Source organism: Psychrobacter urativorans (assembly GCF_904846675.1).
GTDB lineage: Bacteria > Pseudomonadota > Gammaproteobacteria > Pseudomonadales > Moraxellaceae > Psychrobacter > Psychrobacter urativorans_B.
Map to the genome: position 1 here is coordinate 1 of NZ_CAJHBT010000002.1, position 230,686 is coordinate 230,686.

188 protein-coding genes, 5 tRNA genes, 1 other RNA gene and 1 pseudogene (1 of these 195 cut by a window edge) are annotated in these 230,686 nt (G+C 42.2%); 117 read left to right on the forward strand and 78 right to left on the reverse strand.

Annotated elements, in window-relative coordinates; all coding sequences use genetic code 11:
* Positions 1 to 83 precede the first annotated feature (83 nt).
* Positions 84 to 595, reverse strand: a pseudogene (locus tag JMY06_RS01380) (IS5 family transposase); the annotation flags it as partial.
* Positions 596 to 1,019: 424 nt separating this feature from the next.
* On the opposite strand from JMY06_RS01380, the gene JMY06_RS01385 reads away from it, so the two are divergent.
* From JMY06_RS01385 to JMY06_RS01410, 6 genes are all read left to right on the forward strand, one after another.
* On the forward strand, positions 1,020 to 1,889 hold the full coding sequence (locus JMY06_RS01385) for a DUF2971 domain-containing protein (RefSeq protein ID WP_201615648.1): 870 nt from the start codon (positions 1,020 to 1,022) through the stop codon (positions 1,887 to 1,889).
* Positions 1,890 to 2,126: 237 nt separating this feature from the next.
* The gene (locus tag JMY06_RS01390) at positions 2,127 to 2,540 is read left to right on the forward strand and encodes an OsmC family protein (protein ID WP_201615649.1); all 414 of its coding nucleotides are present in this window, start codon (positions 2,127 to 2,129) and stop codon (positions 2,538 to 2,540) included.
* Between the two features lies 1 nt (position 2,541).
* Positions 2,542 to 3,006, forward strand: coding sequence for a flavodoxin family protein (locus JMY06_RS01395; protein ID WP_201615650.1), 465 nt, complete (start codon positions 2,542 to 2,544; stop codon positions 3,004 to 3,006).
* Between the two features lie 31 nt (positions 3,007 to 3,037).
* On the forward strand, positions 3,038 to 3,691 hold the full coding sequence (locus JMY06_RS01400) for a DUF938 domain-containing protein (RefSeq protein ID WP_201615651.1): 654 nt from the start codon (positions 3,038 to 3,040) through the stop codon (positions 3,689 to 3,691).
* A 426-nt stretch (positions 3,692 to 4,117) separates the two neighbouring features.
* Positions 4,118 to 6,205 (forward strand): catalase, encoded by a 2,088-nt coding sequence (locus JMY06_RS01405; protein WP_201615652.1) that lies wholly within the window; start codon positions 4,118 to 4,120, stop codon positions 6,203 to 6,205.
* A 581-nt stretch (positions 6,206 to 6,786) separates the two neighbouring features.
* On the forward strand, positions 6,787 to 7,557 hold the full coding sequence (locus JMY06_RS01410) for an MBL fold metallo-hydrolase (RefSeq protein ID WP_201615653.1): 771 nt from the start codon (positions 6,787 to 6,789) through the stop codon (positions 7,555 to 7,557).
* A gap of 93 nt (positions 7,558 to 7,650) precedes the next feature.
* On the opposite strand, the gene JMY06_RS01415 is transcribed toward JMY06_RS01410, so the two are convergent.
* From JMY06_RS01415 to leuS, 7 genes are all read right to left on the reverse strand, one after another.
* Positions 7,651 to 7,726: transfer RNA gene (locus JMY06_RS01415), tRNA-Lys, on the reverse strand.
* A gap of 203 nt (positions 7,727 to 7,929) precedes the next feature.
* Positions 7,930 to 8,005: transfer RNA gene (locus JMY06_RS01420), tRNA-Lys, on the reverse strand.
* A gap of 275 nt (positions 8,006 to 8,280) precedes the next feature.
* Positions 8,281 to 10,287, reverse strand: coding sequence for a MacB family efflux pump subunit (locus tag JMY06_RS01425; RefSeq protein WP_201615654.1), 2,007 nt, complete (start codon positions 10,285 to 10,287; stop codon positions 8,281 to 8,283).
* Positions 10,288 to 10,416: 129 nt separating this feature from the next.
* Positions 10,417 to 11,781: an efflux RND transporter periplasmic adaptor subunit gene (locus JMY06_RS01430; RefSeq protein ID WP_201527627.1), complete on the reverse strand. Its 1,365-nt coding sequence runs from the start codon at positions 11,779 to 11,781 to the stop codon at positions 10,417 to 10,419.
* A 194-nt stretch (positions 11,782 to 11,975) separates the two neighbouring features.
* The gene (locus JMY06_RS01435) at positions 11,976 to 13,073 is read right to left on the reverse strand and encodes a DNA polymerase III subunit delta (protein WP_201615655.1); all 1,098 of its coding nucleotides are present in this window, start codon (positions 13,071 to 13,073) and stop codon (positions 11,976 to 11,978) included.
* 69 nt (positions 13,074 to 13,142) lie between these two features.
* Positions 13,143 to 13,889, reverse strand: coding sequence for a hypothetical protein (locus JMY06_RS01440; RefSeq protein WP_227672105.1), 747 nt, complete (start codon positions 13,887 to 13,889; stop codon positions 13,143 to 13,145).
* Positions 13,890 to 13,926: 37 nt separating this feature from the next.
* Positions 13,927 to 16,632 (reverse strand): leucine--tRNA ligase, encoded by a 2,706-nt coding sequence (leuS, locus tag JMY06_RS01445; protein WP_227672106.1) that lies wholly within the window; start codon positions 16,630 to 16,632, stop codon positions 13,927 to 13,929.
* Between the two features lie 202 nt (positions 16,633 to 16,834).
* Here leuS and JMY06_RS01450 point away from each other — a divergent pair, with 202 nt between their 5' ends.
* Entirely contained in the window at positions 16,835 to 17,200 is a 366-nt protein-coding gene (locus JMY06_RS01450; protein ID WP_201615656.1) for a Spx/MgsR family RNA polymerase-binding regulatory protein, read from the forward strand.
* Positions 17,201 to 17,309: 109 nt separating this feature from the next.
* Here the strand turns inward: JMY06_RS01450 and JMY06_RS01455 are convergent, their stop codons facing one another.
* The 5 genes from JMY06_RS01455 to JMY06_RS01475 all read right to left on the reverse strand — a co-directional run bounded on the left by JMY06_RS01455 (position 17,310) and on the right by JMY06_RS01475 (position 23,329).
* Positions 17,310 to 17,543, reverse strand: coding sequence for a hypothetical protein (locus JMY06_RS01455; protein ID WP_201527632.1), 234 nt, complete (start codon positions 17,541 to 17,543; stop codon positions 17,310 to 17,312).
* Between the two features lie 9 nt (positions 17,544 to 17,552).
* On the reverse strand, positions 17,553 to 18,464 hold the full coding sequence (gene argB, locus JMY06_RS01460; protein ID WP_201615657.1) for an acetylglutamate kinase: 912 nt from the start codon (positions 18,462 to 18,464) through the stop codon (positions 17,553 to 17,555).
* Between the two features lie 166 nt (positions 18,465 to 18,630).
* Positions 18,631 to 20,535 (reverse strand): phosphomannomutase, encoded by a 1,905-nt coding sequence (locus tag JMY06_RS01465; protein ID WP_227672107.1) that lies wholly within the window; start codon positions 20,533 to 20,535, stop codon positions 18,631 to 18,633.
* Positions 20,536 to 20,601: 66 nt separating this feature from the next.
* Positions 20,602 to 21,066 (reverse strand): dUTP diphosphatase, encoded by a 465-nt coding sequence (gene dut, locus JMY06_RS01470; protein WP_201615658.1) that lies wholly within the window; start codon positions 21,064 to 21,066, stop codon positions 20,602 to 20,604.
* Positions 21,067 to 21,295: 229 nt separating this feature from the next.
* Positions 21,296 to 23,329, reverse strand: coding sequence for a UvrD-helicase domain-containing protein (locus JMY06_RS01475; RefSeq protein WP_201615659.1), 2,034 nt, complete (start codon positions 23,327 to 23,329; stop codon positions 21,296 to 21,298).
* Positions 23,330 to 23,654: 325 nt separating this feature from the next.
* Between JMY06_RS01475 and JMY06_RS01480 the strand changes: the two genes are divergently transcribed.
* Positions 23,655 to 24,104 (forward strand): hypothetical protein, encoded by a 450-nt coding sequence (locus JMY06_RS01480; RefSeq protein WP_201615660.1) that lies wholly within the window; start codon positions 23,655 to 23,657, stop codon positions 24,102 to 24,104.
* 89 nt (positions 24,105 to 24,193) lie between these two features.
* On the opposite strand, the gene hemB is transcribed toward JMY06_RS01480, so the two are convergent.
* The 5 genes from hemB to JMY06_RS01505 form a co-directional block, all read right to left on the reverse strand.
* A complete protein-coding gene (hemB, locus tag JMY06_RS01485; RefSeq protein WP_201527638.1) occupies positions 24,194 to 25,201 on the reverse strand; it encodes a porphobilinogen synthase in 1,008 nt (335 codons plus the stop codon).
* A 229-nt stretch (positions 25,202 to 25,430) separates the two neighbouring features.
* Positions 25,431 to 27,287, reverse strand: a complete 1,857-nt coding sequence (locus JMY06_RS01490) for an efflux transporter outer membrane subunit (RefSeq protein WP_201615661.1) — start codon at positions 27,285 to 27,287, stop codon at positions 25,431 to 25,433.
* A complete protein-coding gene (locus tag JMY06_RS01495) occupies positions 27,284 to 30,526 on the reverse strand; it encodes an efflux RND transporter permease subunit (protein ID WP_201615662.1) in 3,243 nt (1,080 codons plus the stop codon). Before JMY06_RS01495 ends, JMY06_RS01490 begins: the two co-directional genes overlap by 4 nt.
* A 35-nt stretch (positions 30,527 to 30,561) precedes the next feature.
* On the reverse strand, positions 30,562 to 31,956 hold the full coding sequence (locus JMY06_RS01500) for an efflux RND transporter periplasmic adaptor subunit (RefSeq protein ID WP_201527644.1): 1,395 nt from the start codon (positions 31,954 to 31,956) through the stop codon (positions 30,562 to 30,564).
* Positions 31,957 to 32,676: 720 nt separating this feature from the next.
* A complete protein-coding gene (locus JMY06_RS01505; RefSeq protein WP_201615875.1) occupies positions 32,677 to 33,606 on the reverse strand; it encodes a polyprenyl synthetase family protein in 930 nt (309 codons plus the stop codon).
* A 620-nt stretch (positions 33,607 to 34,226) separates the two neighbouring features.
* Between JMY06_RS01505 and rplU the strand changes: the two genes are divergently transcribed.
* The 17 genes from rplU (at position 34,227) to JMY06_RS01590 (ending at position 54,458) form a co-directional block, all read left to right on the forward strand.
* Positions 34,227 to 34,538, forward strand: coding sequence for a 50S ribosomal protein L21 (rplU, locus tag JMY06_RS01510; protein ID WP_201615663.1), 312 nt, complete (start codon positions 34,227 to 34,229; stop codon positions 34,536 to 34,538).
* Between the two features lie 97 nt (positions 34,539 to 34,635).
* Complete coding sequence (gene rpmA, locus JMY06_RS01515) at positions 34,636 to 34,893, forward strand: 50S ribosomal protein L27 (RefSeq protein WP_201527648.1); 258 nt, start codon at positions 34,636 to 34,638, stop codon at positions 34,891 to 34,893.
* A gap of 417 nt (positions 34,894 to 35,310) precedes the next feature.
* Positions 35,311 to 36,033: an outer membrane lipoprotein chaperone LolA gene (lolA, locus tag JMY06_RS01520; protein ID WP_227672109.1), complete on the forward strand. Its 723-nt coding sequence runs from the start codon at positions 35,311 to 35,313 to the stop codon at positions 36,031 to 36,033.
* Between the two features lie 1,039 nt (positions 36,034 to 37,072).
* On the forward strand, positions 37,073 to 37,702 hold the full coding sequence (ndhC, locus tag JMY06_RS01525) for an NADH-quinone oxidoreductase subunit A (protein ID WP_201527649.1): 630 nt from the start codon (positions 37,073 to 37,075) through the stop codon (positions 37,700 to 37,702).
* A 192-nt stretch (positions 37,703 to 37,894) separates the two neighbouring features.
* Positions 37,895 to 38,563, forward strand: a complete 669-nt coding sequence (locus tag JMY06_RS01530; protein ID WP_201527650.1) for a NuoB/complex I 20 kDa subunit family protein — start codon at positions 37,895 to 37,897, stop codon at positions 38,561 to 38,563.
* A gap of 88 nt (positions 38,564 to 38,651) precedes the next feature.
* Positions 38,652 to 40,427, forward strand: a complete 1,776-nt coding sequence (gene nuoC / locus JMY06_RS01535) for an NADH-quinone oxidoreductase subunit C/D (protein ID WP_201615664.1) — start codon at positions 38,652 to 38,654, stop codon at positions 40,425 to 40,427.
* A gap of 159 nt (positions 40,428 to 40,586) precedes the next feature.
* Positions 40,587 to 41,096 carry an NADH-quinone oxidoreductase subunit NuoE gene (gene nuoE, locus JMY06_RS01540; RefSeq protein ID WP_201615665.1) on the forward strand — a complete coding sequence of 170 codons (510 nt, stop codon included), beginning with the start codon at positions 40,587 to 40,589 and terminating at the stop codon, positions 41,094 to 41,096.
* Positions 41,093 to 42,517 (forward strand): NADH-quinone oxidoreductase subunit NuoF, encoded by a 1,425-nt coding sequence (gene nuoF, locus JMY06_RS01545; RefSeq protein WP_201615666.1) that lies wholly within the window; start codon positions 41,093 to 41,095, stop codon positions 42,515 to 42,517. The genes nuoE and nuoF overlap by 4 nt, the downstream gene beginning before the upstream one ends.
* A 10-nt stretch (positions 42,518 to 42,527) precedes the next feature.
* Positions 42,528 to 45,659 (forward strand): NADH-quinone oxidoreductase subunit NuoG, encoded by a 3,132-nt coding sequence (gene nuoG / locus JMY06_RS01550; RefSeq protein WP_201615667.1) that lies wholly within the window; start codon positions 42,528 to 42,530, stop codon positions 45,657 to 45,659.
* A gap of 49 nt (positions 45,660 to 45,708) precedes the next feature.
* Positions 45,709 to 46,704: an NADH-quinone oxidoreductase subunit NuoH gene (gene nuoH / locus JMY06_RS01555; protein WP_201615879.1), complete on the forward strand. Its 996-nt coding sequence runs from the start codon at positions 45,709 to 45,711 to the stop codon at positions 46,702 to 46,704.
* A gap of 44 nt (positions 46,705 to 46,748) precedes the next feature.
* On the forward strand, positions 46,749 to 47,297 hold the full coding sequence (nuoI, locus tag JMY06_RS01560) for an NADH-quinone oxidoreductase subunit NuoI (protein WP_201527656.1): 549 nt from the start codon (positions 46,749 to 46,751) through the stop codon (positions 47,295 to 47,297).
* The gene (nuoJ, locus tag JMY06_RS01565; protein ID WP_201527657.1) at positions 47,297 to 47,992 is read left to right on the forward strand and encodes an NADH-quinone oxidoreductase subunit J; all 696 of its coding nucleotides are present in this window, start codon (positions 47,297 to 47,299) and stop codon (positions 47,990 to 47,992) included. The genes nuoI and nuoJ overlap by 1 nt, the downstream gene beginning before the upstream one ends.
* A 98-nt stretch (positions 47,993 to 48,090) precedes the next feature.
* Complete coding sequence (gene nuoK, locus JMY06_RS01570) at positions 48,091 to 48,399, forward strand: NADH-quinone oxidoreductase subunit NuoK (RefSeq protein ID WP_201527706.1); 309 nt, start codon at positions 48,091 to 48,093, stop codon at positions 48,397 to 48,399.
* 4 nt (positions 48,400 to 48,403) lie between these two features.
* Positions 48,404 to 50,278 carry an NADH-quinone oxidoreductase subunit L gene (nuoL, locus tag JMY06_RS01575; RefSeq protein ID WP_201615668.1) on the forward strand — a complete coding sequence of 625 codons (1,875 nt, stop codon included), beginning with the start codon at positions 48,404 to 48,406 and terminating at the stop codon, positions 50,276 to 50,278.
* Position 50,279: 1 nt separating this feature from the next.
* Entirely contained in the window at positions 50,280 to 51,914 is a 1,635-nt protein-coding gene (nuoM, locus tag JMY06_RS01580; protein WP_201615669.1) for an NADH-quinone oxidoreductase subunit M, read from the forward strand.
* 3 nt (positions 51,915 to 51,917) lie between these two features.
* Positions 51,918 to 53,396 (forward strand): NADH-quinone oxidoreductase subunit N, encoded by a 1,479-nt coding sequence (locus JMY06_RS01585; RefSeq protein ID WP_201615670.1) that lies wholly within the window; start codon positions 51,918 to 51,920, stop codon positions 53,394 to 53,396.
* A 201-nt stretch (positions 53,397 to 53,597) separates the two neighbouring features.
* Positions 53,598 to 54,458, forward strand: coding sequence for a ferredoxin--NADP reductase (locus tag JMY06_RS01590; RefSeq protein ID WP_201615671.1), 861 nt, complete (start codon positions 53,598 to 53,600; stop codon positions 54,456 to 54,458).
* A 93-nt stretch (positions 54,459 to 54,551) separates the two neighbouring features.
* Here the strand turns inward: JMY06_RS01590 and JMY06_RS01595 are convergent, their stop codons facing one another.
* A complete protein-coding gene (locus JMY06_RS01595; RefSeq protein WP_201615672.1) occupies positions 54,552 to 55,334 on the reverse strand; it encodes a hypothetical protein in 783 nt (260 codons plus the stop codon).
* 351 nt (positions 55,335 to 55,685) lie between these two features.
* On the opposite strand from JMY06_RS01595, the gene JMY06_RS01600 reads away from it, so the two are divergent.
* Entirely contained in the window at positions 55,686 to 56,564 is an 879-nt protein-coding gene (locus JMY06_RS01600) for a mechanosensitive ion channel family protein (protein ID WP_201615881.1), read from the forward strand.
* An 86-nt stretch (positions 56,565 to 56,650) separates the two neighbouring features.
* Here JMY06_RS01600 and ybeY read toward each other — a convergent pair whose 3' ends face one another.
* Positions 56,651 to 57,250, reverse strand: coding sequence for an rRNA maturation RNase YbeY (gene ybeY, locus JMY06_RS01605; RefSeq protein WP_201527665.1), 600 nt, complete (start codon positions 57,248 to 57,250; stop codon positions 56,651 to 56,653).
* Positions 57,251 to 57,569: 319 nt separating this feature from the next.
* Here ybeY and JMY06_RS01610 point away from each other — a divergent pair, with 319 nt between their 5' ends.
* Positions 57,570 to 58,223, forward strand: a complete 654-nt coding sequence (locus JMY06_RS01610) for a glutathione S-transferase family protein (RefSeq protein WP_201615673.1) — start codon at positions 57,570 to 57,572, stop codon at positions 58,221 to 58,223.
* A gap of 136 nt (positions 58,224 to 58,359) precedes the next feature.
* On the opposite strand, the gene JMY06_RS01615 is transcribed toward JMY06_RS01610, so the two are convergent.
* Positions 58,360 to 59,481, reverse strand: a complete 1,122-nt coding sequence (locus JMY06_RS01615; protein WP_201615882.1) for a PhoH family protein — start codon at positions 59,479 to 59,481, stop codon at positions 58,360 to 58,362.
* 577 nt (positions 59,482 to 60,058) lie between these two features.
* Here JMY06_RS01615 and JMY06_RS01620 point away from each other — a divergent pair.
* The 4 genes from JMY06_RS01620 (at position 60,059) to JMY06_RS01635 (ending at position 63,594) form a co-directional block, all read left to right on the forward strand.
* On the forward strand, positions 60,059 to 61,396 hold the full coding sequence (locus tag JMY06_RS01620; protein ID WP_201615674.1) for an FAD-dependent monooxygenase: 1,338 nt from the start codon (positions 60,059 to 60,061) through the stop codon (positions 61,394 to 61,396).
* Between the two features lie 93 nt (positions 61,397 to 61,489).
* A complete protein-coding gene (locus tag JMY06_RS01625; protein WP_201615675.1) occupies positions 61,490 to 62,812 on the forward strand; it encodes an FAD-dependent oxidoreductase in 1,323 nt (440 codons plus the stop codon).
* A 51-nt stretch (positions 62,813 to 62,863) separates the two neighbouring features.
* Positions 62,864 to 63,433 (forward strand): hypothetical protein, encoded by a 570-nt coding sequence (locus JMY06_RS01630; RefSeq protein WP_201615676.1) that lies wholly within the window; start codon positions 62,864 to 62,866, stop codon positions 63,431 to 63,433.
* Positions 63,415 to 63,594 carry a hypothetical protein gene (locus JMY06_RS01635; RefSeq protein WP_201615677.1) on the forward strand — a complete coding sequence of 60 codons (180 nt, stop codon included), beginning with the start codon at positions 63,415 to 63,417 and terminating at the stop codon, positions 63,592 to 63,594. The genes JMY06_RS01630 and JMY06_RS01635 overlap by 19 nt, the downstream gene beginning before the upstream one ends.
* A gap of 45 nt (positions 63,595 to 63,639) precedes the next feature.
* Here JMY06_RS01635 and JMY06_RS01640 read toward each other — a convergent pair whose 3' ends face one another.
* Positions 63,640 to 64,551 (reverse strand): lysine exporter LysO family protein, encoded by a 912-nt coding sequence (locus JMY06_RS01640; protein WP_201527674.1) that lies wholly within the window; start codon positions 64,549 to 64,551, stop codon positions 63,640 to 63,642.
* 207 nt (positions 64,552 to 64,758) lie between these two features.
* Positions 64,759 to 64,827: a hypothetical protein gene (locus tag JMY06_RS11980; protein WP_413786263.1), complete on the reverse strand. Its 69-nt coding sequence runs from the start codon at positions 64,825 to 64,827 to the stop codon at positions 64,759 to 64,761.
* A gap of 411 nt (positions 64,828 to 65,238) precedes the next feature.
* Here JMY06_RS11980 and JMY06_RS01655 point away from each other — a divergent pair, with 411 nt between their 5' ends.
* A complete protein-coding gene (locus JMY06_RS01655; protein ID WP_201527711.1) occupies positions 65,239 to 65,880 on the forward strand; it encodes a MarC family protein in 642 nt (213 codons plus the stop codon).
* Between the two features lie 354 nt (positions 65,881 to 66,234).
* Entirely contained in the window at positions 66,235 to 67,614 is a 1,380-nt protein-coding gene (locus tag JMY06_RS01660; RefSeq protein ID WP_265087856.1) for an NAD(P)-binding domain-containing protein, read from the forward strand.
* Positions 67,615 to 67,727: 113 nt separating this feature from the next.
* Here JMY06_RS01660 and JMY06_RS01665 read toward each other — a convergent pair whose 3' ends face one another.
* On the reverse strand, positions 67,728 to 68,330 hold the full coding sequence (locus JMY06_RS01665; protein ID WP_201527675.1) for a LysE/ArgO family amino acid transporter: 603 nt from the start codon (positions 68,328 to 68,330) through the stop codon (positions 67,728 to 67,730).
* Between the two features lie 145 nt (positions 68,331 to 68,475).
* Between JMY06_RS01665 and JMY06_RS01670 the strand changes: the two genes are divergently transcribed.
* From JMY06_RS01670 to JMY06_RS01680, 3 genes are all read left to right on the forward strand, one after another.
* Positions 68,476 to 69,225 (forward strand): hypothetical protein, encoded by a 750-nt coding sequence (locus tag JMY06_RS01670; RefSeq protein ID WP_201527676.1) that lies wholly within the window; start codon positions 68,476 to 68,478, stop codon positions 69,223 to 69,225.
* A gap of 193 nt (positions 69,226 to 69,418) precedes the next feature.
* Positions 69,419 to 70,087 carry a hypothetical protein gene (locus JMY06_RS01675; protein ID WP_201615678.1) on the forward strand — a complete coding sequence of 223 codons (669 nt, stop codon included), beginning with the start codon at positions 69,419 to 69,421 and terminating at the stop codon, positions 70,085 to 70,087.
* Positions 70,088 to 70,158: 71 nt separating this feature from the next.
* Positions 70,159 to 70,740, forward strand: a complete 582-nt coding sequence (locus tag JMY06_RS01680) for a hypothetical protein (protein WP_201615679.1) — start codon at positions 70,159 to 70,161, stop codon at positions 70,738 to 70,740.
* Positions 70,741 to 70,849: 109 nt separating this feature from the next.
* Here the strand turns inward: JMY06_RS01680 and rluB are convergent, their stop codons facing one another.
* Complete coding sequence (gene rluB, locus JMY06_RS01685) at positions 70,850 to 71,767, reverse strand: 23S rRNA pseudouridine(2605) synthase RluB (RefSeq protein WP_201615680.1); 918 nt, start codon at positions 71,765 to 71,767, stop codon at positions 70,850 to 70,852.
* 421 nt (positions 71,768 to 72,188) lie between these two features.
* Here rluB and JMY06_RS01690 point away from each other — a divergent pair, with 421 nt between their 5' ends.
* The 26 genes from JMY06_RS01690 to JMY06_RS01815 all read left to right on the forward strand — a co-directional run bounded on the left by JMY06_RS01690 (position 72,189) and on the right by JMY06_RS01815 (position 106,050).
* Positions 72,189 to 73,292: a polysaccharide biosynthesis/export family protein gene (locus JMY06_RS01690; protein ID WP_201615681.1), complete on the forward strand. Its 1,104-nt coding sequence runs from the start codon at positions 72,189 to 72,191 to the stop codon at positions 73,290 to 73,292.
* A 15-nt stretch (positions 73,293 to 73,307) separates the two neighbouring features.
* Positions 73,308 to 73,739: a low molecular weight protein-tyrosine-phosphatase gene (locus JMY06_RS01695; RefSeq protein ID WP_201615682.1), complete on the forward strand. Its 432-nt coding sequence runs from the start codon at positions 73,308 to 73,310 to the stop codon at positions 73,737 to 73,739.
* Positions 73,740 to 73,754: 15 nt separating this feature from the next.
* On the forward strand, positions 73,755 to 75,974 hold the full coding sequence (locus JMY06_RS01700) for a polysaccharide biosynthesis tyrosine autokinase (RefSeq protein WP_201615683.1): 2,220 nt from the start codon (positions 73,755 to 73,757) through the stop codon (positions 75,972 to 75,974).
* Positions 75,975 to 75,988: 14 nt separating this feature from the next.
* Positions 75,989 to 77,959, forward strand: coding sequence for a polysaccharide biosynthesis protein (locus tag JMY06_RS01705; RefSeq protein ID WP_201615684.1), 1,971 nt, complete (start codon positions 75,989 to 75,991; stop codon positions 77,957 to 77,959).
* Positions 77,960 to 78,021: 62 nt separating this feature from the next.
* Entirely contained in the window at positions 78,022 to 79,299 is a 1,278-nt protein-coding gene (tviB, locus tag JMY06_RS01710) for a Vi polysaccharide biosynthesis UDP-N-acetylglucosamine C-6 dehydrogenase TviB (RefSeq protein WP_201615685.1), read from the forward strand.
* Positions 79,300 to 79,326: 27 nt separating this feature from the next.
* A complete protein-coding gene (locus JMY06_RS01715; protein ID WP_201615686.1) occupies positions 79,327 to 80,358 on the forward strand; it encodes an NAD-dependent epimerase/dehydratase family protein in 1,032 nt (343 codons plus the stop codon).
* A 7-nt stretch (positions 80,359 to 80,365) separates the two neighbouring features.
* The gene (gene rfbB / locus JMY06_RS01720) at positions 80,366 to 81,424 is read left to right on the forward strand and encodes a dTDP-glucose 4,6-dehydratase (RefSeq protein WP_201615687.1); all 1,059 of its coding nucleotides are present in this window, start codon (positions 80,366 to 80,368) and stop codon (positions 81,422 to 81,424) included.
* Complete coding sequence (gene rfbA / locus JMY06_RS01725) at positions 81,424 to 82,302, forward strand: glucose-1-phosphate thymidylyltransferase RfbA (RefSeq protein ID WP_201615688.1); 879 nt, start codon at positions 81,424 to 81,426, stop codon at positions 82,300 to 82,302. The genes rfbB and rfbA overlap by 1 nt, the downstream gene beginning before the upstream one ends.
* Entirely contained in the window at positions 82,299 to 83,405 is a 1,107-nt protein-coding gene (locus JMY06_RS01730) for a DegT/DnrJ/EryC1/StrS family aminotransferase (protein ID WP_201615689.1), read from the forward strand. The genes rfbA and JMY06_RS01730 overlap by 4 nt, the downstream gene beginning before the upstream one ends.
* A complete protein-coding gene (locus JMY06_RS01735) occupies positions 83,402 to 84,106 on the forward strand; it encodes a WbqC family protein (protein ID WP_201615690.1) in 705 nt (234 codons plus the stop codon). Before JMY06_RS01730 ends, JMY06_RS01735 begins: the two co-directional genes overlap by 4 nt.
* Positions 84,107 to 84,133: 27 nt before the next feature.
* Positions 84,134 to 85,114 (forward strand): hypothetical protein, encoded by a 981-nt coding sequence (locus JMY06_RS01740; RefSeq protein WP_201615691.1) that lies wholly within the window; start codon positions 84,134 to 84,136, stop codon positions 85,112 to 85,114.
* On the forward strand, positions 85,114 to 85,677 hold the full coding sequence (locus JMY06_RS01745; protein ID WP_201615692.1) for a GNAT family N-acetyltransferase: 564 nt from the start codon (positions 85,114 to 85,116) through the stop codon (positions 85,675 to 85,677). Before JMY06_RS01740 ends, JMY06_RS01745 begins: the two co-directional genes overlap by 1 nt.
* 418 nt (positions 85,678 to 86,095) lie before the next feature.
* Positions 86,096 to 87,607, forward strand: a complete 1,512-nt coding sequence (locus JMY06_RS01750) for an oligosaccharide flippase family protein (RefSeq protein ID WP_201615693.1) — start codon at positions 86,096 to 86,098, stop codon at positions 87,605 to 87,607.
* The gene (locus JMY06_RS01755) at positions 87,604 to 88,569 is read left to right on the forward strand and encodes a glycosyltransferase family 2 protein (protein WP_201615694.1); all 966 of its coding nucleotides are present in this window, start codon (positions 87,604 to 87,606) and stop codon (positions 88,567 to 88,569) included. Before JMY06_RS01750 ends, JMY06_RS01755 begins: the two co-directional genes overlap by 4 nt.
* Positions 88,570 to 89,400: 831 nt before the next feature.
* Positions 89,401 to 89,871: an IS630 transposase-related protein gene (locus JMY06_RS01760; RefSeq protein WP_227672111.1), complete on the forward strand. Its 471-nt coding sequence runs from the start codon at positions 89,401 to 89,403 to the stop codon at positions 89,869 to 89,871.
* A 58-nt stretch (positions 89,872 to 89,929) separates the two neighbouring features.
* Positions 89,930 to 90,244 carry a transposase gene (locus tag JMY06_RS11985; protein ID WP_201615695.1) on the forward strand — a complete coding sequence of 105 codons (315 nt, stop codon included), beginning with the start codon at positions 89,930 to 89,932 and terminating at the stop codon, positions 90,242 to 90,244.
* Between the two features lie 68 nt (positions 90,245 to 90,312).
* The gene (locus JMY06_RS01770) at positions 90,313 to 91,434 is read left to right on the forward strand and encodes a glycosyltransferase (RefSeq protein ID WP_227672112.1); all 1,122 of its coding nucleotides are present in this window, start codon (positions 90,313 to 90,315) and stop codon (positions 91,432 to 91,434) included.
* A gap of 885 nt (positions 91,435 to 92,319) precedes the next feature.
* Positions 92,320 to 94,098 carry a hypothetical protein gene (locus JMY06_RS01775; protein ID WP_201615696.1) on the forward strand — a complete coding sequence of 593 codons (1,779 nt, stop codon included), beginning with the start codon at positions 92,320 to 92,322 and terminating at the stop codon, positions 94,096 to 94,098.
* Complete coding sequence (locus JMY06_RS01780; RefSeq protein WP_201615697.1) at positions 94,098 to 95,192, forward strand: glycosyltransferase family 1 protein; 1,095 nt, start codon at positions 94,098 to 94,100, stop codon at positions 95,190 to 95,192. The genes JMY06_RS01775 and JMY06_RS01780 overlap by 1 nt, the downstream gene beginning before the upstream one ends.
* Before the next feature lie 76 nt (positions 95,193 to 95,268).
* On the forward strand, positions 95,269 to 96,276 hold the full coding sequence (locus JMY06_RS01785) for an EpsG family protein (RefSeq protein WP_227672113.1): 1,008 nt from the start codon (positions 95,269 to 95,271) through the stop codon (positions 96,274 to 96,276).
* Complete coding sequence (locus JMY06_RS01790; RefSeq protein WP_201615699.1) at positions 96,276 to 97,169, forward strand: glycosyltransferase family 2 protein; 894 nt, start codon at positions 96,276 to 96,278, stop codon at positions 97,167 to 97,169. Before JMY06_RS01785 ends, JMY06_RS01790 begins: the two co-directional genes overlap by 1 nt.
* Positions 97,162 to 98,286: a glycosyltransferase family 4 protein gene (locus tag JMY06_RS01795; RefSeq protein WP_201615700.1), complete on the forward strand. Its 1,125-nt coding sequence runs from the start codon at positions 97,162 to 97,164 to the stop codon at positions 98,284 to 98,286. Before JMY06_RS01790 ends, JMY06_RS01795 begins: the two co-directional genes overlap by 8 nt.
* 540 nt (positions 98,287 to 98,826) lie before the next feature.
* Positions 98,827 to 100,263 (forward strand): hybrid nucleoside-diphosphate sugar epimerase/sugar transferase, encoded by a 1,437-nt coding sequence (locus tag JMY06_RS01800; protein ID WP_201615701.1) that lies wholly within the window; start codon positions 98,827 to 98,829, stop codon positions 100,261 to 100,263.
* Positions 100,264 to 100,395: 132 nt separating this feature from the next.
* On the forward strand, positions 100,396 to 101,853 hold the full coding sequence (locus JMY06_RS01805; protein ID WP_201615702.1) for a capsule assembly Wzi family protein: 1,458 nt from the start codon (positions 100,396 to 100,398) through the stop codon (positions 101,851 to 101,853).
* A 162-nt stretch (positions 101,854 to 102,015) separates the two neighbouring features.
* Positions 102,016 to 103,929: an acyltransferase family protein gene (locus tag JMY06_RS01810; protein ID WP_201615703.1), complete on the forward strand. Its 1,914-nt coding sequence runs from the start codon at positions 102,016 to 102,018 to the stop codon at positions 103,927 to 103,929.
* Positions 103,930 to 104,103: 174 nt separating this feature from the next.
* The gene (locus JMY06_RS01815) at positions 104,104 to 106,050 is read left to right on the forward strand and encodes an acyltransferase family protein (protein WP_201615704.1); all 1,947 of its coding nucleotides are present in this window, start codon (positions 104,104 to 104,106) and stop codon (positions 106,048 to 106,050) included.
* 110 nt (positions 106,051 to 106,160) lie between these two features.
* Here JMY06_RS01815 and scpB read toward each other — a convergent pair whose 3' ends face one another.
* The 8 genes from scpB to mrdA all read right to left on the reverse strand — a co-directional run bounded on the left by scpB (position 106,161) and on the right by mrdA (position 114,228).
* Entirely contained in the window at positions 106,161 to 106,763 is a 603-nt protein-coding gene (gene scpB, locus JMY06_RS01820; RefSeq protein WP_201615889.1) for an SMC-Scp complex subunit ScpB, read from the reverse strand.
* Positions 106,764 to 106,896: 133 nt separating this feature from the next.
* On the reverse strand, positions 106,897 to 107,691 hold the full coding sequence (locus JMY06_RS01825) for a segregation and condensation protein A (RefSeq protein WP_201615899.1): 795 nt from the start codon (positions 107,689 to 107,691) through the stop codon (positions 106,897 to 106,899).
* Positions 107,692 to 107,891: 200 nt separating this feature from the next.
* Positions 107,892 to 108,971 carry a tryptophan--tRNA ligase gene (locus JMY06_RS01830; RefSeq protein ID WP_201615705.1) on the reverse strand — a complete coding sequence of 360 codons (1,080 nt, stop codon included), beginning with the start codon at positions 108,969 to 108,971 and terminating at the stop codon, positions 107,892 to 107,894.
* Positions 108,972 to 109,144: 173 nt separating this feature from the next.
* Complete coding sequence (locus JMY06_RS01835; protein WP_201615706.1) at positions 109,145 to 110,245, reverse strand: lipid A biosynthesis acyltransferase; 1,101 nt, start codon at positions 110,243 to 110,245, stop codon at positions 109,145 to 109,147.
* Positions 110,246 to 110,491: 246 nt separating this feature from the next.
* The gene (gene rpsI / locus JMY06_RS01840) at positions 110,492 to 110,878 is read right to left on the reverse strand and encodes a 30S ribosomal protein S9 (RefSeq protein WP_201527850.1); all 387 of its coding nucleotides are present in this window, start codon (positions 110,876 to 110,878) and stop codon (positions 110,492 to 110,494) included.
* Between the two features lie 10 nt (positions 110,879 to 110,888).
* Positions 110,889 to 111,317: a 50S ribosomal protein L13 gene (gene rplM, locus JMY06_RS01845; protein ID WP_201527851.1), complete on the reverse strand. Its 429-nt coding sequence runs from the start codon at positions 111,315 to 111,317 to the stop codon at positions 110,889 to 110,891.
* A gap of 186 nt (positions 111,318 to 111,503) precedes the next feature.
* Positions 111,504 to 112,217 (reverse strand): 16S rRNA (guanine(966)-N(2))-methyltransferase RsmD, encoded by a 714-nt coding sequence (gene rsmD / locus JMY06_RS01850; protein WP_201615707.1) that lies wholly within the window; start codon positions 112,215 to 112,217, stop codon positions 111,504 to 111,506.
* A 16-nt stretch (positions 112,218 to 112,233) separates the two neighbouring features.
* Positions 112,234 to 114,228 (reverse strand): penicillin-binding protein 2, encoded by a 1,995-nt coding sequence (gene mrdA / locus JMY06_RS01855; protein ID WP_201615708.1) that lies wholly within the window; start codon positions 114,226 to 114,228, stop codon positions 112,234 to 112,236.
* Positions 114,229 to 114,598: 370 nt separating this feature from the next.
* On the opposite strand from mrdA, the gene JMY06_RS01860 reads away from it, so the two are divergent.
* The 6 genes from JMY06_RS01860 (at position 114,599) to adk (ending at position 121,675) form a co-directional block, all read left to right on the forward strand.
* On the forward strand, positions 114,599 to 115,933 hold the full coding sequence (locus JMY06_RS01860; RefSeq protein ID WP_201615709.1) for a hypothetical protein: 1,335 nt from the start codon (positions 114,599 to 114,601) through the stop codon (positions 115,931 to 115,933).
* A gap of 248 nt (positions 115,934 to 116,181) precedes the next feature.
* Complete coding sequence (locus tag JMY06_RS01865; RefSeq protein WP_201615710.1) at positions 116,182 to 118,197, forward strand: heme lyase CcmF/NrfE family subunit; 2,016 nt, start codon at positions 116,182 to 116,184, stop codon at positions 118,195 to 118,197.
* Position 118,198: 1 nt separating this feature from the next.
* Positions 118,199 to 118,858 (forward strand): DsbE family thiol:disulfide interchange protein, encoded by a 660-nt coding sequence (locus tag JMY06_RS01870; RefSeq protein ID WP_201615711.1) that lies wholly within the window; start codon positions 118,199 to 118,201, stop codon positions 118,856 to 118,858.
* 68 nt (positions 118,859 to 118,926) lie between these two features.
* The gene (locus JMY06_RS01875; RefSeq protein WP_413786266.1) at positions 118,927 to 119,412 is read left to right on the forward strand and encodes a cytochrome c-type biogenesis protein; all 486 of its coding nucleotides are present in this window, start codon (positions 118,927 to 118,929) and stop codon (positions 119,410 to 119,412) included.
* Positions 119,409 to 120,689 (forward strand): c-type cytochrome biogenesis protein CcmI, encoded by a 1,281-nt coding sequence (gene ccmI, locus JMY06_RS01880; RefSeq protein WP_201615713.1) that lies wholly within the window; start codon positions 119,409 to 119,411, stop codon positions 120,687 to 120,689. The genes JMY06_RS01875 and ccmI overlap by 4 nt, the downstream gene beginning before the upstream one ends.
* A 323-nt stretch (positions 120,690 to 121,012) precedes the next feature.
* Positions 121,013 to 121,675 (forward strand): adenylate kinase, encoded by a 663-nt coding sequence (adk, locus tag JMY06_RS01885; protein ID WP_201615714.1) that lies wholly within the window; start codon positions 121,013 to 121,015, stop codon positions 121,673 to 121,675.
* Between the two features lie 94 nt (positions 121,676 to 121,769).
* Here adk and secB read toward each other — a convergent pair whose 3' ends face one another.
* From secB to rsgA, 4 genes are all read right to left on the reverse strand, one after another.
* Positions 121,770 to 122,222 (reverse strand): protein-export chaperone SecB, encoded by a 453-nt coding sequence (secB, locus tag JMY06_RS01890; RefSeq protein WP_201615715.1) that lies wholly within the window; start codon positions 122,220 to 122,222, stop codon positions 121,770 to 121,772.
* A gap of 160 nt (positions 122,223 to 122,382) precedes the next feature.
* Positions 122,383 to 122,646: a glutaredoxin 3 gene (gene grxC / locus JMY06_RS01895; RefSeq protein ID WP_201527866.1), complete on the reverse strand. Its 264-nt coding sequence runs from the start codon at positions 122,644 to 122,646 to the stop codon at positions 122,383 to 122,385.
* 275 nt (positions 122,647 to 122,921) lie between these two features.
* Positions 122,922 to 123,377, reverse strand: coding sequence for a rhodanese-like domain-containing protein (locus tag JMY06_RS01900; RefSeq protein WP_201615716.1), 456 nt, complete (start codon positions 123,375 to 123,377; stop codon positions 122,922 to 122,924).
* Between the two features lie 195 nt (positions 123,378 to 123,572).
* Positions 123,573 to 124,676: a ribosome small subunit-dependent GTPase A gene (rsgA, locus tag JMY06_RS01905; protein WP_201615717.1), complete on the reverse strand. Its 1,104-nt coding sequence runs from the start codon at positions 124,674 to 124,676 to the stop codon at positions 123,573 to 123,575.
* Positions 124,677 to 124,876: 200 nt separating this feature from the next.
* On the opposite strand from rsgA, the gene orn reads away from it, so the two are divergent.
* A complete protein-coding gene (gene orn, locus JMY06_RS01910) occupies positions 124,877 to 125,470 on the forward strand; it encodes an oligoribonuclease (protein WP_201527872.1) in 594 nt (197 codons plus the stop codon).
* Positions 125,471 to 125,598: 128 nt separating this feature from the next.
* Here the strand turns inward: orn and JMY06_RS01915 are convergent, their stop codons facing one another.
* Both JMY06_RS01915 and JMY06_RS01920 read right to left on the reverse strand, forming a co-directional pair.
* Entirely contained in the window at positions 125,599 to 126,447 is an 849-nt protein-coding gene (locus JMY06_RS01915) for a UDP-2,3-diacylglucosamine diphosphatase (protein ID WP_201615718.1), read from the reverse strand.
* Between the two features lie 61 nt (positions 126,448 to 126,508).
* Positions 126,509 to 127,021, reverse strand: a complete 513-nt coding sequence (locus tag JMY06_RS01920) for a peptidylprolyl isomerase (protein ID WP_227672115.1) — start codon at positions 127,019 to 127,021, stop codon at positions 126,509 to 126,511.
* Between the two features lie 257 nt (positions 127,022 to 127,278).
* Here JMY06_RS01920 and JMY06_RS01925 point away from each other — a divergent pair, with 257 nt between their 5' ends.
* The 5 genes from JMY06_RS01925 to JMY06_RS01945 all read left to right on the forward strand — a co-directional run bounded on the left by JMY06_RS01925 (position 127,279) and on the right by JMY06_RS01945 (position 133,053).
* Entirely contained in the window at positions 127,279 to 129,018 is a 1,740-nt protein-coding gene (locus JMY06_RS01925; RefSeq protein ID WP_201615719.1) for a glutamine--tRNA ligase/YqeY domain fusion protein, read from the forward strand.
* A 153-nt stretch (positions 129,019 to 129,171) separates the two neighbouring features.
* Entirely contained in the window at positions 129,172 to 129,900 is a 729-nt protein-coding gene (locus JMY06_RS01930) for a phospholipase D family protein (RefSeq protein ID WP_201527875.1), read from the forward strand.
* Positions 129,901 to 130,120: 220 nt separating this feature from the next.
* The gene (locus tag JMY06_RS01935; RefSeq protein WP_201615720.1) at positions 130,121 to 130,759 is read left to right on the forward strand and encodes a peroxiredoxin; all 639 of its coding nucleotides are present in this window, start codon (positions 130,121 to 130,123) and stop codon (positions 130,757 to 130,759) included.
* 333 nt (positions 130,760 to 131,092) lie between these two features.
* Positions 131,093 to 131,752, forward strand: a complete 660-nt coding sequence (locus tag JMY06_RS01940; RefSeq protein WP_201615721.1) for a glutathione S-transferase family protein — start codon at positions 131,093 to 131,095, stop codon at positions 131,750 to 131,752.
* A gap of 371 nt (positions 131,753 to 132,123) precedes the next feature.
* Positions 132,124 to 133,053: an META domain-containing protein gene (locus JMY06_RS01945; RefSeq protein ID WP_201615722.1), complete on the forward strand. Its 930-nt coding sequence runs from the start codon at positions 132,124 to 132,126 to the stop codon at positions 133,051 to 133,053.
* A gap of 136 nt (positions 133,054 to 133,189) precedes the next feature.
* Here JMY06_RS01945 and ruvC read toward each other — a convergent pair whose 3' ends face one another.
* Positions 133,190 to 133,774, reverse strand: a complete 585-nt coding sequence (gene ruvC, locus JMY06_RS01950) for a crossover junction endodeoxyribonuclease RuvC (protein ID WP_201615723.1) — start codon at positions 133,772 to 133,774, stop codon at positions 133,190 to 133,192.
* 211 nt (positions 133,775 to 133,985) lie between these two features.
* On the opposite strand from ruvC, the gene JMY06_RS01955 reads away from it, so the two are divergent.
* Entirely contained in the window at positions 133,986 to 134,642 is a 657-nt protein-coding gene (locus JMY06_RS01955) for an FxsA family protein (RefSeq protein ID WP_201615724.1), read from the forward strand.
* 290 nt (positions 134,643 to 134,932) lie between these two features.
* On the opposite strand, the gene ssrS is transcribed toward JMY06_RS01955, so the two are convergent.
* Positions 134,933 to 135,127: non-coding RNA, 6S RNA (gene ssrS / locus JMY06_RS01960), on the reverse strand.
* A 331-nt stretch (positions 135,128 to 135,458) separates the two neighbouring features.
* Here ssrS and gpmI point away from each other — a divergent pair.
* Together gpmI and JMY06_RS01970 are read left to right on the forward strand one after the other, a co-directional pair.
* Entirely contained in the window at positions 135,459 to 137,111 is a 1,653-nt protein-coding gene (gpmI, locus tag JMY06_RS01965; protein WP_201615725.1) for a 2,3-bisphosphoglycerate-independent phosphoglycerate mutase, read from the forward strand.
* Positions 137,112 to 137,388: 277 nt separating this feature from the next.
* Positions 137,389 to 138,915, forward strand: coding sequence for a S41 family peptidase (locus JMY06_RS01970; protein WP_201615726.1), 1,527 nt, complete (start codon positions 137,389 to 137,391; stop codon positions 138,913 to 138,915).
* A 112-nt stretch (positions 138,916 to 139,027) separates the two neighbouring features.
* On the opposite strand, the gene JMY06_RS01975 is transcribed toward JMY06_RS01970, so the two are convergent.
* The 3 genes from JMY06_RS01975 to JMY06_RS01985 all read right to left on the reverse strand — a co-directional run bounded on the left by JMY06_RS01975 (position 139,028) and on the right by JMY06_RS01985 (position 143,367).
* The gene (locus tag JMY06_RS01975) at positions 139,028 to 140,713 is read right to left on the reverse strand and encodes a sigma-54-dependent transcriptional regulator (protein ID WP_201615727.1); all 1,686 of its coding nucleotides are present in this window, start codon (positions 140,711 to 140,713) and stop codon (positions 139,028 to 139,030) included.
* A 162-nt stretch (positions 140,714 to 140,875) separates the two neighbouring features.
* Positions 140,876 to 142,702, reverse strand: a complete 1,827-nt coding sequence (locus JMY06_RS01980) for a sensor histidine kinase (RefSeq protein WP_201615728.1) — start codon at positions 142,700 to 142,702, stop codon at positions 140,876 to 140,878.
* Between the two features lie 29 nt (positions 142,703 to 142,731).
* Complete coding sequence (locus tag JMY06_RS01985) at positions 142,732 to 143,367, reverse strand: response regulator (protein ID WP_201527886.1); 636 nt, start codon at positions 143,365 to 143,367, stop codon at positions 142,732 to 142,734.
* Between the two features lie 461 nt (positions 143,368 to 143,828).
* Here JMY06_RS01985 and JMY06_RS01990 point away from each other — a divergent pair, with 461 nt between their 5' ends.
* Positions 143,829 to 144,893 carry a serine hydrolase gene (locus tag JMY06_RS01990; protein WP_201527887.1) on the forward strand — a complete coding sequence of 355 codons (1,065 nt, stop codon included), beginning with the start codon at positions 143,829 to 143,831 and terminating at the stop codon, positions 144,891 to 144,893.
* 137 nt (positions 144,894 to 145,030) lie between these two features.
* A complete protein-coding gene (locus JMY06_RS01995; protein ID WP_201615729.1) occupies positions 145,031 to 145,714 on the forward strand; it encodes a thiamine phosphate synthase in 684 nt (227 codons plus the stop codon).
* 99 nt (positions 145,715 to 145,813) lie between these two features.
* Here the strand turns inward: JMY06_RS01995 and JMY06_RS02000 are convergent, their stop codons facing one another.
* Positions 145,814 to 146,143, reverse strand: coding sequence for a TraR/DksA family transcriptional regulator (locus tag JMY06_RS02000; RefSeq protein WP_201527891.1), 330 nt, complete (start codon positions 146,141 to 146,143; stop codon positions 145,814 to 145,816).
* A gap of 315 nt (positions 146,144 to 146,458) precedes the next feature.
* On the opposite strand from JMY06_RS02000, the gene JMY06_RS02005 reads away from it, so the two are divergent.
* From JMY06_RS02005 to ruvB, 5 genes are all read left to right on the forward strand, one after another.
* Positions 146,459 to 147,667, forward strand: coding sequence for a phosphoglycerate kinase (locus JMY06_RS02005; protein ID WP_201615730.1), 1,209 nt, complete (start codon positions 146,459 to 146,461; stop codon positions 147,665 to 147,667).
* Between the two features lie 204 nt (positions 147,668 to 147,871).
* Positions 147,872 to 148,312 (forward strand): hypothetical protein, encoded by a 441-nt coding sequence (locus JMY06_RS02010; RefSeq protein WP_201615731.1) that lies wholly within the window; start codon positions 147,872 to 147,874, stop codon positions 148,310 to 148,312.
* A 338-nt stretch (positions 148,313 to 148,650) separates the two neighbouring features.
* Positions 148,651 to 149,688 (forward strand): class II fructose-bisphosphate aldolase, encoded by a 1,038-nt coding sequence (gene fba, locus JMY06_RS02015; protein ID WP_201615732.1) that lies wholly within the window; start codon positions 148,651 to 148,653, stop codon positions 149,686 to 149,688.
* Positions 149,689 to 149,778: 90 nt separating this feature from the next.
* Positions 149,779 to 150,399, forward strand: coding sequence for a Holliday junction branch migration protein RuvA (gene ruvA, locus JMY06_RS02020; RefSeq protein WP_201615733.1), 621 nt, complete (start codon positions 149,779 to 149,781; stop codon positions 150,397 to 150,399).
* Positions 150,400 to 150,600: 201 nt separating this feature from the next.
* Complete coding sequence (gene ruvB / locus JMY06_RS02025) at positions 150,601 to 151,578, forward strand: Holliday junction branch migration DNA helicase RuvB (protein ID WP_201615903.1); 978 nt, start codon at positions 150,601 to 150,603, stop codon at positions 151,576 to 151,578.
* Between the two features lie 122 nt (positions 151,579 to 151,700).
* Here the strand turns inward: ruvB and JMY06_RS02030 are convergent, their stop codons facing one another.
* The 5 genes from JMY06_RS02030 to JMY06_RS02050 form a co-directional block, all read right to left on the reverse strand.
* Positions 151,701 to 153,122 carry an FAD-binding oxidoreductase gene (locus tag JMY06_RS02030; protein WP_201615738.1) on the reverse strand — a complete coding sequence of 474 codons (1,422 nt, stop codon included), beginning with the start codon at positions 153,120 to 153,122 and terminating at the stop codon, positions 151,701 to 151,703.
* A 75-nt stretch (positions 153,123 to 153,197) separates the two neighbouring features.
* Positions 153,198 to 154,859: an ABC1 kinase family protein gene (locus tag JMY06_RS02035; RefSeq protein ID WP_201615740.1), complete on the reverse strand. Its 1,662-nt coding sequence runs from the start codon at positions 154,857 to 154,859 to the stop codon at positions 153,198 to 153,200.
* 180 nt (positions 154,860 to 155,039) lie between these two features.
* Complete coding sequence (locus JMY06_RS02040) at positions 155,040 to 155,639, reverse strand: hypothetical protein (protein ID WP_201615742.1); 600 nt, start codon at positions 155,637 to 155,639, stop codon at positions 155,040 to 155,042.
* 90 nt (positions 155,640 to 155,729) lie between these two features.
* Complete coding sequence (gene ubiE, locus JMY06_RS02045; protein WP_413786878.1) at positions 155,730 to 156,794, reverse strand: bifunctional demethylmenaquinone methyltransferase/2-methoxy-6-polyprenyl-1,4-benzoquinol methylase UbiE; 1,065 nt, start codon at positions 156,792 to 156,794, stop codon at positions 155,730 to 155,732.
* Positions 156,795 to 156,848: 54 nt separating this feature from the next.
* Positions 156,849 to 157,559 carry an FFLEELY motif protein gene (locus tag JMY06_RS02050; protein ID WP_201527900.1) on the reverse strand — a complete coding sequence of 237 codons (711 nt, stop codon included), beginning with the start codon at positions 157,557 to 157,559 and terminating at the stop codon, positions 156,849 to 156,851.
* Between the two features lie 270 nt (positions 157,560 to 157,829).
* Here JMY06_RS02050 and JMY06_RS02055 point away from each other — a divergent pair, with 270 nt between their 5' ends.
* A complete protein-coding gene (locus tag JMY06_RS02055; RefSeq protein WP_201615744.1) occupies positions 157,830 to 159,542 on the forward strand; it encodes an ATPase in 1,713 nt (570 codons plus the stop codon).
* Positions 159,543 to 160,129: 587 nt separating this feature from the next.
* Positions 160,130 to 161,737 carry an inorganic phosphate transporter gene (locus JMY06_RS02060; protein WP_201615746.1) on the forward strand — a complete coding sequence of 536 codons (1,608 nt, stop codon included), beginning with the start codon at positions 160,130 to 160,132 and terminating at the stop codon, positions 161,735 to 161,737.
* 208 nt (positions 161,738 to 161,945) lie between these two features.
* Here JMY06_RS02060 and JMY06_RS02065 read toward each other — a convergent pair whose 3' ends face one another.
* Positions 161,946 to 163,655 carry an aminotransferase class I/II-fold pyridoxal phosphate-dependent enzyme gene (locus JMY06_RS02065; RefSeq protein ID WP_201615754.1) on the reverse strand — a complete coding sequence of 570 codons (1,710 nt, stop codon included), beginning with the start codon at positions 163,653 to 163,655 and terminating at the stop codon, positions 161,946 to 161,948.
* 576 nt (positions 163,656 to 164,231) lie between these two features.
* On the opposite strand from JMY06_RS02065, the gene msrB reads away from it, so the two are divergent.
* From msrB to JMY06_RS02085, 4 genes are all read left to right on the forward strand, one after another.
* Positions 164,232 to 164,657, forward strand: a complete 426-nt coding sequence (gene msrB / locus JMY06_RS02070) for a peptide-methionine (R)-S-oxide reductase MsrB (protein ID WP_201527904.1) — start codon at positions 164,232 to 164,234, stop codon at positions 164,655 to 164,657.
* Positions 164,658 to 164,786: 129 nt separating this feature from the next.
* On the forward strand, positions 164,787 to 165,278 hold the full coding sequence (locus JMY06_RS02075) for a glutathione peroxidase (RefSeq protein ID WP_201615756.1): 492 nt from the start codon (positions 164,787 to 164,789) through the stop codon (positions 165,276 to 165,278).
* A 291-nt stretch (positions 165,279 to 165,569) separates the two neighbouring features.
* Positions 165,570 to 165,645: transfer RNA gene (locus tag JMY06_RS02080), tRNA-Val, on the forward strand.
* A gap of 38 nt (positions 165,646 to 165,683) precedes the next feature.
* Positions 165,684 to 165,760 (forward strand) — tRNA-Asp (locus tag JMY06_RS02085).
* A 334-nt stretch (positions 165,761 to 166,094) separates the two neighbouring features.
* On the opposite strand, the gene JMY06_RS02090 is transcribed toward JMY06_RS02085, so the two are convergent.
* The 3 genes from JMY06_RS02090 to JMY06_RS02100 all read right to left on the reverse strand — a co-directional run bounded on the left by JMY06_RS02090 (position 166,095) and on the right by JMY06_RS02100 (position 169,430).
* Positions 166,095 to 166,526, reverse strand: coding sequence for a hypothetical protein (locus JMY06_RS02090; protein ID WP_201615758.1), 432 nt, complete (start codon positions 166,524 to 166,526; stop codon positions 166,095 to 166,097).
* Between the two features lie 556 nt (positions 166,527 to 167,082).
* Positions 167,083 to 168,054: a c-type cytochrome gene (locus JMY06_RS02095; protein ID WP_201615760.1), complete on the reverse strand. Its 972-nt coding sequence runs from the start codon at positions 168,052 to 168,054 to the stop codon at positions 167,083 to 167,085.
* Positions 168,051 to 169,430: a cytochrome c gene (locus JMY06_RS02100; RefSeq protein ID WP_201615761.1), complete on the reverse strand. Its 1,380-nt coding sequence runs from the start codon at positions 169,428 to 169,430 to the stop codon at positions 168,051 to 168,053. Before JMY06_RS02100 ends, JMY06_RS02095 begins: the two co-directional genes overlap by 4 nt.
* A 371-nt stretch (positions 169,431 to 169,801) precedes the next feature.
* On the opposite strand from JMY06_RS02100, the gene JMY06_RS02105 reads away from it, so the two are divergent.
* From JMY06_RS02105 to JMY06_RS02115, 3 genes are all read left to right on the forward strand, one after another.
* The gene (locus JMY06_RS02105; protein WP_201615763.1) at positions 169,802 to 171,889 is read left to right on the forward strand and encodes a PhnD/SsuA/transferrin family substrate-binding protein; all 2,088 of its coding nucleotides are present in this window, start codon (positions 169,802 to 169,804) and stop codon (positions 171,887 to 171,889) included.
* 115 nt (positions 171,890 to 172,004) lie between these two features.
* Entirely contained in the window at positions 172,005 to 172,673 is a 669-nt protein-coding gene (locus tag JMY06_RS02110; RefSeq protein ID WP_201527914.1) for a response regulator transcription factor, read from the forward strand.
* A gap of 28 nt (positions 172,674 to 172,701) precedes the next feature.
* A complete protein-coding gene (locus tag JMY06_RS02115) occupies positions 172,702 to 173,073 on the forward strand; it encodes a hypothetical protein (protein WP_201615765.1) in 372 nt (123 codons plus the stop codon).
* A 111-nt stretch (positions 173,074 to 173,184) separates the two neighbouring features.
* Here JMY06_RS02115 and JMY06_RS02120 read toward each other — a convergent pair whose 3' ends face one another.
* The 6 genes from JMY06_RS02120 to JMY06_RS02145 all read right to left on the reverse strand — a co-directional run bounded on the left by JMY06_RS02120 (position 173,185) and on the right by JMY06_RS02145 (position 182,056).
* Positions 173,185 to 173,979, reverse strand: coding sequence for an ABC transporter ATP-binding protein (locus JMY06_RS02120; RefSeq protein ID WP_201527918.1), 795 nt, complete (start codon positions 173,977 to 173,979; stop codon positions 173,185 to 173,187).
* 126 nt (positions 173,980 to 174,105) lie between these two features.
* Positions 174,106 to 175,005, reverse strand: coding sequence for an ABC transporter permease (locus JMY06_RS02125; protein ID WP_201615767.1), 900 nt, complete (start codon positions 175,003 to 175,005; stop codon positions 174,106 to 174,108).
* A 492-nt stretch (positions 175,006 to 175,497) separates the two neighbouring features.
* Entirely contained in the window at positions 175,498 to 176,532 is a 1,035-nt protein-coding gene (locus JMY06_RS02130; RefSeq protein WP_201615769.1) for an ABC transporter substrate-binding protein, read from the reverse strand.
* A 76-nt stretch (positions 176,533 to 176,608) separates the two neighbouring features.
* Positions 176,609 to 177,658: an ABC transporter substrate-binding protein gene (locus JMY06_RS02135; RefSeq protein ID WP_201527924.1), complete on the reverse strand. Its 1,050-nt coding sequence runs from the start codon at positions 177,656 to 177,658 to the stop codon at positions 176,609 to 176,611.
* A 478-nt stretch (positions 177,659 to 178,136) separates the two neighbouring features.
* On the reverse strand, positions 178,137 to 180,254 hold the full coding sequence (gene metG / locus JMY06_RS02140) for a methionine--tRNA ligase (RefSeq protein ID WP_201615782.1): 2,118 nt from the start codon (positions 180,252 to 180,254) through the stop codon (positions 178,137 to 178,139).
* Positions 180,255 to 180,583: 329 nt separating this feature from the next.
* Complete coding sequence (locus JMY06_RS02145; RefSeq protein WP_201615784.1) at positions 180,584 to 182,056, reverse strand: GntP family permease; 1,473 nt, start codon at positions 182,054 to 182,056, stop codon at positions 180,584 to 180,586.
* A gap of 383 nt (positions 182,057 to 182,439) precedes the next feature.
* Between JMY06_RS02145 and JMY06_RS02150 the strand changes: the two genes are divergently transcribed.
* The 7 genes from JMY06_RS02150 (at position 182,440) to dcd (ending at position 190,668) form a co-directional block, all read left to right on the forward strand.
* Positions 182,440 to 183,153, forward strand: coding sequence for a CoA transferase subunit A (locus tag JMY06_RS02150; protein WP_201615786.1), 714 nt, complete (start codon positions 182,440 to 182,442; stop codon positions 183,151 to 183,153).
* 142 nt (positions 183,154 to 183,295) lie between these two features.
* Positions 183,296 to 183,925, forward strand: coding sequence for a CoA transferase subunit B (locus JMY06_RS02155; protein ID WP_201615788.1), 630 nt, complete (start codon positions 183,296 to 183,298; stop codon positions 183,923 to 183,925).
* A 107-nt stretch (positions 183,926 to 184,032) separates the two neighbouring features.
* The gene (locus JMY06_RS02160; protein WP_201615790.1) at positions 184,033 to 184,833 is read left to right on the forward strand and encodes a 3-hydroxybutyrate dehydrogenase; all 801 of its coding nucleotides are present in this window, start codon (positions 184,033 to 184,035) and stop codon (positions 184,831 to 184,833) included.
* A 969-nt stretch (positions 184,834 to 185,802) separates the two neighbouring features.
* The gene (locus JMY06_RS02165) at positions 185,803 to 186,603 is read left to right on the forward strand and encodes a 3-hydroxybutyrate dehydrogenase (RefSeq protein WP_201615792.1); all 801 of its coding nucleotides are present in this window, start codon (positions 185,803 to 185,805) and stop codon (positions 186,601 to 186,603) included.
* 438 nt (positions 186,604 to 187,041) lie between these two features.
* Complete coding sequence (mgtE, locus tag JMY06_RS02170) at positions 187,042 to 188,382, forward strand: magnesium transporter (protein ID WP_201615907.1); 1,341 nt, start codon at positions 187,042 to 187,044, stop codon at positions 188,380 to 188,382.
* Positions 188,383 to 188,728: 346 nt separating this feature from the next.
* Complete coding sequence (gene apbC / locus JMY06_RS02175; protein ID WP_201615794.1) at positions 188,729 to 189,985, forward strand: iron-sulfur cluster carrier protein ApbC; 1,257 nt, start codon at positions 188,729 to 188,731, stop codon at positions 189,983 to 189,985.
* A gap of 107 nt (positions 189,986 to 190,092) precedes the next feature.
* On the forward strand, positions 190,093 to 190,668 hold the full coding sequence (gene dcd / locus JMY06_RS02180; RefSeq protein ID WP_201529536.1) for a dCTP deaminase: 576 nt from the start codon (positions 190,093 to 190,095) through the stop codon (positions 190,666 to 190,668).
* Between the two features lie 161 nt (positions 190,669 to 190,829).
* On the opposite strand, the gene JMY06_RS02185 is transcribed toward dcd, so the two are convergent.
* From JMY06_RS02185 to JMY06_RS02210, 6 genes are all read right to left on the reverse strand, one after another.
* Complete coding sequence (locus JMY06_RS02185; RefSeq protein ID WP_201615796.1) at positions 190,830 to 191,267, reverse strand: ClpXP protease specificity-enhancing factor; 438 nt, start codon at positions 191,265 to 191,267, stop codon at positions 190,830 to 190,832.
* Between the two features lie 133 nt (positions 191,268 to 191,400).
* Positions 191,401 to 192,015 carry a glutathione S-transferase N-terminal domain-containing protein gene (locus JMY06_RS02190; RefSeq protein ID WP_201529532.1) on the reverse strand — a complete coding sequence of 205 codons (615 nt, stop codon included), beginning with the start codon at positions 192,013 to 192,015 and terminating at the stop codon, positions 191,401 to 191,403.
* Positions 192,016 to 192,279: 264 nt separating this feature from the next.
* Entirely contained in the window at positions 192,280 to 192,990 is a 711-nt protein-coding gene (locus JMY06_RS02195) for a cytochrome c1 (protein WP_201615797.1), read from the reverse strand.
* Positions 192,990 to 194,210, reverse strand: coding sequence for a cytochrome b (locus tag JMY06_RS02200; RefSeq protein ID WP_413786286.1), 1,221 nt, complete (start codon positions 194,208 to 194,210; stop codon positions 192,990 to 192,992). Before JMY06_RS02200 ends, JMY06_RS02195 begins: the two co-directional genes overlap by 1 nt.
* 7 nt (positions 194,211 to 194,217) lie before the next feature.
* Positions 194,218 to 194,802: a ubiquinol-cytochrome c reductase iron-sulfur subunit gene (gene petA, locus JMY06_RS02205; RefSeq protein ID WP_201529528.1), complete on the reverse strand. Its 585-nt coding sequence runs from the start codon at positions 194,800 to 194,802 to the stop codon at positions 194,218 to 194,220.
* Between the two features lie 477 nt (positions 194,803 to 195,279).
* Positions 195,280 to 197,220: an ATP-binding cassette domain-containing protein gene (locus tag JMY06_RS02210; RefSeq protein ID WP_201615801.1), complete on the reverse strand. Its 1,941-nt coding sequence runs from the start codon at positions 197,218 to 197,220 to the stop codon at positions 195,280 to 195,282.
* 285 nt (positions 197,221 to 197,505) lie between these two features.
* Here JMY06_RS02210 and JMY06_RS02215 point away from each other — a divergent pair, with 285 nt between their 5' ends.
* The 3 genes from JMY06_RS02215 to JMY06_RS02225 all read left to right on the forward strand — a co-directional run bounded on the left by JMY06_RS02215 (position 197,506) and on the right by JMY06_RS02225 (position 201,224).
* Entirely contained in the window at positions 197,506 to 197,787 is a 282-nt protein-coding gene (locus JMY06_RS02215) for a SlyX family protein (RefSeq protein ID WP_201529524.1), read from the forward strand.
* Positions 197,788 to 198,086: 299 nt separating this feature from the next.
* A complete protein-coding gene (locus tag JMY06_RS02220; protein ID WP_201615809.1) occupies positions 198,087 to 199,511 on the forward strand; it encodes an outer membrane protein transport protein in 1,425 nt (474 codons plus the stop codon).
* Positions 199,512 to 199,814: 303 nt separating this feature from the next.
* Positions 199,815 to 201,224, forward strand: coding sequence for an OmpP1/FadL family transporter (locus JMY06_RS02225; protein ID WP_201615818.1), 1,410 nt, complete (start codon positions 199,815 to 199,817; stop codon positions 201,222 to 201,224).
* A 201-nt stretch (positions 201,225 to 201,425) separates the two neighbouring features.
* Here the strand turns inward: JMY06_RS02225 and putP are convergent, their stop codons facing one another.
* The gene (putP, locus tag JMY06_RS02230; protein WP_201529518.1) at positions 201,426 to 202,928 is read right to left on the reverse strand and encodes a sodium/proline symporter PutP; all 1,503 of its coding nucleotides are present in this window, start codon (positions 202,926 to 202,928) and stop codon (positions 201,426 to 201,428) included.
* 629 nt (positions 202,929 to 203,557) lie between these two features.
* Positions 203,558 to 204,430, reverse strand: coding sequence for a LysR family transcriptional regulator (locus JMY06_RS02235; RefSeq protein WP_201529516.1), 873 nt, complete (start codon positions 204,428 to 204,430; stop codon positions 203,558 to 203,560).
* Between the two features lie 344 nt (positions 204,431 to 204,774).
* Between JMY06_RS02235 and leuC the strand changes: the two genes are divergently transcribed.
* The 5 genes from leuC to JMY06_RS02260 all read left to right on the forward strand — a co-directional run bounded on the left by leuC (position 204,775) and on the right by JMY06_RS02260 (position 210,808).
* A complete protein-coding gene (leuC, locus tag JMY06_RS02240) occupies positions 204,775 to 206,193 on the forward strand; it encodes a 3-isopropylmalate dehydratase large subunit (RefSeq protein WP_201529514.1) in 1,419 nt (472 codons plus the stop codon).
* Positions 206,194 to 206,356: 163 nt separating this feature from the next.
* On the forward strand, positions 206,357 to 207,007 hold the full coding sequence (gene leuD, locus JMY06_RS02245; protein WP_201615820.1) for a 3-isopropylmalate dehydratase small subunit: 651 nt from the start codon (positions 206,357 to 206,359) through the stop codon (positions 207,005 to 207,007).
* A gap of 259 nt (positions 207,008 to 207,266) precedes the next feature.
* Positions 207,267 to 208,022, forward strand: coding sequence for a hypothetical protein (locus JMY06_RS02250; protein ID WP_201615821.1), 756 nt, complete (start codon positions 207,267 to 207,269; stop codon positions 208,020 to 208,022).
* 64 nt (positions 208,023 to 208,086) lie between these two features.
* Positions 208,087 to 209,190, forward strand: coding sequence for a 3-isopropylmalate dehydrogenase (gene leuB, locus JMY06_RS02255; protein WP_201615823.1), 1,104 nt, complete (start codon positions 208,087 to 208,089; stop codon positions 209,188 to 209,190).
* A gap of 313 nt (positions 209,191 to 209,503) precedes the next feature.
* Positions 209,504 to 210,808, forward strand: coding sequence for a L,D-transpeptidase family protein (locus tag JMY06_RS02260; protein ID WP_201615825.1), 1,305 nt, complete (start codon positions 209,504 to 209,506; stop codon positions 210,806 to 210,808).
* A gap of 336 nt (positions 210,809 to 211,144) precedes the next feature.
* Here the strand turns inward: JMY06_RS02260 and infA are convergent, their stop codons facing one another.
* The 7 genes from infA to dinB form a co-directional block, all read right to left on the reverse strand.
* A complete protein-coding gene (gene infA, locus JMY06_RS02265) occupies positions 211,145 to 211,369 on the reverse strand; it encodes a translation initiation factor IF-1 (RefSeq protein ID WP_007395612.1) in 225 nt (74 codons plus the stop codon).
* A gap of 107 nt (positions 211,370 to 211,476) precedes the next feature.
* Positions 211,477 to 212,325 (reverse strand): tRNA pseudouridine(38-40) synthase TruA, encoded by an 849-nt coding sequence (gene truA, locus JMY06_RS02270; protein WP_201615827.1) that lies wholly within the window; start codon positions 212,323 to 212,325, stop codon positions 211,477 to 211,479.
* Positions 212,326 to 212,435: 110 nt separating this feature from the next.
* Positions 212,436 to 213,542 carry an asparaginase gene (locus JMY06_RS02275; protein WP_201615829.1) on the reverse strand — a complete coding sequence of 369 codons (1,107 nt, stop codon included), beginning with the start codon at positions 213,540 to 213,542 and terminating at the stop codon, positions 212,436 to 212,438.
* A gap of 157 nt (positions 213,543 to 213,699) precedes the next feature.
* Positions 213,700 to 215,379, reverse strand: a complete 1,680-nt coding sequence (locus JMY06_RS02280; protein WP_201615831.1) for a FimV/HubP family polar landmark protein — start codon at positions 215,377 to 215,379, stop codon at positions 213,700 to 213,702.
* Positions 215,380 to 215,440: 61 nt separating this feature from the next.
* The gene (locus tag JMY06_RS02285) at positions 215,441 to 216,799 is read right to left on the reverse strand and encodes a FimV family protein (RefSeq protein WP_201615833.1); all 1,359 of its coding nucleotides are present in this window, start codon (positions 216,797 to 216,799) and stop codon (positions 215,441 to 215,443) included.
* A 308-nt stretch (positions 216,800 to 217,107) separates the two neighbouring features.
* The gene (gene queA, locus JMY06_RS02290; RefSeq protein WP_201615835.1) at positions 217,108 to 218,292 is read right to left on the reverse strand and encodes a tRNA preQ1(34) S-adenosylmethionine ribosyltransferase-isomerase QueA; all 1,185 of its coding nucleotides are present in this window, start codon (positions 218,290 to 218,292) and stop codon (positions 217,108 to 217,110) included.
* A 189-nt stretch (positions 218,293 to 218,481) separates the two neighbouring features.
* Positions 218,482 to 219,567 (reverse strand): DNA polymerase IV, encoded by a 1,086-nt coding sequence (dinB, locus tag JMY06_RS02295; RefSeq protein ID WP_201615844.1) that lies wholly within the window; start codon positions 219,565 to 219,567, stop codon positions 218,482 to 218,484.
* 428 nt (positions 219,568 to 219,995) lie between these two features.
* On the opposite strand from dinB, the gene JMY06_RS02300 reads away from it, so the two are divergent.
* Positions 219,996 to 220,700, forward strand: coding sequence for a hypothetical protein (locus tag JMY06_RS02300; RefSeq protein ID WP_201615845.1), 705 nt, complete (start codon positions 219,996 to 219,998; stop codon positions 220,698 to 220,700).
* A 68-nt stretch (positions 220,701 to 220,768) separates the two neighbouring features.
* Here JMY06_RS02300 and JMY06_RS02305 read toward each other — a convergent pair.
* A tRNA-Leu gene (locus JMY06_RS02305) sits at positions 220,769 to 220,855 on the reverse strand.
* 204 nt (positions 220,856 to 221,059) lie between these two features.
* Complete coding sequence (locus JMY06_RS02310; protein ID WP_201526952.1) at positions 221,060 to 221,833, reverse strand: ferredoxin--NADP reductase; 774 nt, start codon at positions 221,831 to 221,833, stop codon at positions 221,060 to 221,062.
* 413 nt (positions 221,834 to 222,246) lie between these two features.
* Between JMY06_RS02310 and tsaA the strand changes: the two genes are divergently transcribed.
* The 8 genes from tsaA to gspK all read left to right on the forward strand — a co-directional run bounded on the left by tsaA (position 222,247) and on the right by gspK (position 230,158).
* On the forward strand, positions 222,247 to 223,107 hold the full coding sequence (tsaA, locus tag JMY06_RS02315) for a tRNA (N6-threonylcarbamoyladenosine(37)-N6)-methyltransferase TrmO (RefSeq protein ID WP_201615847.1): 861 nt from the start codon (positions 222,247 to 222,249) through the stop codon (positions 223,105 to 223,107).
* Between the two features lie 75 nt (positions 223,108 to 223,182).
* Positions 223,183 to 224,970: a GspE/PulE family protein gene (locus JMY06_RS02320; RefSeq protein WP_201615849.1), complete on the forward strand. Its 1,788-nt coding sequence runs from the start codon at positions 223,183 to 223,185 to the stop codon at positions 224,968 to 224,970.
* Positions 224,971 to 225,114: 144 nt separating this feature from the next.
* Complete coding sequence (locus JMY06_RS02325) at positions 225,115 to 225,903, forward strand: TatD family hydrolase (protein ID WP_201615851.1); 789 nt, start codon at positions 225,115 to 225,117, stop codon at positions 225,901 to 225,903.
* 208 nt (positions 225,904 to 226,111) lie between these two features.
* Positions 226,112 to 226,801 (forward strand): TetR/AcrR family transcriptional regulator, encoded by a 690-nt coding sequence (locus tag JMY06_RS02330; protein ID WP_201526942.1) that lies wholly within the window; start codon positions 226,112 to 226,114, stop codon positions 226,799 to 226,801.
* Between the two features lie 134 nt (positions 226,802 to 226,935).
* Positions 226,936 to 227,703 carry a prepilin-type N-terminal cleavage/methylation domain-containing protein gene (locus JMY06_RS02335; protein WP_201615853.1) on the forward strand — a complete coding sequence of 256 codons (768 nt, stop codon included), beginning with the start codon at positions 226,936 to 226,938 and terminating at the stop codon, positions 227,701 to 227,703.
* A gap of 3 nt (positions 227,704 to 227,706) precedes the next feature.
* A complete protein-coding gene (gene gspI, locus JMY06_RS02340) occupies positions 227,707 to 228,210 on the forward strand; it encodes a type II secretion system minor pseudopilin GspI (RefSeq protein WP_201615855.1) in 504 nt (167 codons plus the stop codon).
* Positions 228,207 to 229,055 (forward strand): type II secretion system minor pseudopilin GspJ, encoded by an 849-nt coding sequence (gene gspJ / locus JMY06_RS02345; protein WP_201615857.1) that lies wholly within the window; start codon positions 228,207 to 228,209, stop codon positions 229,053 to 229,055. The genes gspI and gspJ overlap by 4 nt, the downstream gene beginning before the upstream one ends.
* 26 nt (positions 229,056 to 229,081) lie before the next feature.
* On the forward strand, positions 229,082 to 230,158 hold the full coding sequence (gene gspK / locus JMY06_RS02350) for a type II secretion system minor pseudopilin GspK (RefSeq protein WP_201615859.1): 1,077 nt from the start codon (positions 229,082 to 229,084) through the stop codon (positions 230,156 to 230,158).
* Between the two features lie 26 nt (positions 230,159 to 230,184).
* Here gspK and JMY06_RS02355 read toward each other — a convergent pair whose 3' ends face one another.
* Positions 230,185 to 230,686, reverse strand: partial view of a TetR family transcriptional regulator gene (locus tag JMY06_RS02355; protein WP_201526935.1) — the 3' portion only. 179 nt of this gene lie beyond the right edge of the window; 502 of the gene's 681 nt are visible here — the last part of the coding sequence; the start codon falls outside the window, past its right edge; it ends in the stop codon at positions 230,185 to 230,187.

Here is a 230,686-nt window from a genome sequence, read left to right on the forward strand (position 1 = left end):
TTTCTTGGTCATGGTAAACTCCTTGTCGAGTCGTTAGTTTACCAAGTTTATCTCTACGGTTTCTTCAGCATAGCTCAAGCATCGGCATCATAGGCTCTGTCAGCGAGCCACGTTTTACTGACAGTGACGTCAAGCAATACATCTGAACCTTGTAAATCATGAGCGGCGCCACCCGTTAAATAAAAACCAGTAGGATTGCCTAAGGCATCGGTACGGATATGGATCTTAGTGCTCAATCCCCCTTTGCTGCGTCCAATGGATTGATCCCTTTTTTTCCAGCGTTGTGCTGGTGTGCTTTGACTATGGTTGAATATAGCATTGCATATGCATTGTCAGGCTCTTCAGGCAGGGCCTGAAACAGACGTTCCCATACTCCTTTTTTTGACCACCGACTGAATCGAGTATGAACCACTCTAAAGTCACCAAAGCGTTCAGGAAGGTCACGCCAAGGCATGCCTGTCTTATAACGATGAAGAACGGCGTCTACAAATAGGCGATTGTTTTTAGCGGTAACACCGACATCACAAGGTTGACCCAGTAGAATGTCTTTAATGCGTTCCCATTGATCATCACGTAATGTATGTCGTCTTGTCATAAGCATCTGCCTGATTTATTTGAAGGTATCATAGTAGTATAGCCTAGTTCTTAATTTCTAATTGATGACATGCCCTAGTACCAAAGTACCTTATCGTATAAGAACACAATCGTATTAAGCGAGTGGTTCTAGGTGGTCGCGGCGACGGCATCATTTGCTAATGCGGTAAGAAATTCTTCTATTCCTAACTTGCCCATATCTTTTGAATGGTATTTGTTGTGGAACAGAATATAGTGTCTTATTCAGCCTATTTAACTTCTTTCAGGTTGATAGCTGTAATGTTTCTGTCTTATGCTTTGCCTGAGTTAATCTAATAATTTTATGGCTATAAACCTACTAAAGTGGCTTTTCTTGCTATACTTGTATTTTGATATTAGTGCTAAATTTATAAGATAATATATTGTTAGCTCTCCAAGGTAAAATTATGGAAATATTAGGTACACTAGATAAAGGCACCAAAATTCAAAGATATATGGATTTAAGTAAATTTATACATGTGCTTGAAAATAAACAACTATTTATGTGCAGGATGGATTATTTTGAAGACAAATTAGAAGGAGGGTTGACAGCACTAAATGATTTTGTTTATAGCGGTGCTGCAGAAGCATTAAGTCATCTCGTGAATAATAGTCTACCTATGAGTTTTGGAAAGGGATTTAATTCTCCTGAAACCATTGAAAAAGCACAAAAAAGAGAAAAAGAATATAACGAAGAATCTAAAACCAGATCACTTTCAACTGTCTTTGGTGATATTGAGCTATCAGAGGTAATAACATATAAAAATGTTATAAGCGAACAAAAAAAATGGCTTGATATAAGTTGTTGGCATCTGAATACAGATGATTTTGAAAGCATCGCAATGTGGAAAATATATGGTGGCGGTACAAATTCTGTATGTATTACAACAACGGTTGGTCAATTGCTTGATGCTATTGAAAATCAGAGTTTGAACCTATTAGTATCTAAGGTTGAGTATATTAATCATTACGAAGATTACTATAAGACAGACCATTTGATAGCGCCTTTTATTCATAAGCACAAAGCGTATAAATTTGAAAATGAAGTAAGATTTATTGCATATAATGCAGAGGTCAACCCTTTATGTAATAGGGATGATGCGGGATCCGTTATTAATCTTAGATCAAATAACTTTATTAATGATGTTAAGGTTTCACCTGAAGCGCCTGAATGGTTTTTTAAATTAATAAAAAGTATTTTTAATACCAGATACGGTCAAGTTGGAAAAGTGGCTCGTTCTGATCTTGACCAACTTATATCTACATTCGGGAACTAACGAGTTACTTAACTAGACTAAAAACCGCTGACTCAGTTTCGCGTTGCCAAATAGTATAGTTAACGATCTTAGTCCGCCTAGCAATGCGTTATGCATAAACCCTTTTTATAAAAATTTCCAAGCCTAAAATTTCACGTTTTAACTAATAGATCTGAAGTGCTTATTGTCTATCAATAGGCTATTTAAAATCTTTTAAAGAGCAGTAATCCAACAACGATAACTATCAAAGAGAAAGCTATGACAACCTCTAAAGTGACTTATCAAGGTCAACTGCGTACAGCTGCCATACACCTGCAATCTAACAGTGAAATTATTACCGATGCGCCCACCGACAATCATGGCAAAGGTGAAGCTTTTTCACCAACCGATTTACTAGCAACCAGTCTAGCCAGTTGTATGCTGACCATAATCGGCATTAAAGCGGCTGATATGGATATTGATATTACTGGAACGACAGCTGAAGTCACTAAAATTATGACTACAGATCCAAGACGGGTTAGCGAAGTACATATAGTTGTGACTTTTATGCAGGCTCTTGATGATAAAACCCAAAAGATATTCTATAACACCGCGCTAAATTGTCCTGTCGCCCAAAGTATACATCCTGATATTACTCAAAAATTGACCTTTGATTGTGCGGAGGGTAATTAACATGATATCTAAAACATTACTTATCGTCGCTCATGCGCCATCAGCAAATACTAAGAAGTTAGCGGAAGCTGCGTATCAAGGCGCTACTCATCCTGATATTGATATCAATGTGGTACTCCAGACTCCAGAGCAGACACAGCCTGAAGATGTTCTCGCAGCAGACGCGCTGTTAATAGGCACGACCGAGAATCTAGCGTATATGGCAGGATTGACGAAGGACTTTTTTGATCGTTGTTATTATCCAGTGCTAGAGAAAAAACAAGGGATGCCATTTGCCTTGTATATTCGTGCAGGTCACGATGGCACCGGTACTAAGCGTGCAATGCAGACCATTATTACCGGATTGCGTTGGTCGTGGATACAAAATGCACTGATTCTACAGGGGGCATGGCAAGATGAGTTTGCAGATCAAGTCGAAGAGCTTGCAATGACACTTGCTGCTGGGATAGAGGCAGGTATTTACTAAATAAAAAAATAACTTATATGAAGAGGCAGCCATGCATCAAGATAGCTTAGGAAGTATAAATATAATATCATCCCCCACGCTACCATTTTCTCAGGCGTGCGAGAATAATAAAGATGCTATTTTGACTGTACTCCAAGATGTACTTAAGCATTCTACGCATGTACTTGAAATAGGATCGGGCACGGGTCAACATAGTGTTCATTTTTCGCCAAAGCTACCGCATTTGCAGTGGCAGACCAGTGATGTTGCCACCAATCATGCCACTATTAAAGCTTGGCATGAGGCTTATCCTGCGCCTAATTTGTATGGGCCGCTACCTTTCAATTTGTTGGTTGATTCTTTACCAATTAGTCTTGCTTCTAAACAATCATACGATGCCGTGTTTACTGCTAATACGATGCATATCATTGCATGGTCTTTAGTGGAGAAACTGTTTGCATTAGTAGGTTATGCATTACCTCTTAATGGAAAGCTTGTCCTTTATGGGCCGTTTAATGATAATGGTAGTTATACCAGTGAAGGCAATCGTCAGTTCGATGCCATGCTACGGCAACGTGATGTTAATAGTGGTATACGCGATAAAGAAGCTATCATAAAGTTAGCAACAACTCATCATCTGGCCTTACTGACCACCCATAAAATGCCAGCAAACAATCAATTAATGGTTTTTAAAAAAACCAGATGATGTCTACTGATTTTAATATCTGATAAGCCTTCATATTTTAATCCTCTATTTATCCGTCTTGAGCTTTTCTTAAGTTTGTCATTCTATCTAAATTTATCTCATAGACTTTTGTCTTTATTCCTGCTTTTTCTGTCATCATCGTTCTTATTTAAGTTGTATAGTTATGATATTTGCTCCCGTTATGATTGAAGCTGATAGTAATTTTTATTTGAATTTGATGTTAAGGTGATTATTAATTACTTGTTAAACTATGTAATTTTTAACTAAACATCAACAACGTTAAGTTAAATATTGCTTAAGATAAATTGATGTGTTTAAGAAAGCTTGACTGCTATAACTTATCCTTCTTAGCGCATGACTTAATAATAAAAATGGCAATGAGTGCCCTTACACTAAAATTAATGATAATAATAGCTAGGACATATGATGAAAAAGAACCCTGATCACAAAGACCCCGCCAAAGATATGAATCCTGAACGTGGCAATGGTGGTGAAACCCATCAGCGTGCAGGCGATGATACGAAAGTACTTACCACCCAACAGGGTGTGGCTATTGCCGACAACCAAAACTCACTAAAAGCCAGCAGCCTTGGCCCAGTCTTATTAGAGGATTTCGTCTTACGTGAAAAAATCACTCATTTTGACCATGAGCGCATTCCTGAGCGAATTGTTCATGCTCGCGGTAGTGCGGCACATGGTTATTTTGAATTAACTGAGTCTTTAGAGGAATATACAACGGCAAAAATTCTAACTGAAACGGGTAAACAGACACCATTGTTCACCCGTTTTTCTGAGGTCGCTGGCAGCAAAGGTGCTAAAGACACCCCGCGAGATGTTCGCGGCTTCGCGGTGAAAGTGTATACAGATGAAGGGAACTGGGATTTGGTAGGTAATAATATGCCTATCTTCTTTATCCAAGATGCGATAAAGTTTCCTGATTTGATCCATGCGCTCAAGCCAGAACCCGATCGTGGTTTTCCGCAGGCGGCTTCTGCCCATGATACATTCTGGGATTTTGTGTCTTTGAGTCCTGAAACCATGAACAATTTAATTTGGCTTATGAGTGATCGCGCGCTTCCGCGTAGTTATCGTATGGTGGAAGGTTTCGGTATTCACAGTTATCGCCTTCTTAATAAAGAAGGCAAAAGTACTTTCATGCGCTATCACTGGAAGCCCGTACTCGGTGTACAGTCGACGACATGGGATGAGGCCGTAAAAATATCTGGTGCCGATCCTGATTTCCTTCGCCGTGATTTATTTGAGTCAATTACTAATGGCGACTATCCAGAATGGGAGTTTGGCGTTCAGTTATTTACTGAAGAAGAAGCAGAAAAATTCCCGTTTGATCATTTAGACGCGACCAAGCTGATTCCAGAAGAATTAGTGCCTGTGAAGATAGTAGGTAAAATGGTACTTAACCGTTATCCTGATAATTTCTTTGCTGAAACGGAGCAAGTCGCATTTTGTCCTTCGCATTTGCCGCCTGGTATAGACTTTAGTAATGATCCATTACTACACGGTCGACTATTTAGTTACTTAGACACGCAGTTAAAACGCTTAGGCTCACCTAACTTTGCCCAGATTCCAATTAACGCGCCAAAATGTCCGTTTGCTAATAACCAGCAAGATGGTCATATGCAAATGCACGTGCCAAAAACGCGAGCCCTTTATGAGCCGCAAAGTCTAGATCCAACAAGACCACGTGAAAGTGTCAAGCGTGGGTTTGAGTCATTCCATGAACAGCTTGATGATGGGGTTAAAGGCCGCATTCGTGCTGAGAGTTTCGCGGATCATTACAGTCAGGCACGTATGTTTTATTTGAGCCAGACGGATATTGAAAAAGCGCACATTGCTAGTGCTTATACTTTTGAGCTAGGTAAAGTAGACACCGCACACGTTCGTACGCGCATGTTAGGTCATCTCATTAACATAGATAAAGATTTGGCAAATCGTGTCGCTGATGCTCTTGGTATGGAACTACCAGAAGCGCCAACACCACAAGCACCAATTCAAGATTTGCCAACATCAAAAGCTGTGCAAACTATTGGTATTACACCTAAAACCCTAAAAGGTCGTACGATTGGCATACTTGTGGCAAAAGGCTCGAAGCGTAGTGAAATAGAAAAGTATGAAAATGCGGCTAAAGCTGAAGGTGCAAGCGTAAAAATCGTTGCCCCAGGCCGTGAAGTCGTACTTGATGATGACACTCGTATTCAGTCTGCTGAGCGTATCGCCGGTGCCCCTTCCGTAATATTTGATGCGGTTGTCAGTATTATCATGCCAGACCAAGCTAAGAAGTTAGCTAACGATAGCTGGACGCTAGACTGGTTCACTGACGCTTATGTAAACTGTAAAGCCATTGCTTATTGCGGCGCTACCGATGAGTTTATCCTAAGTAAGCTACCGATTGAAAAAGATAGCTTTGTAACCCCGCTTGCTGATTTAGATGCCTTTATTGACAATGCCAAATCGCGCTTATGGGAACGTGAACCCAAAGTACGTAACTTAGCTTAGACATGCATAAATAAATGTAAGTTAGTATTTATAGCTATTTCTAATATTATATTGTTTTCTTAAACTCAGCCTACGGGTTGAGTTTTTGCATTTACAGTGGTAGTTTTTCCTAGTATTTGACAAGCTATTAGCTCTCGACTCGCTAAATCTCGATTCATTAAATATAGACACAAGCGTTCACTGAAAACAACTTATTACAAGGTTATCAACGTTATACTAGGGGCTGTTTAGAATTCGACCATGGCTCTGACAGAGACTATTTTTTAGTCGATGCACGACAAAGCTTATCTAGTTTAGTCATTCTAAGCGGATAAGCTTTAACACAGCAGCGGCAAAAAATAGTCCTGTCCCAATAATATTAAATTAAAGCTGGGCTGATGCTAAAATTGCCCTATTCGTCGTAAAAATCTAGCTAAGGCAATAAGCATTATCTGCGCTTTTTACTTAGACTAGAACAATTTTAGCGATCAGCAGAGCCTATTTGTGAATTCTAAACAGCCCCTAAAGACAATATGCTTTGGCAGTTGTATAACGATGAAGTCCAACACTAATAATTATTGATAATTAATCAAGGACGATTAATGAGTTTATGTGAGATTATACGTTTAGATGGATATATTCAAAGCACCTATCTTGTGGTATATCCCGACAAGCTGCTGTTACTCGATGGCTGTTGCCGTCCTGATGTACCAATGGTATTAAACTATATTCAAGAGACGTTACAGCGTCCAGTGACTGATCTAAAAGTAGTCGTGGTGACTCATATGCACCCTGATCACGCCGGCGGGGCAAATAAGCTTCGTCGCTCGACAGGCTGCTGCATTGTCTCAGCGAATAAACCTAATCAATGGTACGCAGGCATTGGCGGTCAATTGATGCATTTAGTGGATACCAGTCTTGCTCACTACGTAGCTAAGCGTCAAGGTCGCCTGCCTAAAAACTTATGGTATCCAGCACATCTGCATCCTGACATCACTGTTAATGATGGCGATAGTGTGCCTGAATTTGATGACTGGCAAGTGCTAGAGACGCCTGGACATACTGATCGAGACTTATCACTGTTTCATCGGCCAAGTCGGCAAGTTTATACTGCTGATTTGATTATAAAGCTACATCATAAATTCGTTGCGCCGTTTCCGATATATGATCCGAAGGCTTATATTAGTTCTCTCCAAAAAGTTAAAGACTTGAATCCCTCTAACGTTATGATGGCTCATGGGCGAGAATTGGTTATTGATGCGGCGACTTTTGATATGTTAATTGTTCAAGCACCTAAGCATCGGCGTACAGTAAAGGATACTATTCGTCATAAGTTATTATGGTGGCGGACCAAAGAGTCTGAGATGGGTTAATGTAATTAAGCCTTTTAAGCTTGTACAAAAAAACTCTTACAATAATTGTAAGAAAAAAAAGCCCAGTCAAATAATGACTGGGCTTTAAGAATATGGTGGGCCGTCCGCGATTCGAACGCGGGACCAATTGATTAAAAGTCAACTGCTCTACCAACTGAGCTAACGGCCCTGAGAAGCGTTAAAAAATTGCATTGTAATTTTAGCTTCGCAAGATAAAATTCCTTTAAATAGGATTTTATTAGAACTTTGCTCTGACATAGATGTTTCTAATTGAGAGCAAGATAAATTTCCTTAAAGGGAAACTTATTAAAACTTAACTCACTATGCTAATGCCGAGTAGGGCAAAATACATAGGAAAGGTCTAACTAAAAATGGTGGGCCGTCCGCGATTCGAACGCGGGACCAATTGATTAAAAGTCAACTGCTCTACCAACTGAGCTAACGGCCCTGAGAAGCGTTAAAAAATTGCACTGCAATCTTAGCTTCGCAAGTCAAAATACTGTAAACAGGATTTTGTTATTCAAACATAACCTAATAATTTAGACATTAAGTTTGTTTCCAAGTTTAGATAATTTGTATCTCTAAACGTGAGAGCACATTATATATAAAATTATAGCAATTACAACCCCGAAGTATAAAAAAAAGACTAAATTTTGCAAAAACAACCCGTTGATTATAGTTTCATGCCTTTTAAGATATGTTTAAAAGTCAGAAAAGCAAAAGTTAGTCTCTTGATAAGGCTTCAACAGGGTCAAGTTTGGCCGCATTACGCGCTGGTAAGAAGCCGAAAACAACACCAATGAGCGTTGAGCAGACGAAAGCGGCAATAATAGAGGTCGGTGAATAAATAACTTTAAAACTATCGCCGCCAACACGGTTGATTAGCTCCCCGATGGCAAACGCTAAGCCAATACCAAGTAGACCGCCCATAATACAGACTAATATCGCCTCAATCAAAAACTGCTGCATGATATCATTTTGGCGTGCACCCACTGCCATTCGTACGCCAATCTCATTGGTGCGTTCAGTGACCGATACCAACATGATATTCATAACACCGATACCGCCAACAATTAAAGAGATAATGGCAATGGATGAAATCAGTAAGGTTAGGGCAGCGGTGGTAGATTCAATGGTTTGGCGAATAGAATCGGAGTTGCGTATCCGAAAGTCATCGGTACCGTGGCGACTTTCCATCAGCTGCGAGATGGCGGACTCAGCGGCAGAGGAGGAAATATTATCATCAATTAGCGCCACGAAGCTTTCGATATAACTGCTGCCTATGAGCCGCGACATCATGGTAGTGTAGGGCATATAAAGGGTTGGCGAGTCCACTCCACCGCCAAATCCGCTATCATTAGGAGCGAGTACCCCAATCACGCGCCCCGGCACACTGCCTATCAGTAATACTTCACCAATGGGATTGGGATTATCAGGAAAAAAGGTTCGCTTGGCATTATTATCAATAATAATATCTTGAGTGCGGCGTAATATGCTTTGTTCATCAAAGCCTTGACCTTGAGTTAAGGTCTCGCCGGTCACATCAAGATAGTCTTTACCTACACCTCTTACACTTGCTGCCTCTTGCACGTTGCGATAGCGTACATTGGTATTATTATTAATTTGCGGGCTGACACTAAGCACATAGGGTTGATCGGCCACTGATTGAGCATCTTGTGGGGTCAGATTGTCATCGTTGTATTGGCGTCTAGGATCGCCATATGGGTAGCCGTCAGAGACAGTGATGGTGTTAGTACCAAGCGAGCTGATACTCGTCAAGATTTGCGCTTGGGAGCCTTTGCCCAATCCCACGACTGATACTACTGAGGCAATACCAATAATAATACCTAACATGGTTAGCAAGGTACGCATTTTATGAGCGCGCATTGCTAGTAATGACATTTTAAAGGCTTCAAGCAAACGATCCATAAAGCTACCAAAGGCACTCTTGCGATGTTTATCAAGAATGGCTTCCGGATGCGCTTGCGTTTCCTTATACTGGTCAGTTTTATAATCAGCAATGATATAGCCGTCTTTTATCTCAATCACGCGCTCGGCTTGGGCTGCCAGATTAGGATCATGGGTCACCATAATAATGGTATGACCTTGGGCGTTTAGGTTTCGCATGATTTGCATGACATCATCGCCAGCCTTACTATCAAGTGCCCCTGTCGGCTCATCAGCTAAGATAATGTCGCCGCCATTCATCAACGCCCGTGCGATAGAGACACGCTGCTGTTGTCCTCCAGACAGCTGGCTTGGTCGGTTATTTACCTTATCAGCCAGTCCTAAATCGCCTAGTAACTGTTCAGCGCGGGCGATACGTGCTTGCCCGTCCATACCGGCATATACTGCTGGGACGGCAACGTTGTCACGGGCGCTAATATCACCTAGTAGATGGTAGCGCTGAAAAATAAAACCGAAATGCTCACGGCGCAATTTTGCCAATTCATCGGCTTCTAAACGGTTGACCGACTGGCCAAAGACTTTGTAATCACCAGCGCTCGCTTGATCCAAGCAGCCTAAGATATTCATCAAGGTGGACTTACCAGAACCCGACTGTCCAATAATGGCGACCATTTCACCTTGGTTAATCGTCAGATTGATATCACGAAGTACGCGAATGGTTTGCTCACCGGCTTTAAATTCTTTAGTCAGTCCTTTGACTTGCATCAATGGGACGTCGATCATATCAGTCGCAGCGCTTGTATTGGGGTCTTGGATACTCATCTACCATACTGCCTATATCAATAATGCTTATATAAATAGTGCTTATATAAATCGATGTCAAAAGCTAGTTTTTTTGTGCTAATTGATCTCTGCCGAGAACTAAATACTCTAAGCACTCATTATCAACTATTAGAATGGACGTCCGCCTTTTCTACCTTTTTCTGAGCCTTCTTCGCTTAAAATAATTTCATCGCCTACGCTTAATCCACTTAAGATTTGCGCATTAACACGGTTATTAATACCGACTTTTACGGTTTGTTCAACCACTTCGCCATCGGCTTTGAGAACGCGAACTTTGGCCATGGTGACGTTAGCATCATTATTAGCATCGTCGCTATTAGCTTTGTTGTTATTACCCTTATCAGAATCAGTGGGTTTTTTAGCTTTGCCGACAGGTTGTAGGGCAGCTGAAGGAATGAGCAAAGCGTCTTTGGCTTGATTAATAACAATATAAACCTGCGCGGTCATGTCAATTCGAAAGCGGCGTTCGGCATTGGGTACTTCGATGTAACCCACATAATAAATGGCGGCATCGGTTGAGCTGGTATCACTAATACGCTCAGGTGCAGGCTCGATAGCCTTGAGTACGGCATCATACTTTTGATCCGGATTACCGATAATATTAAAATATACTGGCATATTTGCTTGCACATTGATGACGTCGGCTTCAGAGATTTGTGCATTAATACGCACCGTTGACAAGTCTGCTAAAGTGACAATGGTTGGGGCACTTTGATTGGCGTTAACAGTGGTGCCCTGTTCGGTGATAACTGACACTATGGTACCTGCCATCGGTGCACGGATAGTGGTATAACTGAGGTCTTCTTGAGCAGTATTAACGTTGGTCTGTGATTTACGCAGCGCGGCCCGTTGGCTATTAATATTAGCTTCGGTTGTAGCAATGGCAGCTTTAGCGGTATCGATGGCGGCACGAGCACTAGAAACGGCAGATTTTGCCGTTTCAATACGTGTGGCTTGGGTATCGTATTCCTGCTGGGATATGGCATCAATAGCAACTAAAGATTGCAGGCGTGCAAAGTCAGACTGGGCTTGTTTTAGGTCTGACTGCCGGCTAGCAAGGTCAGCATAAGCACTTTTTAGTCCCGCTTCACGGCTCAATGCTTCTGCTTGGGTACTTTGGATAGCAGCCACGCTTTGGTCAAGGCTGGCTTGCTCATTGCTTAAGTTGTTCTTTTGCGTGACTTGATCAATCTGCGCAATAAGATCACCCTTTTGCACCTCGTCGCCTACTGCAACAAAGAGCCGTTTGACCTCACCGGACACCTGCGCCCCGACGTCAACGGTATTAAGCGCTTTTACCTTACCAGATGCCATGACGTTATTTTCTATATCGCCAATTTCAGCCGGCGCAGTCAGATAGTTAGGCTGAATATCTTTTGGTTTAAAGGTTTTATAGGCCAATGCCCCTAGAGCTATAACAATTAAGGCAATAATGCCCCATTTGATAGCAGACTTTTTGCTTAGTTTGCGCATGCGAGCATCCAATTACAGTCAAATCAAGTATGGGTATAGTAAAGGCTTCATTACTAAAAGGGAATGACAATTAGTTTGCGAAAGGTTAAGGGGAGGTTATAGAGGATAAGTTGTAATGACAGTTATCAGTTACAGCTATGAACAATGGTTATAAAGAACGGCTGCAAGTAAATGCGGATAGAATATGTTAACGTTTATTTTATAGGGAATAAACGCTGTCCCGCTAACTCCAATGCTGCTTGTAATAACAGCTCCCATGCTGGCTGTCGCACAATTCCTTTAATAGCTTGGTCACAGCGATAAATAAGAGCAGGCCATTGCAAAGTTTGAGCCTTTGACTGTCGCCGGCAGGCTTGCTGATATAGTCCTTGTTTACTGCGCCAAATTCCTAGCGTTTGCGGGTCTTGACCATCCATTAATGCCATAATCTGGCGCATGTCTTTGCTGATTGCCCAGAGCACTAAGGTGGTTGGCTCATCAGTGGCTTGAAGTTGAAATATTATCTTTGCCACTTGCGTACTATTACCTGCTAGCATGGCATCGGATAAATCAAATACGCTAAATTGAGCATCGCTGACTAAGGCCGCTTGTAAGTCGCTGATATCCAGCGCTACGTTTGTAGAAGTTGTTTTAGTCGTGCTGCCATCATTGCCTTGCCCATTACTATTTGCTGCTAACGACTTATTGTTAGCTGCTAATTCTGGCGCAAATAAATAGGACAGCCGCCATAAAGTTTGATAAGCACTTATTATATGATGCTCGGTATGCGACATTAGTAACTGCCAAGCCTCTTGAGATAGCTTGAGACCGAACTGCTGAGCCTGAATTTGCAACAGCTGCTGGCGTTGGCGTTCATCGTATAAATTACAATCGATGACATGACCATATTGCGTAAAAGGCGAAAACCATTTGCTACTTTGGGCGCGGCGGTCTTGCTTAGATGTCAGCCACAATAAGCTATGACCATTAGCTTCTGTTTGTGCTTCTTGAGCAAAGCGTTCTAGCTCAACGATAACGGCTTTATCTGGCTTATGATTGCCCGTTACAATCAAGGCACTGGCATCATCAAATAAAGACAAACTACTCAGCTCTGACAAGACTTCCTGCCAACTCTTGACTGATACCAGCTCGACGCGCTTAATTGCATAATTTTGCGCACGCCAATGCGGTCGCAGTGCATCAATAAGCCATTGATGTAACAGTGGCTCATCGCCATGTGCTAGCCACAAGCCTGCTACTGCAACTTCGGTGTGCAGTAGCTTTGGATAGGCTTGGATAAAGGTATCTTGCATAGGTGTTGAGTTATCAGCTTATAAAGTGAAGTGCAATCAATATAAATATCTAAAAGGATAGGTCAGCTACTAAGGACGCGGTGCGACACTGGTAGTCGTAGTTGGCACTGTTGTTGCAACGCTGCTGTTACTGTGATCGCTATTAACACTGTTCTGCATTAACTTAGTAGCGCTGGTAGGGTTTATTTTCGGTAGACCAATGGCTACATATTGATCGGTAATACGCCGCGCTAAGCTGTCATATAGCCAATCGCGAATTTGACCGCCTTGCTGATCGTCGGTACTGACCGATGCTTCGTTATATTGATAACTACGCTCAACTTGGATAGGGTTGGTCAAAGTCACCGGTTGACCCTCTTGAATGGTTTTGTAAGTGACATCTGCTGATAATACCAAGCGAATTTCGGTCAGAACGCCGACTAGCTCATAACGCTTAAAGCGTACATTATTGACAGTAATAGTAGCGATCTGTTCCGCTGCTCCGCTATTAGAGGTATTATTTGCACTCTCGATAAGCGTCATGCTATCGACTACATCTACACCTAAAGCTTCTAAACGTCGTGTTAAGGGCAGTTTTAATGGGAATGATATGCGATTGTCTTCAATGACTACCGCAGTTTTAGCAGCATCGAAACGCAAAGGCGCATCATAGCCCCGTAAGTGAAAGCCGCAACCATTAAGGCTAGTGGCTGCACCTACTACCGTAAGCATTGGCAAGGCAGCAAGTAACACTGTAGTCAGACCTTTCACTCGGTTTTTTGCATAAAAGCCTTTTGCATCTACTGACAAGTGCGCGGGTCGGTGCTGATACGCCATAACTACTATCCTTATTGTTAATAGGGGCTAAATAAGCTTAGCTTGCTACCACGATATTAACCAGCTTATTAGGGACGACGATTTCTTTCTTAATTTCGCCCGTGATAAATTTAGCCACACTATCAATTGCACGTGCTTGTGCTTTTAATTGCTCAGCATCGCCATTGGGTGCCACATCCATTTTGCCGCGTACTTTACCATTAACCTGAACGACCATAGTGACGGTATCTTGGACTAAGGCGCTGGCATCAACGGTAGGATAGGTTAGCGTTTTGGTATCAAGCCCCAATTGCTCTAGTAAATGCTCACCGATGTGCGGGGCATAAACAGAGAGCATAATCAGTAAATCAATCAGTGCTTCATGTTGGACTTGTAGGTCTTGCTCATTGCTGGCTTTAAAATTACCCAGCTCGTTGGCAAGTTCCATCAAGCTTGATACTGGGGTGTTTAGCGCTAGACGGTCACCAAGGTCCTTATCAATCTTGCCAATAGTCTCATGGGTTTTACGGCGTAGATTTTTGGCAGATTTGGTTAAGCCTTCATTAGTTAACGTATTGCTATTCAAAACATTTTGATTGAGAGTATCAATGCTTAAGCTTGCTGCCGTTAAGGCATGCATATGCTCAGTAGCAATACGCCAAACTTTTTTAACAAAGTTATAAGGGCCTTTTAGCGCATCATCTGACCACTCTAACGTTTGATCCGCCGGGGCGGTAAATAGAGTGTATAAGCGCACTGTATCCGCACCGTATTGATCAATAGTGGTTTGTGGATCGACACCGTTATTTTTCGATTTGGACATTTTTTCGATTTTACCAACCGTTACTGGCTGTCCGTCCGCTTTAAGGATGGCTTTGATCGGATGTCCACGCTCGTTATAGTCGATATCAACATCGTGCGGGAAGTAATAAGTGGTGCTACCATCGGCATTAACACGGAAGAAAGTGCCGGCAAGTACCATACCTTGAGTCATGAGATTGGCAAAAGGCTCATCGCCTGATACTAAATTCTCATCACGCATGAGTTTGTGGAAAAAACGGGCATAAAGTAGATGCATTACCGCATGTTCTACACCGCCGACATATTGGTCTACTGGCAACCATTTATTAGCAGCAGGTTTATTGACCATATTTTGGGCATCATGAGGGCTAGCAAAGCGCGCATAGTACCAACTTGACTCAACAAAGGTATCAAAGGTATCGGTCTCACGTTCAGCAGGATTACCACATTTCGGGCAGCTGGTATTCACAAATTCTGGGATGTTTTTAAGTGGATTACCGCGACCATCAGGTACGACATTGGTAGGTAATACCACAGGCAAATCTTTCTCTTCAACTGGAACGGTACCGCAATTTTCGCAATTGACCATAGGGATAGGGCATCCCCAATAACGCTGGCGTGATACGCCCCAATCACGTAGACGATATTGAATCTTTTTATGTGCTAAACCTAGCGGCTCAAGTTTAGCCAGCATGGCCTCAAACGATTGCTCGAAGCTCATACCGTCAAATTCACCTGAATTGACTAAGGTATTGCGTTCGGTATAAGCGTAATTGTTGTCCTCTGCATCGTCAAAATAACCATCAGGAATATCAAGGACTTGCTTAATAGGTAAGTCGTATTTGATGGCAAATTCATAATCGCGCTCGTCATGCGCAGGTACAGCCATTATAGCACCTGAGCCATAGCTCATTAGCACATAGTTGGCGACCCAAACTGGAACTTTTTCACCAGTTAATGGATGGGTAACTGTCAGACCAGTATCCATACCGATTTTATCCGCCTTAGCAAGATCCGCTTCAGCGACCGAGCCTTTTTTGCAAAGCGCACAGAACTCAGCAATAACTGGATCGTTTTCAGCGGCATATTGAGCCAACGGATGCTCAGCAGCCACGGCAACATAAGTAACGCCCATCAAGGTATCGGGACGAGTAGTGAATATATCTAAAGTATTGTCTTCGCCTTCGAGTTGATATGGAAAATATACTTCCATACCGGCACTACGACCAATCCAATTGCGTTGCATAGTGAGCACTTCAGATGGCCAATGACCCTCTAACTGATCTAAATCATCGAGCAGCTCATCGGCATAATCTGTGATTTTAAAGTAATACATCGGAATATCGCGTTTTTCGACTGCTGCACCACTACGCCAGCCTTTACCATCAATGACTTGCTCATTTGCCAAAACGGTATTATCCACGGGATCCCAATTGACGGTAGCAAGCTTCTTATAAACCATGCCTTTTTTGTATAATTGCAAAAATAACCACTGTTCCCACTGATAATACTCAGGGCTACAAGTGGCAAATTCGCGCGACCAATCCACTGACAGACCGAGCAATTTCAGCTGCGCACGCATGTTATCAATATTGGCAAACGTCCATTCGGCAGGCGGTGTTTGATTGGCAATCGCCGCATTCTCAGCTGGCAGGCCAAACGCATCCCAGCCCATTGGCTGCATAACTTCAAAACCTTTGAGACGATAATAACGGCTCAGTACATCGGAGATGGTATAGTTGCGCACATGACCCATATGTAGCTTGCCGCTTGGATATGGGAACATGGAGAGCATATAGCGGCTAGGCTTATCACTTGGCTCATTACCGACTTCAAAGCGCTTGTCTGTTGCCCATTTGGCTTGCTGCGCCGCTTCAATAAGCTGCGGCTGATAAGCGTCAATATTGGCGTCGGTAGTGTTTGCTTGTTGATTATCAGTTGGGGCAGTTTGCGAGTTACTCATTGTCGGCTCTAATTGGTTAATACAGATAAAGGGTAAGATTTTGCAATGCCATAGCATAGCGTAATTTGGCAAAAATTGCGACGCTATGATGAGGCAATTGCCTCCAAAGTACGCGTTATATTTGATGGGTAAAATGCTAGACTAGGGTTAAATGAGAGATAGTTTATGTTAAAAACTTAAATAGAGAAAACTTGGGGGCAATATGACCATCACCATTTACGGTATCAAATCATGTAGCACGATGAAAAAAGCCTTCGCTAAGCTTGATGAGCTGGGCGTAAGCTACGACTTTCATGATTATAAAAAGCAAGGCATTGCTAAGGAAAGCGTACAGCGCTGGGTTGATAAATTAGGAGTTGGGAAGGTACTCAATAAACGCGGTACCACATGGCGTAAATTAAGTGACGAGCAAAAAACCTTAGCAGATGCAGATGAGGATGCTGCGATTGAATTACTGCTTGCCAATACCAGTATGATTAAACGCCCAATCGTAGAGGGCGAGCTTGAGGATAAGAAAATACTACTATGCGGCTTTGATGAGGTGACGTTTGACACCACGTTTTCATAAAGCAATTACCAACTGAAAATTTATAGTATGAGTAACCACCCCATCGTCGATTTTTGCGCCTATTAATATAAATCAGCCACAATATTTATTAACTCATTAAAGCTTAAGCTTAGAATAACCTAAGTTCAGGCTTTATAACGCCCAAAATAAAGTAGATCAGACTTGCCAGCCAAATAATTAATACATACATACGAATTTGTTCCGCATTCCAATCGAGCGCAATCCAGTCAACTAGGAAGAATGACTTCCAACCTCCTACCCATTTTGCGCCGCCATAACCGATAATCCACCAGCAATAAAAGCTATGGATAGTAAAAAGCAAACACCATAGCCAAAATGCCATTATTTACTCCTAGCACAAGGCTGCTTCTAGGTCACGGCTAATTAGCGTACCGACCCCTTCATTAGTGAAAATCTCTAAAAGGGTGGCATGAGGGACGCGACCATCAACAATAACTGCACTTTTAACCCCGCTTCGAACCGCGTCGAGCGCGCATTGAATCTTTGGAATCATGCCACCTGAGATGGTACCGTCTTCAATTAAACTATCTACCTTTTTGGGTGTCAGGCCAGTAACGACTTTACCGTCACGGCCTAGTACGCCTTTAATATTGGTCAGTAGCATGAGCTTTTCAGCTTGCAAGAACTCGGCGACTTTACCGGCAACCAAGTCAGCGTTGATATTATAAGTATTGCCTTCGCTATCGACCCCAAGCGGGGCAATAACGGGGATGAAATTAGAGGCAATGAGCATATTAATCACGTCTTTGTTGACACTGACCACCTCACCGACAAAGCCCAAATCTACCGGTACAGCGATACCATCGTCACCGATTTTTTCCATGATTAATTTTTTGGCTTGAATAAGATTGGCGTCTTTGCCCGTCAGGCCAATAGCTTGGCCACCATGCTTGTTAATTAAGCTGACGATAGACTTGTTCACGCTACCGCCTAGTACCATTTCCACAATATCCATGGTGCTTTTGTCCGTTACACGCATACCATCGATACGCTGAGACTGACGACCAAGTTCCGTTAATAGGTTATCAACCTGCGGACCACCACCATGTACTACTACGGGATGCATACCAACAGTTTTTAGTAGCACAATATCGCGGGCAAACGAGCTTTCAAGTGCAGGGTCAGTCATGGCATTACCACCATATTTGACCACAATCAGCTTATCTACAAAGCGTTGGATATAAGGTAGGGCAGTGGTTAATACTTCAGCGGTAATTTTGGCATCATCTAAATTAAGCGACATCTTACACTCCTAAAACACTATTCTAAGGGCTATATTTTAAAAACGGTTTTTAAAAATTGTGTTCAAAAGGCTTACAGACGTTAATAGTAAGCAAAGGATTATGACTAAACTATTATTAAATTAGTATTGTTTTTAAACTAAGGATTAATCGTATTTGATGCTGTATTCATTCAGGATAAATAGTAGCAATTCTTGTTGCCAAGCTTTCATCAAATGAGCGGCATAACGTCACAAAGCGCGCTTGTACGTCTTTAAGGGCGGCGACGCTATCCCCAGCAAAGCGCACCGTTAGGCTATGACTGGTGTTTGATTGGCGTACGACGCCAAAGCCATGCAAAAAATCTAAGCGTACTCCATCTATACAAGACAATTTCGTTCCTGCAGGTAATAATTGCTGTGCCTGTGAGGTCATTATATGCTGGCCTTTCATAAAGCAAGTACAAGATGATAGTTTATATACAGCAGTAGCTTCAAGCTTATTTGCTTTGACAGCAATCCCTTTGGATTTGGCATTATTATTAACTAAACGCTGTAAATAACGACAAAGTTCTGCTAAGTGAGCGACGGTTGTGCAATTGGTATCTACATTCTCAGTCAAGGGCAAATAATGGTCGGCAGTACTCACTAGTGTGGGCAGGCTTCGGGTAATATCAGTCAGCTGATAAGGCGGTAAAACCGGTCTGGGTTTTCCCCATAAGTCAATGGTCATGAGCACTGTTTCGATACTAGTATCCATATCGATAGCTGTATTCAGTGGGGCTTCAACATTAAGGTAGGTTGCGGTATATGCCAACCAATGTAGCAAGCGCAAGCCGGCATACATCGCATCATCATAGATAATAAAGTAACCATCATTAAATATAAAATGACCGGATAGCTCGCCTGCAAATATGGCGCTGCTTTCATAAGACTGAAGTTGTTGACGCATCAGGCTGCTACCCGTTCTAGTCATCACTGGGTGCGCCCCGAGTAACTTTAGCAGTTTTGGCAGATGATGGGAGCATTTGATATCAAATAGAACTTGCGGTGCTGATTCTGGGTCAGTTATTGATTCAGGGCGTTCAGTTAGCGCTACTTGCGCTAATAAATACAGTAGATGATCGGCGGTTACTACTTTACCGCTATTATCGACAATCATTAGCCGATCGCCGTCACCATCAAAGGCTAGACCAATATCTGCCTCATTAACGATAACGGTTTGTTGTAATTCAGCAAGACGATTGGGTTCAGTGGGGTCAGGATTGCCTGTAGGGAAATTACCGTCAGGCGTATCATTAAGCATAATGACTCGTTTGCAAAAATGCTCAAATAAGTGCTGGGCAATTTTACTAGTCGCACCATTTAAGCAGTCAATAACAATCGTTAAGTTTAGTTTGGATGTTGTCTTGGTAACGGGGTTGCTATTATCTACTGTAGCTTTGTCATGATGCTGATGAATGCGAGTAAATACTTGTGCGATAGCGTTGATATAGGTTGTCATGACGGTGTCAGTAGATAAACTAGCAGTGACGCTATCATTATGATATACGTTGCTTGAGTTTAAAAAAACATTTTGTGCTTTGCTATCGTCTCGATAATTATTGACCTGCAGTTGCTGATACAGGGCTTGAATATCTGCACTGCTAGGAGACGCATGACCTACCAACCACTTGACTCCTAGCGTATCTTTAGCGGAATGGCTGGCAGTGACCATAAGGCCATGGCCGTCATACTGCTCTGCCCAAAATGCCATCATTGGAGTAGTAATGAGACCTAAACAGATAACTTGTAGCCCGCGCTGATGCAAAATACTGGCAAGCGTTTGCGCAATAGTGTCACTATTACAGCGTACATCATAGCCAATGACGATAGTCTTGGGCTTATAGTTAAATGCTGGCTTGTAATTAGATGCTAGTTCAGTGTCATGCGCTGCGTTTTTATCTTGCCCATTAACTTTTTGCGACTTATACATCTCAGCAAAAGCTTCACCCAAAGCTTGTACAAATTGAGACGTAAAGTACTGTCGATCGCCACGAATATCATAAGCACGAAATAAGGATTGCTGAACGGCAAAAGGTGGTATCGTTTTCATATTTTTACTGTCCCCTCCTTATTATCGTTATAAATGATTTGATACCATTGTGAATTATATTTAATGTTACTGACGACCTGAATGTCCGAAGCCGCCAGCACCGCGCGTGCTGTCCTCACTGAACTCTGTAACCACTGTAAATTCAGGGTGGGCGACGGGTACAATAATATACTGCGCCATACGTTCCGCAGGATTAAGAACAAAATCCTCACTGCTGCGGTTCCAAATACTGACCATCAGCTCACCTTGATAATCGGCATCAATTAGCCCAACCAAATTACCTAGTACAATGCCATGCTTATGACCGAGTCCTGAGCGCGGTAAAATCATGCCTGCATAATTAGGGTCTTGAATATAAACCGCGAGACCAGTACCGACTAAATGTGTCGAGCCTGCTTTGATGGTGAAAGGCTCGTCAATACAAGCGCGTAAGTCGATGCCTGCTGAGCCATCGGTGGCGCGCGTGGGTAGCGAAAACGCCTCATCTTGAGTGATCTTTGGGTTTAGGACTTTGATTTGTACAGCTCTCATAACACACTCACTTAACGATTTAATAGTTTGTATAAATGGCTATCGATGACCACCATAACTTAATGACCGGTAGTTATTATTGTTAAAAGTTTAATTTTAGTATTATAAAACCACATTTGCACGATTATCGCTACGATAATCGTGCAAATAACACCGTTTATCGTACAGGATTACAGGTTTTGTGGAAGATGGGGGTAACTTCAATCCGTGAGCTACTGAGGTTGTGGCGTTAACGCTTACCCAACAAAGCGCGAATATTGGCTAAATATTCATCAGCCACCGCTTCTGGATCTTTAGTGGCTTTTTTCTTTTTAGCTTTGGCGGGCCAGTCGATATGGTCTTCTGGCAGTTCCTCTAAGAATCTAGACTCTGAAGTAACGCGCATTTGTCCACCTGCGCGGCGCTGAGTGGCTAAAGTTAAGGTCAGCTCGCGACGGGCACGGGTGATACCCACGTACATCAAACGCCGCTCTTCTTCGACCGTCTCACTGATAATAGAGTTACGATGCGGTAGCATCTCTTCCTCTAAGCCCATAATATAAACGTAATTAAACTCCAAACCTTTTGCCGCATGCAATGTCATTAGATTGACTTTATTGGTGTTCTCGTCTTCCTGCTGTTGTTCTAACATATCGAGCAATACTAACTTACGAATAACGGTATCAATGTTACGGTCTTCGTCGTTTTCCGCACGGTTGATAAGCGATTGGATACTGGTATATAGCACCTCAATATTATCCAGACGGTTTTTTTCTTGTTGCGGCGTTTTTGCTTCTGAGCGCACCACATCAACGTAACCAGTTTCATCAATCATTTGCCGAACGATAGGCACAGGATCCGGATGCTGATCCAGCTCGCGGGTATAATGCTCGATAAAGTCGCCAAATTCTTTTAAAGTGCTATAAGCTTTAGTCGGCAACACATGACTGAGACCCGCATGGGTACAAGACGCCAGTAATGAGATACTATGCTCTTGTGAAAATAATCCAAGCTTCTCGAGGGTCGCAGGACCCATACCGCGTTTAGGCGTATTAATAATACGCAAAAAGGCACTGTCATCTTCAGGATTCAGAATCAGACGTAGATAGCCCATGATATCTTTGATTTCACTACGCGCAAAAAATGACTGACCGCCGGATATCTTATAGGGGATTTGTAATTGGCGTAATTGAGCTTCCAGCATCCGCGCTTGAAAGTTACTGCGATACAGGACCGCATAATCTTCCCATTCATTACCAAAACGTAGCTTATGGGTGACAATCTCTTTTGCCACGCGCTCAGATTCATCATCATCATTACGGCAATTGATAATACGGATTTTTTCGCCATGACCTTTATCTGACCAGAGTTTCTTCTCAAATAAATGCTCGTTATTAATAATCACAGCGTTGGCAGCAGTTAAGATGCGACTGGTTGAGCGATAGTTTTGCTCGAGCATAACGATTTTTAACTTGGGGAAATCTTCTTTTAACAGCGCCATATTTTCAGGTTTGGCACCGCGCCACGCATAAATTGATTGGTCATCATCACCCACTACGGTAAAGCGCCCTTGCGGCCCGACCAGGTATTTAATCATCTCATACTGGGCAGTATTGGTATCTTGATATTCATCGACTAATAAGTAGCGAATACGGTTTTGCCATTTATCACGTAGCTGAAGATTATCGCGTAAAATTTTGGTCGGTAGTACAATCAGATCATCAAAATCGACGGCATTATAAGCACGCAAATTACGCTCATAAAGCGCATATAAAGTCGCAAAAATCATATCTTCGGGATCTTCTAAGGTCTCCATCGCTTTATCAGGATCAATCAGATCGTTTTTCCAGTTCGAGATAAATTTCATGGCTTTACCAACCAGCTCGCGACTCTCAGCGCCACTTAAATTGTCGCGCATCATCAGCTCCATCAGTAAACGCTTGCTGTCTTCGCCATCCATAATGGAAAAGTTGCCTTTGAGCGGGGTATGAATCAGCTCATAACGCAAAAACTGCAGGCCAAACTGGTGAAAGGTCGATACCGTCAGGCCGCGCGTCTTGTCACTGGGCATCAATTTGCTAACCCGAGCTTTCATTTCCCGTGCTGCTTTATTGGTGAAGGTCACCGCTGTGATACGCTCGGCTGGCATGTTGCACTCTTCAATAAGATAAGCAATCTTACGGGTGATGACCGAGGTTTTACCTGATCCTGCGCCTGCCAATACCAATAGTGGGCCGGATACGTAGAGCATGGCTTCTTGTTGTTTGGGATTAAGTTGACTCATAACGTGACCTGTAAGACAAAAGCAAAAAAGAGGGTGAGCGATGATAGTGACAATAACAAAATGAACGCCGAGCGCATCGATATGAAAGTGTTAAGTACAGAAAATTAAGCTAAAAGAATAGGGGGTAAGCGCAGTGAAGCCAGCCACTAACAATGTATCGTAGCAATAGCATAGATTGTATCTATAAAGGCTACTATACCGTCATATTTAGTAGGGCAAATAACACTATAAATGTCATGTGATTGAAAAGTTACTAGCAACCAGTAATTAAAATTAGGTCCGTTATTATAAAGCAAAAATTGTACTTTTGGGCAGGAGTTAAATAATGAGGTATCTATATCGTAGCAGTGTCATCATTTTTTCATTGTTAATAGCTGCTTGTAGCAGCGCGCAGAAAGACTCTATTTTACAGACTATTGATTTAACAGAGTCGGGCTACTTTTTAGAAGGCGCGGCATTCACATTAACAACACAGCAAAATGGCTGCATGCTACAAGGCGTTGGCTATTCAGAGTCTGGTAAGCGTGAGTATGTGTTTCAATTTGATAGTAATGAGATTAATGCGGCTCACTACATAGAGTCCCGTTATGCAAAACCTATTTATATTGACAATGACCCTGATATTGTCGAAACGCATAAGCGTCTATATAAAGGTAATAAAGACAGGGATGCTCGAGCTGAGAATAACCAAGAAGATGATGAAGCATTTTTAGAATTATTTAATAGGTTATATCAGCGTATCGATCAGGTTAATTTGAATCGTTGTGGTGATTGATTAGTGATAGGTTATTTACAAATAAAATCGCGCTAACTGATCTAGAGCAGTTAGCGCAAGAATAAGCATTTTAACTAAGCGCATTAACCCTAAGTATTATTTAACTGGCGTGCTGCCTCTAATGCAAAGTAGGTTAAGATGCCATCAGCACCGGCGCGGCGGAAGCCAATTAGCGATTCCAAAATCACAGCATCGCTGAGCCAGCCGTTTTGAATAGCGGCCATATGCATGGCATATTCACCCGATACTTGATAAGCAAAGGTTGGTATGCCAAAGGTATTTTTTACTTCACGAATGAGGTCTAAATATGGCTGACCCGGTTTAATCATCACCATATCAGCGCCTTCGTTGATATCCATGGCCACTTCATGCAAGGCTTCGGCACGATTACCATAATCCATCTGATATTGTTTCTTATGACCACCTTTTAGATTGCCAGCACTACCAACCGCGTCACGGAAAGGGCCATAATAGGCGGATGCATATTTAGCTGAGTAGGCCATGATGGCAGTATTGACAAAACCTTCTGCTTCCAAGGCATCACGCATGGCTTTGATACGTCCGTCCATCATATCGCTTGGTGATATTATGTCAGCACCAGCGCGGGCGTGTACCAGCACTTGCTTGACCAATACTTCAACAGTCTCGTCGTTGACAACATAGCCTTCATCATCAAGTAAACCATCTTGGCCGTGTGAAGTATAAGGGTCTAAGGCCACATCAGTCATGACGACCATTTCTGGTACGGCATCTTTGACGGCTTTTACCGCGCGGGCGCTCAGACCATTTTCATCGAAAGCTACGCGACCATCGGCAGTTTTTAACGAGTTATCAATTACTGGGAATATATCAATGGTAGTCACGCCTTCGGCTAATAATTCCTTAGCATGCTTAATAAGCAAGTCGATCGATAGACGCTCAACCCCAGGCATACTGGCGATAGCTTCGCGCTGGTTATTACCTTCTAAAACAAATACAGGTGCAATAAAGTGCTTCGGATGCAGCTCAACCTCACGAATCATCGCTCGTACGTTGTCGTTGTAACGCAAGCGACGTAGGCGGGTAGCGGGGAATTGGCGATTAAAGGTGTAAGTCATTATTATTCCTTATGATTTCATTGTTTCATTGAATTGTGGTTCACGGGATTGGGGTTTGTAAAGGTGTTGCTTATAAAGATGTTATTTATAAAAATAGCTTTGTAGAAAGTAGTGCTCAATACGGTATGACTACTATAACCAAAGCTAGCATCTAAAAGCAAAAAGCCCCACCAAGTCGGCAGGGCTAATTGTAAGATGTTTATTCAATAGTTATGCGATGAGTAGGTGCTTAAGGCTCAATAATCTGCGACACAGGCACTTGCTCAACCGGGGTCTCTTCGGTCACGATACCAACGGTAGCGTCTGCTTTGCCGTCATTATTGATATCAACGACTGCCGTTGGATTAAAAGTAGCTTTCGCTGGCGCTTTTGATTGCTTAATAGTGACTGCTTCTTGCACAGAAGTCACCCGCGCTGAGCTCGCAGCATCGATCGCGTAAGCTGCTTTTGACTCGGCACTATTGCCAGGCCTACTACCTAATTGTGCTACGTTAGTATACTGCGGCACTGGAATAATCGCTGGCACGTCAAGGTTGGCCCCGCCCCCAAGTGCTTGATAGAGCTCAACTTGGCTAACGATTTTTTGTAGCTCTAAGTCCAAAATCCCTTGCTGAGTTGAAAACAATGAACGCTGCGCATCGAGCACATCCAGATAGTTGGATATACCTGCTTTAAAGCGCGCATCTGCAATTTGATACGTTTGCTCAAAGTTATCTTGTAGACGGTACTGTGACTCAAGCTGCTCACCAAGCGTTGCCCGCGTTGCCAATACATCGGAGACTTCACGGAAGGCTATTTGGATGGATTTTTCGTAGCTGGTAAGCGTTTGCTTACGTTCAATCTTAGCGACATCATATTCGGCATCTAAGCGACCCGCATCAAAGATTGGTACATTGATACTTGGCCCAAATGACCAACCAACCGCACTACTTTTGAACAAGTCATCTAAGCTACCACTGCTCACACCGATGCTACTAGCAAGGCTAATAGAGGGGTAATAAGATGCGCGTGCCACTTCGATATTAGCACCCGCAGCTTTCAGGTTGTATTCTGCTTGTAGCACGTCAGGACGGTAGCGCAGTAGCTCACTAGGCAGACCGGCACTAAAGATTTTCTGGTTAGTGATATTACTGACCGCAGGCGTTGGAATAAGATCGCCTGGAATGGGCGCGCCAACCAAGTATTGCAAGGCATTACGCGAGGTTAGAATACTGCTCTGGGCGCGTAATACGGCAAGTCTGGCATTCTCAAGCGACGCACTTGATTGCAAAGACGGCAACCTAGGATCAATACCGGCTTCAAAGCGCTTACTGGCAATGAACAACGATCTTTCACGACTTTCAACGGTTGCTTCAGCCAGTTTTAGCTGTGCCAAGCTATAGCTTAAGTTGGCATAGCTTTGGGCAATATTACTAATCAGGCTGATTTGGGTCGCATCTTTTGCCGCAGTCGTCGCCAAAAAGTTCTGTAACGCTTGATCTTTTAGACTGGCGATTTTACCCCAAAAGTCTAGCTCATAGTTGGCGAGGCCTAAATTAACGCTATAACTATCGCTAGTGTTTTTACCTATTTGAGTTTGCTGGCGGCGACGAGAGTAGCCAGCGCTTCCATCAATCGTTGGCAGATCGCGAATATCGGTGATTTGATATTGCGCGCGCGCTCTTTCAATTGCTAAGCGTGCACTTTCAAAGTCTTTGTTATTCTCAAGACCTAGTGCAACCAGACCTTTCAATCGCTCATCGCTATAGAAGTTTTGCCAGCGTTGGCTAGCAAGACTGGGTTGCTCAGCGTTACTCACGGTCTCACGATCGAATGCACCATAAGCTTGTTCAATAGGCAAATTAGGCTGAGCAAGTACAGGGCGCATATCAGCTTTTGGGATGGTATTACACGCCGCCATACTCATTGCTAATGCCGTTAATCCCAATAATCGTCCACTATTATGGCGTGCCCGTGATAGAGACGAGCTCGCAATCGTAGCGGTAGGGGTAAAGCGTTTGCCTGTAATTGGGCGCACGCTAGCAGTAGTAGTGACTACTGCTGTGGTGGTGGCTGAGTTAGTGGTAAAAAAGGAACGGAAACTCATTGTGTATTATCTCCAAAGCTTACAGGCTGATAACTCTCAGAGGGAGTTGGGTCTTGCGTATCATCGGTTGGCGTCGTTGGTGTATCACCACCATCATCATCCGGATTATGACCTTCGTTACCTTTATAAGGGAATATACTGCGCACCCAGATGTAGAACATTGGGATAAAGAAGACACCCAATACGGTGGCAGTGATAATACCACCAAGCACACTGGTACCGATGGCGTTTTGGCTACCAGACCCGGCACCAGTGGCTATGAATAATGGCACAACACCAAGACCAAAGGCAAGCGAGGTCATGATAATCGGACGCAAGCGCTGGCGAGCTGCGGTCATTACTGCTTCTTTGAGACTGTTGCCTTCCTCTTGGTGGTCTTTTGCAAATTCAATAATCAAGATGGCATTTTTAGCGGATAGCCCGACCACCGTGAGTAGACCTACTTGCAAATAGACATCGTTAGAGAAGTCTCGGAACCAGGTAAATAACACCGCTCCCAAGACCCCAAGTGGAATCACTAACAGTACTGAGAAGGGGATTGACCAGCTTTCATACAGAGCAGCAAGACATAAGAAAACCACTAAGATTGAGACGGCATAAAGCATTGGTGCTTGGGCACCTGATTTTTTCTCTTCAAGTGACATGCCTGTCCATTCATAGCCCACGCCTTCAGGTAGATCTTCCATCATGGCTTCCATTGAATCCATCGCATCACCGGTACTCAAACCTGGGGCAGCACTGCCTTGGAGGTTCATTGAAGGTAAGCTGTTGTAGCGAGTCAGACGCGGTGAACCCGATTGCCATTCGCTATTAGAAAAAGCATCAAACGAAATCATATCGTTCATGTCATTACGCACGTACCATTTGCCGATATCATCAGGGTTGGTACGGCTGCTCGGCTCACCTTGCACGAACACGCGCTTAATACGACCACGATCAACGAAGTCATTGATATAGCTTGAGCCCCACGCGGTAGAGATGACACTATTGATAGCACCCATTGATAAGCCATAAGCAGCGGCTTGTTCCTGGTTAATATTAACCTTAAGCTCCGGGGCATCTTCTTGGCCGTTCGGACGTACACCGGTAACTTTGTCATTTTGACCAGCCATACCCAGCAGCATATTACGCGCCTCGAGTAAACCTTCATGACCGACGTCACCCGAATCTTGGAGCATCAAGTCAAAACCACTGGCATTACCAAGCTCGGTAATCGCTGGCGGTACAATCGCAAAAACTTGTGCTTCATTAAGCTGGGTAGAGAAGTAACCCATCGCACGTGCAGCGACCGCTTGTGCGGTATTTTCGTCACCTTTTCGGTCGGCCCAATCAGTCAAGCGTATGAACGCCAGACCCATATTTTGCCCTTGACCAGCAAAGCTAAAGCCTGCCACGGTAAAGGCAGAATCAACGTTAGCTTCTTCTTCAGTATCATAATAAGTGGTGACTTTATCAAGAACAGCTTCCGTTTCATCAAGCGTTGCACCAGCAGGTAATTGTACCAAGGTAAACATAATACCCTGATCCTCTTCTGGTAAAAACGAGCTGGGGATACGTAAGAATACTACGGCCATAATACCAATAATGACGACATAAACAATCAGATATAACCATTTAAAACGGAAACTTTTACCGACGAAATTTTCATAAGAGCGGCTGGCCTTAAGGAACATACGGTTGAACCAACCGAAGAAGCCTTTTTTCTCCTTATTATTGCCTTTACCGTGGTTCTTACTACGTTTTAGTAAGGTCACACAGAGGGCGGGGGTAAAGATAAGTGCCACTAATGCTGACAGCACCATGCTGGTAATCAAGGTAATGGAGAACTGGCGATAGATGACACCGGTTGCACCGCCAAAGAAGGCCATTGGTACAAATACCGCCGTTAGAACCAGCGCAATACCCATAACGATTTTACTGATTTCACCCATCGACTGTATTGTGGCATCCTTGATGGAGATTTCAGAGTCCTCCTCCAAGATTCGCTCAACGTTCTCCACCACCACGATGGCATCATCGACCAGTAGACCGATGGAAAGTACCAACGCAAACATGGTAAGGACGTTAATACTAAAGCCTGCGATATATAGCACCGCAAAAGTACCTAGTAGCACCACAGGGACGGCAAGGGTTGGGATAATAGTAGCGCGCCAGTTCTGTAAGAAAATGAACATGACGATAAATACCAACACAATTGCTTCAATCAACGTCATTACCACTTGCTCAATAGATAAGCGCACAAATGGAGTGGTATCGTAAGGAACAACAGAGGTTAGACCCGCTGGGAAGTTTTGTTCCAGCTCAGCCATACTAGCGCCGACGGCATCACGGGTATCAAGAGCGTTGGCACCACCAGCAAGGGAGATACCGAGACCGGCAGATTCTTGACCATTATATAGAGCGACAACGCTGTAGTTTTCACTACCAATCTCAACGTCTGCGACATCACCTAAGCGCACTTGCGCGCCTGAGCTGTCTGTTTTTAACAAGATGTCTTTGAACTCTTCAGGCGTTTGTAGATAGCTTTGTACCGTAACGGTAGCGTTGATGACCTGTTGATCGGTATCAGCGGGCGCTTGCCCCAGCTGACCGGCGGAAACCTGCGCGTTTTGCGCTCGTACCGCATTGACCACATCAGAGGGCACCATATTATAACTACGTAAGCGGGTAGGATCGAGCCAAATGCGCATCGCGTAGGATGAACCAAACACTTGTACTTCGCCGACACCTTCAACACGGCTGAGCGGATCGACGACGTTCGAGTTAATATAATCAGCGATATCGCTGCCATCCATACTGCCGTCTTCAGAGATAAATCCTTGTACCATCAAAAAGCTGCTGGAGGATTTATTAACGTTAACCCCTTGCCGCTGGACTTCTTCTGGCAACGAGCTCATGGCGGCTTGGAGTTTATTCTGTACTTGCACCTGAGCAGTATCAGAATCGGTACCATTTTCAAAGGTGAGTGTGACTGACGCGCCTCCACTTGAGGAGCTCGATGACGACATATACATCAAGCCATCAAGCCCTTTCATGCGTTGTTCAATAATTTGAACGACCGAGTTTTCAACGGTCTGTGCGTTCGCACCAGGGTAGCTTGCGCTGACCGAAACGGTCGGCGGTGCAATACGTGGGTACTGTTCAATCGGTAGATTGATGACCGATATTATCCCGATGAGCATGACCATAATAGCCATCACCCATGCAAAAATAGGGCGATCAATAAAAAAACGTGACATAGTATATCCCTAAGTCTTCCTATCTTTGAATGGAGTTAGTTAGCACCAGCTTCTGGTGATTGCTTGGCAGTTTTGCCATCAGCAGGCTTATCCATATTTTTTGCAGCTTGCTGCGGTGTTTTGGCCGTAGGCGCCCCTTGCTTAGATGGAGTAGCATTGGGGTTTTCAAGCGCTTTGGCGACCACCTCTTGGTCAGGTTTGACTTTCGAGCCACCAATAATAACGACTTTTTCCCCGCTTTCTAGCCCATCAGTGACTATCCATTGTCCATCGTAAGTGCCATCAATAGTAACGGGACGAAGTTGGATTTTATTATTGGCATCAACGATATAGACTTCGGTATCACCTTTAGGAGAACGCATTACGGCACTTTGTGGCACTAACGCGGCGTTGGTAATGACGCTTTGAGTGAGACGAGCAGAGACATACATACCCGGTAGCAAAATATTGCTATTGTTCGGGAATACTGCACGTAGCGTTACCGCACCGGTTGACTCATCAACTTTTGCCTCAGATAAGGCAAGCTCGCCGCGAACCGGATAGACAGAGCCATCTTCTAATACCAGCTCAACCGTATTCATTCCGGCTTGTGCTTTGCCTGCGGAAATTTGCTGACGTAATTTGAGGAGCTCGGATGACGACTGACTGATATCAACATAGATAGGGTCTAAGCGTGAAATCGTAACCAATGGATCGGCCTGACTGGCACTAACGAGTGTGCCTGCAGTGACAGTTGAGCGATCACTACGACCATCGATTGGCGCTCGTACGATAGTACGGTTCAAATCTAAGGTGCTGGCATTTAGCCCTGATTTTGCGGTTTGAATCCCCGCTTTTGAGCTTTCGATACCCGCTTCAGTTTGGCCGATAGAAGCCCGCGCACTTTCGACAGCAGCTTGCGCTGTACGTACTTGGGTTACCGCTTGGTCATATTGCTGCTTAGAGATGGCATCGATTTCGATGAGACCTTCTAAACGCCGCAAATCATTTTGTGCTTGTGACAATGATGCTTGGCGACTGACCAGCTCAGCTTTAGCATTGGCATTATTAGCCATTGCTGTCTGATAGTTGGCTTGTGCCTGTGCCACTGCAGCCTGACCACTAGTGATAGAAGTAGAGTAGTTATCAGTATTGATACGATATAAGGGTTGGTCCTTTTTGACGTTGCTGCCCTCACGGAACAGGACTTCGTCAATGATACCGTTTACTTGGGGGCGGACGTCTGCGGTTTGATAAGCCGTCGTACGTCCAGAAAATGTCTCTACTTGAGGAACGGTGTCAAAGGTAACGGTCTGGACGTTGACGACGGCAGGCGGCATTTGCTGCTGTGCTGCTTGCTCATCAGCGGCGTCCTCGTTTTTGTCACAGCCAACCAGTACAGCTCCAGATAGTACAGATGCTATTACAAGCGCAAGATAAGAGTGCTTCATCAATGTCCTCGGCAATAATATAATATTGATACAATGTAAAAATTGTGGTGATAAAACTTAACATGATAGCGATAAAGAGTAACGCGATAGATATGAATCAAAGCATGCATTCGCTGCCGCTTATGTTTATTAATAGCTAGGCGCATAAATCGGATAGGCTAATTTAATTCAATCGACTATTATAAACTATAGGGTGTACCCTACAGTCAAGCACTGAAAAGCTCCCAAAGCGTAATAAATTCTTTTTCTCATTTTCATAAGGTGTAAAAAAATGCTTAAAATGCAAGCGTTACACGAAAAAACGTAATAGTCATTTAGGGGGAACTTAAGAGTTATAGGATTGTTATATTTTGTTATATCAATGTATTTAGGGCAGATTAAATAAATGTTTGTGTATAAGACAAGTAAAATATGAGACAGACAGCAAAACGATGGTTTTAGCAATCCTTAAGTGTGAACGCCAAAATAGTAGGGTTCAAATCACCGTTTTAAATCAATAATCTGCTGTAATGACTATGGCAGTAACAGTGACACAAGCATTATTCTAATACGTTTTTATCACTCTGTATTTGTGCTTAGTCTTCGATTTTTGCAAAAAATACTAAGCTTTAGTTAACAGAAGTTTTAGTCATGTATCGTCACACTGATCCAGCAGTAAACCCATCATTATAAAACAAGCGTCCTTGACATAGACAGTGATTCTAATAAAATAAACAGGTGTTACAATAAACGGGCGCTCGCAAGCTCAGTCAATTCGTATAAACCCTGACGATAGCGATTGTCAGGTAGATTACTCAAGGCTTGCTGAGCCAGCTTGGTTTCATCTAAAGCGCGCTGTTTACAATAATCTAATGAGCCTGAACCGCGTACTAGCTCAATTAATTGCTCAGCATTTGGTGTTTTACCCGTCTGTACTGCGATCCGCAGCTGTTTATAGCCATTTGGGTTACTTTCTTGTAATAGCTCAAGGGTTTTAATAGTAGGTAGGGTAGGTTTGCCTTCGGCAAGGTCATCGCCTAGGTTTTTACCCATCAGCTCACTATCGCCACTATAATCGAGTATATCATCAATAATTTGAAAGGCATTACCGAAGTGCTGTCCAAAATCTGCTAGCGCTGGCAAATATTGATTTTGATCTCGCAAGATAGCTGCGCCTTGGGTCGCCATCATAAATAGCCGTGAGGTCTTGCCATCAATAATGCGCAAATAGTCATTTTCAGTTGCTTCAGGATTGTGCTGATGTTGTAGTTGTAACACCTCACCTTCGGCAATATCACAAGTCCCGTCTGAGAACAGCTGCAACAGCGGCAGGCTTTGAAAGCCGACTAATAAATTAAATGCTCGTGCAATAAGGTAGTCACCGACCAATACGGCAGTGGCATTATCCCATGTGGCATTAGCAGTAGGCTTACCACGGCGCTGATTGGATTCATCTATCACATCATCATGTACTAAGGTTGCGGTATGCAACATCTCAGTAATAGCCGCCAAATGCATCGACTGCTCAGATGGGTTGTCATTAAACATCCGCGAACATAGCAACGTAATTAGCGGACGCATGCGTTTGCCGCCAGCATTAATCACATGCTGGGACACACTCATTACGAGCTGAACTTTTGAATCAAGACTACCAAAAACTTGCTTATCCATAATCTCAAAATCATCAGCAACGATGCTTTGAATATCGGCATAGCTTGGCGTGGATAACGATGGAGCAGATGTATTAAATGAATCATGAGATAAAGAAATGCTGGTCATAGGAAATAGTCATATTGATTAAAGTAAAAAGGAACATTCGGCTAGTGGCATGTAATATTAGTACTAACATAGCCATCAAGTTGCTTATAATAACATAGCTGCCCCCTCAAATTGATGGTTAAGTGTGATAGAAAATGTACTTAACGTCACGAGCATTAGATGTTAGGGTCTATATTCTAGTTTCAATAAAAATACTGTCATGAGAAAACATTGTAAGTAACTGATAATATAAGTTATAATAAGCGAGGCTTGGCATCTATTTATAACTGCTGTTTTATAATCGTTATTGACTTTGTCGTTGATACTTGCTATTCGCTTTATACTTATATCTTTATAAAAGTGGTTATTATTGCCATAGCCTCTAGAATACCACTTTCCAAAAACAGGACAAGCGGCTTGCTTTTAAAACGAAAAAGCCGTAAAATCTTGCCTTTAATTTTTCCCTGTCGTGTTCGTTGACGAAGCGTTGGTATGATACTAACCACGGCACACGGGTTAAACGGAGTTATACAATGTACGCAGTAATCAAAAGTGGTGGTAAACAGCACCGTGTCGTCGTCGATGAATTGCTTAAAGTTGAATTACTAAAAGTAGAAGCTGGCGAAACGATTAAATTTGAAGACGTGTTGATGGTTGTTGACGGCGATAACGTCAAAATCGGTCAACCAATCGTTAATGGTGCAAGCGTAGAAGTTGAAGTGGTTGAGCATGGTCGCGGCGAAAAAATCCGTATCATCAAGCACAACCGTCGTAAGCATTATCACAAAGAGCAAGGTCACCGCCAATGGTATACCTTGTTAAAAATCAAAGCGATTAATGCTTAATTAACTATCAATGCACAGTTATTGATGATTAGTAGCGCACTAAAAGCTTAAGATACATCGCAATTGCGATAAGTCACATTAACAAGGAGATTTTCTCATGGCACATAAAAAAGCTGCCGGCTCGACACGTAACGGTCGTGATTCAAACCCAAAAATGCTCGGCGTAAAAATCTTTGGCGGTCAAGCCATCGTTGCTGGTAACATCATCGTTCGTCAACGTGGTACAGAATTCCACGCCGGCGCAGGTGTTGGCATGGGTCGTGATCATACTTTATTTGCATTGAATGACGGTGTGGTAAAGTTTGCAACTAAAGGTAAGTTTAACCGTCGCTACGTGATGGTTGAAGGTGCATAGTTGCCGCATCTAAATTATTTTATATTTATATATAAGATAACTAGATGACTGACTTGATGATTTGATTCATCATCATAAAAATCCTATTACCGACTGGTAGTAGGATTTTTTTATGCCTAACTGTTTTGAATGGTTACTTGATTGAATGCAATAAAACTGTGTAACTGTCAACGTTACAAGCGTGTATGGCAGGCGTAGTATTAATTGCAAATCATGACTAGGCGCGTAATAAAAAAGCTGGCACACTGTGGTCATCGCTTAATAGTGTGAGTTAAATGCTGGTAGTTTAAACTTTCTAGCGACTTAATCGTTAAGACACTAAATATGGATTGATTACAAAATTTTTAACAAGACTTTTTACTGTATTTATTTTTGGGCTATTTTATTTTTATTATGATATTTTTTATCAAAGGAAGCATGATGACTTTATTAACTAACCATACAGCATTAACTAACAGTACTGCTAAACAAACCACAACCGTAAAACAAAAAATGATGAGTGGGGCTTTAGCCGGTGTATTGATGACCACGCTCGGCGTTGCTGCTCCAATGGTAGCTTTGACCCAAACGGCTAATGCGGCCCCAGCAACTAGCTTAGTGGCAGCTCAGCGCTTAAACAAACTATTGACCAATACCAAAAGCATGTCTGCTAACTTTACCCAAACCACTAAAGGCGCAAGCAGTGGTACTTTCAAAGGCTCAATGAGTGTCCAGCGTCCGAATAACTTCCGCTGGGAAACCAAATCCCCATCAGAGCAATTAATTGTCGCTAATGGCAGCTCGATGTGGATTTATGATAAGGATTTAGAGCAAGCGACTAAGCAAAATGTAGATAGCCAAGTGGGTAACACACCGGCGCTATTACTGTCAGGCGACCCTAGCAAAATCGATAAGAACTTTAAAATCACTCAGCCTTATGCGACCAAAAACTACTATGTACTCTATCCTAAATCAAACAACGCCAGTTTTAAAAGCCTGTCTGTTAGCTTTAACGGGGGTAAACCGGTAATGATGGTGTTGAATGACACTTTAGGCCAAACCACTTCTATTAAATTTAACAGCATTAAGCTGAACCCATCTATCGGCAGCAGTCAGTTTAAATTCACCCCGCCAAAGGGTGTCGACGTAATTAATCAGTAATCATCAATCATATTTAGAAAAATGATGATCTTGCTACAGCTATCTACTCAATAAATATCAAAGGGCAAGCCACTACCAAGGCTTGCCCTTTGGTATTTATTATTTATTAAGTAAGTAATAGATTTTATATTGTATTTTTTCGCATAAAGTGTCACATGAGCTGCATTTTAGACAGTCTAGATAAACCGATACGTGACTAAATAAGCCACTTGTCTAGGTTGCAATTAGACATATTTGGTTTACAATATCTGTTTTACTTATCATGCATATCATATGACAGCCTAGTTAATTGAATTTATTAAGATGTACAAGATTTCGTTCAGGTTTCTTTGTTTTTAATATGATGTCAGAATGTTATAAAAATAATTGTTATATTATTGATTGTATTTATAATCACTATGGCTGATAGCCATTTTTTACTCAAAATATATATTTTGTAGCATATAAAATGACGTACCAATACAGTTAAAAACTGGCTTTTAAGCCTTGATATGCGTATAGTAGGTAACCAGTTTTGCCAGTTGTCATGATGTTATTGATCGTGTGTAATGAGCTATTAAATCAATTGAATGATTGAACATAATATTGATTTAATAACTTTATCTAACGTTATTAAAAATGAGTCCGACGACCAGCTCAATCCACGCTGGCTGTTTTTACTACTGTTTGCTACTAATAGCTCTGAATATTGATGATTTTAATTCTAAGTCAATTTTCTTAAGTCTATTAAATTAACCCCGCTTTATTTTTGGAGTGGCTTAAATAGGCAGATAGTATCAGTAACGCTCAGCGTTTAGAGAGATTTGCGGTTGGTACCGTCTTACACCGTCGTCAATAATCTTGATAATTGGCCATTACCAGCACAACTAATTGTGTTTTCGTCTGCGTCAGGAATGTTGTTACGCCGTCATATTACGATTGATTGGAATTTTTGTTATTGAACTTTTTTATTAGCTAAGTTCTTTATTGATACTACATCGTAATTAATGATAGCCTGCGATAGTTATGACACTCGATTGGGTGAGGAGCGCGTATTATCATGTCTGCCTTTAATTGGTCAGCAGTTGCTTTTATTCTAGCCGCCATCGGTCTAGTTGTGTTTATGCTAGCCATTCCGCGCTTGCTTGGCGGTCGCTCGCAGGGTCTGCAAAAAGAAGAAGTGTTCGAGGCAGGCGTTGTCGGCTCTGGTAACGCTCGTATTCGCTTGTCTGCTAAATTTTATTTAGTCGCTATTTTCTTCGTCATTTTCGACTTAGAGGCGTTATATCTATATGCTTATGCGGTTTCAGTACGTGAGACCGGCTGGGCAGGCTTTATTGCTGCTGCGACTTTTATCATCGACTTGCTGATTGGTCTAGTGTATGCCTTCAGTTTAGGTGCACTCGACTGGTCTCCTGCCGATAAACTCCGTAAGAAAGTACGCCTTTATGCGTCACCCGCAGGTTTCAATTTAGCCGATATCACTAAGTTCGATGGTGTCGATGAGCTAATGGTGGATCCCACTGGTAAAATTCCGGCGCAGTCTTCAGGGCAAATCAACGTCTCGAACAATATCGAAGCCAATCGTCACCACCTACAAAGTATCGATCATATTAATACCACGGGTAATATTACTTCTGTGGATTTTGCTGCGTCTGCGCAAAATACGAATACTGAGCATGATCGTTAATATATGAGCCATAAATATATCAGTTATTAGCAGGTCGTTCGTTATTAGACTTTGTTTTTATAAACTGCATTTGCAAGTCGTATTTACAAACTGTATTTGTAAAGTTTACAGCAACGGTATGCTCAATATTACAGTAATACTAGCGCCAACAATATGGTTGCCGCGCTACGCTTAATTGAAAGGTTGTATGTTATGAAATACACATTAACAAAAGCCAATCCTGATGCAGATACCTATCCTGCACAAACTCGTGAGACAGTCAGTGATCCTCTCGAAGATGAAGTTAATAAAAACGTTTTTATGGGTCGTTTAGAAGACCTCGTACATTCAACGGCTAACTGGGGTCGAAAGAACTCCTTATGGCCATTTAACTTTGGTACCTCTTGTTGCTACGTAGAATATGCCACTACCTTAACGGCCGTTCATGATTTGTCGCGCTTTGGGGCGGAAGTTATTCGTGCCTCGCCACGTCAAGCGGATGTGATGATTGTGGCAGGAACCTGCTTTGTTAAGATGGCACCGGTTATCCAGCGTCTTTATGAGCAAATGCTTGAGCCTAAGTGGGTTATCTCTATGGGTTCGTGTTCCAACTCTGGCGGCATGTATGACATTTATTCAGTGGTACAAGGCGTGGATAAGATTATTCCAGTTGATGTCTATGTGCCTGGCTGTCCACCACGTCCTGAAGCTTTGATTCAAGGTCTGATGTTACTACAAGAGTCCATCACTGAAGAGCGTCGTCCGCTAGGTATTCATGTCAATGATAAAGGTGTCTATCAGCCGCAAATGACTCCTGAGCGTGACCGTAAACAAGCGGATCGTATCGCGGTGAAAAACTTGCGTAGCCCGGATAGCATTTAGGTTCAGAGTGGTAGCAGTCACGTTTTATGCGCTCATCGCCGTTTGGTTATGATAAATTAGTTATGATTAATGAAGGAAGATATCATTCATGGTCACGGTAGTCGAAAACACAGATCCTAATATTAAACCCGTACCAGCAGTCATCAAAGAGCTGGAAAATAAGTATTCCGGCAAGTTTGTCGTGCAGCAGACTATCGATGAGATTCCGACGGTTTGGGTGGCACGTGCCGACTTGTTAGATGTTCTTTTGTTTTTGCGCAAACTGCCAAAGCCCTATGTCATGTTATTTGACTTATCGGCAATTGATGAGCGCTTGCGTCAACATCGTGAAGGGTTGCCAGCTAGCGACTTTACGGTGTTTTACCATTTGATGTCGCTTGAGCGTAATAGTGATGTACGTATTAAAGTGGCTCTTAGTGAAGATGACTTAAATGTGCCGAGCGCGACCAAAATTTGGCCTAATGCCAACTGGTATGAACGTGAAGTGTGGGATATGTTCGGTATTGTCTTTAGTGGCCATCCGCATTTGACCCGTATTTTATTGCCTAAATATTGGGAAGGTCATCCGCTACGTAAAGAGTATCATGCGCGCGCCACTGAATTTACTCCTTATTTTCTGAATGCCGCCAAGCAAGAATATGAGCAAGAAAATCTGCGTTTCGTTCCTGAAGAATGGGGTATGAAGCGTTCAGGACGTGATGAGGACTTTATGTTCTTGAACATTGGTCCTAACCATCCCTCAGCGCATGGCGCGTTTAGATTGGTTTTGCAGTTGGATGGCGAAGAAATCGTCGACTGTATTCCAGATATTGGCTATCACCACCGTGGTGCGGAAAAGATGGCTGAGCGTCAAACATGGCATTCTTATATTCCTTATACTGACCGGGTTGATTATCTCGGTGGCGTAATGAACGAGCTGCCGTATATCATGTCGGTCGAAAAGTTAGCCGGTATTACCATTCCAGCTCGCGCTGAGACTATTCGCGTGATGATGAGTGAGTTTTTCCGGATTACTAATAACTTGTTATTCGTTGGTACTTTTATTCAAGATGCCGGTGGTATGACGCCAGTCTTCTATGCATTTACCGATCGCCAAAAAGCTTATGACGTCATTGAAGCAGTAACTGGCTATCGGATGCATCCGGCGTGGTTCCGTATTGGCGGTACAGCGATGGATTTACCGCGTGGCTGGCAGCGTTTGGTTCGTGAGTTCTTGGACTGGATGCCGAAGCGTTTAGACGAGTATGTCAAAGCCGCGATGATGAATAGCGTGCTCAAAGGTCGTACCCAAGGCGTTGCTCAGTATGATGCTAAGCAAGCATTAGCTTGGGGTGTGACCGGTGCAGGTCTGCGTGCAACGGGTGTCGATTTTGATTTACGTAAAGCACGTCCATATATGGGCTATGAGAATTTCGATTTTGAAGTGCCACTTGGTTATAACGGCGATGCTTATGACCGCTGTATGATTAAAATCGAAGAAATACGCCAGTCAATGCGTATTATTAAACAGTGTATGGATAATATGCCACAAGGCCCTTATAAGGCGGATCATCCATTAGCTGTGCCACCACCGAAAGACCGTACCTTAAACGATATTGAAACCTTGATTAACCATTTTCTCTCAGTTTCTTGGGGTCCTGTGATGCCGGCTGGGGAATGTTCAACGATGGTAGAGGCTACCAAAGGTCTTAATAGCTATTACATTACCTCGGATCACGCTACTATGAGCTATCGTACGCGTATTCGCACACCGACATTTGCGCATTTACAACAAATGCCATCAGTGATTAACGGCTCATTGGTATCGGATGCCATTATGTATTTGGCGTCGATTGATATTGTAATGGCAGATTGTGATCGTTAGTCGTTATTAATTTGAAAATAAAATGCTCAAAAGTTAATTGCTGTGGTTCTGATAAAGAATTTAATCAATATGTTATCGCCAACGGGCACACCAAAACGCTGCAACTGCGTGATAAAAGCAACGTAATTGCAGGGTGATGAGTGAGGAAAGAAAGAGATTATGAAAATTGTTACCGATAAAGCGCCAAAAGTAAATGTGGCCAGTATCCTAACCGCCACAGAGATTACGGCGATTCATGAGTTTATGCATCATTATCCGCAAGCGCGTGCCGCCTCGTTAGATTCGCTAAAAATCGTGCAAAAGCGTAACGGCTGGGTCGATGATGCGCAATTGAACGCCATTGCCAATATTTTAGATATTCCAGTGACTGATATGGATGGGGTGGCGACCTTCTTTAATCGTATTTATCGTCAGCCTGTTGGTCGCCATGTAATCCTTATTTGCGATTCAGTGGCGTGTTATCTGACCGGATACGAAGCACTATCCACTGAGCTTAGATCTCAGCTGAGTATTGAGTATGGTCAGACTACTGCGGATGGTCGCTTTACCTTATTGCCTATTTGCTGTCTCGGCAACTGTGATAAAGGCCCTGCAGTACTGATTGATGAAGACACCTATGGTCCGGTCCAGCCAGATGAAGTTGCCCAATTGTTGGAGCTATACGCATGAGTTTAACGGTTTCAGAGCAGATTGCCCGTCGCAGCCAAGGTAAAGCGCCCAGCCAATTGAATGAGCAACGCATTGCCGTTTATGGCGATAAGGCCACCGCCACTAGTGAGACCAAGCCGTTAACATGGCGTTTGGCACATCACGATGCGGTATTAGATCTCGCCACCTATCAGTCACTTCGTGGTTTTGAAGCGCTTAAAATGGCGTTGGAGCAAACGCCAGATGATATTTTGAAAATTATCAAAGAGGCAGTGGTCAAAGGTCGCGGCGGCGCAGGTTTCCCAGCGGGCATTAAGTGGTCGCTGATGGCGCCAATAGATGGCGGACCGCGCTATTTGGTTTGCAATGCTGATGAGATGGAGCCGGGTACCTTTAAAGATCGGCTACTCATGGAGCGTCTACCTTTTCAGCTTATCGAAGGCATGTTGATTTCGGCTCATGCCATCGGAGCGACGGCCGGTTATATCTTTATTCGCGGTGAGTATATCGTTGCCGCCGAACGCCTAAAAGCTGCTATTGAAGAGCTCAAAACTAATAACCTACTTGGTGATAATATCTTGGGCTCAGATTTTAGCTTTGATTTGAACGTCCACACGGGTGCTGGCCGCTATATTTGCGGCGAAGAAACTGCACTGCTAAATTGTCTAGAAGGCCGCCGCGCCATTCCTCGTACCAAACCGCCATTTCCTCAGGTGGCAGGAGCGTGGGGTCGTCCAACGATTGTCAATAACGTTGAGACCCTCAATAACGTACCTGCCATCATTTTGCACGGTAGTGAATGGTATACCGCATTGCCTAATGAAAAAGGCGTGAGTGAAACTCCAGGCACTAAGCTGTTTGGTTGTTCCGGAATGGTCAATGACCCTGGTCTATGGGAGTTGCCATTTGGTTATACTGCACGTGAAATCATCGAAGATTTCGCCGGCGGTATGCAAGAGGGACGCACACTCAAGGCATGGATACCGGGTGGCGCATCAACCGACTTTTTGACCACAGAACATTTAGATGTGGTAATGGATTTTGATACCATTCAAAAAGCCGGTAGCCGTATGGGTACGGGGCTGATTATGGTAGTTGATGAACAGCAAGATATGGTGCCCTTAGTACGTAATCTTGAGATTTTCTTTCAACGTGAGTCGTGCGGTTGGTGTACACCTTGCCGTGATGGCCTGCCTTGGGGTGTTAAATTACTCACTGCTATTAATGAGGGTGAAGGGCAAGTAGGTGATGTGGAAAAGCTTGAGGGCTTAACCCGTGACTTGTGGATCGGTAAAACGTTCTGCGCCCATGCTCCTGGTGCAATGGAGCCGCTCATGAGTGCGATTAAATATTTCCGTCCTGAGTTTGATCAAAAAATTGCGCAGGCGGTCGGTGTAGATGTCATTGAGGCTGCAGCTAATCAGCAGCCAGTAGTGAAATAAGGAGAGCGACATGGCAGTCATACATATTGATGGAACCACTGTCGAAGTAGATAGCGCAGACAACTTGCTACAGGCGTGTTTGTCACTTGGCATTGATGTGCCGTATTTTTGTTATCATCCCGCCTTAGGTTCAGTCGGCTCGTGTCGTCAGTGCGCGGTTAAGCAATATCAAACCAAAGAAGATATGGAAGCAGGTCGCGGTAGATTAGTAATGTCATGTATGGTCGCGCCAAGCGATGATATGTACATCTCAGTCGATGACAAAGAGGCTAAAGAGTTTCGGCAGTCGATTGTTGAGTTCTTAATGACCAACCATCCGCACGATTGCCCCACGTGTGAAGAAGGCGGGCACTGCCATTTACAAGATATGACTTATATGTCAGGCCATCACCGCCGCCGCTATCGTTTCACCAAGCGCACTCATCACAACCAAGAGCTTGGGCCATTTATCGCTCATGAGATGAACCGTTGTATCGCTTGCTATCGCTGTGTCCGTTTTTATAATGACTATGCGGGCGGCGAAGATCTGGGCGTTTTTTCCTCAAATAACAGAGTTTATTTCGGCCGTGATAAAGACGGGCAGTTTGAAAGTGAGTTTTCGGGTAACTTAACCGAAGTTTGCCCAACTGGTGTGTTTACCGATAAAACCCATTCTGAGCGTTATAACCGTAAATGGGACATGCAATATGCACCAAGCATTTGTCATGGTTGCTCTGCCGGTTGTAATATCTCACCTGGTGAACGTTATGGTGAATTGCGCCGTATTGAAAATCGTTATAACGGTGAAGTGAACCGTTACTTCTTATGTGACCGTGGACGCTTTGGTTACGGCTATGTCAACCGTGACGACCGCCCAACTCAAGCGCTTGAGCTTATTAACAACAAGCATGTGAAGATTAATATCAATTATGCACTCGATGAAACTATTAAACGTTTACAAGATAAGAATGTCATCGGTATCGGCTCTCCACGTGCCAGCCTTGAGACCAACTTTGCCTTAAAAAACCTGGTTGGCTTTGATAATTTCTCAACTGGTTTGAATCATCAGCAACAAGCGCTGGTGAATAAGTGCATCGAAGTTTTAAGTACTGAAGGTATTTACAACCCCAATCTAACTGATATCGAAGGTCATGATGCTGTATTGATTTTGGGTGAAGATATTACCCAAACCTCGGCTCGGGTAGCATTGTCGGTGCGCCAATCAGCGAAAAATGAAGCGGTCAAAATGGCTACTGCGCTTAAGACGCAAGTCTGGCTCGCAGAACCTTTACAACGTATCTCTCAAGGCGCGCTCAGTCCCGTTTATATTATTGACGTTACCCAGACTAAGCTTGATGACATCAGTAAAGTTAGCTGTGTGGCGACCCCTGAAGATATTACTAAGTTGGGCTTTAAAGTCGCCGATGAGATTGCAAATTTAGCGGATGATTTAGCGCAAATTGTTAATCCAGAAGAATCGCAAGCGACACCAGCCGACTCAGGACAAGAACAGTTAGGTCAAGGGCAGTCAGACCAAGAAATTGATCCGATGCAAACGTTAGCACAGCAAATTGCTTATGATTTAGTGCAAGCAGATCAACCACTAATCATATCAGGCACTAGCTTATCGTCTACTGCTTTAATCGAATCAGCTGCTCAAGTTACGCAAGCATTGAGTCAAAAACGGGCAGCCATCAAAGCCACTGAACATGAGCAAGTTGAGACTCATAATGCTAAAGTTCGGGCAGCTGAAGAACGAGCAGCAACCGCGCAGCCTGTTGATGACAAAGAGTTAGCAGCGAAACCTGCCAAGCCTGAGACTGGTACCAATAAAGATGAGCAAGACGACGTTGAGCGTAAGCCAGCAACCGAGCTTCAGCTTAAAGAAGCAAATGATAATTACCGCGCCCAAGCTGGTATTTATCTGACCGTCCCCGATGCCAATAGTATGGGTGTATGCCTGCTTGGTGGTCATTCGGTAGAAGAGCTACTAGCAACTGATTTCGACGTGGTAGTGGTTGCGGAAAACCAGCTGACTGATGCTATTGATGCTCAGAAGCTGACCCAGCTATTAGCAGACAAAACAGTTATCGCTCTTGATCATCAATCATTGGATTGGCATAAAGATGTCGATATTGTCCTACCAGCAGCAAGCTTTGCAGAAGCTGACGGTACCTTAGTATCCGCTGAAGGACGTGCTCAGCGTTTCTTCCAAGTCTATGATAACAACTATTTTCATCCGCTCAGCAGTATTAAAGAAGGCTGGCGTTGGTTGCACGCTGTTCATAACAGCTTAATGGGTAAACCTGTAGATTGGACGCAACTTGATGATGTGATTAACGCTTTGATAGCGACGCATCCTAAGCTTGCCGGTATTAAAGACGCTGCGCCCGATGCCGATTATCGCATTACCGGTCTCAAGATTGCCCGTGAGCCGCGACGCTACTCAGGTCGTACCGCGATGCGTGCGCAAATGTCAGTACATGAACCCATGCAGCCAAAAGACTGGGATACGGCTTTAACCTTTTCAATGGAAGGCTATAGCGGTAAACAGACGCCAAGCTCGATGATACCGTTTGCGTCTTCTGCCGGTTGGAACTCACCACAAGCGTGGAATAAATATCAAGATAAAGTCGGTGGTAGTCTAAAGAATGGCGATCCGGGTGTGCGTTTATTTGATCAGCTAGAGCGCTTAATGCAGCGTCAATATGTCGCGCCAGAAGCGACCTCTTTGAATACGACTGATATGCAGCAAGGGCAGGCGAAGCTAGTACCTATTTATAATATCTATGCCAGTTCAATGATGGCGTCGCGTAGCCCTATCGTTGCTGGGCAATTACCAATTGCTACTTGGCGTGTCGGTATTGATGATGCGCAAGATTGGAATATTGCTGATGGTGACTATTTAGCCATTGAGGTTGATAAGCAGCAAATTACTTTGCCTGTGCAATTGGTACATTATTTAGCAGAAGGCTGTATCGGCTATCCGGTTGGACAGGTGAGCATTATCCATCCCTCATTGCCAGCATCGGTACGTAAAGTGGATGCGCCAGTAACTGCTATAAAAATATCTGATGCCATGGCGGACGATAGTATTTTGCTAGCGGATTCGAATATTGACAACAGCGCCGCTACTGCGCCGACCACCACACAGGAGGTGTAATATGTCATTTACTCGTATTATTCCTGATGTGCCAAGCTTTTTGGCCAGTATGATGACTTTCGATACTTGGTCAATCTTTTTTATGGTCGTGCAAGCGCTGGTCATCTTTTTGGTAGTCGTCATTGTCGCCGCTTTGATGATTGTTTATGAACGCCGGATGCTTGCTTTATGGCAAGACCGTTATGGGCCTAACCGCGTTGGGCCCTTTGGTTCTCTGCAATTAGTCGCTGATATGCTTAAAATCTTCTTCAAAGAAGATTGGACGCCGAAATTTACTGATAAGTTTATTTTTACTCTCGCACCAGCGGTCGCGATGTTTACTGCCTTAGCCTCTTTTGCCATCATTCCAGTATCGCCAAGCCTTGGCGTCGCAGATTGGGATATTGGTATTTTGTTCTTCTTTGCGATGGCAGGAATCGCGGTCTATGCAGTAATGTTCGGCGGTTGGGCATCAGCGAACAAGTTCTCGTTGTTGGGTGGCCTGCGTTCAGCAGCGCAAACTATTAGTTATGAAGTATTTTTAGGGTTATCGTTGATGGGCGTTGTGGCGTTAACGGGCTCTTTTAACTTGCGTGCGATCGTCGAGGCGCAGGTGAATGGTTGGTATATCATTCCGCAGTTTTTTGGCTTCTTAGCCTTTGTGGTAGCAGGGGTCGCGGTAACGCATAGACACCCATTTGACCAACCAGAAGCAGAGCAAGAGCTTGCTGAAGGGTATCATGTCGAATATTCCGGCATGAAATTCGGTATGTTCTTTATTGGTGAATATGTCAACGTCGTATTAATTTCAGCGTTGATGACTTGCCTGTTCTTTGGTGGCTGGCTGGCACCTTTTAACTTAAATATTCCGTTTGTTCCGCCTGCTTTTTGGTTCATGATTAAGACACTTTTCTTTATGACCATGTTTATTTTGGCACGGGGCTCATTGATCCGTCCACGCTATGATCAGGTGATGAATTTTGGCTGGAAAGTTTGTCTACCGGTGACCTTGATTAATCTGTTGATTACCGCTGCGGTCATTTTGATTTTTTCTCCAACGCTGTAAGATCGCGGAAGATCTAGAGTAATGCTGATAAGGATAATAATCCCATGTTTACTACGATAAAAAAGACTGTCATTGGTATGTTTACCATTGTTCGCAGCATGTGGATGGTCAATAGCCACGCGATAAGACCGCGTGATACTATTTTGTATCCTGAAGTACCGGTCCCAGTGCCGCCACGGTTTCGCGGGCGTATTATCTTGTCCCGTGATCCTGATGGAGATGAGCGCTGCGTTGCTTGTAACTTATGTGCCGTAGCATGTCCGGTGGCCTGTATCTCTCTGCAAAAGGCCGAGCGTGAAGATGGGCGCTGGTATCCGGAGTTTTTCCGTATTAACTTCTCACGCTGTATTTTTTGCGGGTTTTGTGAAGAGGCGTGTCCAACGACAGCTATTCAGATGACTCCTGATTTTGAGATGGGTGAATATGTGCGTCAAGACTTAGTCTATGAGAAAGAGCACCTGCTCATCTCAGGGCCTGGTAAATATCCTGATTATAACTATTATCGCGTATCCGGTATGGCGTTAGCAGATAAACCAAAAGGTAGCGGACAAAATGAAGCTGCACCGATAGATCTAAGGAGCTTGCTGCCGTGATGGATTTTATGAATCATCCTGATTTGGTTGGGTTTTATGCACTAGCAGCAGTGGCTATATTTGCCAGTTTGCGAGTCGTTATCCATGCCAATCCTGTCCATGCTATCCTATCGATGATTGTATCGCTATTGGCCGTTTCTGGCATCATGTTTGTGATTGGTGCGCCATTTGCTGGGGCACTTGAGATTGTCGTATACGCTGGTGCTATTCTGATATTGTTCGTGTTTGTGATCATGATGCTCAATTTAGGCATGGCGAATGAGGCGCGAGAAGAGCGTTGGCTAGATGCTAGAACATGGGCGGTGCCAACTGGTCTAACGATTGTGATTGCGGTGGTGCTCTATGCGATGATTGGACTCAATCATGATGAGACCGCTGTTATTGGCGGCGTGACTATCCCTGCAAAAGCGGTCGGTATGGCGCTATTTAGTAAGTATATTATGTTGGTTGAAGTGGCTGCATTACTATTGCTAGCTGCCTTAGTCGCCGCTTACCATTTGGGTAAAGAGTCTATCGATAATGAGATTATCGGTAACGATAGCCAAAACTTGGGCCCAAGCGCTGGTACTATTATAGAATATGATAATGCAGATGTGACTGATGCGGTCGAAATGGCTAAGCCTTATGAATATGAAGATGTCGATCCCCATGATTATGTGGGTACGCAGCGAGATGTGCGCAAGGAGTCAGACTGATGGTACAAGCAGTAAGTGTGGCACAAGAGGTGTCAAATGTGCCATTTTCCCACGAGGTGGCGGGCTTAGTACAGCCAGTCGCTGAGGCGCAGAATGTATTGGGTATGATACCTATGAGCCACGGATTAATATTGGCAGGTATTTTATTTACCATTGGTCTGTGCGGCGTCATGGTACGACGTAACTTTTTATTCATGTTGATGAGTCTTGAGATCATGATGAATGCGGCAGCATTAGCATTTGTGGTGGCAGGCAGTCGTTGGTTAGATCCAGATGGACAGATTATGTTTATCTTTATTTTGACCTTAGCGGCGGCTGAGGCCTCCATTGGTCTAGCAATATTATTGCAGTTTTATCATAAGCGTGGGCATCTCGATGTCGATAGCGCCAATGAGATGAAAGGATGATGTCATGAGTTTATTACCATTAACCTTTATACTCCCGCTCATTGGCTTTTTGATTTTAGCCTTTATGCGTGATCGGTTAACTGAACAAGCAGCTGCGTTTGTTGGTGTGGGTAGCATGTTGCTATCTGCACTGTGCACGCTGGCTGCTAGCTTTACTTTTTTAACAACCTATCCGGCAGGGACGGTGGTAGAGATGCCGCTATGGACTTGGTTTCAAGTCGGCGATTTTGCGCCAAGCTTTGGTCTAAGTTTCGATGGCTTGGCGCTAACGATGATCGGTGTTATCACTGGCATTGGCTTTTTGATTCATCTATTTGCCGCTTGGTATATGAAGGGTGAGTCAGGTTTTGCGCGCTTCTTTAGTTATATGAATTTATTCGTCGCCAGTATGCTATTACTCGTATTGGGCGATAATTTATTATTGTTATATCTCGGTTGGGAAGGCGTTGGCATCTGCTCTTATTTGCTCATTGGTTTTTACTTCCAAGACCGTGCCAATGGCCGTGCTGCGATGAAAGCTTTTACGGTCACGCGTGTTGGTGATGTGTTTTTAGCATTCGGGCTGTTCTTGTTGTTCCGTGAGTTCGGTACGCTTAATATTCAAGAGATTATCACCCGCGCTCCTGAAGTGTTCGACGTTAATAACCCAACAATGATTCTGACCACCATGATGTTGGTGGGCGGCGCGATGGGCAAATCAGCACAATTGCCATTACATACGTGGTTAGCGGATGCGATGGCAGGTCCAACGCCAGTATCAGCATTGATTCATGCGGCGACTATGGTAACGGCAGGCGTCTATTTAATCGCTCGCATGCATCCGTTATTTTTACTGACCCCTGGCGTATTGCTATATTGGGTTGGTGCCGTTGGTGCTTTAACTTTGACAATCGGTGGACTCTGTGCGTTGGCTCAGACCGATATCAAGCGTATTTTAGCCTATTCGACCATGAGTCAAATTGGCTATATGTTCTTAGCATTGGGCGTTGGCGCTTGGCAAGGGGCTATCTTCCATCTGATGGCTCATGCCTTCTTTAAAGCCTTGTTATTCTTATCGTCAGGTGCGGTCATTCTGGCAGTGCATCATGAGCAAAATATCTTTAAGATGGGTGGTTTGCGTAAGAAGATCCCCTTGGTATTTTGGTGTTATGTTGTCGGTGGCGGCGCGCTTGCTGCGATACCTTGGGTTACCGTTGGTTTTTACTCAAAAGAAGCGATTCTTTGGGAAACTTATGCTACGGGTCACCAAGTCTTATTTTATATGGGTGTATTCGGTGCTTTCTTAACGGCACTCTATACTTTCCGTATGATTTGGATTGTCTTTTTTGGTGTAGAAAAAACACCAGCGCATAAGCTATCTGGCGTGTCGTATTGGTTGCCACTTAGCGTGCTATTGGTGCTATCAACAGCAGTGGGCGCATTTATCACACCGCCATTACAAGGTGTATTGCCAGAAAGCGTTGGTCATTTATTAGAAGTGGCGAATCAAGCAGATGGTAAACATACCGCTGAGTTTATCGCCATGGGTGCGATGCTAGCAGGTTTAGTATTAGCGGCACTATTATATGTAGTGAATAAAGGTCGAATGCTCACAAGCTTTAAGCAGTCGCGAATCGGCGGCGCGCTATATTATTGGTGCTATAACGGCATGGGCTTCGATGCGCTATACGATTTAGTTTTTGTAAAACCCTTTTTATTCATTGGCCGCTTATTCAAAGCCGACCCTGTTGATAAGACTTGGAATATATTGCCAATGCTGGCGTCAGTGGGCAATAAAGCTTTGTCTGCAACGCAAACTGGGTCGCTTCGAGGCTATGCTGCAAGCTTTGGCTTGGGTGTCGCTGTACTGTTGGTGCTGGTAATGATGACGGTGGTATAAGATGATAGACTTACAACAAACGTGGATGCTGCCAGCATTGATTGCAATACCGTTTATTGCCGGATTGCTATGTTGGTTGGTTGAGCGGGTTAATAAACGTCTGCCGCGCTGGATTGCTTTAATCGGCATGATCTTGACTTTTGCGCTGTCGATAATGCTATGGTATGTCGGCGACTTCTCTGGCATGAGCACACAGGTCATTGCGCCTGAGTCTGCTGTGCCGTGGGTCGCTGAGTTTGCGGTGCCGTGGATACCTAGCTTTGGTATTAGCTTTCACTTGGCGATGGATGGTTTGTCGTTACTGATGGTTGGCTTAACCGGACTGTTAGGTGTGGCGGCAGTGGCGTGTTCTTGGAATGAGATTCAACGTCGCGTAGGCTTCTTCCATTTAAACCTTTTGTGGAGCTTAGGCGGGGTTATAGGCGTCTTTTTAGCCATCGATATGTTCTTATTCTTCTTCTTTTGGGAGATGATGCTGGTTCCTATTTACTTCTTGATCGCTATTTGGGGTCATGATGTGGTCGGTGGCAAGACCAAAGAATATGCGGCGACCAAATTCTTCCTTTATACCCAAGCTTCTGGGCTTATTATGCTCGCCGGTATTTTGGTACTGGTTATTATTAGCTATTCTTATCGCGGTGCGGTTAGCTTCAATTATAATGACTTGCTCGGTACGCCACTTGGCGGCTGGGAATTTCCGATCATGCTGTGCTTCTTTATTGGCTTTGCCGTCAAGTTGCCTATTATTCCATTCCACGGTTGGTTGCCAGATGCGCATGCGCAAGCACCAACGGCAGGTTCGGTGGATTTGGCAGGCGTATTAATTAAGACTGCGGCTTATGGTTTGATTCGCTTTGTATTACCGTTATTTCCCGCAGCCTCACAAGAGTTTGCGCCGATTGCCATGACTTTAGGAACGATTGGTATCTTTTACGGGGCATGGCTGGCCTTTATGCAGACGGATATGAAGCGTTTGCTTGCTTATACCAGTATCTCGCATATGGGCTTTGTAGTATTGGCCATTTATGCTGGAACCTTGTTAAGTTTGCAAGGCTTGATGATTCAGATGCTCGCGCATGGTTTAAGTTCAGCGGCACTGTTCATCATGGCAGGACAATTATATGAGCGTCTACATACTCGCGATCTGACTTTGATGGGCGGTATGTGGGGGCAGTTTCGCTATTATGCACCGATATTAATGTTCTTCTGTGCAGCCTTGTTAGGTATTCCTGGTACCGGTAACTTCATCGGCGAATTCATGATTTTACTAGGCTCGTTTGCTGATTATCCAGTATTTGTGGTGTTTGCAACCTTCAGTTTAGTATTGGCAGGGTTGTACTCACTAATCTTGATTCATCGTGCGCTATTCGGTGCTAATAATATTAAAGAAGTGGCTATGCACGAGACTAAATCACATGGTTTACCTGAGCGTCCACTAAAAGACTTGGGCAAGCGCGAGATATCATTGTTGCTCGTGTTAGCAATTGGGCTGGTATGGCTTGGATTATATCCGCAGCCGTTCCTTGATACCTCAAGCCATGCTATGCAGTGGATTAATAATGCGTATATCTATAATCAGGTAACACAAGTAGATGCGTCACAGTTACTTGATGCAATTGCAATGGAGGCACGTTAAGTCATGAATGAATTTACGATGAATGATTTGATGGGGCTGATGCCTTATGCACCTATCATTGCGGTAGTCATTACCGTATTGATAGTGATGATTGCTATCACTATTAAACGCTCGCACGTCGTCACTGGTACGATTACAGTGGCTGGTCTGAACGTCGCTCTGTTTACTTTATTTGGGCAAATAGGCGGCGTAATCAGTAGCGGTTCGGCATTGCCACAAGCTGAGCAGCTGTTTGTCATCGATAATTTCGCCCAGTTCAATATGGTGGTGATTCTTATCTGTGCACTGGCCTGTTGTACGCTATCGTATGCGTATTTGGTCAATCTTAAAGACAATAAAGATGAGTTGTATTTGCTTCTGCTTCTATCGACGACGGGCGCGCTACTCATGGTAAGTGCCCAGCATCTAGCCGCATTCTTTATGAGCTTAGAGCTGCTTTCAGTACCGCTATATGGTCTGCTTTCTTATACCTTTTTGCGTAACAAATCTTTGGAATCGGGGCTTAAGTATCTAGTCTTGTCGGCGACTGCGTCAGCGACTTTATTGATGGGTATGGCATTTATTTACGCGCAAGTTGGCTCATTAGGCTTTAAGCAGATCAGTCTTCAGCTAGGGAGTATGTTTGAGTCGCCGCTATTGATATTAGGCGCAGCGATGATGATGTTTGGGATTGCCTTTAAATTGTCAGCAGCGCCTTTTCATACTTGGACACCTGACGTTTATGAAGGAGCGCCTGCGCCTGTTGCCACTTATTTAGCCTCAGTCACTAAAGTGGCGATGATGGCACTGGCTGTCCGTTTCTTAATTGATACCGCGCTGTTGGCATTGCCATCGGTACAAATGCTGCTGATGGTAATGGCGACCTTATCTATTCTTGTCGGTAACTTATTGGCGGTACGTCAAACCAACTTGAAACGCTTACTCGGTTATTCCTCTATTGCTCATATGGGTTATGTGTTGATTATCATTGTGAGCATTGGGTCAGCCGCTGATAGTATCTCTAGCATGTATATGGCGGTTTATGCCTTTACCTCTATCGGTGCTTTCGGGGTTGTGACCTTGATGTCGAGCCCTTATCGTTTATCTGGTGAAGCGGGCGAGCTGATACATTATCAAGGGTTGTTTTGGCGTCGTCCGATACTCACTGCAGCGATGACTATTATGATGTTATCATTAGCAGGTATACCGTTAACGGCAGGTTTCATTACTAAGCTGTTTGCGATCTTGGCGGCGGTTCAAGGCACTCATTGGTTCTTAGCTGCCATGATTATATTAGGTAGTGCGATTGGTCTGTTCTATTATCTACGGGTGATGTTAACGTTATTTAAGCGTCCAAAAGAGTTTATTGAGTTTGACGTTGCAGGGCAGTGGGGTATTCGTATGGGCGGTCTCATGGTGATTGCGGTCACTGCGGTTATCGTCTTCTTCGGAGTGTTGCCTAATAGCTTAATTGTTTGGTCAAGCATGGCACGTATTTGGTAACGTGAGCGTTATAAAATACGATAAGTGCCAGCAGGTTAAGCTTCTGCCGTTACTTATAGAAAAACAAGATGCGCCTCGTTTATGATAAGCTTGGCGCATCTTTTTTGTTTGTCTTGCTAATAAATATTTAATAGCTTGTTCTGACAAATAATAGCCTTTTTATCAAAAAATAATGCCTAATAAAATTATAAGTGATTTCTTATGAGTGACAATATTCAAACCGTAAAAGTGCTCAGCAAAACTACCTGGACGCCTAGTTTATTTAGCTTTACGGTCAGCCGTCCCGATAGCTTCAAATTTACTGCTGGGCAATTCGTACGTTTAGGGGTTAACCCCAGTAAGCTGCAATACTATCAACAAAGCAAACAGCAACAGACCAAAGAAGAGCAACAAGGCGAAGAAAGAAATCAAGCGTCAGAGTCTGCACCTGATGAAGACATCTTTCGCGCTTATTCTATCGTCTCATCGCCCTTCGATGAGACGATAGAATTCTTCTCTATCGTCATTCCTAATGGCGCATTTACCTCGCAATTGCAGCATTTACAAGTTGGTGATGAGCTGTTGCTTAATACCCTGCCATTTGGATTTTTAACCTTAGCGCGTTATCAAAAACCGCACCCAAAAGACTTGTGGTTATTGGCTACCGGCACGGGCTTAGCACCATTTTTATCGATGCTGCAAGACCTGCAAACATGGGAAGACTATGAGCATATTGTGCTGGCATACAGCGCCCGCTCATTTGAAGAGCTGGCCTATGTCGATAAGATTAAACAGCTCCAAGACGATTTTGGTAGCTTGGTGGATACTCCAGCACAGCTGATTTTTATCCCTATTGTGACTCGTGATCCAGTTGCGGGCGCATTGACAGAGCGCTTACCTAAGTTATTATTAGACGGGACCCTACAAAAACACGCAGGTATTGCGTTAGATATTGATAGCACCCATACGATGCTATGCGGTAATCCTGACATGGTAGAAGATACCAAAGAAGCGCTCAAAAAATTGGGCTTGGTGATGAATCGACGCGGCGAGGGTAATATTGCCGTAGAAAATTACTGGTAAATTAAGCCCAATAAAAAACGCCGCGACTCTATCAATGTAAGGTAGCGGCATATTGCTTTAAAATAATGAAATTTAATAGTTTATAACTGCTCGTTATTCTTGGCTAGGTTCAGTTGCATCCTCCAACGGATTGATAGGACCTTTCATCAATTTGGGCTCATTATTGTCACTATCATCGTCATTAATGATATCTTCGCCACTACTGCCACCTAATAAGTCACGGTAATTAACCTGGGTCTTGAGGATGAGTTGTTCTTCTTCGACCTCGCTATAATTCACTTGCACTTTATGCAGGGTGCTCATTATTTTTTGGTTCTTTTTCAGCCAGCGATGAATATCTAGATAAATGATGTCGTCTTTGGCGCGGGCGATATTAATATAGGTTAAGATAGCGCCCAATGGGTCTTTTTTGAGTACGCTATGATAGAACCAAATAGCAAGTTTAATGCCTTGGCGCTTCATAAAGGATTCGCAGCGTAAATTGAGCACATCCGTATAAGTCAGCTGACCAAAGACAAAGCGCTGTACGTTGCGATCGAGTTGAAGATGAACGAGACTAAAGTTACTGGCGACTTCCAGATAAATACCTGCAACGTTAATCGTACAATATAAGCGAAGCCATTCGTCATGTAGCTCGACACGCAGCTCTAAGATAGACTTCACATTATCAGTGACGAATTTCTGTAGCGCATCATTAACATACTTTTGCGGTACCGGTAATGCCAGCTCGTCATCAAGCTTATCAGTGGTTTTGTTATAGAGTTTTTTGATGGCGTGGGTTAGGCTTTCCCAACCATCGCTAAAGGACTCGTTAGAATGGAAGTCAATATTATCCGAAAAATTATCGAAGTTATCGGTATTATCAAAGTTGCTCAAACTTATTATCCTTATGTTTGATTATAATATATTTGGTTAGCGCCCATAATAAAGGGCAGCCTTTATAAAGACTGATATGGCAAAGTAAGTCACTAATTGAGTAGTTATAAAATTAGTATGTTATAAGGTTTGCAGGTTACAAAATAGTTAATTGCAATATAGGTAATAAAAATAGTATATAGCAAAATAGCATGGTGCAAAACTGATGCGCCCGTATTGTAGCAAATAACCTAACTATACTAATAACGCAGTACTAATAAGGTATTGAGAAAAACCGCGCCATTGATAGTTTATTGCTATAAATCTTGCGTCAAACATACATTTATAAAAGATATAGAGTGAAGAATGGGTATGGATTTTTTAGGTTTTACCATCGATATAGCCACATTGACGGATAGCGCTTTAACGCTATTATTTAAAGTTATCTTGGCGCTGTTTATATTTATAGTGGGCCGCTGGCTGGCCAAAAAAGCAGTTACTGTTACCAACCGTATTATGGTACGTAGCCGTATAGATGATACTGTTGCTAGCTTTTTAGGCCGCTTGCTGTACGGAATCTTATTGGTGATTGTGGCCTTAGCGGCGCTGAATCAAGTCGGCGTGCATACGACTTCGGTGGTGGCAATCTTAGGCGGCGCGGCTGTTGCGATTGGCCTCTCATTAAAAGATCAGCTGTCAAACTTCGCGGCTGGGATTATGATTGTGACCTTTCGTCCGTTTGTACGCGGCGACTATGTACAGATTAAAACCTTTACCGGCACTGTCACTGAGATTACTTTGGTCAACACCCATCTGACCACCATTAATAACCATGATATCATCATTCCAAACAGCGATATTACCACTTCAGCAACTACCAATTATACTGCGCTACCCAGTCGCCGCGTGGATATCACTATTCGTATTGGCTATGACGCTGATATCAAAACCGCTAAAAACATTATGTTAGATTTGGCTAGAGACAATGCTGTCGCTTTTAGTGATCCTGCACCGATTGTACGTGTGACCAATTTAGGTGAAAACTCGGTTGATTTGACCTTAAACGTTTGGACAACTAATGATGACTGGTGGGCGATGCAGTGTGAGCTGCTTGAGCAATTTAAATACGCGCTTGATGACAATAAAATTGACATTCCATTCCCGCAGCGTAGTGTTCATGTCAAAGGTTTGGATATGCTGGTAAATAATATGGATCAATCACAAAAGTTGCCCATGACTAAAGACGAATAGCTTTTGAACATGATTAAAGGTCATCAGGTTTAAAGGCTATCATGCTTAAAGATTAGTAGGTGTAAAATCAGGTTTACAGGTTGAGGTTACAGATAGGGATTAGGGAGCTTTAGACGCGATAAGATATCAATCTCAAAGCTTTCCATTTCGTCTTGTTCCGCTTGTCCAAGCATATGATCAAAGCCAAATAAGTGCAGGACGCCATGAATTAATAAATGGCTAATATGCTGGGCAACGTCTTTTTCTTGCTCAGCGGCTTCACGCACCACCACTTCATGACAAATAATCAGTTCGCCCAATGGCAATGTCGGCATCAGCTCAATAATATTAGCCGGCATCTCGCTTGGATAAGATAAAATATTAGTCGGATTATCCTTACCACGTGCCTCTAGATTTAACGCCCGTCCTTCAATGCTATCAGTAATGTAAATATCTAAAGCTTTGGGCTTTTGCGCCCATAACTCATCATCAACGTCAGTAAAGTAGGGTAGCATCAGGCCATCTTTAAGTTGCTCATTAATATAGTCTAATGTTGCCATTAGGGTTGGTCGTAAAATATCTTCGGCGTAAAAAGTGCTTAATAGCTCGGCATCAGCACCGTCTATATCAAAACTGTCTGCTGCGCTAATGTTCAATTCAGCAAGTTCGGTATTGTTATGGTCGTTTTTATCATTAGACTGAGTCATTATTCTGTTCTCCGTAATGTATCCTAAGTTCGTGTTGTAGTGTTCATGAGCTATTATAGTATTGAACGCTGTAGTAAGTATGATAAGGGAATAGGTATAATAAGCACGCAGGCAAGCTATTGAATGATTTGCTTATTGACTATAGCGAAGTTGACTAATGCTGCTAATATTGAGTGTCATAAGCCAATAACTAACCATTATAAAAAACACATTAAAATGTGAATTTTACTTTTAATAGTGCTATTTTTAGTAATAATGAATTTTCATAAAAATAACCCAGTAGCGGATTATAGCCGCTAAATTATAATAAGGATAAATGATGTTAACACTTTACGGTTATAAACGATCAGGCAATAGCTACAAAGCAAAGCTAACTTGCGAATTATTAGCACTTGATTATAAATGGGTAGAAATAGACATTATCGCTGGTGATAATAAACAAGATGATTTTTTAGCTATCAATCCTTTAGGTCAAGTACCAGTATTACAGATAGAAAAGTTACAGATAAATACAAGTAATAATACAAGCAGCTCCGACTCTAATAGTACTGATCAGTCTACTACGTTATTAGAGTCCAATGCCATCATACGCTATCTAGCGAATGATTCGTGGCTGATTCCAGCTGACCCGATACCCTATGCACAAATGTGGCAGTGGTTACTGTATGAGCAAAATGAAATCAGAGCCAATATTGGTCCTATTCGTTTTATCAAAACCCATCCTGATACGACTGCGCATCGCCAAGAGGAATACCAGCGAAAATTTAGTAAAGCACAAGATGCTCTGAGCTATCTAGATAAGCAATTTAGCAATCGTCAATTTATCTTAGGGGATAACGTCAGTCTGGCTGATATAAGTCTGTATGCTTATAGCCATGTCGCTGATAAAGGCGGAATTGATATGTCAGCATATCCGCATCTAAAGGACTGGTTTAAACGTATTGAAAGCTTGGAATATTATGTGCCACTTTAACAAATATGGGAAGAGGTTAATAATACGGTTAAATTTATAAAAGTAGGTAAATTTAGACCATAAAAAACCGGATATCATATCCGGTTTTTTTTAATATAAAGCTAAACGTTGAAGATGATGAATTCAATAGTGTCCGTTATAGTCTGGTTGCAAATTCAGCGATGGCTTCTTTGCGTTCTTGTTCAGCCATCCGCTCTTGTTTGCGTTTTACTTTTAGTGTCTCTTGCTCCTCGTCGAACACATCATAAGCTTCGACGATTTTTTGTACCAATTGATGGCGTACCACATCTTTTGAATCAAACTTAGTAATATGAATCTCATCAATACCGCTTAAGATATCTAACGCTTGGGTCAGACCAGATTTAGTACCACGCGGCAAATCTACTTGGGTTATGTCACCAGTAATTACTGCACGTGAACCAAAGCCTAAGCGCGTTAGGAACATCTTCATCTGCTCAGGAGTGGTGTTTTGTGCCTCATCTAAGATGACAAATGAGTTATTGAGCGTACGTCCGCGCATATAGGCGAGCGGTGCCACTTCAATCTCTTGGCGCTCAAGCATTTTACCTACTTTTTCAAAACCTATCATCTCATAGAGCGCATCATATAATGGACGAAGATATGGGTCAATTTTTTGGGTCAAGTCCCCCGGTAGGAAGCCCAGTTTTTCACCAGCCTCAACTGCTGGTCGCACTAATAAAATACGCTCAATCTCATTACGCTCTATCATATCAACGGCACAAGCGACTGCCAGATACGTCTTACCGGTACCCGCAGGGCCAATACCAAAGGACACGTCAGAGTTTAAAACGTTCTTGACATAGCGCTGTTGATTGCCGCCGCGTGGAATGATTTTACCTTTACGTGTACGTAGAGTTATAGGCGTAAAGTCACTAGCTGAGTCTAAATCGTCTGCATTGTCGCTTTCATTACTATTGACATTATTATCAACATTGCCGTCGTCACTGTCATCATCGTCTTCTATATCTTGGTCACGCGAGGTGCTCGATTGAATAATGAGGTGCAGCTCTTCTGGAGTAATGTCTTTTGTATTTTGAGCTTCATCGACCAGTTTATATATGATGTGTTCACCGCGCTCAACATCTGCCAAATCACCACTCAGGCAAAAATCACCTTGGCGCTGGCTAATTTTGATATTAAGGCGCTCTTGGATATATTTCATGTGCTTGTTATATTCGCCAAGCACGGTTTTAAGTTGGGCTGGGGTCAATGATTCGAATTTTATGCGGCGGCTCATGGAGTCAGTCAAGCGATTATCCTTGTATTGATTGCCCTATTAATAATGGTCATATCTCATAACTTTGCAGTTATAAAAACAACCTTCTTAATGGGGCTAATTATATAAATTGGGGGTTAATAAGAGATTAAAGCTAAAGCACTTCATTTTTTAATGTTATTACTAATATAAAGTTATTATAAACACAGATACTACCTTCATTATGGTTGATAGTTTTTAAATTTCAAGCAATGCATGGCACTGGATGAAGCTGTTTTTGTATGCTGATTGCAATCGCGAAGTCAGTCGTAAATACTAATCTAGTAACTATATCTTCCATTCATGGTACAGCAAAATAAAAGCATAGCAAATGACTGAACTAAGCGCTAAATAGCAGGTAATAGATATGGCATATACCGCGACGTTACGGACTTCTGAGCAATTTGTGGTAATCTATTGGTCAACTTATCGCCGTGTTTAATCCTTGACCTTACAGTAGTAACAGAAAGATAAGTCTTTCAATATAATTAAATCTTATGAATAATCATAAAGCGCTCATCAAAGGCGCATTAAGCAGAGCATATTAGGAATAATAATCATGAAAAATGCAGATATAAAAGCTAATAATAATGAGAAAACTGATGCTAAGCATTTAAGTGAAAACTCAGATTTATTGATTAAGCAACAAGTGACTGATCAGCAGGTACTTATCGTTGGTGGCGGGCATGTCGGTTTGTCCTTTGCGTTATTACTCGCACATCATGGCATTGCTAGTACTTTGCTTGAAAAAAACCGCTATCCAACTGTTGGTCCAGAAGACGATCAGACACGCAGTCATTATTTAGACAGCCGCAATACTGCTTTGTCACGGCGGACGGTAGAGATTTATCAAGAAATTGGGTTGTGGGCGCAGCTGCAAAGTCATGCTTGCCGTATTGATGCGGTGCAGATTAGTGAACAAGGTAGCTTTGGGCGGGCGCAGTTGAATAAGACTGATGAGAAAGTCGACTCCTTTGGGCAAGTGATGGAAAATGCTTGGCTGGGTCGTAAGCTGTTATTAGCCGCGCAACATGAGTCGCTGATTACCTTAATAGACAATGCGGCGGTCACTAGTATTGATCAACAGACAGATGGGGTGACGCTCACTTTTAATTATTATGATGAAAACGAGCATGAGCAGCAATTGCAAGGCAGTGTATTGGTTGCTTGTGATGGACGCGATTCTACCGTGCGCCAGCTACTCAATATTGGCATAACCACTTATGATTATGAGCAAACGGCTATTGTTGGGGTAGTGGAGACCGATAAGCCGCATGAGCACGTGGCGATTGAGCGCTTTAGCCCCGCAGGACCACTGGCAGTATTGCCGCTGATCGATCCAGAAGGTGATGGCAATGATGATTATCAGACAGGTTTTAGGCGTTCAGTGGTTTGGGTCTGCCCAACAGGAGAGGAAACGCAATATTTAGAGGATGATGCGCACTTCTTACAGACGTTACAGCAAGCCTTTGGTCAGCGTGCTGGCAAGTTTGTAACAGCCGGTCGTCGCGGTGCTTATCCATTGACGCGAGTGTTAGCAAAAGAACAAGTTGATGGGCGCTGTGTCATTATGGGCAATGCCGCGCATACTTTGCATCCGGTGGCGGGTCAAGGGTTTAACCTCTGTATGCGGGACGCGCATGTATTGGCGCAGATGCTCAGTACGCAAGTATTAAAAGGTGGCGACATCGGCGATCCGCAATTGCTAAAACGTTATGAGAAATCACGTCAAACCGATCAAAAACGCGTCATTCGCTTTTGTGATGCGGTAGTACATGGTTTTACTCATCCGAATCCTGCGATTAAGCTGGCACGTAATGTGGCCTTGGTTGCCTTTGATAAATTACCAAATATTAAGCCATTGGTTGCTAATTATGCGATGGGCTTAAAGTCTTAGCGTTTAAAAATAAAAAGCTAATAATTAAATAATATTGCGGATAGCTTTTGGCCTCACTCGATGCAGTGACCCTTACTGATTAAAGGATATATTATGAAAAACAATCACACGCTTATTATCGGTGGCGGTATTGTTGGTGCCACTCTTGCGCTAAAGCTAGCACAAGCCAACCGGCCTGTCACTTTGATTGATGCCAGCCCTAAGTGTAATGAAGCAGATTGGGCAGTTAGACTTGCTCAGCGTGATGCGCGTGTTTATGCGCTCAGTCTCGCCAGTATTGGCCTATTAAAAGAGGTGGGCGCGTGGCAAAAGATAGTGGAGTCAGGGCGTAAGGCGGACTATTCGCAAATGCAGGTCTGGCAGCTGAATGGTATCGGCGAGCTAAAGTTTGGTGATGAAGGTCTTAGTAACGAAAGTCTTGATGCTAAAAGCTTTGGTAATAAAGGCTTTAATGACAATTTTAATCAAGCTAGCTCTTCGCCAAAACTACTCGGTAGTATGGTGGAGCCTTTTGTTATTGAGTATGCGCTGTGGCAGCGTATGCAGGAAGAAGATGTTAGCGGCTATCTGACCGTTATCGCAGGGCAAAAAGTCGTAGAGATGGATTGGTTAGGGGCGCAGCAAGGCTACCGCGTCACGCTAGAGGATGGTGCAGCTATCGAGGCAGCACTGTTGGTAGGTGCAGACGGTCGCGGCTCGTTTGTGCGCAAGCAAGCAGGGATTGAGCTGGATACTTTAGATTATAACCAGACCGCGATTTGCTGTGCCATTCAAACCGCCAAACCGCATCAAGCGACTGCCCGCCAAGCGATGCTGCCCACCGGTACGCTAGCGCTATTGCCATTAGCAGATATCACAGTAGAGGATAAGGCCAATCCGCAACATTGGCAATCTGTGGTCTGGACATTACCGCGCAATCAAGCTTTGGCACTTATAGAAGAGCCGCCGCGAGTTATCGCTGATAAATTGGCGGCTGCTAGTACTTATGAGCTTGGTGCTATTAGTCAGATTGAATCTATCGCCAGCTTCCCATTAGCTGCGCAGCAGGCGAAAAGCTATATCGCTGACAATTTAGTATTGATTGGTGATGCTGCTCATGGCGTACATCCGTTAGCAGGGCAAGGGCTAAACCTCGGGATGCTTGATGTCCTAGCGTTAAGCGCACAATTAGAGAACGACTTTGCCCGCAGTAGCGGTACTTTATGGGGCGTGAGTCAAACCTTACGCACTTATGAGCGTACGCGCCGTCCACATAACAGTCTGATGATGCACAGCTTTTCGGCATTAAACTGGTTATTTGCTGGCGAGTTGGCACAATCACGGCCTGTGCAGCAGATTCGTAATGAAGGCATGTATCGCGTTAGCAAAATAAAGCCGCTAATGCGTTTGTTTGCTAAGCAGGCGAGTGGAGTTTAAAAGTTTAAGCATCATGAGGAAAGAGTCATAAAAACTAAGTTATGGACAACAATGTTAATTATGGCAGGCGCTTTGACATTATCAGCATGTCAGACTCTTTCGGTATCGTCTTCTGAGCCAAACTCTGTGTCTAAAAGTTCTGATAACTATAAAAGTGAAAGTTATGGAAATCAAAATATTATCACTTTAGTACCAGATGTTCCTGATTCAGATGGCGATGGCGTCTTAGATGATGTAGACGCGTGCCCTGGAACCCCACTGCATACTGTAGTGGATAACACAGGTTGTACCATAGTGGTTGATGTAGGGGGCCTTGAAATGGAGTTTCATGGGTTTTTCCCACCGATGAGCAGTCAATTACCCCCTATTTATCATCTAGAATTTGCAAAAATTGAAGAAAAACTTAATGAATATCCAGACGCCACTGTTTTTATTTTTGGTCATGTCGCATCAAATGAAACTAATAAAGACTCTTTAGCGACCTTTGGTTTCGAGTCTTTACCGCGTAATCGGGCACTTATTGTCAAAAATATGTTGGTACTAGAACATAATATTGCTTCTGAGCGTATCCATACTTATGATTGCTCAAACAATATCTTGCTATGGATACAGACGCTTTAGACCGTAACTTTGAAGTGCTCACTCTCAAAAATGTTGAGTCAAAAGACAGCCGCGTAACTTTGATGGCAAGCACTGAAGTGAATGACTTAATGGATCTTGAATATGTATCTTATACAAGAAAATATGGTGAATACGCAAAGCGCTGTGACAAGTTTGAATAGCGGTATAAATGATGGTTAATTATTATCAAATATTAAATTTACGCATCACCCTAAAGCCGAAAACACCACCATCAGCACCGGCGAGACAATATTAATAATAAAGCCAAAACTAATAGCCAGCGGCACAACTTTTAGGCCGCCTGACTGCTGAATAATCGGTAACGTAAAGTCCATGCTCGTTGCACCGCCAAGTCCTACCGCTGCCGATGGATACTGGCGCATAAATACCGGAATAAAAATCAGTGCAAAAAACTCGCGTATCAAGTCATTAAAGAGTGCCACACTTCCCCAAATCGCCCCATAAGCATCGGTCATAACGATAGCCGATAGCGAATACCACCCAAATCCTGAAGCCAGTGCTAGCCCTTTCGTCCATGAGACATCCGTAAACAACAGCGCAAATATTAGCCCACCAACCAATACCGATAGCGTAAAGATAATACTCATCTCCACACCACGTTTATTCAGCAGCACTTCTTTAAGCGTGATGCCTGAGCCTTTTAGACCAATACCAACTAGCAGTATTAACAGCATCAGCATAATTGTCATAGTGGTGTCATGTGGCATATAAGCGGCTGGCAAGAAGTGCCCGATGATAAAGCCGAGTACCACACAAATAACTTGAACTAAACTGCCACGAATACTAACGCGGTGCTGCTGAGACTTAGCGCTTGGCTTTTTGGCATGCCACGGGTGCAGATGATCAAACAGCATCAGCGCAAGTAACCCTGTACCGATAGTCAATATCGATAATACCGTCACATAAAGCGCAATCTCTCCCAGCTGACTGCCTAATTCTTCGACTTGCGACAGCTCAATACCGATGAGGGTTAAGATAATAAAGATCAGATAAGACAAGCCTTTATCCGCAAACTTAGTTAGCTTTGGGTTGCTAGGAATAACAAAGCCAATAAATAGCGGCATTAAGACTAAAACAAGGGTGACTAGGCTTTGCATGAGGGCAGGCTCGTAAATTTTTTACTAAACCGGCGATTGTAACATAACAAGATATAAAATCTGGAATGGCTAGGCAAAATTCATCGTTAGAAGAGGCGAATATAAGCAATCTATTACGCCAGTCGTTTTGTCTGCTTCAGCTGGCTTATTTATTGACGGCTCAATGGCACTTATCAAAGGCTTATCTGCTAAATCAGGATAATATTTTCAATAATGACCTCCGCGACTTTTACAGCGTTGATAAGCCGATTGAGCTATTAGCGTCGCTAACTGCAACTGTCCGGATAGTTGAAAGTACGCCAGCTTATCGAGTGTCGCGGCACTATGTCAAGGGCAGGTGAAGACAGAAGCCTCAGGTGGCATTACGCCTGAGAGTGTCCAAGCCGTCGCACAAACGGCGTTGATTTTATCAGTACCACCGCGTTAGACATTGGGCTTGATTTCAGCTCTTAGTTTTGATGGCTTCAGTAGCCTTAAAAGTATCATTATTTAATAGTTTAACGATCGCTTGATCATCGTTTTTGAGCTTTGAATTAGTTGATATTGCAACGCCCAAAAATCAGGTGAAGTTAATGATTTAATTAGGTTATCCGCCTATGATACAATGCCGCTGCTAACCGCCTATTGGGTCATCGCTGCACACGCACGATGGCCTTATCTTTTTGCCGATGGAAAAGTGAGCGTTCAGTGGATACTGAAATTATCAAAATTATCTTAGCTTTTATGGTGCTGATTAATCCGTTTAGCGCCCTGACGCTATTTTTGGATTTAACCCGTGGCTACTCGATGCATAATCGACGTAAAGTTGCCCGTATTTCCTGTCTGACCATTTTTATCACCATCAGCTTTTTTACGGTGGTAGGCGAGTCAATGCTCAACATACTGGGTATCTCTATCGGCTCGTTTCAGATGGCTGGCGGGATTTTAGTGTTTTTAATTGCTATTAATATGATGAATGGTGATGGTAATCCGGTCAAACCGGATCAAGAAAACTTCGACGTCGATCATGTACAGCATAACCCGCCAACCACGGCCGCAGCGGTGGTACCGCTCGCTATTCCGATGATGATTGGTCCTGGCGGTATCTCGACAGTGATTATTTATTCTTCACAAATCTCTGGCATACTTCGCGTGTCTGCGGTACTTATCGCCGGTTTGCTGATTAGTATTTTTTGTTATCTAGCCTTAATGGCAGCAGGGCGTATCAGCCGTTTGCTGGGTGATACCGGACTCAATATTATGAGCCGAATTATGGGTATGCTACTAGCGGCAGTTTCTATCGAGATTATCGTCACCGCTCTGCGTACGTTGTTTCCTAATTTGATGTAAAGGTTTTCTTAGTACCTCTTGCTAGAATTATATTTGCTAGAACTATATTGGATTATCACACCCAAAATTTATCACTCTATCAGCACTTCTCATCAAAATTTTGGCTGCTTAAAAATTAAGCAGCTTATGACACTCCTCTTATATAAAAAATATGACAAAACAGGAAGGCTGACCTATAACCATGGCTATATGTTAGCCTCTCAATTCTGGTAGCTTTCAACCATATTTTATCAATCAAAACGCCTTAACTAGAGTGTCTCCGCAGTCCTATCAATCACCAAAAGTCTCCCTTCTAAACAGCATTCATGAAAATATGTTATAGTAAAACCTCTTTATTTTCAGCAGGAGATGATATTGATTAAGCAACAGATTGCTATTTTAGGTGCAGGTCCAAGCGGTTTGGCACAATTGCGTGCTTTTGAAGCCGCCCGTTTAGCAGGTGTTAAAAACTTGCCGGAAATAGTTTGTTATGAGAAACAAAATGATATCGGCGGTATGTGGAATTATACCTGGCGCACTGGTCTCGATAGAAATGGTGAGCCGGTACATGGCAGCATGTATCGCTATTTGTGGTCGAACGGCCCAAAAGAATGCTTAGAGTTTGCAGATTATTCGTTTGAAGAGCATTTTGGTCAACCTATTCCGTCATATCCCCCGCGTGAAGTCTTAAAAGACTACATCATGGGTCGAATTGATAAGCAAGATGTGCGCAAATATATTCGCTTTGAGTGCCCTGTACGCTGGGTTACCTTTGATGATGAAACCCAAAAATTCACAGTTACGGTCATGAACCATAAAACCGGTGAGCAAGAGACCGACGAGTTTGATTATGTCGTCGTGGCTACTGGTCACTTCTCAACCCCGAATATGCCTTATTTTGAAGGCTTAGAAGAATTTTCTGGTCGCGTTCTGCATGCCCATGACTTCCGCGATGCTTTAGAGTTCCAAGATCAAGACATTTTATTGGTGGGTAGCAGCTATTCAGCAGAAGATATTGGTACACAGTGCTATAAGTATGGTACTAAGTCAGTCACCATTAGCTATCGAAGTAAGGCGCTTGGTTATGACTGGCCCGAGGGTATCAAAGAGGTGCCATTACTGACCCACTTTGAAGGCGATGTCGCGCACTTTGCAGATGGTACTAGTCAAATTTATGACGCTATCATTATGTGCACGGGTTATTTATTCCATTTCCCATTCTTGCCTGATGAGTTACGTCTACAAACCCATAATTGCTTGTACCCAGCCAATTTATATAAAGGTATATTCTGGCAGCCTAATCCCAAGCTAATTTATTTAGGTATGCAGGACCAGTACTTCACCTTTAATATGTTTGATGCGCAAGCATGGTACGTGCGGGATGTCATCCTAGATGACATTCAATTACCTGAGTTAGTGGCACGCGAACAAGATGAGCAGCAATGGCTCGCGCGTCACGAGCAACTTAGTAGCGTCAACCATTCAATTGAGTTCCAAGCGAGCTATATTCGTGATTTGACCAATGCCACAGATTATCCAGAGTTTGCGGTTGAGAAGCAGGGGGATATTTTTAAGGAGTGGCAAAAGGATAAAGTCGCAGATATTATGGGCTTTAGAGAAAAAGCTTATCGTTCTACTTTAACAGGTACTTTAGCGCCTGAATTGCCAGTGCCTTGGTTAAGCGTTCTTGATGATTCGTTAGAGCACTATTTAAACTTATCATTTGTGAAAAGTAAAATAAAGAAAGCCAGTTAATTATCAATATATAATCATTATTTTATTAAGCCAAACACGTATGCTATGCGTGTTTGGCTTTTTTGCTTATGCTTATGCTTATGCCTATCTTAGCTTTAGTATTAGTTCTGATATCAGCTTTGGTATAGATGCCATGCTAAGTACAACATCAATAAGCCTACTAAGGCATCCAATATATTCCATGCTTTTGGCTGTGCAAATATTGGTTTTAGTAACCACGCACCATAGCCTAATGCAAAAAAGAATAAAAATGAGGCACTGACTGCGCCGCTAGCGAAGACCAGTTTGCTGCTCGCACCGGTTGATACCATTCCTACCAGTACTAAAGTATCTAAATAAACGTGCGGATTCAGCCATGTAAAGCCAAAACATAACAATAAGGCTTTTTTTAAGCTAGTAACCACTTGTCCCTCAGCAGTTAATGTATGCGATAAGCGCACGCTGGCATATAAGCTTTGTAAACCGTAGCCAAGCAAAAATACCACCCCTGTGAGCTTGGCAATAGTAACCAGTTGCGGGTATTGAGAAGTTACTGCTCCAAATCCTGCCACACCCGCCGATATAAGTAATGCATCACTGACCGCGCAAAACAGACAGATAATAAAAATATGCTCGCGTTTAATTCCTTGCTTGAGGACAAAAGCATTTTGTGAGCCAATCGCTAGAATCAGCGATAGTCCTAGTAATAGACCAGAAAAATAATCAGTAGCATGCATAATGTGTGCTTTTTGGGTAATAAAACGTTGACGTTTGCTTACTGGCAGAGCGGTAAAAAACTGTTAAGATACGTTATTGAATCAGCGCATGCAATTATAATATAGGCGAGGAGCAGAGTAGGTTATGGTCATAAGTTTGACGAGAATGCTACAGTCATTTGGACAAGCACATGATGACCTGCCGACAACGGCTGCCAAAAATGTGCAGCAAGCTGCTGCTAATAATGCTAATAATGAAGCTAACCGCGATGACAACAACAGTACCAGTATGGGTGATGACCAAAAAGCTCCAATTGCTTCACCGCTTACCGCACCCCAACGTGTCGAACGTATTTGTAATGCCTTAGCGCAAGTGAATGATATTCGCACGCCAACACCGTTGACGGATCGATACTTGGCTAACCGTGCGCAGTTGCGCCCGACCAATCGCCCTCCTTTTGATCCTGATACTTTATGGTATCTCAAATATGGATGTTGCCCGATTATGACTGAGCTTGTTGATGTGGTCGATGAGGCCACTTTAAATGCCATGCCTATTGAGGCAGTGGCTGTTCTAGACCGGATAAATGGCAAACTAAAACGCTACCACGACTGGAGCGATGAGCTGAATGAACAGCAACAACAACAGCATAATGAGCGTCAGTTTGTGATTGATAAGCTGGTGAGTGAGAGTATTCCAGAAGCGCTACATCATTATGAACAGCTGCTACGTTTTAGTCCCCATCGTACTAAAAACCGTACGGTACAAGGTAATATGACGGCGGGCGGTATGCTTACTGATTTGTTCCTAGAAGTTGATTATGAACTCGATGAATTGTTAGATGAGCTGCATCAAACGGTAATGAGCCGTCTGGCCTCAACCCATCGCTATGTTAAAAGTCGCACTAAAAGCTAACGTTGATTGTCACACTACAAATAAGAGACGCATTGCATAACAATATAAGGCTTTAATACGGCCTTATTTTTTTGTTTAATAGTATATGCTTAATAACTCTTTAATAGTGAAAGTGAGTAGCTCAAGCACGCTTTGAATTAATCAGAACTATAAAAACAATAAGTTTAGTAAATAATTTAATAAGGATAAGATGATGACCCAAATAACTGCCATGCTAGTGATGTTTGTTTTATACGGTGTGCTGCCAGCAGCTGGGTTATATTTGGGCTACCGTGGTATCAAAAAAGTCACTGCGCCTAAGATGCTGGAATATAAAGCCATGCCTCAGTTGGGTTATATTCCGGAAAAGAGCTTACCAGATGCGGTAAAAACAGTGCTTGCTGAAATTAATAAAAAAGGCGACAAGCTGCGCGTTATTTATGGTGATACCAATAACGATGGCAAGATTGATGATACTGATTCGGTCACTGAAACCTACATTATGATTCAAAATCTGATGGATAAACATATTCCACAAGCAGTAGCAGATTACCGTCGTTTGCATGATCTAGATGGTGCGCGTGTTGACAGTACCAAGATTAAACATTCTAATGTCACCGGAAAAGAAGCACTATTAGAGGTGCTTGGAACCATTAATGTACAATTTGATGACTTGCTTGATGCGTCATATCATCAAGATGGGCAAAAACTACTGGTGACCAATCGTTATCTGCAACAGCGTTTTGATAATTCCGCCTCTAATATGCAGGTTCAACGTGTTACCAATGACACTCTTAATGACGACGTTAATAAGGATGTTATTGGTAAGTCTATTCAGAATCCTACCATTGACAAAACTACCATTGATAAAATTAAATTGTAAATGGTCAGTTGTGAATGATAGAGGCGACCGATAAAAGGAAAGCGGACATAGCAGATAAAGGACGAACAGGTATGAGTATATTGCTAGGCGTTGGGGTAGTTACCATGGTTACTATCTTATACATGGGTAAGAAGGGCTGGCAAGCACTGCACAAAGTGGTTGGTATTACCCCAGGCGTGCTTACTTACCAAGACCCCAATGCACCATTATTGTTATCGGCTATCACATGGCAAAAACTAGACTTCAATGGGCAGCATCTGAGTAGTTTGTCAGACAGTCAATTGCGTCAATTGCAGCGTATCGATAAAAAGGCAGCCGCTTACCATAATGACCAGCAGAATTTACAAGAACAAGGCCGTATATCAGCGGTTAGCGAAGAGCAATTTGTACTACATAAACTGTTATATACACGGCTACCTGAGATGTTAGCCAGTCACTATCGCTTGCTGGGCTTTAAGAAGGGTTTGTTAAGTGTTACGAATAATGCAAAAGCTAGCAGCACCGATGATGCCAAACAGGCTGAAGCCAGTAAGCTATTGCAGGAAGCTTTGGATAATATCGAAAGGCGCTTAGATATATTATTAGAAACACTCGAGACCCAGAGCTTACAAGAACTACGCGTGATGAAAAACTATTTAAACAGTCAAAACTAAGTCATTTTCTTCGCAACATAAAAATTTGCTTTGTACAATAAAAAGCTGCCAATGATAATTTACCATTGGCAGCTTTTTAAATGACTGCTTTTTTCTAAACAATCAACTGTTAACGCTGATTATTGCGGTCACGCGTATTTCGTGAACCACGACTGGCCGGACTTGCACTACTTTTAGGTTTAGCGCTATGACTACGATTGTCATCACTGCGACGAGCTTTTAGCGGCTTGTCCTTGATACGTTCTTGCTTACGTTTAGCAGCACCGTGTAGACCGGTGCCATGACGTGGGCGCATACTTACCAGGTCCGTTAGCGTATTGATGTCTTTTTTATCTAGTTCTAAAAAACGACCTGTGCGTAGCTCTTTTGGTAACGCAATGCTGCCATAGCTGGTGCGTAATAAACGACTGACTTTAAGTCCTTGTGACTCAAATAGACGGCGTACTTCGCGATTACGACCTTCTTGTAGTTTGACGTGATGCCACTTATTGACGCCTTCACCGCCGCCTTCTTTGATGTCCTCAAACTTAGCCAAGCCGTCTTCTAACATGACGCCTGTGGTCATCGCCCGAGCCATATCTGGGGTCACGTCACCCAATACGCGTACGGCGTACTCACGGGTGACTTCACTGGAGGGATGCATCAAACGATGCGCCATCTCACCATCATTGGTAAATAGTAGCAAACCTGTGGAGTTGATATCCAAGCGTCCAACCATCACCCAGCGATCGTGGGTCAGTTTAGGCAACCGCTCAAATACCGTCGGACGACCTTCTGGATCGTTAGCAGAACAAACCTCACCTTCAGGCTTATAATAAGCCAATACCCGACGACGCTTTTCATTTTCAGCGGTATATTTAATCTGACGGCCATCGACACGAATCTCATCACCTTGCTCAACACGGTCACCGATGGTCGCAGGGCCATTATTAACGGATACGCGTCCAGCTTTAATCACTTCTTCCATCTGCCGGCGTGAACCAAGACCCATACGGGCGAGGGCTTTTTGCAGTTTTTCATCTTTCATAATGCTGTCCTTGAATCGGTAATACATTTCGCAATGTATGAATTTGCAGGTGCACATTCTACGCTATTATACGTCATTTATGACTGAATATTTGCAATACTATTCTATCTATTTGAGTTGTGTTTTAATATATTGCCCAATTTAGGTGTTTTTACCATAAGGAAGCGTGATCTGTTTCTATTATTATAAAAAAACTGATTATTATCCACTTCTATAATAATAAAGAATGTAAAAGGTTTGCCTATTAATTTGCGATAAAAACATAACTTAAAGAGATCAATGATGATAATCGTCAATAGATTATGTTATCATGTTGTCGTTTCTTTGATTATAATGTAACAAGAAACTACAATGATGTCATTGCTTTTTTTCTACTAAGCTCATTGCGTAACCATTACTGCAGTTCATAAGGGTTCTTTCTATGCGTCAGTCATCTAAGCTATTAAGTGCGGCATGTTTAATGGTCAGTATTTTAATTTCTGGTTGTGCCACAACAACTATTAATTCTGGACTGCAGGCCGGAGATTTACCACCTAGTGGTATCTTCTTAGCTGATAATGGCATTCAGTTCAATGTTCAACCATTAAGTTTGGCGACCCTTCCTCCTAAACAAGCTGTTGTACCTAGTAGTGATTTATCTCGTTTAGTTAAAGCCTCTAATCGAGTAGATTATCGTATTGCTCAAGGCGATATTCTAAGTATTATCCTGATTGGCTACCCTGAAATGACGCCTACAGAATCAGCTAGTGGTAACAATCCTTATACTTCAGGCTATCCTGTTGATCAACAAGGTTTTGTTCAGTTTCCACTGATAGGGCGTATTAAAGCCAGTGGTCTGAGCGTGCCGCAGTTTACTGCGAACCTGCGAAGCCAGTTACAACGCTATCTTAAATACTCCGATCCACAAGTAAAAATTATTGATTATCGCGGTAATAAGTTTTTTATTGATGGCGAAGTTAGTAAGCCGGGCGAATTTGCCATTGCCGATGCGCCGGTTTCACTATATAGCGCAATCTCTATGGCAGGCGGAGCGACTCCAACTGGCGACTCAGATAATATCGTATTAAACCGTAAAGGCGTCAGCTATAACATAGGTCTACAGTCATTAAGACAAATGGGATCATCAGCCAACCAGATTTATCTGCAAGATGGCGACTCCATTCATGTTAACAGTCAAAGCCGTAATAAAATATATGTGCTAGGTGAGTTTGGAAAAGTAGAACCTGTTCCTATTCTTGAGCAAGGCATTAGTTTGGCACAGGTCTTGGGTGAGTCCAACGGTCTAAATTCCAGTACTGCTAATGCTGCCAAAATATACGTGGTTCGCGATGATCTAAAGCACCAGTATACCAATATTTATTATGTTGATATGCAGACAATCACTAGCTTTGCGTTAGCCAATCGCTTTGAGATGCAAGCTAATGACATTTTATATGTCGATCCGACTGGTCTGGCCCGTTGGAATCGTGTCATTAGTGCCCTACTACCGTCTACCAATGCAATTACTAATTTTTCACGTCTATAGGTAGAAGTATATATTATGGGTTTTAATAATATTTTAGTGGTCTGTGTGGGTAATATATGTCGTAGCCCTATGGCTGCTGCACTTTTGATGAACCAGTATCCAAAAAAGTACATTGATTCTGCTGGAGTCTCGGCAGTAGTCGGTCATTCTGCCGATCCAAAAGCAATTGAGGTTATGACGGCATGTAACATCGATATGACTAACCATATTGCCAAACAGATCAACGAAGCACTAGTATTAAAAGCAGATCTTATTTTGACTATGTCAGTAAATCAAACCAAGTGGATTGAGGAGCAGTGGCCACATTGCCGCGGTAAGGTTTTTAGAATTGGACATTGGAATGATAAAGACATTGCAGATCCGTATCAGCATGATAAGCCAGCATTCGAGACGGCTAGGCAAGACATCATTGAGAGCCTTGAGCAATGGGCTGAAAAAATTAGCTAAGTGACGAACATACATATGAATACAGATATAAAAAAGTTACCAGAACAAGCCAATAATCGCGATAACAATGAGATCGACTTATCGGCCTTATTTTGGCTGCTATTGCGTGGCTGGAAAGTCATCATTATCTTTGCTTTATTGGGGCTGGCATTAGGGTTGTTATATAGCCGTTATGTCAATCCCACCTTTAAAGCTGATGGGCTGGTACAGATTGATGAGAAGTCAAAAGGTATTGAAGCTCTTGGTGAGAATATCTCTGACCTGATAGGATCAGAAGTTAGCAAGGCGCAGACTGAAACTGAGCTAATAAAGTCCCGTATGGTGTTAGAGCCCGTCGTCAATCTACTACACTTAGGTATTCGAATAAGTGATCCTACAGTCGGTTATGTAGATAGACTATCAAGTAGTCGTATCCATACTCAAGTAAATACCCCTGAAGGTGTGATACTTGAAACTGAAGAGGGGCAAGTACGGGTCAGTCAATTTAATGTATCGCAAGAGTATTCGAATACACCTTTTACCTTAGTGAGATCTAATACAGGATTTGTGTTAAGTAACGACTTTGATGATTTTAAAGGACAATTAAACCAACCGCATCAATTTAGAGGTGTAGATGGTATCATACAAATCACAGTGGAAGATTTGCCTAATCGTGAACATCCTATCAGTATCACTAAGCAGTCGCTCCAGACCACTACAGATGATATAAATGCTGCTTTAACTGTAATAGAAAAAGGCCAGAAGACTGGTATTATCGAGTTGTCTTTGATTGGACACAACCAGCAACAAGTGACCTTAGTATTAAATCAGATTATCCAATCGTATGTGGATCAAAATAAATCTCGTGGCTCTGAAGAAACTACTAAAACGCTTGAGTTTATGGAAACACAGATACCATCATTGAGGGAAAAGCTAGAAGATTCTGAAGCAATATTCAATAAATTTCGGGAAGAAAACGGCACTATTGATGTCAGTAAAGAATCTGAGCTGCTGTTAACAGAAAACTCTAAACTTGATGAGCAGCTTAGTGAGTTAAAACTAAAAAGAGCGGATTTAACGACTTACTATACTGAAGAACATCCCTTGGTCATTCAAATTAATGACCAGCTCAAGGTACTCAATAATAGAAAACAAGAGATAGATAACACCATTACAGGTTTGCCTAAAATACAACGAGAATTCTTAAAACTATCAGAAGATACGGGTATTAATAGAGAAGTTTATCTTACGATGCTCAAAAACTATGAACAGTTAAAAATTGTCAAAGCAGGTCAAATTGGTTTTGCTCGTATTATTGATTTACCTATCAGTACCTATAGAACAATTGCACCAAAAAAGATGCTAATAATGTTATTGGCATTGTTATTGGGCACAATGCTGGGGACAATACTGGTACTGCTACGAAGCTTACTGAAAAACACAGTCAAGGATCCTGAGCGCCTTGAGTCCAAGACAGGAATACCGGTGATTGCTACCATTCCTCGCTCACCGTCACTATCACGATTGTCTAAAAGTAAAACATCGAATCGGTTGCTGGCTTATATTGATCATAATAGCTTAAGCTATGAAGCTATCAAAAGTCTAAGAACCAACTTGATGTTTTCAATGCCTAAACAGGCTAGCGCCGACAAACGTGCGCAAGTAATACTAATCTCAGGCGAAAGCCCAGGCGTTGGTAAGTCATTTATTAGTGGTAATCTTGCAGAGATATTTAGTCAGCTTAATAAAAAGGTTCTAATCATAGACGCTGATATGCGTCTGGGTGAATTGCATAAAGTATTCAATACGAGCCCAGACAACGGTTTGGGGGATTATCTTTCACGAGAAGATAGCGATCTATCTAATACTGTTCACCCTACCTTTATGGACTATATTGATTTTATACCTCGAGGAAAACAGCCGCACAATCCTACGTCGCTACTCGCTAGTGAAAAGTTTAGTAGTTTAATGACAGAGCTGAAGGCACACTACGATTACATCATTATGGATTCACCGCCAGTACTAGCAGCATCGGATGCTATAATATTGTCGGCATATGCAGATAAGGTACTTATGGTTACTAGATATAACCGCTCGATAGAAGGGCAGCTTGCTTATGCGATCAAGCAATTGAATAAAGCCAATGTACAAGTAGATGGTATTATCCTAAATGACGTGCAGCAAGGCATTATGGACAAATACAGTTATCATTATAGTTATGCCTATGGCAATAACCAGCAAGTATCACCTAAGTAAAATAGTTGAATGTTATGTCCATAAAACCAGAGCTTAATGATACTTATTACTCGCCTAGTGGCACTAGTAATTGGTTGCAACGCATTGCTTGGCGCCTATTAGCACTGCCACGCAGTGTTAAGCGCGCTATCTTACTCAGTGCAGATTTTGTGATGTCAGTAGTTTGCTTATTCTTTGCATTGGCATTGAGGCATGGCTACATTGCGAATCATATTAGTCCATTAGAATTATGTATCTATGCCCTTATTCCTATAGTAAGCCTATATATTGTCGGTTTCTATAAAGGCGTGGCTAGGGGTTTCTTTGACGCTATGATGGGTAGCGTACTGCGGTTATTTTTTCTACTCATCATATTCTATGAAGTCATTCTTTATTTTGATTGGCTGCCAGTTATTCCTCGTTCTGTCCCAATATTGTATTTATTCTTATTTTTTATTTGGTTATGGAACAGTCGGTTAACAGTTAAAGAATTATTGGTACGCTTGCAGGGTAAACGCCAAAGACGACCCAAAAGTGATGCCGATCAAGAAAATGTGATTATTTATGGGGCAGGCTTCGCTGGTGTAGAGTTGTTCGAGGGATTAAAGTACTCACACAAATATAATGTTGTGGCTTTTATTGATGATGATCTCCAGCTGACTGGAGGCTATCTGCTAGGTAAAAGAATCTATACTGCTAATGAGTTGGTTGAATTGGTGGATAAACTTAACATTGCACAGGTTTTTTTAGCCGTCCCCTCTATTAGCCGAGCTCATAGAAGACAAATTATCGATAAATTAGCTGGTGTTTCTATTAAGATAAAAGCATTACCTAGTTTACATGAAATTGTCGATGAAAAAGTTACCGTCAGTAGTATGCGTAAGGTTGATATCTTAGATGTGCTAGATCGACAAACGGTCGAGCCAGATACGACCTTATTACAAAGAAATATTACAGATAAATATGTGTTAGTTACTGGTGCAGGTGGCTCCATCGGTAGTGAGCTGTGTCGACAAATTATTAAAAATAAGCCTAAGTGCATAGTGCTCTATGAGTTGTCAGAATATGCCTTATACAGCATCCATCAAGAGCTTATCGGCAATCAAGCAAACCATTCTGATTATAAAGATATCGAAATTGTTGCCGTCATTGGTAGTGTTACTAATCAAGACAAGTTACTCAGAATATTTAAGCAATACCATATACAGACGGTGTATCACGCCGCCGCTTACAAGCATGTGCCTCTCGTTGAGCATAATCCATTCGAAGGGGTAATCAATAATACTAAGGGTACTTATTGTTGTGCTCGTGCTGCTATTCGGGCTGAGGTTGAGACTTTTGTGCTTATCTCTACTGATAAGGCAGTAAGACCTACCAACGTCATGGGCGCGTCTAAGCGTCTAGCTGAGCTGGTATGTCAAGGATTAAGCCAAATAGAGCAAGTAAATAACCGAACCTGCATCAGCATGGTGCGTTTTGGTAATGTATTAGGCTCATCTGGCTCTGTCGTACCTCTATTTACCAAGCAAATTGAGCAAGGTAGATCCATTACCGTCACCCATCCAGATGTGACACGCTACTTTATGACCATTCCAGAGGCGGCAAATTTAGTGATTCAGGCTGGTGCCATGGCAACTGGTGGCGAGGTATTTGTGCTCAATATGGGAGATCCAGTCAAGATCGTCGATCTTGCGCATCGAATGATTCACTTAAGTGGCTGTGAAATTAAGGATGAAAACCATCCAGATGGCGATATAGAGGTTGTCTTCACAGGATTAAGACCAGGCGAAAAACTCTATGAAGAACTCATCATTGGTGAAGATAATGTTGAAGATACTGGTCATCCATTGATTATGCAGGCATTGGAGCATAATTTTCCACTGCAGGATATTGAAGATATGCTGTCTGAGCTTCCCAATAAAGCACAGCAATATGATGTAATCTGGCTAAAACAGCAATTCAAACGTTTCGTGTCTGGTTATCAAGAAGGTTCGCCGCCAGCATAATGTAATTATTTTAATACTTACACCACTTAATATTGATTAGTAAGACCATTTAAAGGAACATCATGATAAACATTGATAACATTAAAATAGCCGTGATTGGTCTTGGTTATGTTGGGCTCCCTCTAGCAGTTGAGTTTGGCAAAAAGATCTCGGTTATAGGCTTTGACATCAACACTAACCGAATCGCTGAGCTAATATCGGGTACGGATCATACGTTAGAAGTCAGTGATGAAGAGTTATCACAAGCATCGCGTTTGAGTTATAGCTCGGACATGCAAATGCTCAAAGACTGTAACTTTTTTATCGTAACGGTACCTACGCCTATCGATGAATATAAACAGCCTGATTTGACACCCCTTATCAAAGCATCAACGGCCATCGGTAGTATCCTCAAACAAGATGATATTGTGGTCTATGAGTCTACGGTATATCCTGGCGCTACTGAAGAGGTCTGTATTCCGGTATTAGAAAAAAAATCTGGACTAATATTCAATCAAGACTTTTATGCAGGCTATAGCCCCGAACGTATTAATCCAGGTGATAAAGAGCATCGCGTCACCAATATTCTAAAGGTAACTGCAGGTTCTACCCCTGAAATAGCAGACTTCGTTGATGAAGTGTACAATCTCATTATTACTGCAGGGACACACAAAGCACCTTCTATCAAGGTAGCAGAGGCCGCAAAAGTCATTGAAAATACGCAAAGAGACGTCAATATCGCCTTGATTAATGAGTTAGCTGTTATCTTTAACAAGATGAATATAGATACCGAAGCAGTATTACAAGCAGCAGGAACGAAGTGGAACTTCCTACCGTTCCGTCCAGGTTTAGTCGGTGGGCATTGTATTGGTGTCGACCCATATTATCTGACCCATAAAGCACAAGCTATCGGGTACAACCCAGAGATTATCCTTGCGGGTAGACGTCTCAATGATGGTATGGGCGCGTATGTAACCACGCAGCTAATTAAAACAATGATAAAAAAACGTATCCAAGTAGAAGGTGCGAAGGTATTAATACTGGGTTTAAGTTTTAAAGAAAATTGTCCTGATGTGCGTAATACTAAAATTATCGATATCGTGCATGAGCTACAGGAATACAATATTGGGGTCGATATTTATGATCCTTGGGTGAATATTGATGAAGCCCAGCGTGAATATAATATTGCTCCCATTAGTGAGCCATTATCTAATCATTATGACGGTGTCATCTTAGCAGTCGCTCATCAAGAGTTTGTCCAAATGGGAATAGATAATATTCGTAGCCTTGGTAAAGACGATCATGTCCTTTACGACTTAAAATATGTCTTTGCAAGAGATGATACTGATATTCGCTTATAAATGTCTTAGATAATAAGGAAAATAACAATGACACCCTATGAACAAATGAAACACACTCTAGCAAATGAGCCAAAAAACTGGCTGATTACTGGGGTAGCAGGTTTTATAGGCTCTAACTTACTCGAAACCTTATTGTTACTTAATCAAAAGGTGGTTGGCTTAGATAACTTTTCTACTGGCTTTCAGCATAATTTAGATGAAGTAGAAACATTAGTGAACATGCAACAATGGCAAGGTTTTACCTTTATAGAAGGTGATATTCGTGATTTAGCAGACTGCCAAGCCGCTTGTTCCGATATAGACTATGTCTTACATCAAGCGGCTTTAGGCTCTGTACCACGTTCTATAGCAGACCCTATTGCTACTAATGAGACCAACATCTCAGGATTCCTAAATATGTTAACTGCGGCTCGTGATGCTAAAGTTTCAAGCTTCACCTATGCTGCGAGTAGTTCTACCTATGGTGACCATCCTGCGCTGCCTAAAGTCGAAGAGTCCATCGGTAATCCGCTATCACCATATGCAGTAACTAAATATGTAAACGAGCTATATGCTGATGTGTTTGCTCGCACTTATGGCTTTAGTACTATTGGTCTGCGCTATTTTAATATTTTTGGCAAACGACAAACCCCTGATGGTGCTTATGCTGCAGTGATTCCCAAGTGGACTGCTGCTATGATTAAGGGGGACAAAGTATTTATTAATGGAGATGGTGAAACCAGCCGTGATTTTAACTTTATTGAAAATGCGGTGCAGGCTAATATTTTAGCTGCAACTGCAAATAATGACGCTAAAAATCAGGTATATAACGTCGCAGTCGGTGGCCGTACGACACTAAATACTTTGTTTACAGTGTTAAAAGAAAGTCTAAGCGAAAATGGCGTGGGCTATAGTCAAAATCCTGTTTATCAAGATTTTCGTGCTGGGGATGTGCAACATAGCCAGGCAGATATCAGTAAAATAAAGACACGATTAGGTTATGATCCTCAATTTAATATTATTGAAGGGATTGAGAAAGCAATGCCTTGGTATGTTAATACAAAATTAATAGATAAATAGGTCTTCTATGAAAATATTGATTACGGGTGGTGCGGGTTTTATTGGTTCTGCTGTTATACGCTATATTATAAAGAACACTGATCATGATATCTTGAATATCGATAAATTAACTTATGCGGGTAATTTAGAGTCTCTTAAAGATGTTGATCAAAACTCTAGATATACTTTTCAACAAATTGATATTTGTGATGCAGAGGCATTAAAGCAAGCTTTCGATAATTTTAAGCCTAACCTAGTGATGCATTTAGCGGCAGAATCGCATGTTGATCGTTCAATCGATGGACCGGCAGAATTTATTACTACCAATATTGTAGGAACATATACCTTATTAGAGGTTGCACGTAAGTATTGGCAAAATCTTAATAAAGTCAAAAAATCCGAATTTAGGTTCCATCATATTTCTACAGATGAGGTTTACGGTGATTTAGAGGGGACAACAGATTTATTTACTGAATGCACCTCTTATGCACCAAGTTCTCCTTATTCTGCCTCTAAAGCAAGCTCTGATCATTTGGTACGGGCTTGGCATCGAACCTATGGTTTTCCAGTTATTATCACCAACTGCTCGAATAATTATGGCCCTTACCACTTTCCTGAAAAACTTATCCCTCTCGTAATTTTGAATGCATTAGATGGAAAAAATTTACCAATTTATGGTAAAGGCAATCAAATACGCGACTGGTTGTTCGTAGAAGATCATGCACGGGCATTATATAAAGTGGTCACTGAAGGCACAGTAGGTGAGACCTATAACATTGGTGGACATAACGAAAAACAGAATATTGACGTCGTCAGAATCATTTGTCAGATTTTAGATGACCTGAAACCACAAGCTAATACTGTACCGTATGAGACATTAATTACGTTTGTTAAAGATCGGCCAGGGCATGATCTACGTTATGCCATTGATGCCAGTAAAATCAAAAATGATTTAGGCTGGACACCCGACGAGACGTTTGAAACCGGTATCCGTAAAACTGTTGAATGGTATTTAAATAATTTAGAATGGTGCCGCCGAGTACAAGATGGCAGTTACCAACGTGAAAGATTAGGAGTAGATGTATAATGGATACAAAAGGTATTATTTTAGCTGGCGGCTCAGGGTCACGCTTATATCCGATTACTAAGGGCGTATCAAAACAGCTATTGCCTATTTATGATAAGCCTATGATTTATTACCCTTTATCAGTATTGATGCTTGCAGGTATCCAAGACATACTAATTATTAGTACTCCTGACGATATTGAGGGTTTTAAGCGCTTACTTGGAGATGGTTCGCAGTTTGGGGTCAGTCTGACTTACGCGGTGCAGCCGAGTCCAGATGGTTTGGCTCAAGCATTTATCATCGGTGAAGCGTTCATTGGCAATAGCAATGTCTGTTTAGTGTTAGGCGACAATGTTTTCTATGGACAGGGCTTTACACCCATGCTACGCCAAGCGGTAAATCGTCAAAAAGGAGCCACTGTTTTTGGCTACCAAGTCAAAGACCCCGAGCGTTTTGGCGTGGTTGAGTTTGATGAAGAAAAGCGTGCCATATCTCTGGAAGAGAAACCAAAGCAGCCAAAATCTAACTTTGCAGTCACTGGTTTATATTTTTATGATAATGATGTTATTGAAATTGCCAAGCAAGTGAAGCCATCCGGGCGAGGTGAGCTAGAAATTACCACCATCAATCAGATGTATCTTGAACGTGGTGATTTAAATGTAGAGTTGCTAGGACGAGGCTTTGCTTGGTTAGACACTGGTACGCATGAAAGTCTGTTAGAGGCCGCGCAGTTTGTAGAAACTATCGAAAAGCGTCAAGGCTATAAAGTGGCATGTTTAGAAGAAATCGCCCTTAATAATGGCTGGCTGACCAGGCAACAAGTGTTAGAAATCGGCCAGAGTATGAGTAAAAACGCCTATGGTCAATATTTAGTGTCTTTAGTGGAAGAGGATATATGAGCAATCCCATCTATGTTACCCAATCTGTGCTACCAGAACTAAGTGAGTTCATTCCTTATTTAGAGCAGATTTGGGAAAACAAAATACTGACTAATGGAGGTCCGCTCCATCAACAGCTAGAGCAAGAATTGTGTGAATATCTGGGCGTCGATTATATTTCATTATTTAACAATGGTACAATAGCGCTTATAACAGCGCTACAGGCTTTGGACTTAAAAGAAGGCGAAGTCATTACCACCCCTTATACCTTTTTAGCGACAGCTCACGCTATCGTTTGGAACAATCTAACCCCTGTTTTTGTAGACATTGATCCTGTTACATCAAACATTGATCCCAAAAAAGTAGAACAAGCCATCACCGATGATACCGTTGCTATTTTACCTGTACATTGTTATGGCATTCCTTGTAATGTAGCAGCACTGCAAGCACTTGCGACAAAGCATAAGCTAAAACTTGTTTATGATGCTGCGCATGCGTTTGGTATTGAATGTAATAACCAAAGTTTATTAAATTATGGGGATTTGAGCACTATTAGCTTTCATGCCACGAAAGTCTTTAATACTTTCGAGGGTGGTGCCATTGTTTGCCATAGTGCAGAGATGAAACAACGCATTGATCAATTAAAGAACTTTGGCATTGTTAATGAAACAACGGTTAATGATATCTCACTGAATGGAAAGCTCAGTGAGGTTCATGCAGCGTTAGGATTGCTTCAACTAAAAACTATCGATCAAACATTGCAGGCCCGTGAAGAGGTCGATCGTTGTTACCGTGAATTGCTAGCTGACGTAGATGGAATACGCTGTATTCAGCGGTTAAATTCAGGAAAAGATAACTATGCGTATTTTCCAATCGTAATCTCTGAGCTATACCCACTAAGTCGTGATGCGCTGTTTGAGAAATTAAAGCAACATAATGTTTTTGCTCGTAAATATTTTCATCCGCTCATGACTGAGTTAAGCGTTTATCAGCAATATGAATCGGATACGCCAGATGCAAAGCTGTTGTCCGAACAAGTGCTTTGCTTACCTATGTATCCAAACCTAGAAGTTAATAACATTCAAAGAATTGTACAAGTAATTAAAGGTGGTATTAAAGAATGAAACTTGCAATAATGCAACCTTATTTTATGCCTTATATTGGTTACTTCCAACTTATTAATACAGTAGACAAATTCATTTTTTATGATGATGTTACGTTTATTAAAAAAGGTTGGATAAATCGAAATCAAATCTTGATCAATAATCAGGCAAAAATATTTAGTATTCCTCTAGCGAATGCTAGTTCGCATACGCTTATTAAAGATGTTTTAATAAGTGAAGATAGATATGAGGAATGGAAAAAATCCTTTTTAAGATCAATTATGTTTAGTTATAAAAAAGCTAAAAACTATGAACAAGTACGAGCGTTAATTGAGAGTATCTTATTAGATCCACCAAAAACTATTTCTGAACTAGCAATTAAAAGCGTTATTGAGGTTTCAGATTACTTAGGTTTGCAGACTGAGTTCGAAATTTGTGGTCAAAACTACGATAATACTGATTCAACGGGAAAATATAGAGTGTTTGATATCTGTAAGCAAGAAAAAGCAGGTACCTATATAAATCCAATAGGCGGCATAGAGCTCTATTCTAAAGCTGATTTTTCGGAACAAGGTATAGAGTTGTTTTTTGTTCAATCGAATAAATCTATATATAAGCAATTCTCAGCGGAGTTTGTACCTTTTTTATCTATCATTGATGTACTTATGTTTAATGATAAGAAAGAGGTATTAGATATGCTTGATGATTTCGAGCTAATTTGACGCTACAATAAATAATGGAGCTAAGACATGTTAGAAAATCAAGTAGAAATTGGAGGGTATTTTGAATTTGATCTACCAAATTTAGGTCATTTTCCTTACCCAGATGCTATTAAATATAACTCAGCACAATCAGCTTTTTTTGATTTATTGAATCAGACCAATATTAAAAAAATCTGGATGCCCAAGTTTATTTGTGACTCTATGATTAGACCGTTAAGAAAATTGGGAATAGATGTTCAATATTATGATTTAGAACAAGATTTTTATCCAAAATTACCAAATGACTTAAAAGAAGATGAATATCTTTTTTATGTAAATTATTTTGGTTTATGTACTTCATTGCAGAAAAAATTACTGAGTAATTATTCTCATAAGAAAATAATTTTTGATCATTCGCAGGCTTTCTTTATTCCTCCTTTTGAGTGTCTTGGTACAATTTACTCTCCAAGAAAGTTTTTACCTGTAGCCGAAGGTGGGTTGCTAATTAGTAAAGTTCTTGTTGCTGCACAATACTCTACTTCTAGAGATATAGCAGAAATGATTCATCAATATCAACATTGTTTTGTTCGGCGCTTATCAAATGCTCCAGAAGCTTATGAAACATTTAAATATAATGAGATGTTATTAAGTAATGGTAAACCTAAAAAAATGTCAGGTATTACTGAAGACTTACTTAACAGTTTAGATTATCCAAGTTTTAAAGAAATAAGATTAAGTAATTTTAGATTTTTACATTCTCAACTGAAAGAAATAAATCAACTACAGATTGGTTTTGAAGATATAGAGTCACCACTAACTTATCCCTTATTATTAGATGTTAATATATCTAGTCAGTTGATTAAAAATAAGATCTTTACACCTACATACTGGTTGGATAGCTTAGAAAGAGTAGTGGTTGATAGTTTTGAATATGATTTTATTTCAAATACAACGCATCTAATTTGTGATCAAAGGTATTCTCTAAGAGAAATGCAAATCCAGATAAATATGGTCAAGGAGTATTTATAATGAATATTGAAGGCAAAGTAGTAATATTGCGTGCTATAGAAATGGATGATTTAGAGCTTTTAGCAAAATGGTCAAACTCCCCTGAACTTTGGCATAGTTTAGGAGGATGGCATTTCCCATATTCTAGTTCAAGTACTGAAAAGTATATCAAAAACATAGATAACAATAATATGAAACACCAGGTTCTTGCTATAGAAGCCAAAGATGTTGGATTAGTTGGTACAGTGAGTCTAGTTGATATTGATTGGAAAAATAAAAGTACTGGTTATGGCATTATGCTTGGTAATATTGAAACTAGAGGTAAGGGCTATGCTTCAGATGCATTAATGTCCATCATGCGCTATGTCTTCAAAGAACTAGGCTTAAATCGTATAGAGAGTTATGTCATAGAGTACAATACTAGATCTCTTGGATTTCATACCAAAAAATGTGGTTGGAAAATTGAAGGTAAAAAAACTGAATCAATTTATCGTAATGGTAGATTTCATGACCAAGTTTTAATAGGTATTACTCATCAGCAATATGATGAATTTATGGAAAAGAATGATTACTGGAATAACTAAGTACTAAGACCTTCGTTAAAGCTTAAGGTCATGGCTAGCTATGCTAGCTGAATTTATTTAATTGTTATTAGTATTACAATTTTGCTCATCTATATCAACCATCTCTTACGTTAGAGTAAAATAAGAATAGTATATTTATTCAGCAATGTAAAATATTTATTCAGTTTGCAGAATGGATCGATCAAAGGTTGTTCTATTATAGAGTCTAAATATGAGTTATCTGAATTTTTACCTAATTTAGATTCTAACTTAGCAATTGAATTTAACTGCTAGTTTTCGACATAATTTTATTAAGTGAGTTGATGTCATACTTATTGTAAAATATAAAACTAAGAATAGATATTAAACTTTTTTAGGGCAGCCATTGCTTCTCATAACAAAAACAGTAAGCTTTCTTACGTCAATGTTGGTTCAAATTATGCAGAAACCCTCGCTTAAATTAAATATTTTGGCTAGCTATGCTAGCCAAATTTATTTAATTGTTATTAGTATTGCAATTCTGCCCATCTATATCAAATATATGGGCGCAGAAGCATATGGCTTAGTCGGTTTCTTTGCCATGCTACAAGGCTTATTTAATCTTCTCGATTTTGGTTTGACGCCTACTATTAGCCGCCAAACTGCGCATTATAATGCTGGAATAGAAACTGCTTTAAATTTTAGAAGATTATTTAGAGCCTTAAGTCTAATATTTGCAGTAATCGCAGTTGTAGGAGGCGGAGTTTTACTTTCATTAAATGGGTATATTGCGGCAAACTGGTTAAACTTAGAGAATCTGAATATAAATGAGGTTCTGTTTTGTCTCCAAGTTATGGCAATATGTGTAGCTCTGCGTTGGATGACAGGGTTATATCGTGGCGTGATTGCTGGGTTTGAACAGATAGTTTGGTTAAGCGGTGTCAATATTATAATTGCCACCTTAAGATCTCCAGGTGTATTGTTATACATGTATTATTTTGGATTCACTGTCAGAAGTTTTTTTGTTTTTCAGCTATTTGTAGCAGTATTAGAGTTTTTGTTTTTAGCGATAAAAAGCTACTTACTGTTACCTAGGCCAGCCGCACAGGATTTAATTGGATGGTCCTTAAAGCCTGTGAAGCCTCTACTAAGCTTTGCTTTGACTATTGCATTTACGTCTTCAGTTTGGGTGTTGTTTACCCAATTGGATAAGTTTGTATTGTCGGGTATTTTGCCTTTATCTGATTATGGTTACTTTACTTTAGCTGTATTGGTTGCAGGTGGAATATTACAACTTAGTGCGCCTATTAGTGCACCGATTATGCCACGTATGGCGCGTTTGGAAGGCGAGCAGCAACATGAACAAATGCGGCAAGTTTATTTGAATGCGACGCAGTTTATTGCCGTGATTGTGGTTACCGCAGGTATTGTACTAGCAGGTGTAGCCAAACCAGTATTATATGCTTGGACCGGAGATATGGCCTTGGCAGTTCAAGCAGCCCCAGTTTTGCGGTTATATGCACTAGGTAATGCTCTATTAGCACTGGGGGCTTTTCCCTACTATTTACAGTATGCAAAAGGTAATTTAAAATACCATCTTATTGGGAATATTGCAGGTGTTGTTATACTAGTCCCAGCTATAATTTGGGCGGCGACACATTATGGGGCAATAGGAGCAGGTTGGGTGTGGTTTTTAACTCAGGTTATTTACTTAGTATTTTGGGTCAGTTTTGTCCATTCAAAAATTGAGCCTAATATTAATTTGCTCTGGTTTAAAACTTTCTTGCCTAGTTTAGCGACAGTGTCTATTTTCATGCTACTCACAACACGATGGATAGAATATTCAGGCGATCGTCCTATTATCCTACTCAAAATTATTTTAGTTAGTGTTTGCAGTGTGTTGATTGCGATGATGAGTTCTATTCGAGTCTTAAATATATTAAAATCCAGGTTCCCGAAGAGACTAATATGAATAATAATGAGATCCAAGTGTCAGTATGTGTCGTAACATACAATCAAGAAAATTATATTGCTGAATGTTTAGATAGTTTAGTAACGCAGCAAACCAATTTTAAATTTGAAATCATTATTGGCGAGGACTGCTCTACTGATAATACCCACACGATTGTACAGCAGTACGTCGAAAAACATCCTAATTTAATTGTTCCTGTTTTCTATGAAAAGAATGTAGGAGCAGTTGAAAATATTAGACAAGTATATAAGAAGGCTCAAGGTAAATATATCGCACATATGGATGGTGATGATATGGCGTTACCTGATAAGTTGCAAAAACAGTTTGATATATTGGAAGCGAATCCAGATTGTTCTATATGTGTTCATAATATGAAAGCAATAAATTCCGAAAGTCAGGAAGTGAAGAGAGATTTTCGGCTTGTTGATGAAAAGAAATATAAATTATTGGACATATATCTTATTACTTCTTTTATTATTCATTCATCAAAAATGTTTGTGAATAAAATTGAAGAGTATATAGATAGATTGGATGTCAATACTTTAGATAAAGAGGTTCATATTGAGCAGGCGAAACAGGGAGATATTTATTTCATAGAAGAGCAACTTGGAGTTTATAGACAATTTGTTGGGGTTACCTACGAGAATAACTTTGTAAGCTCGTTAGTAAGAGAAAGAATTTTATTTATCTATGAAAACTTTGATAAGAACTATTTTTCTGATAGTGACATAGAAAAAATAAAAGAGGAGTATGCAACGATACTTTTAAGGTTTTCTTACCTATGTGCAATAACCATAAAAGATAAAGAATTGTTTGAAAAATATGTAGTTAAGTCCTGGAAAGTAAAGAAAGTAGGAATAAAATCTTATGTTTTTAAATTATCAATATTATCTCCAGAGTTATTCTTTATCCTCCTTGCTTTAAGAAAGAAGTTACGTGCTAAGATAGACAGTTCAACATAAAATAAATCTCATATATTTAGAATGAGTAAAGTGAAATTATAAATTGTCTATCGAAAAAATAAAATATGGGTATAAAGAAAGTTTGGGTTTTTATAGTATTATTGAAATAACCGTATAACAGTGACTCAAAGTTTTAAGTATCGAATCCACAAGAAAAAAATCTTTGGCCGAAGTGCCTGATGAGGCCCTTTGGAAAACATTGAACAATACTCAGACTATTATTTATATGAACTAGTACAGCTTTTAGACTGTAGAGAAAATTGAATTAGTTATGTGTTGAATAGATTGAGTATCATCCAAAAAATTCTTAAATTACTCAAAATTGTATCTCATTAAAAGAGTGTCGTCTCAAAGTAAGCTTACCGCTTATAAAAAGTAAGAAACAGAAAAGTTATCTTATGGTTATGCATCCATTGGTAGACCTTGCATAGACAGCTGTAGTTAGTAAGCCGAGAGCGGAACCAAAATTATTGGCGCTTTGTATGAAAAGATGCTGTTCGCTTTAGATTACTTCAAAACCAATATTAGTTGGCAAGAAGTCTATGACTGGTGTAAATACACTCTAATATCAGGCTTAAAGAATAAATGGGTGATCGTCTTGGACAATACCAGCTTTCATAAGTATAGTCGTTAATCATATACTAAAACTATTTAATAGGTATGGTTACCGTCTTATAGTACTCAATTAAATCCCATTGAACATAAATGTGTATAGACTAAGTTACTATGGGATGGATGGAGAATGGTTCAAATAAACTGTTTAGTGTATATAGTCATTCCAAAATATAAAGGATACAATCCTTTTAAAACAAGCAAAGTGACATAAGAACGATGACCTACTCAGCAGACTTCCGCAACCAAGTGATTAGAAACATCAAACAGAAAGACATGAGCATTCGGCAAGTTTGTGTGTTTTATCATATTAGTAAAACCACGTTACAGCGCTGGCTTAAAGACCCAAGTATTCAAAAAACAAGAAACAAAACGCCTAATAAGATACCTAACGATGCGTTATTAAAAGATGTTGAACTCTATCCAGATGATTATTTATATGAGCGAGCCCAGCGTTTTAACTGTAGCAAATCAGGCATTGAAGCGGCTTTAAAACGCCTTGGCATCAGCAAAAAAAAGACCTTAGAGCATCCAAAAGCTTACACAGTAAAAAGAGCTCACTATCTGAGTAAACTAAAAGACTATATCGTTCAGGGCTTTCCTATTGTCTATATGGACGAGAGTGGCTTTGAGCAGCATGAGACCATACGTCCCTTTGGCTACGCACCGATTGGTAAAACCTTGTATTGATAGCTACAACTGGCAAGGGAGAAAACGAACCAACGTCATCGGGGCATTGTAAGGAAAGATGCTGTTCGCGCTGGATACCTTCAAGAAAAATATCAACGGGGACATCTTCTATGACTGGTGCAAGAATATACTCATTCCTAGTCTTAAAACCAAGTGCGTCATTGTGATGGACAATGCAAGCTTTCATCAGCGGGTTCGAAGACTGCTTAATAGACATGGTCATCGTCTATTATTTCTTCCGCCATACAGTCCTGATCTAAATCCTATTGAGAAAAAGTGGGCACAAGTAAAGTTTCTCCGTCAAGGTTGGATGGAGAATGATTTGAATAAACTGTTTCAAGATATGGAGTGTACTTCTTTTACACTGGATTGACTATAGTCTGTGCACATTTATGTTCGATTGGTTATATAAAAAATTTGAAGTTTAGGTATAATGCAAGTATGACAGATTATAAAGATAACTTGGATTTTAATATGGAAAGAGTATTACATGTAGTCGGAAAAATGGATCGTGCAGGTGCTGAAACGATGTTGATGAATTTATATCGGCATATTGACCGCAATCAAATTCAATTTGATTTTGTAACCTTCACAGGTGGAACAGGTGATTATGACGCTGAGATTAAAAAATTAGGTGGGAGAGTATTTCCAATTTTAGCTAATAATCCAATTGAACGTATGTTACGACTGAAAAGATTATTGCAGCAGAACCCTGAATATAAGGTTGTACATGCACACATGCTATTGAGTAATGCTTTTCACTTACTTGCTGCTAAGAGTGCTGGAGTAAAGAATCGTATCTCACATGCGCATAATACTAGTAATGGTCAACCTAGCGTAATAAAAAAGGTATATGAAAAGTGGGCTTTAATAACTAATCGGCAGGTAGCAACCCATAAAATAGCGTGTGGTGAATTGGCCGCTCAGTATTTATTCGGCACTACAGAAAATGTTTGGTTACTACCAAATGCTGTTGATATACGAGAAATGACCACTATTGCTAAAAAATCACGTGACTTCATAAGCCAAGAATTCAGTGATAATGGCCTTAAAGTTATTCAAGTTGGACGTTTAAGTAATGTTAAGAATCATCAGTTTTCTTTAGAAATCGCTGAACAACTAAAAAAACGTAAAGTAAATTTTACATTGTATATTGTCGGACAAGGTCCGCTAGAGGATCAACTAAAGCAGCATGTAAAAGATAAGTCATTATCAGATAACATTATATTTTTAGGGGTACGTGATGATATTACTGAATTGATGGCTAGTGCAGACTATATGATAATGCCTTCTTTGCACGAAGGCTTCCCTGTCGTATTAGTGGAAAGTCATAGTGTTGGACTAACTGCAATAGTCTCAGACCAAGTTTCAAGTGAAGTAGATTTAGGATTAGGATTGGTTGATTTTTTACCTATTAATTCTGCAGAAGTCTGGGCTGATCGTTTGTTAGAACCTAAGCGTTCAACTCCTTCTGAAGAGGAGGTATTAGATGTACTAAGGTCATGTGGTTTCGATGTGTCCTTAAATGCGAAAAAATTAGCTCAGTTTTATCTGGAATTTTAATTATCCTATTAATTTACTTTAAGCACCTTCTATAGAGGAATAAATGCTTCCATATTTATTAGTTCTAAGCTTTGTCATGTTTTGGATAACATTAGAGCAGAAAGCGCTTGGTCGTAAAGCCTTTTGGTTGCCTTTAATCGTTTTGGCTTTGTTTGCTGGGAGCATTAGAATCTGCTGCAGATGTCGTATTACTGACGGATAAGTCTTTTCAAGACGGCGGACCGGTACAAATTGTTCCAGAGTTGAAGGGTAGGCTTAATAGCTATCAGTCTATAGCTCAAACGGATTGTTTTATATATGCACATTTTGCGTAGTTACAATTTATCCGGCCTGAGTTGGTAGGTAGTAAGGGTCTACAGTTCCCTGCTGAGCAATGTTATGAAAACTGGCCGTTTCATTGGGAAACGGGTTTTATTGCCTCTAATATTGTTGACAATAATGATGGTTATTACCACTATTGTCAATGTGGCGATTCTATTACTGGGTCCTACGATCTGAAACTGTTACATACCTTTTCGTAAGAAAGATTGGTAGCATATATAGCTGAGTAGTATTCAGACTTTCCTCAAGTTAGGAGAGTATGGGCGAATAAGACTTATGATAAAGTTTGGTTTGCATCAATGCCAATAAATATACAATACCTTAAAGAGACGGTTATAAAAGCAAAAGAACATATCGAAGCAATACGCAATTATCTTGATTATGGCTCACTTGAACTTAAAACTCGCTTGTTGCTTTTGAATCTTAAGCTGCTTGTTCCTTTAGCTGTATTCGCTATTTTGGGTCTGCGAACTGGACTCAACCAGTTGTCTCCAGTTCACAGACAAGCTGGACGCTGAGACTATTGTTTTTCGTCAACTAATAAACTATAAAATAGGAAACTCAATGGCCCAATATCTCTTTGTTAAAACTCGCCAAGCTTTTGAATCATCAAAAATGCTTCAAAAGCTTGAGCACATTTGTAGCTTATTGACGCCTGAAGTAATTAAAGAGAAAAGTCAAAATACTGTAGAAGTATGGTCGAAAGACTTAAGCTCTTTTTATGCTATTCAGAATAGTGAGAGTGTGGCTAAACCAGAGCAGGGCGCATTGATCATTGGCTGGATTCAGCAGTTAGATAGTAAAAAGGTAGATATATGGGATTCTGAAGCTGATGGGTCTTACGCGGTGGTTAAAAACACTGAAGATGAGGTATCATTTTTCTCAGATCAGTTTGGTTCGCGAACTTTGTGGTACTACTATGATGATAGCACGCTCATAGTTTCCACCTCGCAACGTGCAATCGTAGCTCTGAAGGGTAGTTTTCATCTTAATGATGAAACGCTTGCTTGGTATTTATCTTCAGGGTGTCAAGGACCGTATATTTCCTGGGATCAAGATATTAAACAGGTACTTCCTCACTTAGAATATAAACTAAATATTGCTGATTGGTGCCTAGATTGGAAACAGAAGCTAGGTATGGAATTACCGCCATCAGGTAGTACTAAAATAAGTGACTACCTTAAGCTATACCAGAGCCAAGTAACTACGTCGCTTGATCAAATTATTAATAGCTATCCTAAAGGTCAAGTGTTAATGCCCTTGTCTGGTGGATTAGATAGCCGCTTACTTTTGGCTCTTAGTAAAAAGGTGGGTTTAGAAGATAAGGTGACGCTCGTAAATTGGGGCGCGCCAAAACAGAAAGGTGTTTTTGACGACAAGGTAGCTGCACAGCGTGTAGCAAGTTTTTATGGTAAAGATTTATTGGATATGTCTTTGCCTACTGAAATTGATTCTTATGATCAAGTTCTAGATAGTTTTGTAGAGGCAAGTGAAGGTCGTCTTGACCACTTCAATGCGTTTACAGATGGTTTTAAGATGTGGGATAAGTTTTTTCAGAGCGGGTATCGAATGATCGTAAGAGGCGATATTCCATTCCCTGCTGGATATTGCCTTGATGAGTTTCAGATTAGAACGATGATGGGATTAGAATTATTTAGTGACTATTCAAATATAAAAGATTTCAACGTAAAAAAATATTCTGATCTGCAGAATGAATATCTAACTAAACGTTTAAATGGAGAGTCGCTAATAAGATGGAGAGATAGAACTTTCACAGATGTTCGTGTACCTATAGTGCTTGCGGCATTTTCACATCAAATAAGTGCATTTGCAGAGAATAGAACACCAATGTTAAATTGGACGTTATTTAAGCTTTATATGGGACTGCCCGACAAGGAAAAAGGAGATAAACTGCACATTAAAAGGCTTTGGAAAAAATATGATCGCAGTGGCATATCTTCCAACACAACAGGCTCGTTACGCTCAATGGACTCATATTTTAATAGCGAGCAAGGTAGTGATTATTTACTTGGTAAGCTTGCGCTTCTTGGAGAAAATAAATACTTTTCTTCAAGTTTGGTTGAATCCGTTCAAGAGCATTTTTCTAAGCAGAAACTCCCAACATTAGATCAACAGCATACAGCAGTTTCTCGAAAAGCAGCAGTTTTTAAAAAGGCTCGAACGTGGCTGTCTGGTAATTTACCGGCTTTGCTTAAAGCCTATATTAAAACTAAAGACGGCAAGAGATTATCGGCGACAACCTTGGCCTATCGCCTCGTTCTTGCAGAGAAAATTATCACTATGTATGAATCAGATGCGAAACAAATTAAGGTGAGTAACTGATGGCGCCACAACGGACTTTACATATTGTAGGTAGGATGGACCGTGCTGGTGCAGAAACGATGTTAATGAATTTATATCGGCATATTGACCGCAATCAAATTCAATTTGATTTTGTAACCTTCACAGGTGGAACAGGTGATTATGACGCTGAGATTAAAAAATTAGGTGGGAGAGTATTTCCAATTTTAGCTAATAATCCAATTGAACGTATGTTACGACTGAAAAGATTATTGCAGCAGAACCCTGAATATAAGGTTGTACATGCACACATGCTATTGAGTAATGCTTTTCACTTACTTGCTGCTAAGAGTGCTGGAGTAAAGAATCGTATCTCACATGCGCATAATACTAGTAATGGTCAACCTAGCGTAATAAAAAAGGTATATGAAAAGTGGGCTTTAATAACTAATCGGCAGGTAGCAACCCATAAAATAGCGTGTGGTGAATTGGCCGCTCAGTATTTATTCGGCACTACAGAAAATGTTTGGTTACTACCAAATGCTGTTGATATACGAGAAATGACCACTATTGCTAAAAAATCACGTGACTTCATAAGCCAAGAATTCAGTGATAATGGCCTTAAAGTTATTCAAGTTGGACGTTTAAGTAATGTTAAGAATCATCAGTTTTCTTTAGAAATCGCTGAACAACTAAAAAAACGTAAAGTAAATTTTACATTGTATATTGTCGGACAAGGTCCGCTAGAGGATCAACTAAAGCAGCATGTAAAAGATAAGTCATTATCAGATAACATTATATTTTTAGGGGTACGTGATGATATTACTGAATTGATGGCTAGTGCAGACTATATGATAATGCCTTCTTTGCACGAAGGCTTCCCTGTCGTATTAGTGGAAAGTCATAGTGTTGGACTAACTGCAATAGTCTCAGACCAAGTTTCAAGTGAAGTAGATTTAGGATTAGGATTGGTTGATTTTTTACCTATTAATTCTGCAGAAGTCTGGGCTGATCGTTTGTTAGAACCTAAGCGTTCAACTCCTTCTGAAGAGGAGGTATTAGATGTACTAAGGTCATGTGGTTTCGATGTGTCCTTAAATGCGAAAAAATTAGCTCAGTTTTATCTGGAATTTTAATTATCCTATTAATTTACTTTAAGCACCTTCTATAGAGGAATAAATGCTTCCATATTTATTAGTTCTAAGCTTTGTCATGTTTTGGATAACATTAGAGCAGAAAGCGCTTGGTCGTAAAGCCTTTTGGTTGCCTTTAATCGTTTTGGCTTTGTTTGCTGGAATTCGCAGTAATTTGGTTGGTACTGACTCGGAAACTTATACCAGATACTTTGTCAATCAACTGAGTGTTAATAACCTTCAGTTGAGAGAAGGTTTCGAGTTGGGGTATCGATTATTAGAATATAATTTGTTAGAATTAACACATAATTATTTTTGGCTTTTTTTTATATCAGGATTAATAGTTGTCTACTGCTATTTAAAGGTTATTAAAAAATATAGTATGAATTACAGTTTTTCTATTTTTTTATTCATTACTTTAGGAACTTATACCTTCTTTTTTAATGGTTTGCGCCAAGGTTTATCAATGGCAATATTTGCATTGGCAACTCCTTATTTGTTAGAAAAAAGAATTATTCCATACTTATTGATATGTGGTTTGGCTTCTCTCTTTCACACCAGTGCTTTATTTATGATTCCATTTTATTTTTTAGTGAATATAAATATAAAATTAATTTATAAACTGTCGATAGCTTTTGTAACTTCTATATTGGGGAGTAGGCTTCTTATCTCTTATATTGCTGCAAGTAACTCAAAATATGAGAGTTATACAGAGGTAGTTGAAAAAGGTGGTGGTTATTTGACGTTGGGCTTTTTTGCTTTACTGGTTGTCTTTATATATTTTATCATTCATATTTATAAAATACGAGAAGCACGTTTTATTAAACTATTCACGTTTTACGCTGTTGGTGTGCTTTTTCTTATACCAATAGCCATGCTAGGTGCTAGTCCATCAGGTCCACAGAGGCTCCTTACTTACTTCACATGGACACTGGTTTTATTGTTGCCTATAGTATTTAAGAGAATTAATAATATTTATGTTTCTGTCGTTTTTGTAGTAATTGCAATAACTTATTTCGTTTTGTCTACATCCAGACTTAGTGGTTTAACTCCTTATATTATTAATCCTATTTTTGAGATATTTTAATGAATAAACTTCCTTCTGTGACAATTGGTATCCCATTCTATAATGCAGAATCCACATTGTTAGATGCAGTGCGTTCAGTTTTTGCACAGACTCATGAAAGCTGGGAGCTCATATTAATTGATGATGGATCTACAGATCGCTCCTTAGAGTTGGCACGATCAATCAGGGACCCTAGAGTTACTGTGTACTCAGATGGTACAAATCGTAAGTTAGCGGGGCGCCTCAATCAATTAGTAGGTCTTGCGAAATATGACTTCATAGCACGTATGGATGCTGACGATATGATGGCTCCAAATAGAATAGAGACGCTACTTGAAATTCTGTATGCTGATGAAAAATATGACCTTGCTTCATGTGGTACTTATTCTATTAGAAATAATGGGACTTTTAACGGATATAGAGGTAGTGACGAGAAAAACTATACTTTTGAAGGGCTTCTAAATAAGTCCCAAAGGTTCTTACATGCAGGTCTTGTTGCGCGTAAGAGTTGGTACGAACGCAACCGTTATAATGAACTATTACCTTTAGGACAGGATTCTGATTTATGGCTTCGAGCTGCTAAAGTAGGAGATTTTCGTGCGATATCAATTAAAGAGCCTTTATATATGTATCGAGAAGAAGGCAATGTGACGCCTAAAAAGTTGTTGACAGCATACAGGATAGAGAGAAATAATTTTGCGCCTTTAATTGAAGCTAGACATGCTAGATGGAAGTATATTTCCAAATCTATTGTAAAAACCTGTATTGTTCAGGTTATGGATTTGACAGGTACTCTTGATTATCTTCTTCATCGTAGAAATAAAAAAGATAAAAATGAAAAGTTAATAGAATTATTTAATAATTCGCTAGATAAAATATTTTCAACCCTAATTCCAGGTATTGATAATGAATAAAAAAAAAGTACTCTTCATCGCTACAGTTGCTGGTCATATTCATACTTTTCATAGACCTTATTTAAAATGGTTCCATGATCAAGGTTATGAGGTCCATGTAGCATGTAATGGAGAGTTTTCTGATATTCATGTATCTAAGGTATGGAACGTTGACTTTGAAAGGTCCCCAGTATCTCTATCAAACTTCAAAAGCCTTTTTCAGCTTGGAAAGATAATTAATAAAAATGAATATTTATTGATATCATGTCATACGCCTGTGGCTAGTGTTCTTTCTAGACTTTCTTCTATTACTGCTAGAAGAAATGGAACGCGATTATTATATACAGCTCATGGATTTCATTTTTTCAAAGGAGGAAGTCTATGGTCTTGGTTAACCTACTATCCAGTTGAGGTAGGGTTATCTTATCTTACGGATGCGATTATTTGTATTAATCAAGAAGATTTCGACCTTATACGTGAAAAAGGCTCGTCATCTACTAATTACTATTTGATTCCAGGTATTGGGGTAGATTCGAGTAGATTCCAGCCTTTATCGGTTAATCAAAAAATGGAATTAAGAGATGTTTTAAATGTAGATAGAAACAACTTTGTTATGGTATATGCTGCCGAATTCATTGATAGAAAAAATCATAAACTTATTATTAACGCTATCCGGTTGCTATCCTCTAAAATTGACCATTTCATAGTTTTTTTTGCTGGGATAGGTGCTCTTCTAGATGAGCTTAAAGAATATGTTACAAGCTGTGGCTTAGATGAACATGTTCGCTTTCTCGGATATGTAACTGATATTGAAAAATATTTTCAGATCTCTGATGTGGCTCTATCTTCTAGTAAGCAAGAAGGGTTGGGTATTAATCTTGTAGAAGCAATGATGTGTGGCGCTCCTGTAATTGCAACTGTTGATAGGGGGCACTGTACAGTCGTTGATCATAAAGTTAATGGAATCTTATTTCCTCAGAATGATTCGAAAGCTTTAGCAGATGCTATATTTGAAATGTATAAAGATGATGCACTTCGCCTTAAGATGTCTGAAGAAGCTATCAGGAAAGCTTCGAGGTTTGAAGTTAAAAATTCACTGGAAGCTATGTCAAAAGTTTATTTAAAATTTTTAGATTAATTCTGAATTAGGTCATTATTACTGCTCGTTACTGAGAAGACGCCATAATTTTAGGTAGTTTTCACTAGTCATACCTAGGGCATGTCCTCAATTAGGTCGAAATCATCTTAATGGATTAAAAATGGCTAAATTCACACCAAGTTGTATGAAATATCTGGTTAATATACTCGTCTTAACTAGAAGCCTTCCTTGTTTGACTAAAAACTCCCATTTTTATCATCATCAAAATGCAGGCATGGCTTAGTAACTCACAGAATTACCTTAAAGCTGCGATAGAGGATTATAATATTTTTTAATCCTTATTAAAGATATGGATACTTTAGCGCAAACGATATTGTGTTTTATATAATATGCGAGATAGAGTGAAAAAAACGGACTACAGGAGCTATATATTACCTTAATAAATTTTTGATGTGGAAAAAATAAATAAATATTGGTCGGTTATTATATCTACTTAATTCTGAGTTAATATATGAAATATTCGTAGCCGTTATATCCAAAGTCTAATAAAACCCTAAGTTCGAGATAAGGAATTTAATTTTGAAAAAAATACTACTGATAGGCAAGAATTCTTTTATTGGCAAAAATTTTATTGAGTTAATTAGTCGATATAACGCTAGCTATGAGATCGAAGCAATCAGTATTCGCGATGAATCATGGAGAAACAAGTCTTTTCAAAGGTTTGATGTCGTTATTCAGCTTGCGGCTATTGTCCATCAGTCTGAAAAAAAAGCCAGCTATGATGTATATGACAAAGTGAATCATCAGTTAGTAGTCGCGATGGCAAAAAAAGCTAAGGAAGATGGTGTAAAGCAATTTATTTTCCTTTCAACTATGAGTGTTTATGGGCTTAGTACAGGCCACATAACAGCAAATACACCTATTAATCCCAGGTCATTTTACGCTCGGTCTAAAGCGTCGGCAGAACAATCCTTACAGAAGCTAAGCGCATCGGACTATCGGGTTGCTATTATTAGACCGCCAATGGTATATGGGTACGGTAATAAAGGAAATTATAATACTCTTCGTAAGTTTGCACTATCTAGCCTTGTTTTCCCTGATACTGATAATCGAAGAAGTACTATATACGTTGATAATCTGTGCGAGTTCCTGAGGATAGTGATTGAAGATAATTTACAAGGTATACTCTTTCCTCAAAATGATGAGTATATGAGAACTTCAGATACAGTTTCATTAATTGCGGAAACCCATTCAAAAAAAATATATATGTCAAAGTTGTTAGGCTTAACGCTCAAACCTTTAATGTTTTCTAACACTGTACAAAAAGCTTTTGGCAGTCTGACTTACGATCCAAAACTACCGGGTGGACCAAGTGTTATGGATTACAATAAAGTTACTTTTGAAGAGTCTGTCGAACAAACTGCCCGTTTCTACAAATCAAACTTAACTACGAATAAATCGATGATGTTGCAAAGACCGTTAGATATTGTATTTTCAGCCACAGGTCTAATAGTGGCTTCACCATTATTAATTGGTGCTACGGTAATTGGTTATCTCGACACAGGATCGCCTTTATTTGTCCAAGAACGTATCGGTAAAGACAAAAAATCATTTAAACTAATTAAGTTTCGCACTATGAAAGTGTCAACAGAATCTGTAGCTAGCCATCTTGTTGATAATACTTCAATTACCAAACTTGGTAAGGTTTTACGCAAGACAAAATTAGATGAACTACCACAACTATTAAATGTACTAAAAGGTGAGATGAGCTTAACTGGACCTAGACCCAACTTGTTTAATCAGTATGAACTTATAGATGAAAGAGAGGCGATAGGGGTATATAAAGTATTACCTGGGATTACTGGATTGGCGCAACTCAGTAATATAGATATGTCTACACCTAAGCTTCTCGCTCAAACAGATAAAAAAATGATTGACACTATGAGTTTTAAAAATTATTTTTCCTATATTATAAGAACAGCATTAGGTAAGGGGAGCGGCGATGCAGTCAAGTAAATTTAGCTGGTTTAGCTCGCTAAAGTAATTTATTATTCATAGCTTTTTTAACACAAAAAAGTTGGAAAAAAGACTAATATAGATTGATAAACTCTATCTATAAAAATAGATAACCTCTAAAGGTAGATGACTATGTATAAAAAACTAAAGTACAAACAACTGAGTATTTTACTGGGTTTTAGCATGGTGTCTATGCTGGCATCAGCACAGAACCTATATATGAATGATATGAGGCTCAAATCGGACCTCGATTGGCTAAATACCCAAGGTGTCACTCAGATTAGTACTAGTACATGGCCACTAACCGCTAACGAAATCAAGCGCGCACTAAGCTCTGCTAATACGGTGACACCAGCGCAGCAGCAAGTTTTACAGTCAGTGAGTACTTTGCTTAATCAAGCTGAAAGATCTCAATCTCTTGTTAAAACTTCTGTAGGATTATATGCTCAAACTGATCGAAAACAATTGCCACAAACCTTTGCCGATGATCAGCTGGCAGGACAGCAAGCCTCTGTAGCGTTGGGACTTAGTGAAGAGAATTGGGAGTTTAACCTACAAGCTAATTTAAAAAACGATAAGCTAATTGATGATAATGATGTCAGTTTTGAAGGTTCGTATATCGCTGGTACAGCTGCCAACCAGTGGTTGATAGCGGGTCAAATCCCTGCATGGTGGGGGCCTGGAAATGATGGTAGTCTTATTCGAGGGGATGCCAGCCTTCCTGTCGTTGGTGTTACGATGCAGCGTGATGAGCAAAGTGCACCTGCCTCAAAATATCTATCATGGGTCGGTCCATGGCAATATCAATTGTTTGGCGGACAGCTTGACGATTATACCGCTGTGCCAAGAACTAAGCTGTTTGGCATGCGTCTCACGGCAGCGCCATTGCCATGGTTAGAGGTTGGGGCGTCACGTACCTTTATGTGGGGCGGTGAGGGCAGACCACAAAGTTTTAGCTCATTTGTCGATGCTGTTATAGGAACTAAAGATAACATAGAAATTGAAGATAATAAAGAAGACCCTGCCAACCAGCTGGGTGGCTTTGATGCACGTATTAATCTTGCGCCTTTAGTTAATATTCCAGCGGCAGTCTATGCTCAGTACGTGGGTGAAGATGAAGCAAGCGGACTACCTTCCAAATACATGTCTCTGCTCGGTGTGGATTATGCCTCTGATGTTTATGGTAAGCCTTATCAATTATATGCTGAGTATGCAGATACGCGTACCAATGGCGAAGTGAGGAATATTTCTTATAATCACTTTATCTATACAGACGGTTACTATCAGCAAGGCTATCCTCTCGGTCATTCTTTGGGCGGCGATACTCAAAGTGCATCAGTTGGCAGCAAGCTATGGTTGAGTAGTAGTGACTTTATCCGAGCGAAGCTGCAGTATGCTAAAGTGAATCAGGCGGATGAGCCGATTAATCAGGCATTCCCCACTACGGATACGCTAAAGGCAATCGATGTCGCTTGGGAACATCAATTAAAACCACAAGCACTGATTACTACTAGGTTGTGGGCAGTAGACTCAAAAATAGAGTCTACTGATGTAGGGGCAGCAATAGGACTGGAGCTAAAGACTTTTTAAGTTTGGTTTGTGTTCAGTGTATTCAAAATAGGATCTGTTAGGATTTCAACAGGTCCTATTTTTTTACTAAGCTATGTTGCTTTCATTACAAATGGAAACTATAATACAGCATTTAATAACAGATAATACGCACTGTTTTTATCTTATTGGTTAGTCATTCTCATGAAATTTAGAAAAGATATTAACGGTCTTAGGGCTATTGCTGTCATCGCAGTTGTGCTATTCCATTTCAATGATTCTTGGATGCCCGGCGGCTTTGCTGGTGTTGATGTTTTTTTTGTTATTTCAGGTTTCCTGATGACTGGAATAATATTTAGAGGTGTCGAGAAAGATAGCTTTTCCATTTTTAAGTTTTATGTCGCTCGTGCTAATAGGATTATTCCTGCTCTAGCACTACTGTGTCTTGTATTATTAGTTTTTGGTTGGTTCTATCTTATTCCAATCGATTACAAGACCCTAGGCAAGCATGCTGGCAGTAGTATAAGCTTCTTATCCAATTTCGCTTATTGGAGAGAGGCTGGCTACTTTGATGCCGCTTCTCATGAAAAATGGTTGTTACATAGTTGGTCATTATCGGTTGAATGGCAGTTCTATATCATCTACCCGTTAGTACTGGTCGCTATGCGCAAGTTTCTGTCGATAAAGACTATGAAACTAATGCTGATAGTTGGAACAGTGCTAGGCTTTATTTTCTGTGTGTTTTCTACCTACAAATGGCCTAATGCTTCTTATTTTTTATTGTCTGCCAGAGCGTGGGAGATGATGATCGGTGGTGTGGCTTATCTTTATCCTTTTACATTACAAGAAAATAGAAAAAAAATTGTACATTGGGTAGGCTTAGGGCTAATTATTGGTTCTTACTTCTTAATATCGGCAGAAAATCCTTGGCCAGGTTATTTAGCACTATTTCCTGTTATAGGTTCTTTCCTTATTATTCAAGCTCAGCATAATGATAGCGTCATCACAGGCAATATAGTTTTTCAAAAATTAGGGACTTGGTCTTATTCCATATATCTTTGGCACTGGCCGATTGTCGTCGCTATTTACTATTTTTCACTAGACGAGGCCTATATATATCCAGGTATAGCGCTGTCTATACTTCTTGGCTTTCTAAGTTATAAATATGTTGAAAAAATAAAATTCAGGAATGATTTTTCTAGTCTATTGAGCTATCTGAGGTATAAACCTGCATATATGGTTCTTATAGTCGGGCTGTTAGGCAGTATTGCTTTCGGAGATAACGGGGTTGGAAGTAGATTCGCACTAAATGCTACTGATGATATTATTATTCATGAGCTGACCCGGGCAACTAGAAGTAATGGTTATTGTTTCTATAGCTCAGACGATCCAGATTTTGAAGTTAGCCAAAGTAAAGGTGTTGAATGCTATCTAGGGGACAAGCAAGAAAAGCCAACAACACTATTGTTTGGAGACTCATATGCGGGTCATAATGAGCCGTTTTTTGATGAAGTATTTAAGGCGAATGGCGCATCATTTCAATCAATAACAACTAACTGGTGTATCCCTTCTTTTTCTGAAAGATATACTGGTGTTAAAACAAATAGCGCTTATGATCAGTGTCTATTGAATAGACGCTATTTAGAAAATAATATGGATGATTATAAGAATATAATATTCGCAGGGTCCTGGGATACTCCGTTAATATTAGGACAGCTTGAAGATTTCAAGCAAGTGGTTGATAAAGCTGCGAACCTTGATAAAAATATCTTCATCATGGCAGCCCCTTATCGCTATCAAAAAAATCTTTTAGCAGAACTTAAGAAAAGTATTTATTTTGGTTTACCCTTTAATATTGATGCTATAGATGGCAAAGATACAGTCGTGGCTAAGGCCAATAGAGAACTAAAAGCTCTAGCTGAAAAATATAGTAATGTTTATTATATAGATAGATCATTACTTTATGAAGAAAGCAACACATTTGATGTGGGCGAGGTCACAGTTCCATATAGCTTAGATGGTGGTCATATCTCCATTTTAGGATCAAAATATTCAGCAAAACACTTCATCAATCATCCTGATTATGAGGTTATGATGAGCCACTTTAATCTGCATTAGTAGTTGAGAAATCAACATCAAAAAATTTTCCATAATCAATCTCTTCCAAAAGACTTTCTCCCCAAGTTCTATAGATAAACTTTCATCGGTTAGCGCCGTCTTATGCCCTCTATAGCTTAGTCTTTTTTACTGTTTTTGTAATTAACACGCATCAATTTTTTGGTCCATACTTTTATGAAATTTAGAAAAGATATTAACGGTCTTAGGGCTATTGCTGTCATCGCAGTTGTGCTATTCCATTTCAATGATTCTTGGATGCCCGGCGGCTTTGCTGGTGTTGATGTTTTTTTTGTTATTTCAGGTTTCCTGATGACTGGAATAATATTTAGAGGTGTCGAGAAAGATAGCTTTTCCATTTTTAAGTTTTATGTCGCTCGTGCTAATAGGATTATTCCTGCTCTAGCACTACTGTGTCTTGTATTATTAGTTTTTGGTTGGTTCTATCTTATTCCAATCGATTACAAGACCCTAGGCAAGCATGCTGGCAGTAGTATAAGCTTCTTATCCAATTTCGCTTATTGGAGAGAGGCTGGCTACTTTGATGCCGCTTCTCATGAAAAATGGTTGTTACATAGTTGGTCATTATCGGTTGAATGGCAGTTCTATATCATCTACCCGTTAGTACTGGTCGCTATGCGCAAGTTTCTGTCGATAAAGACTATGAAACTAATGCTGATAGTTGGAACAGTGCTAGGCTTTATTTTCTGTGTGTTTTCTACCTACAAATGGCCTAATGCTTCTTATTTTTTATTGTCTGCCAGAGCGTGGGAGATGATGATCGGTGGTGTGGCTTATCTTTATCCTTTTACATTACAAGAAAATAGAAAAAAAATTGTACATTGGGTAGGCTTAGGGCTAATTATTGGTTCTTACTTCTTAATATCGGCAGAAAATCCTTGGCCAGGTTATTTAGCACTATTTCCTGTTATAGGTTCTTTCCTTATTATTCAAGCTCAGCATAATGATAGCGTCATCACAGGCAATATAGTTTTTCAAAAATTAGGGACTTGGTCTTATTCCATATATCTTTGGCACTGGCCGATTGTCGTCGCTATTTACTATTTTTCACTAGACGAGGCCTATATATATCCAGGTATAGCGCTGTCTATACTTCTTGGCTTTCTAAGTTATAAATATGTTGAAAAAATAAAATTCAGGAATGATTTTTCTAGTCTATTGAGCTACTCTAAAAACATACCAATCTATATCGCAGTGTTTATAGGAGTATTAGGAAGTGTAGTTTTTATAAAATTTGATACCTTTACGCTCATGCGTTTAACAGCAGATGAAATATTAATAACAGATCAACAAAAACGGGATCCTAAGGTAGCTTTTTGTGGAGCTGTAGAAAATGGAGTGTCTCCAGGCTGTACTTATGGCGATGGACCAGTAAAAGCCATTGTTATTGGGGACAGTCACTCACAATTTCAGAATGTTGCCATTGGTAATAGAGCTACATTAATGGGTGGAAGCATTCTAAGCTTAGGACTGTCAGCCTGCCCTACAATCAAAGATGTTGTATATAGAGGCGGGTCTAGTAACCAATATGCGGATTATAACTGTGGATGGCTAGTTGAAAATGCTATTGATATTGCAGCGGAAAAATATCCCAATATTCCTGTTATTATTATCAATAGAACTTCTATGTATATACACGGACCAAATGAAGACAAAGACTTTCAATTGGCGCCTCCCCATTATTTCGTTGATGAAGTCTTTACTAAGAGAGATGAGAGATATAAAAATAATCTAGCTGGTCATATGGTTGATACTATCTGTGAATTTACTGAGAATAATCCCGTTTACTTAGTAAGACCAACGCCTGAAATGACAAAGCATGTCTCTAAAAGTATGTTTAACTCTTTAGTTCTATATAATCGTAAAGAGTCCATTAAAATACCACTAGCTGAAAATAGTCAAAGGCATGAATTTGCATTTAGAATGCAAGATAAAGCGGCAAAACAATGTGGGGCTAAAATACTAGATCCTCTTCCATATCTTTGCGATGATCAATACTGCTATGGAGATGTTGATGGTATCCCTACCTACTTGGATGATAATCATTTAAGTATTTATGGCTCAGAAGTTATTTCACCTATATATGATGAAGTCTTTAAGTAGGGCTAAAGTTTCGATATAAAGCGATCATTATGTTAGTGTAAGTTATAAATAAATAAAAACCGTTCCAATGTATTTGGCACGGTTCATTAAGTGAATAAAAAATAGAATAGTTAAGAAATAGCTTTAATGCTTTCCATATCCGGCATCGGCGGAAGCTGCTCTAGACTGGTCAGCCCAAAGGCGTCCAAAAACTGTGGGGTAGTATGTAGTAATGCCGGACGACCTAGCGTGTCTTTGTAACCGTTCTCTATAATCCAGCCTTTATCAAATAGTTGTCGTAAGATATTGCTTGAAAGCGTGACGCCACGCACATACTCAATATCGCTTCGGGTCACCGGCTGCTTATACGCAATCACGCTTAGGGTTTCTAGTAGTGCTTGGCTCAGACGCTCTTGGCGCTGCGGGAATACGCGCTGAATGAGCGGGCTATAGCTATCAGTAATTTGCAGTCGATAGCCGCTGGCTGTTTCATTCAGGCTGAGTACACCATTTTTTAAACGCGCTTGTAATATCTCTAATGCCTGTTGTAGCTCTTGAGTGGATAAAGATAAATATTTTTTAAGTACATTGGCAGTAATCGGGGCTTCTGAGGCGTGTAGTAACACTTCAATATGGCGACTGATGGTTTCGTGCTTATTAATAGCTTCGTCTTGCTGCTCTAAAGATACTGATAATGTTTGTTTACTATTATCTTGTTTAGCATTGTCAACCATGGCCATTACTATATTGCTCTCTAATAAATAATTTTGTAAAAAGGAAGTCTCAGATATTGGCAAGATGGTATCTACGTCTGGCTCGTTGCTATAAAATATTATAACTTTACATGACCGTTTGTTGGGCTGAAGCCTATGCTAACCACTCTAAAGTTAATTCATTAAGCTGATTGCTAGTATGGCTACCGGCTATATTATCCGCATTAACGACGCCAACCAGCTGACGTTTCATCAGCTCTAACACCGCTACAAAGCTAACCACCACCCCGATCTTACCTTGCGTTTTATCTAGTAACTCGTAAAAGGAGCGTGCGCCATCAGTGCTCAGCTGTCTGCTAATACTGACAATTCGATCGGCAAGTGGTACAGCATCTGTTTTAACGGTATGCATCTTCATATGATAGCCAGGCATTAACTGCATTTTAAATAGGCTATCAATTAGTAAGTTTGGTGAATAGCTGGGTAATTCAGCTTGCATAATATCTTGATTGGGCATACTAACCATCGCTAAGAACACATCGCGCTCAAGGCGTACTAGGTTATCCAAACGCTGGCTTGCACTTTTGATTTGGGCGTAGGCTTCTAAGCGTTCAATCAGCTCTGCTTTGGGATCACGCTCATCAATAGGCGTCTGCGGGGTAGGGAGTAATAGCTCAGTTTTGATAGCAATCAAGGTCGATGCCATCAATAGGTAGTCGCCTGCTAATTCGAAATGTTCAGCGTTTAGCTCATTGATATAAGCCAAATACTGCTCAGTAATGGGCAGGATTGGCATTTGGGTCAAATCAACATTATTCTTTTTGACCAAATACAATAAAAAATCCAGCGGCCCTGCAAATTGCTCGAGCCAAATGGCAAACGCTTGTGGCGGTACATATAAGTCCTCCGGCAAGTGCTGCACGGGTGTCTGATAAATACGCAATGCCATATTATCACAGGCATCGGCTATATCATGAACCTTAGCAACAGCCGCAATGCCACCTGATACGGGACTGATACTTACCGGTGTTTGTATGTCTGCACGGATAGCTGATGTCACTTGCATTCACTTATATAAGTTGGGAGCTGATTTTTTAATGATTAAGCAATAATTAAACTACTATTTAAGCAACACTATTACTTAAGCGATCATTTAAGCTTAGCAAGCGGGCGAATACCAATAGCACGGCGAGTTTTATCCAGCTGCTTACGGCTATGGCGACGTGCTTTATCCGCGCCCATTTGCAAGATTTCTTCCAACTCTTTTGGATTGGCCATCAGCTCTTGATAACGTGCGCGAAATGGCGCAATTTCACTATTTATTTTTTCAAATAAAGCTTGTTTGGCATCGCCCCAACCAATACCTGCCGAGAATTGCGCGCGCATAGCAGCAATCTCTTCAGGTGTAGCAAAAGCTTTATAAATCTCAAACACGGCTGAGTCATTAGGGTCTTTTGGCTCAGCAGGCAGCTGAGAATTAGTGACAATTTTCATAATTGCTTTATGCATCTGCTTCTCAGGATTGGCCTGTGGATTAAATTCACCAAATAATGGAATGGTATTGCCGTAGCTTTTACTCATTTTACGTCCATCAAGCCCCGTCAGCAATGGTGTGTCATCATCGACCGCCGCATTTGGCATGGTAAAGAGCGGCTTATATTTATGGTTAAAAGTACCGGCAATATCACGCGCCATTTCAATATGCTGAATTTGATCGCGACCAACAGGAACATGGGTGGCGTTGAACATTAAGATATCTGCTGCCATTAGCACCGGATAGCCAAATAGTCCCATAGTGACACCTTGATCAGCATCAACGCCATTGTCTATATTGATATCGACTGAAGCCTTATAAGCGTGGGCACGGTTCATCAGACCTTTGGAACATGAGCAATTTAAAATCCAGGCCAGTTCTGGGATTTCTGGTACATCCGATTGACGATAAAAGGTGACGCGCTCAGGATCTAGACCGCAAGCAAGCCAAGTTGCGGCAATGGATTTAGTGGATTCATGAATCACTGCAGGGTCAGAACATCCGATAATGCCATGATAATCTGCTAAAAAGAAAAACGCTTCATCATCACTGTTCTGGATAGACTCAATAGCTGGACGGATCGCACCGACATAATTACCCAAATGTAGGGTACCTGTTGGTTTAATGCCCGTTAAAATACGTTTGGCTGCTGTCTTTTGGGTATTTGAAGGGTTTACGCTGTCATTATTATTCATGAAAAATCCGTTATAGTTTGTTATCTAGTTATTGTTGGGTATGGTCAGGTATTATTTTGGCTATAGTCATCATTTTAGAAAACGAGTTTAGCAAACAATTATAGCAAATTTGCGTGCTGTTTTTATTTTAGACTGACACTCTATGAAGTCTAAATATTTATATTTATAAGCGCTTAGTCATAGATATCAGTACGGCCCTCAGGACCATTTTTAAAGCGTCTATGGAACCACATCCACTGAGTAGGATCGATGCGAATTAGCCCTTCCAACACTTCATTAACGCGTGTGGCATCAGCCACTTCATCGTTACTTGGATAATTATCTAATGCTGGGGTAATGGTCAGATGATAATGGGGACGTTTACCACTCGGCATATTATCGGGCGTTTGCCGGTAAGTATGTAGCGCCATAACAGCGGGTGGATGTTCTTTACTACCGAGGTTAGCCAGCCGCCGCGTTGCGGTAAGGGTCGCTGCGGGTACGCCAAAAAAGGGTGCCATAACCCCTTGTTTCAAGCCGTAATCTTGATCCGGTGAGTACCAAATCACGTGTCCATCCTTAATAGAGCTTACCAAACTACGCATATCACGGTTAGAGATTTGCTTACCAAGAATGCTACTACGACCATTATAAACCACCCAGTCTAATAGCGCGTTATTTTGCGGTCTATACATACCATCCATGGGAAAGAACTGCGTACAGAGCATGCCGCCGAGATCGAGCATTGTATAGTGTGCACCAAGCAAAATAACCGCGCGACCCTCGTTCTGGGCGTTGACTACATGTTGGAGCCCAGAGATAGAAACCGTACGGGTAAATACATTCGGGCGGAACCAAGCGCACAAGGTTTCAAACACACCAATACCTTGGTTAACAAATATTTGCTTGGCCATCAGCTCGCGTTCAGCTTCTGGTTTTTCTGGAAACGCTAATCTAAGGTTTATCAACGTATCACGGCGGCGCGAGCCTACGGTTTTATAAATTAAAATACCCAGCTTGCGACCTAGCCAAAATTGCCAACGTAGCGACAAATAGATCATCGGAAAAATAATAGCCATTAGCAGCCAAATACCCCAGTATTTAGGCAATAAAAACGACCATTCAAAGGGCTTTTTATGCGGGGGTACGGTTTGTTTATGAGTTTGCTTAATAGTGGGCATACCTGCAGGAATATCCGGCGACCTGGCAGGCTGATTAGAGGATGCACTGCTTGGAGGTGGCATACTGCTCTGAGAGTTAGGTTTACTGGGATCAAACTGTTCGGGCGCTTTCATGATGTCGTTGCTAATGATAAAAAGTTAGTATTATGATGGGGTAGCAAGCGCAGCTTTGCAAGTGAATTTACGCATCGTTATAAGAGGCTAACTTGCAAAAACACACCAACAAAAACGCGCGCATAAAAAAACCTTATAAGCGGTGACCCACTTATAAGGTTCTGCAAATCTATTATGTTATCTTTAATTGCCCCTATGATCTTATGATAAGACCAGTAGCAACCAGTAGATAAACAATAGCTTTGATTAACGTTTTGAGAATTGTGGACGTTTACGTGCTTTACGTAGGCCCAATTTCTTACGTTCAACTTTACGTGAGTCACGAGTCACAAAACCAGCTGCTTTTAGGGCAGGCTTTAAGGTTTCGTCAGATTCGATAAGTGCACGGGTGATACCGTGGCGGATTGCGCCCGCTTGACCCGTACTGCCACCACCTGTAACGGTGACGTATAAGTCATAAGCACTACCAGAATCGAGTAACTCTAATGGCTGACGAACAACCATGCGTGAAGTTTCGCGGCTGAAGTATTCATCAAGTGGCATGCCGTTAACAACGATAGTGCCAGTACCTTTTGATAAAAAGACACGAGCAGTAGAAGTCTTGCGGCGACCAGTTCCGTAATTGCGTTCCATAAGTGATTCCTTAGATGTCTAGTTCTTTAGGTTGCTGCGCTTCATGTGGATGATCGGTACCCGCATAAAGTTTTAGCTTCTTGATCATCGCATAGCCAAGAGGACCCTTTGGAAGCATACCCTTAACGGCTTTGTGTAGAACATCTTCAGGCTTATTTGCAAGCAGCTTGGTGAAGTTGGTTTCTTTAATACCACCTGGATAGCCACTGTGACGATAGTATTTTTTATCTTGTGCTTTTTTACCCGTTACTGTAATTTTTTCAGCGTTGATGACAACAATGAAGTCACCAGTATCAACGTGCGGGGTAAAAGAAGCCTTGTGCTTACCACGTAGGCGGTGAGCGATTTGGCTAGCTAGGCGACCAAGGGTTTTGCCGTCAGCATCTACGACATACCAGTCATGGGTCACTTCAGCTGGTTTTGCACTAAGTGTTTTCATGATAAAACCTTAAAATTAAAATTCGTTGAGAGTTTGTCTGGGAACGGGGCTCTCAAAAAACAGACTGCACATTATAAGCAGTAGCGCTTACGCTTGCAAGCTGCATTGTGGTTTATTTTAGGCTGCTAGGCATCAAATACAAGCATTTAGCCGGGTTTTTAGCAGTTCTTAATGCGGGTTGTCTAATTATGACGATACCAGCTGATAAAGTCCAGCAACAACTTGCCCGGCTTTGGTCTGTTTGAGGCAATTAAAGCCCACAAGCCCTTGTGAAGACAAAGTTTCTTGTAAAGATATGGTCAGCTCATCCAATTGTGGATTCAGGTCTTTATCCGCTTCCAAGTAAATCAGCGTTTTTACCGTGATTAATTCTTTAGCAATTAAAGCCGTCAAAATTGGCTGCCATAAATCATCAGCATAAGGCGGATCAATAAAGACCACATCAAAGACCGCATTAAAGCTCACGTTAAAGTCTTGATTAGAGGGCTGATTGAGATTATTGTTTTGGCTTAAAACCTGCTCGGCTGCGCCATGAATAATACGGTAGTGGTCGACATCAATACGCAGTTGCTGGGCGTTTTGCAGTAGCAGCTGACTTTGGGTACGATTGGTTTCAATAAAGGTGCAATGCGCCGCGCCGCGTGATAACGCTTCAAACCCAAGCACACCACTACCAGCGCAGCTATCAAGTACGCGTGCACTATTTATATCAGTGAGTAGCCAGTTAAATAAAGTCTCACGCAAGCGATCTGGGGTAGGGCGTAACCCATCGGCATCGATAAAAGTGACGTTACGACGTTTAAACTGCCCACCGATAATACGCACATTACCGGCGGTTGTATTTTTACCATTGTGAGGCGTTTTAGGCTTAGATTTTCGCGGTGTTGATAGTCTTTTCATAGTATTTGTAATGTCTTTATAGAGTAGTCTCAGTATTGGCTGTTTTAGTCGCTGTTTCTGCTTCCGCTTGTTTTTTTAACGCGTCTTCTTTATCGCGTATAGCATCATGTGCCGCTTTATCTTGGACTTTTTGGTGTTTGATAGCTTTTAGCTCATCGGCAGTTGGCGGTAAAATAGGATCGTTTTTGTGCTGTAATACCCAGTAATCAAATAGAGCGCGGCCTATAGGCGCTGCAACGACGCTACCACCGCCGCCATTTTCAACCAATACCGATAGCGCAATTTGGGGGTTTTCCACTGGCGCAAAACCATTGAACCACGCATGATCCCAATGGCGTTTATCTAGCGCTGCTTTATTATAGCTTTGACCTTGGGCAATGGATTTTACTTGCGCGGTGCCGGTCTTGCCCGCAATACGATAGCGTGAGGTATAAATGCGGCGACCAGTACCTTGCTTGATGACGTTTTCCATCGTATCTTGCATACGTGTCCAGTCGGAATCCTCACCATTATAGTCAATTTTTCCGTCCGTCTTATCAATGATATTAACTTCTGCAGCGCCTTCACTGTGTTTTAATAGATGCGGGGTGATGTGATGACCCTTGTTAGCAGTGATAGCCGTGGCTTGAGCAATTTGCAGTGGCGTTGCCAGAAAATAACCTTGACCAATACTAACGGATATCGTTTCACCCGGTAACCAGTCTTTATTATAAGTGTCTTTTTTCCATTTTGGTGACGGCATAATACCTGCCTTTTCATTAGGCAAGTCAATACCGGTTTCTGAACCAAAGCCAAAGCGTACCATCCAGTCGTGCAAGCGCTGAATGCCCATCTCATACGCCAAGTTATAATAATAAGTATCCACTGACATGACGATAGATTTTTTGAGGTCAACCGTGCCATGACCTCCGCGCTTCCAATCGCGGAACCGATGCGAGTCGCCAGGTAAGCTAAAATAACCGGGGTCATAGATAGTGGTATTCCAATTGCGCAGACCATAATGCAGACCGCCTAAGGCCTCAAAGGGTTTGATAGTTGAGCCGGGCGGATACATTCCTTGCAATGCTCTGTTATATAATGGCTGATCTAAATCTTCCCGTAGGTCGCCGTAGTCTCTAAAGGAGATACCAGATATAAAAGGGTTGGGGTCATAGCTGGGGTTACTGACAAAGGCCAGCACGTCGCCATTTTGCGGGTCAATCGCTACAATCGCGCCACGGCGACCAGCGAGTTGCTCCTGCGCCACCATCTGTAAGCCATAATCTAAACTCAAGGTGATATCGTTACCCGCAGTCGGTGCCTTGGTATCTAGTTGGCGTAGGATATTGCCATGAGCATCAGTTTCTACTGATTGATAACCGGGTTGTCCTAACAAAATATCTTCATAAAAATCTTCGATACCGATTTTACCAATAAGGTCGGTACCGGCATAGCGATCTTTATTAATTTGTTTGGTTTCTTTATCATTGATACGGCCGACATAGCCGATAACGTGCGCGAACAGCTCATCATAAGGATAAGAGCGGGTCAGCTTACTTTGTATAGTGACCCCGCGAAAGAACGGCTGACGTTCACTAAATTGCGCTAATTGCGCGTCAGTGAGATCAATCTTAATGGTGACTGGGTCATTTTTTTTACTTCGGCTGAGCCGAGCTAAAATATTGGCAATGTCTTCATCAGTGAGCTCGAAAATAGGCGCTAGCAGGGTTAAGGTGCGCTCAGGATTGTCTACTTCATCAGGACTAAGCATCGCGGTAAATACCGGCTGGTTGTCCGCCAGTAATATGCCATTGCGATCATAGATATAACCCCGACTTGGCGGTGCTGATATCAGCTTGATACGATTGTTATCCGCTTGCTTCTTATATTTATCATGCGCGTACACTTGCAAGTAACCGTAACGCAGCAGCAAAACACTCAGGCCTACAAAAATAAGCAAGCCAAAGATAATAATCCGGTGCATAAAAATACGATCGACTTGTTCGGCATCTGGGGCTAGCGGTCTATTCATGTAAAGTCAGTACCAAGGCGCGCTGTGATTAAAAGGATTAAGAATAATAAAGGATAGACGTTAGGTCATTAATGCTTAAAGGACAGTATTGAGCTAAAAGGCAGCATAGAAAAGTATAGCGTCAAGATACATCAGTCTATAGTCATTTATCAAAGAGGGTATTATGTGCTAATAAATGGTAAGTATGCTAAAATCAGACGATTTTATTTATCGTATTTAACACTGTTGCCAGTGCCGTTTTATTAAAATCCGCCATTAACCAGCCGCTAGGTATTAGTAGTCGCTGGATTGATTATAGTATTAATAATATATTAATACCAATAAGGGCGCTAGAATAACGATAACCGTTAAGTCAGGGGCATAAAGAGTCATGGTTGCAACTTCAATATGGCAGACACTCGCTGAGCACCCAGAATTTTTTGCCATGCTGACCATTCCACCGGTGACAGCCTTTGTCACTTGGGTGCATGTATGGATGGCGCTAAAAATGTTGTTTTATCCCATCAAGTTTTGGGGTATTCGCATTCCAAGATTTCCATTCTTTGGGCTACCAGGTATTGGCTGGCAAGGTATCGTCCCGCGTAAAGCCGGCAAGATAGCGGGTGTTATTGTTGATCAGACGCTCTCAAAACTGGGCTCGCTTGATGAGTTTTTTCAAGCGATGGAACCGGAACAGATGGCGGTATTTATCACTGATACGGTTGATAAGAATCTCGAAGCTTTGATTGATGAGATTATGCTTGAGCGCTCAGAGACGCTCTGGAGCAACATTCCTTATGCGCTAAAGCGCCGTATATATAATCAAGCGCATCAAGAATTGCCTGGAATCATGCAGTCTTTGGTGACTGATTTGACTTATCATGTCGAAGATTTAGTCGATATGCGGCAGATGATTGTTAATAAGATGGAAAGTGATCGGCGCTTGATGGTTAATATGTTCCTGAAAGTGGGTCAAAAAGAGATTGATTTTATTTGGCATATTAGTGCCTTGATTGGATTGATTTTTGGCATTATCCAGATGTTTATTTTCTTGGTGGTGCCAGCACATTGGACCGTCCCATTTTTTGCAGCAGTTTGGGGGTTATTGACTAACTGGATTGCGATTTGGATGGTGTTTAATCCGGTTGAGCCGCGCTTTATACCTTATTTGAAGTTTTTTGCACGCCGTAATGGTTTTCCATTTATCACACTGCAACTGCCACACATGGCACAGTTTCGCTGGCAAGGCGGCTTCATGAAGCGCCAAGAAGAAGTTTCTGACGTTTTTGCTGAGATCGTGGTTAATGATTTGGTAACGCTTGAGAATATCATGAATGAGATGATGTATGGCGAGCGCGCTGCGCAAACCCGTGAGCTGATGAAATCCCATCTGTATCAAGTGCTTGAAACACCTGTGGTCAGTACTACTTTGCGTATGGGACTTGGTCGCCGGGAGTTTGGTCAATTAAAAAATACTATTATTGATAAATCAATTACGGCAACTATGGTGCCGCTGCGGGATCCTGAGCTTAATGAGAGCCGCGCCAGCAAAATATTTGGGCTGTTCCGTGACCGTATTCGCGCACTATCGCCTAATGAGTTTCAAAATCTCTTGCGTCCTGCATTTCGTGAAGACGAGTTGACATTAATTGTGCTGGGTGGTTTAACTGGCTTTTTGGCCGGTTGGCTCCATTTAATCTTAGTATTTTTCCCAGCCATGCAATAAGGTCGCCGTCTAAAGTTTTAAGAGGTTAGGTCATAATATTGGTAGCACACAGCTCCTCTACATAGCCCATACCGCATAGATACGTCGCTGCAATAAACTGACGGTAATGTACGTCAATGTAAATTAAGTAATAAACCGTATCAGCTACGGATAATAAATGTAGCCACACCAATACTGGGTATTTTTAAAATTATTAAACTGCCCAATCCGCAACTATAACCGTATTAAGGTAAACAAGGTTAGACCGTATGTTAATCACAGAATTGGGTTATTTTGCCTTGCTGGCCGCCTTTGTGTTGGCGATTTTGCAAGTGGTATTACCGACCATTGGCGTCATGCGTGATCAAATCGCTTTGCAGCGTTTGGCACCAAGTTTAGCGTGGGCGCAGTTTGCGGCGATGATCACGTCGTTTGGCGCGCTGATGGCAGGCTTTTACTATAATGACTTTAGCTTAGTTTATGTCACCCAGCATTCCAACACTTTATTGCCTTGGTATTATAAGTTATCGGCAACATGGGGCGGGCACGAAGGCTCGCTGTTGCTATGGATGACCATCATGGCCACTTGGTGTGCGCTGGTGTCGTTCTTTAGTCGCGGTCTGCCGCTGTCTATGCGTGCGCGGGTCTTGGTTATTCTAGCCGGCGTACAGTTGATGATGCTGGCGATGTTAATTTTTACCTCGTCACCATTTGATCGTACCTTGCCGAATCTAGCCGTCGATGGCGCTGATTTAAATCCTGTATTGCAAGATTTTGGTCTTATTATTCACCCCCCTATGCTATATATGGGTTATGTAGGGATGGTCGTGCCATTCGCTTTTTGTATGGCGGCCTTGTGGGAAGGGCGCTTAGATGCCGCGTGGACCCGCTGGTCACGGCCTTGGGCGCTCGCAGCATGGGGTTTTTTGACTATTGGTATCGCGCTGGGTTCATGGTGGGCCTATTACGAGCTTGGCTGGGGTGGCTGGTGGTTCTGGGATCCGGTAGAGAACGCGTCATTGATGCCGTGGCTTGCCGGTATAGCATTACTACACTCTTTGGCCGTTACCGAAAAACGTGGCGTCTTTAAAGCATGGACGATTATGCTGGCGATTTTTGCTTTTGCTTTAAGTTTGCTTGGAACGTTCTTGGTGCGCTCTGGGGTTATTACTTCGGTGCATTCGTTCGCCGCTGACCCAACCCGTGGTTTGGTGATTTTAGTTATTCTCGGCATCATCGTTGGTGGTGGCTTGTTAATGTTCGCCGTTCGCGGTTGGCGCTTAACGGTGGAAAGTCAGTATCAACTGATTTCACGTGAGTCGTTTTTGGTAATCAACAACGCCATCATTTTGATTGCTACTTTAGTAGTGCTTTTAGGTACGCTATATCCTATTATCGCTGACGCCTTTAGTTTGGGTCAAGTATCGGTAGGGCCTCCCTACTTTAACGCGCTATTTGTGCCTTTAACTTGGCTGCTATTAGTAGCGATGGGCATGGGGTCTAATATTCGCTGGAAAAAAGACAATCGCCCGCTATTAGGCGTTGGTATGGTTATTGCGGTCAGTAGTATTATACTGGGTGCTGTTATTGCCTACTTTGTTCATCCGTCGTCCATGCTCAATATTGGCGTGACATTAGCACTCAGTTTTTGGGTGTTATTATGGATGGTGGTCGATTTTAGAGACAAAACCAAAAACGCGCCGAACCTCTTCAAAGGTTTGCGTCAATTGCGTTTGAGCTATTGGGGCCAGCAAACCGCACATATTGGCGTACTAATAGCGGTGATTGGGATTGCCTTTACCAGCAGTTTGAGTATCGAGCGTGATGTGGCGTTGGGTCTTGGTGACACCGTCCATGTGCAAGGTTACGATTTTGAAATCGCTGATTTCCATGAAGTCAAAGGCAGTAACTTTGATGGTATGCAAGCACAGGTTGAGGTGACTAAAGATGGCCGCTCTGTGACCACTTTATATCCTGAAAAACGTACTTATATCATCAGTATGATGCCGATGACTGAGGCGGCTATTGATGCCAGTTTAATGCGTGATGTTTATGTGGCATTGGGTGAGCCTATCGCTGAAGACAGTAGCCAATGGGCGGTACGTATCTATGTTAAGCCACTCATTCGCTGGATATGGTTAGGGGCGATTATCATGGCATTGGGTAGCTTACTCAGTATATTGGATAAGCGCTATCGCATTAAAAAACCCAAGGATCCACAGCAAATTGCGGCTAATACGCTTACTAAAACTGAGATACCAGCTGCGTCCATAGGGGAGAAGTAATATGACGACTCCTGAAAACACCCCTGATCCAAATAGCAGTCAGAACGACAGGCGCAGTCCTAAAACGATGAATAAAAAGCAGCTCAAGGTCTGGTTTTTGATCCCGCTCATCGTCTTTTTAGGACTGATGATTATGCTGTACATGCGCTTGGGTAAACCGGTAGAGATTGTGACCAATACAGCCCTTGAGCGTCCGGTTCCTACCTTTGAGCTGCCGTTATTGTCAGATACTACCCGTACCATCACCAATGATAATTTGCCAGATCAGCCATTTTTAATGAATATCTGGGGCTCTTGGTGTCCAACTTGTATTATTGAGCATCCTTTTTTAATGCAGTTGGAGGAGCGCGGGGTCAATATTATTGGGGTGAATTATAAAGATGACATTGGTAATGCGCTCAGCTACTTAAATCAGCGTGGCGATCCATTTTCGATGTCGATTCAAGATCTGCCGGGTCAGTTTGCGCTAGATTTAGGCTTAACTGGGGCGCCTGAAACTTTTGTAGTCGATGGTGATGGCATCATTCGCCAGCATATTATTGGTGAGATTAATGAGACTAATTGGCAAAGTCGCATTACGCCGTGCTTAATGGTGCTCAACGAGGCCAATAAGAATAGTGTCAGCCCAGATCCAAGTAAGGTTAAGGGGGCGTGCAAATGAAACTCAGTCAAATAAAAGTCAATGTAATTTTTAGGCTAGCAAGCTTAATACTGGCATGTATGCTCAGTATGACAACCTATGCCGCGATTGATGTATACGACTTTGATTCCGTGCAGCAAGAAGCCCAATATCGCGGTCTCATCGAGGAGCTACGTTGCCCGAAATGTCAGAACCAAAACCTTGCTGGTTCGGATGCACCGATTGCTCAAGATTTGAAGCAAAAAACTTACGATATGATTAAAGATAATCGTAGTGATGGCGAGATACGCAACTATATGCAAGAACGTTACGGCGACTTTATCAGCTACAAACCGCCTGTACGCCCATCGACATGGATATTATGGTTTTTTCCACCATTATTATTAATAGTCTTAATTATCGGCTGGTTTTGGCAGAGTAAGCGTCGCCAAGTCGTGGCCCGTGGTCAAAAGGACGTCATAGTAGACGACACTGCCGCAGCTTTGACCCCTGCGGAAAAAGCTGAACTTGATCGCCTATTATCGCGAGCCGAGAATGTCGACCATGACATCACTAGCCCAGAGGACAAAAAATGACCATTTTTTCTACTGCCGGCTTATTTATCGCCTTAAGCTTACTGATTGTTCTTATACTTGCTTTCATTGTTATCACGCCGTGGCTACGAGCAGCGCGCTCGCAGGATAATCCTGTGGATAACCAACTGCTAGATATTAACGTCGCGGTATTTCGCGAGCGTCTAGCCGAGCTTAAAACCGATAAAGATAGCGGTACCATTGATGACAGCCATTATCAAAACCAAAAGCTTGAGCTTGAACGACAGCTATTAAGTGCGCAGCGCCAAATAGCGCCGATGGTTATTCCTGGTGTTAAAAGCCGTTTAATCGTGGCGGTTTGGGTACCAATATTAGCAGCGATGGCATATTTACTAATAGGCAATCGCACGCCAGTATTTGAGTTGTGGCAAGCTGAAGATAAAGTTGGACAAGTTGCAGATGACTTATTGACCGGAAAAATCGACCAGCCACCGGAGTGGGCGATTGAAGATGGTCGTCAGCTGATTACCGCGATGCAGACCAACGTCCATCGTCATGCCGATGATCCTAATCGCTGGATGCGCTTATCAGAGCTGTTCCTCTCGCTTGAGGCGACGCCCTCAGCTTTAGAGGCATTATCACGCGCTTATCGTCTATCGCCTGATAATGAAGAGATTGCCACTACTTATGCGCAGATTAGCTTTTTTGCTAATAATGGTCAGCTAGATGTTAATAGCCGCCGCGTATTACAAGACGTGCTAGCTAAGAACCCGCAGCATGAAGGGGCACAAATGCTAATGGCGATGGGCGAAGCACGCGGTAGTAATTTTGAACAAGCACAAGGCTGGATTAAACGCTTACGTGATAGTATTTCTGCCAAACCGGGGGATCATACTAAAGCGTTAGCAAGTTTAGACGAGCTAAGTGCCAACGTTAACGCGCAAAAACAGCAAGCTTCTGAAGGTATTGAAGTAACCGTTAAGGTTACTTCTAGTTTACTACCTTTAGTAAAAGGCGACGACGTGTTGTTTATTGCCATTCGTGACGTTGAAGGTGGACCACCATATGCCGCCAAGCGTTTGCCTATCAGTATTATTAAACAAGCTGAGGCTAATATTAGCCTCAGCGACTTGGATGCGATGATGCCTGAGCGTACCATAGCTTCAGCTCGTGCAGAAAAAACTCAGCTGGCAGTGGTTGCTCGTATCAGTCATAGTGGCAATGCTGTAGCGGAGTCAGGCGACTTATCTGGTAACCCGATAGTCATTAGCGCTGAGCAAAACCAAGTTAATATAGAAATCAATCAACAAGTGCCGTAATCAGTAACTGCTAAATAAGCCTCATATCAGCTATAAAAGCTTCGTAGCAGTTATAAGAATTGCATAACATATAGCGCTGTAGGGTAACTCTATGGCGCTTAATTTTGCGACATGATAGATGAAATAATGCGTGACATGAACAGCTAAATCATCATAACTTACTATCTTGATGCTAAAAAAACTTGAGATTTGCAAATTCACAAGGTAAGTATGGCAATTAACTAGGTACCTAATTAACATTATGGTAATATTGAGTTAAGGTTTAAATATCAATCCCTAAATCCTATCTACCCTGAACATTGTCTATTGAGGAGAGCCGTATCATGATGCGTATTATTTTGCTAGGTCCACCAGGTGCCGGTAAAGGTACCCAAGCCCAATTCATCTCTAAAGAATACGATATTCCACAAATCTCGACTGGCGATATGCTGCGTGCAGCAATTAAAGAAGGCAGCGAGCTTGGCAAACAAGCCCAAGGCATCATGAATGCTGGTGGTTTGGTCTCTGACGATTTAATCATTAATCTAGTAAAAGAGCGCATCACTAAGCCTGACTGTGCGAATGGCTGTATTTTTGATGGTTTTCCGCGTACTATTCCACAAGCACAAGCCCTTGCCGACGCTAATGTCGCGATTAATCATGTGGTCGAAATCAGTGTTCCCGATGACGAAATCGTCAAGCGTCTCTCAGGTCGTCGCCAGCATGCAGGCTCAGGTCGTGTTTATCACATTGATCACAATCCACCTAAGCAAGAGGGTGTTGATGACGTCACTGGCGAAGCGCTTATTCAGCGCGAAGATGACAAAGAGTCTACCATTCGTGAGCGTTTAGCGACTTATCATCAACAGACATCAGCCTTGGTTGGCTTTTACCAAGATAAAGATAAAGCTAAAGAAGGCGAGAATGCGCCTGATTATGATAAATTCGATGGCACTCAAGCTATTGAAGATGTTAAACAACAAATATTGTCAGCCCTAAAAGGCTAAGCTAAATAGCTATTATTTGAAGCAAATAAAAAATCCTGCTAATAAGCAGGATTTTTTCATTTATTTAAGCGTTTAGAAGTTTTGAACTCAATGCTTATGCATTACCTTCAGCATCTATTTGTGCTTGTTGCTGGCTTTGTGCATAGGCTTGGTCAAAGTTAACCGGCGCTAGCAATAACTGCGGGAAGCTACCACGAGTAACGATGTCGCTGATCACTTCACGGGCATAAGGGAATAACACATTAGGGCAGTAAGCACCTAAGATTTGACCGATTTGGTCTTCAGGAATATCTTTTAATAAGAAAATACCCGCTTGATGAACTTCGGCGATAAATGCTGCTTCATCGGCATTTTTAGCATTGACACTAACAGTCAAAATCACTTGATAATGGTCGTCATCGATTTTGTCGGCATTGCTTGATAAGTTAATATCCAGCTCAGGATTCCACTCTTTGGTGAATACGTCTGCGCCCGGTACTTCAAGTGACATATCTTTGACATAAATGCGTTCCAGTGCCAATTGTGGTTGTGCTTGTTCTTCAGCCATGATAATTCCTATAATAATCGGTCAAATGTTGGAAAAAATAGCATTATAATCTTTATCTAAAGCTAATAAATCCTTATTAAACTAGCGTTTACTAATTAACTTATATCTTAGCATGCTGCCACAAATACGAGCAGCACGATAGAAAAAGTAATTTAATAAATTAACCGGCCAATAGCTCGTCAAGCTTACCTTGTTGGTTGAACTGATTCAGCTCATCAAAGCCACCAACGAAGGTATCACCGACGAAGATTTGCGGTACAGTGCGATAGTTATTGGTTTTTTGCATTAACGCACGGCGATCATCGCTGCTCATGTCATGCATGCCAATCTCTTCGTATTCAACGCCTTTAGACTTAAGCAGTTGTTTGGCGTTTGAGCAGTATGGGCAAATAGGGGTAGTATAGACTTTAACAGATACAGTCATTATCGATCCTTAGTTAATTTATAAATTTATCATGCGATATTAATATTAAAAGAGTTGCTATTGTTGGCTGCAATCAAGTTAAGCACAAGGCAGTATTTGATTGCGCTCATTATAAAGTGGGGATGAGTACCGTAAATTCAAGTCAGTTGGCGAGTAATCGTTTAAAAGTGCTACAAATCATTCATAAAAACAAATACTTAATAAAAAAAGACACCCTACGTTGAAGGTGTCTTTTTTTATTAAGTGTTTTTTAGCTGCTACATCACCTATATAAGTTACTTATGTAAGCTAGGCTTCGCTTTCACTTTACCTTTAGTCTGGACGTCTTTTAGACCAACTAGAGGCATGCCGCCCGATTGCCAACCGCCAATCCCGCCTTCTAAACGATAGACGTTAGCCTTACCAATCATCTGCACCGCAGCGCCAGCTTGTACGCCCATATCACAAATAATGATAACAGGATGTTCAATGGCGCGTATTTCTTCTAAGTGCTCTTTAAGCTCAGTAAAAGGAATATTGCGGCTGCCTTGAATATAGCCGGTGGAAAACTTCTTTTTGGCGCGAATATCAATAAGTTGCGCGTTCTGAGAGTTGACCATCATGCCTAGGGTGTTAGGCGATATTTTTCTGCCGCTACGTTTATTTTCGATGACAAAAAACAGTACGGCAAGTGCCGCTAAAATGCCAAATAAAAACGGGTGGTTGCCCACAAATCCAAGCGCACGATCCAAACCATACCTCCAAAAAAATAGGTGCTCTGTTAAGCCATAGGTACAGCCTAACATCGAACAAGGCACTATTATACCGATAAGGCGGTCTATAGTAAACGTGTCATCATCAAGCTTCTGTCATAACGATTAGAACTACTAATGTTAATTTTGAAAAAATTTAGCTCTAATAAGACTTGTTGTTAGTAAGGTTTAACATTAATAAGGTTTGGTATCGGCCTCGATTTGCAATGTGACTAGATTCTCAACACGGCGCTGTAGTACTTCACCGTCAGCAATCGCTTGCCATAACGCGCAGCCTTTACTGTTATGGGTATGACGACAATCACGGAACTGACAATTACCGGACAAAGGCGCCAGCTCAACAAAGCCGGAGATGATGTCGTCAGGGGTCAAATGCCAAATGCCATACTCACGAATACCTGGGGTATCGACAATGCCGCCTCGGGTTAAGTATTCTGGATTAAAGGGTAATAAGCGGCTGGTGGTAGTCGTGTGCTGACCAAGTTTTGAGTTATCAGAGATGATATTAACGCTTTGTGCCGATTCAGGCAGTAGCGCGTTGATTAAGCTGCTTTTGCCCACGCCTGATTGACCCGCAAAAATGACCAGTTTATTATCAATATAATGTTTAAGCTCACCAAGTCCTTGCTGATCATTACTAGCAGCGACATTCTCAGGACAATCAACTGAGGTCAATACACTGTGATAACCGAGCGCTGCATATTGGGTTAGTAATTCATTGGTATTGGCATCATCGTCTTCTGCCAAGAGATCCGCTTTATTGAGTACCAATAATGGCTGTACGCCAGCATGATGGCAAACCACTAAATAACGGTCAATCAAAGTTGGCGCAGCGGCAGGCAAAGGCGCAAAGACAATCGCGAGAATATCAACATTGGCCGCTACCGGCTTGAGCTTATGATAGCGGTCTGGGCGTGAGACTAAAGAGGTACGCGGCTTTACTGATTCGATACGTCCAAATCCAGTATTAGAATCGGCATTCCAGCGTACATTGTCACCAGCAGCTAGCATTGGCAGATTGGTACGTACGTGGCAGCGCCAAATATCGCCAAGCTCTAACTCCTGCCAAAACGGTTCAGGGTCATCGGGTGCAAATTCAGGTTGAACAGCGATGACGGCTGGCAAGCTGGTCACTTGTACTTCCAACTGCTTACCATAGTGCGCCATGACTACGCCATCCATTAGGCTTTCATCAATGCTGTTTTGATTGGATAGCTGTTGTTTATCGATGCGACGAATCTGCTGTTTGGTCAGTTTGCGTTGCCGAATTAATGCCATGAATGGTGACCTATTAAAAAAATATCTCTAAGTGTAGCGTGAAAATTTGCTAACATACAGCCTAAAGCGCCCGTGATAGCCAGTGATTTTGTAACGTTTTAGGCATCATGCAAATCATATGCGGGCGATTTAAAGCATTATTTGTACCTGATTGCATTTATTAGTAACTACCGATTAATATATTATATATAGGATACTTTATGAGCACCAGCGACCATCCCAATAAGATTAGAATTAAGAACCAAGGTAAAAAAGGGCTGGTATGGATTGACCTAGAAATGACCGGACTTGATACCTTGAATGATGAGATTATCGAGATCGCTACTGTCGTTACCGATGAAGATTTGAATGTTTTAGCAGAAGGCCCAGTTTTTGCCATTAAAGTATCTGACCGTAAATTAAATGGTATGGATGATTGGAATACCAAGCAACACGGGCAGTCAGGACTGGTAGATCGCGTGCGCCGTAGCACTGTGACCTTAGCAGAAGCGGAAGCTGAAACTATCAAGTTTTTGAATAAATGGGTGGACAGCGGTAAGTCGCCAATGTGTGGTAACTCTATTTGCCAAGACCGTCGCTTTATGGCGCGGCAAATGCCAGAGTTAGAGAGATTCTTCCATTATCGTAATCTTGATGTGTCCTCGATCAAAGAGCTGTGCTTTCGCTGGCGTCCCGATATTCTTAAGAACTTTGAGAAGAACGGTAGCCATCTAGCGTTAGATGATATCCGCGATTCTATTCGCGAACTTAAACACTATCGTCAGCACTTTTTTAACTTAATACCTCAGGATTAAGAACTTCTAGAGGCTTAGCTTAGTATAAAATAAGGGTTTGTTGATTATTCAACAGACCTTTATTTTTTTATATACTTGCTTCTAATATCACTTAATAAATAATATTCAGCTTGGTAATATCGACCTATTTATCTTTGTAAAAAGTTAAATTCAACCATTTCAAACTCGCTATTATCATTACTTTCTAAGTTTGCATCGGCTGTAATTGCACCAATAACCGCGCTAACTTTAGGCTGGCGCGTTTCGTCATCGAGCAGACGCCAATCGCCAAGCACATAGCGGCTTCTGCCCTCAGAGCTGCGATGAATTTCGGGACGATGAGTATGACCGTGTAGCAGTGCGTCATAGGTATAAATGGCTCTGTTCACTGAAGCTTCATTCACATCCATGATATAGGCGGCTTTCGTTGTGTTCTTCTGCTTACTTTTTTGTCTTATATTATCGGCAATAGCCAAGCGTTTTTCTAATGATTTATTAAGTAAGTACCACTGGGTTAATCTGTTGCGCATTACTTTGCGGAAGAACTGATATTTTTTATCATCGGTACAGAGTGCATCGCCATGTTCTAAACGATAACGTTGCTGTCCGACATTTAAAAGATAAGGCTCATAAATTATCTCACCACCGAATAGATTGCAAAAGGGCTGGCCTAATAAAAAATCACGATTACCATGCATCACTAAAACCTCACAACCATCGACGCGTAGCTGTTTCAGTTTCGCAATCAGCGGGGCTAGCCAATGTGTCTGTTGTTCGTCTGCTGATAGTGATAGATAAGCGTCATCACCCAGCCACACTTCAAACCAGTCGCCTAAAATGAATAAGCGCTTAAGGGCAGGCAAGGCTAAGCAATCATCAAGCAGCGCCAAAAAAGCCTGCACTAAGGCAGGCTCATCAGGCGATAAATGCAAATCGCTAATTAATATTTGCCGCACCTCATGAGGGCGGGTGGTAATCAGATGGTCGAAACTCTGCATTTATCTTTATCCTAATAACTAATGGAACACATCTGTTAAGAAGTGCTTTTTTAGGAAATACTTATTCAGAAACAATCTTCGCTGAATTGATAATAACAGGCTCTTTTGGCACATCAGCATGCATGCCAAAACGACCAGTAGGAACGCCTTTCATTTTTTCGATAACGTCCATACCGCTAGTTACTTTACCAAAAACAGTATAACCCCAGCCTTGGGCATTTTTGCCAGTATGGTTTAGGAAGTCATTGTCTTTGACGTTAACAAAGAACTGGCTGGTGGCTGAATGTGGGTCTTGAGTACGGGCCATAGCAAGCGTGCCGGCGTCATTTTTTAAGCCGTTATCCGCTTCGTTTTCAATGGGCGCATTGGTGCCTTTTTCATTCATATCAGCGTCCATTCCGCCGCCTTGAATCATAAAGCCGTCGATGATGCGATGAAAAATAGTGCCGTCATAATGACCAGATTTTACATAGTTTAAGAAGTTTTCTACCGTTTTTGGGGCTTTTTCTTCGTTAAGTTCGATAACGATAGCACCCATCGTGGTGTCGAGTTCTACTACTGGCATATCTACCATATTGTATTCCTTTCTAATTGCAGCACTTAAAAGAGTGCTGTGGTGAGTTGTTGATAAAAAGTTATGGTTAGTCTAACGGCTTTTTTGTCGCCTGTCATGTATCAGGCTGTTAATGCATTCGCGAAACCTGATAGAATAACGCAACTTTAACTTTCCTCAGTATATTTCTTCAATAATTTTTATTAACTTTTGAATTTTTCTATGATACGTGATGTCATGCACTATAACCTGATAACTTGCGTTAGGAGCAATGCCCCATGAGTGAGCACTCAAGCAACAATAAACCAAAAGACGAACCAAAAAACGACTTTATTCGTAATATGATTCGTGAGGATGTTAAAACGCAAAAATATAAGCAGATTGTCACGCGTTTTCCGCCTGAGCCTAATGGTTATCTACATCTTGGCCACGTAAAGTCTATTTGTCTAAATTTCGGTGTTGCTGAAGAATTTAATGGTATCTGCCATCTGCGTTATGACGACACCAACCCAACGGCTGAAAAGCAAGACTATATTGATAATATCAAAAAAGACGTGCATTGGCTGGGCTTTGAGTGGGCAGGCAAGGCGTTACATGCTTCCAGCTATTTTGACCAATTGTATGCGTGGGCCATACAGCTTATTGAGCAAGGCGAGGCGTATGTAGATTTACAAATGCCTGAACAAATCAAAGACAATCGCGGCTCATATAAAGAAGCCGGTACGGCGTCCCCGCAGCGTGATGCCAGTGTTGCCGATAACTTGCAATTGTTCAATGATATGAAAAACGGTAAATATGCTGATGGAAAGGCAGTATTGCGCGCCAAGATTGATATGTCTGACGCCAATATGAATATGCGCGACCCGATTGTTTATCGTGTGATGCATCAAGAGCATCATCAGACCGGTGATAAGTGGTGCATCTATCCGATGTATGATTTTGCCCATCCTTTATCAGATGCGATTGAAGGCATTACTCATTCATTGTGTACGTTAGAGTTTGAAGACCATCGTCCATTTTATGATTGGATTGTCAATAAAATCGGCTTTGAGCAACCGCCGCATCAATATGAGTTTTCGCGCCTCAATGTTGACCATACTTTAACCAGTAAGCGTAAGCTTAAGCAATTGGTTGATGAAGGTATCGTTGACGGTTGGGATGATCCGCGTATGCCAACGGTTGCTGGCATGCGCCGCCGTGGTTATACTCCTGAAGGCTTACGTGATTTTTGTGATCGCGTTGGAGTCGCTAAAGCCGACGGCGTAGTCGATATGCGTTTGCTAGAGTTTAGTATTCGTCAGTCATTAGATGACACTACCGCTCGCGGTATGGCAGTCCTAAAACCGTTAAAAGTAACGATCACTAACTTTAGCGAAGCTGTGAGTAGTTGGGAATCGCAGAAAGCGGATAGCGTGAATGCGCGCTGGGATGATGAGTCGCAAACCTTATGGTTGACGCAGCCGAACCATCCTAATATAGATATGGGAGAGCGTGAAATCCCCTTTACTGAAACTCTTTATATCGACCAAGGCGACTACGAGATTGAGCCGCCAGCAGATTACAAACGTCTGTCACCAGAAAAAACTGAAATTCGTCTGCGCAATACTTATGTGCTAGCCGTCACCGAGCACATTACTAATGATAAGGGTCAGGTTATTGAGCTAAAAGCGACTATCGATCCCGCTACTTTAGGTAATAATCCTGAAGGCCGCAAGGTTAAAGGTGTTATTCATTGGGTATCGGCCAGCCTAGGTGTTCCCGCTACTGTGCGTCTATATGAGTCATTGTTTAGTGTTGAAGACCCTAGTAGCGTGAGCGATGTACATGCTGCCCTAAATCCTAATTCTTCGACTGAGCTGGCTGCCGTGGTTGAGCCATCACTTGCCAATGCCGAGGCTGGCACGCGCTTCCAGTTTGAACGTGAAGGCTACTTTATCTCGGATGTTATCGAGCACAGTAGTGAGTATCCAGTATTTAACCAAATCGTCAGCTTACGTGATAGTTATAAGCCCGCATGATTTGCAAAACCTACTGTAGTAAGTTGCTACTAAATAATAGCAGTTTGCAAGATAGCCTATTTCTAGTACGCTAGAGATGGGTTTTTTTGTGGAAAATAATAAATTATTTAATCAGTAGTAATAATTATAAACAGTAAATATTGAGGAATACACATGGCAAAGTTTTTGAACAGCAGTGGCACTACTTATCACTTAGAAGAGCTCATTAAAAGTGCATCTGACCGTCTGATTATTATCAGCCCGTATCTAAAACTTAACGACCGCATCAAAGAGCTGTTAGAGGACCGCAATCGTCTTAAAATCGATATTCGTATTGTCTATGGTAAAAACGACTTACAACCAGAAGAGATTAACTGGCTTAAAAACTTAACCTTTATTCGTACCAGCTTTTGTAAAAACCTGCATGCTAAATGCTATCTTAATGAAAATGAATGCATCATCACCAGTCTGAATCTCTATGAATTTAGTCAAGTCAATAATAATGAAATGGGTGTGCTTATCTACCGTAATGAAGATACGAAGCTATATGCTGATACCTATGATGAAGCCCAGCGTATTATTCGCATCAGTGATGAAGTACGGATGTCGTTTGAAAAAGTTGCTCCATCCGATGACAAAATAGCTAATCCTGACTCTGTTGTGGCTGATAAACCAGCGGTAGAAACGGCGAAACCTAACTATTCTAAATTGACCACCGCGAAGCTTGCCAAAGAGCTGGGGCTTAAAACACAAGAGCTAAACGACAAGCTGCTAGAAAGTGGCTATTTAGAAGATAAAGAGGGCGAGCTAGTACTGACCGATGTTGGTAGTGCTGCTGGAGGAATAAGCAAACGTGGTAAGTTTGGCGATTTTTGTCTGTGGGATGCGGGAATGGTGGTTTAGAAAACTTGCTCATATAGAATTGATTTACTTATCTACAAACAGAACAACCGCATTACATTCCGTCACAAGACATTCATAACCAGTTTGTTAAGATGAAAAGGCATTTAACTGATGTGCGATGAGTTATTCGTTAACCACTGAGCACGTCGATTATAATAATATAGCGTAGACATTATTTTTTAATGTGAGCGCTCAAATATTGAAAAATAAGGACAAAACTATGGCACATTTACGTTTAGGTGACACTGCACCAAATTTTGATGCGAGTACCACAGAAGGCGATATTAATTTTTATGATTGGGCAGGGGATAGTTGGGTCGTACTATTCTCCCATCCTGCCGACTATACGCCGGTATGTACCACTGAGCTTGGTCGTACCGCAGCACTAGGCGGCGAGTTCCAAAAACGCAATACCAAGGCTATCGCGCTATCAGTTGACGGTTTAGAGGATCATAAAGGCTGGGTTAGTGATATCGAAGAAACTCAAGGCACAGCCGTAAACTTTCCTATCATTGCCGACTCTGATCGCAAAGTGTCAGATTTATATGACATGATTCATCCGAATGCTGATAGTACGGCTACGGTCAGAAGCGTATTTATCATCGACCCTAAGAAGAAAGTCCGCTTAACGCTTACCTATCCTGCTAGCTGTGGTCGTAACTTTGACGAAATTGTACGCGTGATTGACGCCATGCAACTGTCTGATGAATATAACATTGCCACCCCTGTTGATTGGAAAGAAGGTGATGACGTTATCATTCCACCAAGTGTTAAAAATGAAGATATCGCAGCCAACTATCCTAAAGGCCATACAGAAATTAAGCCTTATCTACGTACAACACCTGCACCGAATAAATAATTAGGCGTCAAGACTTATGCTATAAAGTTACAAGTCAAAAACTAGTGCTGTCACTATTCTCAAAAAGCCCCATAACTTTAGGTTATGGGGCTTTTTACTATTCTCTTAACAAGCGTCGATATACTTTTGCTATGATGGAAAAGGTGGAATTTATATTCGAAGTAGCTGTTTTAAAGTAACTTTTAAAATAGTCATCCAAAGTAATAATGATTACATCCACTATAGCTATAACCACAACAATTTATTTTCTTAAAAAAATAACCATAACTAAAACTTAAGTTAACGCCCGTCAGCGCCGAAATGCTGGTTGATGTTCCTTACAAGGAGTTTGCCATGAAAACATTATATGTAACCCGCACCGCCCCTAATCCACGTAAAGCACTGATTCTATTGGCTTCAAAAGGTATCGATATCGATGATATGGACGACCTTGATGTGGTAGATATTGATATCTCTAATAATGAACATATGACTGAGGCCTTTACTAAAATCAATCCCATGCAAACAGTACCAGTGATGGTTTTGGATGATGGGACTGTCCTTAATGACTCACAGGCGATTTGTGAGTATCTCGACCGCGTCTTTGGTGAACGTTCAGTGATGGGTAATGATGTGGTTCAGCGTGCACAAGTTTGCGCCATGCGCCGTGTTGCTGAGTTTGAGGTGCTGTATAACTTTATGCTGGCCTTTCAACACAGTCATCCGTCAAAAGCCCAGCGCGTTGATCAAGTGCCAGAATTTTCTGCTAAGTCTATTGCGCGGGGAGTTAAAGCCTTGGCTTATTTTGAAAATGCTTTAGAAGGACATGAGTACTTAGTTGGCGATCAGTTAAGTTTTGCTGATATTGTGCTTTATTTAGGGCTTGATTTTGGCAAAGTATTAAAAGTAAATCCAATCAAACAAGGTGATAATCTCGCCCGTTTTTATAAAAATATGAACGAGCGCTTTAGTATACATAACACGGTAAACGCTAAGTCCACAGCTAGTGAATAGACATAATAGATAGTAATAGCCGTCATTCTGCCAATCTTATGTGCTACTCAATATAATTTATGGATGATTAGGATAGTAAATAATTATCCATAAATTGTTATAAAAAATGGATAACTTGAAGAATGAATATTGTATATTTCACGTTAAAAAATTAGGTAATAAAACTAAACACTTCGTTACAAAAACTGGAAGTATCAGGGTTATAGTAGTCGCATAATTCTGTATGTCTCAAGCTTGATTCTAACATAGGAATCTAATGTAGAAACGAATCTCTATAAAAGTGGCCAGTACGCTTTGTATTCAGATGATGTCATAGAACCCTAGGCTATGAATACAGAAAACGAGTGATCTGTAACATGATAGGTATAATTATGAAACCGACTTTTAAAATAAGTTCTAGACCCACTTTAAAATTAGCCTTATTGCCAAGTTTATTAGCAGTAAGCTTAGCGTTAAGTGCCTGCCAAGATCCTTCTTCACCTACCGATATAGAAGGCCAAGATACTGTTGATACGACTAGCGAGACAGTCAATTCAGCGGCTACTGGAAGTGCGAACCCAATGGACGCAACCACTGCAGATACTTCTATGACTGTTGAACAGCAAATGATTGAAAACCTTTCACGCTATCGCTGGACTCTAGCTACTGCCACTGATAACAGCACCCAGCCGCTAACCCCTTTGATGACTATTAAAGATCAAGTAACCCTGAGTTTTAGTCAGTATCAAGGACAAAATACGGTCAGCTATAGCGTGGGCTGTAATACTATGAGTGCAACTTATCAGCTTCAAGGCACTACTCTGACAATTGAAGACAGTATGAGTACTAAAATGTCGTGTGCTGATTTAAATTCGGCTGAAAATAGCTTAAATGAGCTAATGCAAGGTGACAGCCAGTTAAACTTAGTTGATGACGAAACACCAATGTTGAACCAACTAACTAGCAATTCTGTGACCTTAGTTTGGAAAGGAAAAATGACGGCGCAGGCAAAGTATAATACCAAAGGCGAGACTATATTTTGGGCAGTAAATGCCGAGACTAATCCTTGTTCAGATAATAGTGCCCAGCAGTGTTTACAAGTCAAACCAGTCATTTATAACGACCAAGGTGTTAAAACTAGCGAAGGCAAGTGGACTGAGTTTACAGGGAATATTGATGGCTACCAGCATGATGATAAGCACGATGAAGTATTGCGTCTACAGCGTTATAAGCTAGACAGTAGTGTTACCCAAGCAGAGACAACAGGCGAAGAATATGCTTATGTATTGGATACTGTTATTGAACGTACTGTTGCAAAATAAATTTACAAATTTATTAAGTTCTATAAGCTGCAGCCAACAACACGTATCATTTTTTATAAAAGCTGGTTCATAAAGACTGGCCTATAAATAATGACACGTGTTTTTTTATCCATGTCGTTTAACTTCTGTATTCAGTCTAACGTAGATTATTCAAATCTTCTTCCGTTAAACGCCAGCGGCCCTTCTTCTTAGAGGTTCCGCGTCCACGTACTGAACTATTTAATAGTAATTTATTCATAGAGTGGCTAGAATGCGCATGACAGATGGCGCAGGCAAGACCGTCGGCGGCATCTTGTTGTGGTACTACATCCAGCTTTAGGATACGACAGACCATATCTTGAACCTGTTCTTTAGCCGCCGCGCCATAGCCACACACGGCTTGTTTAATTTGACGCGCCGTATATTCTGACACTTCTAAATCTAAAGCAACCAACGCTGCAATTGCTGCTCCGCGGGCTTGCCCAAGCTTGAGCGCTGAGTCAGGGTTTTCTGCCATAAAGACTTGTTCAATAGCGGTATAAATGGGCTCATCTGCATATTTGATATGATGCTGAGTAATCCGCGTTAAACCATTAAAAATGCGCTTAAGGCGTTCAGGCATCTCTTTAGTATCGGTACGGATAGTGCCCGCATCAATATATGTCAGCTTATCGCCTGTTTGTTGGATAATTCCATAACCTGTCATACGTGAACCGGGGTCAATCCCGATAATAATTGCCATAATGTTCCATATATTAAGCCATTTAGTAATTCATATAATAAACCATATTGCTGCTATATTATTTGATAGCTTAAATGCTTAAAAATTAGCCGTAAGTTTGATAGTATAGCAAGCCATCCCCATATACATCATAAGTTAACCAGTTTAATTTGTGTAACGCTTAATTTCTTAGCTTTAATACTAATAGTTTTTATTTTATAGGACGACACTTATGGGTCAGATAGTTGGTATCGCCATTGTTTGGTTTATTATCGAGATGCTACTGTGGTATTTAATTGCCCAGTTCGTTAGTGGCTGGTGGGTATTTGTTTGGTTTATTATCTCCGCTGTGATTGGACTCTCCTTAATTCGCAAAGGTATGGCCTCTCTTAGTCCCATGGCGCAGCAAATGAAAGCTGGCGGTATGATGAATCCTTCGATGCGCCCGCAAGAGTCGACCATGATTAAAAGTGTTGCGATGGCAGCGGCTGGTATTCTATTGCTCATTCCAGGGATAATCAGTGATGTGTTAGCGCTGCTAGTAATATTACCGCCAGTGCAAAAGAAGCTGAAAGATATGGCCAATAAATATGTCATGAACAATCAGCAAAAAATGATGGAGATGATGGCCAAGCAGATGGGCGGTCAAAATCCATTTGGCGGTGCTGGTGGCATGGGCGGCGGTCAAAATCCGTTCGGCGGGGCAGGCGGCATGGGTGGTCAGAACCCATTTGGTGGTGCAGGCGATATAGGAAGTAATAATCCGTTCGATAAGCAGCAGAAAAATCCATTTGGCAATGTCTTTAAGCAGCATACGACCGTTGATGGTACTGCTAAAAATGTGCCTAAAGACGTGAAGAAAATCACTAAATCTGCCAACGATGAATAATTAATATTCTGATTAATAAGTCCTTTCTAATAAAGTGACGGCTACTGAGAAAATACCGCAGTAGCCCTATGTTTGATCTAAACCCTACAGTTAGTTGAACCATTATAATTTAGCAAATAGAAGCTATGATTTGATCACTATAATATGTTCGAAATAAATACTAAGAAGCCCCTATCGTTATTAACAATAGGGGCTTCTTAGTATTTATTTCGATACTTAGTTGTTATCTCACCTTTACTGCATTTTTGCCAAGTAGCTTTTAGCCAAGTAATAGGGGAAACTAACGGAATATAACAACCGGAGTGCCGCCGTAAGATGGTGACCCATGAACCGTGAAGTTCAGGGCGGATGTGTCACTGCCTCGGCAGGTTTCCTGAAACACCGCAAGCGGTGCAGGCATACACAATGAGACAATAGGTAGCACATCCAGGTAATACATTATCGGCTCAGGGAATAACATCCACTAGCCAACACTCCAGAATGAATCCATGATAACCAATGAAATAGGTGATTGCAAGTTCGATTTGCAGATTGATATTTATTGAAATCAAGTATTCGCTGTCTTTTTATTAATAGGAAATAACTCTTGGGCGTCGTAGTTTTTTAACTTCTAAACCTTGTAAGGATAATAGAATAGTATCGTTAAATAGTGCTTAATAATGTCGAGTTTTCGGCTATTTTGAGATATGTGGTAATATAGAGACTACTATAGCTGCTAATCTTAATTTTATACCTTTTAATGCCAATGTTTAATGTCAATTTTCTTAGTGCTAATAATGCACGGTAGGCGTTCAATCACTTGAGGAGCGGTAATCTATGACCAGTAAGCAGCAACAATCGCAGCAAAAAACAGAGTCTCTTGACAAGAGTCAGGCCACACAGAATAAGAATAAAAAAATACCCCATGTATTAATGATATTGGACGGTTTTGGGCATCGTGAAGAAGACAAGGATAATGCCATTGCTGCTGCCAACATGCCAAATTTAGATAAGATTTATCAGCAGTATCCGCATGGGCTAATATCTGCCTCAGGGGAAGATGTAGGTTTACCTGAAGGCCAGTTTGGTAACTCAGAAGTCGGACATATGAACCTAGGTGCAGGTCGGGTCCTCTATCAAGACTCAACCCGTATTTCAAGCGAGCTGGCCAGCCGTGAATTTTATAAAAACGAGGCGTTAGTAGGCGCGGTAACGGCAGCTAATGCGCTGGGCGGTAATGTTCATATAATGGGTTTGTTGTCTGATGGTGGTGTTCATTCGCATCAAGATCATATAGAGGGGATGTGTCACTCAGCACTAGTCCATGGTGCCAAAAATGTCTTTGTGCATTGTTTTTTGGATGGTCGCGATACGCCGCCAAAGTCTGCGGATAAGTATATCAATCGTTTGCGTGAGTACTTGAATAAGCTCAATGCGCACTATGAAGGTAGCGCCCAGATTGCTACTATTATCGGCCGCTACTATGCTATGGATCGTGACAATCGTTGGGATCGAGTACAAAAGGCGTATGAGTTAATTACCGAAGGTACAGCAGATCGCCTAGCAACTCGTGCTGATGGCGCAGTTCAAGCAGCGTATAAAGCTCGTGAGACCGATGAGTTTGTTAGTCCTACTACGGTCATTGGACGCGATGAGGTTCCACATACCGTTGATGATAATGATGCGCTGATTTTTATGAACTTCCGCGCTGATCGCGCGCGTGAGCTGGCACAAGCGTTTGTCTTACCGGATCATGAGTTTTCAGGGTTTGCCCGTCATAAGTGTCCGAAGCTTGCCGCCTTTGTGATGCTGACTAAATACTCAGATATCTTGGCTGATAACCCTAAGACTAGCATCGCTTATTATCCGGCGTCATTGAGCAATACTTTGGGTGAATATCTACAAGACCAAGGTAAAACCCAGTTGCGTATCGCTGAGACTGAAAAATACGCGCATGTGACGTTTTTCTTTAGTGGTGGTCGTGAAGCGGAGTATGAAGGTGAAGAACGTATTCTAATACCGTCTCCAGATGTAGCGACTTATGATTTGCAGCCTGAGATGAGCGCGCCTGAGGTCACTGATAAGCTAGTGGCAGCGATTGAATATGGTAAATATGATGTTTTAATCGTCAATTATGCTAATGGTGATATGGTTGGGCATACGGGCATTTTCAATGCTGCTGTGAAAGCAGTAGAAGCGCTGGATGTATGCGTAGGACGCATTGAGGCCGCAGTACGTGCTGCTAATGGTGAAATGCTAATTACCGCTGATCATGGCAACTGTGAGCAGATGCAGGACTATGATAGTGGACAGGTACACACCCAGCATACTACTGAGCATGTGCCACTGATTTATATGGGTGATAAAAAAGTACAAGTTCGCGCAGGTGGTAAGCTTAGTGATGTTGCGCCTACCATTTTAGCGCTGCTGGACCTTGAGCCACCTGCTGAGATGACTGGAGAAAATCTATTAATTCCAGCATCTGAATAGTATGGTTGATAAAGTTCAGTTGCTAGTTGCTAATAAATAAGAAGAGGGAAGGGTAATCATTATCCTTCCCTCTTCTTATTTATTATATTTTGTCTTATTCATTTACAACCTTAGTTTACTTATAATAATAGCTCACTTGCAATGTTAGTCTAGTTTTTAACGCCTGCTTAATGCTATTTTATGATTATTGAGTAATATTACCTAAGAATTATATTACCCATTAATAATCTTATAATAACAGTACGCTGCATTCTCCCTATTTTATACGAGTCCATCTATGCGTTCATCAGCTTTTAAACTACCGGAAAAACCAGTAATGCCGTATCTAATAAAGGCTGTTGTTTTTAAGCCTGTGCTCATGATTGGTCTGCTAGGGTTGAGTTGTGTCAGTTTTTACGCTCAAGCGGCTACCTTAGCTCCTGTGGCTACGAATGCCAATAGTCCAACGGCAGGTTTGCAGCTTATCAGCTTAAAAGGCGATGAGGTTGGCCCAGATAATGGTGCTGATGACTTGTCAGATATCGCTCCAATTGGTGATGAAAGTGATGATTGGATTGATGAGACCCGCGACATAACTGCGATTGATAACGGCGTTATAGCGCCAAACGATGCTGCTATAACGCCAGATAGTAATCCCTTAGTCGACGAATCGGACTATATCAACACTGATATTCCAGCTGAGGTCGCTACAGTCTCGCTCAATGCTATCTCGCCTGAAACCTTAAAGACCTTTGTCGCCGTAGTAGATTTGGTACGCCGCGAATATGTTGATTCTGTGAATGATGAAGAGTTGTTTAGCAACGCTATGAGTGGGATGCTAACCAAGCTGGATAGTCATGCTGAGTTTTTGGATGCCGAAGCTTATGAGAACTTGCGCGCCTTTACCGAAGGGGACGTGGGTGATATTGGGATAAAGGTAGTCTATCAACCAGCAGTTGGGTATTGGGTGATTACAGATGTGATCAATAATTCCCCAGCGGATAAAAAAGGCATTGCCGTTGGTGATTATTTGCACCAAATTGATGAATTTAAGCTCGATGAAGACAAGCAAAGTAATGATATTGAGCAACTACTCACTGGCATTGCTGGCACGCAAGTCGATGTCATCACCTCCAAAGCGGGACGCCGCAAACACACCACCACATTACAGCGTAATAACAACCATCCTCAAACCATCGAGACGCGGTTGGTTGATGGTATCGCCATTATTAAATTGCCTGCTTTTCAAAACACCAGCCGCGAGCAAATCTTACAAAGCTTGACCAGTTTGGATGCGCCCGTTAACGGTATATTGCTAGATTTACGGGACAATCCTGGTGGCGTACTGACCTCAGCGGTACAAGTAGCCAGCTTATTTATGGATGACACTACCGTGGTACAAATAAGAAGCCGCCAAAGTGAGTTACGTACCTTGATTACTCGCGGCACAGCGGTACTGAAACCTCTACCCGTTGTGATATTACAAAATCGCTATTCAGCCTCTGCAGCTGAAGTGCTTGCCAGCAGCTTGCAGACGCAACAGCGTGCCACCATCGTTGGTGAAGTCAGCTATGGTAAGGGTTCGGTACAATCGGTGATACCACTTAATGAGGAACAAGCGGTGAAGTTAACAGTCGCCCATTACCTAACTGCTACTGGTAAAAAAATAGATAAAATCGGTGTGCAGCCAGATGTTATCTTATCGGGTACTGAGCGCGAGTGGGAACAGCAAGCATTAGATTTATTACGTAAGCAAGTACATACTTCGGGACTTCGATTTGTGCAAAAAGACAGTAGCAATAATAGCCTAAGTAACGAAAAATAATAGACTAGGGAATAAACTTAAGTGTTGATATTAACTTTTAATTTTGGTGCTAATTGTCAGTGCTGCCTCTAGTAACACTTATTATCGAGTAGGTTAATCATTGGTAGCACTATTAATCTTCGTCAATTTCTAACTTTTTCATCCGGTAGCGTAAGGATCGAAAAGTGGTTCCTAATAATTCAGCCGCTTGAGTTTTATTCCAGCCAGTCTGTTTTAAAGCCATGATGATGAGCCGCTTTTCCTGTTCTTGTAAATAAACTTCTAAGCCTTTTTCTGGCAAATCAGCGCTATTAGTCTGCATTGATAGGGGTGGAGTGATTTCACCTTCAAGCTTATTTGATGCTTTGCTAACACCCGCGTCATCTTGAGTACTACTTGGACCAAAACTGGCAGTGCTGGAGGCTTGAATAGCAGAAGGATAAGGTTGATTATGGGTACGATAGGGGTGCAAATTAATAGCGGTGTGACCATTTGCTATTTGAGCACTAGACCGAATATTTTCGGATTTTGAAGTAGTGATAAGCGTGGCTTTTGCACTGTCAGTATTGTTATTAGCGGCAGTAGTATTGGTATTTAGAAGATCATTATTTAAAGGGTGAAAATCTAATAATTGAGGATTATTACCAGACTCGGGCAGCCCTAAATGATTCAGATCAATCGTTGTGGTTTCAGCCAAAGTTATCGCCCGCTCAAGTATATTGCGTAGCTCGCGAACATTACCGGCAAAGTCATGTTGCTGCAACCGTTGATAAGCATCATCAGTCAATTGTGATGGCGTGTCTAGCTGCCATTCCTCGGCAATCAATGCCAAAAAGTGCTGGGCCAAGGCTGGAATATCGTCATAACGTGCGTTAAGAGCAGGTAATTTAAGCTCAATGACGTTAATGCGGTAATATAAATCTTGTCGGAATGCACTGATTTGTACCAGCTGGTCTAAGTCTTTATGGGTCGCCGATAAAATACGAATGTCGACGGGCACCTCTTTAGTATCACCGATAGCCCGCACGTTTTTTTCTTGAATAGCGCGCAAAAGTTTTACCTGCATAGCTAACGGCAAGTCTGCTACTTCATCCAAGAATAATGTTCCGCCACTGGCTTGCTGGAATAGACCTTGCTTGTCCGCCACTGCCCCCGTAAAGCTGCCTTTTTTATGACCAAAAAATTCAGACTCCATTAGCTCCGAGGGTATTGCCCCGCAGTTGACCGGTACAAAACTGCCATCACGGCGCGGGCTTAAGTCATGAATCAATCTTGCGACTACTTCCTTACCTGTTCCTGATGCACCGGATAAAAACACTGGGGCTTGTGAGCGTGCTAATTTTAAAATAGTATTTTTGAGGGTATGCATCACGGTAGAGTCGCCAATTAGGCGGTGATCTAACAGCTGTTGCTCAGGTGTGTGCTCGTTTAGAGACGCAGCAGCATCATTATCTTGGCGAATCACTTTTAGCGCATTGTCAACTAATTGGCGTAGGCGTGGTAATTCAAGCGGCTTATTAACAAAATCAAAAGCGCCGAGCTTGAGTGCTTCAATGGCTAAATCCATACTGCCGTGTGCGGTAATGACCGCAATCGGTGTGCTAGAGCTGCCACTGATTTGTTTGACCAACTCCAACCCTGAACCATCAGGCAGATTTAAATCAGTTAAGCAAAAGTCATATTGATGGGTCTGCCAGTATGTTTGGGCTTGCGCTAATGTATAAGCGACGTCACTTTTTATTCCCATCTTGGTCAGAGTGATTTGCATCAGCCGACATAAATCCACTTCATCATCAACGACTAGCGCGGTTGCTGTCATACATAACCTCATGTTTTTTCAATTGGTACAATTCGCAAAAATGTTGTGTGCTTTCTTATGTTACAATACTAAATCTTTTGTTTTAAAACTAACTGTTCTGCTGCGATATTAAACTGTCACGCTCATAGGCCCGATGTTGTAAATAACTTACTGGCACTCTTTTTAACCAACGCAGTCCTTCTTAGCCCCTGCAGGATAAGAGGCGACTGGAACAATTAAGCGAAAGCAGGTTTTTTTATGGTCAGGTACATATAGTAAGCACGCATGATTGGCTTCACTAAAGGCCTGTGATAAATAAAGCCCTAAACCGGTACCAGCCTTGTTTGTCGTAAAAAATGGATTGAACAACTGATCTAAATTGGCCGCATCAATACCGGTACCAGCGTCCAAAATATCGATTATAACATCGTTCTGAGAACAATAAATCTCAATCTCAATATAGGCATGAGGGTGGGCGAGACTACTATACCGCAGACCATTGTTGATTAAATTGATTAAAATCTGTTCTAATTGATGGGTATCAAAGCGGATGATGGGCTGAGAGCGAATTTGTAAGAACACATCATGACCACGAAAGTAATTATCCAAAAACTGTGGCATCCAAGTCGCTAGCGCTAACAGTTGTTGGTTAGGTGATTGTTGTCGCGATAACTTCAATACGTCTTCAATTATGCGATTAACGCGTTTGGTTTGGGCAAATATCATTTCATATAATTCATGATTGCCTGCTAGGTCGTCATTATCAAGCACGGTAGTCGAGGTGCTATTAGTAGGATTTTGGCCATCGATATTGTCAGCAGCTTTGTCGAAAATATCTTCCATTAACAATTGACTGGCTTGTGATATGGCTGCCAGCGGGTTACGAATCTCATGCGCGATACTGGCCGTTAATTGCCCCAAAGACGCTAGTTTCAGCTGTTGTGCCGAGGCTTGCTCGCGGCGCAAGTCTTCTAGTAATACCAATTGGCTAGCGTCTTTTAGGGGAATGATTTGGATACGCAACTTATTTGTGACCGATGCATTGATTTTAGGTGGTAGCTTATAAATAAAACTACGCGACTGCCCAGCACTGACGGCTGAGCAGCTATCAAGTAATGAAGCATGCTGACTTTGTACTTGCTGTTGGAACGTTATTAATAGGTTGTTTGTCTGGTGAGCAGCAGGTTCGCGACACCGCTTAAATATAGTGTTGTACCAACTATCACCATTAAACTGGGCTTGAGTGCTCCGAGTGGGTGTTGCCAGCTCATTAGCGATGCCTAATAGTTGGTAGGTCGCAGCATTTGCTAAAACGATGTGTCCTTGATCAATGACCATTACCCCGTTTAGCATCTGACTGATGACTTCTTGGTTAATGGTATTGAGGCGCTCAACTTCTTGTGCATGCTTGGCTGCCATTTTTTCGACATGTACCAAGCGCTGAGAGACTGACCAGCTTAAAAATCCTACTGCCAAAAAGCTGACAGATATTAATAAGGCATCACCTAAATTAGTCAGGCTCATACTATTAGCAATGGCATAAAAAAACTGCTGATAGATAACAAAAATAATTGCTAATAAAGTAATAATGACGGCTTGAGAGCCATGCAATAGCATAAAGCTGGCGGCCACCACTACCATATAAAGCATGGTCAGCTGCAAATCTGGTGCGCCATTGGTATATAGCAGCAAGCTTAAAACAATAACATCAAGTGCAAGTCCAAATGCTAGCTGTCGCTGTCGCTGCTTGGTCACCACATAAAACAGTCCGAACAGGATGAGGCTTAGTAATAAATAAAAACTAAGCGCTGTTAACTGTAATAAAGTCGGCAACAGCAAATTGGCATCAGATTTTATAGTGGCATAGCTCATCAATATAAAAAATATACTGATAATCAGCCGATAGCTACTATAAATGAGCCCAAGACGGCGCAGCTGCACAGAAGGCAGCGTATCACCTTGATGTAAATAGTTCATCACAGTAGTAATAGCGGATGCGGCAGATTTCATAATATGACCAATAGTATGACCCAATCAGTCTAAGGCTGAATTAAACCATGACGAATGGCCATATGTGTCAACTTTACGTCACTATCGACGCCGACTTTTTCATAGATACGATAACGGTAGGTATTAATGGTTTTGACGCTGACAAATAATTGATCAGCAATTTGCTGCGGGCTTTGACAATTGACAACTAGCATGGCCACTTGTTTTTCGCGGTCACTGAGTAAGTCAAACGGCGAGCCGGCATTATCTGACAATAAAACACCTACCAATTGTTCGGCGACATCATGACTGAAATAACGGCCGCCTTGATGGAGCTTTTTGATAGCGCGTAACATCTCATCCAGAGGTGTGCCTTTAGTAATATAACCATTGGCCCCAGCTTTAAGTAGCATCGAGGGGTAAGGCTGGGTGGCCATACTACTGACGGCTAAAATTTTAATGCCCATATCCAGTTGTACTAAACGTTTGGTGGCTTCAAGTCCGCCAATGTTTGGCATATTGACATCTAACAACACCACATCAGGGCGCAGCTGTTTGGCAAGTTTAATTGCCATATCACCGCTGTCCGCTTCGCCTATCACTTCAATATCAGGGCTATCGGCTAACATACGACTGATACCCATCCGCACCAAATCGTGATCATCCACTACCAATACTCGAATCATAGTTATACTCTTAGCGATTGCTTGATTGTGATAAAATCATATTGATTTTACCTCATGCTGCGGAGTTAGTTTACAGTATGTAAGGAAACATTTGATTCACAATGCTTAATGACAATGTACTGAACCCTCTGCAAGCCACTACTTTTATACTAACTTGAATAGGATATTACGAAAACCGTCCTGTATTAGCGTAATGTTAACAGACGTTACTGATACCCAAGGCAAGTGTAGCAAATATTGACCGTATACAAAAAAAGACGATATGGGTAGTTTAGTAGATTAAACTTGAATGCAAACCATGATACACTAAAAGTACAAAGACTCTATAAGAGCACTTACAAACATACCCATATCTATACGATTGCCCGCAAACGCATCCATAATCGCTACATATGTTACTCGTGTCAAATTGTATAGCTAATTTATATAACTTTGCCGCGATAGCAATAGCCGGAGGAAGAATGAAACGTCTACCAGTAACCAAACAGCGATTAATTGCTGCCATGATTTCATTAAGTCTGGGCACTGCCGCCCAAGCCGCATTGACGATTAATGGTAATACTGAATCCAGTGCTCGCGTGAGTTGGGGTGGGGTTGATAGCCTATCTGAAGCTCGTAACATAATGTATAAATCCAATGGCTCTGCTATCAAAAAAATCGATAACGGTTATGGTTCTACAAAACTTACCAATGCTAATAGCTTTGGTAGCGGTAGTAACACTTATAATACGACCTATCGCGGCAGCTTTGGTAGCAGTGATATGATCCCAATTAGCACTGATTCGCGCAGTGTGGCGGTTATTGATGCTGAAACAGGTGAGTCTATCTATGAAAAAGACGCTAACATTGCGCGTCCTATGGCTAGCATTAGCAAGCTAATGACGGCTATGGTCGTTTTAGATGGCGGGCTTGATATGCGTGAAGAGCTTACGCTTGAGCCAGAGGATTTCATTGGCCCTAAACGTGCCAGCTCGCGCCTAAAATCAGGCGATCGTATGAATCGTGCTGAGATGTTATTGATGGCATTGATGAAATCAGAAAACCCTGCGGCAAAAAGTTTGTCCCGCAATTATCCAGGCGGCTATAGTGCTTTTATACGCGCAATGAACCGTAAAGCGAAAGACTTAGGCATGACCACCGCATTCTTTGGAGACCCAACCGGTCTCGATAAGCGTAATGTGGCCTCATCAAATGATTTAGTCAAAATGGTACGCGCTGCAGGTAACTATGACGTGATTCGCCGCTTCTCGACTACCAAGAGTTACGACTTTTTTGTAGCGAACTACTCAAGTGGCAATCGGGTTTACAAAGCCGGTAATACCAGCAGTCTAGTACGCTCAGGCGCCTATCCTATCGGTATCTCGAAAACAGGCTTTATCAATGAAGCCGGTCGTTGTGTGGTGATGGAAACTAGAGTGAATAATCGTCCTGCTATTATTGTGATTCTGGGGGCTAACAGCTCAGCAACACGTTGGGGCGATGCTAAAAATATTCTTAATAGCTTAGCGACGCGCCGTACGGTTTAATCGCTTTTAAATGCTATATAAGTTTGTACAAATATAAAGATAAAAAATATATAAATATGAAAAGGCCGTTATCTTATATAGCGGCCTTTTTTTGCCTTCGATATCTGTTTAAAGACTATAATTTTAAGGGGAAGCATATGATAATATCATCAACACACAAATCACCAAAGTCTAAACCGCCAACGCCAATGCTGTATTTACTCACTAACGATGATGAGTTTGAGCTGCTATATCGTAAGTTAGGGGCGGCATTGGCAACAGGAGTGATAGGTTTGTTACAAGTTCGGCGCAAAGAAGTACTGGCACAAGACGATGGCCAGCAGCAGCTTTATGCTGAGGCGCAGCAGATTGTGGCTTTAGCTCATAAATACGACACTGCGGTGGTGATTAATGATGATATTGACTTGGCCGTTAGGCTTGGGGTAGGGGTTCATCTGGGTCAGCAAGATGGCAATGTCAGTGCCGCCAAACAGCGACTGGCGCTCAATCAGATTATAGGTCGCACTTGTCATGGTGATATTGAGTTGGTCAAAGAAGCGCTAAATGACGGCGCAGATTATGCAGCGATGGGTGCAGTATTTGCGTCCACTACCAAACCCAATGCCGACACTATCACGCGTCAGCAGCTGATTGATGGCTGCCAACAAGAGATTGATATTTGTGTGATTGGTGGTTTAACTGCTGAAAATATCGATCAATTAGCTGACTTACCGCTGACTTATATTGCAGTAGTCGGTGATATTATGGACTTGCCAGTGGATAAAATAGCGGTGCGTTGTCAACAGTGGCAGCAGGCTCTAGATAAACAGTATGTTGTTTAATAATGCTGTTGGTTAACGATCTAAATCCTAATAATCAAAAAGCGCGCAAATTGCTGCGCGCTTAACTGGTAAATGGTTATAAAATAAGGGCTTATGTATTTACTCAGCATGTTCCATACATAAAGTCGCGTAAGGGACCGCTTCCAAACGTTGTTCTTGTATCTCTTTGCCGCATACTTCACATTCGCCATAAGTGCCGTTTTCAATATGGCTTAGCGCTTCTTGAACATAGATGAGACCTTGTTGTGCTTCTGCCGATAGGAGTTGGCGCGTATCGTTTTGACGAATAGAGATTGCTTGGTCTTCCCAATCTTTATTAAGCTCGTCTTGTGGGTTTTGAATATCATTTTTTATCTTATCAATACGGGTTTCATATTCTTCTTTAAGTGTTAATAGTTTTTGTTTGGCAGTATCTAAATCAATGCTCATTATTATCTCCTAATGGGTATGAGTTCTGGTATTTGTTATTGTTTACTGCTCCATAATAAAGGCCGCGCTGGCGTAGTACCACCACGAAATGTTACTGGGTTTTTAGCTTCGCTATAGTTGCTATTAATATAACTATCAATTAGCCGCTAAGTTTTGTCTGATTGACTGTCTAGAAAAGTTCGCCTTATGCTACACTCACGCCCTAAACCAACCAAACCTTTATGACCATATAAAAAATGTGCCGTTAATAACGGCATCGTTGATATTTAGTATTGTCCATAAATAACAGATTGTTATCTAAAATAGGAGCAAGTGATGAATTTTTTGCGTATGAGTGAGCTGGTTTTAGCTGAAAAAGTGGTATTGATTCGTGAAGACTTAAATGTACCCATTAAAGATGGCAAGGTGACAAGTGATGCCCGCCTGCAAGCGAGTCTACCAACTATAGAGATGGCGTTAGACAAAGGCGCTGCGGTCATTGTTTGCTCACATTTAGGCCGACCGACCGAAGGCAAGCCTGAAGCTCAGTATTCGCTGGCACCGGTTGCCGATTATCTAACTGATAAATTGAGCACGCAAATTAAGCAGCCAGTGACTCTTAATAGTGACTATTTGACTGAAGGCATCACCGTTCAAGCCGGCGAAGTAGTGTTGTTAGAAAATGTCCGCTTCAATCAAGGCGAAAAGAAAAATGATGCCGCCTTGGCTAAAATTTATGCTGGTTTGTGTGATGTGTTTGTGATGGATGCTTTTGGAACTGCCCATCGGGCGCAGGCCTCAACAGAAGGAGTCACTCAAGCTATGCGCCAAGCGGATAAAATAGTTTGTGCAGGGCCATTATTATCAGCAGAACTGGATGCGTTGACCCAAGCGTTAGAAACACCAGCCCAGCCAATGTTAGCCATTGTTGGCGGCTCCAAAGTCTCTACTAAGCTTGAAGTACTGCATAGCTTGGCTGAATTGTGCACGCAAATCATCGTGGGGGGCGGCATTGCTAATACCTTCTTAGCGGCACAAGGTCATAATGTTGGCGCGTCTCTATATGAGGCGGACTTGTTAGATACTGCCCGTGACATTATGAATAAAACTGAGATTTTATTACCTGAATATGTAGTCGTTGCTGATAAAAACGAGATTGATTTCGCGGACTTTATTGGCTCGCTGCAAAATGCTAAGGCCAGTGTTAAAGCCGTAGATTCAATTGCTAGCGATGATATGATATTGGACATCGCACCACAAAGTGCTAAAAAACTAGCAGAAGCGGTTGTTAAGGCTAAAACTATTTTGTGGAATGGCCCAGTTGGGGTGTTTGAAGTGGATGCCTTTGGCGCAGGTACTAAAATTCTAGCCAAAGCCGTACAAGATAGCTCAGGATTTTCAATTGCCGGTGGCGGTGATACTTTGGCAGCAATTGACAAATACGAAGTAGCAGATGGTGTTAGCTATATGTCAACAGGCGGCGGGGCATTCTTAGAGTTCGTCGAAGGCAAAACCTTACCAGCAGTAGCAGCACTACAAATGTAAGCTCAAGCCCAGTAACACTAGGGGTACAACGTCTGGCGAGTAATTGAGGTAGTCTAGCGGAGATAATAGCTAACGATTACTGTTTACTATTGAGCAGTTAATTGTGTGTTAATCTATTGAAAATTGTTATTGCATGTCTTAAATGCTGTCTATAAAATGACGCTACTATATATATTGACATGCATTATTTACTAGAGGTTCATTATGTTAAAACGTCATTTATTACTTGCTAGCGTTCTTGCTGGTGCTTTTGCAGTCACTGCATGTAGCCAACAAACTGAAGAACAAGCGGATGCAGGTAATGTTGAGTCGGCTGCTGAGTCAGCTGGTAATGATATTGCTGCTAATACTCGAGAAGCAACTACCGAAGCTGAGATTGCCGCTCAAAATTCTGGTGAAGATCTTGCTGATGGTGCTAGAACTGCTGGTGCTGTTGCTGCTGGCGCGGTTGTAAACACTGGTGAAGCAATTGCCGACGGCGCTAACACCGTTGTTGAAGGTACTGCTGACGCTGTTGCTAAAGGCGCAAGTTCTGTGGCTGACGGCGCCTCTGATGTCGCTGCTAATGCAAATGCTAAGCCAGATACTAATCTACAGGCTGACCCAGCTATTAAAGAAGCCGTTTCTGCAGACCAACAGTACTAATTTTATAGTACGGATACTTAGTAATATTAAGATTTAAAAGTATTAGGCTATAGAAAAACAAACCTTAACATTACTAAAAAATAAAATGTTAATTTTAAAAAAGCTTTGGTTATGACCAAGGCTTTTTTGCGTTTGTCTAACCAATCAACTTAAGCAACTAATTTGAGTGAATAATAAGAAAACGTGCCAGACAGATAAATACTGGCGTAACAGCTGCGAGAGGTTGACAATTTTTGCTATAATCGGCGCCTGACGACGGTTGTTAGAATAGTGCAGCAATACCCAGTAACCTTATCCAAAATCGTAACCATTTTTAAAACTCAATTAGAGAGTGTTTTATGGCCTTAATTTCCTTACGTCAACTTTTAGATCACGCCGCTGAGCACAGCTACGGTGTCCCTGCATTTAACGTGAACAATTTAGAGCAGATGCGAGCGATCATGATGGCGGCAGATAGCTGCAATTCACCGGTGATTGTACAAGCCAGTGCGGGCGCGCGCGGTTATGCTGGATCTGCTTTTTTGCGGCATTTGATCATTGCAGCTATTGAAGAATGGCCACATATCCCAGTAGTAATGCATCAAGATCATGGCATGTCACCAGCAGTCTGCCAGCGCTCAATCCAGCTTGGTTTTTCATCAGTAATGATGGACGGCTCGTTAGGGGAAGACGGCAAAACCCCAATGGATTATGATTATAATGCCAGCGTTACCCGTGAAGTGGTCAAGTTTTCCCATGCTTGCGGTGTTTCAGTAGAGGGCGAGATTGGTTGCTTAGGTAGCCTTGAGACAGGTATGGCCGGTGAAGAAGATGGTTCTGGAGCGGAAGGCGTGCTTGGTCATGAGCAGCTATTAACCAGTGCTGACGAAGCGGAGCAGTTTGTAAAAAATACTAACGTTGATGCCCTGGCGATTGCTATTGGTACCAGTCACGGTGCTTATAAGTTTACCCGTCCACCGACCGGTGATATTTTATCCATTGAGCGCGTAAAAGAGATTCATGCGCGCATTCCGAATACCCATTTGGTGATGCATGGTTCCTCATCAGTACCGCAAGAATGGTTAAAAGTCATCAACGAATATGGCGGTGATATTGGCGAAACTTACGGCGTGCCCGTTGAGCAAATCGTTGAAGCGATTAAGCACGGTGTACGTAAGGTCAATATCGATACGGATTTACGCCTAGCGTCAACCGGTGCGATTCGTCAGTATTTAGTGCACAATCCGAGCGATTTCGATCCGCGTAAATATTTCAAAGCCTCAATGGTTGCGATGTCAGATATTTGTACCAATCGTTTTGAAGCTTTTGGCTCAGCTGGTCAAGCAGATAAGATTCGGGCGATTAGTCTGGAAAGTATGGTTGATTTTTATCAGTAGATTTTTATTAATAACCAACTATTTATCAATAAATTGATATCAGTAAGCGGGCTTAATAGTTTATTTCACTAATGATGAAAGGTGGTAAGTATGATAGGACTGATTACTGGGCAGGTACAGTATTTAGTGGCACCGACCGCTTGTATCATGACTACCTCTGGTGTGGGTTATGATGTTGAGCTGCCACTGCCGTCATTTTGTCAGTTGCAGCTGAATCAACAAGCCAGTATTTGGACGCATTTTCATGTGCGTGAAGATGCGCAGCTGCTTTTTGGTTTCATCGATCGTAAAGAGCGTGATGTCTTTCGGCAATTGATTAAGATTAATGGGGTTGGTGCCAAAATGGCCTTGGCGATGTTGTCTGCTATGTCAGCGGCTGAGCTAAAAATGCATGTCGAGCAAGATTCAGAAACTGCATTGATGCGTATCCCCGGTATAGGCAAAAAGACTGCCCAACGTTTATTGATTGAGCTTAAAGACAAACTTAAAAACATCGAAGTTGATGACAGCTCCGTAGAGTTCAGCAGTCAGTCTGTTATTGTGTCTCACGAAGGCAGTATCATTGCTGAAGTAGAAGGTGCTCTTATCAGCTTGGGTTATAAAGAAAAAGAAGCCCAGCAAGCGATTAAAGCGGCAAAAAGTAACGGCGATATCTTTAAAGATACCCAAGGTTTATTAAAAGCCACCCTCCAGCAGTTGTCTGGATTTTAGCGCTGTAAATTTAATCTATTAATATATGATATCCTACTAACAAGCGACACTGGTTGTCGCTTGTTTTTATGCTGCCTATCAGTTTATGACGTATTTGTCCGACTTATCTGCTAGGCTTAGTTGTGCCATTTAGCTATGCTATTTACTGTTTTTCTATAATTTTTTTTATAACTTTCCTTTCATATAATGATAAGACCTATGATGCAAGACCGCTTGATTAATCCGCTAGAAGGGGCAGGTGACGCTCCTGATGCTAACATTCGCCCCGCATCTTTGGCTGAATATATTGGTCAGCCGGTCGTACGTGAACAAATGGAAGTCTTTATCGGCGCTGCGCGTGCGCGTGATGAGGCGCTAGACCACACTCTTATTTTTGGTCCACCAGGTTTGGGTAAAACGACCCTTGCTAATATTATTGCCCGTGAGATGGGCGGCAATCTGCGCGCAACATCAGGACCAGTACTTGAGCGTGCCGGTGACTTAGCTGCGATGTTGACTAACTTGGAAGAGGGTGATGTACTATTTATCGATGAGATTCATCGCCTTAGTCCAGTGATTGAGGAGATTCTTTATCCAGCAATGGAAGATTTTCAGTTAGATATTATGATTGGTGAAGGGCCATCCGCGCGTTCTATTAAGCTTGATTTGCCACCGTTTACGCTGGTGGCTGCGACCACGCGGGCAGGGTTGTTGACCTCACCGCTGCGCGATCGTTTTGGTATTGTCCAGCGGCTTGAGTTTTATAATATCGCTGATTTGACTACTATTGTTAGTCGTGCGGCACGTTTGATGCGGGTTGTGATGAGTGAGGATGGGGCGATCGAGATTGCCCGCCGTGCTCGCGGTACACCAAGGATTGCCAACCGTTTATTACGCCGAGTGCGCGATTATGCTGAAGTAAGAGCTGATGGTCGAATCAATGGCGAGATTGCTGCTAGCGCACTGGATATGCTAGCGGTAGATAGACGTGGTTTGGATCATTTGGATCGGCGCTATATTGAGATATTACATGAGCGCTTTGACGGGGGGCCAGCAGGGGTGGAGGCCATAGCCGCCGCTATGGCTGAAGATCGCGGTACCTTAGAGGATGTCATTGAGCCGTATTTAATTCAGCAAGGTCATGTGTTGCGCACTGCCCGTGGCCGGGTACTGACACAAATGGCGATTGATCAGATGTAGTTGTTCTACACCAGCAAGTAGAACAAAAAAGCGCGTACTTTAAAGGAATAAAGTAGGCGCTTTTTTACTTTATATAACGGGTATTTATTCTGCCGCGACTGCCGTGATTATCCTGCTACTGATTATGTAACTACTAAAGGCTGCGGCCATATCTTGCCGGGATTTAATATATTGTTAGGGTCAAGGGCAGATTTGATAGCTTGCATCATGGCAACGGCACTGCCATGTTCCTGATTCATATACTTTTGTTTACCCTGTCCGATACCGTGCTCACCAGTACAAGTGCCGTCCATTTCAATCGCCCGTATCGCTAAACGACTAATAATACCATCGGCGGTCGCTACTTCTTCTGGATTATTGGTATCTACTAATAATAAAACATGGAAGTTACCATCGCCGACATGACCGACAATAGGGCCTATCATCCCTGACTCTTCAACATCTTTTGCTGTAGCGCTGACGCACTCCGCTAGACGTGAAATAGGCACGCAAGCATCAGTAGACAGCGCACTGGCTTCTGGTCGTAGGGCAGAGCTGGCATGATAGGCATTATGCCGTGCTTGCCAGAGACGTTTGCGTTCAGCCTCATCGGTATCCCAAACAAAGTCCGTACCGCCAAATTCTTCGATAATGTCAGTAAAGGTTTGCGCTTGCTCACGGACACTAGCTTCGGTACCATGAAACTCAACAAACAGCGTTGGTGTTTCAACTAAATCAAGGTTGGCGTATTGATTACAGGCTTTAATTTGCAGGGCATCAAGCAGCTCAATACGAGCAATTGGTAGACACATTTGAATGGTTAGCATCACTGCCTGACAGGCGTCTTCAATGGTTTTAAAGTGACATAAGCCACTACCAATACATTCGCTTAGCCCAAACAGTTTTAGCGTGACTTCAGTGACAATACCTAACGTGCCTTCTGAGCCAATCATAAGCCGTGTTAAGTCGTAACCTGCCGCCGACTTTTTGGCGCGAGTACCCGTACGAATAATTTCACCGCTTGCTGTGACCACCTCTAACGCTAGAACCACATCTTTCATCGTGCCGTAACGTACGGCATTGGTTCCAGAGGCACGAGTCGCCACCATGCCGCCAATACTGGCATTGGCACCTGGATCTATCGGAAAAAACAACCCGGTATCGCGTAGATAATGATTTAGCTGCTCACGGGTAACCCCTGGTTGTACCGTCACCGTAAGGTCTTCATTATTGACTTGAATGATAGCGTCTAACGAATGCATATCGATACATAGTCCGCCATATGGCGCGTTCAGCTGACCCTCTAAGGACGAACCAATACCAAAAGCTATCACTGGCATTTCATACTGATTGCAAATCTGTACTGCGGTAGCAACGTCATGTTTATCATGGGCAGTCAGCACCGCATCTGGCGGCTGATTGGCTAGCCAAGTCATGGTATGGCCATGCTGTTCACGCACAGTTTGGTTCACACTCAGCTGCTTGCCGAACTGCGCTTGCAAAGCGTTAATAGCCGCGCTATGGTCAGCTGGAGAATAGGTAAGTTGGGTTGCAGAAGTAGTCATAAATGACTCCTATGAATAAAGTATTAGCTATTTTAAACTTATAAAATAAATTAATGTGCTAATTGCTGACTTCTCTTAAGCTAAAATACGCCAAATAACTGCCAGCCCGGCTAAAATATAAAAGACCGGTGCCAGCCAGCCAATGACTTGGGTAGCAATGGCAATAAATAAGCCAAATCCTGCTAACGCTATCCAGTCGCGACGGCGGTCGTTGAGCATGTCAGCGTGAATTTGTTGAATTTCACGCAGTTGGCTGTCTTGCCGCGCACCTTGAGAAGCGAGACTTTGCAGCCCTTGATCAAGCAGTTTAGGGATGTCGGTACTGGATAATAAAATCTCTGGCAGCTGGGTACGTAGCTGTTGTAAATTACGCATTGGGTCGAGCTGTTCTTTAATCCAACTGCTCAAAATTGGTTTAGCAAGTGACCAAATGTCCAAGTCAGGATATAGGTCGCGCCCTAAGCCTTCAACATGGACTAATGTCTTAAGTAGGAGCATCAGCTGCGGCGGGATACTCATATGATGCCGGCGCGCGATATCCAAAATTTGCATCAAGACGCCCGCAAAATCAATCTCATTAATAGACTTCTGCAGCATTGGCCCTACTGTGCGCTTCATATCACGCATCAAAGCATGCTTATCAGTATTAGGCGGTATCCAGCCGGCGCGGCTGACAATATCTACTAAGGCAGTAAAATTATTATTCATGACCGCCAGCAGCATGCGCGCCACAATCAGCTGATCGCCTTTGGATAAGGTACCCATGATGGCACAGTCAAGCCCAATATAGCGAGGCTCGTGTCCCAAATCAACGGGCGATATATTAGCCGTCAGAGTCTTAACCGGCGGGGTTTCAACGAAGACGTTACCCGGATGCATATCGGCATGAAAAAAGTTATCACGGAAGACTTGGGTAAAGAAAATAGTCAGCCCTTTTTCTGCCAAAGCCGCTCGATCATAGCCCAGTTGATCAAAAATATGTATTTGTGAGATGGGTACACCTTGAATGCGCTCCATCACCATTACATTTTTGGCAGCATCATAGACTTCTGGCACATACATCAATGCAGAACCTAAGAAGTTGTTACGCATCTGAGTAGTGTTTTCTGCCTCTAAAGTCAAGTCCAGCTCATTGAGCATCACTTGCCGATAGTCCTCGACAATATCAATAATATGCACTGCGCGCGCCGCTTCGATACGGGCGGAAGCCCAGTTAGCTAGATCACGTAATAGCTCAAAGTCTGCAATAATAGTATTGCGAATATCAGGACGCACGACTTTGACTACTACTTCGCGGCCATCGGCTAACGCAGCGGTATGAACTTGGGCTATGGAAGCTGCTGCCAAAGGCTTAATATCAAAGCGCGCAAATAAGGTCTCGATAGATTGACCGAGACCATGCTTGGGGTCTTGAATTTGGGTAATAGCAATGTCAGGCGAGAAAGACTTTACTTTATCTTGCAACTGAATTAATTGCTCAATGATCTCAGGGGTGACCAAATCACGGCGAGTCGACAGCAGTTGTCCGAGTTTTAAAAACAGCGTACCCATGTCTTCTAGCGCATATTTAATGGCATTAGGCTGATGACCTTTACCCCAAGCGGCCGGATGCAGACGAATGAGTCGTGCAATAGGTTGCAACTGCGGTGCGTCATCAAGAGGGATGTGGGTGTCGATACGATAGCTTGCTGCGATGCGCCAAAGCTCAAGTAGACGTTTTCGATGAGATAAAAGCATGGGCAGTAAACACTCTAAATGGGAACTATAAAAGGGTACTTTAGATAAATACGCGAATAGGTGAGCAGATATAAAGGTGCTAATACTAAAACTGAGACCTGTTAACAGATCTCAGCATCTATAGATTTCATGTACTAAATTCGCTTGCGAGCTAACAGCTAATTAATGATTAACTGATAATTAGCGAGTTAAGCGTGCTTGTTTCGCTTTGATATGAGCCAATCTTGATTCTTCATCATTGGCCCAATCACTGACATCGTCGAAGGCTCGCTTGGCATTATGGCGAAAGCTACCTTTAAGCTGGGAAATCAGCAGCTGTAATTGGCTGGCCATGGGCGTACCAATCAGTGGCTCGAGTTGTCCGGCGATATCGAGGTCAAAGCCTGCCATTAACTGTTTGAGCTGCATCAGTACTTTATAATCGCCAGCAATCGGTAAACTATCTTCAGCGCCGCGCATTAGATTCAGCAGTTGCGCTGGATTCTCAATACTAATAATACAGTCTGGGCTGCTGTGACCGAGACGCGCTATATTTAAATCTGCTTGCTGGCGATTATCTGAGTAACTACCGTTTGTCTCAAACACACTGTCAGTGCTGACCGGCTCAAAGCGCAAGCGCTCATGATTGAATAAAATATCTACCTGTATTTTAGGCATCGCCATATTGAGCCGCAATACTTTACCGACAAGCGGCGTAAGCCCTGCTTGGGTAATCTCATCACTACCAATAGCGATATTCATCAGCTTTTCGGCACCTGCCAAAAGTAATACGGTTAGCATAATACTCTCACATGTTGAATAAGGTCGCTGAAGAGTTATCACCTTTCGGCTGTCATCTTTCGATTATTACTCTTCAGCGATGAGTGTTAACTAAGCTTTAAAGCCGCGATGCACTGCCACAATTCCGAAGGTTAAATTGTTATAATCACAGTTTTCAAATCCTGCTTGCTCCATCATTTGCTTCAATGACTGCTGATCGGGATGCATGCGAATAGATTCCGCTAAATACTGATAGCTCTCAGAATCATTGGCGACAATCTTGCCCATCAGCGGTAACGCCGTAAAAGAATAGAGGTCATACGCTTTAGATAAGGGTTCAAATATAGGTTTTGAGAACTCCAATATTAGCAAGCGACCGCCTGGCTTAAGCACACGATACATGGCACGTAGCGCCGCATCTTTATCGGTCACGTTACGCAAACCAAAGCTGATGGTTAATAAGTCAAAGCTATTGTCTTCGAATGGCGCTAAAGTCTCAGCATTGGCCAATACAAAGTCGACGTTGTTACAGCCGGCATTAATAAGACGTTCACGACCAACTTCTAACATCGCAGCATTAATATCAGACAATACCACGTGGCCATTCTTGCCGACTTCGCGGCTAAGTACTTTGGCTAAGTCGCCCGTACCGCCTGCGATATCGAGCACATGCTGGCCGGCACGCACGCCTGATAAGCTAATGGCATAGCGCTTCCATAAACGATGAATACCAAATGACATCAAGTCATTCATGATGTCGTATTTTTTGGCAACTGAAGTAAAGACGTCAGCGACACGGGCTTGTTTTTCAGACTTATTGACGGTTTTATAGCCGAAATGCGTTTCTTCTGTACCGTCAGTGTCAGGCGTGTGCGGATTATTGATATCATCACGTTGATTGAAAGCCGTTTGTTTTGGCGTTGATGTGTTGCTATTGGCACTGTCGCTTGGCATAGTCGTTTGTTGACCTTGCGGCGTTCCCGTCGGCAAGTCTTCAACTTGGGTAAATTCGGTATTATCAATCACAGGGCTTTGACGTACTTGTGCCTTGGCGCTGATATCTTGATTATGAACAATGCTGTCTTTGACCAATTTATCTTGAATATGGCCGTTGGCAGTTTGCGTGTTATCAGTAGCATTGTCGCTATTTAAATTATTGTTTGCAGTGTCAGTCATGAGAATATCCGGTTACTTGTTTTTATGTTTATTAAGTGAAATTTGATCAGACTATCATACACCAAACGCTGCGACCTTGCCGTCATTGCCGCTAGCGTGAACTTGATCAATAATCTTCAACTCGCGCTTGCAGAATGGTTCAATAAAACCGCTAACACTCTTTAGTGGTTTCATAGCAGTGAAGCCGGCATCAATAAAATCATAAAGTGGCTGATAGTGATGGCGATAGGCGGCGTTTTTAGCCAATGCAAACGCCTTTTTCAGCATGAAAGAATTGAGATATTTATCAGTCCGATAGCAGACCTCTTTAAGGTTGTTAATCTGGGTACGGCGCGCATCCGCTTCATCAACGGCGCGGTAGGCAGCAAGCATATTCTCTTCACTAACGGGCAAGTCTTCAGCTACCAACCACTGCGCCAAGTGCATGTCCAGTTCAATCGCTAAAATTGAGGCTTGAATCGCCATACTACCGGTCTCTAATGCAGTCTCCTTAGCAAGGCGCTCAAGCTTTTTGGCTTTAGGTAGGATACGTGCCAACTGCTCAGCCAATTGTTTAAAATCATCGCCACCATACAATTGGGTGAGAAAATAGTTAGCCATGGGCTTGTTTTTTGGTTGCTCGAACAAATCGCTATGAGTGCGCTGAAGACGTGCCCGTTGCCATACTTGTACCTCATTAAGTTTGGCACTAAGGGCGGCATCTTCGTGATAAGGCAGCGCCCAATAACGTGTTAAATGGTGTTGTAGCTCAGATAAAGCAGACATGGCAGGCAATCCTCTATAAATAAAAATGGGGTATTAAGTAAAATAGTTTTGATACAAGGTTTATAAAATAAACGACGATAAAACGGTGATAGACATAAATGGCAAAGCATAGCACTATTATAGTACGTCACCTTAAAAGAAATTAAAGCAGAATACAAATATCAAACTGTTACATAGCAACGTTATTTATGGTATCTGTCAATGCTAATATTTATAGATGTCCGCTATTAAGCCTGCATGCCCATTAATAATAGGATAATGAGAATAAAAATGTCAAAAAATAAACAGGATAACAGGCCAGATGATAAAAAAAACAATAAACAACCTAAAGAGCAGCAACCCCTACAAGCGGTGAGCGCCCAATTTAGTGAACAAGTGGTCGATCAGCGTCTAATCCCCAACCCACTAAGTCGATTTTCGATGGATAAAGATACGCTTAGACTAGCATTAGTCACTGCTCAATTCGCCTTGCGAGCCACGCGGCAACTAACGCCGCCGACAACCAATAGACCTACAGGACTGCTCGTGTTGGTTAATGGGATGGAGCAGGCAGGCAAGGGCACAGCTGTCACGCAGTTGCGCCAATGGGTAGATCCACGGTTATTGAAAGTCGAGGCGACCATCGGTTATCCATCACTGATGCATCAGCCTATTTGGCAGGCACATATCAAAGCCATGCCACGTCACGGTGACGTGATGGTCTATTTTGGTAACTGGTATGCGGACTTGCTATATAATGTCATGCGCATGGCGGCTGATCATGATAAAACCAAGAATAAATCCTCTAAAAGCAAACGAGGGCACGACCCTCAAGAACGGGATTCTCAAGAACTACCTATTACTCAGTGGCAAGAATATCTGCAGCAGCAGCTTATTGAGCTAGAAGTATTTGAGCATGACCTTGCTGCTAACCAAACTAAATTACTAAAGTGCTGGTTTCATGTCGATGATGAAACTTTACAAAAGCGGTTAGAGGATGATGAATCAGACCCACAGTTTTTGTACCAAATCGACTGGAGTAATGCTGAGGTCTTAGCACAATTTAATAAGGTTGCCGCCACGCTACTACGGCAACAAGGGAATTGGGTCATTATCGATGGGCGTGATAAATCACAAGCGGCGACCCATTTTTGTCATGAAGTGCTACAAGCGATGCAAACGGCGCTCGCCACTAGCCGTGTGTCTGTTGTTGATACGGACGAAAATGATAATAGTAGCAGTGATAAGCAGTCTAGCGATAAATCTAAATTTGTACCGGTAGAGCTACCCAAACTACTGACAGATACTGATGACCCCGATATGGACAAGTCTGATTATCATGACGAGCTGGCTGTTAAACAAACCAAGCTTGCCGAACTGCTGCGCGCGCGCGGAGATCGTCATGTAGTGTTCGCTTTTGAAGGTATGGATGCGGCAGGCAAGGGGGGAGCCATCAAAAGGTTGGTTGCGCCGCTTGATCCACGCGAATACCAAATTTATAATATCGGTGCACCGATGCAGTATGAGTTGCAGCATCCCTATCTATGGCGTTTTTGGACGCGGTTGCCCAATGAGCAAACCGACCGCATCAGCCGTATCGCTATCTTTGATCGCACATGGTATGGGCGAGTATTGGTTGAGCGTGTCGAGGGTCTTGCCATTGCCACTGAATGGCAACGGGCTTATGCTGAGATTAATCGCTTTGAAGCGGATTTGGCAGCGGTAGGCACGGTGGTGCTCAAATATTGGCTGGCCATTGATAAAAAAGAGCAGTTAGAACGTTTTGAGAACCGTCATGATACTCCGCATAAACAGTTTAAACTTACTGATGACGACTGGCGTAACCGTGATAAGTGGGCAGGTTATGTGCAAGCGGCGGCTGATATGTTGGCGCGCACAGATACCGCAGCTGCGGCATGGTGCGTAGTGGCGACCAATGATAAGCGCTGCGCTCGTTTACAAGTCCTCGACCATGCCATCTCCCAACTCGAAAATAGTTTATAACATTCCCTAATATCCACATCCTAAAAAATTTGTCATCTTCATCATGCATTGTGCACTTATATTTAATATAATAGGCGCGCGATGACCGATGCAAACTAATAATGGTGCTATTTATGCAACATTATTAGTCATTATTTATGCTTGTCATCAGTGCTTGCGCATACAATAGAATCTCCAAGATGCAAAACACAAGTTACATGAGGTAAGCCATAAAGTGATATTATATTTAGTGAGCTTATGTTGAGTATTTTTATAAGTTGCTTTATTTGCCACTTGTCATGCTACCTATTACTATGTCGCCCGCCGCATTAGTTTTAGTCCACGGCTGTTAATATCCGTCTATCATAACCAGTTTTAACATGATGGCAGGTGAGTATTCGGAATAATTCGTGTCTACTATTTTATAGCAAGAGGAGATGATATTGCCTAAATTATGTCACCTATAGTTTGCGTCAGCGCTTATTTATATACTCTAAGTCTACGTTATTTTATAGGGTCGTGCGGTTGCATTATTAACATCGCACACGTAATAGCAATGTTATCAATTGCATGTATCTTCATTAAGCTCACGCAAGGCGTACCAATTTATGGGTATTAGCAATCATTCTACAGAGTCCGTCAAAGACGTCGGCACTATGAGAATTAATCTGTTTTTTGCCATCCTTCTTATCGGGATGACCAGCTACTTTTTATGGTGGGGTCTTGATTACACCATGCACCAACAGACCTTATTGTTTGTTATTGCCACTGCTTTCGGTGTCTTTATGGCATTCAATATTGGTGGTAACGACGTTGCTAATTCCTTTGGTACTTCTGTCGGCGCAGGCACGTTAACCATTCCGCAAGCACTGGGTGTGGCAGCGATTTTTGAAGTATCAGGCGCCGTTCTTGCTGGCGGTGAGGTCACGGATACCATTCGCAAAGGCATCGTCGATTTAGATGGCTTGTCAGTATCGCCCAACCAGTTTATTTATGTGATGTTGTCGGCACTTATCGCCGCGGCCTTTTGGCTATTATTCGCGACGCGCAAAGGTTTACCGGTGTCTACCACTCACGCCATTATTGGCGGTGTCGTTGGCAGCTCTATTGTGCTTGGCTTTGATTTGGGTGGTAGTGCCACAGCCTTTTCGACCATTAATTGGGCGACAATCGGTCAGATTGCCATTTCTTGGGTTGCATCACCTTTGTTAGGCGGTGTGATTGCCTACTTACTGTATGGACAAATCAAAAAGAATATTATTGATTATAATGATAAGACTGAAGCCCATATTGGTGAGCTCAAAGACGAAAAAAAAGCCCTTAAGAAAAATCATAAAGAGTTCCTTGACAGTCTTTCAGAATCCTTGCAGTTGGCTTATACTTCAGCCATGCTGCGCGACCAAGATATTTATAAAGATGACGACTGTGTTCGTGAAGACTTAGAAACGGATTATTATCAGAATCTGTTCGACATTGAGAATGAACGTAATGGTTTAGATACTCTAAAAGCGCTGAAAAAATGGGTGCCTATTATTGCCGCTATGGGCGCTGTAGTAATGACTGCCATGGTCGTGTTTAAAGGTCTTAAAAACGTCAATAATAATATGACCAACTTAAATGCCTTTTTATTCATGGGCATGGTAGGGGCGCTAGTATGGCTTGCGACCTTCATTTATACTAAAAGTATCCGTGGTAAGCATAAAGAAGATTTGACCAAAGCGACCTTTATTATGTTCAGCTGGATGCAGGTGTTTACGGCTTCAGCATTTGCCTTTAGTCACGGTTCGAACGATATTGCTAACGCGGTGGGACCTTTTGCTGCCATTATGGATGTGATTCGTACTAATGAGATTGCCTCACACGCTGCCGTACCGCCAGCGGTGATGCTAACCTTTGGTGTATCACTGATTGTCGGCCTTTGGTTCATTGGTAAAGAAGTTATTCAGACAGTGGGTACGAGCCTTGCGAAGATGCATCCGGCATCCGGCTTCTCAGCCGAGCTTGCCGCTGCTGCGGTGGTCATGGGCGCATCGACAATGGGTCTGCCCGTATCGAGTACCCATACGTTAGTCGGTGCTGTTTTAGGTATTGGTATCGTTAATAAAGATACCAACTGGGCGTTGATGAAACCAATCGGGCTTGCTTGGGTGATAACCTTACCTGCTGCAGCAATAATGTCGGCAGCTAGCTTTATGATTTTGAAACAAATATTCTAATAGTTTAATTATTAATAAAATAAGATATTAGTTGTTGAAGGCTTTAAAGCAAGCTCATTAAATTAACAATTACTAATTTGCTTTAAAAACTTAATAAAAAACGCTTATAAGCCCAGTGCCTATAAGCGTTTTTTCATTACTAAACTTTTATAAAAGATATTAAAGTTTAGTTGGTGTTCTCTAGCTGCTGCAATTTAGCCACTACTATTTAATTAGTCCCATATTGCTGGCGTTTCTTAGCAAAGAAGCGATCCAAGCGATCCATGGCATCTTCTAAATCATGTAAATTAGGTAAGAATACTAAGCGGAAGTGGTCGGGCGTATCCCAGTTAAAACCAGTACCTTGTACCATTAAGACGTTTTCTTCAAGTAATAAATCCATCATAAATTGCATATCATCTTTAATCGGATAAACAGCAGGATCCATCTTTGGGAAACAGTAAAATGCCCCTTGAGGCATGGTACAAGAAATACCTTTAATCGCATTAAGACGGGTTATAGCCAATTCACGCTGCTTGTGCAAACGACCTTTCTTTGAGGTTAGGTCTTTCATGCTTTGATAACCGCCCATTGCGGTTTGAATAGCGTATTGTCCTGGTACGTTTGAGCACAGTCGCATAGAAGCGAGCATGTCCAAGCCTTCAATGAAGTCGCTGGCGTGCTGTTTCCTACCTGATAGCATCATCCAACCAGCACGAAAGCCTGCAATACGATGCGATTTTGATAGACCGTTATAAGATATGATGAGTACATCGTCAGTCAAGGTGCTCATTGGCGTATGCACCGTGTCGTCATAAAGCACGCGATCATAAATCTCATCAGCCATGATAATTAAATCATGCTCAATGGCAACTTCGATAATTTGCTTGAGGATATCATCCGAGTATAGCGCACCCGTTGGGTTATTCGGGTTGATAACCACAATACCTTTGGTTTTGCTGGTGATTTTTGCTTTGATATCTTCAATATCAGGCTGCCAATTGTCTTCTTCATTACAGCGATAATGTACCGCTGTACCGCCAGAAAGGTTAGTTGCCGCCGTCCACAATGGATAATCTGGCATCGGAATCAAGACTTCGTCACCATCATTCATCAATGCTTGCATGGTCATGACGATTAACTCAGACACACCATTGCCTAAATACACATCGCCTACATCGACCGCTGACAATAGTCCTTTTGATTGATAGTATTGCAATACCGCTTTACGGGCTGCAAAGATACCTTGCGAGTCCGAATAGCCAATCGCCTCAGGTAAGTTCATGGCGACATCACGAAGAATTTCATGCGGGGCATGGAAGCCAAAAGGTGCTGGATTACCCACGTTCAGCTTAAGGATACGTTGACCTTCTGCTTCCATTTTATTAGCAGTTTTTAGCAAAGGACCACGAATGTCATAGCAGACATTTTTTAATTTATCAGATTTTTTTAATGAAGACATAGGGTTACCATCCATAGTAGGTCTATATTGTGAATTTGTTCGGCTAGCTGTTGTTGGTTGTGATGATTGTTGGTTTTGCTTAGTGGTTTCAGTTTCAGAGTCGTTTGTTGTATCTGTAGGCACTGCTAAAGTGACATTCTTGCCATTCGCATTGTTTTCAGTCGTCATAGTTTCCCTCTTATTATTATTGAGTGTGGTTTCGTTAATATTATTCTTAGTGCTGCCACTGTTGATCTCAGCATTAAGATCCCCTCGTAATAAATAGCCTTCACTACAACCCAAGATACGTGCAAGCGTCGGCAGCTTGGAAGATAGAATGCCGTTAGTACCTCGCTCCCAGTTAGAGATTGCGCCGCGACTGACTTTTGCACCGGCTTTAGTCATCGCTTGTGCCAACTGCTCGGCAGTCAGACCCTTTTTGCGGCGTAGCCGGACTAGGCGTTCTGCCTGTGCCAGTTTATCCTTTTCAGTATTCATAATCATCCAAGCCTTTTATGCCAATAAGACTAATTTCATTAGTCTTTAATAAGTGTGTAATGACCCCATTATGATTTTGTTAGCTAATAAACCTTTCTAATTCAGTCTTACGAAGATTGAAGTGTTTTTAGTAATGCAAGTTGCCGTGTAATGTAAGGCTGAATACATAAGTTTTACGTATGGCCTAATGCAAGATATTATTGCATTTACAAGTAACACGCAAGTTCTTTTTAGTAAAAATATGCAAGATATACTTGCAGTTATTGAATCATTAATTTAGCTATTCCTAATTTTAGGATTTTAATTCTAGAAGGTGAAAAGTTATAAACCAGTGCGTCAGAAGGGTTAAGACTATAGTGTCAACAGTAAGGTTAGCAATATAAATTTTGCTTTGCAGTGGTTGGTTAAAATATTTCTTGACAGCCTATTAAGTGATTGAATAAAAGCTAAGTAATCACGTGTAGGTTTGGTAAAAATTAACCGCTATCCATTGCATGAGCAATAGAAAGTACTATATCTTTGCAAGTAAGTAATACTATTAATACTAAATATACAAACCATGAGTAAGGAATAACCATGCAAGACAGTGAACTTAATAAAGAAGAGATTGCCCAATTAACAGAAGCTGATTGGAAACAACGTCTTAGTGCCGATGAATATCATGTAATGCGTGAAAAGGGCACAGAGCGTCCATTTACTGGCGTTTATAACGATACTGAAGATAAAGGTATCTATCGCTGTAAGGGCTGCGGAGCTAAATTATTCGACTCAGAAAGCAAGTTTGATGCCAGTTGCGGTTGGCCGAGCTTCGATCAAGGTATCGATAACAGCGCTATTGATGAGCATGTCGATAATTCTCTAGGCATGAGCCGTACCGAAGTGACCTGTAATAACTGCGGCGCGCATTTAGGCCACGTATTCCCTGATGGACCACGTGAGACTACTGGCATGCGTTATTGCATCAACTCCGTGTCTATTGATTTAGATAAAGAAGCGAAATAAATAGCTAAAACAAAAATATGACCGGCAATTGATAGGGTGATTAAACATACTCATCTTATCAACTGTCGGTTATTAATTAATAATATTTTAATAGATTGTAAAAGTAATCTATTAAATTAAGGACAAATGATGAGTAGCATTTACGATTTTACGGCCGAGCGTATGGATGGCACCCAGCAAGCGTTTGCTGACTATAAAGATCAGGTAGTGCTGATTATTAACACCGCCAGCAAATGCGGCTTCACTCCGCAGTTTGAAGGCTTAGAAGCGCTGTATCAGCAGTATAAAGACCAAGGCTTGATGGTTATCGGTTTTCCTTGTAACCAGTTCGGTAGTCAAGACCCCGGCAGCAATGATGAGATTGGCGCGTTTTGTCAAAAGAACTACGGCGTAACGTTTCCAATGATGGCTAAGGTAGATGTTAAAGGTAGTGATGCGCACCCTATCTTTGATTGGTTAAAAGAACAAAAAGGCGGGGTGTTAACAGACGGTATCAAGTGGAACTTTACTAAGTTTCTAATCGGTAGTGATGGGCAAGTCATCGATCGTTATGCACCAACCACTAAGCCCGAGGATATTAAAACTGATATTGAGCAAGCATTAGCTAATCGTACGAAATAAGTTGGGGATGTTATATAGTTTACATGAAAATATAAAATCAATAAAAACAACTGCTTGCTACCATTAAGAGTAAACACTGTTCAAAATAAGCATGAAAAGGAAAAATAGTGTTTGACAAGCAGACGTACATCTATATAATACACACCCACAGCAAGGGGCTTTAATTAGTTCTAGGTTGTAGAAATAATTAATTAGAATGTGACAGTTTTAGTTAACTGAATACAGAAAATGTTATTTAAAACATTTTCTCTTGCGAAACTAAAAAACAGTGCTTTTTTACATGTTTCTCAAGGGTGATTAGCTCAGTTGGTAGAGCGTCTGCCTTACACGCAGAATGTCGGCGGTTCGAACCCGTCATCACCCACCACTTCTTAGCACGTGGTAAAACATGCTAAAACGACCTAAGCAGCGGTAGTTCAGTTGGTTAGAATACCGGCCTGTCACGCCGGGGGTCGCGGGTTCGAGTCCCGTCCGCTGCGCCATATTTAAAACGAATTTAAATGTAAGTTTAAGCAAGTTTCGCCTCAAGTATTAATTTACTTGAGGTTTTTTTGTGTCTGTGTTTTTTTATATTATAAACTTTAAAAGATGGGTTATAAAAATGGCTAGGGGTATGGTTTAGTTGAATAGTAAGAGTAGATAACCTACAAATCGTGGATAAATGCTAATAATTAAAAGTATTGAAAACATTAAAAGTATAAAATAACCAGATACTCTCGTCAAAAAGCTGGTGTGCTTTAATTATAAAACACACCAGCTTGAGTTGTTTAATGATCATTCAGTAAAAACAACAAACCTAACTACTGCTTATTGTTTTTACAGTGATGATAAGTTTGCATACTCTGTACCTTTAGACAGCACATAGCGCTTGCTGGTTTCACCATCAGTCAAGAAACCGCCAAAGGTCTGAGATACCGCACTAAACAAAATAATGCTGACCGAGGTCAAAGCCTCTTCGGCTAATACTTCGGTATGTAATAACTCTTTAGCTTTAGCAACACTAATAATGGCACAGCTTTCATTTTCACTGAGACGTGGGTTGGCTTCTTCGTTATAGTTTTTATAACAAAATGCAATTGATACGTACTCATCAGACCCAGCCAATTCGGCAAGATAGTGTTTATCAATATTTTTTACGGCCTCAACACATTTTACAGCCGGTTGCTTCTTTAGAGGCTTTAGGCGCTTACTGTGCACGATGTGAATAAAAGTTTCTTGTTGCGGTTTTATTTTAGTTTTAGATTTCATGATTAAGCATCCTTTCTTTTTTAATTAAAGCTTATAGAATTTAAGCTTAGTGAGCTGGCCTGCTCCCCATAATTATAAGGACTACGGGAGTTAACTATGATCTATAGTTTACCAGTGCGTTAGCATCATCAGTATTCCATAGCTTCAATAAGTATTCCATAGCTTTAATACTTGAATGAGTAGATTTCAATCAGCTCGAAAATACTTATAAAGCGGAGTACGACTTATTTTTAACGGTGTAGTGATACGGATATGGCTCTCTTGGGCTTCCAGTAACTTCTAAACCGTCTTTACTGTTGAGTTCGTTGTGAAAAGTCTATTATTGGTTAGACTCTTACACTTTCTAGTATAGTCAATTCACAATAAAATGAATAGAGCCTATCTTCTCGATTAATTTGGGCTTGATCCCTTGAGAAGACGAAACGAATGCTATCAGGGAAAATTAAGCCTAATCCAACTTGTTAACACCAGCATAGCACTCTACAAAAAACCTCAAGGCTATTAAGAAGCGCTTGAGGTTTTTTGTAGAGGACGTTATTAACTTGTTATATAACGTTTAATAACGAACATCTTTAGGTTTTTTACCGGAAGGAAAGTCATTGACCTTACCTGCAAAATCAGGGCGCGGCATGTGAGTAAAGAACTCGGCCACATCGACGGCATCTTGATCACTTAAGACGTTGCCATGGCCCCATAGCCCTTGGGTTTGGATACCCATTGGCATGTTATATTTCACAAAAGCGGCGGCCTTGTAAGTCCGTGCCATACCGGCACCGATATTAAAGGATTCATCACCCCATAGCGGTGGAAAGACGATATCGCCACGGCTGTCTTTAATGCCTTCGCCATTGTCACCATGACAGGTTGCGCACTGGGCGTGGTATATTTTCTCACCGTGTACGGGGTCACCGGCCAATGATTCATCAACTTTACCAGCGTTATTGATATCGACTTTTTGGGCTTTGGGGGTGTTTTGCGCCAGCCACTCCATATAATCCAACATCGCTATCATTTCAGGTGACTCACGTTCGAGTACCTTGCCGTTCATGGAGCGCTGGAAGCAGCCATTGATACGGGCGGTTAAGTCTAGCTCTTTACCTGAACGCGGCATGAATTTTGGATAATTGTTAAAGCTGTTGATATAGGGGTCACCCAGTGGGATTTTGCCTTGGGCAATATGGCAGCTATTACAGTTCATGCTGGCACCCACATTATCTGGTAATAGACGCTTGGTTTCGTTTAGTAAGCGCTTACCGTATAAGATGCTGTCAGCGTTGGGCTCATCTAAGATAGAGGTGTCTTGCGGTATAACATAAGTACCAATATCTTCGTTGGCGTCGTCAGCGGTGACCAGTTTATATTCAGCCGTATTACGCTCAATGGGATCAGGCTGTGAGCAGCCACTAATGCCGACGGCGAATACGGCGGCGGTAAGTATTGCTGTGTTCAAACGGTGGATAGTGAGTCTGCGAGGGACAGCGCTAGCAACGGTGGGCTTATGAGAAATGTTAAGTGGCGACTTATTCATTGTTTTGCTCCTTTTGCTGCAGCAGTGACGCTTAGATCTGGGGCGATATCAGTAGCCGTTTTTGGTTTTTTGGCGAGGAATGCACGCATTTTCACCACGTCATTCACATCAATTTCAGGCGCTTGGTTAGTCCAACTATTACGCACATAGTTGACCACTTCTGCGATATCAGCATCGGCTAGATTGGTGAACTCTGGCATAGTAAATGCCATACGGTCGTGAGGCGTCTCAGGCATACGGCCACCACCAAGGGTGATTTGTAGGACAGAGTCTGCGTTACGAGCATAAACAGCGCTATTGCCATCAAGTGCTGGAAAGATGCGCGGGACACCTTTACCATCAGCGCGGTGACAGACGGTGCAATATTCTACATATAGCAGCGCGCCACGTGAGTCATAGTTACCAGCTAATAATTTCTCGGTAGTGACGTCTTCTTTCACCGGCAGAGTCACTTCTTTATTAGGCGCAGGGGCAAGCGTTTTTAGATACGATGACATGGCACTTACGTCATTGTCAGTCATATATTGGGTGCTGTGCTCAACCACATCAGCCATCGCGCCAAAGGCAGCAGTGGTATCTGTGCGACCGGTCTTAAAGAATTCGTTTAGCTCATCGATTGTCCAAGTACCTAGACCACGATGCTCGCCTCGGATACTTTTTGCGCGCCAGCCATCAATGACTGCACCGCTTAAGTATTCTTCAGAATCAGCGTTAGTCAAAGCGATTTCTTGGAAGCCAATGCCGCGCTCGGTATGACAAGAGCCGCAGTGACCTGGGCCTTCGACGAGGTATTGACCACGGGCTAATACGGCATCATCAGTTTCTGGAACAAAGTCACGTTTACGGTCAAACAATACTTGCCAGTAAGCCAACGGCCAGCGCCAGTTCGCAATCGGTGGTAGCTCACCTTTTATATTCGGTTTATTAACGGCTTTGACATCTGACATAAAGAAGGCATACATCGCTGCCATGTCGTCGTCAGGCATGATTTGGTAAGATGGATACGGCATAGCAGGGTATAATGCGCTATTGTCACTACGGACACCGTGCTTGACGGCATTTTTGAATTGGTTAAAGGTGTAGTTACCAATACCGGTTTCTTTATCTGGGGTAATATTGGTTGAATAGATGGCGCCAAGTGGGGTCAGCATAGGCAAGCCGCCGGCATAGTCTTCACCGCCAAGTACCGTATGACAAGCGACACAGTCGGCAGTGCGTGCGACGTATTGGCCTTGTTCAATTAAGGCGGGGTCAGCAATATTGACTTCGATGCTGCTATTAGTAGTGCGCATATTTGGCAGTAGTTGCCCAATAATAAAGGCGACTGCCAGCCCAATGGCTGCTGCGATAAGAATAATTAATGGCCACTTTTTCACAAGCCTGCCCTCCGTAATGAGATATTTGCCTAGCTTATCGTTAGCTGCTGTTTACTCTAAATACTGCTTAGTCTAGATGTTGTTTAATCTAGTACCGATCGATAAGCTAAGTGCGGTTATACGTTTTTATTATTTGTATATCTGTTAAGTCTTCGATAAATTAAGCTTTTGGAAGTCAGGCTTAATAAAATAAAACCAAGTTATTTAAAAGATACAATTCTGTCCTATAGTATAGGACAACTGGTAACATAGTGATATTGTGGAAAACCACATTATTTTTAAGGCTTTAGTCAATAAAGCCGCTTAAGTAGCAGATAACAGGGGTAAGCTACGTTTTGACAAGAGTCGTATTTACGCCTGTGTTGCTAGTGATGTCTACATTTATAGCTTTACTTATAACTGTGCTGCTGCCACTAACTAATGCCAATGCACAGACTTACTATTTGGGAGTACTGGCACCGCAAGGCGAGGCGGCTGCTCAACAGCGTTGGCAGCCATGGCTTGATAGCCTTAATGATCAGCTCGTAGATGACACTATAGTGCTAGTGCCACTCGCGCTTGAGAATTGGCAACAACAAATTAAAGCGCAGCAGTTTGCCTTTGTCTTGGGCCCGCAAATACAATTTATTAAAATGGACAGTATTGGCTGGCGTTGGCTGGCAACTTTGCAACCTTATACTGACAAGTCCGATATCTCTGTACGTGACCGCATTAAATATAAAAATAGCGATGAAAAAAAGTCCGAGCAGTTTGCACTCTCAAAACTTAACTTAGCCAACGAAAATATTTTGGTTAATGAGCCAAGCGCAATGGAGCAAATCGCCAGTGCGCTGTGGGTCAAAGCAGATAGTGACATTTATCAATTGCAAGATTTACAGCAGCGCAAAATAGTCGCGGTAGATCCAGATGCTTTTGGTGGTTATTTATTAGTGGCCCATGCGCTACAGCAAAACGGACTGCCGCCCAGTCACTATCAAACACAGTTTGTGGGTTATCCTATTGAGCTTACGCTGAGCACACTGGCCAGTGGCGCAGTAGATGCTGCAATAACGCCGCTGTGCTTGATGGAGGAGATGACGCGGCAAGGTAAAATTGATAGTAGCCAGTATCGGCTGATTAATCAGGTAATGACTATTTCAAGCTGTCAGTCCTCAACCAAGATTTATCCCAATTGGACCTTGGCAGCGACAGGACAAGCCCCAGCTACCCTAACTCAGCAGGTAAACCAACACTTATTCGCCCTGCAAGCGCAAAGTGGTGCTATGAATAGCAATAGCGCAGAATTGAGCTGGATGCCACCTGAGTCTAGTGTCAGTGCCGAACGTATTTTATATGAGATGAGCCGTCATCCTGCTCAAAAGCAGTTGGGAGCGTATGTAATCGATTGGATAAAGTTGCATAGAGTTTGGGTAAGCTTAATATTTTTTATTATTATGATATCTACTATTAACTATGGTTGGATGAGTTGGCTCGCATGGCGTCGTCGGCAGCAGATATTGTTGCAAAACCAAATGCTGCGTGATTATGACCATCAGCTCAGACAGTCGGAGCGCTTTGCGGTTATTGGCGAGATGAGTGGTGCCATTGCTCATGAAATTAACCAGCCGCTGGCTACGATTCAGAACTACGCGCAGGGTTTACTGATACGTAGCCAAAACGAGGGTCTCAATAAAAATAGGCCTTCTAATAAGGATAGCTTGGAGAAAGAGGCCATCAATAAAGAAGCTTTAGAGAGGGAAAAGGTAGAGAATGCATTGCAGCAAATCGTCAATCAGACTGAGCGTGTTGCGGCTGTAATAAGCAATATTCGGCGGTGGGCAGGGCGCTCGCAGCCGGATGAAATTAGTGTTGATATTGCAACTACTTATCAGCAGTGCATTATGTTACTTGGGGAGAAGGCGATGGGTCTTAGCTTTTGGTTCGCAAGTGACTATCTGCACTTACAACTGCCAAGCTTACTGCTCGATCAACTGCTTATTAATAGTGTGCTTAATGCTCGGCAGCAAGGCGCTAGAAATATTATGCTGCGCGGTCAGAAGGTGGAATATGAGGGTACGCCTTGGCTTGCGCTATATATCACTGACGATGCTGGCGGTTTTGATGAAGCACGCTTGACAGACCATCAGGCTGCTAATCAATCAAGTAATCAGCATAATCAACAGCAACAGGCTGTACGCTCAACAAAAGCAGAAGGTTTGGGTCTAGGGTTAATGATTTGTCAGCGTTTATGCAAGTCGCTTGGCGGTACGATGCAACTAAGTAATGTCGATGTACAGACTGAACTGGCTACTATAGAATCAATAGATGGTCACTATCAGCAGCGTATTAAACGTTCGCTAAATAGCAAAATACAACTTATCCAAACAGACAGTAACTATCCACTTATGCAGACAACGGGCGCACAAGTAACGCTATATTTACCGCTACATTTAGCAGATAGTAATAACAGCGATGAGTAACGTTAACGATAGTAATAAGAATACAGTTAGATATAGTAAATATTAATAATAAATGACATGTATGAGATATATAAAACGGCAAATATTATCAGCAATATAAATAGTAGGGTAGCGTATGAACTCTTTTGATGTGCCAAATGAGAAGCAGGATTCATCGGCGTTAGTGGACAGCTTAGCTGATAACATCGCTCCTGAGCAGCTGCTGATTCATATTATCGATGATGAAGAAAGTGTGCGATTATCTTGTGAGTTTTTGATCAGTAGTTTGGGATTACCGACCCAAGTATGGTCGAGCGCGGTGACGTTTCTGCAAACCGTTGATATTTATCATCCGGCGGTGGTCATTAGTGATTTGATGTTGCCAGATATGAGCGGGCAGGCACTGCAAGTTCATTTAAATGAACACCACAGTCCGCTTGCACTGATTGCCTTAACCGGTAATGGTGAGATTACCGATGCCGTCGCGATGCTTAAAAAAGGTGCCGCCGACTATTTAGAAAAGCCGATTAGTAGTCATCGTTTACAAGAAGCGATTGCGCGGGCGCAAGCCTTAACGCTTAAACGTGCCAAGCTTTACTATATTCGCAAGCTTTACGCGCAGCTGACTGATAAAGAAAAATTGGTCACTAATGAGCTCATGCAAGGCAATCTTAATAAAATAATCGCTGACCATTTAGGTGTCTCTGTGCGTACGGTAGAAGTACATCGCTCGCAGGTAATGAAAAAGATGGAGTCACAGCATGTGAGCGAGTTGATTCAAAAGTTGGTCATGCTTAACTCTTAAGTTTATGATTTAAGCAATAAGAGTATTTATGCAACTTATCGATGCACTGAGCGCATCCTCTACTGGTGATTTTCTCGAATTAGAATCGGGAGGAAAATCCTTCCTTGGTGTGGACAGAAAGCTTGAATATTTCGATGATGACTTTTTTAGTTTGGTGCCCGAGTTCACAAATATTTTAAAAGTTACATCTAAAAGTGGTGTTATACAAGAGGAGTTGACGGAGCTTGTAGTTGTCCTTTTTAGGACAAAAGCGCTTCTTGCTGAAACTACTAGGTTGCAACGAGATGGTTACCATGCTGCTTGGATTAATAATAAAGAACTTTTTATTGAGGCAGCAGAGAATCTTAATAGGCTGTTTGATAACTTTATTTCAAGTATTGAATCCAGGTATCAAAAGTAACTTTGAGTCCTTGTATAAAATGATTTACCAGTTTTAATTGCTCATATTAGAGAAAATGCCCATCTTTAAATTAAAAATGGTCTTGAATACAGACTGAGTGATTAGCTAAAACTAACTCAAAATCAAACTGTCATCTTCAACTTTCTCACCGCGAGTTTGCTCAAACATATCGAGCAAATCATGAACGGTCATACCTTGACGCTTATCACCGGAGACATCAAGCACCACTTCGCCTTGATGTAGCATCACGGTTCTAGTACCGTGCGCCAATGCTTGCTGCATCGAGTGGGTGACCATCATTGTGGTAAGCTTATTATCGGTGACAATCTGATCCGTTAACTTTAATACAAACGCTGCAGTCTTAGGATCAAGGGCGGCCGTATGCTCATCGAGTAATAAGATTTTAGACGGTTGTAACGATGCCATAAGCAGACTTACTGCTTGACGTTGACCGCCTGATAATAGTCCCATACGGTCAGTTAGGCGGTTTTCTAACCCAAGCTTTAGTACTGCTAGCTTTTCTCGGAACAGCTCGCGGTTATTGGGGTTTAACGCAAAACTTAGACCACGTTTACCGCCGCGTTTATAGGCCAAAGCCATATTTTCTTCAATGGTTAAGGCCTCACAAGTTCCTGCCATTGGGTCTTGAAACACCCGTGCAACCCAATGTGCGCGCTGATGGGCACTCTTTTTAGTAACATCAATACCGTTAAGCAGGATAGAACCACTATCTACGCGTGTGGTACCGCTGACGGCATTCAAAAACGTTGATTTACCCGCGCCATTAGTACCAATCACCGTCACAAATTCACCATTAGCGATATTAAGATCAATACCACGTAGGGCAGGATTCTCAATAGGCGTGCCTGGGTTAAAGGTCAAGCGCAAATCTTTGGCTTGCATCATAATCGTTATTTCCTATTCTTTATTCTTGTTTTAAGCTAAGTTCGCCACGTCATTTATTATAGATGTAGCTTTCAGTAATTGGCATCTAGTAGTTAGCATTTACTAATTGTCGCTTAGCAATTGACATTAAACGCGCAATTTACGGCTTAACAATCTATTCTTAGCTTTCGGCAATACTAAAGCGAGTACTACTAACAATGCAGTAATCAAGTTCAAATCCTGCGGGCCAAAGCCAATACTACGCAAGATATCGCTTGATAGTGCCACTTGAATAAAGAGCTTATACAATATTGCACCGATGATAACCGCAAAGGTTATGAGCCAAATGCGCTTAGCAGGAATGATAGTTTCACCGATGATAACTGCCGCTAGCCCAATAACAATAGTACCGATACCGATAGAGATATCCGCGCCACCTTGGGTCTGTACAAACAGTGCACCAGCTAAAGCAATCAGACCGTTAGAAACCGCCATACCTATTATGGTCATCCACGAGGTATTGATTCCTTGTGCCTGTGCCATACGCAAGTTAGAACCTGTTGCACGCATAGATAGGCCGGTTTCAGTATTATAGAACAAATCTAAAAGTAGCTTGGCCACTATCACTACTACGCCAATGATAACGCAGCGCATCCAATAACCATTGCCATCAGTGACCAGAGAGCTAAAGACGGTCGTTTCGCCTAATAATGGTAAGTTGGGTGCACCCATAATGCGTAGGTTGACTGAATATAGCGCTACCATCACTAGAATACTGGCCAGTAGCTGTAAGATACCAAGCTTGACGTGCAGCCATGCGGTGACAATACCAGCAACTGAGCCTGCCAGCATACCAAAAACGCAAGCTAACCAAGGATTGACACCAGCAACGATAGAGATACCAGCGACCGCGCCACCTAACGGAAAGCTACCGTCAGCGGTTAAGTCAGGGAAATCGAGAGTACGAAATGAGATAAGTACGCCAAGAGCTACGAGACCATAGATTAGACCACTTTCAAGCGCACCAAAAAAAGCAATTAAAGACATAAGGGATCAGTACGTCATAACCAAGCATTTAGCTTCTATTGCGACGAATAAATGCTTGTAAATTACAAGCAACACTTATAAGTGCATATCAACTAAACGTCTGAGCGGTGAATTTAACAGATTAAGCAATCTGCAGTTAGGGTAAACCAAAACATGTCACAATGAGGGATTATCATAAACTACCTTGGTTTAAAAATTAGGCATAAAACTTGATTTCAAAAACTGTATATAAGATGGTGCAAGTCTTTAAACTCTCAAAACTATTTAAACTTACTTAAGCTTTTAAACTTACTTAAGCTTTTAAACTTATCTAAGCGCTCTGATATTTTAAGCACTTTAAAAATAAGCCCAGCTGATTAATTCATCGCTGGGTTTATATATTAACAAAGTAGCTTTATAGATTTAAAGACAGAAGACTATTTATTGCTGTGTAAGCAAGTAATTTTAACTATATTAGACGTCTGTCTTATTAGCGCTCACAAAAATCCAGCGCTATTCTACCACTTCTTTTGCCTTATCGATAACCGCTTGTGGCAAGGTGATGCCTTCCGCTGTAGCATTTTTTGGACTGACGTATAAATCAAGCGCTTGTGGCGTATAGACTGGAATATCACCTGCTTTTTCGCCATTTAAAATACGTACTACTATTTTACCGGTTTCGCGGCCAAGCTTGTAATAGTTAACACCCAAGGCCGCAACAGCACCGCGTGCAACTGAGCTGGTATCAGAGGCAATCAATGGGATTTTACTTTCTTTAGCAACTTGAAACAGCGACTCATAAGCTGAGACCACATTATTATCAGTCGAGGTATAGATCATATCAACCTTACCGACTAGGCTACGTGCTGCCATGGCAATATCATTACTACGTGCAGCGGGTGCTTCGTGTACGGTGATACCAAGTGGCGTCAGCTTCGCTTTTAAGTTTCTAAGAATAATCGTTGAGTTGATTTCACCTGGGCTATAAACATAACCGACATTTTTTAAGCTTGGGATAATCTGGCGCATTAATTCAATTTGCGGCTCATAGGGCAGTGCATCAGAACCCCCAGTAACGTTAGTACCCGACCCATCAAGCTTTGGGACTAGCTTTGCTTCAACCGGATCAGTGACCGCGGAGAATACCAATGGAATACTGCTGGTTGCCGCTGCTACTGACTGCGCTGATGGCGTACCAATAGCGACGATAACATCTGAATTATCAGCAACGAATTGCTTAGCAATCTGACCCGCGGTCGCTGTATTGCTTTGGGCGCTTTGGAAGTTGACCTTTAGGTTTTCACCATCTTTAAAACCGGCTTCGTTTAGCTCATCGATAACACCTTTACGTACTTCATCAAGTGCTGGATGTTCAACGATAGCAGTGATGGCAACATGCTTCATTGCTGTTGCGGCATCACCGTTAGTAGCGCCATCAGCAGCGGTCGTATCTTGTGCTGATTGACTGCAACCGGTCAAAATAGCGGTACAGACACCGCCCCATAATAAAGCTTTGCTAAAACCGCTAAAACGTTTCTGATACAACATGGGTCATACTCCTAAAGGTAACTATGTGTCCGTACAATATATATAAAAAAGAGAGAAGCTGGTATGTTGATAATAGCTATTTACTAGCAGATTTAGTATCGACGTTAATGGCGTTTTTGAGCATAGCAGCTGGCAAGCTAACCCCCTGCGCTTTAGCATGTTTGGGACTAACATATAAGGTCAGCTCATTCATAACTTCAGGTTTAATAGTACTGACAGCTTCACCATTTAATATTCGATAAACCATCTTGCCAGTAACGCGTCCAAAGTCATAGTCATTGACCCCAAGCGCTGCTGTCGCGCCACGCTGTACACTAAATTCATCAGATGCAATAATTGGAATCCGTATCTCATTAGCGGCTAGAGTCATCGCTTCAAAAGCAGAGGCCACGTTATTGTCAAATGAGGTATAAATAATATCCGCACGGCCCTGCAAACTGCGTGTTGCCATGCCGATATCCGTAGGCCGATTGGCTGGAATATCTAACAATGATAAATTGCGTGCCGGCAATGCTTTTTTTAGCTCATCACGTAGCGATACTGAGTTGGCCTCACCTGGGCTATAGACATAACCGATAGTCTTAAGATTAGGTTTAATCTGCTGCAATAAGTCTAGCTGTGGGTTTAATGGTAATTGGCTGGATAAACCCGTTAGATTATCCTGAAACGGCTTGCCATCTGCGGTGAGTAGTTTAGCGCCCATTGGGTCTGATACCGCAGTGTAGACAATGGGAATGCTGGAGGTTGCCGAAACGATAGACTGCGCAGAGGGAGTAGAGATTGCCACAATCGCATCTGGACTATCGCCTACAAACTGCTTGGCAATCTGTCCGGCAGTGGCGGTATTCCCTTGGGCACTTTGGAAGTTGACGGTTAGGTTTTGACCTTCGATATAACCATTGTCTGCTAGCTCATCGATGATACCGCGGCGCATATCGTCTAATGATGGATGCTCGACAATCTGCGTGATAGCCAGCGTTTTAGCTGGTTTACCTGCGGTTGCAGCGTTGTCCGCTGTTGGCGTAGTTTCAGTAGAAGAGTTCGAGCAGCCCATTAGGCCAAGCATACTGATGGCACTAATAGCGGCTCCGCACAGGCTTAAGCGTAGCGTAGAGGCAATGGTCATTGTTAGTTTAACTCATAGGTTGGGAAATACAGATTGGCCAAGTCAATGCGAAGAGGCGAACACTAAAGTGATCGATTCATTAATTTATCAATGCTTTAATTCTTTAATCTATCGATCATGATGGTTATATTATGACAGCAATGCAGCTTATCGCAATAAAAAATTAAGGCGAGTTCGTCATCAGCAATATTAAGCCATAAGTTGGACGTTTTTATCTGAACTGTTTATCTGAAAGCCACTTAAAATAAGGCTAACGACTAGTATTTATAGTGATTTATCACAGAATTTAGGACTACATAATTTACTGATTTTGAAAGTCATAAGCTTATGTTGACACACTTTTATTTAGTGACATAAAAAAGATGCCACTAAGGACATCTTCTTTATTACTGTTTATGAACGATTAGTTATCAATGCAAAGTAAATACTAAGCGTTCAGCTCAGTGCTAATACTCAGTATTAATAATTAGTGCTAAAGTTAGCCAAGTACATCACCAACGATAGCAGCATCAGGTAAAGTAATAACCACCAGTGCCGTTTTGGGATCGCCTGAGGACAATACCATACCTTCTGATATGCCAAATTTCATCTTACGCGGTGCAAGGTTGGTCACGCAAATCACCTTTTTATCAACCAATTGCTCAGGCTCATAAAATTTACGGATACCGCTAAACACATTGCGCGGCTTATCTTCACCAACATCTAGAGTAAATTGCAGCAGCTTATCCGCACCTTCCACATAATTACAGGCGATAACATGGGCGACTTTCATCTCAACCTTACTGAAATCGTCAATGCTGATATAGTCGGTTTGCTCAGCTGACTCTGCCGTGCTTTTCTTGCCTTGCGCATTTTTGGCAGCAGGTTTTGCATCTTTCATCGAGGGCGCGTCCGCAGTAGTGATTGGCGCTTCCGTTGTAACTAATGATGCTTTTGATGCCTCAACCATTGCTGCCACATCTTTTTCTTCGATACGCTGCATTAAGGGCTTAAACTTTTTAATTTGATGACCAAGGAGCCATTGGTTACGGCTGGCAAAGCTTAAGTCATCAATGTTTAGGAATTCTTTGGCATTGTCAGTCATCTCAGGCAATACTGGCGCGAGATAAACCATCAATTGACGGAAGATATTAATGGCGACTGAGCAGACGTCTTGGACTTCTTGTTCGGTCCCTTCAAGTTTGGCAAGTGACCAAGGTTTTTTGGCATCGATATACTCATTGGCCTTGTCCGCACACTGCATGATCAGACGCATGGCACGTGAAAACTCACGGTTCTCATAAGCCGCAGCAATCTCATCACCCGTTTTGGTAATGTCTTCTAATAGTCGCGGCTCTGCACAGACTTCCGACAGCATACCGTCATATTTTTTGACCAAGAACCCCGCACTACGACTGGCAATATTAACCACTTTACCGATTAAGTCAGAATTGACCTTTTGCATAAAGTCTTCTAAATCAAGGTTGATATCTTCGACCTTGTCAGACAGCTTACTGGCAAAATAATAGCGCAGATATTCAGGCTGCAAATACTCAGCGTAAGTTTCAGCTTTAATAAACGTACCGCGTGACTTACTCATCTTTTCGCCATTGACCATTAAGAAGCCATGTGCAAAGACGCCAGTTGGGGTACGGAACTCACTGCCAGCAAGCATGGCCGGCCAAAATAGCGCGTGGAAATAAACAATATCTTTACCGATAAAGTGATAGACCTCGGTTTTATTTTCGTTTTCTTGTGCCCAATAACGATCAAAGTCGAGGGCGTTATCTGTGCCTTTACGCTGCTCGCATAAATTCTTAAAGCTAGCCATATAACCGACAGGCGCGTCCAGCCAAACATAAAAGTATTTGTCCGGCTCATTACTGGGGGTATCAGGTATCTGAAAGCCAAAATAAGGCGCATCACGCGAGATATCCCAGCTGGCAAGACCTGAGTCGAACCATTCTTGTAGCTTATTAACGATCGCTGGTTGCAAGCGATTGTCACTGTGGGTCCAATCTTTTAAAAACTGCTCAAACTCGGGCAAATCAAAGAAGTAATGTTTGGAAGTTTTGAGCACGGGCGTTGAGTCCGATAGCGTCGACTGCGGATTTTTTAATTCAGTGGCGTTATAGGTAGTACCGCAGACTTCACAGTTATCACCATATTGATCAGCAGCATCGCACTCAGGGCACGTGCCTTTGACAAAGCGATCCGCTAAAAACAGCTGCTTTTCGGGGTCGAATAGTTGTTTGACGTCGCGGGTTGAGATGTGTCCGGCGCTATTCAAGCGACGATAAATTAGCTCAGAGAAATGTTGGTTTTCTTCTGAATGGGTTGTATAGTAATTGTCAAAATCAATCAAAAACTTGGCAAAGTCGGCCTCATGAGAGGCTTTAACGGTCGCAATCTGTTCTTCTGGGGTAATGCCGTTAGCTTCAGCTTTGAGCATGATAGCGGTGCCGTGGGCATCATCAGCACAAACATACGTGACCTGATGACCTTGCGCTTTCATGGCGCGAACCCAAATGTCAGTTTGGATATATTCTACAAGATGTCCCAAATGGATGTAGCCATTGGCGTAGGGCAGGGCACTGGTTACTAAAATCTCACGCACAAAATCACCTATATATAATATAAACGGGTTAGTTATCGAACGTTGCGTCCGCTGATGTTTGTAGCTGCTGACTGTCAGACTATAGACGTAACGTTATAAAATATAAAATATAAAATTGTGCCTATAATACCGTAAATTGGCTAAATTTGTGACATTGGTTAGTAACTATCAATGAGTAGCGCTCTACTAATAATTCTCTATCTATAAAAGTCTATCTGGATAGCAAAATTAATGCGTTATTATTTATTCGATTATCCAGTTTTTACTAAGCTTAAGGTATCTTAATTTTATAATGAACATGTTTATTGAAAATCTTTTAAGTTTAAATATTAGAATGAACCAAATAACGTGCCTAAGGTGATGACCGCCGCTGCGGCAATCAGAGGAATGGCTATAGTTACCATTGCCAGATTCAGATAAGACTGCTTATGAGTCAAGCCACAAATCGCCAGTAAGGTAATAACGGCACCACTGTGCGGTAAGGTATCTAGACCACCCGCTGCCATAACTGCGACACGGTGCATCAGTTCTGGATCAATACCAGCGTCAACCGCCATTCGCAGGTAATCTTCACCTAACGTTGACAACGCAATACTCAAACCACCTGACGATGAGCCCGTAATCCCGGCCAGTGTTGTCATCGCCACAGCTTCTGAAATAAGGGGGTTATCAGGACTTAGATTCAAGATGCTGTCACGGATGATGATAAAGCCGGCAAGTGAGGCAATAACCGCCCCATAACCAACTTCTGATGCCGTGTTAAAGATTGGCAACATTGAGTCATAAGTACCCCGGTTAATGGTTTTTTGTAAATTAGCCCAGTGACCGATACGCAATAAAATTAGCACCACACAAGCAATGACTAGTGAAATAATTATCGACCATAAACCAAGTGAGCCGGCGATATTTAAGTCAGGAAACTGAGTTTGTAGACTCCTAAAATCCATTGATGGGAAAATAACATAGGTTAGCAAAGCGTTTAAGCCAATGACTAATATCAATGGAATCATCGCAATTGTAAACGACGTCTGATGGGTATCGCGTGCTTCCGCCTCAGTTGCCAAATTACTTTTGGCAATGTTGCTTTGAGAGCTGTTTTTTTGAGAAATACTTTTTTGAGAGCCCAGACTTTGTCCTTCGTCTTCATCATCATGTTGACCATAGCCTTCTCCCGCAGCATTGGCTTTTCTTGCGCGCGACTGTAGCCATAACCAACCAAAGACAAACATGATCGTACCGCCGATAATACCCAGAATAGGCGCGGCAAACACATTAGTATTATAGTAAGGAATTGGAATGGCGTTTTGAATCGCTGGCGTGCCTGGTAACGCAGTCATGGTAAAAGTAAAAGAGCCGAGCGCAATCGCTGCCGGTATCAATCGCTTAGGAATATCAGCAGCTTTAAACAAGTCTTTGGCAATGGGATAAATAGCGAAAGCGACGACAAACAAAGATACACCGCCGTAAGTTAAAATGGCACATACTAAAATAACCGCGAGAATGGCCTTGCTTGCACCAAGCTTCTTGACCACCGTATTGGCAATTGCTGTTGCCGCTCCCGAGTCTGCCATCAATCTTCCAAACAGGGCTCCTAATAGAAAAATGGGGAAAAATTTGAGTAAAAATCCACTTAGTGCGGACATAAATACATCGGTGTAAGCGGGAATACTGCTTAAAAAATCACCCGATAACAGCACGGCCAAAATCGCCATAATCGGTGCCAAAATAAGCACAGAATATCCGCGATAGGCAAAGAACATCAATAATAATAAAGTGATAACAATAGCAAGTGTGCTAAACATGACGCCTCTCCTTGGCATATATTAAGTAGCAAGTATGTAGTGCTAGCTGGGACAGGTCAATAAAAAATTAATCGACAAATAATCGCTAAATATTCTATATTAAGTGAACATCTGTACCAAAGGTATCAGGTTCTATAATATCCTTACCTGCATCGCTAGTCTCTACTCGCACTGTCTTAATGTTATTTACTAGTCGCTACGAGAATAATATGCTAAGTTAGCATAGATATTTCACATCTGACATATCGATATAAAGCGTATTCTTTTTAACATTATAATTCGTATGGTAGTTAATATGGACAGGCCATCATATTAGAAAAGTAGTAATAACTTTCTAACAATACGCTTTGAATAAAGGATATTAGACTTGCAAGGAGATTAGCATGAGTCAATCAAAAGTATATAGCAGTACCGATGATGCTCTAAAAGGGGTTGTTATTGATGGACAGACCTTAGCAATCGGTGGTTTTGGGCTGTGCGGGATACCTGAAGCCTTAATCGAAGCCCTTCGCGACACTGGCGTCAAAGATTTAACCTGTATCAGTAATAATGCTGGTATCGATGAATTTGGTCTAGGCTTGTTATTACGGACTCGACAAATCAGGAAAATGATCTCTTCCTATGTGGGTGAAAATAAAGAGTTTGAACGTCAATATTTGGCAGGCGAGTTAGAGGTTGAACTAACGCCCCAAGGGACACTTGCTGAAAAATTACGTGCTGGCGGCGCTGGCATCCCTGCGTTTTATACTGCGACCGGTGTGGGCACACAAATTACCGAAGGTAAAGAGACCCGCGATTTCGATGGTCGTACTTATGTGCTTGAGCATTCACTACGCGCTGATGTGTCTTTAGTCAAAGCACAAAAAGCGGATAAAGCGGGTAACTTAATATTTAATAAAACCGCGCGCAACTTCAATCCAGATTGTGCAATGGCAGGCAAAATTACCATTGCTGAAGTAGAAGAAATCGTAGAGATTGGCGCGCTTGATCCAGATGAGATTCATCTACCAGGTATCTTTGTGCAGCGTATTATATTAAATAGCAGCCCTGAAAAGCGCATTGAAAAGACCACGACTAAAGCGATAGAAAATATTTAAGTAAACAGTATATAAGTAGCTGAACTATATATCAGTTAACTGCTTTTTTCGGCTGTTTATTATTAATCTTTATCAAATTTTATTATCAAAAATACGTAGCATATTTATAACAATAGAATATCGTAAAAATAAGGAAGATACCATGGCATGGACAAGAGAGCAGATGGCGCAGCGTGCAGCGCAAGAATTACAAGATGGCTATTACGTAAATCTTGGTATTGGCCTGCCAACCTTAGTCGCTAACTATATTCCCGAAGGCATGGATGTTTGGCTACAGTCAGAAAATGGTTTATTGGGTATTGGCGAGTTTCCAACACTAGAGAATGTTGATGCTGATTTGATTAATGCGGGTAAGCAGACCGTAACCTCGGCCCCAGGTGCTAGTTATTTTAGTAGCTCAGAGTCGTTCGCGATGATTCGTGGCGGTCATGTGAACCTTGCAATATTGGGCGCAATGGAAGTCTCAGAACAAGGGGATCTGGCCAACTGGATGATTCCTAAGAAAATGGTCAAAGGCATGGGTGGAGCGATGGATTTGGTCGCAGGCGTTCAGCGAGTAATTATAATAATGGAGCAGGTCAATAAACACGGCGATCCGAAAATCCTTGCCCATTGTGAGCTGCCACTGACAGGTAAAGGAGTGGTCGATCGTATTATCACTGAGCTTGCGGTACTCGACGTCACTGACAAGGGCTTAAAATTGGTTGAGCTGGCAGAGGGTGTTAGTTTCGATGAGCTGCAAGAAAAGACACCAGTCACCATTATTCAGTAGCTATCGTCCAATAACAGGTATTCAATAATAAATTTATCACCTTTGCAGCCTACTGATTAATTATAAACGGCTTATATTAATCTTCATAAAATTGATAAGGATTATTCATGATGACTCAATTAGAACATGATTTGAGTGGTAAAGTAGCCTTAGTCACTGGTGCTGCTAGTGGTATTGGACGCGATATCGCCAAGACCTATGCCCGAGCGGGTGCTACTGTTGGTATTGCTGATATCAATATCGATGCCGCGCAAAATACGGTTGATGCTATTGAATCTGCTGGTGGACGCGCGCTGGCCATTGAGATGGATGTCACCTCTGAAGATGCTGTTAATGATGGCGTGCAAAATCTAATTGATACTTTTGGCGGCATTGACATCTTGGTTTCTAATGCGGGTATCCAAATTATTGACCCTATTGATAAAATGACATTTTCCGACTGGAAAAAAATGCTAAATATTCATTTAGATGGCGCATTTTTGACCACTAAAGCTGCTGTAAAGCATATGTATAAAGATAATAAGGGCGGTACTGTCATATATATGGGCTCAGTACATTCTCACGAAGCGTCGATGTATAAAGCTCCTTATGTCACTGCCAAGCACGGCTTGCTAGGTTTATGCCGTGTATTAGCAAAAGAAGGCGGTGAGCATAACGTACGTTCACATGTTATCTGTCCTGGATTTGTCAAAACACCACTGGTCGAAAAGCAAATTCCACAGCAAGCCGCTGAAAAAGGAATTAGTGAAGAATCAGTAGTCAACGACATTATGCTGGCTAATACGGTGGATAAAGAGTTCACTACGGTTGCTGACATTGCCCAATTAGCACTATTTTTGGCGGCTTTTCCAACCAATGTATTTACTGGCCAATCTATCGTTGCCAGTCATGGTTGGTTTATGAACTAATCATTTTAGATAAATAGATTTATCATTATATCGCTCTGAATAAAAGGCTTAATAGCTCTATAAGGTCGCTAAGAGAGGGTCATCAAGTTAATTCACTATTAATACCATAGTAATAAAATCAGCTGATTATTTATGTTTATAATGAATCAAGCCATATTTCAATCTTTAGTCCAAATTTATAGTTGACATTCAGTGTCTACCACTTTATAACTAGTACTCAATTATAGTTAACAACCCATTGCCGTTACTTTGCCTTTAGCTGGTTACAGCAACACCATGAAGCTGCATCATGATTCCAGTATCAACTCAGCGTATAATTGTCTAACGACAATTCTATGTAATATCGTAATCTATCACACATAGCTGCTAGCAGCATTATCCATATAAACTTAGCAAACGCATCTTTTAGCGTTAGCAATTATCCGATATTGATTATCAATAGCGATAAAATACTAAAAACAGTAGCCAATAAAAAATATTCAATGCTTTATCTCTATAGCATTTAGTGCGTGTTTGATCATTCGAGCGGTACACTGACTGACACTGTTTTTTAGGCGCTACTTTTATATTAAAAGCAATTAATGTCTTACTATCTAGTACTTATTAATCCTTCTGAACCCTTATAGCTTGCCAGTTCTTCTCAACGCATACCAGTAATACCCATCAAAGCATATTCAAAAAGCACAGTCAATAATCATCAATAACGAAAATTTCTACAACTCAGTATCTCCTCTTCCTAATAACAGCACTCAAATAGCTGTTATTTATTCAAGACCGCGCAATAAAGATTATTTAATATTGTGTGTTAACCCTCGGTAGTAGAGCCAGAACGCTATAAACATCGCGTAAGGGAATTACGCGAGCTTATCACTGAGCTATCAGGATAGTGAGCGCGTGCTTAGTTAATGGCGTGCTACAACGGTAGCGTTTTGCCACTATTATTCCACCCACCCATAACAAGGATTAATTATGGCGACTCAAATACAACAGGACTTGACAGGCAAGGTAGCCTTAGTCACTGGCGCAGCTGCTGGTATCGGACGTGATATCGCAGAAATTTATGCAAAAGCCGGTGCTGTCGTTGGCATTGCTGATATCGATTTTGAAGGCGCACAAGAAACGGTCGATATCATCACCAAAGCTGGCGGCAAAGCGCTGGCGATTAATATGGATGTCAGATCTGAAGATGCTGTCAATAATGGCGTTGAACAGCTGGTCGATACTTTTGGCGGCATTGATATTCTCGTCTCTAATGCTGGCATTCAGCTTATTAATCCTATTAATAAAATGAGCTTTGATAACTGGAAAAATCTGCTGGCTATCCATTTAGATGGTGGGTTTTTGACCACCAAAGCGGCCGTAGAATATATGTATAAAGACAATAAAGGGGGCACGATTATCTATATTGGTTCGATACATGCCCATGATGCGTCCCTATTTAAAGCACCTTATATTACCGCTAAGCACGGACTTCTAGGGTTGTGCCGTGCCGTTGCTAAAGAAGGTGCGCCGCATAATGTGCGCTCGCATATGATTTCTCCCGGCTTTGTAAGAACGGCGATGGTCAATGAACAAATTCCACTACAAGCAGCCGAAAAAGGCATTAGCGAAGAGTCGGTAGTCAATGATATTCTGCTGGCTAACACCTTAAATAAAGAATTCACCACTATTGAAGATGTGTCACAAACGGCACTATTTCTAGCCGCATTCCCAAGTAATGTATTTACCGGTCAGTCTATTAATGCCAGTCATGGCTGGTGTATGAGATAGTTTTTTAAGTTCATTGATTTATAAGCTTTAAATAGTAAATATAGAATCATAACTATAAATGTAAGTCTTATATCACCACAGGGTCAGTCTTACTGGCGTTGTGGTTTTTTTAGTCATCGTTTCGTTTGGATACACTACTCGCCGCGTAAGTCCTCAAGTATCGACACTAAGTGCCGATACTCTGAATTATAAACCCGTCACAAGCTAAGTCATTATAAGCTGCCTAAATTTAGTGTGCTATCTTATTGAGCTTGGTTTTATATTCAGTTTTATATTCAGTAAACGGGTATGATGTTTATTTTATTGATTTAAAAGTGATTAGCTTGCTAATAAGAAATTAATCCATTAGCATCTCATTTTCTATTAGCTTGAGCCAGTGATACCGGCTCTTTTTTGTTATCGCTTGCTGCATCGTTTTGGGATCGCACGGAGTAAAAAATAATGCACAATAAAGCCCTCGCGTTGACGTTAAGCAACGCCATCGAACAACAACAGTTTGATAAAGCGATCAAACAGGTTCAAGCACTACGTCCCATCGATATTGCTGACGTGTTAGCGCTAATCGAGCCGGCGTTTGCTTGGCAGTTGCTAGAACGTCTGCCGAATCGTTCCACGATATTTTCTTATCTAGAAGCCGATATTCAACTTGCCTTGGCAGAGGAGTTTCCTCAGGATAGTCTGGCGAGATTAGTGGGCGAAATGCCTGCTGATGAGAGAGCCGACTTATATAAATATCTAAATCAAGGTCAACGTGACGCCCTATTACCGGTGCTAGCTCAGGCGATGCGCGAAGATATTCGTCGACTGTCTTCTTATCATGAAGGTACTGCTGGGGCCTTGATGACTACGGATTATGCCACCCTAGGCGCCCAGATGGATGTCGCTGAAGCACTGGCCTCTTTAAGAAGGGAGGCACCTGATGCGGAAACCATTTATCACGCCTACGTGATTGATGAACAACGCAAGTTATTAGGCGTCGTGTCGTTACGAGGCTTAATTTTAGCGGCTCCGGAGCGGTTAATTAGCGACATCATGGTCAGTTCTGTCGTGTCTTGTAACGTGAACGAGGACCAAGAAGATGTCGCTAAAACCGTGGCTCGTTATGACTTGATTTCCCTACCAATTATCGATGACAGTGGCGCCTTAGTAGGTATAGTCACCCACGATGATGCGATGGATGTTGCCAGCGATGAAGCCACCGACGACTTTCATAAGTCGGGTGGTGTATCTACCATGGTAGGCAGATTAAAAGATGTCAGTATTGGGGTTCTGTATCGCAAGCGTGTGTTCTGGCTGGTGTTTTTAGTATTTGGCAACCTGTTTTCTGGGTTGGGTATTTCCCACTTTGAAGATGTGATTGCCGCCAACCTAGTATTGGTATTTTTCTTGCCGCTGCTGGTCGATAGTGGCGGTAACGCTGGCTCTCAGTCCGCCACCTTGATGGTACGTGCTCTGGCGACCGGTGATGTGGTGATGCGTGATTGGTTCTCGCTACTGGGCCGAGAAGCGCTGGTTGCACTGTTGCTGGGTGGTACCATGGCAGTTGCCATTTCCATCATCGGTTATATCCGTGGTGATGAAGTGGTGTCTTTGGTGTTGGCGCTTAGTATGATGTCCGTGGTAATGATTGGTTGTGTGATTGGTATGAGTCTACCTTTTGTACTTAATAAGATAGGCTTCGACCCTGCGACTGCCAGTGCGCCTTTGATAACGTCAGTATGTGATGCCTCGGGCGTGCTTATTTATCTATTTATTGCCTCAAAATTTTTAGCCATATGATAATGAGTAGCAATTTGAAAATAACCAATTCGATAATGGCAATCAGTGTTTGGATGTGGCAGTATTTTTATTGATTGAATTACAGTGGTTGTACTTCTGTGATTAGATTTTAGTAATTACTGCCAGTAACGAGCTGTTCGAAGAGACCGAGCTGGATAAATATCCTGATGGTCAGATCTACTGGCGTTGTGGTTTTTTTATAAGCTTAATTCGGCTACACTGGTATGAAAGGTTTAGATGTTTATTTATCCTCGTTAAATTAAGCATCAAGTCACACCTTAATCATCTTGAACCATTTATATCTATACCAATATCAGCCTCATTCATTTAGACAGTAGAGACAGTCATGTTTAACTTTATAAAAAAAAGAACATCCTCAAAATCTGAAACTCCGCAGCAACAAGCAGCACGTGATAGCGCCGTTGATAAGGTACTGCTCGGCTACCAGGTTAATGGCACGAGTATTGCCCAAATGGTAACTAGTCTGGATCGCGACGGTGACCAGCTTACTCTAGACTTGCGCCTACCGCAAGACAGTGATCCTGAGACCATTCAACAAGAGCTTGGGCAACTGCTGCATCCGCATGGTATCAAGGCCATTCATATGAATGTGCGTCTGCCAGCGCCAGCTAAGGGCGGCGGCTCAAGCCTACCTAAACAGGCGGCTAAGACCATGCCAAAAACTACCGATGCCATGGGTAATAAAAGTAACACACCTAATGCTCCTAGTGCGGATCATGCTCCAGCTCAATCCAAAACAGACGCAGAAGTGCCCATTACTAAAGCTGCACCAACCCAAGCGTCATTATCTTCGCATCCTCATATTCGTCATATTATTGTTGTAGCCTCAGGTAAAGGCGGTGTGGGTAAATCGACCACCACTGTCAATATTGCCTTGGCATTACAAAAGCTTGGCAATCGCGTTGGTGTTCTCGATGCTGATATTTATGGACCTAGTATACCTACTATGTTAGGCGTTGCTGCGGTGAAGCCTGAGTTAGAAAATGAGCAATTCGTTCCCATCGATGCGCACGGTATGGCGATGTTATCTATTGGCAGCCTGCTCGATGGAGATAATACCCCTGTAGCATGGCGCGGGCCCAAAGCGACTGGCGCATTAATGCAATTGTATAACCAAACTAACTGGCCGCAGCTGGACTATTTAGTCATTGATATGCCGCCTGGTACTGGTGATATTCAGCTGACGCTAGCGCAGCGTATTCCAGTCACTGGCGCAGTTATCGTTACCACTCCGCAGCATATTGCGCTACTCGATGCCCAAAAAGGTATTGAGATGTTTAATAAAACCAACATTCCGGTACTCGGTGTAGTAGAGAATATGGCGCTACATACTTGTAGCAACTGCAATCATACCGAAGCTATCTTTGGTGTTGGTGGCGGTGAACGTATCGCTGAGCAGTATCACGTGCCACTATTAGGTCAGTTGCCTCTTGCTAGTGGTATCCGTGAACAGGTTGATAAGGGTGAGCCGAGTGTCTTGGCTAATGATGAGTTTGCTCCGTACTATCTGAGCATTGCTAAAAACATTGAGGCTAATATTAGTAAATTTGCCAAACCTGTCAATGATAAGCGCATTTTTTAGAGAGATTTTTTGCTCATGAACAATGAGGCTACAATAAGCATTGCCCTATAAATTAAGCCTAAAACTCCGTATAATCACTGCTATTTAATGTTTGCTAAGGAATGATAATGTCTATCAAATCTGACCGCTGGATTCGTAAAATGGCTGAAGAGCATGGCATGATTGAACCGTTTGAAGCGGGTCAAGTACGTTTTAATGATGCTGGTGAGCGGTTGGTCAGCTACGGCACATCAAGCTACGGTTATGATGTACGCTGTGCTCGTGAATTTAAAGTGTTTACTAACGTGCATTCGGTGGTTGTCGATCCCAAGAACTTCGATGAAAAGAGCTTTATCGATATTGTTGGTGATGAATGCATTATTCCGCCCAACTCATTTGCGCTGGCGCGTACGGTTGAATACTTTCGCATTCCACGTGATGTACTGACTATTTGCCTTGGTAAATCGACTTATGCACGTTGCGGTATTATCGTTAACGTCACGCCACTTGAGCCAGAGTGGGAAGGGCACGTCACTTTAGAGTTTAGTAATACTACCAATCTGCCAGCCCGTATCTATGCTGGCGAAGGCGTTGCACAAATGCTATTTTTCCAAAGTGATGCTGATGATGTTTGTGAGACCAGCTATAAAGACCGTGGCGGTAAGTATCAAGGTCAACGCGGCGTGACGTTACCTAGAACCTAGTTAAGCTTTAGTTAGACTTAGTTTTAACCGCTTTATTATCAAGCTGTTCTACAACATGGACGAAAAAAGCTGGACATATCGAATACGCCCAGCTTTTTTATGCTTAATTTCTGTGCCTAATGAGTATTATTGCTTTAAAAACCTGTTACTTTAAACATCTCTTACTTTAAAACTTTTAAGCCCGCTTTATTATCACGTTTGGGCTTAGGCGCAGTCTTAGCACTTGGTTTCGATGTTGCTGTCGCATCACTATCAGGCTTATAATTATCATATTCATTCGGATCGAAGAACATCCCTTGTGAGTTCTCTTTAGCATAAATTCCCAATACCGCAGTAATCGGTACCCAAATCTCTTGGGATACGCCACCAAAACGCGCACTAAAATGAATAAAGTCATTTTCTATGCTCATGCCACCGGTAGCACGACTGGCAATATTAAGGACAATACGACCATCTTGCACGTGCTCGGTTGGTATTTGTACGTTATCGGCAGTCGCATCAACCATCAAGTAGGGCGTGAGTGCGTTATCTTCTATCCATTGATAAAGCGCTCGCACCATATAAGGGCGGGTGGGGGTAATGGAAGTCGTTTCGCTCATCTGATGGTTTCCTATATTAATATGATTGGATAATGATTTAGTCGTTTTATTATTATTCAGTTTAAGGTTTATTAAAAGTAGTTTGTTGAATATGGCTTATTAGAAGTAACTTATTAGAGATAGCAACAATTACTTAGCGTATGCTGGCTTGAAAGCTTTTGCGCTCAAACAGTCGTGTTTGGTAATCAAGAAGTGGACGGCTGATAGCAGGCGGTAAGATGATATCCATCTCCTCAAGACGCCATAATAGCGGAGCCAGCAACACATCACACCAGCCAAAATCATCAGCCATAAAATAGGGCTTATGCGCAAATAGTGGTGATAAGGTAATCAAAGAATCAGCCAGCTGTTTTCTAGCAAGCGCAGCTTGGGCTTTATTGAAGCTATCAGGGTGCATCAGTAAGCGCTTACCCAGAACTAACCAATCCCGCTGAATACGCCATGCCAGCTGTCTGAACTGTGCGCGCTCTTGCGGCGTATCGGGTAGTAGTTTATTCGTATGATAGCGTTCCTCTAAATATTCGAAGATAACGTTAATCTCATATAGCGCAATCTCACGCTGTTGTAAAACTGGCAAGGTATGATAGGGGTTCAGCTCAGTCAAATCTTCAGGACGCTCAGAATGCAGACGAGATAAATAATAAGCCAGCTTTTTCTCTTCAAGTAATAAGCGCACCACATGACTGTCGTAGCCGTCATCAGCGTATAAAATCAGCTGACTACTTGGAATGTCATTCGCATCAATCATGAAAGCCTATTATTATTAGTTAAGGCTGCCATCGTAAACAAAGTCAGCCTGTTTATCAAGGCGGTAAGCGTAAACTAACCTTCAACCTTAGCTGTTAGCCCAATGCTTAGCAGTATTTTAAGCCCGTTTTGGATGGTAGGTTTTATAGTATATTAACCTATTATAATAAATAAATGCTAATAATTGTCGATGAGACAGTATAAAAAAGGCACTACCGAAGCAGTGCCTTTTTTATGACATAAACTAAACTTACTTAACGTCTTTTTATTTTACATCCTTCCAGAATTCTTTATTCAGTAGATAAACTGGAATGAGTAAGACCAATAAGAATAAGATCACGAAGAAACCGATTACTTGACGGTCATGACGGACAGGCTCAGCCATCCATGCCATAAAGTTGACTAAGTCACCAACTTCGGTCTCAAATTCTTCTTTACTCACGTCTTCCTGCAAGTTATGCAGTACATGAGGCATTGCCGCATTCTGTAGCACTAAGTTATTAGCGCCCCAAGGACGGCTTGGGTCTTCATAAAACGATAATAGATACGTATAAACCCAGTCATCACCGCGCAATCTGGTCTCAAGCGATAAGTCTGGAGGCGCTGCGCCAAACCATCCTGCTTGAATATCAGGATCAATCTCAGCAGTGATATGGTCACCGATTTGATCCGTCGTTACCATTAGGTACTTCTCGAGCAGCTCAGGTGGTATTTCTAAGTCTTTTGCGATGCGTGAATGACGAACGTACTTTGCTGAGTGACAACCCGCGCAGTAGTTCATAAACATCTTCGCACCGTTCTGTAACGAGCCCTTATTGGTAAAATCGATAGGGGCTGTGCTACAGGCTAAATTCTCTATAACACCTTCGGCATTAGTGAACGTACCGCAACTACCTTCCGCCATTGCTGTGCCAGCAGATAAGGTCAATGCCGCGCCTAAGCCCAAACCAGTTAGGTATTTTGTTAGCGTGTTCATTAGTGACCTCCGGTAACGCGTTCTGGTGGCTGTTTACACTTCTCAATAGCAGTATAAATCGGCATCAATAAGAAAAACAAGAAATACAGGACTGTAAAGATTCGAGCCGCTAATGTCGCTATATCTGACGTTGGCGTCGCGCCTAAATAGCCTAAAGCTACGAAACTGATTGCAAAAACAGTTAAAGCAATCTTTGATAATATACCTTTGTAGCGCATAGAGCGTACAGGGGATCTATCAAGCCATGGAATTAAGAATAACACAGCAATTGCAGCTCCCATTGCGACAACACCACCAAGCTTATTTGGGACCGCTCGTAAGATGGCATAGAAAGGAGTGTAATACCATACTGGTGCGATATGAGCTGGTGTTTTCAGTGAGTTCGCTGCCTCAAAGTTAGGTGGCTCAAGGAAGAAGCCGCCGCCTTCTGGGAAGAAGAATACCACTGCAAAGAAGCAAATAAAGAACACCACAATACCAACCATGTCGTGCACGGTATAGTATGGATGGAACTCGATACCGTCTAATGGTACACCGTTTTTATCTTTTAGCTTTTTAATGTCAATACCATCAGGGTTGTTCGAACCCACATGATGCAGAGCCACTAAATGCATGAATACCAGACCAACTAATACTAGCGGGATAGCAACCACGTGTAGCGCAAAGAAACGGTTCAAAGTAATACCGGAGATGATGTAATCACCGCGTACCCATTCAGCAAGACCATCACCAATGACAGGCAATGCAGCAGGAAGGTTTAGAATAACCTGTGCACCCCAGAATGACATGTTGCCCCACGGTAATAGATAACCGAAGAAACCTTCTGCCATTAAGGCTAAGTAAATACCCATACCGATAAGCCAAATAAGCTCACGCGGTTTTTGGTATGAACCATATAGTAACGCTCTGAACATGTGCAGATATACCACTACGAAGAACGCTGAAGCGCCGGTCGAGTGCATATAGCGGATGAGCCAGCCGCCTTTGACGTCACGCATGATGTATTCAACAGACGCAAATGCCCCTTCGGCACTTGGGTTATACATCATCGTAAGCCAGATACCAGTAACCAATTGGTTAACCAATACCACCATTGATAACACACCAAAGAAGTACCAAAAGTTAAAGTTTTTTGGTGCATAGTACTTAGACATGTGGTATTCATAGGTTTCGGTCGCCGGAAAGCGCGCGTCCACCCAATGCATGATTTTTTTACCCATACTCATATTAAGCCTCCCCAACCGTCAAGATGGTACCATCCATACTATATTCTGGGATGGGTAAGTTAAGCGGTGCAGGAACGCCACTATAGACACGACCCGCTAAGTCATACTTAGACCCGTGGCATGGGCAGAAAAACCCACCATACCAGTCATCACCACCTAAATCAGCCGCGCCAACATCAGGACGGTAGTTCGGTGCGCAGCCTAAATGCGTACACACGCCATAGACGACCAACACCGTTGGTTCTAAAGAGCGGGTAGGATTGGTACAGTATTCAGGTTGCACAGATTCGCTAGAATCAGGGTCAACCAGCAATGGCTTGACTGACTCTAAAGCGCCAATCATATCTTCGGTGCGTTTCACTACAAAGGTAGGCTTACCGCGATATTTGAGGACAATCATTTGTCCGTCTTCAACAGAACCGATATCTTGGGTTATCGCTGCGCCCGCAGCTTCTGCTTTGGCACTTGGATACCAAGAGCGTACAAAAGGTGTCGCCACAGCGGCTACCCCAGCTGCACCAATTGCGGCAGTCGAGGCAATCAGAACTCTACGGCGTTGTACATTAACGCCTTCGGCTTGGCTCATTAATACTTCCTCCAGGTGAATGAAATGGGATTATCCCACACTGGGTTTGTGGCTTAGAAAATTCACAATGTCAATTACCAGCCACGTTAGCTGTGCCTAATTTTGCTAATTGTTGCTATTCTAAGCTATTTTGGTCATAAAATAAATTATAGTGTTAAAATAAAACGACCTAGACAGGACATTCTATACCATTGAACATGGCAAAAGTGCCCACAGTCGCCTTGTTGTGCATATTTGGTAGTAAGCTATAAACATTATTATCTGGTAAGTTATTTGGTAACAATTACCTTATAAATCATCAGGGTATTTAACAATAGGGAATGATACTTGAAACTAAGGCAATGTTCACTAACTTTCAATGTATTTCCCCTACGTAAACAGCCGAAAGCCACTAATTGTCATTCTGTGTTACACAATGACAATTGTGGCTATGCTTTTAAATGAAAACTACTGAAGCAGCGCTTTTAACAGAAGCAATTAACTTTCCAGCGTATCCCAACGTTCAAGCTTATGCATCATCTCATCTTCTATTACTAGCAAGCGTTCACTAGCAGCGGTTGCCGCATCAACATCTTGGGTAAACCACGAACCGTCAGCCAGCTTTTCTTGTAGTTGAGTTTGTTCCGCTTCTAGAGCAGCTATCTCTTTTGGTAAGCTATCAAGCTCACGCTGATCATTAAAGTTAAGTTTCTTGGCACCTTTATTAGGCTTTGCGGCAGTTTGTGCCGCTTTATTGGCTTTACCATTACCAGCGCCATTGTTTGATTTAGCTGCGTTGGCTGCTTGCGCACGGTTTTTTTGCACCAGATACTCTTGGTAGCCGCCAACATATTCATCAACGATGCCTTTGCCATCCTCATTAGTATCGAACACCCATGTTGAGGTGACGACGTTATCCATAAACGAGCGGTCATGGCTGATGAGTAAGATAGTACCGCCAAAGCTTGCTACGGATTCTTCTAGTAATTCAAGCGTCGCCATATCTAAGTCGTTGGTAGGCTCATCGAGCACTAGGATATTAGCAGGTTTGAGTAATTGCTTGGCCAATAGTACACGGTTACGCTCACCACCTGATAAGGCCTTAACTGGCGTACGTGCACGCTCTGGCGCAAATAGGAAGTCTTGCAAATAGCTCATGATATGAGTCTTGCGACCACCGACTTCGACAAAGTCTGAGCCTTCAGAGACGTTTTGGGCAACCGTAGCTTCAAGGTCCAACTGATCTCGCAACTGGTCAAAAAAGGCTATTTTTAAGCTAGTTCCTAACTCAACGCTACCGGTTTGGGTCACTTCATCATCAGACATGTCGAGTAGGGCTTTAATAAGCGTGGTTTTGCCCGCACCGTTAGGTCCTATAATACCAATCTTGTCACCGCGCATGATGGTGGTGGTAAAGTTGTCGACCAATACATTACCATCGTATTCAAGGTGTAGATTTTTGACTTTACAGACCAGCTTGCCACTTTTTTCGCCTTGACCCATCGTAATATTGACATTACCAACTTGCTCACGGCGGTCGCTACGTTCTTTACGCAGTGCTTCTAGATCACGGACGCGGCCTTCGTTGCGGGTACGACGGGCTTTAATGCCTTGACGAATCCAGACTTCTTCTTGGGCCAGTTTTTTATCAAAGTTAGTGTTATTCTTCTCTTCTGCTAGCAGTTGTAGCTCTTTTAACTCTTGATAACGCGCGTAACCAGTTGCGCCTTGGGTCACGTCATAGCTGGTCAATTGACCACGATCAAGCTCCACAATGCGCGTCGATAGCTTATCAACGAACGCTCTATCATGGGTTATAAATAGTAAGGTCAGACCTTGCCAATCTAATAAAAAGCGCTCAAGCCATTCAATACTATCAACGTCTAAATGGTTGGTTGGCTCATCAAGGAGGAGCACGTCAGGCTTAGTCACTAACGAGCGTGCTAGTAGCACACGGCGCTTACGGCCACCAGAGAGAGAGGACAAGTCATCTTCTGGATCAAGGCCCATAGTGGTGATGAGGCGGGTCGCCTCACGTTCCAAATCCCAACCATGTACCGCATCGATATCATGCTGCAAATCTGCCATACGCTCGCAGGCATCCATATCACCGTTAGCGCACAAGTCAGTTTGCTTGTTATAGTTAATCAGTAGGTCTGCGGTACGGCGGCTACCACCCATGACGATATCTAATATTTTACCGCTAGTTTCAGGCACATCTTGCTCGAGCATCGCAACTCGCACACTACTACTAGTAATAACTTCGCCGCTATCAGGCTGTAAAGTGCCATTAATTAATTTAAATAAAGTAGACTTGCCTTCGCCATTGCGGCCGATTAAACACACACGCTCGCCTGCGTCAATGCTAAAATCAATGCCATCAAGAACAGGGGCGACGCCAAAAGCGAGATGAATATCTTTTAAATGTATCAGTGCCATAGATTATCTTAAGCTTATATATAGTGGTGAAAGTGGTAATGAGCCAATTATCATATAAAGGATGTTGCTAAATTGTCAGCAGTATAACATGCTGCCACGCCACTTTAGCCAGTACAAAAAACTTTATTAAGGCTTATATTCAAGTAACTAGTAGCGGTTGTTGCAGAGAAGCTGTCGTTTAAAGGCTGTTGGGTAAAAAGTGTCGAATAAAGATACTGCCCGTGTTTGCCCGCTATTAAACGTATTAACAACTGTTATTCCATTACTATTATCATTGAGAATATTATGACAACCACTCAGAACCAAGCAGCAAGCGCTATCAAGTCTCAAAATAATCAATTATCAGTACAAACTGAGCTGCAACAGCAAATGATTGAGCTACAGATGAACATGGCGCATCTTGAATTGACAGTTGAGCGCTTAGATCAAGTCATTACACGCCAAGATAAGCATATTCGAACCTTACAACGGCAGTTACAGCTGGTCTATAAACAAGTAGAGGGCCAAAGTAGCGATGATGGAATTGCGGCATTTGATGTGGTAGCAGATAGACCGCCACACTATTAATTTTAGATGCTGTTGATTTTAAATGAAGTTTCTTAACGCAGTTTCCTAATTAGGGTAAGTATTTTAATAAATTTTACTTTAACTAAAGAACCGCTATATGTAGATAATCTTATTAATACTTATATGTTTCTATAAACGGATACCTTTACTAAATCATGACTAATTAGTCATTATTGTTAAATAATGCCTTTTGAGTGTTGTTTTAGTGTTAAAAAATCATTACTATTCACCTCAGGAAGCCGCTTACTCAGTAATAGTGGGTAAAGCAGCAAAACAATTAGGATGTTTGGAGATATATAATGCGCCCTACCTTTTATTTAAAAAATCTTGCGGTAGCCGTCGCGGCTTTTTCTGTAGCCAGTATTGCTAGTGCTGCTGGTCTTGATCGTTCAGGCCAAGATATCACAGCCTTCTTACAAGATGGTTTGTACGCTGAAGCCAGTTATACTTATCTCGATGCTGATGTGACTGGTCATGATAATGCATATATTGGTGAAGACAATAAAGCCTACCAACAAGGTAAGAAAATCGATGATGCTGCTGAATCTTATGACTTCTTTCGTTATGGTGTAAAAGCAGATATCAACGATACTTTTAGTGTGGGTATCTTATATGATGAGCCGTTCGGTGCCGCTGCTTCTTATAGCGGTGATAACAACTTTGTGGCGATGGGCGATCGTGATGCTGTCATTAAAGATGTGACTGGTAATCCAGCGTATAGCGAAAGAGTAGTTGATAATGTTGTAATCCCTACTTTACAAAAGAAGCTTGCACCAGGTAATCCTCAAAATTTGTCACCAGTAGAGCTGCAAGAAGCAAAAGCTCAGCTCACTGGAGTTATAACCGCAAAAAAAATAGCAGACGCTGAAGAAGCGACTAAAGGTGAAGGTACTAACGTCGAAGTGCGTACTGAAAGCATTACCGCTATTCTTGGTATGAAATTAGGCGAAAATAAAAACTTTCAAGTGTATGGTGGTCCCGTTGCCCAACGCGTCCAAGCTGACGTAAAACTACGTGGTCTTGCTTATGGTCCTGCCACTGGCTATACCGCGCATATTAGCCCAGATCAAGATTATGGTTGGTTGGCTGGTGTGTCTTACAGTAAACCCGAAATTGCCTTACAGGCAGCCTTAACCTATCGTTCTGAGATTGACCATAACTTACCAATTTTTGAGAGTTATCCTTTAGCCTCAGCTGCTAGTGGTGGAGCTCTTCCAACAAGCAGAGCCGATAGTATTGATATTACCACCCCGAAGTCGGTAAACTTTGACTTCCAGACTGGTATTAATCCTACTATGCTAGCTACTGCTAAAGTACGCTGGGTACCATGGAGTGACTTTGCGATTGTACCGCCTCTTTATACGGGTGTGAGTAAGGCTAAATATCCTGAAGGTCTGCCATTAGTTAGCTATGATAAAGATCAGTGGTTGGTAGAGCTGGGTCTGGCCAAGCGTCTAACGCCAGCCTTAGCCGTAACTGGTAATATCGGTTGGGATAGTGGTGCAGGCGATCCTGTGACCTCATTAGGTCCTATTGATGGCTATTACAGCGCTGGTTTGGGGGCTAAATATAACGTCACCGAAAATTGGGCAGTCTCTGCCGGTGGCAAATATTTATGGTTCGGTGATGCCAAAGGTCAATTACCGACTAAAGATATTGTTGGTAACTTTGAAGACAATGATGGCTATGCACTGGGCGTGAAGGTTTCTTATCAAGCAAAGTAGTAATAAATATAAAATATAATGGTTAACATCCCTATGAATAATAAAAAAAGCGACCCATTGTGGATCGCTTTTTTTTATGCCAAAAGTAATTAGCATATCAAAAAAGTATCTTTAGAAATAACTTTAAGTAACAATTGTACTGCCCGCTCATATTTTCGAAATAAAGTACATTAATTGTTGTTTTAGTGTGAGAAAGTCATTACTATTCAGATTACGACACCGTTTAAGGGGGTTGCATATGGCACGTAACGGCCATTTGCCAACGATATAGCGGTACATAACATGGATGTTTGGAGAAATATAATGCGCCCTACCTTTCATTTAAAAACCCTTGTAGTAGCCGTCGCGGCTTTTTCTGTAGCCAGCATTGCTAGTGCTGCTGGTCTTGATCGTTCAGGCCAAGATATCACCGCATTCTTGCAAGATGGCTTATACGCTGAAGCCGTCTATACCTATATTGATGCCGACGTCACTGGTAACGATAATGCCTATATTGGTGGCGATAATAATGCTTATATCCAAGGTAACAAAACTGGAGACGTCGCTGAATCGTATGACTTCTTTCGTTATGGCGTAAAAGCCGATATTAACGATACTTTTAGTGTTGGTATCTTATACGATGAGCCGTTCGGTGCCGCTGCTTCTTATAGCGGTGATAATAACTTTGTGGCAAGGGGCGATCTTGATGCAACTATTAATGCAGCATCAGACGGCGCGCTTCCTAATTATGCTCAAGCAGAAGGTCAATTTGACGCCCTTCAGCAAGCAGTTGCGGACGGTGCTACATTAAAACCACAACAGCAAGCCCAATTTCAGGCGTTAGGCTCAGCGCTAGCCATTGCGCAAGCTGAACAAGCGACTAAAGGCGAAGGTACGAATGTCGAAGTGCGCAGTGAAAGTATCACCGCTATTCTTGGTATGAAATTAGGCGAAAATAAAAACTTCCAAGTTTATGGTGGTCCAGTCGCTCAGCGCGTCCGAGCTGATGTGAAACTACGTGGTATTGCTTATGGTCCTGCGACAGGCTATACCTCACATCTTAGTCCTGATCAGGACTATGGTTGGCTTGCCGGTATGTCTTATAGTAAGCCTGAAATTGCCCTAAAAGCTGCCTTAACTTACCGTTCTGAGATTGATCATAAGATGCAGATCGCTGAGATATATCCAGTAGCCGAAGCATTGGGTATCAATCCAGTCCAAAGCAATACTATGGAGATGTCAACGCCGAAGTCGGTGAACATTGACTTCCAAACGGGTATTAACCCGACAACAATAGCAACGGCAAAAGTACGTTGGGTACCATGGAGTGACTTTGAAATCGTTCCGCCATTATATAATGAAGTAAGCAAGGGCTCATATGGTCCAGATGGCTTAGCATTGGTTGGTTATGATGATGATCAGTGGCAGGTAGAACTTGGCATGGCTAAGCGCTTAACACCAGCCCTTGCTTTAAGTGGCACTGTTGGTTGGGATAGTGGAGCTGGTGACCCAACGACTTCTCTAGGTCCGATTGACGGGTATTACAGCGCTGGTTTGGGGGCTAAGTATAATGTCACTGAAAACTGGGCAGTATCAGCCGGCGGTAAATACCTGTGGTTCGGTGATGCCAAAGGTCAGCTCCCAACCAAAAAAATTGTTGGTGACTTCCAAGACAATGATGGCTATATCCTAGGTGTGAAGCTTTCTTACCAAGCCCAACAAAATTTTAATTAGAGCGGTATAGCATTAATCTAAAGTCAACGATATTATTTAGAATAAAAAAGCGGCCTATATCGGGTCGCTTTTTTTAGGTCTATATTTCATGCACATTTGGCATAGAACCCCATAAAAAAACCTCGCTGCTATATATAATAGCAGCGAGATATAACAGTAACGAAGTCTTGTATTATCAAATAGACTAATTTTTTGATAAAACTATTCTTTTATGATGCTTTCCATTTCTTCAAACTTCGCAGTTATTGAAGGTTTTGGTTCGCCTGTCATCAGACTAACTGCAAAGATGGCGATAGTACTGAATAGGAAGCCGGGAACGATACCATATAACCAATCGTTAAGTGGCGTGCCGTCTGGCGTGGTAAAGCCGCCATATATCCATAGGATAACGGTTAAAGCACCAACGACCATGCCCGCAACTGCACCATTACGGTTCATACGGCGCCAAGTCAAGCTAAATAGCACTAAAGGCGCAAAGGCTGAGCCAAAGCCTGCCCACGCATGTGATACTAAGCTCAGTACCGAGCTATCAGGGTCAGAGGCGAGGAAAATCGATACCAGAGCTACGAGTACTACAGAGATACGACCGACCATTACTTGGCGGGCTTCTGGCGCGTCTCTATCGAAGAATAGCTTGTAAACATCCTTAGTTAGTGAGCTTGATACTACTAATAATTGAGATGAAATAGTGCTCATAATAGCCGCTAAAATAGCCGCTAATAAGAAGCCTGAAACTAATGGCGTAAATAAGAACTGCGTAAATACTAAAAAGATAGTTTCAGGGTCATCTATAGTCATTGCCGTTTTTTGGACATAAGCACGACCAGCGAAACCAGTCGCCAAAGAGCCTATTAGACTGACAATCATCCAGCTCATACCGATATTACGTGCGGTTGGTACATCTTTAAACGAGCGAATCGCCATGAAGCGTACGATAATATGCGGCTGACCAAAATAGCCTAAGCCCCATGCCAGTAGTGAAATAATACCAAAGATGGTCATACCAGTGGTAATATTCAGCATGCTGGGGTCAATATTTCTGACCGCTTCGGTAGTTGCAGAGACGCCACCAAGGTCAGTAAAGGCAACAATAGGGACAATCACCATCGCAAACAGCATGATGACACCTTGTACAAAGTCAGTCATTGACACCGCTAAGAAACCACCGAATAAGGTATAAGCGACAACCACGCCTGCTGTGACCCACAGACCGGTACTATACGAGAGGTTGAGCGAGCTTTCGAAGAGCTTACCACCGCCAACCAAGCTGGCTGCAGTATAAACAGTAAAGAATAAAATAATAACCACCGCTGAGATGACACGCAGCATATGCGATTTATCTTCAAAACGGTTGGCAAAATAATCCGGTAAAGTGATGGCATTGTCCGCCACCTCAGTATAAACACGTAATCTTGGCGCAACAAGAATGTAGTTAAAGAAGGCACCAAGCGTTAAGCCAATCGCAATCCAGGCACTAACAACGCCGCTAGTGTACATAGCACCGGGTAGACCCAGTAGCAACCAACCAGACATGTCTGATGCCCCAGCGGATAGTGCGGTCACCGCTGGCCCTAAATTACGGCCACCGAGCATGTAGCCTTCCGTATCATTGGCTTGCTTAAAATAAGCGTAAATGCCAATCCCAATCATCACCAAGAAATAGGCGCCAAGTGATATCAGCACGCCACTAGAAACTCCGTTCATATAAACTGTCCTTAACCAACTGTGTTGGCTGTAATTATATTTAATTCTAAAATATCAAAGCTTAATAATAAAATTTAAACTTAATGCCTGTTTAAACGTGATGTTTAAAGGCAAAAAAAGCCATTAAGTAGAACATAATGGCTTTTAGCTTGTGTTAAGTATTTGCTTGTTAGTTTTATATGATTGATACTAATGCCGTAAATAATGACACTCAGTCATTTTTGATAAAATCAATCATTCAAAGCTGTTAAATCTGCTATTAGCCACTTGCTATTGATACCTTTATTGGCGAAGTAAACGTTTTATGGATGGATAACAGCTATCTAACATATAGCACCGTTAGTAATAATTCTTAAAAACTATTAAGTATCAAAAACCAAAAGCTGCTATAAGTTAATAATGCTAACAACTTTCTACAATATCTTACTATCATATATTACTAGAAATACTCAATAAGTAACTATCAGTATTGTTATGGTAACTATATGTGATAAAAAAATCAGAGCATATTATAACGTAGAGCAAGGTCAATTGCGAATGACTGCTTTATAAGTCTCCGCTTAGTGCGTTATTTTTAAACAAAACACTGGCTTTAACCGCTGATATTAATAAATTATTTAAACCATCATTTAATCAATAGGAGCGAGGAGTTCTAGTAAAGCGGTAACACTGTTAGAAGGGGTTAATTTTGGATTTGTAACCACACCCAAATAACGCTGGAGCTCGATATTGTCTGCCATATTAATACGTTCTAAATCTTGGCTGATTAGTGTTTGCGGCAATACTGACCAGCCGAGACCGACTGATACCAACATGCGGATAGACTCCAGTGGATTGGTGCTCATCGTGGCATAAGGTTTTAGATTATGCTTGGAAAACTCTGCTAAAGTGATCTGACTGGTAAAGGTATTAGCAGATGGCAAAATAGCGGGGTAACGGGCTAATTGCTCTAAAGTTACATTGGTTTTTTTCGCGAGTGGCGATAAAGTACCGGTCATAAAGTAGAGCGGGTCTGACCATAAGGTATGATAGGTTAAGCGCTTGTCGTAGACCGGTGGCAAGGTTAAAAAAGCTAAGGATAAATCGCCGTCGAGTACTGCTTTATGGGCTTCTTCTGAGTCTACAAAATGCACTTCTAACTGTACTGCTGGATAATTCTGGGTAAAGTGCTTTAGTACTGGCGCTAGATGATGCAGACCAATATGGTGGCTGGTACCAATGACCAGTTTGCCCGAGACAGTTTGTTTGGAGTGTTGCAGGTTAATCTTAAAGTTTTCATAATCGTCGAGCCAGCGTTTGGCATGCGGTAGCATCTCACTAGCTGACTGAGTGGGGACAATACCGCGGCCTACCGTATCAAATAAGGTGATTTTAAACTCATCTTCTAGGTTTTTGATACGCTTACTCACCGCCGGCTGGGTGATAAAGAGCTTTTCTGCCGCGCCTGATATGCTGCCTGTTTGCATAACGGTCACAAACGTCGTCAAATTAGTGGTGTTCAAACCGATGTCCTTAGCTATAAAGTGAGCTATAAATAAAAGTTGGCTGAGCTATTCACAATGTCTTAGAAATAAAAGTTTGTGAATAGATAAAAATCATCAATTATTATTATAGGATTAGCCTGTTATAATCACAAGACACATAAGATAGTTTTTGATGTTTTTATTGTGTCGGCTTTATCTTAATTTAAGATACATTTGATAAATGTGACAGATTTTATCGTAAGTCAGCACAAGTAACAAATAGCGCAAGTAACCGTAAGGCGCCAACGCTTAAAGACTTTGCTTATAAATGTATGAGTAGAGATAACCCTTTAAGCAATTAGCAACCGATAAAGGATAGCAATATGGCCAGTCAAACTTTATATGACAAACTTTGGAATGCTCACGAAGTCACTAAGCGTGACGATGGCTCAAGCCTTATTTACATTGATCGTCATCTATTACATGAAGTGACTAGCCCGCAAGCATTTGAAGGCTTAGAGCTGGCCAATAGAGAGCCGTGGCGTCTGTCCGCCAACATCGCCAGCCCTGATCATAACGTGCCGACAGTGACCAAAGAGCGCTTAGAGGGGGTGTCTGGTATCAAAGATAAAGTCTCGCGCTTACAGGTAGTGACTTTAGATGACAACTGCGCCAAGTTTGATATTGCAGAATTTACCATTAATGATGCGCGTCAAGGTATCTTGCACGTGGTTGGCCCTGAGCAAGGTTTGGTATTACCGGGTATGACCGTAGTTTGCGGTGATTCACATACGGCGACTCATGGCGCATTAGGGTGTTTGGCGCACGGTATCGGTACTTCTGAGGTCGAGCATGTACTTGCTACTCAGTGCTTAATCGCCAAAAAAATGAAAAATATGCAAATTCGGGTCTCAGGCAAGCTTGGCGCTGGCGTGACTTCAAAAGACGTGGTTTTAGCTATTATTGCCCAAATCGGTACTGCTGGAGGCACCGGCCATGCGATTGAATTTGCAGGGGAAGTGTTCGAAGCCATGAGCATGGAAGGGCGCATGACCGTCTGTAATATGGCGATTGAAGCTGGTGCACGCGTGGGTATGGTCGCTGTCGATGACATCACTATCGATTATGTAAAAGGTCGTCCTTATGCTCCAACAGATGCGCAATGGCAACAAGCGGAGACTTATTGGCGCACGTTATATTCAGATGACGACGCAGTATTCGACACCCTCATCGAAATCGATGCTAGTCAGATTGCTCCACAAGTCTCTTGGGGCACCTCGCCCGAGATGGTAGTGGACATTACTCAGTCTGTGCCGACCCCTGAGCAAGCAGTGGATGCCGCACAGGAAGAAGGTTGGTTACGCGCTTATACTTATATGGGCTTGCATGCTGGGCAGAAGATTACTGATATTAAACTCGATCGGATATTTATTGGCTCGTGTACTAACTCGCGTATCGAAGATTTGCGTGATGCGGCAGAAGTTATTAAAGGTCGTAAAGTCGCGGCTACTATTAAAGAAGCAATCGTCGTTGCAGGGTCAGGGCAAGTAAAACTGCAAGCAGAAGCGGAAGGGTTAGATGCTGTATTTACCGATGCAGGCTTTGAATGGCGTGAGCCGGGTTGTTCGATGTGTCTTGCGATGAATGCGGATAAGCTTGAACCGCAAGAGCATTGTGCCTCAACGTCCAACCGCAACTTTGAGGGACGCCAAGGTAATGGCGGCCGGACGCATCTAGTAAGTCCTGCGATGGCAACGGCGGCAGCATTAGCTGGACACTTTGTGGATGTGCGTACCTTTTAATTCAAGTAATTTATAGTTTAAGAACCTTCTTTTATAAGTAACTCTTAATTCAAGTTACTTTGAGCTTCTTTATTTCGATATTTTTAATTGTGTACCTTTTAATGGCTTACATCTCAGTAAGTAAGCCATACCTAAATTATAGACATACGATATAGGAAATATTATGCAAGCCTATCATATCCAATCGGGCATCGTTTGCCCACTTGACCGCTCAAACGTCGATACTGACCAAATTATCGCTAAGCAGTTTTTAAAGTCAATTAAACGTACTGGCTTTGGGGTGAACTTATTTGATGATTGGCGCTATCTTGATGAAGGTTATCCTGGTCAAGACAACAGTAAACGGATCATTAATCCAGATTTTGTATTGAACCAGCCGCGTTATCAAGGGGCCAATATCTTGCTAGCGCGCAAGAATTTTGGTTGTGGTTCTAGCCGTGAGCATGCGCCATGGGCACTATCAGAATACGGATTTCGTACCGTTATTGCGCCAAGTTTTGCAGACATTTTTTATAACAACTGTTTCAAAAACGGTATGTTGCCGATTGTCTTAGAGGAAGCGATTGTTGATAAGCTCATGCAAGATACCTTTGCCACTGAGGGCTATGAGCTGACCGCTGATCTTGAGCGCCAAGTGGTCGTTACTCCAACGGGTGAAGAATATCCATTTGAAGTCGATGCTTTCCGCAAGCATTGTTTATTAAGCGGTCTTGATGATATCGATTTAACCTTGCAACAAGGCGATGTGATTAAGGCTTATGAAAATAAAATGATGCAAAAGACGCCTTGGATATTTAATGAAGTACGTGCATAACCGTCATTGAAAATACGATAATTTATACGGTTATTAGCGTGATAGTCCAGCCAATCCTATTAATCTCACTATATTGGTAGGGTTATGGATATAAGTGCGAATAAAAGGCGAGCAATTAGGGTTGCAGCGTTGAGTTATGATGACGAACTGGCTAAAATGAATGGTAATATATAAGTTGTAATTGCGTTTATATTGTTTTTTGTATGATTCTTACTCTTACAAAATATTTTTTACCTTTATAAGAATAGTAGCCGTCATTATGAATAAAAAAAACCATGCTGTTTATGCAAGTAAACTAATTGCCGCCAGCTTGTTGTTATTATCAGCTTTGTCAACATTGTCAGGCTGTCAGTTATTGACCGGCTATCAGCAGATAGACGCGGCGGAAAACGCCGACGCATGGGCAGGGACAATCAATCCTGTGGCAGGCGAGGTGAATATTGCTTGTGCAGGAACCTATCATTGCGAGATTGCCCAGATTGATCAGACGTTAGTGATTGCTCCTGATACCCATAAACCTGTGAGTGCAGCGATGCTTGCGAATATGGCAGGTGGCGTTGAGGTAAATAAGGCCAAGCTTAACAAAGGTGGGCCAGCCCAAACTCAACGAGCGCCGTTAGCAGCAAATATGACGCCGCTACTAAACCAAAAGTCAGTAAAAGTAGTGCCATTGTCCGCATCTGGCATGAAAGGCTTAACCAATTATTATGCACGGGTAAAACCAGCAAAACGTGAAGTACATATCAACTTTTATCCCGAAAATAACTTCGGCTATATCGAGCGTTTTGCGATGATTCATGAGTTTAGCGAACCAGGTATTTATCAATTGCGCGCTTATCGCCAGAAATCGCCCCAAGATGGCGGTAGTTTATTAGTATCCGCATCACCTGAGCCGTTATGCATTGATTTACTACAAGACAATAGCGTGTTGCGCCACTTCTGTAAGCAATTGGATACTGAGTATGAAGGCGAGTTTGTAGAAAACAGCATGCCCATAAAGCGCCAAATGAATTAAAAGTTAGCGACTCGCACTATAGTTTTTGTGCTTTTTAGCATTTCACTTACCCACAAGGATTAGTATGGCAACGATATTAACATTAGCAGGCGATGGTATTGGCCCTGAGATTATGACCCAAGCGATTGATGTGCTACAAGCTGTCAATGAAAAGTTTGCGTTAGACTTAACCCTTGAGTCTGGATTGATTGGTGGTGTGGCGTATGATGCAACTGGTGAGCCGTTACCAGAAGAAACCTTGCAGCGTGCACGTGCTGCGGATGCCGTGTTATTGGGAGCGGTGGGTGGTCCAAAGTGGGATAGTATTGAGCGCAGTAAGCGTCCCGAACGTGGCTTACTAAAAATTCGTAGCGAGCTTGGTTTGTTTGCTAACTTACGTGTGGCCAAACTGTATCCGCAGCTGGCTAATGCGTCTAGTATCAAACCTGAAATTATCACCGGTCTTGATTTACTTATCGTCCGCGAGCTAACTGGTGGTATCTATTTTGGTGAGCCACGCGGTATACGTACGCTAGAGAATGGTGAGCAGCAAGGCTACAACACTATGGTGTATAGCACCAGTGAGATTCAACGTATTGGTAAAGTAGCATTTGAGCTGGCACAAACCCGTGCCCAAGCTTCAGGACACCCTGCAAAAGTATGCTCAGTGGATAAGGCTAATGTCTTAGAAGTCACCGAGCTGTGGAAGCAGACTATGATTGTGATGCAGCAAGCAGATTATAGCGACGTGAGCTTATCGCATATGTATGCTGATAATGCTTGTATGCAACTGATTCGTGATCCTAAGCAGTTTGACGTTATGGTTACCGGTAATATGTTTGGTGATATTTTGTCTGATGAAGCAGCTATGTTAACCGGCTCTATTGGCATGTTGCCATCGGCCAGTCTTGATGAGCAAGGTAAAGGCATGTATGAGCCGTGCCATGGTTCAGCGCCTGATATTGCCGGACAGGACAAAGCCAATCCATTAGCGACTATTCTGTCTGTCGCTATGATGCTGCGTTATACCTTTAAACATGAACAGGCCGCGCTCGCGATTGAACAAGCAGTTAGTGATGTGCTTGACGATGGCCTGCGTACTCTTGATATTTTAGATAGCAGTGAAGCTGGTCTGACCCAAGTGGGTTGTCAGCAAATGGGTGCAGCGGTATTGGCAAAACTGGTATAAGTACAAACCCCGATAACCGTTATGCTTATACTAACTGTTATTTGTAGCAGTTAGTACAGCTAATAATCGTTAGCCTTATAATGTTAGAAAACCCATAAATTGCTTAGCAGTTTATGGGTTTTTTCGTGGTTGTTTATTAGTGTTACTGAGGGTTTTTAATATCGTTTTTTAACCCTTCAATTGCCCGTTAACACAGATACCGCATGAATAGGTGCTTATTAACACAAAACTGTTACAGCTCCAACCGTCGCTATGGCATTATTGGAGAAACAAAAAGATAATAAAATACGAACAATAATTTTGGGAGCAAGGCATGCATCATTTAACAAAAACCAGTACTGCTATGGCAGCGATTGGTTTATCTTCAGTGCTATTTATGGGCCAAAGCGTTGCTGATACGACAGATAATATAGCGAAGTTAATACTATCAACCAGTTCTATGACTGACTTACAAGATAGTATTAATAACACTGATGAAGTTAGCCCTATAACTGATGGCGTAAGCAATACTGGCAATACTGGCAATACTGGCAATACTGGCAATACTGGCAATACTGGCAATACTGGTAATACTGGTAATACTGGTAATACTGGCAAGGTTATGCCTGTGATCGATAGTAGTATTTATGAAATGAGTCCCGTGACCAACGGCGTAAGCCAACAATTAACTGATGATAGTAAAACGGCACGTTTAATCAATAAGTTTTTGCCCACTATTAAATATACTACGGAAAATTTGCCAAAAATAGCCCACCAAGTTAACGATGTCAACTGGAAAGCGGGCACGAAGATAGACCGTATTACTGGCACTAGGCTGCAAGCCTTATTAAACTGGCAACATAGCGGTGTGGGCCCAGTGGATGGATATTGGGGTAAGAATACACTTAAAGCCATGCAAGTTTTTCAAAAAGTACACGGCTTAACGGTAACGGACAGCTTAAATGAAGAAACCTGGCGAGCATTAACTAAAGACAGTGCACTGAGCGCGCAGCCGGTATTGGTCAATTATAAACTTACCGATAATGACGTCTATATTAAGACCACTACCATACCTGTGGAGGCAGAGGCAAAAGCTAAGCTTGAGGGCATGTATTATGAGAGTGTGCTTGAGGGATTGGCCGAGAAGTTTCATATGGGTGAAAATTATCTAAAGTCATTGAACCCTAATGCGAGCTTCAGCGCGGGCGAAATTATTACTGTCTATAACCCCGGTAATCCAAGTACCAAGGCTATTAGTCGAGTCGTCGCTGATAAGGACACCGAAACCTTATATGCTTATGATGATAAAAATAAATTGATTGCCAGCTATCCGACCACTGTCGGCAGTACCGCCATGCCGTCGCCAACAGGCACGCATAAGGTAAAGGTAAAGGTTCATGAACCGAATTATACCTATACTCATGAAGATGGTACTAAGTCGATTATTCCTCCGGGTCCTAATAATCCGGTAGGAGCGGTATGGATTGGACTTAGTGAGCCGACCTATGGCATCCATGGTTCGCCCGATCCGGCGCGTATCAGTCGTCAAGCCTCTGCAGGTTGTATACGCTTAACCAACTGGGATGCCCTCGCGCTTTTAGGGACGATAAACGATGATGCGACTGTCGAATTTCAATAGAAATTGTTAAATTTTAATAAAACTCGAAGCAGATTTAATAAATCTAGACATAAAAATACCGCTGATTATTAGCGGTGTTTTTTATAAATAGGAATAAATTAACAGAGATAAAGTTGGTGAGACAGTAAAAGCATACCGTCAGTAATGACACCAGCGACTTGTCAGTAGATATTCCTAATTATCAATGAATATCCAGTTATCAAACGGCGTGTGTCTACTATTTGCAAGCATGCCTATATTTAGTAGTACATTTACTTAAGAAACATGTTCCTAATAAACAGCTTTACTTAATAAGTGCTGCTTAAAAGTCCGTTTGATGCGGATATAACCTATAAACTAGGTTTTACCGCGATAAGTAATGCGACCCTTAGACAAGTCGTAAGGTGTCATCTCGACCTTAACTTTATCACCGGTCAAAATGCGAATATAATGTTTACGCATTTTGCCTGAGATGTGCGCAATAATTTCGTGCCCGTTTTCTAAACGAACTTTAAATAGCGTGTTTGGAAGGGTGTCAATGACTTCGCCTTCGAATTCAATAATGTCGTCTTTTTTGGCCATAATTATATATCAATCAGTGAAAAATAAGACCATATTATACGTAAGTTGGCCCCTTAAAGCAACAAAATATATGATTTTTACTTGACAGCGTGTAAGTGTTATGTATGTCAGTCGGGTAGATTAAGCCAAATAGGGGTCAATGGGGCACCGGGTAATAGCTGCTGATACTTTTCAGGATAATAGGCATTAATAAAATATAACCCATCACCAGAGGCAGTGGGCGGCGCGATAGTACGGTCTTTCTTAGCTAAAATATTTAGAAAGTCTGCTGATTGCAAGTCATGTTTGCCAATGGCATATAGGGTTCCCATTAGGTTACGTACCATGTGATGCAAAAATCCATCAGCCTGAATATCAAAGACGATAAACTGCCCATGGGTAAAAAGCTTGGCATGGCTGATGGTGCGCACCGGCTGATTGGACTGACAGGCGGCAGCACGGTAGCTGCTAAAGTCGTGTGTGCCGACAATGTCAGTGGCGGCGAGCTGCATCGCGGCCAAATCGAGCGGTTCGTGAATAAGTGTTACTTGATGATTGAGAATAGCAGGGCGCTGGGGCTGGTTAAGCGTAATATAGCGATAACGGCGCGCGATTGCCCCAAAGCGAGCATGAAAGTCGGCGGGCATGGGCTGAATCCAGCGCAAGGAGATGTCATCAGGTAGCAGGCTATTGACCCCGCGTAGCCAGTTATGAGTGGGGCGGTAAGCATGAGTCACGAAATGGGCAATCATATTGCTGGCATGAACGCTAGAATCGGTACGCCCTGCGGCAATCACCTCTACTGATTCGTTAGCGACCTTGCTGATGGCGGTTTCTAAAGCTTCTTGGACACCAAGCACTTCTTTTTGTCGTTGCCAACCATGATAGTTGGTGCCCAAAAATTCAATAGCAATGGCTAAAGTATAAGTCGGTAATTCTGCAGTTGCTGTAGATTCAAATAAGATAGGGTCTGGCATAGTAATTTCGCAGTGTACTTATAATGAGTGTTGGTAGCTTGTAATGGCGTTTACTTCTTAATTCTTAATAAGTGAGGGCTTCTTCCGTTTTCAATAATATTAGCTCGAGTCTAACGATGTTTTCTGATTGCAGTTTGTGTTTTACTAACTGTATGCGTCCAGCGCTGACGCCGCCGTGCAGGCGTGTCATAACGCAGCAATAGCCACACTAATCGCGCATAAATAGCCGGAATGGTCAGTCGCCCTCCTGCAATCACCTGATAATCATATTGCCAACTGCCGGCCGCATAGCTGTCACTAACTCCACCAAACGGGCATTGACTGGCACATACTACCATATGGCCACAGTCATAAGCGTTCTGTAGGGCTTCTGCCAATGCTGGCGAATAAGGTATATTGCCGGCACCAAACCCTAACAAGATAATACCGCAAGGTGGTTGCGATAGTAGCGCTTGGATTTGCTTGCGTAAGACTTCGGCATCATTGGGCAGGCAGTATAAGGCATGAATACTGCTGTGCTCGGCGCGGGTTTGGATAGCCTCTAAAACAGCTTGCTGATCATCAAGCCAATGCTGTTTGCGCGTATCAGGTAGCGTCTTTAGATAACTGTTAGCCGGATGAGCAGCACGGGTATGACCCGTAAAAGCCATAAAATCGTGGCTATGAATTTTTTGTACTGTCTGCGCTGCCCATGATTCACCGCCAAAGCTTATTTTGACACCGGACTCTCCAGCGCCAGCTAGCCGCAGTGCATCATTGAGGTTGTCCCACGCATCGCTATTGGCATCCACACTATAAGATTCTAGCACCTCACTGTCTAATAAAGGACTCATACTGCCGGTGACAATCAGGCACAAGTCCGTACCAGCAAAAGCTTCCGCTAAAAACGCACCCAAATAGCTTAAGGTATCGGTTCCAGTAATTAAGACGAACTGTCGATATCCGGCGGCGTAGGCCTCTAATAATAGGGTATAAAAATGGACAAAATCGCGTGCGTTGAGCTGACTGCTGTCTTTAATTAGCGTGTTATCTAACCATGAGAGAGCAGGTTGATTTGCGGTATTTTCGCGCTCTGCGAGCAAACTTTGCATAACCGGTAAAAACTCTGCGGTTGGTAGCGGTGCTAGGGGTTTGCCATAGCTACCAAAAGTGCCACCCGCATAAATTACTTGAATGGGATTGTTATTAGAGTGTAATGAAGCTGAGCGTGAGCGCATGAGAGTACCGCAGTAGAGACCAAGAAAAGGAGTAGATAATATAAATCATAATCAACCAAATAGAAACAAGCATTCTATTATTATAGAATGCTTGTTATTGTTGACCATAATTTAAATGATAGGTATTAAACTTAAATGGCATTTAACATTTCAGCAGTTAAGCCGTACGAGTAAGCAACTCTTGCGCTTGCTGCTGTTGTTCGCTATTGCCTTGAGCGACCACTTCATTAAGTAAGCGCTTAGCACTATCGTATTCGCCCAGTTGTAGATATTGACCCGCTAAGTCCAGAGTGATTTGATTATTATCTAATGTTTTAACAAAATCAAAGTCTGAGGCAAACTGTGCGTCAAAATCAGCCGATGTCAATGTGTCTACGTATTCACCATCAAGATTAATGCTATTGCTTTCGGTGATTACGGGCGTCGGCGTAGTTGTTGACGATGCGTCTGTATCATTAATATCGAAGTCAAGATAATCAATGCCAGTATCATCATCAAAGGTTGGTGTTAATGTTGATTCATTAGTGCCAATGGCAATGCCAGTATTTAGGTCATTACTAGTATCCGCATCAATGTTAGTATCAATATCGAAGTCAAAATCAATAAAATCAGCACCGTCTGTTAGTGTGTCTTCTATAATTGACGTATTAAGCCGTGCTGTGTCGTTAACGCTACTGGCCTGAGTTTGAGCTGTTGGCGCATTGGTAGTCGCAGTATCAGCAGCAACTGTCTCTGGGTCTGCCTCGTTCAGGAACAGCGTAAAACCATCGTCAATTAATGCTGGGTTTGCAGGCGTATCGGCTGCATTACTTTCATTATTTGCCTCTGTTTCTTCAGCTAAATTACTAAAATCTAAGACAAAGTCATCATCGCTAAGCGTGAGCTCATTTTTCTCTCTATCTTCTTCAGGATCTGCTGATATGTCATCTGAGAGCATATCGAAATCAAGCGTAAAGTCATCATCAGCGCTAGTATTAACTTTATTAATACTGTTAGCATCATCGATGTTCAATACTGGGGCTTTTGCATCTGAGTCAGCAGCTACATTGTTAGTAGTGTTTGTTGAAGTGTTTATGGAGCTGTTTTCTAGGTTAGCTTGCTCTAAATCTGATGTTTCCAGATATGGTGTCTCTAAGTCATCTAAGGTAAGCTCAAAAGCGTCATGATGGTTACTGGTATTATTATTGATATTGTCGTTGTTACGGCTAGCGGTGGGGCTAGATAGTTGTTCGTAGTCAGTAGACGGTGTTGGTTTATCAAAATCTAATGACATCTTGTCGTCGTTAAAGTCTGGTTTTTTATCATTAGGTAGTAGCGTCTCACTATCTAAAGTCATGCTGTTATCAGTCACTGTACTAAATGCTGCTGACGATTGCTCAGCAGCCAGTAAGCCTTTAAGCTGCTGTGCTTGCTTAATAGATACTGGATCGCTATAAGCTTGTATAGCATCATAAGTTCTATGGAATTCATCATGTTGATTCGTAAGTGCATAGATATTGAGCAATTTAAGAGAAAGTTCGTTGTCGTGGGGCTTTTCGATTAATCCACGTTCTAAGGTTTCAATTGCTTTATCATAACGTTGCTGGTCCATAAAACGCTGAGCGACAGTGAGGTCATCAAACTTAGTGGGGCTACTTGTTAAGCCACCAGCTCCCTGTTTAGCCGATGTTGCTGGCTTGGTTTTTGTCGCTAAGGTTGCTGCGTTCTCTGCGCCTCGGTTGACCGTTTGGGCGCGCGGCGAAGCAGGCGGCTGTTGCGCCTTATTTTTGCGCAGTACCCAAACCCCTACCATCAAAATGATAACCAATCCTGCAATGATATATAACATATTATCCATAGAGATTCCCATGCCTATAAATACTGCCTACAGCATTTTATACTGAGAAGTTAGGCATTTATTAATTGCGTAATGTTTTAAGACGAGCGTCAAGCTCCGCCGTTTCTTGGTTTTGTAATAGAGGTTGTTGGGTATAGTTGCCAATGGCGCTGTTAGGTGCTTTTATCTGCTGAGCTTGATTAGTTTTGTGCGGTCTTGTGGCCTTTAGATATTGTTGTTGTGTTTGATTCATAATTGCAGTTTGTAGGCTTTGCTGTGAAGGTACTATCTTATAAATGGGAAAATTTAGCTGTGCCTCAAGATGGGTTGCCGATAACAGAGGTGACTGCCTACCTGACACTTTCGCAACATTCGTTAATAACGACGGCTGAATTGGGCTATCAGATGCCAAAATAGGAGTCCGGTTTTTATCAGAGGCCTGAATGCGCCGAGTCACTTGAAGAGTGAGAATATCGAACGATCTATCTGTCGTACGGGTGGAGAGTAAATCAACGGTTGGCAGCTTGTTTTTTGCAGTAAGAGCTTGAACATCAAGCGTATTGATACAGTCTGTATTTACATTATTATGAAAGCTACTGTCTTGGCTGGTCTGTGACGTACTTGCAGTCATAACTGGCACATTTGATACTGTTTGCGACGCTTGCATTTGCGCTGTTTTCGGTGCTGCTGGTATGCCAAGACTAGAGGCGGAAATAGGAGATAGGTTAACGCTAAGTAAGGTGGTATTGTTCTTGTTTTTTGGTGTAGTATTTTGTGGTAACGCTTGCACTTGTATAGGTTTTGGTGCGTTAGGGATAGTAAATAATGATGGTGGCGTTCCACGTCTGATCGTTAAAGGCTGAGTATTGGTTGCCTTTGTATTAGCTGGCTTTAATGGTGGCGGCATGCTACCTCTAACTATCAAAGGCTGGGAATTAACGGCCTTATTTATAGGTGGATTATTTATGGATAGACTGGGTATCTGCACAGTAGCAACCATAGTATTTGGTGACTCAATTAAGCGCCTATTGTCTAAGGGCATGAGCAAGGTTTTAGGTAAGACGTTACGTCGACCATTATCATTGAGGGTCAACACCACATCTGCAAATGGCTTAGAAATAGGACGGAAGGTATTAATAATAACTTGACCGGAGTGGGCAGAAGTGGGCACAAAGCGTACTGACATTGAGGCGGTGGGCGTCAGTCCCATTTGCTGATATACCGTTGGGTTGGCTAAACCGACAGTGAAATCAGCTGCGCTAATATCTGCCACTGTGATATTAGCAGTAAGTGGCTCATGCAGGACGGAGGTAATCGTAGTCCTGCCAATAGTAGCTGCTTGTGCGACAGAGGGTAGCGCAATTGAGCCGACCGAATACAGCAGCGCAATCGGCACCGCATAGTGTACGAGGGTCAAACTACGAGATAAGTGCCAAGACATGCGTAGCCCTTTTATGGTGACTTAAGATGATGACTATCGACTTTTATAACTGATATTTTGATAACAGACAACTTTGACTACCAACCACCGTATTTAATAATAATAACCAATGTTAGCGTTTCTAAGATAAGGAAAGGCCAAGATAGCAATAAATAATTATTTTTCTTAAGTACACAGTAGTTTACTAAAATGTAGGATGTTATAGAGTAAGCCTCTAGAGTATCGGTGGTCGATGCTGCTATAACAAAATACTTTTCAGTTTACCAGCTTATTCGATGTCAGGGGCAACCAATAGTCATTAGAGTAGGCTAAGACTCTACTTTATCGAGAAGCATTGCATCACCATAACTGAAAAAGCGGTATTGGCTAATGATAGCGTGTTGATAGGCTTGCTCAATGGCCGCTTTGCCTGCAAATGCCGATACCAACATCAATAAGGTGGATTTGGGCAAGTGAAAGTTAGTTAACAAACGATCAATTACTCCGAATTCAAATCCGGGGTAAATAAAAATATCCGTATCGCCCGACCACGATGTGAGCGGTTGGCCATTCTGAGCCGTTTTTTGATAAGCGGTTTCAAGGACACGCGTCACCGTAGTGCCGATCGCAATTACCTTGCCACCATTGGCATGGGTTTGATTAATCATCTCTGCTGTCGCTTGCGGTAAGTGCGCGTATTCACTATGCATAGTGTGATTAAGCAGGTTTTCCGTTTTTACTGGCGCAAAGGTACCGGCACCAACATGCAAAGTGACAAAAGCGGTATTAATGCCTTTGGCCGCTAGGCGTTCCAAAACAGTGTCATCAAAATGCAAACTAGCCGTGGGCGCTGCAACGCTGGCAAGCTTAGCCGGATCATGAAACACGGTTTGATAACGAATATTGTCGGTGGCATCCGCATGACGCTCAAAGTAGGGCGGTATTGGCAGTTCACCGTAGCGTTCCAGGTTTGGTAATACAGGCGCATCAAAAGCTAAAATAAATAGATTGTCTTGACGTCCAATCATCACACAACCCATATTGTCATCCGCTAGCATTAGGCGCTGTCCTAATTTTGGCGCTTTACTGGCTTTCACATGACAAAGCGCCACATTTTCATGGGTGGTTAGCACTTCTTTATCATTTGTACTGTCAATTCCTAAAGAGTCGCCATCTATTAATCGCTCAATCAATACTTCAACGCGACCACCAGTGTCTTTATTGCCAAACAAGCGTGCTTTCATCACTTTGGTATCATTAAAGACGATTAAATCGCCAGAATTTAGTAGCTCAGGCAGCTCGGTGAATAAATGGTCTTGCGGCTGACGTGGCTGCTCTTCTTGAGCACTCGCTGGCAAGTATAATAATTTAGAGGCTGAGCGCTCATCTAATGGATAGCGCGCAATGAGGGAATCTGGCAGCTCATAATCATAATCAGCCACACTTAAATAGTCTAAGCTTACGTTGTTTAAATGAGTATGGTTAGCAGAATTTGTAGGATGAGGAGTGGTCATAGTAGATCATTAAATGAAGGATGGTTTTGGCGTAATTGTAGCAGAGACTAGGTGCTAGCGTGGCAACTCTCCAGTCGTTTTGCCATTATTTATTAGTGATGAATAGCAATAATTTTTATAAAATAGCCTAAGTAATATTTGTCAAAAAACATCTTAGAATCATGCTTCTTTTTATGCTGTAAAATATCATCAGTCGAATAGATTTAGTTGTGGCAATTTTTGATCGGCGGGGGCCAAAGATGAGTAGGTCACCCCGACCAATCTAATAGGTAAGGTACGCGGAATATCTAAAAATAATTTATCCAGCCAATAATGCGCGGCCTTCATATCAGTAAAGGCAGTCGATAACGTATGTGAGCGCGTAATTTGGGTAAAGTCGGCGTATTTAATCTTTAAAGTAACGCTATATGCAATAAGCTGCTTATTAGACAACTGTGTAAAGGCATCGGCATTCTGTTCATAGATTTGCGCCAGTAATTTGTCGTCCGCGCTCAAATTATCTCTGAATGTGGTCTCAGAACCAACGGATTTATGCTGGCGCTCAGCTTTTACTGGACGCGCGTCCCGTCCATGCGCGATATCGTGATAAAACTGTCCGCGCTTACCAAATTCGTTGACTAATAATGCTGCGGGCGCGCGTTTGAGATCAGCTCCAGTACGGATATCCATGTCATGTAAACGTTTGGCAGTCGCCTTCCCAATACCATGAAAACGCTCAATTGGCAGGGTACTAATAAAAGCATCGGCATCCGCTGGGGTGATAACCGCTGTGCCGTTGGGTTTATTAAGATCAGATGCAATTTTGGCCAGCATCTTATTAAATGAAACGCCAGCCGACGCCGTCAGTCCTGTTTGCTCTAGGATTTGTGCCCGTAACCAATTGGCCATTAAGGTCGCTGAGCCTCGATGTACTTGCAAACCGGTCACATCGAGATAAGCCTCATCTAAAGATAATGGCTCAACTTGCGAGGTTAAACTAAGCATAATCGCCCGAATATCAGCGCTAACAGCGCGGTAAACTTCAAAGCGTGGTAATACAAATAACACATCCGGACAGCGTTTGCGCGCCTCATAGCAAGACATTGCTGAGCGCACCCCAAATTTACGCACCTCATAACTGGCTGCTGCAACTACGCCGCGCCCGCTAGGGTCACCGCCAACGACTAAGGGCTTACCACGAAGCTCAGGAAAATCGCGCTGTTCAACGCTGGCGTAAAAGGCATCCATATCGATATGAATAATCTTACGCGGGGCTTGGATTATAGAAGCTGTCATGAAAGCTATTTTACCTGAAAGTGAGCCACTTTAAGTGTAATAAACATACACAAGTTAGGACACACAAGGCAGAATGTATTCTATTGTAGAAACATTTAACCCTTTGATTATAAAAACTCTGTTAACGCTGTAGGTTAATATAAAACATACTGAATCGTGTCATCAGTCAGAATATAAAAGATAGCAAAAATAGTTGCTCAAAGGTAACATAGTGACACTTATTTTTTTGACTTTGTATTTCGATAAAGTAGACGACATATCTAAAAGTGACTGAATGAGAGATAATACACTTCATGGGTTCTGCGACACTGTGACAGTCAACAATAGCAGTGGGCCGACAAGCGCTTACCGTCTTATAGAGACGAGGCAGACCTTGCATACAGCTACAGACTTCTAATAAGTTCATTTAAACCAAAAGGCAGTCCTGAATGACCAATAATAACCCATACAACCTTATACCCTTGCAGCCTACCGGCAGAAATGAGACGGATAGCGGTAATACCTATTCGCCTGAAGACATGATTAAGATATACGAACAACAGTTTCTAACCCCAGTACCGGAAGACAAGCTAACAGAGTTTTTACCGTTCTTAAAAGGTTTTTATGACATTGATAAGAATACTTTAGATATTTGCGCGGTAGTTTTCGATGCAATTGCTGATTTCTGTATCATCTATAACCATAAGGTAAAAGTAGGCGGTTATGAAATACTAGGAGGCTTAGTAAAAGAAGAGCTTGCAGAGGAAGAAGCTGAGAAAGATAACGAAGGTAATAAAAATGAAGAGGCACAAGCTTACACTTTAGAATGCACACGTACTTTTTTCATCAATGACGTAGAGATGCCTTATCAGTTTAATTTATTCATCCATGGCGATAGCTATTCTACTTTAACCAGAAAAGAGTCTTTATTGGAAAAAACATACTGGTTCGTCAGTGGTGGATTTGAAGATAATTTATTAGGTCATCTTGAGGATAATGAAAGCTTAGAGTCTATCAATGAGCAGCTGGCAAGTTTAGGTATTCGGGAAATGGATTTGACCACCATACATGAAATAGTCGACTATGTAGAAAACAGTATCATAGATGATGACATGGTGGACGCGCTTAATAAGCTATTGGATAATGCGGAATAGGGTTATGGTTTTAGAATTATGAGACAAAAAAATACCGCTAACTTAAATCGTTAGCGGTATTTTAATATTGGTACCGGTGGTCGGACTTGAACCGACACGCTTTTAAAGGCAACGGATTTTGAATCCGTCATGTCTACCAATTCCATCACACCGGCGTGTTTGGGTGATAAAGTTGAACTTTATCGAATTGGGCTACAGGGTTAGCTGTATAGGTGGCATATTATAGCAGCCTATTTTTAACCGTCAAGCTTTTTTTGGTTGTCAAAAGCCATTTATCATAATTGAGTGATTAACTTAGCAATGACTTAGCCAACTGTCCAAATAACTTTCTGACCAACTTGCACTTAACCTACCTATATCTAACCAACAAAGGCACGTTCAACTGCATAGTCTGCTTGTACGCCCATACGTGGTGAGACAGTCAGACCAAGCTCATCTAAAACGGCAGACACATCGGCATTGAACGGCATACTACCGCAGATCATGACGCGGTCATCCTCTTTATTGATTGGTGGTAAACCAATATCTTCAAAGAATTTGCCAGATTTTATTAAGTCAGTAATGCGGCCGGTATTTCTAAATTCTTCACGAGTGACAGTAGGGTAATAAATGAATTTTTCGCGGAACCATTCGCCAAAGATTTCATCATTCGGTAGCTCGTTTTCGAACATATCACGATAGGCCAAATCATCGACGTGACGGACGCCGTGCACTAAAACGATTTTATCAAAGCGTTCATATACTTCAGGATCTCGTGCTAATGCCAAAAAAGGCGCAAGTCCGGTGCCAGTTGACAACATATATAGATGCTTGCCCGGTAGTAGATCGTCTAATACTAAAGTACCCGTGGGCTTTTTACTGACCAATAACTCGTCGCCGACTTCGATATGTTGCAGGCGTGAGGTTAATGGACCGTCTTGAACTTTAATAGAAAAGAACTCTAAATGCTCTTCATAATTGGGGCTGGCAATGGAGTAAGCACGCAATAGTGGCCTGCCATCGACAATGATACCAATCATCGCAAATTCGCCATTACGAAAGCGCAGGCCATCGTCACGAGTGGTTTTAATAGTAAAGAGATTGTCATTCCAGTGATGAACCTCTGTGACCGTTTCGGTGCGAAGTTTCGACATAAAGTCCTCGTTGATTGCTCATTATGAGTTTAAATAGAATGGGATTAGCATTAAATATCGATATTAAATTTGGCATTAGGCTAAGAAATTAGAGTGAATAGCGGTAACAATATTAAATATTGAAAATAACTTTGTCAAAGTTGATGGACTCAAAGCTAAAGGAATTCAAGGACATGCAAATTAGGCAGATTCAGCTGTAATTAGCTTGCTGTTTGTTAAACGTTCACATGGATGCAAGCTATTCTCAATAAATATGGTTGTTCATCATAACAAACTTTAAAATAAAAATCCGCCCAGCGTGCTATTGCTGGCATGATAAAATGGAATATCGTTAGCGAAAAACTCTGTGTGCTTGTTCACGCGTGTTTTAGTTGGTCAATTTATCGTTACTAAATACTTTATGGATTTGGTTTATGCCTGATCACTTTGAAATTAGTCATTTTGAAACTAGCCATGTTGCGCCTCTTATTGGCTACCACCGTGCGCCATTATCGCAGAAATTTGGCGCGCCTAGACAGCCAAATTTAGTAGCGCTCGTTAGTGTGATTGAAATGCTCGCACCTTATGATACGCCAGCGGCATTTATAGGCTTAGACGGTTTTAGCCATATTTGGATAAGTTGGCAGTTTCATCACAATTATAGGTATAAAGAAAACCAGTCCAAGCAAGTAGATCAAGCAACCATTGCTAATGAAGTCACGTTTCGACCGCAAATACGACCGCCAAGGCTGGGTGGTAATCAAAAGATAGGTATTTTCGCCAGCCGTAGTATGTATCGGCCCTCAGGTTTGGGACTGTCAGTGGTTAAGCTGGAAAGTGTTAAAGTGGTAGAAGGACGCGTGCTATTAATGGTTAGCGGTGCTGATATGATCGATGGCACGCCGATCATCGATATTAAGCCTTATGTGGCTTATAGTGATGCTCATATTGGCGCCGACAGTGGCTTCGCCTCTAATGCGCCTGCACCCTTAACCGTAACCATGACGGCACAGGCGCAAGAACAATTTGCACAAATCATAGCTAGTGGCCAGGACACTAATAAAGATAGCGACAAAAAGGTTAGCTTGGTAGCCATTATTTACGAATACCAAAAGCAACTTATAGGAACAGACATTAAGCATATCATCGCATTAGTCGCCCAAGATCCACGCCCTGCGTATCGGCGTGAGGAATTAAATAAGCCGTTTGTGATGCGTTATAAAGGCGTTGATGTGAGTTTTCAGTTAATAGAAACCGGACAATTGCAAATAATAGACGTTAATAATATAGATTAGGCTTAAATTAATTGCTCCTTACCTTTAGGTTTCAAAACTGAAGATTCAACACCCAACAATAAAAGAAGAAAAAATATGTCTGTTCCAAGTTTTTCCTTAATCGTCGATTTGCGCTGGTGTCTGGATGAGTTACTGGTGGATAAAGTGATCGATCAGCGCGGTTATAATTTGGTGATAACCAGCCGCCGCGATAAGGCGCAGCATCCGCTAGTAACGATTGCTGATTTCGGTCTGCCGAATGGTCATGATTTGGGCAATAAGGATGAGCATAAATTGACGTTGATTTGGCTCAATCAGTGGTTGGCTGCCAAGGCCAACATGCCAGTCGTACGTATTGATCCCTTAAAGATAGATGTTCCTGCAGTGACTCAAATTATGTCATTTGAATATGCGCGTACGCAGTATATTTTACCGATTGAAGTCACCACCGATGAAGTGGTTATTGGTACTGATCAGCCCTTTTATAGCGATTGGCATACCAATATTGATAAAGTTATCAAATCAAAAACCTATCGCACTGTTTATATTAATCCTGAACAAATCAACCGTTATCGGCAAGAGTTTTATCAAGTGACCCAAGCGATTGCTGGCGCGACTACTGCTCAGAAGCGGGCGGCGGCGGACGTTAGCAATGTCGAGGCATTATTGCAATTGGGTGATAATGCCAATCCTGATGCCAATGATCAGCATATTGTTAAAATCGTTGATTGGCTATTGCAATATGCCTTTGAGCAGCGCGCGAGTGACATTCATTTGGAGCCGCGCCGTGAGACTAGCAAGGTACGCTTTCGTATTGATGGGGTGTTGCATACCGTTTATGAGATGCCGATAGCAATTATGGTTGCGGTGACGGCACGGATTAAAATATTAGGGCGGCTCAATGTTGCAGAAAAACGCAAACCGCAAGATGGTCGCCTAAAAACCCGCACTCATAATGGTATGGAAACTGAGCTACGGCTTTCAACCTTGCCGACCGCTTTTGGTGAAAAGCTAGTGATGCGGGTATTTGACCCTGAAGTATTAGTGCGCTCATTTGCACAGTTAGGCTTGTCCGGTAAGCAGCTAAATACGTGGCATCAGCTGACGGCCCATCCCAACGGTATTATTCTAGTCACTGGTCCAACAGGTTCTGGTAAAACCACCACCCTTTATAGTACGCTCAAGCAGCTGGCAACTGAGCAAGTCAACGTCTGTACCATCGAAGATCCGATTGAGATGATTGAGCCGGCTTTTAATCAAATGCAGGTCAATACTGGCATAGATTTGCACTTTGCTGACGGTATCCGCTCGCTTATGCGTCAAGACCCTGACATTGTGATGGTTGGTGAGATTCGAGATAGCGAGACCGCTAATATGGCGGTACAAGCATCATTAACCGGACATTTGGTGCTATCAACTCTGCATACCAATGATGCGCCCAGCTCCTTGACGCGCTTGCATGATTTGGGCGTGCAGCCGTTTTTGACCTCAGCGACGATATTGGGCGTGATGGCGCAACGCCTGTTGCGAACGCTTTGCCCGCACTGTAAGCAAGACCATACAGTGACCGCTGACAGTGAGATTGCCATTCAGTGGCAAGAGCTAGTACAACCGTGGCGTGCGCCATTACCTACGCAAATTTATAGCGCGCAAGGCTGTGAGCATTGTCGCCATACTGGCTATCGAGGTCGTATTGGCTTGTATGAGATTATGCCCTTGTCTAATGAGCTTAAAAAATTGGTCGCTGCTGGCGCCAATTTAGACGTTATCAAACAACAAGCTTATCGTGAAGGTTTGCAGCCCCTACGTTTATCGGGAGCAAAACGTGTTAGCGAAGGAGTCACGACACTGGAAGAGGTCATGCGCGTAGTGCCGATGCACTGATTGTTTGTTAACCCTGTTCTTAATTTACTAACGGTCTTATTATTAATACGCGGTTAGTTTTTCTTATAGACAAGCTCTTGAAAAACAGTACAGCTAAGGCAATTAAAGCTTCTATTGACACACTTTTAAATTATGAGATTACCTATGTTTACTGATAGCCACTGCCATTTGAACCGTTTAGATTTAAGTCGCCACGATGGTGACTTGTCTGGGGCGATTGCTGCGATGAAAGAAGCCAACGTCACCCGCGCCATGGCCATTATGTGTGATTTTGCTGAATATGACGAGATTGCCAATATTGTCAGTAAGTATAACGATGAGACTCTAAATTTGGGCATGAGTGTGGGGATTCATCCTTGCGAAGATATTAGCGTATTACAGTCAGCGACCGTAGAGCGCTTGATAGCAACTGCTAGTGCCGAGCAGGTGTGGGCAATAGGCGAGACTGGGCTGGATTATTATTGGTCAACTGAGAACAAACTGGCCCAACAAGCCAGCCTTGCTCGCCATATCCATGCCAGCCAACAGCTCAAAAAGCCACTAATCGTCCATACTCGCGAAGCCAAAGACGACACCATTGATATTCTCAAGGCAGAAAGCGCTGAACATGGCATCATTCATTGTTTTACTGAAGATTGGGAAACCGCCAAAAAAGCCCTTGATTTGGGTTTTTATATCTCATTTTCAGGGATTGTTAGCTTTAAAAGTGCGCAAATCATCCGCGATGCGGCGCAAAAAGTGCCAAAAGATAGGCTGTTGATTGAAACGGATAGTCCTTATCTTGCACCAGTACCGAAACGAGGCAAACCTAATGAACCGGCCTACGTACCCTACGTAGCCAGTTGTTTAGCTGACTTATATGGCAGTAGTGTAGAAGAGGTTGGCGCGTTGACTGCAAAAAACTTCGAAAATTTACTGGCACAGTATCACTAAAATCGTTATGCTATGACCAATCAGTCATTTATTGAATATGCTCATCGTTAAGCTGCTACATATTTGCGTCGTAATACGCTGCAGTATAGTGATTAATATCAGCATCCCTCGCAGCAGTAGTCATAGCCACTTATGATACTTATTGCCGGCTCACTATCTATCGCACTATGGCCTTATGCTTAATCTTGTCAGTTTTTAGGAAGGGATTATGAGTCGTCAACACCAGTTCAAAGCCCGAGAAGAGAATATCTTAGCGATGGCTGAGCAATTATTGCTGGAGTCCGGCAACGGTGATATTACTTTGGACAGTTTGGCCGATCAGCTAGATTTGGCTAAAGGTACCCTGTATAAGCACTTCTCTAGTAAAGATGAGCTCTATTTGCGCATTATCGTGCGTTATGAAGAGCAGTTGTTTGAGATTAATCGTATCGATGACTGTCCCTCAGCTGGTGTTGCGCGGATGATTTTTCAGCAGTTGCTCAATCCGCAAAAAGCCATGTTGCTCAATCAAATTGAAGAGCGTCTTGCGGCCTCTGTGACCGGACTTAATCGCTTGTTCGGCGAGTTGTATGACATTCGCCGCCAGCGTATGAAGCGTCTAATTAATATTATCAGTGCTTATCTTCGAGATGAGCGCAGCAGTATGAGTACCCGTGATTACTTGTCTTCCATCTGGGCGATGGGACAGGGCGGGGCTGGATTATTGAATTCTAGCTTTTATCAGCGCTATTTAGGTCGCCGTGATACGTTGCGCTATGCTTTAGTCAAACAGATGTTAGATTTGCCCAGTCATTATCCGACCTATGCGCCTGACGAAAAGGTGATGGATGAAGATATGCAAGAATTGGTTGAGCAAATTGAGACTGAATCAGAGGCGCATCGAAATACCACGTATTAAAGGCAAAACATTAAATTGAAATCAAAACTTCAAAAAACTTAGCCGGTCGCTATTTATACCGGTTAAGGTCTTAATAGCTCCTAATGCTTATCCTTCCTACCCATTTTACATATCACCATGATAATAGGTGCACTATGCCGGTTACTGCCAAAGCTCAGTCCAGCTCAGTGCTTTGCTCGTCTCGATATGTGTCTCATGCCGATTATTATCAAAATCTATCCCCCAAGCCGCTATCAAATCTAATGATTACCCGCTCGCAGGCTGGTTTTACGCTGGTTGAAATCGTGGTAGTGGTGGTCATTATATCTATCTTTGCCGGTATGATGAGCTTGTCAGTCGGTAGTGGTGAGTCGCGTAAGAACCGCGCTTTTTATGAGCATCTTACCGATTCGCTAAGTTATGTGCGCCTGTTGTCAGCAGAGCGTATGCAGCCGATGGGGTTGAGCTTGCAAACAAACAAGCAAGGTCAAGTCACGCCGGTTATTGTCACTTTATCTAATTCTTATATTACTTATCAAACCTCTGCTAACCCCGCCAGTGGTACTGACAGTACACCCAGAAATGCCATGGAGCTGTCTACCGATCTATTAGCCACTAATGCCAAAAAACAACCAACACCGAGTTGGGAGCTTGAGCCAGAAGTGACGTTGCCAAAGCTGCCCGCTGGGGTTAGCCTAAGTATTCAAAGCTTAGAGGTTAATAGTATGAGCAGTGGAGGCGCTGCGACAGAGGAACGAACTTTGCAGCCTTGGTTTAGCGCCCAAACGGTACCGCAAGTATTATGGTTTGGAACGGGGCAAGCCGCGCCAGTGACTATAGAGGTTCGTCATCAGTCGCGATTGGTCGGCGAAGTGATTACTATCATGCCTGATGGCAGTATCATGATTGGGCAAGGGTTATAACTGATGTCCAAAAACTGTCAATCGATTAATAAACTAGCAGCTAATAAATCGACAATCCCAAGCTATTCATTAGCAAAACGTGAGAGTGGGTTTACACTGATTGAAGTGATGGTAGCGCTGGCTATTTTAGCGGTGGTCGCGGTTGCCGCTAGCCGTGCCAGTAGTGCTTATTTAAATTCAGTCGATGTATTGCGAACGCGAACGCTTGCGCATTTTGTGGCACAAAATGCTGCTGCTGACTTGCGTATTCAAGACACTTGGCTAATAGCCAATCGCACGCAAACTGTGAGTGCGCAAGGTCGTGAGTGGCAGGTGGCTATGACTATTGCGACCACTGCCGATACCTTGACCCCCGCCTTAAAAGAGGTAAGTATCACGGTCGCTCCAATTATTGATGGTCAAGCGCGCCCAGTAGTTACTGATATTAATGTGCTGTTAAGAAATGCTGAACAAGAGATAGGCAGCTTAGATTTAGCCAGCTCAATGACAACTGGAGGCACGCTTTGACACAGCAGCGCGGCTTTACCTTACTTGAGCTGATGGTTGCCATGGCGATATTTGCTATGTTAGCAGTGGCTGGTTGGCAAGTATTTGATAGCGTCAATCGAGCCCGCGAACGAGCGCAATACCATGCGGATAATTTAGCAGTATTGCAATATGCCTATCTACAGCTGCAGCAAGACATGGGACAAATCATTGCCTATCAAGCGCCTGCTGTTCAAAATAATAATAGCAGCGGTGCTAATAATCCTAGCAGCAATCAAACGTCGCCTAGTGCTGCCGAACCCTTTATGAGCTTGAATGGTGAGCATGTCAGCTTTGTGCGCTTTGCTGATCCAGACCCACGCTATCAAAATAGCCCCAGCGTACAGCGCATTGAATATATCCTTGCTGATGAGCGTTTGATTCGCCGCCAATATACCCGTATCCAAGGCGGGCGCGATAGCATCAGTCTGGATACCGTATTACTTGAAGGGGTGAGCGCAGGGCTCTGGCAGGCTTATTTACCTGAGTTGAGTGTGACGTTTCCCCATTCAGACAGCCAAAACGGTCAAAGTAATAGCAACAATGCGATAGGGCAGCTAAACAATCCGGCTGTTAGTAATGCTAAAACGATGCTGCTACCTAAAGGTATTAGTTTTAGCTTCACTTATCAGGAAATTCCAATTATATGGCAGTGGGCGTTGACCCCGCAAGCTATTTCTCATAACAGTAGCGGACAGAGTAATAGTATTGCCAATAGTGATGTTAACAACAGTACCGACAATAGCAATAATAACGATGGCAATAATAGAAGTATTAACTCGGAAAACAACACAGACACTAACCTTAAAAGTGCAGCAATAAATTAATAATGGTTCAATAAAATAAATCGCTTATGACAAAGATAGCAGACTCTCAGAGCGGCGTGGCACTATTGACTATTTTACTATTAGTGGTCAGCATTACTGTGGTCGCAGGGGCGATGCTTGCCAGTCAAAAGATTGCTATTCGCCGTAGTGGCTTGTTATTTAATCAAGATCAGCTGCTACAAGATATCAATGCCGGTCAGCAGTTGGCAGTCACCATCATTCGTGCAGATGCTAAACTCAATGATACTGATAGCACGCAAGACATTTGGGCGCAGCCGCTACCGCCTTATACTTTAGGGTCACATACTATCACTGCCGAATTACGTGATGAGAGCAGTCGTTTTAATATCAATAACCTATATCATGATGGCGCGCCTGATACCGTGGCGCTGGCCGTATTTCAGCATTTATTAACTCAGTTAAATTTAGTGCCTGATATTGCTATTGCGGTGTTTGATTGGCAAGATACGGATAGTGAAATCTATAAAGAGGGCGGCGATGAAGCCGTAGTTTATACGAAGCAGGCAAGTAGTAGTGCAGATAAAACCTTACCCAATCAGCCGTTTGTAAGTGTCGAGCAATTGCAAGAAGTGCGTGGGGTGAGTACTGAGGTTTTGGCGGCCCTGCGACCTTATATTACCGCTGTGCCATATTACCTACCGATCAATGTCAATACCGCAAGTCCTGTGGTATTAGCAGCATTAATGGATGGCGGCACGGCTGAGCAAATGCAAGCGCTGACTGATTTGCGTACCCAGCAGGTATTAGAATCTATTGAGGAGTTGTGGCAATTACCGCAACTGAGTGCTTTAAGCGATGAGCAGCGTCAGGCTTTAACGCCACTGCTGGCTGTCGATAGCCAAGCATTTATGGCGCTCATCACCGCCACGGACAGCTCAAATGTTGGTGAAGCGCGGCAGCGTTATGCCACCGTATTGATTAGCAAGACCAGCGCCAATAGCAGTACGAATAACGCTGATATTGGTAATACAGCTGGCAATGGTAATAACGGTAATAACTATAATGATAGTAACAGTAGCGCCAGTACTAAAGAAATTAAAGTAATCTCACAACGCTTGTGGGCATTTCGACCTAGTTTCTAGTTACTAAAAAATCAATCACTTAAAAATCAGTCGTTAAGATGAGTTTCCTCGCTCGATTTCCAATTATAAGCCCCATAAAACAGCATTTGCGCTTGGCGGGTACAATTGTGAAGCATCAACTGTTTTTTATCCTCAATCTCTGCCAAACTAACATCATCATCGTGAGTCTCAGAATAAGTCAATTCCAGCCAGTCAATAATCCAAGAAAAAAACATATTGACTCCGGCTTCAGATAGCAGGCGACGGTCATAAGCATTGATGTGGGCAAAGGCAGGTTGGAGTGCCAAATCTTCCCCCAAAATCTGACCATGCATTTTTATCAGATTGCTAATGGCTTTGCGTACCGCTTCTGAGCCGCCATAGCGCTCACTAACCAAGAACTGCCAATAGCGCGGCTGGGCGCTGACCGTTTGCAAAAACAGCTGAATACTTTTAGCAATTTGCCGATCAAAGCTCCGTTTACGCCCGATTTGTAAGTTATCACTTAATACAGCCAGAGTGCCGCCTAATTCCTCAATCACTAATGCC

Excerpts from the sequence above, each read along its gene's own strand:
- JMY06_RS01385 (WP_201615648.1), top strand. The coding sequence starts at position 1,020 with ATGGAAATATTAGGTACACTAGATAAAGGCACCAAAATTCAAAGATAT.
- JMY06_RS01390 (WP_201615649.1), top strand. The coding sequence starts at position 2,127 with ATGACAACCTCTAAAGTGACTTATCAAGGTCAACTGCGTACAGCTGCC.
- JMY06_RS01395 (WP_201615650.1), top strand. The coding sequence starts at position 2,542 with ATGATATCTAAAACATTACTTATCGTCGCTCATGCGCCATCAGCAAAT.
- JMY06_RS01400 (WP_201615651.1), top strand. The coding sequence starts at position 3,038 with ATGCATCAAGATAGCTTAGGAAGTATAAATATAATATCATCCCCCACG.
- JMY06_RS01405 (WP_201615652.1), top strand. The coding sequence starts at position 4,118 with ATGAAAAAGAACCCTGATCACAAAGACCCCGCCAAAGATATGAATCCT.
- JMY06_RS01410 (WP_201615653.1), top strand. The coding sequence starts at position 6,787 with ATGAGTTTATGTGAGATTATACGTTTAGATGGATATATTCAAAGCACC.
- JMY06_RS01425 (WP_201615654.1), bottom strand. The coding sequence starts at position 10,287 with ATGAGTATCCAAGACCCCAATACAAGCGCTGCGACTGATATGATCGAC.
- JMY06_RS01430 (WP_201527627.1), bottom strand. The coding sequence starts at position 11,781 with ATGCGCAAACTAAGCAAAAAGTCTGCTATCAAATGGGGCATTATTGCC.
- JMY06_RS01435 (WP_201615655.1), bottom strand. The coding sequence starts at position 13,073 with ATGCAAGATACCTTTATCCAAGCCTATCCAAAGCTACTGCACACCGAA.
- JMY06_RS01440 (WP_227672105.1), bottom strand. The coding sequence starts at position 13,889 with ATGGCGTATCAGCACCGACCCGCGCACTTGTCAGTAGATGCAAAAGGC.
- leuS (WP_227672106.1), bottom strand. The coding sequence starts at position 16,632 with ATGAGTAACTCGCAAACTGCCCCAACTGATAATCAACAAGCAAACACT.
- JMY06_RS01450 (WP_201615656.1), top strand. The coding sequence starts at position 16,835 with ATGACCATCACCATTTACGGTATCAAATCATGTAGCACGATGAAAAAA.
- JMY06_RS01455 (WP_201527632.1), bottom strand. The coding sequence starts at position 17,543 with ATGGCATTTTGGCTATGGTGTTTGCTTTTTACTATCCATAGCTTTTAT.
- argB (WP_201615657.1), bottom strand. The coding sequence starts at position 18,464 with ATGTCGCTTAATTTAGATGATGCCAAAATTACCGCTGAAGTATTAACC.
- JMY06_RS01465 (WP_227672107.1), bottom strand. The coding sequence starts at position 20,535 with ATGAAAACGATACCACCTTTTGCCGTTCAGCAATCCTTATTTCGTGCT.
- dut (WP_201615658.1), bottom strand. The coding sequence starts at position 21,066 with ATGAGAGCTGTACAAATCAAAGTCCTAAACCCAAAGATCACTCAAGAT.
- JMY06_RS01475 (WP_201615659.1), bottom strand. The coding sequence starts at position 23,329 with ATGAGTCAACTTAATCCCAAACAACAAGAAGCCATGCTCTACGTATCC.
- JMY06_RS01480 (WP_201615660.1), top strand. The coding sequence starts at position 23,655 with ATGAGGTATCTATATCGTAGCAGTGTCATCATTTTTTCATTGTTAATA.
- hemB (WP_201527638.1), bottom strand. The coding sequence starts at position 25,201 with ATGACTTACACCTTTAATCGCCAATTCCCCGCTACCCGCCTACGTCGC.
- JMY06_RS01490 (WP_201615661.1), bottom strand. The coding sequence starts at position 27,287 with ATGAGTTTCCGTTCCTTTTTTACCACTAACTCAGCCACCACCACAGCA.
- JMY06_RS01495 (WP_201615662.1), bottom strand. The coding sequence starts at position 30,526 with ATGTCACGTTTTTTTATTGATCGCCCTATTTTTGCATGGGTGATGGCT.
- JMY06_RS01500 (WP_201527644.1), bottom strand. The coding sequence starts at position 31,956 with ATGAAGCACTCTTATCTTGCGCTTGTAATAGCATCTGTACTATCTGGA.
- JMY06_RS01505 (WP_201615875.1), bottom strand. The coding sequence starts at position 33,606 with ATGGATAAGCAAGTTTTTGGTAGTCTTGATTCAAAAGTTCAGCTCGTA.
- rplU (WP_201615663.1), top strand. The coding sequence starts at position 34,227 with ATGTACGCAGTAATCAAAAGTGGTGGTAAACAGCACCGTGTCGTCGTC.
- rpmA (WP_201527648.1), top strand. The coding sequence starts at position 34,636 with ATGGCACATAAAAAAGCTGCCGGCTCGACACGTAACGGTCGTGATTCA.
- lolA (WP_227672109.1), top strand. The coding sequence starts at position 35,311 with ATGATGACTTTATTAACTAACCATACAGCATTAACTAACAGTACTGCT.
- ndhC (WP_201527649.1), top strand. The coding sequence starts at position 37,073 with ATGTCTGCCTTTAATTGGTCAGCAGTTGCTTTTATTCTAGCCGCCATC.
- JMY06_RS01530 (WP_201527650.1), top strand. The coding sequence starts at position 37,895 with ATGAAATACACATTAACAAAAGCCAATCCTGATGCAGATACCTATCCT.
- nuoC (WP_201615664.1), top strand. The coding sequence starts at position 38,652 with ATGGTCACGGTAGTCGAAAACACAGATCCTAATATTAAACCCGTACCA.
- nuoE (WP_201615665.1), top strand. The coding sequence starts at position 40,587 with ATGAAAATTGTTACCGATAAAGCGCCAAAAGTAAATGTGGCCAGTATC.
- nuoF (WP_201615666.1), top strand. The coding sequence starts at position 41,093 with ATGAGTTTAACGGTTTCAGAGCAGATTGCCCGTCGCAGCCAAGGTAAA.
- nuoG (WP_201615667.1), top strand. The coding sequence starts at position 42,528 with ATGGCAGTCATACATATTGATGGAACCACTGTCGAAGTAGATAGCGCA.
- nuoH (WP_201615879.1), top strand. The coding sequence starts at position 45,709 with ATGATGACTTTCGATACTTGGTCAATCTTTTTTATGGTCGTGCAAGCG.
- nuoI (WP_201527656.1), top strand. The coding sequence starts at position 46,749 with ATGTTTACTACGATAAAAAAGACTGTCATTGGTATGTTTACCATTGTT.
- nuoJ (WP_201527657.1), top strand. The coding sequence starts at position 47,297 with ATGGATTTTATGAATCATCCTGATTTGGTTGGGTTTTATGCACTAGCA.
- nuoL (WP_201615668.1), top strand. The coding sequence starts at position 48,404 with ATGAGTTTATTACCATTAACCTTTATACTCCCGCTCATTGGCTTTTTG.
- nuoM (WP_201615669.1), top strand. The coding sequence starts at position 50,280 with ATGATAGACTTACAACAAACGTGGATGCTGCCAGCATTGATTGCAATA.
- JMY06_RS01585 (WP_201615670.1), top strand. The coding sequence starts at position 51,918 with ATGAATGAATTTACGATGAATGATTTGATGGGGCTGATGCCTTATGCA.
- JMY06_RS01590 (WP_201615671.1), top strand. The coding sequence starts at position 53,598 with ATGAGTGACAATATTCAAACCGTAAAAGTGCTCAGCAAAACTACCTGG.
- JMY06_RS01600 (WP_201615881.1), top strand. The coding sequence starts at position 55,686 with ATGGATTTTTTAGGTTTTACCATCGATATAGCCACATTGACGGATAGC.
- ybeY (WP_201527665.1), bottom strand. The coding sequence starts at position 57,250 with ATGACTCAGTCTAATGATAAAAACGACCATAACAATACCGAACTTGCT.
- JMY06_RS01610 (WP_201615673.1), top strand. The coding sequence starts at position 57,570 with ATGTTAACACTTTACGGTTATAAACGATCAGGCAATAGCTACAAAGCA.
- JMY06_RS01615 (WP_201615882.1), bottom strand. The coding sequence starts at position 59,481 with ATGAGCCGCCGCATAAAATTCGAATCATTGACCCCAGCCCAACTTAAA.
- JMY06_RS01620 (WP_201615674.1), top strand. The coding sequence starts at position 60,059 with ATGAAAAATGCAGATATAAAAGCTAATAATAATGAGAAAACTGATGCT.
- JMY06_RS01625 (WP_201615675.1), top strand. The coding sequence starts at position 61,490 with ATGAAAAACAATCACACGCTTATTATCGGTGGCGGTATTGTTGGTGCC.
- JMY06_RS01630 (WP_201615676.1), top strand. The coding sequence starts at position 62,864 with ATGTTAATTATGGCAGGCGCTTTGACATTATCAGCATGTCAGACTCTT.
- JMY06_RS01635 (WP_201615677.1), top strand. The coding sequence starts at position 63,415 with ATGGATACAGACGCTTTAGACCGTAACTTTGAAGTGCTCACTCTCAAA.
- JMY06_RS01640 (WP_201527674.1), bottom strand. The coding sequence starts at position 64,551 with ATGCAAAGCCTAGTCACCCTTGTTTTAGTCTTAATGCCGCTATTTATT.
- JMY06_RS01665 (WP_201527675.1), bottom strand. The coding sequence starts at position 68,330 with ATGCATGCTACTGATTATTTTTCTGGTCTATTACTAGGACTATCGCTG.
- JMY06_RS01670 (WP_201527676.1), top strand. The coding sequence starts at position 68,476 with ATGCTACAGTCATTTGGACAAGCACATGATGACCTGCCGACAACGGCT.
- JMY06_RS01675 (WP_201615678.1), top strand. The coding sequence starts at position 69,419 with ATGACCCAAATAACTGCCATGCTAGTGATGTTTGTTTTATACGGTGTG.
- JMY06_RS01680 (WP_201615679.1), top strand. The coding sequence starts at position 70,159 with ATGAGTATATTGCTAGGCGTTGGGGTAGTTACCATGGTTACTATCTTA.
- rluB (WP_201615680.1), bottom strand. The coding sequence starts at position 71,767 with ATGAAAGATGAAAAACTGCAAAAAGCCCTCGCCCGTATGGGTCTTGGT.
- JMY06_RS01690 (WP_201615681.1), top strand. The coding sequence starts at position 72,189 with ATGCGTCAGTCATCTAAGCTATTAAGTGCGGCATGTTTAATGGTCAGT.
- JMY06_RS01695 (WP_201615682.1), top strand. The coding sequence starts at position 73,308 with ATGGGTTTTAATAATATTTTAGTGGTCTGTGTGGGTAATATATGTCGT.
- JMY06_RS01700 (WP_201615683.1), top strand. The coding sequence starts at position 73,755 with ATGAATACAGATATAAAAAAGTTACCAGAACAAGCCAATAATCGCGAT.
- JMY06_RS01705 (WP_201615684.1), top strand. The coding sequence starts at position 75,989 with ATGTCCATAAAACCAGAGCTTAATGATACTTATTACTCGCCTAGTGGC.
- tviB (WP_201615685.1), top strand. The coding sequence starts at position 78,022 with ATGATAAACATTGATAACATTAAAATAGCCGTGATTGGTCTTGGTTAT.
- JMY06_RS01715 (WP_201615686.1), top strand. The coding sequence starts at position 79,327 with ATGACACCCTATGAACAAATGAAACACACTCTAGCAAATGAGCCAAAA.
- rfbB (WP_201615687.1), top strand. The coding sequence starts at position 80,366 with ATGAAAATATTGATTACGGGTGGTGCGGGTTTTATTGGTTCTGCTGTT.
- rfbA (WP_201615688.1), top strand. The coding sequence starts at position 81,424 with ATGGATACAAAAGGTATTATTTTAGCTGGCGGCTCAGGGTCACGCTTA.
- JMY06_RS01730 (WP_201615689.1), top strand. The coding sequence starts at position 82,299 with ATGAGCAATCCCATCTATGTTACCCAATCTGTGCTACCAGAACTAAGT.
- JMY06_RS01735 (WP_201615690.1), top strand. The coding sequence starts at position 83,402 with ATGAAACTTGCAATAATGCAACCTTATTTTATGCCTTATATTGGTTAC.
- JMY06_RS01740 (WP_201615691.1), top strand. The coding sequence starts at position 84,134 with ATGTTAGAAAATCAAGTAGAAATTGGAGGGTATTTTGAATTTGATCTA.
- JMY06_RS01745 (WP_201615692.1), top strand. The coding sequence starts at position 85,114 with ATGAATATTGAAGGCAAAGTAGTAATATTGCGTGCTATAGAAATGGAT.
- JMY06_RS01750 (WP_201615693.1), top strand. The coding sequence starts at position 86,096 with ATGCAGAAACCCTCGCTTAAATTAAATATTTTGGCTAGCTATGCTAGC.
- JMY06_RS01755 (WP_201615694.1), top strand. The coding sequence starts at position 87,604 with ATGAATAATAATGAGATCCAAGTGTCAGTATGTGTCGTAACATACAAT.
- JMY06_RS01760 (WP_227672111.1), top strand. The coding sequence starts at position 89,401 with ATGACCTACTCAGCAGACTTCCGCAACCAAGTGATTAGAAACATCAAA.
- JMY06_RS11985 (WP_201615695.1), top strand. The coding sequence starts at position 89,930 with ATGCTGTTCGCGCTGGATACCTTCAAGAAAAATATCAACGGGGACATC.
- JMY06_RS01770 (WP_227672112.1), top strand. The coding sequence starts at position 90,313 with ATGACAGATTATAAAGATAACTTGGATTTTAATATGGAAAGAGTATTA.
- JMY06_RS01775 (WP_201615696.1), top strand. The coding sequence starts at position 92,320 with ATGGCCCAATATCTCTTTGTTAAAACTCGCCAAGCTTTTGAATCATCA.
- JMY06_RS01780 (WP_201615697.1), top strand. The coding sequence starts at position 94,098 with ATGGCGCCACAACGGACTTTACATATTGTAGGTAGGATGGACCGTGCT.
- JMY06_RS01785 (WP_227672113.1), top strand. The coding sequence starts at position 95,269 with ATGTTTTGGATAACATTAGAGCAGAAAGCGCTTGGTCGTAAAGCCTTT.
- JMY06_RS01790 (WP_201615699.1), top strand. The coding sequence starts at position 96,276 with ATGAATAAACTTCCTTCTGTGACAATTGGTATCCCATTCTATAATGCA.
- JMY06_RS01795 (WP_201615700.1), top strand. The coding sequence starts at position 97,162 with ATGAATAAAAAAAAAGTACTCTTCATCGCTACAGTTGCTGGTCATATT.
- JMY06_RS01805 (WP_201615702.1), top strand. The coding sequence starts at position 100,396 with ATGTATAAAAAACTAAAGTACAAACAACTGAGTATTTTACTGGGTTTT.
- JMY06_RS01810 (WP_201615703.1), top strand. The coding sequence starts at position 102,016 with ATGAAATTTAGAAAAGATATTAACGGTCTTAGGGCTATTGCTGTCATC.
- JMY06_RS01815 (WP_201615704.1), top strand. The coding sequence starts at position 104,104 with ATGAAATTTAGAAAAGATATTAACGGTCTTAGGGCTATTGCTGTCATC.
- scpB (WP_201615889.1), bottom strand. The coding sequence starts at position 106,763 with ATGGTTGACAATGCTAAACAAGATAATAGTAAACAAACATTATCAGTA.
- JMY06_RS01825 (WP_201615899.1), bottom strand. The coding sequence starts at position 107,691 with ATGGCATTGCGTATTTATCAGACACCCGTGCAGCACTTGCCGGAGGAC.
- JMY06_RS01830 (WP_201615705.1), bottom strand. The coding sequence starts at position 108,971 with ATGAATAATAATGACAGCGTAAACCCTTCAAATACCCAAAAGACAGCA.
- JMY06_RS01835 (WP_201615706.1), bottom strand. The coding sequence starts at position 110,245 with ATGAAAGCGCCCGAACAGTTTGATCCCAGTAAACCTAACTCTCAGAGC.
- rpsI (WP_201527850.1), bottom strand. The coding sequence starts at position 110,878 with ATGGAACGCAATTACGGAACTGGTCGCCGCAAGACTTCTACTGCTCGT.
- rplM (WP_201527851.1), bottom strand. The coding sequence starts at position 111,317 with ATGAAAACACTTAGTGCAAAACCAGCTGAAGTGACCCATGACTGGTAT.
- rsmD (WP_201615707.1), bottom strand. The coding sequence starts at position 112,217 with ATGAAAAGACTATCAACACCGCGAAAATCTAAGCCTAAAACGCCTCAC.
- mrdA (WP_201615708.1), bottom strand. The coding sequence starts at position 114,228 with ATGAATAGACCGCTAGCCCCAGATGCCGAACAAGTCGATCGTATTTTT.
- JMY06_RS01860 (WP_201615709.1), top strand. The coding sequence starts at position 114,599 with ATGGTTGCAACTTCAATATGGCAGACACTCGCTGAGCACCCAGAATTT.
- JMY06_RS01865 (WP_201615710.1), top strand. The coding sequence starts at position 116,182 with ATGTTAATCACAGAATTGGGTTATTTTGCCTTGCTGGCCGCCTTTGTG.
- JMY06_RS01870 (WP_201615711.1), top strand. The coding sequence starts at position 118,199 with ATGACGACTCCTGAAAACACCCCTGATCCAAATAGCAGTCAGAACGAC.
- JMY06_RS01875 (WP_413786266.1), top strand. The coding sequence starts at position 118,927 with ATGACAACCTATGCCGCGATTGATGTATACGACTTTGATTCCGTGCAG.
- ccmI (WP_201615713.1), top strand. The coding sequence starts at position 119,409 with ATGACCATTTTTTCTACTGCCGGCTTATTTATCGCCTTAAGCTTACTG.
- adk (WP_201615714.1), top strand. The coding sequence starts at position 121,013 with ATGATGCGTATTATTTTGCTAGGTCCACCAGGTGCCGGTAAAGGTACC.
- secB (WP_201615715.1), bottom strand. The coding sequence starts at position 122,222 with ATGGCTGAAGAACAAGCACAACCACAATTGGCACTGGAACGCATTTAT.
- grxC (WP_201527866.1), bottom strand. The coding sequence starts at position 122,646 with ATGACTGTATCTGTTAAAGTCTATACTACCCCTATTTGCCCATACTGC.
- rsgA (WP_201615717.1), bottom strand. The coding sequence starts at position 124,676 with ATGGCATTAATTCGGCAACGCAAACTGACCAAACAGCAGATTCGTCGC.
- orn (WP_201527872.1), top strand. The coding sequence starts at position 124,877 with ATGAGCACCAGCGACCATCCCAATAAGATTAGAATTAAGAACCAAGGT.
- JMY06_RS01915 (WP_201615718.1), bottom strand. The coding sequence starts at position 126,447 with ATGCAGAGTTTCGACCATCTGATTACCACCCGCCCTCATGAGGTGCGG.
- JMY06_RS01920 (WP_227672115.1), bottom strand. The coding sequence starts at position 127,021 with ATGGTAGATATGCCAGTAGTAGAACTCGACACCACGATGGGTGCTATC.
- JMY06_RS01925 (WP_201615719.1), top strand. The coding sequence starts at position 127,279 with ATGAGTGAGCACTCAAGCAACAATAAACCAAAAGACGAACCAAAAAAC.
- JMY06_RS01930 (WP_201527875.1), top strand. The coding sequence starts at position 129,172 with ATGGCAAAGTTTTTGAACAGCAGTGGCACTACTTATCACTTAGAAGAG.
- JMY06_RS01935 (WP_201615720.1), top strand. The coding sequence starts at position 130,121 with ATGGCACATTTACGTTTAGGTGACACTGCACCAAATTTTGATGCGAGT.
- JMY06_RS01940 (WP_201615721.1), top strand. The coding sequence starts at position 131,093 with ATGAAAACATTATATGTAACCCGCACCGCCCCTAATCCACGTAAAGCA.
- JMY06_RS01945 (WP_201615722.1), top strand. The coding sequence starts at position 132,124 with ATGAAACCGACTTTTAAAATAAGTTCTAGACCCACTTTAAAATTAGCC.
- ruvC (WP_201615723.1), bottom strand. The coding sequence starts at position 133,774 with ATGGCAATTATTATCGGGATTGACCCCGGTTCACGTATGACAGGTTAT.
- JMY06_RS01955 (WP_201615724.1), top strand. The coding sequence starts at position 133,986 with ATGGGTCAGATAGTTGGTATCGCCATTGTTTGGTTTATTATCGAGATG.
- gpmI (WP_201615725.1), top strand. The coding sequence starts at position 135,459 with ATGACCAGTAAGCAGCAACAATCGCAGCAAAAAACAGAGTCTCTTGAC.
- JMY06_RS01970 (WP_201615726.1), top strand. The coding sequence starts at position 137,389 with ATGCGTTCATCAGCTTTTAAACTACCGGAAAAACCAGTAATGCCGTAT.
- JMY06_RS01975 (WP_201615727.1), bottom strand. The coding sequence starts at position 140,713 with ATGACAGCAACCGCGCTAGTCGTTGATGATGAAGTGGATTTATGTCGG.
- JMY06_RS01980 (WP_201615728.1), bottom strand. The coding sequence starts at position 142,702 with ATGAAATCTGCCGCATCCGCTATTACTACTGTGATGAACTATTTACAT.
- JMY06_RS01985 (WP_201527886.1), bottom strand. The coding sequence starts at position 143,367 with ATGATTCGAGTATTGGTAGTGGATGATCACGATTTGGTGCGGATGGGT.
- JMY06_RS01990 (WP_201527887.1), top strand. The coding sequence starts at position 143,829 with ATGAAACGTCTACCAGTAACCAAACAGCGATTAATTGCTGCCATGATT.
- JMY06_RS01995 (WP_201615729.1), top strand. The coding sequence starts at position 145,031 with ATGATAATATCATCAACACACAAATCACCAAAGTCTAAACCGCCAACG.
- JMY06_RS02000 (WP_201527891.1), bottom strand. The coding sequence starts at position 146,143 with ATGAGCATTGATTTAGATACTGCCAAACAAAAACTATTAACACTTAAA.
- JMY06_RS02005 (WP_201615730.1), top strand. The coding sequence starts at position 146,459 with ATGAATTTTTTGCGTATGAGTGAGCTGGTTTTAGCTGAAAAAGTGGTA.
- JMY06_RS02010 (WP_201615731.1), top strand. The coding sequence starts at position 147,872 with ATGTTAAAACGTCATTTATTACTTGCTAGCGTTCTTGCTGGTGCTTTT.
- fba (WP_201615732.1), top strand. The coding sequence starts at position 148,651 with ATGGCCTTAATTTCCTTACGTCAACTTTTAGATCACGCCGCTGAGCAC.
- ruvA (WP_201615733.1), top strand. The coding sequence starts at position 149,779 with ATGATAGGACTGATTACTGGGCAGGTACAGTATTTAGTGGCACCGACC.
- ruvB (WP_201615903.1), top strand. The coding sequence starts at position 150,601 with ATGCAAGACCGCTTGATTAATCCGCTAGAAGGGGCAGGTGACGCTCCT.
- JMY06_RS02030 (WP_201615738.1), bottom strand. The coding sequence starts at position 153,122 with ATGACTACTTCTGCAACCCAACTTACCTATTCTCCAGCTGACCATAGC.
- JMY06_RS02035 (WP_201615740.1), bottom strand. The coding sequence starts at position 154,859 with ATGCTTTTATCTCATCGAAAACGTCTACTTGAGCTTTGGCGCATCGCA.
- JMY06_RS02040 (WP_201615742.1), bottom strand. The coding sequence starts at position 155,639 with ATGCTAACCGTATTACTTTTGGCAGGTGCCGAAAAGCTGATGAATATC.
- ubiE (WP_413786878.1), bottom strand. The coding sequence starts at position 156,794 with ATGACTGACACTGCAAACAATAATTTAAATAGCGACAATGCTACTGAT.
- JMY06_RS02050 (WP_201527900.1), bottom strand. The coding sequence starts at position 157,559 with ATGTCTGCTTTATCTGAGCTACAACACCATTTAACACGTTATTGGGCG.
- JMY06_RS02055 (WP_201615744.1), top strand. The coding sequence starts at position 157,830 with ATGTCAAAAAATAAACAGGATAACAGGCCAGATGATAAAAAAAACAAT.
- JMY06_RS02060 (WP_201615746.1), top strand. The coding sequence starts at position 160,130 with ATGGGTATTAGCAATCATTCTACAGAGTCCGTCAAAGACGTCGGCACT.
- JMY06_RS02065 (WP_201615754.1), bottom strand. The coding sequence starts at position 163,655 with ATGAATACTGAAAAGGATAAACTGGCACAGGCAGAACGCCTAGTCCGG.
- msrB (WP_201527904.1), top strand. The coding sequence starts at position 164,232 with ATGCAAGACAGTGAACTTAATAAAGAAGAGATTGCCCAATTAACAGAA.
- JMY06_RS02075 (WP_201615756.1), top strand. The coding sequence starts at position 164,787 with ATGAGTAGCATTTACGATTTTACGGCCGAGCGTATGGATGGCACCCAG.
- JMY06_RS02090 (WP_201615758.1), bottom strand. The coding sequence starts at position 166,526 with ATGAAATCTAAAACTAAAATAAAACCGCAACAAGAAACTTTTATTCAC.
- JMY06_RS02095 (WP_201615760.1), bottom strand. The coding sequence starts at position 168,054 with ATGAATAAGTCGCCACTTAACATTTCTCATAAGCCCACCGTTGCTAGC.
- JMY06_RS02105 (WP_201615763.1), top strand. The coding sequence starts at position 169,802 with ATGTCTACATTTATAGCTTTACTTATAACTGTGCTGCTGCCACTAACT.
- JMY06_RS02110 (WP_201527914.1), top strand. The coding sequence starts at position 172,005 with ATGAACTCTTTTGATGTGCCAAATGAGAAGCAGGATTCATCGGCGTTA.
- JMY06_RS02115 (WP_201615765.1), top strand. The coding sequence starts at position 172,702 with ATGCAACTTATCGATGCACTGAGCGCATCCTCTACTGGTGATTTTCTC.
- JMY06_RS02120 (WP_201527918.1), bottom strand. The coding sequence starts at position 173,979 with ATGATGCAAGCCAAAGATTTGCGCTTGACCTTTAACCCAGGCACGCCT.
- JMY06_RS02125 (WP_201615767.1), bottom strand. The coding sequence starts at position 175,005 with ATGTCTTTAATTGCTTTTTTTGGTGCGCTTGAAAGTGGTCTAATCTAT.
- JMY06_RS02130 (WP_201615769.1), bottom strand. The coding sequence starts at position 176,532 with ATGTTGTATCAGAAACGTTTTAGCGGTTTTAGCAAAGCTTTATTATGG.
- JMY06_RS02135 (WP_201527924.1), bottom strand. The coding sequence starts at position 177,658 with ATGACCATTGCCTCTACGCTACGCTTAAGCCTGTGCGGAGCCGCTATT.
- JMY06_RS02145 (WP_201615784.1), bottom strand. The coding sequence starts at position 182,056 with ATGTTTAGCACACTTGCTATTGTTATCACTTTATTATTATTGATGTTC.
- JMY06_RS02150 (WP_201615786.1), top strand. The coding sequence starts at position 182,440 with ATGAGTCAATCAAAAGTATATAGCAGTACCGATGATGCTCTAAAAGGG.
- JMY06_RS02155 (WP_201615788.1), top strand. The coding sequence starts at position 183,296 with ATGGCATGGACAAGAGAGCAGATGGCGCAGCGTGCAGCGCAAGAATTA.
- JMY06_RS02160 (WP_201615790.1), top strand. The coding sequence starts at position 184,033 with ATGATGACTCAATTAGAACATGATTTGAGTGGTAAAGTAGCCTTAGTC.
- JMY06_RS02165 (WP_201615792.1), top strand. The coding sequence starts at position 185,803 with ATGGCGACTCAAATACAACAGGACTTGACAGGCAAGGTAGCCTTAGTC.
- apbC (WP_201615794.1), top strand. The coding sequence starts at position 188,729 with ATGTTTAACTTTATAAAAAAAAGAACATCCTCAAAATCTGAAACTCCG.
- dcd (WP_201529536.1), top strand. The coding sequence starts at position 190,093 with ATGTCTATCAAATCTGACCGCTGGATTCGTAAAATGGCTGAAGAGCAT.
- JMY06_RS02185 (WP_201615796.1), bottom strand. The coding sequence starts at position 191,267 with ATGAGCGAAACGACTTCCATTACCCCCACCCGCCCTTATATGGTGCGA.
- JMY06_RS02190 (WP_201529532.1), bottom strand. The coding sequence starts at position 192,015 with ATGATTGATGCGAATGACATTCCAAGTAGTCAGCTGATTTTATACGCT.
- JMY06_RS02195 (WP_201615797.1), bottom strand. The coding sequence starts at position 192,990 with ATGAACACGCTAACAAAATACCTAACTGGTTTGGGCTTAGGCGCGGCA.
- JMY06_RS02200 (WP_413786286.1), bottom strand. The coding sequence starts at position 194,210 with ATGGGTAAAAAAATCATGCATTGGGTGGACGCGCGCTTTCCGGCGACC.
- petA (WP_201529528.1), bottom strand. The coding sequence starts at position 194,802 with ATGAGCCAAGCCGAAGGCGTTAATGTACAACGCCGTAGAGTTCTGATT.
- JMY06_RS02210 (WP_201615801.1), bottom strand. The coding sequence starts at position 197,220 with ATGGCACTGATACATTTAAAAGATATTCATCTCGCTTTTGGCGTCGCC.
- JMY06_RS02215 (WP_201529524.1), top strand. The coding sequence starts at position 197,506 with ATGACAACCACTCAGAACCAAGCAGCAAGCGCTATCAAGTCTCAAAAT.
- JMY06_RS02220 (WP_201615809.1), top strand. The coding sequence starts at position 198,087 with ATGCGCCCTACCTTTTATTTAAAAAATCTTGCGGTAGCCGTCGCGGCT.
- JMY06_RS02225 (WP_201615818.1), top strand. The coding sequence starts at position 199,815 with ATGCGCCCTACCTTTCATTTAAAAACCCTTGTAGTAGCCGTCGCGGCT.
- putP (WP_201529518.1), bottom strand. The coding sequence starts at position 202,928 with ATGAACGGAGTTTCTAGTGGCGTGCTGATATCACTTGGCGCCTATTTC.
- leuC (WP_201529514.1), top strand. The coding sequence starts at position 204,775 with ATGGCCAGTCAAACTTTATATGACAAACTTTGGAATGCTCACGAAGTC.
- leuD (WP_201615820.1), top strand. The coding sequence starts at position 206,357 with ATGCAAGCCTATCATATCCAATCGGGCATCGTTTGCCCACTTGACCGC.
- JMY06_RS02250 (WP_201615821.1), top strand. The coding sequence starts at position 207,267 with ATGAATAAAAAAAACCATGCTGTTTATGCAAGTAAACTAATTGCCGCC.
- leuB (WP_201615823.1), top strand. The coding sequence starts at position 208,087 with ATGGCAACGATATTAACATTAGCAGGCGATGGTATTGGCCCTGAGATT.
- JMY06_RS02260 (WP_201615825.1), top strand. The coding sequence starts at position 209,504 with ATGCATCATTTAACAAAAACCAGTACTGCTATGGCAGCGATTGGTTTA.
- infA (WP_007395612.1), bottom strand. The coding sequence starts at position 211,369 with ATGGCCAAAAAAGACGACATTATTGAATTCGAAGGCGAAGTCATTGAC.
- truA (WP_201615827.1), bottom strand. The coding sequence starts at position 212,325 with ATGCCAGACCCTATCTTATTTGAATCTACAGCAACTGCAGAATTACCG.
- JMY06_RS02275 (WP_201615829.1), bottom strand. The coding sequence starts at position 213,542 with ATGCGCTCACGCTCAGCTTCATTACACTCTAATAACAATCCCATTCAA.
- JMY06_RS02280 (WP_201615831.1), bottom strand. The coding sequence starts at position 215,379 with ATGGATAATATGTTATATATCATTGCAGGATTGGTTATCATTTTGATG.
- JMY06_RS02285 (WP_201615833.1), bottom strand. The coding sequence starts at position 216,799 with ATGTCTTGGCACTTATCTCGTAGTTTGACCCTCGTACACTATGCGGTG.
- queA (WP_201615835.1), bottom strand. The coding sequence starts at position 218,292 with ATGACCACTCCTCATCCTACAAATTCTGCTAACCATACTCATTTAAAC.
- dinB (WP_201615844.1), bottom strand. The coding sequence starts at position 219,567 with ATGACAGCTTCTATAATCCAAGCCCCGCGTAAGATTATTCATATCGAT.
- JMY06_RS02300 (WP_201615845.1), top strand. The coding sequence starts at position 219,996 with ATGACCAATAATAACCCATACAACCTTATACCCTTGCAGCCTACCGGC.
- JMY06_RS02310 (WP_201526952.1), bottom strand. The coding sequence starts at position 221,833 with ATGTCGAAACTTCGCACCGAAACGGTCACAGAGGTTCATCACTGGAAT.
- tsaA (WP_201615847.1), top strand. The coding sequence starts at position 222,247 with ATGCCTGATCACTTTGAAATTAGTCATTTTGAAACTAGCCATGTTGCG.
- JMY06_RS02320 (WP_201615849.1), top strand. The coding sequence starts at position 223,183 with ATGTCTGTTCCAAGTTTTTCCTTAATCGTCGATTTGCGCTGGTGTCTG.
- JMY06_RS02325 (WP_201615851.1), top strand. The coding sequence starts at position 225,115 with ATGTTTACTGATAGCCACTGCCATTTGAACCGTTTAGATTTAAGTCGC.
- JMY06_RS02330 (WP_201526942.1), top strand. The coding sequence starts at position 226,112 with ATGAGTCGTCAACACCAGTTCAAAGCCCGAGAAGAGAATATCTTAGCG.
- JMY06_RS02335 (WP_201615853.1), top strand. The coding sequence starts at position 226,936 with ATGCCGGTTACTGCCAAAGCTCAGTCCAGCTCAGTGCTTTGCTCGTCT.
- gspI (WP_201615855.1), top strand. The coding sequence starts at position 227,707 with ATGTCCAAAAACTGTCAATCGATTAATAAACTAGCAGCTAATAAATCG.
- gspK (WP_201615859.1), top strand. The coding sequence starts at position 229,082 with ATGACAAAGATAGCAGACTCTCAGAGCGGCGTGGCACTATTGACTATT.